General features: G+C 67.7%; 192 protein-coding genes and 3 pseudogenes (2 of these 195 cut by a window edge). 86 read left to right on the plus strand and 109 right to left on the minus strand.

Translation table 11 applies throughout. The annotated features are described in order from the left end of the window. Positions 1-727, plus strand: the 3' portion of a protein-coding gene (locus AC07VS_RS04555; protein ID WP_492349629.1) for an SDR family oxidoreductase. It extends 176 nt beyond the left edge of the window; the window shows 727 of its 903 coding nt (coding positions 177-903); its start codon lies off the left edge, out of view; it ends in the stop codon at positions 725-727. Positions 728-743: 16 nt separating this feature from the next. Here the strand turns inward: AC07VS_RS04555 and AC07VS_RS04560 are convergent, their stop codons facing one another. Then, the gene (locus AC07VS_RS04560) at positions 744-3,461 is read right to left on the minus strand and encodes a winged helix-turn-helix domain-containing protein (protein WP_492349630.1); all 2,718 of its coding nucleotides are present in this window, start codon (positions 3,459-3,461) and stop codon (positions 744-746) included. 185 nt (positions 3,462-3,646) lie between these two features. On the opposite strand from AC07VS_RS04560, the pseudogene AC07VS_RS04565 reads away from it, so the two are divergent. The 7 genes and pseudogenes from AC07VS_RS04565 (at position 3,647) to AC07VS_RS04595 (ending at position 10,012) form a co-directional block, all read left to right on the plus strand. Beyond that, positions 3,647-4,428 (plus strand): annotated as a pseudogene (locus AC07VS_RS04565) (SDR family NAD(P)-dependent oxidoreductase). Positions 4,429-4,530: 102 nt separating this feature from the next. Continuing rightward, a complete protein-coding gene (locus tag AC07VS_RS04570) occupies positions 4,531-5,721 on the plus strand; it encodes an acetyl-CoA C-acetyltransferase (RefSeq protein WP_494750296.1) in 1,191 nt (396 codons plus the stop codon). Positions 5,722-5,728: 7 nt separating this feature from the next. After that, positions 5,729-6,529 (plus strand): ABC transporter ATP-binding protein, encoded by an 801-nt coding sequence (locus tag AC07VS_RS04575; RefSeq protein WP_494658013.1) that lies wholly within the window; start codon positions 5,729-5,731, stop codon positions 6,527-6,529. Beyond that, positions 6,526-7,275, plus strand: a complete 750-nt coding sequence (locus AC07VS_RS04580) for an ABC transporter ATP-binding protein (protein WP_494750297.1) — start codon at positions 6,526-6,528, stop codon at positions 7,273-7,275. The genes AC07VS_RS04575 and AC07VS_RS04580 overlap by 4 nt, the downstream gene beginning before the upstream one ends. A 13-nt stretch (positions 7,276-7,288) precedes the next feature. Then, a complete protein-coding gene (locus AC07VS_RS04585) occupies positions 7,289-8,161 on the plus strand; it encodes a branched-chain amino acid ABC transporter permease (protein ID WP_494750298.1) in 873 nt (290 codons plus the stop codon). Positions 8,162-8,199: 38 nt separating this feature from the next. Continuing rightward, positions 8,200-9,174, plus strand: coding sequence for a branched-chain amino acid ABC transporter permease (locus AC07VS_RS04590; protein WP_492349636.1), 975 nt, complete (start codon positions 8,200-8,202; stop codon positions 9,172-9,174). A 28-nt stretch (positions 9,175-9,202) separates the two neighbouring features. Then, entirely contained in the window at positions 9,203-10,012 is an 810-nt protein-coding gene (locus tag AC07VS_RS04595; RefSeq protein WP_492349637.1) for an enoyl-CoA hydratase-related protein, read from the plus strand. 14 nt (positions 10,013-10,026) lie between these two features. Here the strand turns inward: AC07VS_RS04595 and kdpE are convergent, their stop codons facing one another. The 6 genes from kdpE to kdpF form a co-directional block, all read right to left on the minus strand. After that, positions 10,027-10,740 carry a two-component system response regulator KdpE gene (kdpE, locus tag AC07VS_RS04600; RefSeq protein ID WP_492349638.1) on the minus strand — a complete coding sequence of 238 codons (714 nt, stop codon included), beginning with the start codon at positions 10,738-10,740 and terminating at the stop codon, positions 10,027-10,029. 10 nt (positions 10,741-10,750) lie between these two features. Beyond that, positions 10,751-13,456 (minus strand): DUF4118 domain-containing protein, encoded by a 2,706-nt coding sequence (locus AC07VS_RS04605; protein ID WP_494750299.1) that lies wholly within the window; start codon positions 13,454-13,456, stop codon positions 10,751-10,753. Between the two features lie 119 nt (positions 13,457-13,575). Next, the gene (gene kdpC, locus AC07VS_RS04610; protein WP_494750435.1) at positions 13,576-14,148 is read right to left on the minus strand and encodes a potassium-transporting ATPase subunit KdpC; all 573 of its coding nucleotides are present in this window, start codon (positions 14,146-14,148) and stop codon (positions 13,576-13,578) included. 42 nt (positions 14,149-14,190) lie between these two features. After that, entirely contained in the window at positions 14,191-16,281 is a 2,091-nt protein-coding gene (kdpB, locus tag AC07VS_RS04615; protein WP_492349640.1) for a potassium-transporting ATPase subunit KdpB, read from the minus strand. A 25-nt stretch (positions 16,282-16,306) separates the two neighbouring features. Further along, entirely contained in the window at positions 16,307-18,106 is a 1,800-nt protein-coding gene (kdpA, locus tag AC07VS_RS04620; protein ID WP_494750300.1) for a potassium-transporting ATPase subunit KdpA, read from the minus strand. A gap of 6 nt (positions 18,107-18,112) precedes the next feature. Beyond that, positions 18,113-18,211: a K(+)-transporting ATPase subunit F gene (gene kdpF, locus AC07VS_RS04625; protein WP_492349642.1), complete on the minus strand. Its 99-nt coding sequence runs from the start codon at positions 18,209-18,211 to the stop codon at positions 18,113-18,115. 386 nt (positions 18,212-18,597) lie between these two features. On the opposite strand from kdpF, the gene AC07VS_RS04630 reads away from it, so the two are divergent. Next, positions 18,598-19,788 carry a GGDEF domain-containing protein gene (locus AC07VS_RS04630; protein WP_494658021.1) on the plus strand — a complete coding sequence of 397 codons (1,191 nt, stop codon included), beginning with the start codon at positions 18,598-18,600 and terminating at the stop codon, positions 19,786-19,788. A 99-nt stretch (positions 19,789-19,887) separates the two neighbouring features. Here AC07VS_RS04630 and AC07VS_RS04635 read toward each other — a convergent pair whose 3' ends face one another. Further along, positions 19,888-21,474, minus strand: a complete 1,587-nt coding sequence (locus AC07VS_RS04635) for an MFS transporter (RefSeq protein ID WP_494750301.1) — start codon at positions 21,472-21,474, stop codon at positions 19,888-19,890. A gap of 210 nt (positions 21,475-21,684) precedes the next feature. On the opposite strand from AC07VS_RS04635, the gene AC07VS_RS04640 reads away from it, so the two are divergent. Continuing rightward, positions 21,685-22,914 (plus strand): ABC transporter substrate-binding protein, encoded by a 1,230-nt coding sequence (locus tag AC07VS_RS04640; protein WP_494750302.1) that lies wholly within the window; start codon positions 21,685-21,687, stop codon positions 22,912-22,914. Positions 22,915-22,938: 24 nt separating this feature from the next. After that, positions 22,939-24,576 carry a 3-(methylthio)propionyl-CoA ligase gene (locus AC07VS_RS04645; RefSeq protein ID WP_494750303.1) on the plus strand — a complete coding sequence of 546 codons (1,638 nt, stop codon included), beginning with the start codon at positions 22,939-22,941 and terminating at the stop codon, positions 24,574-24,576. A gap of 28 nt (positions 24,577-24,604) precedes the next feature. Here the strand turns inward: AC07VS_RS04645 and AC07VS_RS04650 are convergent, their stop codons facing one another. Then, positions 24,605-25,288 (minus strand): nitroreductase, encoded by a 684-nt coding sequence (locus AC07VS_RS04650; RefSeq protein WP_494658025.1) that lies wholly within the window; start codon positions 25,286-25,288, stop codon positions 24,605-24,607. Positions 25,289-25,487: 199 nt separating this feature from the next. Between AC07VS_RS04650 and AC07VS_RS04655 the strand changes: the two genes are divergently transcribed. Beyond that, positions 25,488-25,946 (plus strand): CYTH domain-containing protein, encoded by a 459-nt coding sequence (locus AC07VS_RS04655; protein ID WP_019575718.1) that lies wholly within the window; start codon positions 25,488-25,490, stop codon positions 25,944-25,946. Between the two features lie 349 nt (positions 25,947-26,295). On the opposite strand, the gene AC07VS_RS04660 is transcribed toward AC07VS_RS04655, so the two are convergent. The 6 genes from AC07VS_RS04660 to AC07VS_RS04685 all read right to left on the minus strand — a co-directional run bounded on the left by AC07VS_RS04660 (position 26,296) and on the right by AC07VS_RS04685 (position 33,867). Beyond that, positions 26,296-26,697: a VOC family protein gene (locus tag AC07VS_RS04660; protein ID WP_492349648.1), complete on the minus strand. Its 402-nt coding sequence runs from the start codon at positions 26,695-26,697 to the stop codon at positions 26,296-26,298. A gap of 26 nt (positions 26,698-26,723) precedes the next feature. Beyond that, positions 26,724-29,789 carry an EAL domain-containing protein gene (locus AC07VS_RS04665; RefSeq protein ID WP_494750304.1) on the minus strand — a complete coding sequence of 1,022 codons (3,066 nt, stop codon included), beginning with the start codon at positions 29,787-29,789 and terminating at the stop codon, positions 26,724-26,726. A gap of 99 nt (positions 29,790-29,888) precedes the next feature. After that, positions 29,889-30,362, minus strand: coding sequence for a MarR family winged helix-turn-helix transcriptional regulator (locus AC07VS_RS04670; RefSeq protein WP_494750305.1), 474 nt, complete (start codon positions 30,360-30,362; stop codon positions 29,889-29,891). A 261-nt stretch (positions 30,363-30,623) separates the two neighbouring features. Further along, the gene (locus tag AC07VS_RS04675; RefSeq protein WP_494750306.1) at positions 30,624-31,652 is read right to left on the minus strand and encodes a porin; all 1,029 of its coding nucleotides are present in this window, start codon (positions 31,650-31,652) and stop codon (positions 30,624-30,626) included. 112 nt (positions 31,653-31,764) lie between these two features. Further along, entirely contained in the window at positions 31,765-32,790 is a 1,026-nt protein-coding gene (locus AC07VS_RS04680) for a Bug family tripartite tricarboxylate transporter substrate binding protein (RefSeq protein WP_494750307.1), read from the minus strand. 63 nt (positions 32,791-32,853) lie between these two features. Then, the gene (locus AC07VS_RS04685; protein ID WP_494750308.1) at positions 32,854-33,867 is read right to left on the minus strand and encodes a Bug family tripartite tricarboxylate transporter substrate binding protein; all 1,014 of its coding nucleotides are present in this window, start codon (positions 33,865-33,867) and stop codon (positions 32,854-32,856) included. Between the two features lie 424 nt (positions 33,868-34,291). On the opposite strand from AC07VS_RS04685, the gene AC07VS_RS04690 reads away from it, so the two are divergent. From AC07VS_RS04690 to AC07VS_RS04725, 8 genes are all read left to right on the plus strand, one after another. Continuing rightward, complete coding sequence (locus AC07VS_RS04690; RefSeq protein ID WP_494750309.1) at positions 34,292-35,065, plus strand: SDR family oxidoreductase; 774 nt, start codon at positions 34,292-34,294, stop codon at positions 35,063-35,065. Positions 35,066-35,206: 141 nt separating this feature from the next. Beyond that, positions 35,207-35,716 carry a cupin domain-containing protein gene (locus AC07VS_RS04695; protein ID WP_494658064.1) on the plus strand — a complete coding sequence of 170 codons (510 nt, stop codon included), beginning with the start codon at positions 35,207-35,209 and terminating at the stop codon, positions 35,714-35,716. A 16-nt stretch (positions 35,717-35,732) separates the two neighbouring features. Next, complete coding sequence (locus AC07VS_RS04700) at positions 35,733-36,551, plus strand: alpha/beta fold hydrolase (RefSeq protein WP_494750310.1); 819 nt, start codon at positions 35,733-35,735, stop codon at positions 36,549-36,551. Positions 36,552-36,582: 31 nt separating this feature from the next. Beyond that, a complete protein-coding gene (locus AC07VS_RS04705) occupies positions 36,583-37,371 on the plus strand; it encodes an IclR family transcriptional regulator (RefSeq protein ID WP_492349656.1) in 789 nt (262 codons plus the stop codon). Between the two features lie 28 nt (positions 37,372-37,399). After that, a complete protein-coding gene (locus tag AC07VS_RS04710) occupies positions 37,400-39,073 on the plus strand; it encodes a thiamine pyrophosphate-binding protein (RefSeq protein ID WP_494750311.1) in 1,674 nt (557 codons plus the stop codon). Continuing rightward, positions 39,070-39,909, plus strand: a complete 840-nt coding sequence (locus tag AC07VS_RS04715) for an aspartate dehydrogenase (RefSeq protein ID WP_494658035.1) — start codon at positions 39,070-39,072, stop codon at positions 39,907-39,909. The genes AC07VS_RS04710 and AC07VS_RS04715 overlap by 4 nt, the downstream gene beginning before the upstream one ends. 8 nt (positions 39,910-39,917) lie before the next feature. Beyond that, positions 39,918-41,390, plus strand: a complete 1,473-nt coding sequence (locus tag AC07VS_RS04720; protein ID WP_494750312.1) for an aldehyde dehydrogenase — start codon at positions 39,918-39,920, stop codon at positions 41,388-41,390. 34 nt (positions 41,391-41,424) lie between these two features. Further along, entirely contained in the window at positions 41,425-42,204 is a 780-nt protein-coding gene (locus AC07VS_RS04725; RefSeq protein WP_494750313.1) for an SDR family oxidoreductase, read from the plus strand. On the opposite strand, the gene AC07VS_RS04730 is transcribed toward AC07VS_RS04725, so the two are convergent. The 8 genes from AC07VS_RS04730 to AC07VS_RS04765 form a co-directional block, all read right to left on the minus strand. Beyond that, positions 42,186-42,962, minus strand: coding sequence for a hypothetical protein (locus AC07VS_RS04730; protein WP_494750314.1), 777 nt, complete (start codon positions 42,960-42,962; stop codon positions 42,186-42,188). The genes AC07VS_RS04725 and AC07VS_RS04730 overlap by 19 nt on opposite strands. 12 nt (positions 42,963-42,974) lie before the next feature. Next, positions 42,975-43,172 carry a hypothetical protein gene (locus AC07VS_RS04735; RefSeq protein ID WP_494750315.1) on the minus strand — a complete coding sequence of 66 codons (198 nt, stop codon included), beginning with the start codon at positions 43,170-43,172 and terminating at the stop codon, positions 42,975-42,977. 90 nt (positions 43,173-43,262) lie between these two features. Beyond that, entirely contained in the window at positions 43,263-44,222 is a 960-nt protein-coding gene (locus AC07VS_RS04740) for a PDR/VanB family oxidoreductase (RefSeq protein WP_494658038.1), read from the minus strand. A 175-nt stretch (positions 44,223-44,397) separates the two neighbouring features. Then, positions 44,398-45,435, minus strand: coding sequence for a Rieske 2Fe-2S domain-containing protein (locus AC07VS_RS04745; protein ID WP_494750316.1), 1,038 nt, complete (start codon positions 45,433-45,435; stop codon positions 44,398-44,400). A 27-nt stretch (positions 45,436-45,462) separates the two neighbouring features. Next, positions 45,463-45,690 (minus strand): recombinase-like helix-turn-helix domain-containing protein, encoded by a 228-nt coding sequence (locus tag AC07VS_RS04750; protein ID WP_492349664.1) that lies wholly within the window; start codon positions 45,688-45,690, stop codon positions 45,463-45,465. A 39-nt stretch (positions 45,691-45,729) separates the two neighbouring features. Continuing rightward, entirely contained in the window at positions 45,730-46,695 is a 966-nt protein-coding gene (locus tag AC07VS_RS04755; RefSeq protein WP_494658040.1) for a VOC family protein, read from the minus strand. A 31-nt stretch (positions 46,696-46,726) separates the two neighbouring features. Next, positions 46,727-47,206, minus strand: a complete 480-nt coding sequence (locus AC07VS_RS04760; RefSeq protein WP_492349712.1) for a cupin domain-containing protein — start codon at positions 47,204-47,206, stop codon at positions 46,727-46,729. Between the two features lie 263 nt (positions 47,207-47,469). Then, positions 47,470-48,480, minus strand: coding sequence for an LLM class flavin-dependent oxidoreductase (locus tag AC07VS_RS04765; protein ID WP_492349666.1), 1,011 nt, complete (start codon positions 48,478-48,480; stop codon positions 47,470-47,472). 138 nt (positions 48,481-48,618) lie between these two features. Here AC07VS_RS04765 and putA point away from each other — a divergent pair, with 138 nt between their 5' ends. From putA to AC07VS_RS04810, 9 genes are all read left to right on the plus strand, one after another. Further along, positions 48,619-52,404 carry a trifunctional transcriptional regulator/proline dehydrogenase/L-glutamate gamma-semialdehyde dehydrogenase gene (gene putA, locus AC07VS_RS04770; RefSeq protein WP_494750317.1) on the plus strand — a complete coding sequence of 1,262 codons (3,786 nt, stop codon included), beginning with the start codon at positions 48,619-48,621 and terminating at the stop codon, positions 52,402-52,404. A gap of 547 nt (positions 52,405-52,951) precedes the next feature. Then, the gene (locus AC07VS_RS04775; protein ID WP_492349668.1) at positions 52,952-53,908 is read left to right on the plus strand and encodes a MurR/RpiR family transcriptional regulator; all 957 of its coding nucleotides are present in this window, start codon (positions 52,952-52,954) and stop codon (positions 53,906-53,908) included. A gap of 34 nt (positions 53,909-53,942) precedes the next feature. After that, entirely contained in the window at positions 53,943-54,962 is a 1,020-nt protein-coding gene (locus AC07VS_RS04780; RefSeq protein WP_494750318.1) for an isoaspartyl peptidase/L-asparaginase family protein, read from the plus strand. After that, positions 54,959-56,830 carry a dipeptide ABC transporter ATP-binding protein gene (locus AC07VS_RS04785; protein ID WP_494750319.1) on the plus strand — a complete coding sequence of 624 codons (1,872 nt, stop codon included), beginning with the start codon at positions 54,959-54,961 and terminating at the stop codon, positions 56,828-56,830. Before AC07VS_RS04780 ends, AC07VS_RS04785 begins: the two co-directional genes overlap by 4 nt. A gap of 68 nt (positions 56,831-56,898) precedes the next feature. Beyond that, on the plus strand, positions 56,899-58,437 hold the full coding sequence (gene gsiB / locus AC07VS_RS04790) for a glutathione ABC transporter substrate-binding protein GsiB (RefSeq protein WP_494750320.1): 1,539 nt from the start codon (positions 56,899-56,901) through the stop codon (positions 58,435-58,437). Between the two features lie 239 nt (positions 58,438-58,676). Then, on the plus strand, positions 58,677-59,597 hold the full coding sequence (gene gsiC / locus AC07VS_RS04795; protein WP_019575745.1) for a glutathione ABC transporter permease GsiC: 921 nt from the start codon (positions 58,677-58,679) through the stop codon (positions 59,595-59,597). Beyond that, positions 59,598-60,491 (plus strand): glutathione ABC transporter permease GsiD, encoded by an 894-nt coding sequence (gene gsiD, locus AC07VS_RS04800; RefSeq protein ID WP_492349673.1) that lies wholly within the window; start codon positions 59,598-59,600, stop codon positions 60,489-60,491. Between the two features lie 3 nt (positions 60,492-60,494). Then, entirely contained in the window at positions 60,495-61,592 is a 1,098-nt protein-coding gene (locus tag AC07VS_RS04805; protein WP_494750321.1) for a DmpA family aminopeptidase, read from the plus strand. Positions 61,593-61,596: 4 nt separating this feature from the next. Next, positions 61,597-62,433, plus strand: a complete 837-nt coding sequence (locus tag AC07VS_RS04810; RefSeq protein ID WP_494750322.1) for a M55 family metallopeptidase — start codon at positions 61,597-61,599, stop codon at positions 62,431-62,433. An 8-nt stretch (positions 62,434-62,441) separates the two neighbouring features. Here AC07VS_RS04810 and AC07VS_RS04815 read toward each other — a convergent pair whose 3' ends face one another. Together AC07VS_RS04815 and AC07VS_RS04820 are read right to left on the minus strand one after the other, a co-directional pair. Beyond that, the gene (locus AC07VS_RS04815) at positions 62,442-62,765 is read right to left on the minus strand and encodes a type II toxin-antitoxin system RelE/ParE family toxin (RefSeq protein ID WP_494658046.1); all 324 of its coding nucleotides are present in this window, start codon (positions 62,763-62,765) and stop codon (positions 62,442-62,444) included. Beyond that, positions 62,762-63,034 (minus strand): hypothetical protein, encoded by a 273-nt coding sequence (locus AC07VS_RS04820; protein ID WP_492349677.1) that lies wholly within the window; start codon positions 63,032-63,034, stop codon positions 62,762-62,764. The genes AC07VS_RS04815 and AC07VS_RS04820 overlap by 4 nt, the downstream gene beginning before the upstream one ends. A gap of 131 nt (positions 63,035-63,165) precedes the next feature. On the opposite strand from AC07VS_RS04820, the gene AC07VS_RS04825 reads away from it, so the two are divergent. Continuing rightward, on the plus strand, positions 63,166-64,413 hold the full coding sequence (locus AC07VS_RS04825; RefSeq protein WP_494658047.1) for an HD domain-containing phosphohydrolase: 1,248 nt from the start codon (positions 63,166-63,168) through the stop codon (positions 64,411-64,413). Here AC07VS_RS04825 and AC07VS_RS04830 read toward each other — a convergent pair. Further along, positions 64,399-65,478 (minus strand): NUDIX domain-containing protein, encoded by a 1,080-nt coding sequence (locus AC07VS_RS04830; protein WP_494750323.1) that lies wholly within the window; start codon positions 65,476-65,478, stop codon positions 64,399-64,401. The two genes, AC07VS_RS04825 and AC07VS_RS04830, sit on opposite strands and share 15 nt — an antisense overlap. Positions 65,479-65,590: 112 nt before the next feature. Here AC07VS_RS04830 and AC07VS_RS04835 point away from each other — a divergent pair, with 112 nt between their 5' ends. The 3 genes from AC07VS_RS04835 to AC07VS_RS04845 all read left to right on the plus strand — a co-directional run bounded on the left by AC07VS_RS04835 (position 65,591) and on the right by AC07VS_RS04845 (position 67,634). After that, positions 65,591-66,850: an Hsp70 family protein gene (locus tag AC07VS_RS04835; protein WP_492349680.1), complete on the plus strand. Its 1,260-nt coding sequence runs from the start codon at positions 65,591-65,593 to the stop codon at positions 66,848-66,850. Between the two features lie 119 nt (positions 66,851-66,969). Next, a complete protein-coding gene (locus AC07VS_RS04840; RefSeq protein ID WP_492349681.1) occupies positions 66,970-67,260 on the plus strand; it encodes a nucleotidyltransferase family protein in 291 nt (96 codons plus the stop codon). Then, a complete protein-coding gene (locus AC07VS_RS04845) occupies positions 67,257-67,634 on the plus strand; it encodes a HepT-like ribonuclease domain-containing protein (protein ID WP_492349682.1) in 378 nt (125 codons plus the stop codon). The genes AC07VS_RS04840 and AC07VS_RS04845 overlap by 4 nt, the downstream gene beginning before the upstream one ends. Positions 67,635-67,683: 49 nt before the next feature. Here the strand turns inward: AC07VS_RS04845 and AC07VS_RS04850 are convergent, their stop codons facing one another. Together AC07VS_RS04850 and AC07VS_RS04855 are read right to left on the minus strand one after the other, a co-directional pair. Beyond that, positions 67,684-68,196 (minus strand): OmpA family protein, encoded by a 513-nt coding sequence (locus AC07VS_RS04850; RefSeq protein WP_494750324.1) that lies wholly within the window; start codon positions 68,194-68,196, stop codon positions 67,684-67,686. A gap of 132 nt (positions 68,197-68,328) precedes the next feature. Beyond that, complete coding sequence (locus tag AC07VS_RS04855; RefSeq protein ID WP_492349684.1) at positions 68,329-68,784, minus strand: Lrp/AsnC family transcriptional regulator; 456 nt, start codon at positions 68,782-68,784, stop codon at positions 68,329-68,331. Between the two features lie 295 nt (positions 68,785-69,079). Here AC07VS_RS04855 and AC07VS_RS04860 point away from each other — a divergent pair, with 295 nt between their 5' ends. Continuing rightward, positions 69,080-70,234 (plus strand): LysR family transcriptional regulator, encoded by a 1,155-nt coding sequence (locus AC07VS_RS04860; RefSeq protein WP_494750325.1) that lies wholly within the window; start codon positions 69,080-69,082, stop codon positions 70,232-70,234. A 3-nt stretch (positions 70,235-70,237) separates the two neighbouring features. On the opposite strand, the gene rsmI is transcribed toward AC07VS_RS04860, so the two are convergent. Further along, positions 70,238-71,167 (minus strand): 16S rRNA (cytidine(1402)-2'-O)-methyltransferase, encoded by a 930-nt coding sequence (gene rsmI / locus AC07VS_RS04865; RefSeq protein WP_494750326.1) that lies wholly within the window; start codon positions 71,165-71,167, stop codon positions 70,238-70,240. Here rsmI and AC07VS_RS04870 point away from each other — a divergent pair. The 3 genes from AC07VS_RS04870 to AC07VS_RS04880 all read left to right on the plus strand — a co-directional run bounded on the left by AC07VS_RS04870 (position 71,167) and on the right by AC07VS_RS04880 (position 72,909). Further along, entirely contained in the window at positions 71,167-71,571 is a 405-nt protein-coding gene (locus AC07VS_RS04870) for a YraN family protein (RefSeq protein WP_492349687.1), read from the plus strand. The genes rsmI and AC07VS_RS04870 overlap by 1 nt on opposite strands. Before the next feature lie 94 nt (positions 71,572-71,665). Continuing rightward, positions 71,666-72,262, plus strand: coding sequence for an SIS domain-containing protein (locus AC07VS_RS04875; protein WP_494750327.1), 597 nt, complete (start codon positions 71,666-71,668; stop codon positions 72,260-72,262). Next, positions 72,259-72,909 (plus strand): BON domain-containing protein, encoded by a 651-nt coding sequence (locus AC07VS_RS04880; RefSeq protein WP_494658052.1) that lies wholly within the window; start codon positions 72,259-72,261, stop codon positions 72,907-72,909. Before AC07VS_RS04875 ends, AC07VS_RS04880 begins: the two co-directional genes overlap by 4 nt. A 78-nt stretch (positions 72,910-72,987) precedes the next feature. Here the strand turns inward: AC07VS_RS04880 and AC07VS_RS04885 are convergent, their stop codons facing one another. The 4 genes from AC07VS_RS04885 to AC07VS_RS04900 form a co-directional block, all read right to left on the minus strand. Beyond that, a complete protein-coding gene (locus AC07VS_RS04885) occupies positions 72,988-73,902 on the minus strand; it encodes an NAD(P)-dependent oxidoreductase (RefSeq protein WP_494750328.1) in 915 nt (304 codons plus the stop codon). 77 nt (positions 73,903-73,979) lie between these two features. Beyond that, positions 73,980-75,116, minus strand: coding sequence for a PilT/PilU family type 4a pilus ATPase (locus AC07VS_RS04890; RefSeq protein ID WP_492349691.1), 1,137 nt, complete (start codon positions 75,114-75,116; stop codon positions 73,980-73,982). 29 nt (positions 75,117-75,145) lie between these two features. Beyond that, positions 75,146-75,775, minus strand: coding sequence for a cyclic nucleotide-binding domain-containing protein (locus tag AC07VS_RS04895; protein WP_494750329.1), 630 nt, complete (start codon positions 75,773-75,775; stop codon positions 75,146-75,148). 51 nt (positions 75,776-75,826) lie between these two features. Further along, positions 75,827-76,870: a type IV pilus twitching motility protein PilT gene (locus AC07VS_RS04900; RefSeq protein ID WP_494750330.1), complete on the minus strand. Its 1,044-nt coding sequence runs from the start codon at positions 76,868-76,870 to the stop codon at positions 75,827-75,829. A gap of 46 nt (positions 76,871-76,916) precedes the next feature. Between AC07VS_RS04900 and AC07VS_RS04905 the strand changes: the two genes are divergently transcribed. The 3 genes from AC07VS_RS04905 (at position 76,917) to AC07VS_RS04915 (ending at position 81,490) form a co-directional block, all read left to right on the plus strand. Further along, entirely contained in the window at positions 76,917-77,642 is a 726-nt protein-coding gene (locus tag AC07VS_RS04905) for a YggS family pyridoxal phosphate-dependent enzyme (protein ID WP_494750331.1), read from the plus strand. A gap of 298 nt (positions 77,643-77,940) precedes the next feature. Further along, on the plus strand, positions 77,941-80,037 hold the full coding sequence (locus tag AC07VS_RS04910; protein WP_494750332.1) for a PQQ-dependent dehydrogenase, methanol/ethanol family: 2,097 nt from the start codon (positions 77,941-77,943) through the stop codon (positions 80,035-80,037). A 22-nt stretch (positions 80,038-80,059) separates the two neighbouring features. Next, positions 80,060-81,490: an aldehyde dehydrogenase family protein gene (locus tag AC07VS_RS04915; protein WP_494750436.1), complete on the plus strand. Its 1,431-nt coding sequence runs from the start codon at positions 80,060-80,062 to the stop codon at positions 81,488-81,490. Between the two features lie 165 nt (positions 81,491-81,655). Here the strand turns inward: AC07VS_RS04915 and AC07VS_RS04920 are convergent, their stop codons facing one another. The 3 genes from AC07VS_RS04920 to AC07VS_RS04930 form a co-directional block, all read right to left on the minus strand. Continuing rightward, entirely contained in the window at positions 81,656-82,132 is a 477-nt protein-coding gene (locus tag AC07VS_RS04920) for an Lrp/AsnC ligand binding domain-containing protein (protein ID WP_492349696.1), read from the minus strand. A gap of 87 nt (positions 82,133-82,219) precedes the next feature. Next, positions 82,220-83,512 (minus strand): branched-chain amino acid ABC transporter substrate-binding protein, encoded by a 1,293-nt coding sequence (locus tag AC07VS_RS04925; protein WP_492349697.1) that lies wholly within the window; start codon positions 83,510-83,512, stop codon positions 82,220-82,222. 93 nt (positions 83,513-83,605) lie between these two features. Next, positions 83,606-84,259 (minus strand): TetR/AcrR family transcriptional regulator, encoded by a 654-nt coding sequence (locus AC07VS_RS04930; protein WP_492349698.1) that lies wholly within the window; start codon positions 84,257-84,259, stop codon positions 83,606-83,608. A gap of 175 nt (positions 84,260-84,434) precedes the next feature. Between AC07VS_RS04930 and AC07VS_RS04935 the strand changes: the two genes are divergently transcribed. From AC07VS_RS04935 to vapB, 3 genes are all read left to right on the plus strand, one after another. Continuing rightward, positions 84,435-86,057, plus strand: a complete 1,623-nt coding sequence (locus AC07VS_RS04935) for an AMP-binding protein (protein WP_494750333.1) — start codon at positions 84,435-84,437, stop codon at positions 86,055-86,057. Positions 86,058-86,119: 62 nt separating this feature from the next. Next, positions 86,120-89,383, plus strand: a complete 3,264-nt coding sequence (locus tag AC07VS_RS04940; protein ID WP_494750334.1) for an acetyl-CoA carboxylase family protein — start codon at positions 86,120-86,122, stop codon at positions 89,381-89,383. A gap of 70 nt (positions 89,384-89,453) precedes the next feature. Beyond that, positions 89,454-89,687, plus strand: coding sequence for a type II toxin-antitoxin system VapB family antitoxin (vapB, locus tag AC07VS_RS04945; protein WP_492349701.1), 234 nt, complete (start codon positions 89,454-89,456; stop codon positions 89,685-89,687). A gap of 7 nt (positions 89,688-89,694) precedes the next feature. Here the strand turns inward: vapB and AC07VS_RS04950 are convergent, their stop codons facing one another. The 4 genes from AC07VS_RS04950 to AC07VS_RS04965 all read right to left on the minus strand — a co-directional run bounded on the left by AC07VS_RS04950 (position 89,695) and on the right by AC07VS_RS04965 (position 93,096). Next, the gene (locus tag AC07VS_RS04950) at positions 89,695-90,465 is read right to left on the minus strand and encodes a crotonase/enoyl-CoA hydratase family protein (protein ID WP_494750335.1); all 771 of its coding nucleotides are present in this window, start codon (positions 90,463-90,465) and stop codon (positions 89,695-89,697) included. Positions 90,466-90,556: 91 nt separating this feature from the next. Then, complete coding sequence (locus tag AC07VS_RS04955; RefSeq protein ID WP_492349703.1) at positions 90,557-90,877, minus strand: high-potential iron-sulfur protein; 321 nt, start codon at positions 90,875-90,877, stop codon at positions 90,557-90,559. 222 nt (positions 90,878-91,099) lie between these two features. After that, the gene (locus AC07VS_RS04960; protein WP_494658066.1) at positions 91,100-91,729 is read right to left on the minus strand and encodes a response regulator; all 630 of its coding nucleotides are present in this window, start codon (positions 91,727-91,729) and stop codon (positions 91,100-91,102) included. Between the two features lie 5 nt (positions 91,730-91,734). Beyond that, positions 91,735-93,096 carry a HAMP domain-containing sensor histidine kinase gene (locus AC07VS_RS04965; RefSeq protein ID WP_494750336.1) on the minus strand — a complete coding sequence of 454 codons (1,362 nt, stop codon included), beginning with the start codon at positions 93,094-93,096 and terminating at the stop codon, positions 91,735-91,737. Between the two features lie 219 nt (positions 93,097-93,315). Here AC07VS_RS04965 and AC07VS_RS04970 point away from each other — a divergent pair, with 219 nt between their 5' ends. Then, positions 93,316-95,457, plus strand: coding sequence for a TonB-dependent receptor family protein (locus AC07VS_RS04970; RefSeq protein ID WP_494750337.1), 2,142 nt, complete (start codon positions 93,316-93,318; stop codon positions 95,455-95,457). A 105-nt stretch (positions 95,458-95,562) separates the two neighbouring features. On the opposite strand, the gene AC07VS_RS04975 is transcribed toward AC07VS_RS04970, so the two are convergent. Then, positions 95,563-97,314 carry a PQQ-dependent methanol/ethanol family dehydrogenase gene (locus tag AC07VS_RS04975; RefSeq protein WP_492350604.1) on the minus strand — a complete coding sequence of 584 codons (1,752 nt, stop codon included), beginning with the start codon at positions 97,312-97,314 and terminating at the stop codon, positions 95,563-95,565. 460 nt (positions 97,315-97,774) lie between these two features. On the opposite strand from AC07VS_RS04975, the gene AC07VS_RS04980 reads away from it, so the two are divergent. Continuing rightward, positions 97,775-99,874, plus strand: coding sequence for a 4Fe-4S binding protein (locus AC07VS_RS04980; protein ID WP_494750338.1), 2,100 nt, complete (start codon positions 97,775-97,777; stop codon positions 99,872-99,874). Further along, positions 99,871-100,893, plus strand: coding sequence for an FAD:protein FMN transferase (locus tag AC07VS_RS04985; RefSeq protein WP_492350602.1), 1,023 nt, complete (start codon positions 99,871-99,873; stop codon positions 100,891-100,893). Before AC07VS_RS04980 ends, AC07VS_RS04985 begins: the two co-directional genes overlap by 4 nt. A gap of 56 nt (positions 100,894-100,949) precedes the next feature. Here AC07VS_RS04985 and AC07VS_RS04990 read toward each other — a convergent pair whose 3' ends face one another. The 13 genes from AC07VS_RS04990 to AC07VS_RS05050 all read right to left on the minus strand — a co-directional run bounded on the left by AC07VS_RS04990 (position 100,950) and on the right by AC07VS_RS05050 (position 114,854). Then, positions 100,950-103,541: a TonB-dependent receptor gene (locus AC07VS_RS04990; RefSeq protein ID WP_494750339.1), complete on the minus strand. Its 2,592-nt coding sequence runs from the start codon at positions 103,539-103,541 to the stop codon at positions 100,950-100,952. 138 nt (positions 103,542-103,679) lie between these two features. Beyond that, entirely contained in the window at positions 103,680-104,330 is a 651-nt protein-coding gene (locus tag AC07VS_RS04995) for a response regulator (protein ID WP_494750340.1), read from the minus strand. Continuing rightward, entirely contained in the window at positions 104,327-105,289 is a 963-nt protein-coding gene (locus tag AC07VS_RS05000) for a histidine kinase (protein WP_492350599.1), read from the minus strand. The genes AC07VS_RS04995 and AC07VS_RS05000 overlap by 4 nt, the downstream gene beginning before the upstream one ends. Before the next feature lie 11 nt (positions 105,290-105,300). Beyond that, positions 105,301-106,290, minus strand: a complete 990-nt coding sequence (locus tag AC07VS_RS05005; RefSeq protein ID WP_494750341.1) for a tripartite tricarboxylate transporter substrate binding protein — start codon at positions 106,288-106,290, stop codon at positions 105,301-105,303. After that, positions 106,287-107,009, minus strand: coding sequence for a hypothetical protein (locus AC07VS_RS05010; protein ID WP_494658953.1), 723 nt, complete (start codon positions 107,007-107,009; stop codon positions 106,287-106,289). The genes AC07VS_RS05005 and AC07VS_RS05010 overlap by 4 nt, the downstream gene beginning before the upstream one ends. Positions 107,010-107,012: 3 nt before the next feature. Continuing rightward, entirely contained in the window at positions 107,013-107,507 is a 495-nt protein-coding gene (locus AC07VS_RS05015) for a hypothetical protein (RefSeq protein ID WP_492350596.1), read from the minus strand. Continuing rightward, on the minus strand, positions 107,504-108,115 hold the full coding sequence (locus AC07VS_RS05020) for a DUF2135 domain-containing protein (protein WP_492350595.1): 612 nt from the start codon (positions 108,113-108,115) through the stop codon (positions 107,504-107,506). Before AC07VS_RS05020 ends, AC07VS_RS05015 begins: the two co-directional genes overlap by 4 nt. Then, positions 108,112-108,783, minus strand: a complete 672-nt coding sequence (locus AC07VS_RS05025; protein ID WP_494750342.1) for a MotA/TolQ/ExbB proton channel family protein — start codon at positions 108,781-108,783, stop codon at positions 108,112-108,114. Before AC07VS_RS05025 ends, AC07VS_RS05020 begins: the two co-directional genes overlap by 4 nt. Further along, complete coding sequence (locus AC07VS_RS05030; protein WP_494750343.1) at positions 108,780-109,607, minus strand: ABC transporter permease; 828 nt, start codon at positions 109,605-109,607, stop codon at positions 108,780-108,782. The genes AC07VS_RS05025 and AC07VS_RS05030 overlap by 4 nt, the downstream gene beginning before the upstream one ends. Further along, the gene (locus AC07VS_RS05035; protein ID WP_494750344.1) at positions 109,604-110,776 is read right to left on the minus strand and encodes a type 1 periplasmic-binding domain-containing protein; all 1,173 of its coding nucleotides are present in this window, start codon (positions 110,774-110,776) and stop codon (positions 109,604-109,606) included. The genes AC07VS_RS05030 and AC07VS_RS05035 overlap by 4 nt, the downstream gene beginning before the upstream one ends. Next, entirely contained in the window at positions 110,776-111,759 is a 984-nt protein-coding gene (locus AC07VS_RS05040; RefSeq protein WP_494658949.1) for a PQQ-dependent catabolism-associated beta-propeller protein, read from the minus strand. The genes AC07VS_RS05035 and AC07VS_RS05040 overlap by 1 nt, the downstream gene beginning before the upstream one ends. A gap of 31 nt (positions 111,760-111,790) precedes the next feature. Further along, on the minus strand, positions 111,791-112,513 hold the full coding sequence (locus AC07VS_RS05045; protein ID WP_492350590.1) for an ABC transporter ATP-binding protein: 723 nt from the start codon (positions 112,511-112,513) through the stop codon (positions 111,791-111,793). 274 nt (positions 112,514-112,787) lie between these two features. Next, entirely contained in the window at positions 112,788-114,854 is a 2,067-nt protein-coding gene (locus AC07VS_RS05050; RefSeq protein WP_494750345.1) for a sigma-54-dependent Fis family transcriptional regulator, read from the minus strand. A 238-nt stretch (positions 114,855-115,092) separates the two neighbouring features. Here AC07VS_RS05050 and pedF point away from each other — a divergent pair, with 238 nt between their 5' ends. Together pedF and AC07VS_RS05060 are read left to right on the plus strand one after the other, a co-directional pair. Next, entirely contained in the window at positions 115,093-115,584 is a 492-nt protein-coding gene (pedF, locus tag AC07VS_RS05055; protein ID WP_494658946.1) for a cytochrome c-550 PedF, read from the plus strand. Then, the gene (locus tag AC07VS_RS05060; protein WP_494658945.1) at positions 115,581-116,420 is read left to right on the plus strand and encodes a substrate-binding periplasmic protein; all 840 of its coding nucleotides are present in this window, start codon (positions 115,581-115,583) and stop codon (positions 116,418-116,420) included. Before pedF ends, AC07VS_RS05060 begins: the two co-directional genes overlap by 4 nt. Positions 116,421-116,520: 100 nt before the next feature. Here the strand turns inward: AC07VS_RS05060 and AC07VS_RS05065 are convergent, their stop codons facing one another. Further along, a complete protein-coding gene (locus tag AC07VS_RS05065) occupies positions 116,521-116,898 on the minus strand; it encodes a c-type cytochrome (protein WP_492350586.1) in 378 nt (125 codons plus the stop codon). A 299-nt stretch (positions 116,899-117,197) separates the two neighbouring features. On the opposite strand from AC07VS_RS05065, the gene AC07VS_RS05070 reads away from it, so the two are divergent. Next, positions 117,198-118,352 (plus strand): pyridoxal-phosphate-dependent aminotransferase family protein, encoded by a 1,155-nt coding sequence (locus tag AC07VS_RS05070; protein WP_494750346.1) that lies wholly within the window; start codon positions 117,198-117,200, stop codon positions 118,350-118,352. 421 nt (positions 118,353-118,773) lie between these two features. Here AC07VS_RS05070 and AC07VS_RS05075 read toward each other — a convergent pair whose 3' ends face one another. The 6 genes from AC07VS_RS05075 to purU all read right to left on the minus strand — a co-directional run bounded on the left by AC07VS_RS05075 (position 118,774) and on the right by purU (position 127,553). Next, positions 118,774-120,276 (minus strand): FAD-linked oxidase C-terminal domain-containing protein, encoded by a 1,503-nt coding sequence (locus AC07VS_RS05075; RefSeq protein ID WP_494658943.1) that lies wholly within the window; start codon positions 120,274-120,276, stop codon positions 118,774-118,776. Between the two features lie 224 nt (positions 120,277-120,500). Beyond that, on the minus strand, positions 120,501-122,462 hold the full coding sequence (locus AC07VS_RS05080) for a wax ester/triacylglycerol synthase family O-acyltransferase (RefSeq protein ID WP_494750347.1): 1,962 nt from the start codon (positions 122,460-122,462) through the stop codon (positions 120,501-120,503). An 81-nt stretch (positions 122,463-122,543) separates the two neighbouring features. Beyond that, on the minus strand, positions 122,544-123,428 hold the full coding sequence (locus AC07VS_RS05085; RefSeq protein WP_492350582.1) for an esterase/lipase family protein: 885 nt from the start codon (positions 123,426-123,428) through the stop codon (positions 122,544-122,546). After that, positions 123,425-125,113 carry a long-chain-fatty-acid--CoA ligase gene (locus AC07VS_RS05090; RefSeq protein WP_492350581.1) on the minus strand — a complete coding sequence of 563 codons (1,689 nt, stop codon included), beginning with the start codon at positions 125,111-125,113 and terminating at the stop codon, positions 123,425-123,427. Before AC07VS_RS05090 ends, AC07VS_RS05085 begins: the two co-directional genes overlap by 4 nt. 650 nt (positions 125,114-125,763) lie before the next feature. Further along, positions 125,764-126,666: a LysR substrate-binding domain-containing protein gene (locus AC07VS_RS05095; RefSeq protein ID WP_492350580.1), complete on the minus strand. Its 903-nt coding sequence runs from the start codon at positions 126,664-126,666 to the stop codon at positions 125,764-125,766. 38 nt (positions 126,667-126,704) lie between these two features. Then, the gene (purU, locus tag AC07VS_RS05100) at positions 126,705-127,553 is read right to left on the minus strand and encodes a formyltetrahydrofolate deformylase (protein ID WP_494658940.1); all 849 of its coding nucleotides are present in this window, start codon (positions 127,551-127,553) and stop codon (positions 126,705-126,707) included. A gap of 239 nt (positions 127,554-127,792) precedes the next feature. On the opposite strand from purU, the gene AC07VS_RS05105 reads away from it, so the two are divergent. Then, positions 127,793-128,353 carry a redoxin family protein gene (locus AC07VS_RS05105; protein ID WP_494750348.1) on the plus strand — a complete coding sequence of 187 codons (561 nt, stop codon included), beginning with the start codon at positions 127,793-127,795 and terminating at the stop codon, positions 128,351-128,353. Between the two features lie 38 nt (positions 128,354-128,391). Here AC07VS_RS05105 and AC07VS_RS05110 read toward each other — a convergent pair whose 3' ends face one another. Continuing rightward, a complete protein-coding gene (locus AC07VS_RS05110; RefSeq protein WP_494658938.1) occupies positions 128,392-129,579 on the minus strand; it encodes an NAD(P)-binding domain-containing protein in 1,188 nt (395 codons plus the stop codon). Positions 129,580-129,715: 136 nt separating this feature from the next. Here AC07VS_RS05110 and AC07VS_RS05115 point away from each other — a divergent pair, with 136 nt between their 5' ends. Beyond that, the gene (locus tag AC07VS_RS05115) at positions 129,716-130,996 is read left to right on the plus strand and encodes an ATP-grasp domain-containing protein (protein WP_494750349.1); all 1,281 of its coding nucleotides are present in this window, start codon (positions 129,716-129,718) and stop codon (positions 130,994-130,996) included. 17 nt (positions 130,997-131,013) lie between these two features. On the opposite strand, the gene AC07VS_RS05120 is transcribed toward AC07VS_RS05115, so the two are convergent. Next, the gene (locus tag AC07VS_RS05120; protein ID WP_494750350.1) at positions 131,014-131,808 is read right to left on the minus strand and encodes a ChaN family lipoprotein; all 795 of its coding nucleotides are present in this window, start codon (positions 131,806-131,808) and stop codon (positions 131,014-131,016) included. 150 nt (positions 131,809-131,958) lie between these two features. Here AC07VS_RS05120 and AC07VS_RS05125 point away from each other — a divergent pair, with 150 nt between their 5' ends. After that, positions 131,959-133,041, plus strand: a complete 1,083-nt coding sequence (locus AC07VS_RS05125) for an AbrB family transcriptional regulator (RefSeq protein ID WP_492350574.1) — start codon at positions 131,959-131,961, stop codon at positions 133,039-133,041. Positions 133,042-133,060: 19 nt separating this feature from the next. On the opposite strand, the gene AC07VS_RS05130 is transcribed toward AC07VS_RS05125, so the two are convergent. Both AC07VS_RS05130 and AC07VS_RS05135 read right to left on the minus strand, forming a co-directional pair. Continuing rightward, entirely contained in the window at positions 133,061-133,345 is a 285-nt protein-coding gene (locus tag AC07VS_RS05130) for a BTH_I0359 family protein (RefSeq protein WP_492350573.1), read from the minus strand. Between the two features lie 108 nt (positions 133,346-133,453). Further along, complete coding sequence (locus tag AC07VS_RS05135) at positions 133,454-134,608, minus strand: DUF3108 domain-containing protein (protein WP_494658936.1); 1,155 nt, start codon at positions 134,606-134,608, stop codon at positions 133,454-133,456. A gap of 120 nt (positions 134,609-134,728) precedes the next feature. Between AC07VS_RS05135 and AC07VS_RS05140 the strand changes: the two genes are divergently transcribed. Both AC07VS_RS05140 and AC07VS_RS05145 read left to right on the plus strand, forming a co-directional pair. Further along, complete coding sequence (locus AC07VS_RS05140) at positions 134,729-135,742, plus strand: fumarylacetoacetate hydrolase family protein (RefSeq protein WP_494658935.1); 1,014 nt, start codon at positions 134,729-134,731, stop codon at positions 135,740-135,742. A 1,028-nt stretch (positions 135,743-136,770) separates the two neighbouring features. Continuing rightward, positions 136,771-137,838, plus strand: a complete 1,068-nt coding sequence (locus AC07VS_RS05145) for an alpha/beta hydrolase family protein (protein ID WP_494750351.1) — start codon at positions 136,771-136,773, stop codon at positions 137,836-137,838. A gap of 8 nt (positions 137,839-137,846) precedes the next feature. On the opposite strand, the gene AC07VS_RS05150 is transcribed toward AC07VS_RS05145, so the two are convergent. The 6 genes from AC07VS_RS05150 to AC07VS_RS05175 form a co-directional block, all read right to left on the minus strand. After that, a complete protein-coding gene (locus AC07VS_RS05150) occupies positions 137,847-138,455 on the minus strand; it encodes a MarC family protein (protein ID WP_492350486.1) in 609 nt (202 codons plus the stop codon). A gap of 16 nt (positions 138,456-138,471) precedes the next feature. Further along, complete coding sequence (locus AC07VS_RS05155; RefSeq protein WP_494657907.1) at positions 138,472-138,885, minus strand: VOC family protein; 414 nt, start codon at positions 138,883-138,885, stop codon at positions 138,472-138,474. 40 nt (positions 138,886-138,925) lie between these two features. Further along, positions 138,926-139,861 (minus strand): patatin-like phospholipase family protein, encoded by a 936-nt coding sequence (locus AC07VS_RS05160; RefSeq protein WP_494750352.1) that lies wholly within the window; start codon positions 139,859-139,861, stop codon positions 138,926-138,928. Continuing rightward, positions 139,858-140,478: an OmpA family protein gene (locus AC07VS_RS05165; RefSeq protein ID WP_494657905.1), complete on the minus strand. Its 621-nt coding sequence runs from the start codon at positions 140,476-140,478 to the stop codon at positions 139,858-139,860. Before AC07VS_RS05165 ends, AC07VS_RS05160 begins: the two co-directional genes overlap by 4 nt. A gap of 188 nt (positions 140,479-140,666) precedes the next feature. Continuing rightward, positions 140,667-141,041: a hypothetical protein gene (locus AC07VS_RS05170; protein WP_492350490.1), complete on the minus strand. Its 375-nt coding sequence runs from the start codon at positions 141,039-141,041 to the stop codon at positions 140,667-140,669. Positions 141,042-141,106: 65 nt separating this feature from the next. Continuing rightward, entirely contained in the window at positions 141,107-141,472 is a 366-nt protein-coding gene (locus AC07VS_RS05175) for a TraR/DksA family transcriptional regulator (RefSeq protein ID WP_492350491.1), read from the minus strand. Between the two features lie 212 nt (positions 141,473-141,684). Here AC07VS_RS05175 and AC07VS_RS05180 point away from each other — a divergent pair, with 212 nt between their 5' ends. Next, positions 141,685-142,503 (plus strand): enoyl-CoA hydratase/isomerase family protein, encoded by an 819-nt coding sequence (locus AC07VS_RS05180; protein ID WP_492350492.1) that lies wholly within the window; start codon positions 141,685-141,687, stop codon positions 142,501-142,503. 27 nt (positions 142,504-142,530) lie between these two features. On the opposite strand, the gene AC07VS_RS05185 is transcribed toward AC07VS_RS05180, so the two are convergent. After that, positions 142,531-143,175, minus strand: coding sequence for a glutathione S-transferase (locus tag AC07VS_RS05185; protein ID WP_494657903.1), 645 nt, complete (start codon positions 143,173-143,175; stop codon positions 142,531-142,533). Between the two features lie 128 nt (positions 143,176-143,303). Between AC07VS_RS05185 and AC07VS_RS05190 the strand changes: the two genes are divergently transcribed. The 8 genes from AC07VS_RS05190 to AC07VS_RS05225 all read left to right on the plus strand — a co-directional run bounded on the left by AC07VS_RS05190 (position 143,304) and on the right by AC07VS_RS05225 (position 150,699). Next, positions 143,304-143,678 (plus strand): hypothetical protein, encoded by a 375-nt coding sequence (locus AC07VS_RS05190; protein WP_494657902.1) that lies wholly within the window; start codon positions 143,304-143,306, stop codon positions 143,676-143,678. Positions 143,679-143,785: 107 nt separating this feature from the next. After that, entirely contained in the window at positions 143,786-144,355 is a 570-nt protein-coding gene (locus AC07VS_RS05195) for a Crp/Fnr family transcriptional regulator (protein WP_492350495.1), read from the plus strand. A 42-nt stretch (positions 144,356-144,397) separates the two neighbouring features. After that, positions 144,398-144,757 (plus strand): DUF2946 family protein, encoded by a 360-nt coding sequence (locus tag AC07VS_RS05200; RefSeq protein WP_492350496.1) that lies wholly within the window; start codon positions 144,398-144,400, stop codon positions 144,755-144,757. An 84-nt stretch (positions 144,758-144,841) separates the two neighbouring features. Beyond that, positions 144,842-147,232 carry a TonB-dependent receptor gene (locus AC07VS_RS05205; RefSeq protein WP_494750353.1) on the plus strand — a complete coding sequence of 797 codons (2,391 nt, stop codon included), beginning with the start codon at positions 144,842-144,844 and terminating at the stop codon, positions 147,230-147,232. Between the two features lie 11 nt (positions 147,233-147,243). Next, entirely contained in the window at positions 147,244-147,840 is a 597-nt protein-coding gene (locus AC07VS_RS05210; RefSeq protein WP_492350498.1) for a YcnI family copper-binding membrane protein, read from the plus strand. 22 nt (positions 147,841-147,862) lie between these two features. Continuing rightward, positions 147,863-148,342, plus strand: coding sequence for a copper chaperone PCu(A)C (locus AC07VS_RS05215; RefSeq protein WP_494657900.1), 480 nt, complete (start codon positions 147,863-147,865; stop codon positions 148,340-148,342). Positions 148,343-148,496: 154 nt separating this feature from the next. After that, positions 148,497-149,330, plus strand: a complete 834-nt coding sequence (locus AC07VS_RS05220; RefSeq protein WP_492350500.1) for a PhaM family polyhydroxyalkanoate granule multifunctional regulatory protein — start codon at positions 148,497-148,499, stop codon at positions 149,328-149,330. A gap of 88 nt (positions 149,331-149,418) precedes the next feature. Further along, entirely contained in the window at positions 149,419-150,699 is a 1,281-nt protein-coding gene (locus AC07VS_RS05225) for an FIST signal transduction protein (protein WP_492350501.1), read from the plus strand. On the opposite strand, the gene AC07VS_RS05230 is transcribed toward AC07VS_RS05225, so the two are convergent. Further along, positions 150,660-151,247 carry a MarR family winged helix-turn-helix transcriptional regulator gene (locus tag AC07VS_RS05230; RefSeq protein ID WP_494750354.1) on the minus strand — a complete coding sequence of 196 codons (588 nt, stop codon included), beginning with the start codon at positions 151,245-151,247 and terminating at the stop codon, positions 150,660-150,662. The genes AC07VS_RS05225 and AC07VS_RS05230 overlap by 40 nt on opposite strands. Before the next feature lie 184 nt (positions 151,248-151,431). Here AC07VS_RS05230 and AC07VS_RS05235 point away from each other — a divergent pair, with 184 nt between their 5' ends. Beyond that, positions 151,432-152,637 (plus strand): sulfite oxidase, encoded by a 1,206-nt coding sequence (locus AC07VS_RS05235; RefSeq protein WP_494750355.1) that lies wholly within the window; start codon positions 151,432-151,434, stop codon positions 152,635-152,637. On the opposite strand, the gene AC07VS_RS05240 is transcribed toward AC07VS_RS05235, so the two are convergent. Next, positions 152,618-153,376, minus strand: a complete 759-nt coding sequence (locus AC07VS_RS05240) for a helix-turn-helix domain-containing protein (protein ID WP_492350503.1) — start codon at positions 153,374-153,376, stop codon at positions 152,618-152,620. The two genes, AC07VS_RS05235 and AC07VS_RS05240, sit on opposite strands and share 20 nt — an antisense overlap. 166 nt (positions 153,377-153,542) lie before the next feature. On the opposite strand from AC07VS_RS05240, the gene AC07VS_RS05245 reads away from it, so the two are divergent. Continuing rightward, on the plus strand, positions 153,543-155,471 hold the full coding sequence (locus AC07VS_RS05245) for an MFS transporter (protein ID WP_494657896.1): 1,929 nt from the start codon (positions 153,543-153,545) through the stop codon (positions 155,469-155,471). Positions 155,472-155,474: 3 nt separating this feature from the next. On the opposite strand, the gene AC07VS_RS05250 is transcribed toward AC07VS_RS05245, so the two are convergent. Together AC07VS_RS05250 and pstS are read right to left on the minus strand one after the other, a co-directional pair. Then, a complete protein-coding gene (locus AC07VS_RS05250) occupies positions 155,475-156,647 on the minus strand; it encodes a saccharopine dehydrogenase family protein (protein ID WP_494657895.1) in 1,173 nt (390 codons plus the stop codon). Between the two features lie 91 nt (positions 156,648-156,738). Beyond that, positions 156,739-157,854 (minus strand): phosphate ABC transporter substrate-binding protein PstS, encoded by a 1,116-nt coding sequence (gene pstS, locus AC07VS_RS05255; RefSeq protein WP_494750356.1) that lies wholly within the window; start codon positions 157,852-157,854, stop codon positions 156,739-156,741. A 119-nt stretch (positions 157,855-157,973) separates the two neighbouring features. Between pstS and AC07VS_RS05260 the strand changes: the two genes are divergently transcribed. Together AC07VS_RS05260 and AC07VS_RS05265 are read left to right on the plus strand one after the other, a co-directional pair. Then, positions 157,974-158,117: a hypothetical protein gene (locus AC07VS_RS05260; protein WP_494750357.1), complete on the plus strand. Its 144-nt coding sequence runs from the start codon at positions 157,974-157,976 to the stop codon at positions 158,115-158,117. Positions 158,118-158,132: 15 nt separating this feature from the next. Further along, positions 158,133-158,228: a CopG family antitoxin gene (locus tag AC07VS_RS05265; protein ID WP_494750358.1), complete on the plus strand. Its 96-nt coding sequence runs from the start codon at positions 158,133-158,135 to the stop codon at positions 158,226-158,228. Positions 158,229-158,238: 10 nt separating this feature from the next. Here the strand turns inward: AC07VS_RS05265 and AC07VS_RS05270 are convergent, their stop codons facing one another. From AC07VS_RS05270 to AC07VS_RS05295, 6 genes are read right to left on the minus strand one after another with little or no spacing between them, the layout of a single operon-like run. Next, positions 158,239-159,423, minus strand: coding sequence for an amidase (locus AC07VS_RS05270; RefSeq protein ID WP_494750359.1), 1,185 nt, complete (start codon positions 159,421-159,423; stop codon positions 158,239-158,241). Continuing rightward, positions 159,410-160,453, minus strand: coding sequence for an ABC transporter ATP-binding protein (locus tag AC07VS_RS05275; RefSeq protein WP_494750360.1), 1,044 nt, complete (start codon positions 160,451-160,453; stop codon positions 159,410-159,412). The genes AC07VS_RS05270 and AC07VS_RS05275 overlap by 14 nt, the downstream gene beginning before the upstream one ends. Beyond that, positions 160,450-161,574, minus strand: coding sequence for an ABC transporter ATP-binding protein (locus AC07VS_RS05280; RefSeq protein ID WP_494750361.1), 1,125 nt, complete (start codon positions 161,572-161,574; stop codon positions 160,450-160,452). The genes AC07VS_RS05275 and AC07VS_RS05280 overlap by 4 nt, the downstream gene beginning before the upstream one ends. Then, positions 161,571-162,470: an ABC transporter permease gene (locus AC07VS_RS05285; protein ID WP_494750362.1), complete on the minus strand. Its 900-nt coding sequence runs from the start codon at positions 162,468-162,470 to the stop codon at positions 161,571-161,573. Before AC07VS_RS05285 ends, AC07VS_RS05280 begins: the two co-directional genes overlap by 4 nt. 30 nt (positions 162,471-162,500) lie before the next feature. Continuing rightward, positions 162,501-163,454, minus strand: a complete 954-nt coding sequence (locus AC07VS_RS05290) for an ABC transporter permease (protein WP_492350513.1) — start codon at positions 163,452-163,454, stop codon at positions 162,501-162,503. A gap of 19 nt (positions 163,455-163,473) precedes the next feature. Then, positions 163,474-165,147 carry an ABC transporter substrate-binding protein gene (locus tag AC07VS_RS05295; protein WP_494750363.1) on the minus strand — a complete coding sequence of 558 codons (1,674 nt, stop codon included), beginning with the start codon at positions 165,145-165,147 and terminating at the stop codon, positions 163,474-163,476. Positions 165,148-165,319: 172 nt separating this feature from the next. Between AC07VS_RS05295 and AC07VS_RS05300 the strand changes: the two genes are divergently transcribed. After that, positions 165,320-166,264 carry a LysR family transcriptional regulator gene (locus AC07VS_RS05300; protein ID WP_494657887.1) on the plus strand — a complete coding sequence of 315 codons (945 nt, stop codon included), beginning with the start codon at positions 165,320-165,322 and terminating at the stop codon, positions 166,262-166,264. A 92-nt stretch (positions 166,265-166,356) separates the two neighbouring features. Next, entirely contained in the window at positions 166,357-168,612 is a 2,256-nt protein-coding gene (locus AC07VS_RS05305; RefSeq protein ID WP_494750364.1) for a putative bifunctional diguanylate cyclase/phosphodiesterase, read from the plus strand. A 13-nt stretch (positions 168,613-168,625) separates the two neighbouring features. Here AC07VS_RS05305 and AC07VS_RS05310 read toward each other — a convergent pair whose 3' ends face one another. Then, positions 168,626-169,456: a creatininase family protein gene (locus AC07VS_RS05310; RefSeq protein WP_494750365.1), complete on the minus strand. Its 831-nt coding sequence runs from the start codon at positions 169,454-169,456 to the stop codon at positions 168,626-168,628. A gap of 142 nt (positions 169,457-169,598) precedes the next feature. On the opposite strand from AC07VS_RS05310, the gene AC07VS_RS05315 reads away from it, so the two are divergent. Further along, positions 169,599-172,514, plus strand: a complete 2,916-nt coding sequence (locus AC07VS_RS05315; protein WP_494750366.1) for a bifunctional diguanylate cyclase/phosphodiesterase — start codon at positions 169,599-169,601, stop codon at positions 172,512-172,514. Between the two features lie 42 nt (positions 172,515-172,556). Here the strand turns inward: AC07VS_RS05315 and AC07VS_RS05320 are convergent, their stop codons facing one another. From AC07VS_RS05320 to AC07VS_RS05355, 8 genes are all read right to left on the minus strand, one after another. Continuing rightward, complete coding sequence (locus AC07VS_RS05320; protein ID WP_494750367.1) at positions 172,557-173,081, minus strand: ureidoglycolate lyase; 525 nt, start codon at positions 173,079-173,081, stop codon at positions 172,557-172,559. Between the two features lie 58 nt (positions 173,082-173,139). Continuing rightward, the gene (locus AC07VS_RS05325; protein ID WP_494657878.1) at positions 173,140-173,442 is read right to left on the minus strand and encodes a polyhydroxyalkanoic acid system family protein; all 303 of its coding nucleotides are present in this window, start codon (positions 173,440-173,442) and stop codon (positions 173,140-173,142) included. Between the two features lie 2 nt (positions 173,443-173,444). Next, positions 173,445-174,614: an aminopeptidase gene (locus AC07VS_RS05330; RefSeq protein WP_494657876.1), complete on the minus strand. Its 1,170-nt coding sequence runs from the start codon at positions 174,612-174,614 to the stop codon at positions 173,445-173,447. 112 nt (positions 174,615-174,726) lie between these two features. Then, entirely contained in the window at positions 174,727-175,770 is a 1,044-nt protein-coding gene (locus tag AC07VS_RS05335; RefSeq protein ID WP_492350523.1) for a peptidoglycan-binding protein, read from the minus strand. A gap of 304 nt (positions 175,771-176,074) precedes the next feature. After that, positions 176,075-177,217: an ABC transporter permease gene (locus tag AC07VS_RS05340; RefSeq protein WP_494657874.1), complete on the minus strand. Its 1,143-nt coding sequence runs from the start codon at positions 177,215-177,217 to the stop codon at positions 176,075-176,077. Continuing rightward, positions 177,214-178,734: an efflux transporter outer membrane subunit gene (locus tag AC07VS_RS05345; RefSeq protein WP_494750368.1), complete on the minus strand. Its 1,521-nt coding sequence runs from the start codon at positions 178,732-178,734 to the stop codon at positions 177,214-177,216. The genes AC07VS_RS05340 and AC07VS_RS05345 overlap by 4 nt, the downstream gene beginning before the upstream one ends. Beyond that, on the minus strand, positions 178,731-179,825 hold the full coding sequence (locus AC07VS_RS05350; RefSeq protein WP_494750369.1) for an HlyD family secretion protein: 1,095 nt from the start codon (positions 179,823-179,825) through the stop codon (positions 178,731-178,733). Before AC07VS_RS05350 ends, AC07VS_RS05345 begins: the two co-directional genes overlap by 4 nt. A gap of 5 nt (positions 179,826-179,830) precedes the next feature. Next, positions 179,831-180,565 carry an ABC transporter ATP-binding protein gene (locus tag AC07VS_RS05355; RefSeq protein WP_494657868.1) on the minus strand — a complete coding sequence of 245 codons (735 nt, stop codon included), beginning with the start codon at positions 180,563-180,565 and terminating at the stop codon, positions 179,831-179,833. A 287-nt stretch (positions 180,566-180,852) separates the two neighbouring features. On the opposite strand from AC07VS_RS05355, the gene AC07VS_RS05360 reads away from it, so the two are divergent. Next, positions 180,853-181,176, plus strand: a complete 324-nt coding sequence (locus AC07VS_RS05360; RefSeq protein WP_494657866.1) for a DUF1840 domain-containing protein — start codon at positions 180,853-180,855, stop codon at positions 181,174-181,176. A gap of 233 nt (positions 181,177-181,409) precedes the next feature. Here the strand turns inward: AC07VS_RS05360 and AC07VS_RS05365 are convergent, their stop codons facing one another. The 11 genes from AC07VS_RS05365 to AC07VS_RS05415 form a co-directional block, all read right to left on the minus strand. Then, positions 181,410-182,375: a tripartite tricarboxylate transporter substrate binding protein gene (locus tag AC07VS_RS05365; RefSeq protein WP_494657911.1), complete on the minus strand. Its 966-nt coding sequence runs from the start codon at positions 182,373-182,375 to the stop codon at positions 181,410-181,412. Positions 182,376-182,547: 172 nt separating this feature from the next. Continuing rightward, entirely contained in the window at positions 182,548-183,003 is a 456-nt protein-coding gene (locus tag AC07VS_RS05370) for a MarR family winged helix-turn-helix transcriptional regulator (RefSeq protein WP_492350734.1), read from the minus strand. Between the two features lie 195 nt (positions 183,004-183,198). Next, complete coding sequence (locus AC07VS_RS05375; protein ID WP_494657864.1) at positions 183,199-184,176, minus strand: tripartite tricarboxylate transporter substrate-binding protein; 978 nt, start codon at positions 184,174-184,176, stop codon at positions 183,199-183,201. Positions 184,177-184,348: 172 nt separating this feature from the next. Then, positions 184,349-185,602 carry a phenylacetate--CoA ligase family protein gene (locus tag AC07VS_RS05380; RefSeq protein WP_492350732.1) on the minus strand — a complete coding sequence of 418 codons (1,254 nt, stop codon included), beginning with the start codon at positions 185,600-185,602 and terminating at the stop codon, positions 184,349-184,351. A gap of 400 nt (positions 185,603-186,002) precedes the next feature. Further along, positions 186,003-186,812 (minus strand): ABC transporter ATP-binding protein, encoded by an 810-nt coding sequence (locus AC07VS_RS05385; protein WP_027478903.1) that lies wholly within the window; start codon positions 186,810-186,812, stop codon positions 186,003-186,005. An 80-nt stretch (positions 186,813-186,892) separates the two neighbouring features. Continuing rightward, positions 186,893-188,227 carry an ABC transporter substrate-binding protein gene (locus tag AC07VS_RS05390; protein ID WP_492350731.1) on the minus strand — a complete coding sequence of 445 codons (1,335 nt, stop codon included), beginning with the start codon at positions 188,225-188,227 and terminating at the stop codon, positions 186,893-186,895. Between the two features lie 42 nt (positions 188,228-188,269). After that, positions 188,270-189,346, minus strand: coding sequence for a branched-chain amino acid ABC transporter permease (locus AC07VS_RS05395; protein WP_492350730.1), 1,077 nt, complete (start codon positions 189,344-189,346; stop codon positions 188,270-188,272). A gap of 29 nt (positions 189,347-189,375) precedes the next feature. After that, entirely contained in the window at positions 189,376-189,630 is a 255-nt protein-coding gene (locus AC07VS_RS05400; protein ID WP_494750370.1) for a hypothetical protein, read from the minus strand. After that, the gene (locus tag AC07VS_RS05405) at positions 189,627-190,556 is read right to left on the minus strand and encodes a branched-chain amino acid ABC transporter permease (RefSeq protein WP_492350728.1); all 930 of its coding nucleotides are present in this window, start codon (positions 190,554-190,556) and stop codon (positions 189,627-189,629) included. Before AC07VS_RS05405 ends, AC07VS_RS05400 begins: the two co-directional genes overlap by 4 nt. Positions 190,557-190,572: 16 nt before the next feature. Continuing rightward, on the minus strand, positions 190,573-191,358 hold the full coding sequence (locus AC07VS_RS05410) for an ABC transporter ATP-binding protein (RefSeq protein WP_019577245.1): 786 nt from the start codon (positions 191,356-191,358) through the stop codon (positions 190,573-190,575). 16 nt (positions 191,359-191,374) lie between these two features. Continuing rightward, positions 191,375-193,321 carry an AMP-dependent synthetase/ligase gene (locus tag AC07VS_RS05415; protein WP_492350727.1) on the minus strand — a complete coding sequence of 649 codons (1,947 nt, stop codon included), beginning with the start codon at positions 193,319-193,321 and terminating at the stop codon, positions 191,375-191,377. A gap of 159 nt (positions 193,322-193,480) precedes the next feature. Here AC07VS_RS05415 and AC07VS_RS05420 point away from each other — a divergent pair, with 159 nt between their 5' ends. The 8 genes and pseudogenes from AC07VS_RS05420 to htpG all read left to right on the plus strand — a co-directional run bounded on the left by AC07VS_RS05420 (position 193,481) and on the right by htpG (position 203,407). Then, positions 193,481-194,197, plus strand: a complete 717-nt coding sequence (locus AC07VS_RS05420; RefSeq protein WP_492350726.1) for a Crp/Fnr family transcriptional regulator — start codon at positions 193,481-193,483, stop codon at positions 194,195-194,197. 185 nt (positions 194,198-194,382) lie between these two features. Beyond that, positions 194,383-194,733, plus strand: a complete 351-nt coding sequence (locus AC07VS_RS05425; RefSeq protein WP_494750371.1) for a PilZ domain-containing protein — start codon at positions 194,383-194,385, stop codon at positions 194,731-194,733. A gap of 124 nt (positions 194,734-194,857) precedes the next feature. Beyond that, positions 194,858-195,457, plus strand: coding sequence for a methylamine utilization protein (locus tag AC07VS_RS05430; protein WP_492350724.1), 600 nt, complete (start codon positions 194,858-194,860; stop codon positions 195,455-195,457). Then, a complete protein-coding gene (locus tag AC07VS_RS05435) occupies positions 195,457-197,811 on the plus strand; it encodes a putative bifunctional diguanylate cyclase/phosphodiesterase (protein WP_492350736.1) in 2,355 nt (784 codons plus the stop codon). The genes AC07VS_RS05430 and AC07VS_RS05435 overlap by 1 nt, the downstream gene beginning before the upstream one ends. 466 nt (positions 197,812-198,277) lie before the next feature. Beyond that, positions 198,278-199,183: pseudogene (locus AC07VS_RS05440) on the plus strand (pseudouridine synthase); the annotation flags it as partial. Between the two features lie 130 nt (positions 199,184-199,313). After that, positions 199,314-200,246, plus strand: a complete 933-nt coding sequence (locus AC07VS_RS05445) for an exopolyphosphatase (protein ID WP_492350224.1) — start codon at positions 199,314-199,316, stop codon at positions 200,244-200,246. A gap of 69 nt (positions 200,247-200,315) precedes the next feature. Then, positions 200,316-201,290 carry a 1-phosphofructokinase family hexose kinase gene (locus tag AC07VS_RS05450; RefSeq protein WP_494750372.1) on the plus strand — a complete coding sequence of 325 codons (975 nt, stop codon included), beginning with the start codon at positions 200,316-200,318 and terminating at the stop codon, positions 201,288-201,290. 161 nt (positions 201,291-201,451) lie between these two features. Next, positions 201,452-203,407: a molecular chaperone HtpG gene (gene htpG, locus AC07VS_RS05455; protein ID WP_494750373.1), complete on the plus strand. Its 1,956-nt coding sequence runs from the start codon at positions 201,452-201,454 to the stop codon at positions 203,405-203,407. A 329-nt stretch (positions 203,408-203,736) separates the two neighbouring features. Here the strand turns inward: htpG and AC07VS_RS05460 are convergent, their stop codons facing one another. The 3 genes from AC07VS_RS05460 to AC07VS_RS05470 form a co-directional block, all read right to left on the minus strand. Beyond that, positions 203,737-204,186 (minus strand): STY0301 family protein, encoded by a 450-nt coding sequence (locus AC07VS_RS05460; RefSeq protein ID WP_494750374.1) that lies wholly within the window; start codon positions 204,184-204,186, stop codon positions 203,737-203,739. Continuing rightward, positions 204,183-204,563, minus strand: coding sequence for a BPSL0067 family protein (locus AC07VS_RS05465; protein WP_494750375.1), 381 nt, complete (start codon positions 204,561-204,563; stop codon positions 204,183-204,185). The genes AC07VS_RS05460 and AC07VS_RS05465 overlap by 4 nt, the downstream gene beginning before the upstream one ends. 530 nt (positions 204,564-205,093) lie before the next feature. Then, the gene (locus AC07VS_RS05470; RefSeq protein WP_494750376.1) at positions 205,094-211,708 is read right to left on the minus strand and encodes a type I polyketide synthase; all 6,615 of its coding nucleotides are present in this window, start codon (positions 211,706-211,708) and stop codon (positions 205,094-205,096) included. Positions 211,709-212,216: 508 nt separating this feature from the next. On the opposite strand from AC07VS_RS05470, the gene AC07VS_RS05475 reads away from it, so the two are divergent. Next, complete coding sequence (locus tag AC07VS_RS05475; RefSeq protein ID WP_492350218.1) at positions 212,217-212,759, plus strand: GNAT family N-acetyltransferase; 543 nt, start codon at positions 212,217-212,219, stop codon at positions 212,757-212,759. Positions 212,760-212,771: 12 nt separating this feature from the next. Here AC07VS_RS05475 and AC07VS_RS05480 read toward each other — a convergent pair whose 3' ends face one another. After that, positions 212,772-213,371, minus strand: coding sequence for a GNAT family N-acetyltransferase (locus tag AC07VS_RS05480; protein ID WP_494657852.1), 600 nt, complete (start codon positions 213,369-213,371; stop codon positions 212,772-212,774). Between the two features lie 233 nt (positions 213,372-213,604). Between AC07VS_RS05480 and AC07VS_RS05485 the strand changes: the two genes are divergently transcribed. From AC07VS_RS05485 to AC07VS_RS05505, 5 genes and pseudogenes are all read left to right on the plus strand, one after another. Beyond that, a complete protein-coding gene (locus AC07VS_RS05485; RefSeq protein ID WP_494657850.1) occupies positions 213,605-214,561 on the plus strand; it encodes a sterol desaturase family protein in 957 nt (318 codons plus the stop codon). Beyond that, a complete protein-coding gene (locus tag AC07VS_RS05490; RefSeq protein WP_494750377.1) occupies positions 214,558-215,091 on the plus strand; it encodes a phosphotransferase-like protein in 534 nt (177 codons plus the stop codon). The genes AC07VS_RS05485 and AC07VS_RS05490 overlap by 4 nt, the downstream gene beginning before the upstream one ends. Positions 215,092-215,412: 321 nt before the next feature. After that, positions 215,413-215,541, plus strand: a pseudogene (locus AC07VS_RS05495) (type I restriction-modification system subunit M N-terminal domain-containing protein); the annotation flags it as partial. A 93-nt stretch (positions 215,542-215,634) separates the two neighbouring features. Then, entirely contained in the window at positions 215,635-217,293 is a 1,659-nt protein-coding gene (locus AC07VS_RS05500) for an RNA/DNA-binding domain-containing protein (protein WP_494750378.1), read from the plus strand. 214 nt (positions 217,294-217,507) lie between these two features. After that, the gene (locus tag AC07VS_RS05505) at positions 217,508-217,759 is read left to right on the plus strand and encodes a phosphotransferase-like protein (RefSeq protein ID WP_494750379.1); all 252 of its coding nucleotides are present in this window, start codon (positions 217,508-217,510) and stop codon (positions 217,757-217,759) included. Between the two features lie 155 nt (positions 217,760-217,914). On the opposite strand, the gene AC07VS_RS05510 is transcribed toward AC07VS_RS05505, so the two are convergent. Beyond that, positions 217,915-218,379 carry a GNAT family N-acetyltransferase gene (locus AC07VS_RS05510; RefSeq protein WP_494750380.1) on the minus strand — a complete coding sequence of 155 codons (465 nt, stop codon included), beginning with the start codon at positions 218,377-218,379 and terminating at the stop codon, positions 217,915-217,917. Between the two features lie 147 nt (positions 218,380-218,526). Beyond that, positions 218,527-219,930, minus strand: a complete 1,404-nt coding sequence (locus tag AC07VS_RS05515; RefSeq protein ID WP_492350213.1) for a putative bifunctional diguanylate cyclase/phosphodiesterase — start codon at positions 219,928-219,930, stop codon at positions 218,527-218,529. A gap of 213 nt (positions 219,931-220,143) precedes the next feature. On the opposite strand from AC07VS_RS05515, the gene AC07VS_RS05520 reads away from it, so the two are divergent. Next, positions 220,144-221,850, plus strand: coding sequence for a Na+/H+ antiporter (locus AC07VS_RS05520; RefSeq protein WP_494657842.1), 1,707 nt, complete (start codon positions 220,144-220,146; stop codon positions 221,848-221,850). Here AC07VS_RS05520 and AC07VS_RS05525 read toward each other — a convergent pair. After that, positions 221,844-225,168, minus strand: partial view of a PAS domain S-box protein gene (locus AC07VS_RS05525; protein ID WP_494750381.1) — the 3' portion only. 701 nt of this gene lie beyond the right edge of the window; 3,325 of the gene's 4,026 nt are visible here — the last part of the coding sequence; its start codon lies off the right edge, out of view; the stop codon is at positions 221,844-221,846. The two genes, AC07VS_RS05520 and AC07VS_RS05525, sit on opposite strands and share 7 nt — an antisense overlap.

The raw sequence follows: 225,168 nt of genomic DNA on the forward strand, positions 1-225,168 counted from the left end.
GATGGCGGCCCACGGAGGCCGTGTCGTGCCCCTGGTGTGCGACATCCGTGACGAGGCGGCCATCGCGGCCATGGTGCAGCAGATCTGGGATGACGGCGGCGCGCTCACCGGGCTGCTCAACAACGCGGCAGGCAACTTCGTCAGCCGCACCGAAGACCTGTCCCCGCGCGCCTTCGATGCCATTGCCAGCATCGTGTTCCGCGGCAGCTTCGTGCTCACGCTGGAGTGCGGCAAACGCTGGCTGGCGGCAGGGCAGAAGGCTTCGGTGCTGTCCATCCTCACCACCTGGGTCTGGAACGGATCGCCCTACACCGTGCCCTCGGCCATGGCCAAGGCCGGGATACATGCCATGACCCAATCGCTGGCGGTGGAGTGGGGCGGGCGCGGCATCCGCTTCAACGCCATCGCGCCAGGCCTGTTCCCCACCGAAGGCATGAGCGCCAGGCTCAACCCCCAGGGCGGCGAGCACCAGGCGGTGGGCAATCCCATGGGCCGCACCGGCCGCATGCCCGAGCTGGCCAATCTGGCGGTCTTCTTGCTGGGCCCGGGGTCTGAGTACCTGACGGGGCAGACGATTGCCATCGACGGCGCCCAGTTCCAGGCCACCGGCGGCAACTTTGCCCGCATGGCCAGTTGGACTGACGATGACTGGGAGCAGGCGCGCCGCAACATCCAGCAGCGCAACGCCGAAGACCGACGCCAGCGCCAGCCTGAAGATTCGGCTTGAGTGCCGCCAAGGCCACTCAGGGTGGGATCAGCTTGAGGCGCCGCGCCAAGGCCACCGCCTGCGTGCGGCTGTGCGCCCCCAGCTTGGCATTGATGCTGCGCAGGTGGGTGCGCACCGTACTGTCGGACACGAACAGCTTCTCGGCCATGGCGCTGTTCGAGTAGCCCTCCACCAGCAGTTGCAGCACGTGCAGTTCCTTGCGGGTGAGCGGCTCCACCAGGTCGCGCGCAGGGGTGTCCGGGTGCTCTGGGGTGCTGTCGGTCTCGCTGGGCTGGGGGCCAAAGGCCTGCAGCAGGCGTTGCAGGTAGTCGCCCAGAATCGGATCGCGCACCGTGCCGCTGTCGTGCAGCGCCTGGTAGCGCTGAACCAGGGGGCCCACGGCGGGGCCCTCGTCCAGGATCAGGCGCATGAAGCCCTCGGCACTGGCTTGTTGCAGCACCTGGCCGATCTGGGCCACCGCGGCCGGGGCGTCGCCGCTGCGGGCCAGGGCCAGGCTGCGCAGCACGCGCAGGCTCAGCACCCGGCGGTTGCGGGCCACGGCCTGGGCCGCCGAGATCTCGCGCTCCAGGGTCGGCAATGCCTCACCGGCCTGGCCTGCCGCGATCTGCCAGCGCAGCCGCGCCAGGCCCAGGTACTCGATGTCGTGCGCCAGCAGGCGCAGCCGCTCTTCGCGGGCCCACACGGTGGGGTCTTCGGCCCGGTGCAACTCGTCACGTGCGGCCGCCGTGTTGCCTTGCCTCAGCAGCAGTCGGGCGCGCTCCAGCTTGGCGCCCACCACCACCCTGGGCAGTTTGCGTTGGTGGCCCAGGTACTCCAGCTCGGTCAGGGCCAGCGAGGCCGCGTCCACGTCGCCGCTCACGAAGGCGATGCGCGAGCGCATCGCATGGCTCAGGATCATGTGGTCGGGCAGGCCCACATCGCGTGCCAGTGGCAGGTACACATTGAGCAGGTGATCGGCCTGGTCCAACTGATTGGTCTCGTACACCGCGCAGGCGTAAAACACGCCGGCCCAGGCATTGCCGTGGGTGTGGTTGTAGTTCACGGCGTGGGTGGCATCCACGGCCAGTCGGAAACGCGCCGTGGCCTGGCGCAGCCGGCCCTGCTGCAGGTCCATGAGGCCTTCGGTTGACTCGGTGTACATGCGGTGGAAGGTGCTGGAGCTGCCCTGCTCGCGTCGCGCCGCATCCAGCAGTTGCTGGGCCTCGCCCGGGTCGCCCATCACCGACAGGATGTGGGCCATCGCATTGAGCAGGGTGCTGTCGGCAAAGGGCAGGCCGGTGGGCAGGCGCTTCAGGCTTTCACGGCCGATTTCCAGGGCCTGTTCACTCTGATCCTGCATGGCCAGCAGCATCGGTCGCATGCAGGCGGCCTGGGCCTGCACCAGGGGGTCGTCCGGGTGGCGCTGCAGGGCCTGTTCCAATTCTTCGCCCGCAGCCCAGGGCCCGCGGGTGAAGCAGGTGGCCCACAGGGCCACCATCTCCAACGCCGGGCGCTGGTGCAGCAGGGGCGCGGGCACGGCGGCAAACCAGCGTGCCAGCAAACGCATGCGCCCGGCCCGCAGAAACGACTCGGCGTGCAGGTCCAGCAGATTCAGCGCCAGCGGGTGGTCGCCACCCTCGATGGCGTGGTCAATGGCGGGCACGGGGCGGCCCTGGGCCTCGTACCAGCCCGCCGCCGCCAGGTGCAGCCGGGCCACCTCGTCGGGCCACTCACGCTGCAGCTCCTTGCGCAGGTAATCGGCAAACAGGCTGTGGTAACGCCAAGTGCGCTGCTCACTGGACACGGGGGTCAGAAACAGGTGGGCCTCATCCAGGCGGGTCAGCAGGCGTTGGCAGTCGGCGCGCGGCATCAGGGCGGCGCACACTTCGGCATCCAACTGGCGCAGGATGCTGCTGCGCAGCAGAAAGTTGCGCACATCGGGCGGCTGCTGCTGCAGCACGTCTTCGGCCAGGTAATCAGCCACGGCCCGGTCCGAGCCCGAAAAGCGGGCCACGAACTGCTCCACCGCCTGCGCATGCTGACCTTGTCGTTCCAGCGCCAGCGAGGCCAGCCAGAGGGCGGCAATCCAGCCCTCGGTCTTCTCGTGCAGCCGGTACAGCAGATCGGCCCCCAGGCCTTGCGGCAGGCTGCGCGCCAGAAAGGCGGCGGTGTCGTCCAGGCTGAAGCGCAGGCGCTCGGCATCCACCTCGATCAACTTGCCGCGCGCCCGCAGCCGCCCCAGCCCCAGGGCGGGCAGGCTGCGCGAGCCCAGCACCAAGTGACCGCGTCGCGGCAACTGCTCGATGATCTCGCGCACCAGGCCCAGCACGGCGGGTTCGTGTACCGCCTCGAAGTCGTCCAGAAACAGGGCAAAAGGCTCGTCAAACAAGGCCAGCGCACGCAGCGCATCGAGCCTCGAACCCGTGCCGACCGCTGCGGCCCCCAGGCGCTGGATCGCCTCGTCCAGCCCGCCCAGAAAACGCGACACATCGTTGTCCGATCGGTCCAGCGTGAGCCAGGCCGTGCTCACGCCCTGGGCTTCGAATCGGGCCTGGGCCTGCACCATGGCCGTGGTCTTGCCAAAGCCCGCCGGGGCACGCACCAGCACCAGTTGGCCGGCGCCTTCGGTGATCCGCTGACAAAGGCCCTCGCGTACCACTTGGGTGGCCGTGGGGGCGGGGGGGTTCAGCTTGGTCTCGAAAGTGCGCGCCGGCGGTGCGGGCTCGGGGTGCGGGGCGAGGGGAGCGGCATCCATGAGGGGGTTCGGGTGGGCTGGGGGCGTGGGGCATTCTGCGACACAAGTCCAGCGGCGGGAGTCACCTCGGTGCCGTCAGCCGCGACAGGGGCATTTCGTCGTTTCAGACGATGCATCAGCGCCCCCGGATTTCTAGACTTCTCTTCCATCAACCCCCTACGCCCTACTTGTCCCGGAGCCCCACCATGCAACTCGATTCCAGCATTGCCGCCGTCGTCACCGGAGGGGCCTCCGGTCTGGGCGCAGCCACCGCCCGGCGCCTGGCCAGCCATGGCGTGAAGGTCGCCCTGTTCGACCTCCATGCCGCCCAGGGCGAAGCGCTGGCCCGCGAGATCGGTGGGGTGTTCTGCCAGGTCGACGTGACCTCTGAAGAGCAGGTGATGCCGGCTTTGCCAAGGCCCGTGCTGCCCATGGCCAGGAGCGCGTGCTGGTCAACTGCGCCGGCACCGGCAATGCCGTCAAGACCGCCAGCCGCGACAAGGCCACGGGCGAGATCCGGCACTTTCCGCTGGCCAATTTCGACCGCATCATCCAGATCAACCTGGTGGGCACCTTCCGCTGCATTGCCAAGTCGGCCGCCGGCATGCTCAGCCTGGCGCCGCTGGCGGACGGTGACCGGGGTGCCATCGTCAACACCGCCTCGGTGGCCGCGCAGGACGGGCAGATGGGCCAGGCCGCCTACACCGCCTCCAAGGCGGGCATCGTGGGCATGACCTTGCCGATCGCGCGCGACCTCATGAACGAGGGCATCCGCGTCAACACCATCCTGCCCGGCATCTTCGACACTCCCTTGCTGCAAGGCGCGCCCGAGCACGTGAAGGCAGCCTTGGCCGCCTCGGTGCCCTTCCCCAAGCGCCTGGGCCAACCCGCCGAATACGCCCAACTGGCCGAAAGCCTGATCCTCAACGGCTACCTCAACGGCGAAAGCATCCGTCTCGACGGCGCGATCCGCATGGCGCCGCGCTGAGGCCTGCCCCCCCCTCAATATCGTCTGTTCCGACGACGCCCCGGCGTGTCGGGCGGGCGAACAATCCAGCCATCCCATCCCCTGTTTTTGAGGAAGCCCGCCATGTCCGAAGCCTATGTTGTTGCCGCTGTCCGCACTGCCGGGGGGCGCCGCGGTGGGCGTCTCGCCGGCTGGCACCCGGTGGAGCTGGCGGCCCAGGTGATCAATGCCGTGCTCGACCGCACCGGCATGGACCCGGCGCTGGTGGACGACGTGTTCATGGGCTGCGTCAGCCAGGTGGGTGAGCAGTCCACCAACGTGGCGCGCAATGCGGTGTTGGCCTCACGCCTGCCCGAGTCGGTGCCGGGCACCTCGATCGACCGGCAGTGCGGCTCGTCGCAGCAGGCGCTGCACTTTGCCGCTCAGGCCGTGATGTCGGGCGTGCAGGACATCGTGCTGGCCGGGGGCGTCGAGTCCATGACCCGGGTGCCCATGTTCAGCCCCTCGGCCCTGGCGCAGAAGGCGGGGCTGGGCTTCTACCAGAGCGAGAGCGTGAACCGCCGTTACCACGACGTGGCGTTCAGCCAGTTCACCGGCGCCGAGATGATGGCTCACAAGTACAACCTGCGCAAAGACGTGCTGGACCAGTTCGCTCTGCTGAGCCACCAGCGCGCCATCGCGGCCACCGAGGCCGGGGCCTTTGCCGACGAGATCGTGCCGGTGCCCGTGCGGCGGGCTGATGGCGACCAGGGTGGCGACCAGGACGGCAGCCTGCACAGCGTGGACGAAGGCATCCGCTTTGATGCCACGCTGGCCGGCATCCAGGGCGTCAAGCTGCTGCAGGAGGGCGGCGTGATCAGCGCCGCCAATGCCAGCCAGGTGTGCGACGGTGCCACCGCCGCACTGGTGGTCAACGAGCGGGGCCTCAAGACCCTGGGCCTGAAGCCCCTGGCCCGCGTGCACCACATGAGCGTGCTGGGGCACGACCCGGTGATCATGCTCGAAGCCCCGATCCCCGCCACCGAGCGGGCCCTGCGCAAGGCGGGCCTGAACATCGCCGACATCGATCTGTACGAGGTCAACGAGGCCTTTGCCTCGGTACCGCTGGCCTGGCTGAAGGCGCTGGGGGCCGACCCTGAACGCCTGAACGTGCACGGCGGGGCCATTGCCCTGGGCCACCCGCTGGGTGCCTCGGGCACCAAGCTCATGAGCACCCTGATCCATGCCCTCAAGCGGCGCGGTGGGCGCTACGGCCTGCAGACCATGTGCGAGGGCGGCGGCATGGCCAACGTCACCATCATCGAACGGCTCTGAGCCCGGCATGAGCACCGGCCAGCCCCTGCTGTCTGTCGAAGAGGTCACGGTGCGCTTCGGCGGCATCGTGGCCCTGGATGGCGTGTCCTTCGAGGTGCGGCGCGGCGAAATCTGCGCCCTGATCGGCCCCAACGGTGCCGGCAAGAGCACCTTGTTCAATTGCCTGTCGCGCCTGTATGAATGCAGCGCCGGGCGCATCTGCTTCGAGGGGCAGGACCTCAGCCGCTTGCCGCGGCACCGCATGGTGCGCCTGGGTATCGGGCGCACCTTTCAGAACCTGGCCCTGTTTCGCAGCATGACCGTGCGCGACAACGTGCTGCTGGGCTGTCACAGCCGACACCACGCGGGTCTGTGGCGCAACGCCCTGCGCTGGCCCGGGGTGGCGGCGCTGGAGTCGCGGGCGCATGAGCGGGCCCAGCAACTGATCGATTTCGTGCAACTGGGGGCCGACGCCGACCGCCCCGTGGCCGACCTGCCTTTTGGCACCCAAAAGCGCGTTGAGCTGGCGCGCGCCCTGGCGGCCGAGCCTCAATTGCTGCTGCTGGATGAGCCGGCCTGCGGCCTCAACCATGAAGAGCTGCAGGGCCTGGGCGACTTGATCCGCGACATCCGCGACCGCCTGGGCGTGACCGTGCTGCTGGTCGAGCACCACATGGGCCTGGTGATGGGTCTGTCCGACCGGGTGGTGGCGCTGAACTTCGGCCGCAAGATTGCCGAAGGCCGGCCGGCCGAAGTGCGTCAGCACCCCGAGGTGATCCGCGCCTACCTGGGCGACGAACTCGAAGACCCCCGGCAGGAGGCCGCATGACACCCCGAGCCCTCGCCCCCGCCGGCGCCGACACCCCTTTGTTGCAGGTGCGCGGCCTGCACGCCCGCTATGGCAACACCCCGGTGCTGCACGGCCTGGACCTGGACCTGCCACAGGGCCAGGTGACCGCGCTGCTGGGCGCCAACGGCGCAGGCAAGACCACCACCCTGCGGGCCTTGTGTCGCCTGTCGGTGCAGACCTCGGGGCGGGTGGCGCTGGGTGGCCAGGCCATCGAGGCCTGCAGCACCGAGCAGATCGCTCGCCTGGGCGTGGGCCATGTGCCCGACGGGCGAGGCACGTTCCTGGGCCTGAGCACCGAAGAGAACCTGCGCCTGGGCAGCCATGCCCGTGCCAGCCAGCAAGGCGCAGAGGCCGACATGGAACGCATCTATGCCTACTTTCCGCGCCTGCGTGAGCGGGCACGTCAACAGGCGGGCACCCTGTCGGGGGGCGAGCAGCAGATGCTGGCCATCGGCCGTGCGCTGATGGGCCGCCCGCGCCTGCTGTTGCTTGACGAGCCCTCGTTCGGCCTGGCGCCGCTGGTGGTGAAAGACATCTTTTCGATCATGCGGCGCATCAACCAGGAAGAGGGCGTGACCATCCTGCTGGTCGAGCAGAACGCACGCCTGGCCCTGGCCCTGGCGCACCAGGCCTACCTGCTGGAGACCGGCCGCGTGGTGCTGTCGGGCACGGCGGCCGAGCTGCGCAGCAACCCGGCCGTGCAGCGGGCCTACCTGGGCGAATGAAGCGAGGAAACCCATGAACGAGTTTCTGCACCAGATGCTGGCCGGCCTGGCCACCGGGGGCATCTACGCCAGCGTGGCACTGGCCCTGGTGATGATCTACCAGGCCACCCATCACATCAATTTCGCCCAGGGCGAAATGGCCATGTTCTCCACCTTCGTGGCCTGGGCGCTGATCGATGCGGGCCTGCCGTACTGGGGCGCCTTCGCCCTCACGGTGCTGCTGTCGTTTGTTGTGGCTGCGGCGGTCGAGTTCGTGGTCATCCGGCCCATGCACCGGGCGCCTGAGCTGTCGGTGGTAGTGGTCTTCATCGGCCTGCTGGTGATTTTCCACAGCCTGGCGGGCTGGTTGTTTGGCTACACCATCAAGCCTTTTCCGAGCCCGTTCCCGCGCGACGCCTGGTACGGCTCGACCCTGATGTCGGCGCACGAGGTGGGTGCCATCGTGGTGGCCCTGCTGATGGTGGCCTTGCTGTTCAGCCTGTTCCGCTTCACCCGTGTGGGGCTGGCGCTGCGCGCTGCGGCGCAGAACCCGGTGTCGTCGCGCCTGGTGGGCATCTCGGTGGGGCGCATGCTGATGCTGGGCTGGGGCCTGGCCGGCGCCATCGGTGCCGTCGCCGGCATGATGGTGGCGCCCGTGGTGTTCCTCGACCCGAACATGATGACCGGCGTGCTGCTGTATGCCTTCGCGGGCGCCCTGATCGGGGGCATCGACAACCCCGTGGGCGCCGTGCTGGGGGGCTTCATCGTTGGCGTGCTCGGGAACCTGATCGGCACCTACGTGGTGGGAACCGAACTCAAGCTATCAGTCGCCCTGGCCCTGATCATCGGCGTGCTCATCGTGCGCCCCCAGGGCTTGCTGGGGCGCCGTGTGGTCACCCGGGTCTGACCCCCCGCAGACTGAATCCCCGACCCTGAAAGACCCTCATGCTGAATGCGCCCAGCCCCTCCGGTTTTCTGCGCTCACGCGGGCTGTGGCTGGCCGCCTTGGCGCTGGCCCTGAGCCTGCTCTGGGTGCTCAAGGGCTACCAGTTGTTCCAGGCCACCCTGGTGCTGTCGTATGCCATGGCCTTGCTGGGCCTGAACATCCTCACCGGCTACAACGGCCAGATCTCGCTCGGCCATGGGGCCTTCTTTGCGCTCGGGGCCTATGCTGCCGGTGCGCTGATGGAGCACGCAGGCCTGCCGTACTGGGCCACCGTGCCGGCGGCCTTCTGTGTTTGCGGCGGGGCCGGCTACCTGTTCGGGCGCCCCGCGCTCAAGCTCGAAGGGTTGTACTTGGCCCTGGCCACATTTGCGCTGGGCCTGGCCATGCCCCAGTTGCTCAAGTACAAGCACCTCGAGGCCTGGACCGGCGGCGCCCAGGGCCTGGTGCTGATGAAGCCCGACGCCCCCTTCGGCCTGCCCCTGGACCCGGACCAGTGGCTGTACCTGTTTGCGCTCGCGGTGGCCCTGCTGCTGTTCTGGCTGGCCCACAACCTGCTGCGGGGCAGCTGGGGGCGCGCCTGGCGCGCCATCCGCGACCACGCCATGGCGGCCGAGGCCATGGGGGTGGACCGCAGCCATTGCAAGGCCACGGCCTTTGCGGTGTCGGCCGCCTACACCGGGGTGGGCGGGGCCCTGTCCGCGATTGCCGTGCAGTTTGTGTCGCCCGATTCGTTCTCGCTGTTCCTGTCGATCTCCCTGCTGGTGGGCATCGTGGTCGGCGGCGTGGGCACCCTCTGGGGGGCTTTGTACGGCGCGCTGTTCATCCTGTTTGTGCCCAACCTGGCCGAGAAGGTCTCCAAGGCCGCACCCTGGGCGGTGTACGGCGTGGTGCTGATCCTGCTGATGTTCGTGCTGCCAGGTGGCGTGGTCGGCGGTCTGCGCCGACTCCAGGCGCTGATGCAGCGCAAGCCTTGATGACGCCGAGCGATGCAAAGGAGACTCCATGAACACCGACCCTGATCCCGTGCTCGAAGAACGCCACGGCGCAGTGGCCCTGCTGCGGCTGAACTTGCCCCAGCGGCTGAACCCGCTGGCCTTGCCCCTGCAGTTGGCGCTGCGCGAGCACCTGGCCCGCCTGGCCGACGACCGCAGCGTGCGGGCCCTGGTGCTCACCGGGGCAGGCAAGGGCTTTTGTGTGGGCGCCGATCTGGGCAGTATGCAGGCGGCGCCTGCCGGCCAGAGCCTGGGCGAGCAGACCGCCGCCGCCATGGAGGCGCTGTCCAACCGACTGATCGAAGACCTGCGCAGCATGCCCTTCCCGGTGCTGAGCGCTGTCAACGGCCCCTGCGCGGGGGCCGGGGTGGGCCTGGCGCTGGCGGCCGATGTGGTGCTGGTGGCGCGTTCGGCCTATTTCTACCTGCCCTTCATGCCGCGGCTGGGCATCGTGCCCGATCTGGGCTGCACCTGGTTTCTGGAGCGCCTGCTGGGCCGCTCGCGGGCGGTGGCCCTGTCGCTGCTGGGCGAACGCCTGTCGGGCGAGCAGGCCGCTCAATGGGGCCTGGCCTGGGCCTGTGTGGACGATACCGACCTGGGCGAACAGGCGCTGGCCCTGGCGCAGCGCCTGGCCCGCCTGCCAGCCCATGCCGCACGCGAGATCCGCAGTGTGTACGAGCACGCCGCCAGCCACAGCCTGAACGAGCAGATGCGCCATGAGGCCGAGCGCCAGCGCGAGTTGATCGACCGGCCAGAATTCGCCGAGGGTGTTCAGGCCTTCCTGGCCAAGCGCGAGCCGGTGTTTGCCCCGCGCCGCTGAGGGCCCCGAGAGCCTCAGCCCTCGACCTGAAGCCGGTAGCCCACGGCGGTCTCGGTCAGCAGGTGGCGCGGCTGGGCCGGGTCTTGTTCGAGCTTTTGCCGCAGGTGACCCATGTAGATGCGCAGGTAGTGGCTTTGCTCGGTGTGCGAGGCCCCCCATACCTCGCGCAGCAGTTGCCGGTGGGTGAGCACGCGGCCCGCATGGGTGACCAGCACCGACAGCAGCCGGTACTCGATCGGGGTCAGGTGCACCAGCTGGCCATCGCGCCGCACCAGCCGGGCCACCCGGTCGATTTCCACGCCGCCGAAGCGGAACACCGGATCGCTGGCCTCGCCGGGCTGGCCGGCCTCGGGCGGCAGGCCGCGGGGGCGGCGCAGGTTGGCACGCACCCGGGCCATCAGCTCACCCACGCCGAAGGGCTTGGCCAGGTAGTCGTCGGCACCAGCATCCAGCGCCGCAATCTTGTCGGCCTCGTCGCTGCGCGCCGACAGCACCACGATGGGCACCTGGCTCCAGCCGCGCACATCGCGGATCAGCTCCAGCCCGTCGCCATCGGGCAGGCCCAGGTCCAGCACGATCAGATCGGGCTTGCGCGTGCCGGCCTCGATCAGGCCCCGGCGCAGGCCTTCGGCCTCGTGCACCAGCCAGCCCTCGGCCTCCAGCGCGGCGCGCACGAAGCGGCGGATCTGCGGCTCGTCCTCGATCAGGATGGCGGTGGGGCTGGGCATGGCAATCAGGTCATTGGGTGGGGTCGATGGCGGGCGGGGTGGCGCGCGGCAGGCGCAGGGTGAATTCTGCACCGCCGCCGCGCTGCGACAGATCGGTGGCGGTGATCTGGCCGTGGTGGGCCTCGACGATGGCGCGGGCAATCGCCAGGCCCAGGCCCATGCCCGGGGTGGCCGACTCGCGCTCGCCCCGGGTGAAGAGGTCGAACAGCGCGTGCTCGCGTCCGCGCATGGCCGCAGGCAGGCCGGGACCATGGTCACGCACCGTGACCCACAGCGCCTGGGGCTCGGTGCCGGCGTGGATCTCGATCGGTGGCTGGCCGTACTTGGCCGCGTTCTCCAGCAGGTTCACCAGCACCCGCTCGATCAGGGTGGCGTCAAACTCCACCAGCGGCAGTTCGGCCGGCAGCTGCACCTGCACGGGGCGGCCCGCCAGGGCCGGGCCGGCCTGGCGGATGGCCGCCCCCACCACTTCTTCGACCGATTGCCAGTCGCTGCGCAGCTTCACCGCTCCGCTTTGCAGCCGCGCCATGTCCAGCAGGTTGCTGACCAGGGTGTGCAGCTGGCGGGCTTCGTCGGTGATCGCCTGGGCCATGCGACTTTGCTCGGCATCCAGCGCGGGGCGCGAGGCCCGCAAGGATTCGGCCAGGCCGATCAGCGCGGTGAGCGGGGTGCGCACATCGTGTGAGATCGAGGCCAGCAAGGCGCTGCGCAGGCTCTCGGACTCCATCTGCACCAGGGCCTGTTGGGCCACTTCGACGTAGTGAACCCGCTCTTGCGCGATGGCGATCTGGCGCGCCAGGGTGTCGAGTTGCTGCAACTGCTCGGGGATCAGCAGCCAGCGGGCCTGTGCCGGCTGCAGGGCCAGCACGCCACGGATGCGCATCGGGGCTTTCAGCGGCAGGTAATGCCAGGCGCTGGCCGACAGCGTGCTGGTGGCCAGCCCGGCCGGCTGACCGTTGCGGAAGGCCCAGTCGGCCACGGCCAGGTCAAAGCCTGGTGGCAGCTCGGGCGGTGCCGGCAGGTGGTCGTCGGCATCGCTCAGCAGCACCCGCACCTGGCCGCCAAAACTGGCCCGCACCGCGGCCTCGCCGATGTCGGCCACCTGCTGGCTTTGCAGGGCCGACGACAGCTCGCGCGTCAGCTCGAACAGCGAGCGCGCCCGGCGTTCGCGCCCGGCCGTGATGCGCGCCTGAAAGCGCAGCCCGGCGGTCAACTGCCCGGTCAGCAGGCCCACGGCCAGCATCACGGCAAAGGTCAGCAGGTACTGCACGTCACTGACCGCAAACGAAAAGCGCGGCGGCACAAAGAAGTAGTCGAAGGCCGCCACATTGAGCACGGCCGACAGCGCTGCCGGCCCGCGCCCCAGCTTGACCGCCACCCCCACCACGCCCAGCAGGAACAGCATCACGATGTTGGCCAGGTCAAACCAGCCGATCAGGGGCGTGGCCAGCACCGCGGTGAGCACCGACACCGCCAGCGCCGTGGCGTAGCGCAGCCAGCGGCGCGGCAGCCCGGCCGGGGTCTCGTCCTCCAGTTCACGCGGCAGGGCGCTGGGCAGGCGGCGCGAGGCCGGGCTGCGGCCCACTTCCACCAGGTCCAGCTCGGGGGCGGCGTCGGCCACGCGGCGTGCCAGCGGGGCGCGCCAGCGCGGGCGGCGGCGCGGCCGGCCCAGCACCAGGGTGGCGCAGTTCTGCTGGCGCGCCAGCTTGAGCAGCTCGGCCGCGATGTCGTCGCCGGCCAGCACCGAGGTGATGGCCCCCATCTCTTCGGCCAGCTTGAGCACGGCCAGGATGCGGTCGCGCTCGGCCGAGGGCAGGCGCTGCAGGCGCGGCGTCTCGACATAGGTGGCCAGCCAGCGCGCGTTGAGCTGCCCGGCCAGCCGGGCCGCGGCGCGCACGGTCTGCTCGGCGCCCTCCAGCTCGTCCACGCCCACCAGCAGCGAACCCGAGGTGTTCCACACGGGCTGGGGCCCCTGCGACTGCTGCACCCGGTAGTGACGCACATCGTCTTCCACCCGCTCGGCCGTGCGGCGCAGGGCGATCTCGCGCAGCGCGATCAGGTTGCCTTTGCGAAAAAAGTTCTGTGCCGCCCGCTCGGCCTGTTGGGGCAGGTAGACCTTGCCGGCCTTCAGGCGCGTCAGCAGCTCGTCGGGCGTGACGTCGACCAGGATGATCTCGTCGGCCCGGTCCAGCACGGTGTCGGGCACGGTCTCGTGCACGCGCACGCCGGTGATGGCGCCCACCGTGCCATTGAGGCTTTCCAGGTGCTGCACATTGAGCGCGGTCCAGACCTCGATGCCGGCCTCCAGCAGCTCGTTCACGTCCTGCCAGCGTTTGGGGTGGCGGCTGCCTTCCACATTGGCGTGGGCCAGTTCATCCACCAGCAGGATCTGGGGCCGGCGGGCCAGCGCGGCGTCGAGGTCGAACTCGCCCAGCACGCGACCGCGGTAAGGCACTTCTTTCAGGGGCAGGCTGGGCAGGCCAGCCAGTTGGGCCGCGGTGTCGCCGCGGCCATGGGTCTCGATCACGCCCACCACGACATCGCGCCCGGCCGCCAGCTCGCGCTGGGCCGCGCTCAGCATGGCGTAGGTCTTGCCCACGCCGGCGCTGGCACCGAAATAGATGCGCAGCCGGCCTTGCGTGGCGCGCACCTCGGCACCGCGGATCTGGTCCAGCAATTGGTCGGGGTCGGGGCGACCGTCAGCGTCTAAGGCCAAGCAGAACTCCTTTGGGGGCTCATTTTGCCCGGCCGATCAGCCACCAGGCCAAGGCCATGGGCAAGGCCAGCACCGCCAGGGCCAGCAGGGCCATCGCAAGGTCTTCCAGCATGGTGCCCTCAGTGCAGCGCGTCCAGCGCCAGGTTCAGGGTCAGCACATTGACCCTGGCTTCGCCCAGGGCGCTCAGCAGGGGTTGCTCGGTGTGCTGTTCGATGAGGGCTTGCAATCGCGCCGGGTCCAGGCGGCGTGCCTTGGCCACGCGGGGCAACTGATAGGCCGCCGCCGCCGGGCTGATGTGGGGGTCCAGCCCGCTGGCCGAAGCCGTCACCAAGTCCACCGGAACCGGACTTTTCTGATCGGGGTCGGCCTCGCGCAGGGCGGCGATGCGGGCCTTCACCGCTTCCGTCAGGGCGGGGTTGAGCGGGCCCTGGTTGGCGCCGCTGGAGGCGCTGGCGTTGTAGGCCATGGGGCCGGTGGCCGAGGGGCGGCCCCAGAAGTGGGCCGGGTCGGAGAAGTTCTGCCCGATCAGGCGCGAGCCCACGGGGCGGCCCTCGCGCAGCAGCAGGCTGCCCTTGGCCTGGTCGGGGAACAGGGCCTGACCCAGGCCGGTGACGGCCAGGGGGTAGAGCACGCCGGTGAACACGCTCAGGGCGATGAAAAACACCAGGGCGGGTCGGACCAGGGGAGGCATGGAATGAGACATGGCGATTCTCGTGTCAGGGTTGGATGAGGTTCAGGCGAGGTGCAGCGCCACCAGGAGCAGGTCGATCAGCTTGATGCCGGCAAAAGGCACCACCAGACCGCCCAGGCCGTAGATCAGCAGGTTGCGGCGCAGCAGGGCGGCGGCGCCGATGGCGCGGTAGCGCACCCCTTTCAGGGCCAGTGGGATCAGGAACACGATCACCAGCGCGTTGAAGATCACCGCCGACAGAATGGCCGAGCTGGGGCTGGCCAGGGCCATGATGTTGAGTGCCCCCAGCTGCGGGTAGGTCACCACGAAGATGGCCGGGATGATGGCGAAGAACTTGGCCACATCGTTGGCAATCGAGAAGGTGGTCAGCGAGCCGCGCGTCATCAGCAGGGCCTTGCCGGTCTCCACCACCTCCAGCAACTTGGTGGGGTTGGAGTCCAGGTCGACCATGTTGGCGGCCTCTTTGGCGGCCTGGGTGCCCGAGTTCATGGCCACGGCCACATCGGCCTGGGCCAGGGCCGGCGCATCGTTGGTGCCGTCGCCGGTCATGGCCACCAGCCGGCCTTGTTGCTGGTATTGCCGGATCAGCGCCAGCTTGGCTTCAGGGGTGGCTTCGGCCAGGAAGTCGTCCACCCCGGCCTCGGCGGCGATGGCGGCCGCCGTGAGCGGGTTGTCGCCGGTGATCATCACGGTCTTGATGCCCATGCGGCGCAGGGCCTCGAAGCGTTCCTTGATGCCTGACTTGACGATGTCCTTGAGCTCGACCACGCCCACGGCCACCGCGCCGTCGGCCACCACCAGCGGCGTGCTGCCGCGGCGGGCCACTTCTTCGGCGGCGCGCACCAGCTCGGGTGGCATGCGCCCGCCCAGGGCTTCCACGTGGCGGCGCACGGCGTCCACCGCTCCCTTGCGCAGCACGCGGGTGTGGCTGCCCTCTGGCAGGTCCACGCCGCTCATGCGGGTCTGCGCGGTGAAGGGCACGGCCTCGGCCTGGCCCAGGCCGACCTGCAAGCGCTCCAGGGCCGGCGCACTCAACTTCTGCGCCGCCAGCGTCACGATGCTGCGGCCCTCGGGGGTCTCGTCAGCCTGCGAGGCCAGCCAGGCCACCTGGGCCAGGGCGGCCTCGGTGTGGCCGATGCCGGGCAGCAGGGTGGCGGCCTGCCGGTTGCCATGGGTGATGGTGCCGGTCTTGTCGAGCATCAGCACGTCCACGTCGCCCGCCGCTTCGACAGCACGGCCCGAGGTGGCGATCACGTTGGCCTGCATCATGCGGCTCATGCCGGCCACGCCAATGGCGCTCAGCAAGCCGCCGATGGTGGTCGGGATCAGGCACACCAGCAGTGCCACCAGGGCGGTCATGGTGACCGGAGCACCGCTTTGCGCCGCCTGCACGCTGAACACCGAGTACGGCAGCAGGGTCACGGTGACCACCAGGAACACGATGGTCAGCGCGGCCAGCAGGATGTTGAGCGCGATCTCGTTGGGGGTCTTCTGGCGCTTGGCGCCTTCCACCATGCTGATCATGCGGTCGATGAAGCTTTCGCCCGGGTTGACGCCGATGCGCACCACCAGCCAGTCGGAAAGCACCCGGGTGCCCCCTGTGACGGCCGAGAAGTCGCCGCCCGATTCGCGGATCACGGGGGCGGATTCGCCGGTGATGGCCGACTCGTCCACCGAGGCCACGCCTTCGATCACCTCACCGTCGAGCGGGATCACATCACCGGCTTCCACCAGCACCACGTCCCCCTTGCGCAGCAGCGGCGACTCCAGCGGCAGCCAGGGGCTGCCATGCCGCGGGTGCTGCAGCTTCTTGGCCCAGCCGGTCTGCTGGATATTGCGCAGCGAGGCGGCCTGCGCCTTGCTGCGCCCCTCGGCCAGGGCTTCGGCGAAATTGGCGAACAGCACGGTGAACCACAACCACACTGCCACGCTGAAGATGAACAGGGGCGAGGCCTCACCGTGACCGCCCAGGGCCTGCAGGCCCAGCACGGTGGTGAACAGGCTGCCCACGTAGACCACGAACATCACCGGGTTGCGCCATTGCACGCGCGGATTGAGTTTGGCAAAGGCCTGCCCGATGGCGGGCTTGACCAGCGCCGGGTCGAAGAGTGCGAAGCCGTTGGATTGACTCATGATTTTGGTTCCTTCTTGGGCGGATTCAATGGGTGGGCCAGAGCATGAAGTGCTCGACCACCGGGCCCAGTGCCAGTGCGGGCACATAGTTCAGCAAGCCCACCAGCAGCACCGTTCCGACCAGCAGGACGACGAACAAGGGCCCGTGGGTGGGCAAGGTACCGGCACTGGCCGGCAGGCGCTGCTTGCGGGCCAGCGCACCGGCCATGGCCAGCACCGGCACGATCACGCCAAAGCGCCCCAGCCACATCGCCAGGCCCAGCGTCAGGTTGTAGAACGGGGTGTTGGCCGACAGCCCGGCAAAGGCGCTGCCGTTGTTGTTGGCCGCCGAGGTGAAGGCGTACAGGATCTCGCTGAAGCCGTGGGCACCCGGGTTGGCCACGCCAGCCCGGCCAGCCTCGGCCAGCACGGCCACGGCGGTGCCCGCCAGCACCACGATGGGCGTGACCAGGATGGCGATCGAGGTCATCTTCATCTCGTAGGCCTCGATCTTCTTGCCCAGGTACTCGGGCGTGCGGCCGATCATCAGGCCGGCGATGAACACCGCCAGCACCGCGAACACCAGCATGCCGTAAAGGCCTGTGCCCACGCCGCCGAAGACCACCTCGCCGAGCTGCATCATCACCAGCGGCACCATGCCGCCCAGGGGGGTGAGCGAGTCATGCATGGTGTTCACCGCGCCGCAAGAGGCGGCGGTGGTGATGACCGCGAACAGCGCACTGGCGTTGACGCCGAAGCGCGTCTCCTTGCCTTCCATGTTGCCGCCAGCCTGTTGTGCGCTGGCCAATTGGTCGACCCCCAGGGCGCTCAACTGGGGGTTGCCGGCCTGCTCCGCGGGGGTGATCACCAGCACGGCGGCCACAAACATCAGCGTCATGGCGGCCAGCACGGCCAGACCCTGACGCCGGTCACCCACCTCGATGCCAAAGGCCAGGCACAGGGCCGCCGGGATCAGGAAGATGGCCAGCATCTGCAGCAGGTTGCTGAAGGCGCTCGGGTTTTCGTAGGGGTGGGCCGAGTTGGCGTTGAAGAAGCCGCCCCCATTGGTGCCCAGCATCTTGATGGCCTCTTGCGAGGCCACGGGGCCCATGGGCAGCAGTTGGGTGTCGGTGCTCTGGGCTTCTTGCACCGGCTGGCCCTGGGCGTCGAGCACGGGCTGGCCATCGGCCCCCAGCTTGGGCTGGGTGTAGGCCTGGGTTTCCAGGGTGTGCACTTCCTGGTAGGGGCTGAAGTTCTGGATCACGCCCTGGCCCACCATCACCAGCGCCAGCAGCAGTGACAGGGGCAGCAGCAGCCACACGGTGGCGCGCATCAGGTCGACCCAGAAGTTGCCGATGGCCTGGACCGAGCGTGCAGCAAAGCCCCTGATCAGTGCAAACACCACCGCGATGCCGGTGGCGGCCGAGACAAAGTTCTGCACCGTCAGCGCCAGCATCTGTGTCAGGTAACTCATGGTCGATTCACCCGAGTAACCCTGCCAGTTGGTGTTGGTGACGAAGGAAATGGCGGTGTTGAAGGCCGAGTCGGGCGACACGGCGGCAAAGCCCTGCGGGTTCAGCGGCATCCCGCCCTGCAGGCGCTGCAGGGCATACACCGCGAAAACGCCCAGCAGGTTGAAGGCCAGCAAGGCGTAGGCGTAGTGGGTCCAGCGCATCGGTGCGTCGCTGTCCCGGCCACCCAGTCGCAGCAGCGCGGCTTCGGTGCGCAGCATCCAGGCGGGCAGGCGCCCGGCACACAGGGCGGCGAGGTAGCGTCCCAGCGGCCAGGCCAAGGCCAGCAGCAGTACCAGGTACAGGGCCAGCAGGCCCCAGGCGGATGACGTCATGCCCATTCAGAACTCCTCGGCGCGGATCAGCGCCCAGATGAGGTAGGCCAGCAGGCCGACAGCGAGCACGGCGCCCAGGCCGTAAAGCCCTTCGGCGGCGCTCATGACGGTGCTCCCGTGCGGGGTTCGAGGGCTTGCAGGCCCCGGGTGAGGGCGGCCATCAGGCCTCCCAGCAAGGCTGCGCAGGCGAGCCAGGCGATGTCCATGTCGACGCTCCATCGAGGTGAATAACGATGGGCCAAGCGTAGGATTTCAGCCGTAAAAAGCGGGTTGAATTGCGTCTGGGGGCCGTATAAAAAGCGTAAAAATCCAGCCGTTGAGCGCCTGAACCTCGCACCGGTACAAGCCGCCGTGAGTCGAACGTGAGCAGGTCGCGGCCCTGAATGGGGGCCTGACAGACGACGGGCTCTGTACAAACAAGGCTGCTTCGCGCCATGATCATGGAGCCCCCCAGCCAGCCCCCCTTGCTGAGAGGGGCAGGGAGCCGTCACTTGTCCTACCTTTCCACCACATCCTGGCCCGCGGGTCAGGCGCAGTCGCCTCCTCGGGCCTCAGAGCCGGTCCCCGGACCGGCGCGGGACGCCCGTCGCATCCGGTACTGGCAATTGCAGGCCGTGGCCGCGCTGCTCTGCCAGATCGGCGGGATCCTGTTCATGGTCATTGCGGCCCGCCTGGGTCATGCCGCCTGGGCCTTTGTGCTGGTGTGGGCGCCGTTGTCGATGGCGCTCACCCTGTGGGTGCTGCTGGGCCTGTCGCTGGGGTTCGGACTGCGCTGGCGCGACCCCACCCTGACCGTGCCGCAGATCGCCTACTCGTCGGTATCGGCTGTGGCCTGCTATGCCGCCGTGGGTCCGATGCGAGGCCCCTCGCTGGCCATGGCCTGCCTGGCACTGGTGTTCAGCATCTTTGCCCTGTCGGCGCGCCAGGTGCGCTGGTTGACCGCCTTCGTGGTGTCGCTCTATGCCGTGGCCATGGCCCTTCTGCCTCACTGGCAGCCCAGTCGCTACCCGGCCGGCGAAGAGCTGGCCAACTTCATCATCGTGTTGACCGTGCTGCCTGCCTTTGCCTTGCTGGCGGGGCGCCAAAGCACCTTGCGTGCCCAGCTCAGCCAGCAGAAGTCCGAATTGCAGCGTGCCCTGGCGCGGCTGGACGAGCAGGCCGGCCAGGACGAACTGACCGGCCTGATGAACCGTCGCCGTGCCGCGGAAAAGCTGCAGGAGCGCTGCGCCCAGGCCCGTCGGGGGGGCGGCTTTTGCGTGGCGCTGGCCGATCTCGACCACTTCAAGGCGGTCAACGACCGGTGTGGCCATGCGGTCGGCGATCTGGTGCTGCGCCGTTTCGCCTCCGAGCTGGTGCCGTTGCTGCGCGAGGGCGATGTGCTGGCGCGCTGGGGAGGCGAGGAATTCCTGCTCTTGCTGGGCGTGTCCGATGCGGTGCAAGCCAGTCAGGCCCTGGAGCGCCTGCGCCAGCATGTCGAGTCTCTGACCGTGCCTTTGCCGGACGGCCAGACGCTGCGCTTCACGGTGTCTTTTGGCCTGACCGAATACCGCCCGCCCGAGGAAGGCAGTGAAGCCGTGGCGCGGGCCGACACCGCCCTGTACCAGGCCAAGGCCCAGGGGCGAAACCGGGTGGTGATGGCCGATCCGGGGGGGCCGGCCGCTGCGGCCATCCCGGAGGCTTGAGCATCCGGGGCCTGATGCCTTTGCGGTTGCTTGCGCCGAGGCGGCGGTCGCTCCGGGCCAGCGTTGGGCTGCGTGGTCCTGGATACCGACGCAGCGGTGTCAGCGCTCGGCGATGTAGTGCGACATGTGCACGCTTTCGCCCGGCGCCAGGTGCTGGCGCACCTCGGCCTCCAGGGCCTGGTCGGCCAGTGTGGAGCGGGCGCGTTGGTGCAGGTAGTCGGCCCAGGAGCTGACGATGAATCGCTCCACATAGCGCGAGGGTTCACCCAGGTCCTTGTAGACCCGCCAGAAGGTGGCGCCGTCGCGCTTGCGATGGGCCTTGAGTTGGGCCGCGGCGTCCAGAAAGGCCCGATCCTGGCCGGGCAGGATGCGATAGCCCAGCTCCACCGCCACCGGGCCGGCATTGGCCTCGGGTTCATGGGCCACGAACAAGTCTTCCCAGGGCGTGGCCTGGGTCACCTCATGCTGCTCTCCCATGCGCAGCGGCATCGGCCGTGCCAGCAGCACGCTGGCCGCCATGGCCACCGCCGCGGCCGTGAGCGCTGCATTGAGCCCGGCCATCTCTGCCGCGGCCCCCCAGAAAGCCGAACCGATGGCAAACGCCCCCAGTGAGGCCACGATGTGCAGGGCCACCGCCCGCGAACGGACCCAGGGCGGTGCGCTGGCCTGGGTGGCGCTGTTGAAGGTGGACAGGGCGGCCATCCAGGCGGCCCCGCCAAACGCCATGGCGATGTACACCACGGCCGACTGGCGCACCCAGGCCGCCAGCAGCATGGCCGCGGCGAACACCGCGCTGCTCAGCGCAATCAGGGGGTCCAGGCCGAAGCGGGCTCGCACCCGCCCGATCACCAGCCCGATCAGCACCGCCCCTGTGCCCATGCAGCCCATCAGCAGGCCAAACCCCTGAGCGCCGGTGCCCAGCTGGCGCTGGGCAATCACGGGCAGCAGTGCCCACAGGGCCGAGCCGGCCGCGCTGTAGGCCATCACCCGCACCAACTGGGCCAGCACCATGCGCGAATGCCAGGCAAAGCGCAGCCCGCTCAAGGTGCCGCCCCACAGCCGTTCGGGCGGCAGGCGGGAGGGGGGATGCTGGCGTGGCGGCCAACGCCGGATCGACTCCCACATCACCGCCGTGCAGGCGACCGTGAACACAAACACCCAGCCGGCACCCAGCTGCGTGAACACCAGGCCGGCCAACGTGGGCCCGATGGCGCGTGCCGCGTTGTAGGCGATGCTGATGGCGGTGATGGCCTGCGGCCACTCCTCGCGCGGGACCGGGTCGATCACCGAGGAGTTCCAGGCCGGCGTCAACACCGCCAGGCAGCAGCCACAGACCAGAATCAGCAGCAGCACCGAGTGGGGGCCACCCCAACCGCCCAGCACCAGCATCGCCAGCAGCGCCGAGGCGGCGGCCAGCGCGATCAGTGAACCCGAAATCAGGCGCTGGCGGTCGGTGGTGTCGGCCAGCACGCCGGCCGGCAAGGCCAGCAAAAACATGGGCAGGAACACGGCGGTCTGCACCAGCGCGGCCAGAAATGACGAGCCGGTCAGCTCGACCATCAACCAGGCCGCGGCCATGGACTGCATGCCGCTGCCAATGAAGAAGATGCCGCCACACAGGCACAGGCCTCTGAACGCGGGTTGGCGCAGAGGCGCCCAGATCGAAGTGGAGGCAGCAGCAGTCATCCGGGTCATTATTCCCCAGCATGGCGTTTTCTGTGCAGTGTGGGCCGCGCGTGTGAGCCCCTGTCTTGGGGCCGGCACCGCGGCCCGGGGGCCCTTGGCAATATCGTCAGTTCCGACGATGTGAGTGCTTGAGCCGGCTTCTACGATGCCCGCAGACTGTCCGCAGGGCGCCCTGGCCCCGGCCTGCCCACAACACCTCGGAGACACCTCATGCTCACTCGCTTCCAAGCCGGCCTGCGTCGGCATTTCAAGCTGGCCGCCGCAGGCGTGCTGCTGGCCTGTGCCTTGCCCCTGGTGGCGCAGGCGCAGAAGAAATACGACCCCGGCGCCAGCGACACTGAGATCAAGATCGGCAGTCTGTCGCCCTATTCGGGGCCGGCCTCGGCCTATGGCACCGCCGGCAAGGCCATGGCCGCCTATTTCGATCGGCTCAACGCGGCCGGCGGCATCAACGGACGCAAGATCAACTTTCTGGCCCAGGACGATGCCTACAACCCGGCCAAGTCGGTCGAGCAGACGCGCAAGCTGGTCGAGCAGGACGAGGTGCTGCTCATGTTCGCCTCGCTGGGCACGGCGCAGAACATGGCGGTGCAGCGCTACCTGACGGCCAAGAAGATCCCTCAGCTGTTTGTGAACACCGGCGCCACGCGCTTTGGCGATCCGAAGAACTTCCCCTGGACCATGGGCTGGCAGCCCACCTACCAGGCCGAGGCTCGCGCCTACGCGCAGCACATCCTGGCCACCAAGCCCAATGCCCGCATTGCCGTGCTGATGCAGAACGACGACTTCGGCAAGGACTTCATGAAGGGCTTCACCGAGGCCCTCGGCGACAAGGCCAAGACCTTGATCGTGCAACACCTGACTTACGAGGTGACCGATCCCACCATCGACAGCCAGATGGTCACCTTCAAGTCATCCGGGGCCGACGTGTTCTTCAACATCAGCACGCCCAAGTTCGCGGCCCAGGCCATCCGCAAGGCCGCCGAACTGGGCTGGAAGCCCACGCAGTACCTGGTCAGCGTGTCGCAGTCCCTGAGTTCGGTGCTCAAGCCGGCGGGCCTGGACAACGCCACCGGCGTGATTTCGTCTACCTATCTGCTGGCCCCCTCCGACCCGGCGGCCAAGGGCGTGAAGGAGGTGGCCGAGTACGTGGCGGTGATGAAGCAGTACTACCCGGCGGGCGACCCCGACGACACCCTCAATGTGCTGGGCTATTCGGTGGCCGCCACGATGGCCCAGGTGTTGCGCCAGGCCGGCGACAACCTGACGCGCGAAAACATCATGAAGCAGGCCGCCAGCCTCCGCTTCACCCCGCCGGGCCTGTATCCCGGCATCGAGGTCAAGACCGGCCCCGATGACTTCTACCCGATCGAGAAGAAGGTGTTGCAGCGTTTCAACGGCAAGGAATATGAAGCCTTTGGCGGCCTGTACGGCGGTTGAAGCAGCGAACCCGGAGGATCCCCCATGCAAGGACTGATGCAAGACCGCCCGTTGCTGATCTCGTCACTGATCGAGCACGCCGCCACCTTCCACCCCGACACCGAGATCGTCTCGCGCCTGCCCGAGGGGCCCACCCACCGCACCACCTGGCGTGGTCTGCGGGATCGCGCCCGCCAGGTGGCCCAGGCCATGGAGGCGCTGGACATCCGCCCGGGTGACCGGGTGGGCACGCTGGCCTGGAACTCGCACCGGCACCTGGCGCTGTATTACGGGGTGTCGGGCATGGGGGCGGTGTTGCACACCGTCAACCCACGCCTGTTCCCCGAGCAGATCGACTACATCATCAACCACGCCGAAGACCAGGTGCTGTTCTTCGACATCGGCTTTGCGCCCCTGGTGGCGCAACTGGCGCCCCGGCTCCCATCGGTTCGTGCCTTTGTCGCCATGACCGACCGGGCCCACATGCCCGCGATCGAGGTACCCCATCTGCTGTGCTTCGAAGACCTGCTCGATGCCCAGAGCGGCGACTACGTCTGGCCTGAGTTCGACGAGAAGTCGGCCTCCTCGCTGTGCTACACCTCGGGCACCACCGGCAACCCCAAGGGGGTGCTGTATTCGCACCGATCCACCGTGCTGCACACGCTGATGGAGCTGGCGCCCGACACCTTCGGCATCAGCTCGTCCGAAACGCTGCTGCTCATCGTGCCCATGTTCCATGCCAATGCCTGGGGCACGCCCTACGCCGCGGCCATGGTGGGTGCCAAGCTGGTGCTGCCCGGGCCGCACCTGGACGGGCAGAGCGTCTACACCCTGATGCGCGACGAGCGCTGTACCTTCTCGCAAGGCGTGCCCACGGTGTGGCTGATGCTGTTCCAGTACCTGGACGCCAACCCGCAGATCAAGCCACGCGAGCTGGGGGTCAAGCGCATCGGCATCGGCGGGGCGGCGGTGTCCCGTGCGGTGCTGGAGCGCTTCGAGAACGACTTTGGGGCCGAGGTGGTGCAGGGCTGGGGCATGACCGAGACCAGCCCCATCGGCGTGATCAGCAAGCTGCTGCCCAAGCATGCCGAGCTGGACCCCGATGCATTGCTCAAGGTCAAGCTCAAGCAGGGCCGGGGCGTCTGGGGGGTGGATCTGAAAATCGTCGACTCGGCCGGCCAGACCCTGCCCTGGGATGGCGTGGCCTACGGCCACCTGCATGTGCGCGGCCCCTGGATCTGCAGCGGCTACTTTCGTGGCGAGGGCGGCGAGGTGCTGGATGCCGAGGGTTACTTCCCGACCGGCGACGTCGCCACCATCGACCCCGATGGCTACCTGCAACTGGTGGACCGCGCCAAGGACGTGATCAAGTCGGGGGGCGAGTGGATCTCGTCCATCGATGTGGAAAACGCGGCCTGCTCGCACCCGGGCCTGCTGGAGGCCGCGGTGATCGGCCTGCCGCACCCCAAGTGGCAGGAGCGCCCTCTGCTGGTGGCCGTCAAACGCCCCGGCGCCGAGGTCGATGCCGCGTCGGTGCTGGCGCACCTGGGCGAGCGCATCGCCAAATGGTGGCTGCCCGACGACGTGGTGTTTGTCGACAGCCTGCCGCACACGGCCACCGGCAAGCTGCTGAAGACCCGATTGCGCGAGCAGTTCAAGGACCATCGCCTGCCCACGGCCTGAGCGGCCGGACCCGGTCAGCCGCCGCGGCTCAGAAGCCGATGAACTCGACCACCTCGGACAGAGGTGCGCGCGCGGTCTGCAGGCGGTTCACGGGGTGTTCCGGATTGGCGTAGCCGATGGCCATGCCGGCGAACAACAGGCGCTCGGGCGGCAGCTTCAGGGTCTGAGCCACGGTCTGGGGGTAGCGCGCCCAGCATTCCTGGGCACAGCTGTCCAGGCCTTCCGCGCGCAGCAGCAGCATCACGGTCTGCAGCAGCATGCCCAGATCGGACCACTGCGGCGGGCCCATGCGACGGTCCACGCTGCAGAACAAGGCCAGCGGGGCCCCGAAGAAGGCGTAGTTGCGGGCAAACCAGCGCAGCCGGCCGGCCTTGTCCTCACGCGGGATGCCCAGCTCGGCATACATGGCCTCGCCCACCTGGAAGCGGCGCTCGCGGTAGGGCGAGACGAGATCGGGCGGGTACACGGTGTACTCGCCAGGCTCGGGCGCAGCCGTGCCCGCGGCCTCGTCTTGCAGGCGCTGCTGCATCTTGGCCTTGAAGTTCGCGAGCGGCTCGCCTGTGAGCACATGCAGGTGCCAGGGTTGGAGGTTGCCGCCCGACGGGGCGCGCAAGGCGTGCTCCAGCACGCGGCGGATCAGCGCTTCGGGGACGGGGGTGTCCAGAAAATCGCGCACCGAACGGCGCGTGGCGATGGCGTCATGCAGGTTCATGGGATCTGTGGGGCAGGTTGGGGGTGGAGTGGGGTGGCATCCATCATCGAGGATCGGCCCCCAGCGTGCCTGTCCTGCGCACGACTTTCAATCGTCGGAAGTGACGATGTGGGCGCTTTGAGGGCGGCCACCCCGGTGCCGGTGCGACACAATCGGGCCTCATTCAAAAAGCAGCAGCAGCCTTCAGGAGGAAATCACCATGGCCTTGGAAATCGAGCGCAAATTCAAACTCAGGACCCCGGCGATCCTGGAGGGCCTCAGCGGCTCCCATTTTCTGCAGGCCTACCTGGCCAAGGGCGCGGTGCTGGTGCGGGTGCGGGTATCTCAGGACCGGGCCTGGCTCACACTCAAGAGTGCACCGCTGAGTGCCGCCACCCGGCACGAATGGGAGTATGAGATCCCGGTGGCCGATGCCCAGCAGATGGCGCGCCAACCCGGCGCCTATGCCCTGGAGAAGACGCGCTTCTTCATTGAGCACCAAGGCCACACTTTCGAGGTGGACCGCTACCACGGCGGTCTCGAGGGCCTGTACACGGTGGAGGTGGAGTTGCCCAGCGAACAGACGGCCGTCGACCTGCCCGACTGGGTGGGCGAAGAGCTGACGGGGCGCAAGGGTTGGGACAACGAGTCGTTGGCAAGGGTGGGGTGGCCTGAATAAATGGCCCCCACGGTCGTGCACTGCGTGTCACTCCCACGTGCGGCCGCGAGACGCGGACGCTCTTCGCCCTGTCCAGCCCTGCGCAGGCAGGCCTGGAGCCGCAGGACTCAGCCCCCCAGGGGGGCCGCAGCCCGCCTTCGGGCGGCCGGGCGGCGGGCTGACCTCTTCGTTTGAGGTCTGCTGGATGAAGAGAGGGGCCTTGAGGGCCCCCTTGTTCACTTTTTTCCTGTCATTGCCGCTGCCTCGGATGGCTTGGCACCGGCTTGATGGCGTCGTTGCAGGCCTGCTGATTGAAGAACGGGCCTTGTTGCCCCCTCGTTTTTGGTTCCTGGCCCTTTTTGAGGGGCGTTCATGGGGTGTCTTCGGGGGTATGGCAGGCGACGGCGAGTTTGTTGCCGTCGGGGTCTTTGAAGTAGGCGCCGTAGTAGTGGGCGTGGTAGTGCGGGCGGGGGCCGGGGGGGCCGTCGCAGGTGCCGCCGTGGGCCAGGGCGGCGGCGTGGGCGGCGTGGACTGCGGCGCGTGTGGGTGCCAGGAAGGCGGTCATCTGGCCGTTGCCGGGGGTGGGGGGCTGGCCGTCGTGGGGGCGGGCGATCACGAACAGGGGGCGTTGGCCGCCGGCGCTGTGCCAGCCGGCCCAGGGGCGCTCGGGTTCGCAGAAGCGTTCTTCGATGCCGAGGCTGGCCAGCACAGGGCGGTAAAAGCGCAGTGCGCGTTCGAAGTCGGTGATGCCGATGAAGATGTGGGACAGCATGCAGGTCTCCAGAGAGGCTCGGGGTGTCAAAGGTGTTGCCAGGCCTGGGCCTGCAGCCATCCGGCGCACCAGCCGGGCAGGTTCTGGGCGGGCATCGGGCGGGCGATGCCATAGCCTTGTACGCAGTGGCAGCCCAGCTGGCGCAGCCGGGCGCCATGCTCCAGGGTTTCCACGCCTTCGGCGATCACCTGTCGGTGAAACACCCCGGCCAGCTGGATGACGCTTTGCACGATGCGCAGGTCGTCGGGGTCGGTGAGCATGTCGCGTACAAAACTCTGGTCGATCTTCAGCGTGTCCACGGGCAACTGGCGCAGGTAGGTGAGCGAGGAGTAGCCGGTGCCGAAATCGTCGAGTGAAAAATGCACGCCCAGCGCGCGGCAGTTGCGCAGAATGTCGACAGCCTGGCCCATGTCGGCGATGGCGGCACTTTCCAGCACCTCCAGTTCCAGGTGGGCTGGGGGCACTTCGGGGTGGCGGGCCAGGGCCTCGCCCAAGCGGGCGCAGAACTCGGGCCTCAGCAGGTGGTTGGCGCTGATGTTGACGCTCACCTTCATGTTCAGCCCCTGGCTGTGCCAGCGGCTGAGTTGCGCCAGGGCGCTGGCGATGACCCATTCGCCCAGTGAGGGTTCCAGCGTGCTGCCATGGACCAGGGGCAGGAACTCGCCTGGGGGCAGCAGGCCGCGCTCGGGGTGCTGCCATCGGATCAGCGCTTCGGCGCCGATGACCTCGCCCCCGTCAAGGTCCACCTTGGGTTGGTAATGCAGCACGAACTCGCCCTGGGCCAGGGCCCGCTCCAGGGTCTCCAGGCTTTGCCGGTGGGCCTGGGCCAGGCGATCGCTTTCAGGGTCGAACAACTGATAGCGATTCTTGCCGGCCTGCTTGGCCAGGTACATGGCCTGGTCGGCATGGCGCAGCAGGGTGTCGGGGTCGGCGTTGTCCGCGGGGTACAGGCTCACGCCAATGCTGGCGCTCACGCTCAGAGACAGTTCGGGGGGCAGTACAAAGGGCTGGCGCACCGCCAGCAGCAGGCGGTCAAGGATCAGCGTGCACTCTTCGGTGGACCCGACCTCGGACAGCACCAGCACAAATTCGTCGCCCCCTGTGCGGGCCAGCGTGTCCTCGGCCCGCAGCACCTGTTGCAGGCGGGTGCTCAGCCCGATCAGCAATTGGTCACCCACCGTGTGACCATGCCGATCATTGATGTGTTTGAAGCCATCGAGGTCCAGCACACACACCGCGCTGGGATGCCCGCTGCGCTGCGAGCGCCGGATCGACTGGCTCATGCGGTCAGACAGCAGGTGCCGGTTGGGCAACCCGGTGAGCAGGTCGTAATGCGCCACCCGGTCCAGTTCGGCCTCGTGCGCCTTGAGCTGGCTGATGTCGGAAAACACGCCGATGTAGTGCAGCACCTTGCCTTGAGGGTCGCGCACCACCGAGATCGTCTCCTGGGCCACGTACAACTCACCGTTCTTGCGCCGGTTGCAGATCTCGCCGCGCCAGAAATCGTGTTGATGCAGCGAGCGCCAAAGCTCTTGGTAGAACGGCTCGCCATGCTGACCCGAGGCCAGCAAGCGGGGCGAGCGGCCGCTGACCTCGGCCTCTGAGAAGCCTGTGATGCGTGTGAAGGCCGGATTCACCTTGGTGATCAGCCCGTTCGGGTTGACCATCATGATGCCCTCGTGGCTGCTCTCGAACACCACGCTGGCCTCGCGCAGCGCCCGTTCGGATTGCTTGCGCTCGGTGATGTCGGTGTGAGTGCCCGCCATGATCAGGGGCTGCCCCGACTCGCTGCGTTGCACGATGCTGCCGCGCGACAGGATCCAGCGCCAGTCACCTTGCTTGGTGCGGCAGCGGATCTCCACCACATGGGCGTCGCTCTCGCCTTGCAGATGGCGTTCGATCGAGCTCATGGCGGTCGGCAGGTCTTCCGGGTGCACGATGTCGGGCCATCGGTGGGTGCTGACGTCCATCTCGCCCGGCTCGAAGCCCAACATGGTCTCCCAGCGCGCACTCACCACGAAGCTGTTGCTGGGCAGGTGCCAGTCCCAGTAACCCTGATCGGAGCCCTGCAGCACCCGGGCCAGTTGCTGTTCGCGCTCGCGCAGGGCGGCTTCGCTCGTCTGCAGGCGTTCCTGGTCGGCTTTCAGGTGGGTGATGTCGCGCGCAATGCCGAACAGCCCGCTGACCGAGCCAGCCTCGTCGACCACGGGGCCCTTGGTGACCATGAACACCCGCTGCTGGCCGTCCAGCGTGGTCAGGCCTTCCTCGTGTGTCTGCACCAGGGCGCTTTGCATCACCTGCTGGTCGAGTTCACGCAGGTGTTTGGTCGATGCCGTGTCGAAAAGCTGTGCATCGGTCACCCCCAACATGCTGGCCGGCGCCCGGTGGACAAAGGCCCCGGCGGCGGCATTGGCCAGCAGGTAGTGCCCCTGGCGATCTTTCACGAACACGGCATCCGACGTGCCGGTGACGACCGAGTTGAGCAGCTGGCTGCTGCGTTGCAAGCGCAGGTTGGCGCGCCGCAGGCGATCACTGAGCAGGCTCAGCACCAGGCCGTTGACCAGCAGCAGGCTCCAGCGAAACTGGTCCTGGGGCGAGGCGGCCAGGCTGTGCAGCGCGGGTTGTGACATCAGGTCAGTGCCGACCAGCGCCACCAGGGTGGCCATCAGCCCCGGACCGAGGCCGCCCACCAGCGCGCTCAGGGCGATGGGCAGCACGAACAGAATGAATTGGGGGTGACCCGGGTCCATGGGCTTCATGGCCTGGTGCACCAGCAGCATGCACCCGGTGATCAGCAAGGCAAACCCGTAGCTGGGCCAGCGCTGGCGCAGCCTGGCCTGGGTTGCGGGATCGGGCAGCCCGGCAGCGTTGACCGCTGCCTTGTCCCCCGGTACGGAGCGCAGCGCCATGAACAAGGCCGCCGCTGAGGCCAGTACGAAAAAGATGCCCTTGGCGGCCGAAAGTGCGGCCAGATCAAGCGGGTCGGTCAGCGCCAGCAACACCCGGTCCGACAGCACGATCCATCCCAGCCCGAAGAGCAGGTAAAACGCGGTTGCCCGCAGGATGTAGCCGCTGCGGCTGGGCTCACTCATTCGTCTCCTTCTGCGGGCCGAGAGGCCTGCCTGGACCAATTTGACCTGCGATGGCTTGCTCGGAAATGACGGGTTGGACGCCAGTCCATTGTCAGCACCTCAATCATCGGTGATCGTATGACCTTGATGCGGAGCGGGGCTTCGTTGCAGTGGTGGTGCTTCACTCAGCCGGTCCTGACGTGCGCATTCTGTCTGGAGCTTGTTCAGGGCCTCGTAAAGCCCTTGTCGTTCGCTCGGGCTGAGCACACGCAACATGGCGGCTTGGCGCTCGCGCGCGATGCGGATCATCTGATCGTGCAGGTCCAGGCCGGCGGGGCTGAGGCGGCACAACAGTTGGCGGGCCCGACCGCGGCCGCTGGCCTGCAGCAGTGCCAAGCCACGTTGTTCCAGCAGCTTGAGTGTGCGGCTCACCAGGGCTTTGTCGGTGCTGGAGCGCTGGGCCAGTTGAGACAGCGACAGCCGCCCTTCGTGGGCGATGAAGGCCATCATGCGCCATTCGGCCACGCTGACCCCAAAGGGCTCGGCATAGCTCAGCGTCAGGGTGCGGCGCAGCGCGTGGCTGATTTGGTTCATCCAGGAGGTGATGAAGTTGTCAACGGACAGCCCGCTGCCGTGCTCGTCCAGATCGACCCAGGGACTGGCGAGATCCGCGGTTTGAGGTTGTTTTGCAGAGGGCGTGAGGGGGCGATGACGGGGCACGTGGCTGGACACAGGCGGCGACAAAAGCCTGATTCTTTCACAGGCCAGGAATGCCTTGGGCGCAAAAAAGCCTGCCGGACCCGGGGGGAAACCCCGGGCCATGGCAGGCCAAGTCAACCTAGGAGAAACCTCGGATCAGAAGAAGTGGCGCATGCCCACTTCGTAGCCACTGGAGGTACCGCCCAGCGAGGTGCCGGCGGCGCCCAGGCCCTGGATGTTGATGGCGCGCTGGGCGCCGGCCTTGTTGCTGATGTGGCCGTAGCTGGTGTAAAGCTGGGTGCGCTTGGACAGGTTGTAGCCATAGCCCAGGGACAGCTTGGTCCAGTCGGCGTTGTTGCCCGACGTGTCGTAGCGGCCCACCGAGGCGCGCAGTTCGCTGGCGCCGATCGGGGCGCTGGCGCCGATCTGGAAGGCCGTGATCTTGGCGGCCGCGGTCTTTTCGCTGGCCCAGATGAACGAGGGCTTGACCACGCCGAAGTCATACCAGCCGGCGATGTTGTTGGCGGTCACGTCGGCGGCGGCGGTGGCGCCCTTGAGCTTGCCGGTGGCCAGTGCCACATGGATCGGGCCCTGGCGATAGCCCCCGCGCAGGCCGCGGTAGTCACCCAGGTTGGGGGTGCTCGAGTTGGAGGCCTGGCCGCCAAAAGCCACCTGGGCCTGGCCATAGAAGCCGCCCAGGTTGGCCGGCAGGAAGTAGCTGACCGCATTGCTGATCTGGATCGGGGCACCATTCATGACAAAGGTGCCGGTGCCGCCCACGCCGTTGGTCAGGAAGGGGTCGAAGATCAGGGTGTTCAGGAAGGTGGCCGAGTCGTCGCGACCGATGCGCACCTCGCCGAAGGCGCCCATCAGGCTGGCGGTGGCGCGGCGGTTGAAGCTGAAGGCGCCGCTGCTCTTGCCCGCGCCGGTGTTCACGTCCAGGCCGCCTTCGAGCCAGAAGCCGGCGGCCAGGCCGCCGCCCAGGTCTTCGGTGCCCCGAAAGCCGATGCGGCTGATGTTGGCGCCGCTGGTGGACAGGCCGGTGCGGGTCAGGGTGTCGCCCGAGACGCGGGCCAGGCCCACGTCAATGGTGCCGAACAGGGTGACCGACGAGCTGGGTGCCGTCTGGGCCGAAGCGCTGCCAGCGGCAGCCAGGGCCGCCAGAACGATGAGGGATTTTTTCATGGGCTTCTCCTCCAAGAGATGTGCCGATTGATGGAACGAAGCGCTGCTTCGTCGTGGGGAGGTCCGGCCAGGGCGGCCCTGGCCGGGCGGGGGAACCAGCGTGGGGCAGGGCTCAATCGGCCTGGATGCCGAAGTCCTTCACCACCTTGCCGAAACGGGCCAGGTCGGCTGCGTTGCTCTTTTCGAGGCGGGCCGGCTCGCCGCCCAGTGGCAGGCCGCCAAAGGTGCCGACTTTGCTGACCACATCGGGCATCTTCAGGATGTCGTTCATGTGGATGTTGAGCGTCTTCACGATGTCGGCGGGCAGGCCTTTGGGGCCGAACAGGCCTTGCCAGGCCGTGAGTTCGATGTCCTTGTAGCCCTGTTCGGCCAGGGTGGGCACGTCGGGGGCCAGGGTGGAGCGGTGGGTGTCGGCCACGCCCAGCAGCTTGACTTTGCCCGTGCTCAGGTGCGGCGCGACGGGGCCCAGGGTCATGAAGGTCAGGGGCACATGGCCACCCAGCACATCGTTCACGGCCGGGGCCACGCCGCGGTAGGGCACGTGGGCCAGGTCGGCGCCGCTGGCCTTGGTGAACATGGCGGCCAGGATGTGCATGGGCGAGCCGCTGCCCGGGGTGGCATAGGTCAGGGGCTTGGCCTTGGACTGGGCCACCAGTTCCTTGATGTCCTTGATGCCGCTGGCGCCCGAGGCGGCCACGAACATGGGCATGGTGACGGTCTGGATGATGGGCGTGAAGCCGTTGAGCACGTCATAGCCCGAGCCTGGGCCGGTCTTCATCACCAACTGCGCGATCGAGAAGGTGCTGGGCGCCAGCAGCAGGGTGTAGCCATCGGCCGGCGCCTTGGACACGAAGGCGCTGCCGATGATGCCGCTGGCGCCGGGGCGGTTGTCGACCACCACGGGCTGGCCCAGGCGGCCTTGGAGCTTCTCGGCGAACAGGCGCGCCATGGCATCGGTATCGCCACCGGCCGGGTAGGCCACCACCAGGGTGATGGGCTTGTTGGGGTAAGAGCCCTGGGCCAGGGCCGGCTGGGTGGCGGCGCACAGACCGAGCGCGGCGGCGGCCAGGGCCAGGGTGTGGCGGCGGGTGAGGGCGATGCGGGGGAGGGCAAAACGGGGGGACGTGGGCGCGGGCATGGGATGGGTCCTAGGGGATGTTGTGGGGGTGGGTCGGGGAGGGGGCTTGGTGAGGACGGCCTGTCACTGGGCTTCGATCTTTCGGCTCTTGATGACGGGCAACCAGGTGGCTGTCTCTTTTCGGATGACGTCGCCAAAGGCGGCGCCTGTGGTGATCCACACAAGCAGGCCCTGTTTTTCGAGCTGGGCTTTGTTGCTTGGGCTGTTCAGAATCTGGCTGATGTCGCTGGCCAGTTGGGTGCGAACGGCTTCGGGCGTGCCTTTGGGAGCCATCACGCCGTACCACGAGGTGACGGCCACGCCACTCACGCCGGCTTCGGCCAGGGTAGGCACGTCCGGCAGCAGCGGGGCACGCACCGGGTCGGTCACGGCCAGGGCGCGCAGCTTGCCTTGCTGGATGTGCGGCAGCAGCGTGGGCAGGTTGCCCACGATCACGGGCACGGTGCCGCCCAGCACATCGTTGAGCGCGGGGGGCGAGCCTTTGTAGGCCACATGCAGCAAATCGGCGCCGCTTTGCTGCTTGAACAGTTCGCCAGCCAGGTGCAGGCCCGAGCCCACCCCCGGGGTGGCGTAACTCAGGGTGCCCGGGTGGGCCTGGCTGAGCGTGATCAGTTCGCGGACGGTGCGCGCCGGCACCGCCGGGTTCACCGCCAGCACGTTGGGGGCCTTGGCCAGCGAGGCCACCGGGCTGAAGTCGGTCTCCACGTCATAGCCCAGGCGGGGCATCAGCGTGGGGTTGATGGTCAGGTTGCCGGCCGGCACCACCAGCAGGGTGTGGCCCGTGGGGGCGGCGCGCTTGACCGCTTCGATCCCGATGTTGCCGTTGGCGCCGGTGCGGTTGTCCACGATCGCGGGTTGTTTGTAGCGCTCGGACAAGCCGTTGGCCAGCATGCGGGCCAGTGTGTCCACCGGGCCCCCGGCCGGGAATGGCGCCACCAGCGTGAAGGGCGCTGTCGCCAGACTGCGCTGGGCCTCCAGCGACTCGCCCTGGGCCGCGTGGCACAGACTGGATGTGCCCAGCACGGTAAGGCATGCCCCTGTCCAACGACGGGCCAGCGCCAGGATGGGGTGCCTCATGCCAAACCCCTGCCGCAGCGGGAGCGCGGGCGAAAGAGAGCAACAGATCCGTGGGTGAACATGACTGCCTTTCGTTTTATATACGAAACAGTGATCAATAGATGAAACTATTTGAGTGAGAATACGGAGTACCCCCTGTTTTTCAAATAAGTAAAAATACGTATTCATGGGGTCGTCATGCCTGTGGTGTTGATCTGGCGCATGGACAAATGCCCCTGGCGGAAGGCAGCAAAGGCAGGTTTTGAAGTCCCGATGGGTGTTTCAAAAACCCTGTGAGATAGTCGGGATAAGGGCTGGATTGTGGGTTGGTGACACAATTACGATTCAAATACGAATCAACGTTTCATAAGTGAGACCAAAAAGAGCCGAGCAAAAGCCCGATCACCAGGATGGGGCGGTGCACGGCAGACACAGGAATCGAAGCATGAATCAGACCAGCGTTCCCACTCTCGAAGGCCGCCGCATCCTCATCACGGGCGGTGCCCGTGGCTTGGGCGAGGCCTTTGCCCGCGCCTGTGTGGCCGCCGGTGCCCGGGTCGCCCTGACCGATGTGCTGCATGAACGGGGCGAGGCCCTGGCGGCCGCGCTGAACCAGGGCCTGGCCCAGCCCGTGGCGCATTACCTGCCCATGGATGTGTCGGACCCGCAAGCCATCGAGCAGGCCACTGCCACGGCGGCTGAACGCCTGGGTGGCCTGGATGGCTTGGTGAACAACGCCGCCATCACCAATTCGGGCGGCAAGGACATGGGCGACATCACGGTGGACACCTGGGACCGGGTGATGGCCGTCAATGTGCGCGGCCCTTGGCTGGTGACGGTGGCGGCGCAGCGCTGGCTGCAGGCCTCGGGTCGGGGCCGGGTGGTGAACATCGCCTCCGACACCGCGCTGTGGGGCGCGCCCCGTCTGATGGCCTACGTGGCCAGCAAGGGCGCCGTGATGTCCATGACGCGCTCGATGGCCCGCGAACTTGGCGCCCACGGCGTGACCGTCAATGCAGTGGCGCCGGGGCTGACCCTGGTCGAGGCCACCGAGTACGTGCCCGAGGCGCGCCACCGCCTGTACAGCGAAGGCCGGGCCATCAGCCGGGCCCAGGTGCCTGACGACGTGGTCGCCACCGTGCTGTTCCTGCTCTCCGACGGCAGCGGCTATGTGACCGGCCAGGTGCTGCCGGTCAATGGCGGCTTCGTCATGAACTGACCCCCCCTCCCATCCCATCGCCCTGTTTTGCAAGGAGTCCCCATGAGCGCACCCCACACCCCTGCGGCCAATGAGCCGGTGTTCAACGAACGTGGCCTGCAGGATGCCCGCATCCCGCCCGAGGCTGAAATCCAGCAGGCCATGATGCAGGCCCCGGGCCAGAGCTTTGCCGAGTGGATGGAGTCGCGCGTGGCCCGCCGCTCCACCCGCCGCTACGACTGGGATGCCCTGAAGTTCCAGGCCGATTTCGACCCCAAGTACCGTCGCGCCCAGATGCGTTACGTGGGCACCGGTGGCACCGGCGTGTCCAGTGACAACAACACCGTGCCCTCGGCCCACTTCACGTTCTCGACCATGGTCATCCCGGCGGGCAACATCGGCCCCTCGCACATCCATTACGACGTGGAAGAAATCTTCTTTGTGATGCGTGGCGCCATGAAGGTGATCTGCGAAAAGGACGGCCAACGCTGGGAGACCGTGGTCGGTGAACGTGACCTGATCTCGGTGCCCCCGGGGGTGTACCGCGAGGAGCACAACATCGGCGACGAAGATGCCCTGATGTGCGTGATGCTGGGCTCGCCCAAGCCGATCACCCCGGTCTACCCGCCTGATTCGCCCCTGGCCAAGATCAAGCGCGATCTGGGTCGCTGAAGCAGGCGCCAAGAACATGACCTTGCAAGAAATGGCTCAGCAGTGGCCTGTCCAAGTCGTCTCGACCGCCGGGGGCGATATCGCCTACCGTCGGGCGGGCCAAGGCCCCTTGCTGGTGCTGTTGCACGGCATTGGGTCGGGCTCGGGCAGTTGGCTGCGCCAATTGCAAGGCCTGCAGCGTCGCTTCACCGTGCTGGCCTGGGACGCCCCAGGCTATGGCCAGAGCACCCCGATCGAGGCCGACTGGCCGACGGCCGCCGACTACGGCTCGCGGGTCTGGCAATGGCTTCAGGCCCTGGGCCTGGCGCAGCAGCCGATCCGTCTGGCCGGCCACTCCCTGGGCTGCCTGATGGCCGCTGCGGCAGTGGCACAAGGCCCGGATTCGGTCGAGCGCCTGACCCTGCTCTCACCAGCCCTGGGCTATGGCCTGGCCGATCCCGCCGTGCGCGACAGCAAGCTGCGCGATCGGCTGGCCAACCTGGCGCGCCTGGGCCCGGCCGGCATGGCCGAGCACCGGGGGGCCGCCATGCTGTCGGCCCAGGCCGATGCGTCGCTGGTGGCTTACGTGAAATCGATCATGGCGGCCATCAACCCCGCCGGCTACACCCAGGCCGCGCGACTGCTCGCCCAGGCCGACCTCGACACCCTGCTGGCTGCGGTAACCTGTCCGGTCACCGTGGCCAGTGGCAGCGCTGACACCATCACCCCGGCGGCCGCCTGCGAAGGCCTGGCCAATCGGGTCGGTGCTCCCTATCTCTCACTGGGCCCGGTGGGCCATGCCTGCGCGCTGGAGGCCGCCGATGCGGTCAATGCCTTGCTGCAGGCCACCCCCTGAACACAGATCGAGAGACCAGGAGAACCAACACATGAACAACGCAAGCGACCGCTACCTCGTCCCGGGCCTGGCCCGTGGCCTGCAATTGCTGGGCTGCTTCACCCGTCAGGAGCCGCAGCTCACCGGCGCCGAGCTGTCGCGCCGCCTGGACGTGCCGCGGGCCTCGGTGTTCCGCCTGCTGCAGACCCTGGAGCAGATGGGCTTTGTCGAACGTGTCAGTGACAGCCCCAACTACAAGCTGAGCATCGGGGTGCTGCGCCTGGGCTTTGAGTACCTGGCCTCGATGGAGCTGACCGAGCATGGCATTCCGATCATCGAGGGCCTGCGCGACCAGAGTGGCTATTCGGCCCACCTGGTGGTGCGCGACGGGCGCGAGGTGGTGTTCGTCGCCAAGGCCATGGGCCGCCAATCGGTGTTCCATTCGATCCAGGTCGGCGCGCGCTTGCCGGCCCACGCCACCGTGCTGGGTCGCCTGCTGCTGTCCAACCTCGACATGGCCGGCCTGTCCCAGCTCTACCCCGAGCCCGAACTGCACGCCTACACACCCAAGACGCCGACCACCCTGGTGCAGCTCAAGGCCCTGATCGACCAGGACATGGCCAACGGCTATGGCATCAGCCAGGGCGGCTTCGAAACCGGTATCTCCACCATTGCTGCCCCCGTTTTCAATGACCGCCACCAGGTGGTGGCCGCGGTCAGCATGACCGTGCCGGCGCAGCAGATCGAGGCCGATCAGGCGCGCACCCTGGTCCAACTGGTGCAGCAAGCCGCTGCCCAGGTCACCCAACGCATCAGCCATCTGCCCCAGCGCAGCGGTTGACCGTCAACCCCGTCCCACCCCCCACACCATGACCACAGCAGCCCCTCATCGCATCACCGTTGGCGAACTTGCCGCCCGATTCCTAGAGCAATGTGGTGTTCGCGCCGCCTTTGGCGTGATCTCGATCCACAACATGCCCATCCTCGACGCCTTCCACCGGCGTCAGAAGATCCGATTCGTGTCGGCACGGGGCGAGGCCGGCGCCTGCAACATGGCCGATGCCTACGCCCGGGTCAGCGGCGCCCTGGGGGTGTGCGTGACCAGCACCGGCACCGGCGCGGGCAATGCCGCCGGCGCCATGATCGAGGCCCTCACGGCCGGCACCCCGATGCTGCACCTGACCGGGCAGATCGAGTCGCCCTACCTGGACCGCGACCTCGGCTACATCCACGAAGCGCCGGCCCAACTGGCCATGCTGCAGTCGGTGGGCAAGGCGGCTTTCCGCATCCGCAACGCCGAAACTGCCCTGGCCACCCTGCGCGAGGCGGCCCGCCTGGCCTTCACCCCGCCCTGCGGGCCCGTGAGCATCGAAATCCCCATCGATGTGCAGGCCACCCTGCTCGACCTGCCGGCCGACCTGCGTCCGCTGCCGCTGCGCCCGGTGCTGCCCGAAGCCGAGAGCGTGCAGGCCCTGGCCGATGCCCTGGCTGGCGCCAAGCGCCCCCTGCTGTGGCTGGGCGGCGGCGCACGCGGCGCCAGTGCCGCCGTGGCCCGCCTGGTGAAGATGGGCTGGGGCGTGGTGACCTCCGTGCAGGGCCGCGGCATCCTGGCCGAGGACCACCCGGCCAGCCTGGGTTCCTACAACCTGCAAAAGGCCGCCGAAGACCTGTACCAGACCTGCGACGCCCTGCTGGTGGTGGGCTCACGCCTGCGCAGCAACGAAACCCTGCGCTACAAGCTCAAGCTGCCGGCATCGATCTACCGCATCGACGCCAATGCCCTGGCGCACAACCGCGGCTACAACAGCCAGTACTTTGTGCAGGGCGATGCCGAGCTCACGCTGAACGCACTGGCCGACCTGTTGGAAGGCCGCATGCAGGTCGACCCGCAGTTGGTGCCCGATGTGCAAAAGGCACGGGCCGCCGCCGCCGCCCATGTGGACGACACCCTGGGCGCCTATGTCGAACTCAAGAACCAGGTGGGCGCCGCGGTTGGCAAGCAGCTCTGGTGGGTGCGCGACATCACCTTGTCCAACAGCATGTGGGGCAACCGGGCTCCGGTGCTGGACCACCCCCGCGCCGGCGTGCACGCCCTGGGCGGGGGCATCGGCCAAGGCCTGGCCATGGCGATCGGTACCTCTGTTGCCAACACCGAGCACCAGTTGGGCCGCAAGACGGTGGCCCTGGTGGGCGACGGTGGCTTCATGCTCAATGTGGGCGAACTCGCCTGCGCCGTGCAGGAGAACGCCGACCTGGTGGTGCTGCTGATGAATGACAGCCGCTATGGCGTGATCAAGAACATCCAGGACGACATCTATGGCAGCCGCCATTGCTACGTCGAGCTGCACACCCCCGATTTTGCGAACTTCTGCGCCAGCCTCAAGGCCCGCCATTTCCTGCTCGACAGCCCGGCGCGCGCCGCCGAGGTGCTGGGCCAGGCACTGGCCGCCAAGGGCCCGGTGGTGGTCGAGGTCGACATGAAGGCCTGGGGCCCGTTCGCCGCCAAGTTCGCCGGCCCCATCCTCAAGAAGGAGGCTGCATGAGCCAAGCCACCACCCAAGCGATCACCCAGGCCCACCCCGGGCGGGAGACCCAGCCTGTCACCCTGATCGGCTTTGGCGCGATCGGACGATCCATCTTTCAGCGCCTGGCCGGCCACACCGGCGTGCGCATCACCCACATCGTGGTCCAGGCTGCCGGCCTGGATGAGGCGCGTGCCGTGGTGGGCGATGCCGCCACCGTGACCACCAGCGTGCCCGCCGAGGCCACGCTGGTGCTGGAATGCGCCGGACACGCGGCGCTCATCGAGCATGTGGTGCCTGCATTGCAGCGTGGCGTGGAATGCGCTGTGCTGTCGATTGGCGCCTTGTCGGGCCCGGGCATGGCCGAGCAACTGGCCGCGGCTGCCGAGCAGGGCGCCACCCAGCTGCACCTGCTGTCGGGTGCCATAGGCGGCGTGGACGCCATTGCCGCCGCGCGCCTGGCCGGCCTCAGCGAGGTGCGCTACACCGGGCGCAAACCGCCTTCAGGCTGGCGCGGCACCCCGGCCGAAGACGTTTGCGATCTGTCCGCCATCACCGAGCCCACCGTGATTCTGGAAGCCACGGCCCGTGAGGCCGCCCAGCTGTATCCCAAGAACGCCAATGTGGCCGCCACCCTCTCGCTGGCGGGCCTGGGCCTGGATGCCACCCGGGTGTGCCTGATCGCCGACCCCACCGTGAGCGAGAACATCCATCAGATCAGCGTGCGCGGCGAGTTCGGCGAGATGGAGCTGACCATGCGCGGCAAGCCTCTGGCCGACAACCCCAAGACCTCGGCACTGACCGTGCTGTCCGGGCTTCGTTTCCTGCACAACCGCGGCGCCGCCGTCACTGTCTGAGACCCTCCATGACCGAAAAACTGCAAACCCTGCTGGCCGGGCGTTGGCGCGATGCCTCCGGCCCCGAGTACGCCACCGAATACCCGCACGACGGCAGCACCGTCGCCACCCTGCATGCGGCCACCGCCGCCGATGTGGACGAGGCGGTCCAGTACGCCGAGCGTGCCCGTCAGCAACCCGCCTGGGCGGGGCTCAAGCGGCATGAACGGGCGGCCATCCTGCACCGCATCGCGGCCGGTATCCGTGAGCGCGGTGAAGAGCTGGCCCAACTGCAGCGCCTGGACAACGGCAAGCCGATCAAGGAAACCCGAGCCCTGGTGGCCAGCGCGGCAGGCACCTTCCAGTTCTTTGCGGCGGCTTGCGAAACCTGGGAGGACCAGCTCACCCCGGCGCGTGGCGACTACTTCACCCTGAGCGCGCACGAGCCTCTGGGCGTGGTCGGGGCCATCACCCCCTGGAACTCCCCCATCGCCAGCGAGGCCCAGAAGCTGGCCCCGGCGCTGGCAGCCGGTTGTGCCGTGGTGTTCAAGCCCGCCGAGATCACCCCGCGCATGGCCATCGAGCTGGCCCGCATCGCTGAGCAGGCCGGTGTGCCCGAGGGCATCATCAGCGTGCTGCCGGGCAAGGGCTCGATCGTGGGCGATGCCCTGGTCAAGCACCCGCTGATCAAGCGCATCGCCTTCACCGGCGGCACCACCGTCGGCCTGGGCATTGCCCGCCTGGCGGCTGAAAAGCTCATGCCCACCTCGCTGGAGCTGGGGGGCAAGTCGCCCACCATCGTGTGCGCCGACGCCGATCTGGACCACGCCGTGGCCGGGGTGCTGTATGGCATCTTCAGCTCTTCGGGCGAGTCCTGCATTGCCGGCTCACGCGCCTTTGTGCATGAAAGCGTCTACGCCGAGTTCAAGGCCCGCCTGCTGGCCGGCGTGAAGGCGCTGCGTGTGGGCGATCCCTCCAGCGAAAGCACCCAGATGGGTCCCCTGGTCAACCAGGGGCACCGTGCCTCGGTCGAATGCTACGTGCAACTGGGCCTGGACGAAGGCGGCCAGTTGCTGGCCGGCGGCGTGCGGCCCGAGGGCGCTTTGTTCGAGCGCGGCAGCTACTACACCCCCACCGTGATCGAAGGCCTGCCCAACAGCGCCCGCATGTGCCAGGAAGAAATCTTCGGCCCGGTGCTGGCCCTGCTGCCCTGGCGTGACGAGGCCGACCTGGTGGCCCAGTGCAATGACAACGTGTTCGGCCTGGCCTCAGGCATCTGGACGCGCGACTACAAGACCGCCTGGCGCCTGGGCCAGGCCCTGCAGACCGGTACCGTCTGGGTCAATACCTACAAGGTGTTCTCGGTCAGCACGCCCTTCGGTGGCGTCAAGATGAGCGGCACCGGGCGCGAAAAAGGCCGCCTCGGCATCCTGGAGTACACGACCCAGAAGAGCTGGTACTGGGGCCTGAACGAGTCGCCCATGCCCTGGGCCACGGCCTGAAGCAGCCACCACGCTAAGCAAGGAGTAGCGAGTCATGGATCTGGGAATTTCGGGCCGCAAGGCCCTGGTGTGCGGCGCCAGTTCAGGCCTGGGCCTGGCCTGTGCCGCCGCGCTGGTGCGCGAAGGTGTGCAGGTGGTCATCGTGGCCCGCACCGAAGGGCCCCTGCGCGAAGCGGCCGAGCGTCTGAACGCCCTCGGGCCCGGCCGGGCCGACTGGGTGGCGGCCGACGTGGCCAGCGCCGAAGGGCGCGCCCGCATCTTTGCAGCGCACCCCGACTTCGACATCGTGGTCACCAACGCAGGCGGCCCACCGCCAGGCGACTTCCGCCAGTGGCAGCGCGAGGACTGGATCAAGGCCCTGGACGCCAACATGCTGGCGCCCATCGAGCTGATCAAGGCCACGCTGGACGGCATGATGGCGCGCGGCTTTGGCCGCATCGTCAACATCACCTCCAGCGCCGTGAAAGCCCCGGTGGATGGGCTGGGCCTGTCCAATGGCGCCCGCAGCGGCCTGACCGGCTTTGTGGCCGGGCTGGCGCGCAGCACCGTGGCCCGCGGCGTCACCATCAACAACGTGCTGCCCGGCACCTTCGACACCGCCCGCCTGGCCGGCAACTTCGAAGCCCAGGCGCGGCGTGAAGGCAGCACCGCCGAGGCCGTGCGCGCCGCCCGCATCGCTCGCCACCCGGCGCGTCGGCTGGGTCAGCCCGACGAGCTTGGCAACACCTGCGCCTACCTGTGCAGCGTGCATGCGGGCTACATCAATGGGCAGAACGTGCTGTTGGATGGGGGGTCTTACCCGGGGACGTTCTGAGTTGCTTGCTGTGGCGCCAGCTTCAGGTATTCGATGCCCAGGGTCAGGATCTGGGTGTAGTGAAGGACAAACAGATCCCCCTCCTGAACTTCTGCTAGGCGTTCCTGTGAGGTGGGGTCAACGCTGGGCGAGTCTTTCGGCGTCTGGCTCAAAGGCCGACGCAAGGCTTGCTCCAGCATCAGCCGGTCCAGCGTGCCATCGGGCAGGCACTCGTAGCTGTCCAGAATGCCGGTGAACAAAAAGGTGTCGCTGCCCAGCGCCACCGTGGCGCTGATCGAGATGATGTCGGGCATGTCCGCGGCCTCGAAGTCGGCGCCGCTCAACAGGTAGTACCACGGGGCGTCCGAGAACCGGCACCAGGGGCTGATGAGGCCGCCTTCGCGGTCCAAGCGCCAGTGTGTGATGGCCCATCGCAAGAGCGAGGGCAGGACATAGGCCAGCAGCGTCAGCGAGCCCAGATAGGCTGTGACGTCTGGCGCCTGGTTGGCCAGCGTGTCCAGCGCCTGGGCCTGGCGTTTGGCATCGGATGAGAACAAGCCCACGGCCAAGGCCGGGTTGAACTGCAGGCCGGTGATGATTTTGCAGACCTGCAGCCAGGCCACGTGCAGCAGGCAGGCCCAGACCAGGGCTTCGGTGACGATCTGCCCGAACGGGGCGTAATCCAGTTGGCGCCGCTCGGTGCGCTTGAGGCGGGAGCGTGCCACAAAGCCGGGCAGCATCAGGATGAAGACGACCACCGCCGGCAGCGCAAAGTTCATGGCGGTGGCGCTTCAGCCCGCTTTCGGAACCCGGGTTACCTGATAGCGCACGGTGCGTGCGCCGTCTTGCCATTCAAGGGTGCTGATCTGGGGTGGGGGCTGATCCCCGCTTGCCTCGCTGCCGGTACGAGCAACATAGCGCCGCAGTTGGGCGCTGGCGGCACGGTTGGCCAGCAGTTGTTTGGCCAGGGGGCTTTTGAGGGCTTTCATGGGCGATAGCATGCCCGCCCGGCGCTGCGTTGAACAGCCGACAGCCGCAGTAACAGCTGCCGTCTGTCGGATCGACTCAGGCGTCGGCGCTCAAAGATCCAGCACCAGGCGCTCGCTCTTGCAGCCCGACACGCAGATCATCATCACCTTGTTGGCCGCGCGTTCCGCGGTGCTGAGCACCGAGTCGCGGTGGTCGGGCTGGCCCTCCAGCACGCGGGTTTCGCAGGCGCCGCAGATGCCTTCTTCGCAGCTGGTCACGCAATTGATCTTGGCGGCGTTCAGGGCCTGCAGCAGGCTTTGGCCGGCCTCGACGGTGATCGACTTGCCCGAGCGCTTGAGCTCGACCGTGAAGCTTTGGCGCGCATCGGAGGCGGCGGCCACCTCGACGGCAGTGAAGCGTTCGATGTGGGCGTTGGCGTAGCCCAGCTCGGCGCAGAACTTTTCAAAGGCGTCGAGCATCACGGCGGGGCCGCAGGCGTAATAGTGGGTGTCCGCCTGGGCGGGCCGGGCGGCCAGCAGGGCTTTCAGGTCAGGAGGGCCGCTCTGTTCGTCGTCGAAGTGCAGGTGCAGCGGTGCGCCCAGGGCCTGCAGCTCGGCGATGAAGGCCGCGCTCTTGCGCGAGCGGGCAAAGTACAGCACTTCGAATGAGCGACCCAACTGCTTCAGCCGGGTGGCCATGCACAGGATGGGCGTCACACCGATGCCGCCCGCCACCAGCACCGAGTGGCCTGCGTCTTCGTGCAGCGCGAAGTTGTTGCGCGGTTCGCTGATGGCGATGGTCTGGCCCACGCGCAGGGCTTCGTGCACACAGCGGGAGCCGCCGCGGCTGCGCCGGTCTTTCAGCACGCCCAGCACATAGCGGTGGCGCTCACCGGCGGCGTTGAGCAGCGAGTAGCTGCGCACCAGCCCGTTGGGCAGGTGCAGGTCGATGTGGGAGCCGGCGGCGAACTCGGGCAGTTCACCTCCGCCGGCGCGCCGCAGTTCGACGCTGTGGATGTCCTCGGCCTCGTAACGAAGCGCGTGGATGTAGGCATTGAGTAGATTCGACATGGCCGTGACGGGGGCTGTGGGTGGGGTCGGGAGGGCTTGAGTTTAATGTCGGTCACAGAGCGTTGCGCCCCCGAGGCAAGCTGGTAGCCAGGGCTTGCCAGGTGCGGTCGGGGGCGCTTGTCAGTCGCTTTGAGGCCGCTTTGAGAGCGTGCCGGGCGGTTCAGGCCGCTTGCGCTCAGGCCGGGGTGGCGGTGCGGTCGATCTGGGCCTGGGCCAGGCCCTTCAGGTGACGGCGCAGGCGCACGATGCCCATGTCGTGGGCGTACAGGAACTCGCGCTGGTTGGCATCGGGCTCCATGGTCTCGACGGCCACACGGTCTTGCTCCAGCACATTCCAGTGGCGTTGCTCCAGGCGGTTTTTGTACAGGAAGCGCCAGGTGTCGCGCTGCCAGCCGTCCACCTTGCGGCAGCGCCAGTGGAACACGCCCGAAGCCTGGCGGCTGATGGGGGTGTAGCTGCCGATGATGGCAAAGTTGCCGCCAGGGCCGCCGGTCTTCGGGTACGGGATCTCGAGGCGCATCAGGTGGATGCCGGTGTCGATCCACTCGGTCCAGTCGAAGTTGACGTTGCGCTGGCCCTTTTTCTCGAACACGAAGCCGGTGTCGGTGTCGCGGATGTGGAATTCGGCCGTCACATCGCCTTCGTACATGGTGTGCGACTGCTTGTGCAGGAAGGTGCCGTGCATGGGGTCGATCACGTTGTCGATCACGTAGCGGTAGTCGCAGCCCCACTCGGTGTAGCAGAGGAACGAGGACCACTCGGGCGAGGTCAGCTCTTCAGGCAGGCGCAGCGGCGGCGGGGTGTCGATTTGCGGCTCGGTCGAGTTGAACAGGAAGATCGCGCCATTGCTTTCGACCGCATGGAACATGCGGGTGGTGCGCGAGCCTTCCAGCTTGCAGCCGGGCATGGCGGGCACGCTGGTCACGGTGCCGTCATGGCTCACTTCCACGCCGTGGTAGGGGCAGGCGATGCGATCACCCAGGATCACGCCCAGCGACAGCGGGGCGCCGCGGTGCGGGCAGTGGTCTTCGAGCGCGTGGACCTTGCCTTCATGGTCGCGCCACAGCGCGATCTTGTAGCCCATGCGGCGCAGCGAGATCGGGTCGTTCTTGAGGAAGGACGAGGGGCAGATCGGGAACCACAGGTCTTTCAGGCCCACGGCCAGGGCGGCGTCGACCGGGTTTTGCTGGAAATAGACGTTGGACGTTTGCATCTTGAGGTGCTCCAGGGTGAGGGGGGGTCAGGCGCCGAGGCGGGCCATTTCGGCCTTGAAGGTCTCAACCGTCCAGGGCTGGCTGTTGGGGCCGGCGGGGCCGGCCTTGTTCAGGTAGTCGATCAGGGCTTCGATTTCGTGCAGGCCTTGCGCGAAAGCACGTTCGATCGAGTCGCCCAGCAGGGTCTCGTAGGCCGTGGGCGGCGCTTCGCGGTGCTGGTGGGTTTCGTTGTAGAGAGGGGGGGTGGCGCTCATCAATAACCTCCGGAGGGTTCGTGGGGTGATCTGAGGGAATCAGTCTTTGGGGCGATCGGTCATGAAGCGACCGCTCGGTGCATCGGCGTTGACCTGGCGTCGTGTCTGGCCGTCGATGCCCCCCTTGATGGCCCATTCCGCAAACACGGTGGGGCCGGGGGTGAAATCGCGGGCCTGCCAGTCGGCGGTCAGCTCGTCTTCGTCGGTGTAGTACTCAACCAGGGCACCGGCCGGGCTGATGAAGTACCAGAACAAGGCCGACGAAATCGGATGCCGGCCCGGGCCGAGCTCGGTGCTCCAGCCGCAGCGCGACATGTGCATGCCGCCGCCAATCACTTCGTGCAGGTCACGCACGGTGAAGGCCACGTGGTTCAGGCCGGCGCGGGGCTCGGGCAGTTGCAGCAGGAACAGGTCGTGGTGGCCGCCCTCGGGGGCGCAGCGCATGAAGTGGCCGCGACCGGGGTAGCGGTCGGACACCACGAAGCCCAGGTGTTGTTCATAGAAGGCGGTGGTGGCTGCGAGGTCTTTCACGAAGAACACCACGTGGCCCACTTCGACCGGCGTGGCGCGGTCGTAGGCCGGGCTGGGCTGGTTCACCCGGCCGCGTGTGGCCCAGGTGTTGGTCTGCGCGCAGGGCAGGTCCAGCACGCGCTTGCGCGTCACCTGCACCCGCACGGCCAGGCCGTTGGGGTCGGTGCAGCCGATGCGCTGGCCATCGTCGACGTAGCCGGGCTGGCCGGCCAGGCGCGAGCGCAGCACGTCCAGTTCGGCGTTCGAGCCCACGGCCCATACCACTTCACGCAGCGTGGGGTCGGCCTCGATGCCGGCGGGCAGGCCAGGCTTGTCGGAATGGGCCACCTTCACGCGGCAGCCGTTGAGCGACTCGAACACCAGCTCTTGCGGCTCCTCGGACACCAGGTGAAGGCCCCAGTCGCTGAAGAATTGGCGGCACTTGGCCAGGTCCGCCGCACCGAAGGTGATTTCGTCAATGCCCTGAACACTCATGTTGTTTCCTCGTGGGTGGCTGGCCAGGGGCTCAGCGCTTGACCTTGGCCAAGGGGTGGCTGGGCGGGTAGGTGGGGGTCACCGGCTTGGGGTTGCCGATCATCACGCACATCAGGGCTTCTTCGTCACCGATGTTGATCACGCCGCGGTACACGCCCACCGGCCAGGAGATCAGGTCGCGCTCGCCGGCTTCCATTTCCCAGGTTTCGCCGTTCAGTTCGGCAATCAGCTTCACGCGGCCGCGCATCACGAAGAACACTTCTTCGGCATCGGTGTGAATGTGCAGCGGGCCTTCGGCGCCGGCCGGCAGGATCATGGTGGAGAAGGTGAAGTGCTCGGCCACCACCGTGTTCTCGTCGCTGTCCACGCCGGTGGCACCGGTGCCGATGTAGCGCATCTGGGCACGGGCGTACTTGGGGTCGAAATCAGCCTGGAACTTCAGGGCCTCCCAGTCGTAGCGGCGGGTGGCGCGCGTGGCCACACGCGACTTCAGCCATTGCCCCAGATCCATGCCCTCAGGCGGTTGGTACGCGGTTTGCACGCCTTCGGCGGCCGCAGATGCACTCATGACGTTCTCCAATCCGGTTCGTTTCTTAGGTAAAACATAGTTTCGTGATTGAAACGAGCCAAGTCTATAGCAGAGTGGCCGAAATTCAAAGAATTTCAGATCAATGCTTGAGTGGAAAACTCGGGGCCTGGGCCGCGCAGCTGGCGGGCGGGCTCAGGCCTGTCGGGGGGAGCGACAGGAGGTGGGCGCGTGGCGCCCGGGGCGGCTCAGCCCTGTCGGGCCGCTGCGGCAATCTCCAGCGAGCGCAGGCGCAGGGTGGGATCGAACACGTCGCTGACGAGCATGAATTCGTCGGCCTGGGTCAGGTCGGCCAGCCGCGCCAGGCCCTCACGCACGGTGCCAGGTCCGCCCACCACGGCGGCGGCCAGAAAGTCGTCGACCGCGGCGCGTTCTTGGGGTGCCAGCTGGGCACGGAAATGCGGCAGCGGGGGCTGAAGGCGGCGCCGGTCACCGGTCAGGATGCCCAGCACCCTTTGGTAGGTGCTGCTGGCGAGGAATTCGGCCTCTTCATCGGTCGGGGCTGCAATCAGCGGCACGCCAATCACCACATACGGCTTTTCAAGCGTGGCCGAGGGCTTGAACAGGCGCCGGTACAGGTCCACCGCCTGCAGCAGCAGGCGCGGCGCAAAGTGCGAGGCAAAGGCATAGGGCAGACCGCGCTCGGCCGCCAGCTGGGCCGAAAACAGGCTGGAGCCCAGCAACCAGATCGGCACCTGGGTGCCGGCGCCCGGCATGGCGATCAGGCGCTGGCCGGGCTGCACCGGGCCCAGCAGGCGCTGCAGTTCGGCCACATCGCGTGGAAAGTCTTCTTCGGTCTCCACCCGGTCCCGGCGCAGCGCCCGCATGGTCAGCCCGTCGGTGCCCGGTGCGCGGCCCAGGCCCAGGTCGATCCGGCCCGGGTAAAGCTCGGCCAGGGTGCCGAAGGCCTCGGCCACCACCAGCGGTGCATGGTTGGGCAGCATCACGCCGCCCGAGCCCACGCGGATGCGCTCGGTACCGCCAGCGATGTGGCCCACCAGCACGGCGGTGGCCGAGCTGGCGATGCCACTCATGTTGTGGTGCTCGGCCAGCCAGTAACGCTTGAAGCCCAGCTTTTCGGCGTGCTGGGCGGTGCGCAGGGCGATGGACAGCGCGTCGGCCACGGTGCCGCCTTCGCGAACCGCCACCAGATCGAGCATGGACAGGGCAATGTCTTGCAGTGATTTCATGCCGTCCATTGTGCGACGCTCGCATGACCTGCGCACGGAAGGTGAATTGCCTGGTGATTTGTTCATTCAAATCGAATAAATATGGATAAACATTCGGCGTTAAGGCTTGGAAGATAGCGCAATTCACCGAATCCAAGGAGCCTCGCCATGTCAGTCCGTCCGCCCCTCAGTGCCGATGCCGACACCTGCATCCCATTCCAGCCGTTCACGCCAGGCCTGCTGTCAGCAGACCCGCTGCGGGCTGCCATCACCGCAGCCTGGCGCCGGCCCGAGACCGAGGTGGTGCCCGAGTTGCTCAAGCAAGCCCGCCTGCCCCAGCCCTTGGCCGACGCCACCCAGCTACTGGCTCAGCGTCTGGCCCGCCATCTGCGCGAGCGCAAGAGTGTCGGCGGCCGGGCCGGCCTGGTGCAGGGCCTGCTGCAGGAGTACGCGCTGTCGTCCCAGGAGGGGGTGGCCTTGATGTGCTTGGCCGAAGCCTTGCTGCGCATCCCCGATGCCGCCACCCGCGATGCCCTGATCCGGGACAAGATCGCCCATGGCGAATGGGCACGCCACCTGGGCAAGAGCCCTTCGTTGTTCGTCAACGCAGCCACCTGGGGCCTGCTGCTGACGGGCAAGCTGGTTTCCACCCACAGCGAAAGTGGCTTGGGGGCGGCGCTGGGGCGGCTGACCGCGCGCGGCGGCGAGCCCCTGATCCGCAAAGGGGTGGACATGGCCATGCGCATGATGGGCGAGCAGTTCGTGACGGGCGAAACCATCGCCCAGGCCCTGCGCCATGCCGCCACCCTGGAGCCCCAGGGCTTTCGCTACTCCTACGACATGCTGGGCGAGGCCGCACTCACCACCGCCGATGCCCAGCGCTACCTGCGTGACTACCAGCAGGCCATCGAAGCCATCGGCCGGGCCTCGGCCGGGCGCGGCGTGTATGAAGGCCCCGGCATCTCGATCAAGTTGTCGGCGCTGCACCCGCGCTACAGCCGGGCCCAGCACGACCGCGTCCATGCCGAGCTGTACCCCGTGCTGCGCCAGTTGGCGCTGCAGGCGCGTGGCCAGAACATCGGTCTGAACATCGACGCCGAAGAAGCCGACCGCCTGGAGCTGTCGCTGGAGTTGCTTGAGCGCCTTTGCTTCGAGCCTGCTCTGGCGGGCTGGAACGGCATCGGTTTCGTGATCCAGGCCTACCAGAAGCGCTGCCCGCAAGTGATCGACTGCGTGATCGACCTGGCCCGGCGCAGTGCTCACCGCCTGATGGTGCGCCTGGTCAAGGGCGCCTACTGGGACAGCGAAATCAAGCGTGCCCAGCTCGATGGCCTGAGCGACTACCCCGTGTACACCCGCAAGGCCTATACCGACGTGTCCTACCTGGCCTGCGCCCGCCGCCTGCTGGCTGCGCCCGAGGCCATCTACCCCCAGTTCGCCACCCACAACGCCCACACCCTGGCCGCCATCTACCAGTTGGCCGACCCGGCCCGCTACCAGCCCGGTCAGTACGAGTTCCAGTGTCTGCACGGCATGGGCGAACCCCTGTACGAGCAGGTGGTGGGCCCGGAAACGGCGGGCCGTCTGAACCGGCCCTGCCGCATTTATGCGCCCGTGGGCAACCACGAAACCCTGCTCGCCTACCTGGTGCGCCGCCTGTTGGAGAACGGTGCCAACACCTCGTTCGTGAACCGCATTGCCGACACCAGTCTGCCGCTGGACGAACTGGTCCAAGACCCGGTGCAGACCGTCGAGCAGATGGCGCTGCGCGAAGGCACGCTGGGGCTGTCCCACCCATCGATCGGTACACCGCCCGAGTTGTACGGCGCGGCCCGCCGCAACTCCAAGGGCGTGGACCTGGCGTGCGACACCGCGCTGCAGGCCCTGCAGGCCGACCTGTTGCGCAGCGCCCACGTCGAATGGCAGGCCCAGCCGCTGCTGGCCGGACCTGAGGCACAGGCCGAGTGGGCCGAACCGGCCCAGCCGGTGCTCAACCCGGCTGATCTGCGCGACCCCGTTGGCCGGGTGCAGGAAACCACCCTGGCCGGCGTCGAATGGGCGCTGCAGGCGGCCACCGAGGCCGCACCCGGCTGGGCCGCCACGGCCCCGGCTCGGCGGGCCCTGGCCCTGGAGCAGGCCGCTGACCTGATGGAGCAACAGCTGGGCGTGCTGATGGGCCTGCTGGTGCGCGAAGCGGGCAAGACCTGCGCCAATGCCGTGGCCGAGGTGCGCGAGGCGGTCGATTTCCTGCGCTATTACGCCGCCCAGGCGCGCCGCGATCTGGCCGATCTGCCGCACCGTCCGCTGGGCCCCGTGGTCTGCATCAGCCCCTGGAACTTTCCGCTGGCCATCTTCACCGGCCAGGTGGCCGCCGCCCTGGCCGCCGGCAACCCGGTGCTGGCCAAGCCGGCCGAGCAGACCCCTTTGCTGGCCGCGCAGGCCGTGCGCCTGCTGCGCCAGGCCGGCGTGCCCGACGCCGTGCTGCAACTGCTGCCCGGCCGCGGTGAAACCGTGGGGGCCACCCTGGTGGCCGACGAGCGGGTGCAAGGGGTGATGTTCACGGGCTCCACCGAGGTGGCGCGCCTGCTGCAACGTCAATTGGCCGGCCGCCTGAGCCCGAGCGGACGCACGATCCCGCTGATCGCAGAGACCGGCGGTCAGAACGCCATGATCGTGGACTCGTCCGCCCTGGTCGAGCAGGTGGTAGCCGATGTGCTGGCCTCGGCCTTCGACAGTGCGGGCCAGCGCTGCTCGGCCCTGCGCGTGTTGTGCGTGCAGGAAGAGGCCGCCGACCGCGTGTTGCAGATGCTGACCGGCGCCATGGCCGAGTTGCGCCTGGGCCGCCCCGATCAGCTGCACACCGATGTGGGCCCGGTGATCGATGCCGAAGCCCGGGCCGGCCTGCTGCGCCACATCGATGCCCTGCGTGCCCAGGGCCGCCGGGTGCAGCAGCCCCTGGGTCGGGGCGGGTTGGACGACACCCGGCACGGCCATTTCGTGCCGCCCACCGTGATCGAACTGAACAGCCTCAGCGAACTGCAGCGCGAGGTGTTCGGCCCCGTGCTGCACGTGCTGCGCTACCGCCGCGAAGCCCTGCCCGAGTTGCTCGACCAGATCAATGCCACCGGCTACGGGCTGACCCTGGGCCTGCACACCCGCATCGATGAAACCATCGAGCGCGTGGTCGCCGGGGCCCATGCCGGCAACGTGTATGTGAACCGCAACATGGTGGGCGCGGTGGTGGGCGTCCAGCCCTTCGGTGGCGAAGGCCTGTCGGGCACCGGGCCCAAGGCAGGCGGTCCGCTGTACCTGTACCGCCTGCTGGCCCAGCGCCCTGAGGCGGCTCTGGCGCGCAGCCTTGACGACGAGGGCGCCACGGTGTCGGCGGACCCCGCGTCGGCTGCACTGTTGGCGCCTCTGCAAGCCTTGGCCGAGTGGGCCGAACGCAACGCCCAGCCGGCCGTGGCGGCGGCCTGCGCGCAATGGGGGGCGCAGGGCCAGACCCGCCGTGCGCGTTGCCTGTGTGGCCCGACCGGCGAGCGCAATGTCTACAGCCTGTTGCCGCGTGAGTCCGTGCTGTGCCTGGCCGATCAGGACAGCGACCGCCTGTGTCAACTGGCTGCCGTGCTGGCCGTGGGCAGCCAGGCGGTCTGGCCTGACAGCGCTCAGGCTCTGTTGCAACGCCTGCCCGAAGAGGTGCAAGGCCGGATCGTGCTGTGCAGTGACTGGACCCGCCCGGAAACCCACTTTGATGCCGTGCTGCACCACGGTGAGCCCGCTGCCCTGCGCCAGGTGGGCTTGCGAGTGGCCCAGCGCCCGGGCCCTATCGTGGGCATCACCGGTCTGCTGCCGGGCGAGGCCGCGATCCCCCTGGAGCGGCTGTGGGTCGAGCGAGCCCTCAGCGTCAACACCGCGGCGGCCGGCGGTAACGCCAGTCTGATGACGCTGGCCTGAGCCCCCGGAGGGGAAGGCCCTCGGGCGCCTCCCCTTGACCCTTGGAGTCGCCGGGCGGGCTTGCGGATTTCGTATCGGATTGTTACATTCGAAGGGCTTTTCGGCTCATTTGTCGCCAAGCCGTCTCAGACGGTAGATCCGGCCGCTGAAGGGCTGACAAGCATGCAGGGAAGAATGTGGGCGCCGATGGGCCGCCCCGGGTCGTCGTCCGGAGTCGCGCCAGCGAATCTTCGCTGTCCGGAATGACCGATCCTGGGGTGACACCGGTCTGCTGCGGCAGGGCGGTCAAAGCCCCTCAGGCGTTGGATGCTGGTTGATTGTTACGCAATACCTTTTCAACTCCAGTTTGGAAAACCCGGCAGCCGCCGGGTTTTTTTTCGCCTGTGCACTGGGCTGCAGCCTTCTGGGGCCCCACGCCCCCGATCGGTGCATGGGACCTCGCCCCGCCCCATTGGCCCCCCGGGAAGAACCCCATGCGGCAGGCCTGTAAATTGCTTTACAGTATTTCGGTTCTCTGAAAACTTTTTTACAAACCTCGCCTTCCACCATGTCCCGTGACCTCGCCCATGCTGATTGGACTGGCCGTTTTGCCGGCCTGCCCGTGCTGCAGCATGTGGCCAGCCAGGCGCCGGCCCTGCCGGCGGCACTGCAACGCATGGCGCGGGCCGTGTTGGCGCACCCTTTCCGGGCCGCCACGCTGAGCATCGAGGAATTTGCGCGCGAGACCGAGGTCTCTGTAGCCAGCGCCAACCGGCTGGCCCGGGCACTGGGGTTTGCCGGCTACCCGCAATTCCGGGCCGAGCTGGCCCGCGGCTTCGAATCGGTGCTGGCACCCGTTGAGAGCTTGCGCAGCAACCTGCAGCAGCCTGCCGGCACGGTGCAGACCATGGCGGCCTCCTTGCAGGAAACGCGCGACAACCTGGACCGCACGCTGCAAGCCCTGCAGGACCAACCTTGTGAGCAGGCCGTCGAACTGCTGCTGCAAGCCGATCAGGTCATGACCCTGGGTTGGGGCAGCAGCGCCTTCCTGGCCGGCCTGCTGCAGCACGAACTCGAACCTTATTGCAGCGGCGTGAGCTGCCTGGCCCAGGCCGGCGGCCCTTCGCATGCCGCGCGCCAACTGTTCCGGCGCGGGCCACGCGACCTGCTGATCACGCTGGCCTTTCCGCGCTACGTCAGTGACACCGTTGAGCTGACCCGGCTCGCGCGTGAGCGCGGTGTGCGCATCCTGGCCCTGACCGACAAGCCCGCCTCGCCTCTGGTGGCGCTGGCCGACTGCACCTTGTACGCCCACATCCAGCGTCAGGTGGCCGCCACCTCGAACGCTACCGCGTTGGCGCTGATCGAGGCCCTGGTGGCGGCCGTGGCGCGGCGCAGCGATGCGGCGGTGCAGCGCCAGCATGAGCTGACCCAAAGCGTCATGCCCTGGCTGCACCTTGACGCTCTTGCCGAAGGGCGTGACCGGCCCCGCGGGCCCGCCCGCCCTGGCACGCCGAACGACTGACTTAACGACCGACCGACGGAGCAGACCCTCGCCCATGCTGTCCACAGCCCACCCCACTTCTTCCCGCCCGACCCCCGTGCTGGTGCTGCACGGCGGCGCGGGCACGCTGACCCGTGGCGCCATCACGCCCGAGCAGCAGACCCGCTACCGCAGCGCGCTGAACGACATTCTGTTGGCCGGCCAGGCCCTGCTGGCCCAGGGTGCCGACGCGCTCGATGTGGTGACCGAAACCGTGCGCCTGCTGGAGGAGTGCCCTTTGTTCAACGCCGGGCGCGGCGCGGTCTATACCGCCGATGCGCGCCATGAGCTGGACGCTTGCGTGATGCGTGGCAGCGATCTGGCCGCCGGTGCGGTGGCGGGTGTGCGCCGTCTGCGCAATCCGGTGCTGGCGGCGCGCGCCGTGCTGGCCTCGGCCAGCCCGGTCCTGCTGATCGGTGAGGGGGCCGAGCGCTTTGCCATCGAGCGGGGGTGTGAAACCGTGGCGCCCGACTGGTTCGACACGCCGGAGCGCCTGGCCCAGTTGCGCAGTGTGCAGGCGGCGCCTGGTGGAACAGCGGCACTCGACCACGATGCCCAGAACCTGCTGGCGGCCAAGGCGCCGTTGGACGAGCGCGCCAAGATGGGGACGGTGGGCGCGGTCGCCCTGGATGCGCAGGGCCACCTGGCCGCGGCCACGAGCACCGGCGGTGTCACCAACAAATTGCCTGGCCGGGTGGGCGATTCGCCCCTGGTGGGCGCAGGCAACTATGCCAACGACCGCACCGTGGCCGTGTCGTGCACCGGCATGGGCGAGGCCTTCATCCGGGGCATGGCCGCCTATGATGTGTCGGCCCTGATCGAGTACGCCGGCCTCGGCCTGGCCGAAGCCTGCCGTCGCGTGGTGCACGACAAGCTGCCGCCCATGGGCGGGCGCGGTGGTCTGATCGCGGTGGACGCGCAAGGGCAGGTGGCCTTGCCCTTCAACACCGAGGGGATGTACCGCGGCTGGGTCCGTCCGGGCCAGCCTCCGGTGGTGGCCATCTACGCTGACGAAGACGACCGGAGTCCTGCATGAGTGCAATGCCCATCCCCCCCGCCGAGAGCGCACGTCGCGTGCTGGAGGTGCAGGACCTGCGCGTCAGCTTCAGCACCGAGCAAGGCCGCCTGCAGGCCGTCAAGGGCCTGAACTTCCACGTCGATGCGGGTGAGACCCTGGCCATCGTGGGCGAGTCGGGCTCGGGCAAGTCGGTGTCTTCGCTGGCGCTGATGCGCCTGATCGAGCAGGGCGGTGGCGTCATCGACAGCGGTCGCATGTGGCTCACGCGCCGCAACGGCGAGCGCGTGGACCTGGCCCAGGCTGGCGCCCGCCAGATGCGCAGCCTGCGCGGCGCCGACCTGGCCATGGTGTTCCAGGAGCCCATGACCAGCCTGAATCCGGTGTTCACCGTGGGCGAGCAGATCGCCGAGTCGATCCGGCTGCACCAGGGGCTGGGGCGCAGCGCGGCGCTGGCCGAGGCCCTGCGCATGCTGGATCTGGTGCGCATTCCCGAGGCGCGCAATGTGCTCACGCGGCACCCGCACCAGCTTTCGGGCGGCATGCGTCAACGCGTGATGATCGCCATGGCCCTGGCCTGCAAGCCCGCCTTGCTGATTGCCGACGAGCCCACCACGGCGCTCGATGTGACCATCCAGGCCCAGATCCTCACGCTGATCCAGCAGCTGCAGCGCGACCTGGCCATGGGCGTGATCTTCATCACCCACGACATGGGCGTGGTGGCCGAGGTGGCCGACCGCGTGCTGGTGATGTTCCGAGGTGACAAGGTCGAGGAGGGCGCCTGCCAGCCGCTGTTCGCCCAGCCCCAGCAGCCCTACACCCGGGCCCTGATGGCGGCTGTGCCGCGCCTGGGCGCCATGCAGGGGCACGCCCTGCCGGCCCGCTTTGCCCTGCCGGGCCAGGAGGCCAGCGACAGCGTGGCCAGCCTGACGGCGGTCGACACGGTGCGCCGCGACCAGCCCCCGGTGCTGCAGGTCGAAGGCCTGGTCACGCACTTTCCCTTGCGCGGCGGCTGGCTGGGCCGGGTCACGCGCCGGGTCCATGCTGTGGAGCAACTGAGCTTCAGCCTGCAGCCGGGCGAGACCCTGTCGCTGGTGGGCGAGTCGGGCTGTGGCAAGTCGACCACGGGCCGCTCGCTGGCGCGCCTGCTTGAGTTCAGCGCCGGCCGTGTGCAGGTGGCCGGGCGCGACATCGCCGGCCTGCAGGGGGCCGATCTGCGCGCGCTGCGGCGCGACATCCAGTTCGTGTTCCAAGACCCCTTTGCCTCGCTGGACCCGCGCCTGACCGTGGGCTTCTCGGTCATGGAGCCCTTGCTGCTGCACGGCCTGGCCACCCGCGCCGAGGCCGAGCAGCGGGTTCAGTGGCTGCTGCAGAAAGTGGGCCTGCCGCCGGAGGCGGCGCACCGCTACCCGCACGAGTTCTCGGGCGGGCAGCGCCAGCGCATCGCGATTGCGCGCGCCCTGGCGCTCAACCCCAAGGTGGTGATCGCCGACGAGGCGGTGTCGGCGCTCGATGTGTCGATCCGCGCCCAGATCATCAACCTGATGCTCGACCTGCAGGCCGAGTTCGGCATTGCCTTCCTGTTCATCTCGCACGACATGGCGGTGGTCGAACGCATCAGCCACCGCGTGGCCGTGATGTACCTGGGCCAGATTGTCGAGATCGGGCCGCGCCGCGCCGTGTTCGAGAACCCGCAGCACGCCTACACGCGCCGCCTGATGAGCGCCGTGCCCATTGCCGACCCCAGCCGCCGCCCCGTGCGCGAATTGTTGTCGGACGACATTCCCAGCCCCATCCGGGCGCTGGACAATCCGCCCGAGGTGGCCCCGCTGCACGAGGTGGCGCCTGGCCACTTCGTGGCCCGCCACCGTGTCGGCGGCGCCTACTGAGGTGTTGCGTGTTCAGCGCCTTGCCACCCCTTTTTTGTTTTCTTCTTCAACCCCGGAGTGACTTCACCATGAAACTGAAACTGAATCACCTTGCCGCCGCCCTGGTGCTGGCCGGCCTGTCGGTCTCGTCGGCCCATGCCTCCAAAGACGTGGTGGTGGCGCTGTACTCGAGCTTCACCACCACCGACCCCTATGACGCCAACGACACCGTGTCGCAGGCGGTGGCCAAGTCCTTCTACCAAGGGCTGTACAGCTTCGACAAGGACATGAAGATGGTGCCAGTGCTGGCCGAGAGCAACACCGTCAGCAAGGACGGCCTGGTCTACACCGTCAAGCTCAAGAAGGGCATCAAGTTCCATGACGGCACCGACTTCAATGCCGAGGCCGTCAAGGTCACCTTCGACCGCGTGACCAACCCCGACAACAAGCTCAAGCGCTACAACCTGTACAAGAACATCGCCAAGACCGAGGTGGTGGACCCGTCCACGGTGCGCTTCACCCTCAAAGAGCCCTTCTCGCCCTTCATCAACACCCTGGCCCACCCCTCGGGCGTGATCATCTCGCCCGCGGCCCTGGCCAAGTACGGCAACAAGGGCATTGCGCAGAACCCGGTGGGCACCGGCCCCTTCAAGTTCGTCGAGTGGAAAGCCACCGACTACATGAAGGTCGCCAAGTTCGATGGCTACTGGAAGAAGGGCTACCCCAAGGTGGACACCATCACCTGGCGCCCGGTGGTGGACAACAACACCCGTGCCGCCATGATGCAGACCAATGAGGCGCACTTCGCCTTCACGCTGCCGCCTGAAGCGGTCGAGAACCTGAGCAAGAAGCCCAGCCTGGAAGTGACCCAGGGGCCCTCGATCGTGCAGCGCTACATCTCGTTCAACATGCAGCAAAAGCCCTTCGACAACCCGAAGGTGCGCCAGGCCATCAACTACGCCATCAACAAGGAAGCCCTGGCCAAGGTGGCCTTCTCGGGCTTTGCCGACCCGATGGACTCGGTGGCGCCCAAGGGCGTGGACTACTCGGTCAAGTTCGGCCCCTGGCCCTATGACCCCAAGAAGGCGCGTGAACTGCTGAAAGAGGCGGGCTACCCCAACGGCTTCGAAAGCACGCTGTGGAGCGCCTACAACCACACCACGGCGCAAAAGGTGATCCAGTTCGTGCAGCAGCAACTGGCCCAGGTGGGCATCAAGGTGCAGGTGCAGGCCCTGGAGGCCGGCCAGCGCGTCGAGCGCGTGGAAAGCGCACAAGACCCGGCCACCGCCCCGGTGCGCATGTACTACGTGGGCTGGTCGTCGTCGACCGGCGAAGCCGACTGGGCGCTGCGCCCGTTGCTGGCCTCTGAGTCCTTCCCGCCTCGCCTGTTCAACACTGCGTACTACAAGAACGACGTGGTGGACCACAACATCGCCAAGGCCCTGAACACCACGGACCGCGCCGAGAAGACCCGCCTCTACACCGAAGCCCAGCAGCAGATCTGGAAGGACGCGCCCTGGGCCTTCCTGGTGACCGAGCGCTCGCTGTCGGTGCGCGCACGCAACCTGGCCGGTTTCTATGTGATGCCGGACTGGAATTTCAACTTCGACGAAATTGAATTGAAATAACCCCCCCCTGAGTCGCCTTCGGCGCCATCCCCCCAGGGGGACGACACCCCTGGCCGGGCAAAGCCCGCTCCACGGTGTCTGCTGGCATGGCTTGCTCCGCAGCCTTCTGAACGGTGAGGGCGTTGGGACGCCTAGTGCTGTGCGCCGGGCGTACTCTGTGTGAGGTCCTGATGTCAGACCGATAGCCATCACGATGGGGCCTTGGTCGCCCAGGATTTTTTTGATTGAGCTTGAGATCCATGATCCATTACCTTTTCAGGCGCCTGCTGGGGCTGTTGCCGACGCTGCTGATCGTGGCGGTGCTGGTGTTTTCGTTTGTGCACCTGTTGCCGGGTGATCCGGCACGGCTGGCCGCGGGGCCGGAGGCGGGGCCTGAGACGGTGGAGCTGGTGCGGCAGGACCTGGGGCTGGATCTGCCGCTGCACCAGCAGTTTCTGCGCTTTTTCAGCCATGCCCTGCAAGGCGACTTCGGTACCTCGATCCGCAGCAAGCGGCCGGTGTCCACCGAGATCGCCGAGCGCTTTGCGCCCACACTGTGGCTCACGGTGGCGGCCATGGTGTGGTCGGTGCTGCTGGGTGGGGTGCTGGGCATGGTCTCGGCGGTGTGGCGCAACCGCTGGCCCGACCGCCTGGGCATGACGCTGGCGGTGTCGGGCATCTCGTTTCCGTCGTTTGCACTGGGCATGCTGCTGATGCAGCTGTTCTCGGTGCAACTGGGCTGGCTGCCCACCGTGGGGGCCGACAGCTGGCGCCACTACATCCTGCCTTCGCTCACCCTGGGCGCGGGCGTGGCGGCCGTGATGGCGCGCTTCACGCGCAGCTCCTTCATCGACATCCTCAAAGAGGACTACGTGCGCACGGCCCGCGCCAAGGGCCTGTCAGAGACCGTGGTGGTGGTCAAGCACGGGCTGCGCAATGCGCTGATCCCGGTGGTCACCATGATGGGCTTGCAGTTCGGCTTTTTGCTGGGCGGCTCCATCGTGGTCGAGGTGGTCTTCAACTGGCCCGGCATGGGCCGCCTGCTGGTCGATGCGGTGGACATGCGTGACTACCCCGTGATCCAGGCCCTGGTGTTGCTGTTTTCGCTCGAATTCATCCTGATCAACCTGGTGGTCGATCTGTTGTACGCCCTGATCAACCCGACCATCCGATTCAAGTAAATGACCGAACAAACCACCCCCGCCAGCCCCGTGGCTGCTCCGCAGGTCCGCACCCCGGCGGCTGAGTTCTGGCGCCAGTTCAAGCGCCAGCGTGTGGCCCTGTGGGCCGGCGGCTTTGTGCTGCTGCTGGTGGCCATCGCGGTGCTGGCGCCCTGGCTGGCGCCTTACGACGCCGAAAACTACTTCGATTACGACGCGCTCAACACGCCACCCAGCGCGGCGCACTGGTTTGGCGTGGATGCCCTGGGGCGCGACATCTTCAGCCGCATCCTGCTGGGCACGCGCATCTCGCTGGCCGCCGGCTTCATCTCGGTGGCGGTGGGCGCTGTGATCGGCACCGGCCTGGGCCTGCTGGCCGGGTACTACGAAGGCTGGTGGGACCGCATCGTGATGCGCATGTCCGACGTGCTGTTTGCCTTCCCCGGCATCCTGCTGGCCATCGGCATCGTGGCCATTCTGGGCAACGGCATGATCAATGTGATCGTGGCGGTGGCCGTGTTCAGCGTGCCGGCCTTTGCCCGCCTGGTGCGCGGCAATGTGCTGGCCCTCAAGCACCAGACCTACATCGAGGCAGTGCGCTCCATTGGCGCCACCGATGCCGTCATCATGCTGCGTCACCTGCTGCCGGGCACGGTGTCGTCGGTGGTGGTGTACCTCACCATGCGCATCGGCACCTCCATCATCACCGCGGCCAGCCTGTCCTTTCTGGGGTTGGGCGCGCAGCCGCCCACCCCCGAGTGGGGCGCCATGCTCAACGAGGCACGGGCCGACATGCTCAATGCCCCGCACATCGCGCTGTTCCCCAGCCTGGCGATCTTCGTCACTGTGCTGGCCTTCAACCTGCTGGGCGACGGCCTGCGCGACGCGCTCGACCCCAAGCTGGACCGGAACTGAACCATGCAACGCACCTTCCTGGGCGCACCCCAAGCCGGCACCCTGGGCAGCGGTCCGCTGGACGCCATCACCGACGTGGCCGGCGTTTCGCTGGGCCACGTCACCTTGTCCGAGGGCTCCGTGCAGACCGGCGCGACGGTGCTGCTGCCGGCCCCGGGTGACTTGTTTCTGCACAAGCTGCCGGCAGGCCTGGCCGTCATCAATGGCTTTGGCAAAAGCGCCGGCCTCATGCAGGTGCAGGAGCTGGGGCAGATCGAATCGCCCATCGCCCTGGTCAGCACCTTCGGCGTGGGCGCGGCCAGCAACGCGCTGATCCGCGATGCGATCGCCCACCAGCCCGAGCTGGCGCGCAGCCTGCCCACCCTGAACCCCCTGGTTTTCGAGTGCAACGACGGTTGGCTCAATGACGCCCAGGCCCTGGCGCTGCAGGAGTCGCATGTGCTGCAGGCGTTGCAGACCGCGCGCGAGGCGGGGGCCGGTGCCTGCTTCGCGCAGGGCGCGGTGGGCGCCGGGCGGGGCATGTCTTGCCACGGACTCAAGGGCGGCATCGGCACGGCCTCGCGCCAGCTCGACTGGCAGGGGCGCCGCTACACCCTGGGTGCCCTGGTGCTGGCCAACCAGGGGCGTCCCGAGGCCCTGACCCTGGCGGGCTGCTGCATCGGGCCCGTGTTGCAGCAGCGCATCGTCGGCGCCGAGGCGCCCGGGCCCGAGCGCGGCTCCATCATCATCGTGCTGGCCACCGATGCCCCGCTGGATGCCCGGCAGCTGCAGCGCGTGGCCCGGCGCTCGGCGGCCGGCCTGGCGCGCACCGGTTCTGACTATGGCCACGGCAGCGGCGATGTGGCCCTGGCCTTCACCACCGCCTACCGCCTGCCGCAGCGCGCCGACCAGGCCATGCCCAGCGTCACCCTGTTGCATGAAAGCGCACTGGACCTGTTCTTCCAGGCGGCTGCCGAGGCCACCGAACAGGCCATCGTGCACGCGCTGTGGGCCGCCGTGCCCCTGACCGGGCGCGACGGTCACCACCGCCCTGCGCTCACCGCCGTGGCGCCTGAATTGCTGACCCAAGCGCCCTGGGCGCTGCTCCACCCGAAAGACTGAGGCCATGCCTGCACCCAAGATCCTGATCTCCATGGACATCGAAGGCGTGGCCGGCGTCTGGCGTCCCGAGCAGACCCAGGCCGCCAACGGCGAGTACGAACGCGCCCGCCGCTGGATGACCGAAGAAGCCAATGCCGCCGTGCGCGGCGCCCTGGCGGGTGGTGCCGGCGAGGTGCTGGTGAACGACTCGCACGGCCACTTCGGCAACCTGCTGGCCGACCTGCTGGACCCGCGGGCCCAACTGATCCAGGGCAAGCCGCGCACCCTGGGCATGATGGCGGGGGTGGAACAGGACGTGGACGGCGTGCTCATGATCGGCTGGCACGCCCGGGCCAAGACCCGTGGCGTGCTGGCCCACACCACCAACAGCTTTGCCTTTGCCCGCGTCTGGCTGGGCGGGCGCGAGCTGGGCGAGGTGGGCCTGTACGCGGCGCTGGCCGGCGAGCTGGGCGTGCCGGTGCTGCTGGTCAGCGGCTGCGACGTGCTGGCCGACGAGGTGGCGGCCCTGCTGCCCCCGACCGACATGAGCGTGGTCAAGTGGTCGGATGGCGCGCGCAGCGGTCGCTCGCTGTCGCCCCAGGCTGCCTGCGCCCAGATCGAGCAGGCCAGCCATCAGGCCGTGCTGCGCCTGCAGGGCGAGGGCGCCCCGCCGGCCTGGACCCTGCCCACGCCGCTGACCTTGCGCGTGCAATGCCAGACCCCGGCCCTGGCCGATGTCTTCAGCCTCTGGCCCGCGGTGCAGCGCGAAGACGGCGACACCCTCAGCCTGCCCTGCGCCAGCGTGCAGGACGCGGTGCGCAGCCTGAATGCGCTGGCGGCGATGTCGAGTGTGCTGCGTTGAACTTCGTTTCAGGCTGACGGGTAATCGTCCTCTCTTTGGTGGCGGATGGCTGCCACGATCACGGTGGCCGGCTCTGTGATCTCGAACAAGGCCACGTAGCCTGTGGCGCCGTGAGAGATCACCAACTCGCGCAGAGCGGGATCGCCATCCGCCTTGCGGCAGGTGTGGGGAAAGCGTTCCAGGCGCTTCAGACCTGCAGCAATGGTTTCCAGCGCTTCTTCCGCAGCTTCCAGGCGCCCACTGGCGCGGCGCAACTCACGTTCAATAACAAAATCGAACAGGCGTTGGATATCCTGCCGCGCGGCCTCTGTCAGGAAGACGGAGAAATTCACCGCAAGGTCTGCTGGGCGCGTGCCAGGCGGTCACGCATCTCCTGGATCACCTGGTCTGCGGTGATCAAAGGCTCCCCCATTCGTGCTGCGGCCAGTGATGCCCGGCCTCGTGCAAGGAAGCCTGTCTGTGTGTCATCGGGGGTGTTCTGTTCAACCGGGGCCTTCTCGGTGCTTGCAGGCCTCATGCGTCCGTCCGGGTACAGCGATGGCGCCAGTTCCTCGCACAGAACGGCGGGGTGGGCGGTCGAGGAGCCGTCGGTGGTTTTCATGGCCCGAATGTAGCGCTTTCCAAGGGCGTGTGAATTGCTTTTGCTCGGCTAGCTGACCAACGTTTGCCCCAACGGCTTGACAGCACGGGGGCCCAAGCCGACGATGGGGCGTCAATTTTTGCCCATTTCACATGTCCACCTTCCAGGTCAATCTGCGCGACGTCATCTATTCGCTGTCGGATGCCCTTGACCTGGTGGGGGTGACCCACATCCACCACGGCAAGCGGGTGGCCTACATGGCGGTGGAGTGCGCCAAGGTGCTGGGCTGGGCACCCGAGCGCCTGGACCGTCTGTTCCAGGCCGGCATGCTGCATGACAGCGGGGTGTCGCGCACCTATATTCACCGCCGCCTGACCCAGTTCGAATGGGAGGGCGAGGCCGAGCACTGCCGCATCGGCGCCGAGCTGCTGCGCAGCTGCCCTTCATTGGCCCCGCTGGCCGACATCGTGCTGCACCACCACACCCACTGGAGCACCTTGCAGGGGCTTCCCCTCAGCGACGAGGTCAAGCTGGCGGCCAATTGCATCTACCTGGTGGACCGCACCGACATCCTGACCCTGGCCGCGCTCAAGGACCAGTCCAACATCCTGTACGGGCGCGAGGACACGCGCCAGGCCATCGCGGCCCGGCGGGGTGACTGGTTCTGCCCCGAGCTGGTGGATGCCTTTTTGCAGGCCTCGGCCAGTGAGGCCTTCTGGTTCAGCCTGGAGAGCGAGCAGGTGCGCGGCTACGCTCACGAATGGATCGCCCACGACCGGGTGCGCGACGTCCCCTTTGCCGAGCTGCGCAGCCTGGTGCGCATCTTCTCGGTCATCGTCGACGCCAAGAGCCCCTTCACGCGCGAGCACTCCGAGGGCGTGGCCCGGTTGTCGCGCGCCCTGGGTGAGCGCCTGGGCCTGTCGGAGCGTCGTTGCGAGATGCTGGAGCTGGCCGGTCTGCTGCACGACCTGGGCAAGCTGCGTGTGCCCGATGAACTGCTCGACAAGCCGGGCCGCCTCACCCCCGAGGAGTACGCGGTCATGAAGCGGCACAGCTTTGACACCTACAGCATCTTGCGCACCATCCATGGTCTGGAGGACGTTGCCCTGTGGGCGGCCCAACACCATGAGCGCGTCGACGGCTCGGGCTACCCCTACCACCTGGGCGGCGAGCTGTCGATCGAGGCCCGCATCGTGGCCGTGGCCGACGTGTTCCAGGCCCTGGTGCAGACCCGGCCCTACCGCGCGGGCCTGTCGCCTGACCAAGTGATGGAGATCGTGCACGAACATGCCGACCACGGCGCACTGGACGCCGCGGTGGTGGCCGTGCTCGATGCCCAACTGAGCGTGTTCTGGGCCCTGGCGACGCCGGCCGTCACCCGGGGTTCAAGCCTGAAGTAGCTTCAAGAAGTGATCGATCACCCCAAAGTGGTCGTCAAAGAACTGTTCTTCCAGGCCTGCCAGATCCTGCTGGGCCACCCACAAGGCTTCGCGGGCATCGTCGTCGCCGGTCACCGCGGGCAGAGGACGTTGGCCCAGGTCGAAAAAGTGCGCATGGGTGATGGTGCGCCCGCGCTGGCTGCGGCCCGGGGCATCGAACACGGCCACGCCCTGCAGGGCGGCGCGCCACTCGGCCGGCGGCAAGGCCAGCCGGGTTTCCTCCTGCACCTCGCGCAGGGCTGATTCGAGCAGGGTGTCCTGCTGCTCCAGAAAACCGCCGGGCAGGGCCAGCAGGCCCGCTCCCGGGTGGCGATCGCGCCGGATCAGCAACACATGGCCGGCGCAGCGCACCAGCGCATCCACCGTCACGAACACCGGTGGGTAGGGCGCCACGGCCCAGGCCTCGCGCTGCTGGCGCAGCGTGCGCCATTCGGCGCGCAAGGCCTCGTAGCGCGCGGTGTCGACCAGATCGCCCAGCGCCTTCAGGGTGTCGGGTGCCAGGTGCGGGCTCAGGCGGGCCAGCCCGCGCGAAGGGCTGTCGGCGTTGAACCACAGATCTCGCAGCGCGCCCTCATCGGGCCAGGGGCTGCCTTCGGGGGCACTGGCCTGCAGCACCGGGGCGCCTGCCATGGCCTGCCACCCACTGGCCTCGGGCTGCCCCGCGGGCAGCACGCGCAGCAGCGTGTCTGGCGCCTCGCCGCTGAGGCGGGCCACACCCTCGCGCAGCGCCTGGGCATTGCGCCCGGCCTCGCCCAGCTCGCGCAGTGGCAGAAAGCGCAGGCGCTCGGCATCGCGTGGTGGCAGCGAGGCGCGGATCAGGTCGGCCCGCTCGCCCCAGCTCAGGGGGTGGGCCGGGCTGCGCGCCAGCCAGGCCCCGGCCAGCACCACCACCACGCGCTGGGCATGGCGCAGTGCAGTCTGGATCAAGGCCAGGTCATGGCGGTGCAGCGGCTGGAAGTGGCCGGCACAGACAGCCCAGGCCTGGCGGGCAGGGGGCATCGCGGGGTAAGGGGCAGCGTTCGGCATGGTGCCCCGAGCGTAGCGTGCCCTGGCCCCGCCAGGGCTGTGACACAATCCCGGCCTTCGATTTTTTTGTTCTCGGCGGGCCTGTGGGGCGGCCGGGGCGTTCAGGCATTTCATGGCAAGCACACTTCCCGGCACGCTGGGCATCGACTTCGGAACCTCCAATTCGGCCGCTTCCTGGGCCCAGCCAGGGCAGGACGCCCGCCTCATGGTGCTGGAGGGGCAGGCCACCACCCTGCCCACCACCCTGTTCTTCAATGCCGAAGACAAGACCGTGCATTACGGGCGTGACGCCCTGGCCTGCTACCTGAGCGAGACCGAAGGCCGGCTGATGCGCTCGCTCAAAAGCCTGCTGGGCAGCCCGCTGCTGCTTGAGAAGACGGCGGTGAACGACCAGCAGATCAGCTTCCAGGAGATCATCTCGATGTTCCTCGGCGAGCTGGTGCGCCGCGCCGAAGCCCAGTTGGGCGGCCTGCCGCGCCACCTGGTGCTGGGCCGCCCGGTGCACTTCGTGGACGACGACGCCGAGCGCGACCAACTGGCGCAGGACATGCTGCTGCAGGCCGCTGCCGGCTGTGGCTTCAGCGAAGTGGGCTTCCAGCTCGAACCCATCGCTGCCGCGCTGGACTACGAGCGCCGCCTGAGCGCCGAGACCCTGGTGCTGGTGGTCGACATCGGGGGCGGTACCTCCGACTTCACCGTGGTGCGCCTGGGCCCGCAACGCATCGCCCAGGCCGACCGCAAGGCCGACATCCTGGCCACCTCGGGCGTGCACATCGGCGGCACCGACTACGACCAGCGCCTGAACCTGGAGCAGGTCATGCCCCTGCTGGGCTACCGCCACCTGGGCCCCAAGGGGCGCGAGGTGCCCAGCCGGGTGTTCTTCGACCTGGCCACCTGGCACCTGATCCATTGGCAGCAGACGCCCAAGGCGGTGCGTGAGGCGGCCGAACTCAAGATCGATTACAGCGACCTGCGCCTGCACGAGCGGCTGATGACCGTGCTGCGCGAGCGCCATGGCCACCGCCTGGCCAACAGCGTCGAGCAGGCCAAGATCGGCTGCTCCTCCGGCCAGGGGCCGCAGACCATCGACCTGTCACTGATCGAAGCCGGCCTGCAGGCCAGCCTGAGCCCCGAGGACCTGGCCCGCCATCTGGACCACCTGCTGCAGCAGGTGGTGGCCTGCGCACTGCAGTGCGTGAGCGCGGCCGGGCTGCAGCCGCAGCAGCTGGGTGCCGTGTACCTCACCGGCGGTTCCTCGGCCCTGCGCCCGTTCCAGCAGGCCCTGGCCCAGGCCTTCCCGGGCGTGCCCCTGGTCGAGGGGGATCTGTTCGGCGGCGTGGCTTCGGGGCTGGCTTACGGGCACATGGGCTGAGGGAGCCCACGGCGCGCTGTGTGGCCCCCTCAATGGGCACATTTGGCACAATGGGCCCGCTGAGCCAGTGGGAAATCCCGGGTTCTGGCGTCCAACCGAATTTCGTTGTGGGAGCGTGTATGAAGCCCTCCGTTGCTCTGGCCTTGAACCGTTCCGAAATCCGGCGCGTGGTGGCTTTGCATCGTGCCTGCAATGCGCGCGTGTTCGGTTCGGTGCTGCACGGGGTGGACACCGACGGCAGTGATCTGGACCTCCTGATTGACCCGACACCTGAGACGACCTTGATGGATGTGGCGGCGATCCAGGTCGAGTTGCAGCAATTGTTGGGTGTGTCGGTCGATGTGTTGACCCCGAAGGCGCTTCCTGAGAAATTCCGCGGTGCCGTGCTCGCCGAGGCCGTTCCGGTATGAACAAGGCCCTGCGTGTGCCTGACTATCTGGAGCACATGCTCCAGGCCCTCGAACGTATCGCGCGGTATACGGCAGGCATGGATGAGCAGGCGTTTATGAGCAGCGAACTCGTTCAGGACGCCGTGCTGCGCAACATCGAGATTCTTGGCGAGGCATCCAAACACATCCAGCGTGTGGCCCCCGGGTTTGCCGCTCGCCATGCCGATGTTCCCTGGCAGGTGATGTACACGATGCGCAACCGGGTGTCTCATGGCTATGACACGGTGGACCTGGAGATCGTCTGGAAGTCGATCCAGGGCGATCTACCTCTGTTGTTCAAGCAGGTGCAGGCTCTGGTGGCAGCTGACCCATCCCCTGGGCCTGCTCAGGCATGAAAAAGCCCGGTCAAGCCGGGCTGTTCGGGGCGTGAGGCCTGTGCGCTGATCAGTTGGCCGGCAGCAGGATCACTTCCACGCGGCGGGCTTCGGCCTCGCTGCCGGTGCCGGTGCTGACTTCGGGCTTGCGCAGCTCGATGGCTTCTTCGCTGGCGCCGAGGGCTTTCAGCACTTCGCGCACGGCGATGGCGCGTTGCTTGGCCAGTTCGGCGTTCTGCTCGACCGAGCCGGTGGCGTCATGGAAACCCGAGATGGCGGCCTTGCGGCCGGCAGCCAGGCCTTGGGCCACTTCGGCCAGGGCTTGCTGCGCACCTTCGGCCACGTCGGCGCTGTTGGTGGCAAAGAAGAACTTGACCACACCGTCCTCAACCTTGACCGAGGCCACTTCCACCACGGCGTCGACGGCGGCAGCAGGTGCTTCGGCGGCGGCGGGGGCCGGGTGGCGGACGCCGAACTTGCCGACCACGATGCCCACCACCGAGCCCACCACCAGCAGGATCAGGACGGCGAGAAAACCGAGGGCAAATCGTTGTTGGCTGTCGTTGTCTTGGCTGCTGGACATGGGGTCTCCTGGGTGGGGGATCCGGTTCGGATCCGGGTTGAATGGATGACAGGCTGAAATTCAGAGCCCTGGGCGGCCATGGCACGCCGGGCGCAACCCGCGATCATAAACAAGCCAGGCGGCGGTCGTGCGTCACAGGCCCAGCGGCAGATCGGCTTTCTTGAGCGTGCGCAACACAAAACGCGACTGACTGTGACGAATGCCCTTGATCTGGTACAGGCGCTCGCGCAGAAAGCGCTCGTAGTCGCGCGTGTCGCGCACTGCCACCTTGAGCAGGTAGTCGTACTCGCCCGACACCAGCAGGGCCTCCACCACCTCGGGGATGGCGGCCAGGGTTTCGCCGAACTTTTCCAGCGTGTTGTCCGAGTGGCTGTCCAGGGTGACCTGCACCAGCACGGTCTCGTTCAGGCCCAGGGCCTGGGGGTTCAGGCGCACGGTGTAGCCCTCGATCACGCCGGCCTCTTCGAGCTTGCGGATGCGTCCCCAGCAGGGTGAGGGGCTCAGGCCCACGGCCTGCCCGATGTCTTGCAGGCTGGTGCGGGCATCCGCCTGCAGCACCTGAAGGATTTTTCGGTCTATTCTGTCCATTCGGAAAATTCTAGGGTGATTCGTGAAATAACAGAAGATTTTTCTGTTTCAAGATCAATCTTTGCGAAAAACAGAATGTGAATCGGCTGCCCCGCAGGCAAACTTGTGGTCATGGCGAAGGGCTGACCGGCCCGGCTGCCTCAGGGGGAGCCCTGCCGGTGACCGCCGGCATGGGGACCTGCGCTGCAATTCACCGGCCAACCTGGGTTGAAGGCCTGTCATTTAACGGGCCCGAAGGGGGCGGTTTCAGAAATAATGAGCGTTTTGCTACGTCAACCATTTCTGGAGCCGCCCCATGGACCGCCTGCAGTCAATGAAGGTTTTTCAGGCCGTCGTGAACGAAGGCGGCTTTGCCGCCGCCGCCCGCCGCATGGACCTCTCACCCGCCGTGGTGACGCGCCTGGTGGACGATCTGGAGCAGCACCTGGGCACACGGCTGTTGCAACGCACCACCCGCAAGAATGCGCTCACCGAGGCCGGCCAGGCCTACCTGACCCGCTTGCGGCTGATCTTGAGCGACATCGAAGAGGCCGAGGCCTCGATGCGCGAGCACACCCAGGAGGTGGCGGGCCTGTTGCGCATCCAGGCCCAGCCTGTGATGGCGGTGCACATCCTGGCCCCCCAGGTGGCCGAGTTTCGCCGCCTGCATCCGCGGGTCTCGCTGGACATCCACACCGCCTCAGCCAGCGAGTTGGCCATCGAAGATTTCGACCTCACCCTGTTGGGCGCGGGCAGCGAGTACGACGCGAACGTGATTGCCCGGCCCATCGTGTCGAGCGTGGGCATTGTCTGCGCTTCGCCGCGCTACCTGCGCGCGGCGGGTACGCCGCGTCAGCCCGAAGACCTGCGCAACCACGCCTGTCTGCGCCTGCGTCTGCCCAGCATGCGCCCTGGCGTGTGGCGCCTGATGAATCCTGATGACGGCGATCGCGTGCTGGACGTGCAGGTCGACCCCGTGATGGTGGCCGATCACACCGACACCGTGCTGCAGGCGGCCCTCAATGGCGCGGGCGTGTGTGCCCTGCCCATGGACCTGGCTGCGCCTTACCTGCGAATCGGGCAGCTGCGCCGTGTGCTGGCACCGTGGATCACGGCCCGCTTCACGCTGTATGCCGCCATGCCCAGCCGCAAATTTGTGCCGGCGCGCACTCGGGCGTTCCTGGACTTTTTGATTGAACGCACCCGCTGGATGCTGGCCGAGGCTGAACGCACCTGGCCCACCAGTTCGCTGGTGCCGCAGATCGTGCCTGGGGCCTTGTCTCCCTGCCCGCCTGGCGCGCCGGGATCGGCCGAAGTCGATCCCCTGACTTGCGAGGAGCTGCAGCCCTTGCCGTGCGCGGAGGTGTCCGCCGAGGCCGGCGGTGGTGCTGACGCTGGAGTCGGCCCGGTGGCGCCAGAGGCCCCGCGCAAGCCCGGGCGCAAAAAATCCCTGCCCGGCATGCCGGGCTGAGCCTCAATCCTCGGAGGGCAGGCCTTTCTTGAGCTCCAGGGCCTCCTGGTAGAGCGCGTTTTTCGAGCCGCCGGTGATCTCGGCGCACAGCCGTGCGGCGGTCTTCAGGGGCAGCTCGGCCAGCAGCAGCTTGAGCACGCGCAGCTCGTCACCACGGTCCTGCACCACGGCTTCGGGGGGGTGGATCAGCACGGCAAACTCGCCTCGGGTGCGCTGCGGCTGGGCAGCCAGCCAGGCGCTCAGGCCTTCGGCGGGCAGGGTGGCCACCTCTTCGAACTGTTTGGTCAGCTCACGCCCCAGGGTGACGCGACGCGGCCCCAGCACGGCCAGGGCGCGTGCCAGGTCTTCGATGCGGTGCGGGGCCTCCAGCACCACCACGGCCCGCGCTTCAGCGGCCAGGGCCTGCACGGCGTGGTCGCGCTCACCGGACTTGGTGGGCAGAAAGCCGGCAAACACAAATCCGCTGGCCTGTTGCGCCTGGGCCGCCACACCGGCCACCGACAGCAGCGTGGTCACGCTGCTGGCCCCGGGCAGGGGCACGGTGCGCAGGCCGGCGGCCTGCACGGCCTGGACCAGGCGGGCGCCCGGGTCGCTGACGGCCGGGGTGCCGGCATCGCTGGCGTAGGCGATGCGCTCGCCACGCTGCAGGCGCTCGATCACCCCCTGGGCCGCCTCGGCCTCGTTGTGCTGGTGCACGGCCAGCAACTGGGCGCCAGGCCGGTCGATGCCATAGGCCCGCAGCAGGGCCTGGGTGTGGCGGGTGTCTTCGCAGGCCACGGCGTCGACCAACTGCAACACATGCAGTGCACGCAAGGTCATGTCGGCCAGATTGCCGATCGGCGTCGCCACCACGTAAAGGGTACCCTGGGGGTAATGCTGCGGGGCTGCCGCCTCGCGGGCGGCACTCAGGGCAGAAGCAAAAGATGCGCTCAATGGGATTCCTTGGAAAGAAGCCGGCTGCGCCGGCCCGCCCGACCACGCGGGCGCTGGGCGAACATGCCGAACAGCAGGCCTTGCAGCATCTGCAGGCGGCGGGCTTGCGCCTGCTGCAGCGCAATTATCGAACGCCCGGGCGCGGTGGCGGCGAGATCGACCTGATCATGCGCGCCCGCGATGGCACGGTGGTCTTCGTCGAGGTGCGGCACCGGCGGGCCAACACCCATGGCGGCGCGGCCGCCAGCGTGGGGGTGACCAAGCAGGCCCGCATCGTGCTGGCGGCGCGGCACTACCTGATGCGCCTGGCCACGCCGCCACCCTGTCGTTTCGACGTGGTCTCGGTCGAGGGCGATGCGCCGGGCACCGTGCATTGGCTGCAGGCGGCGTTCGATGCCTCGTGATCCCGCCGCCTTGGGGCGCCTTGCCACTTGACCCGCCCGACAACCCTGGTTTCAGCCCTCTGGCCGTCATGGTGCGGGGGTATCATCGGCGCCCATGCTCGAGCAACGCATCCAACAGCACTTCATCGACAGTGCCGACCTGAAATACCAGTCGGCGCAGATCCTCAGCAAGCCCATTGCCGACGCCGTGCAGGCGATCATGACCTGCGTCACCAGCGGCTGCAAGGTCCTGGTCTGCGGCAATGGCGCCTCCTCGGCGCTGGCCCAGCACGCGGCCGCCAGTTTTGTGGGCCAGTTCGAACGCGAACGCCCCGAGCTGGCTGCGCTGGCGCTGGGCACCGACGCGGCCGCCCTCAGCGCCCAGGCCGAGCAGGATTACCGCCAGGTATTTGCGCGCCAGGTGCGCGCCCTGGGCCTGGCCGGCGATGTGCTGCTGGCCCTGTCGGCCGACGGCCAGTCGCCCAGTGTGCAGGCCGCCGTCGAGGCCGCCCATGAACGCGACATGACCGTGGTCGCCCTGACGGGCCGCAGTGGCGGTGCGCTGGGTGCGGGTCTGCGTGAAACCGATGTCCATATCTGCGTCCCGCACGAGCGCGTGGCGCGCATCCAGGAGGTCCACCTGCTGGTGCTGCATTGCATCTGCGACGGGGTGGACGCCCAATTACTTGGTGAACAGGAGCTTCCAACATGAATCAACGTTTGACACGGGTGGCCTTGGCCGCCCTGGCCGGCGCCGCCCTGGTGAGTCAACTCACGGCCTGCTTCCCGCTGGTGGCCGGGGGGGCCGTCATGACCGGCATGGTCGCCACCGATCGTCGCACCTCCGGCGCGCAGGTGGAAGATGAAGGCATCGAGCTGCGCTCGGTCAACCGCCTGCATGAGGCGTTGGGCGACGGTCTGCATGTCAATGTCACCAGCTACAACCGCCAGGTGCTGCTGACCGGCGAGGCCACCACGGCCGAAGCCAAGCAGAAGGCCGAGCAGATCGTGCTGCGCGTCGAGAACGTGCGCGGCGTCTACAACGAACTGGTGGTCGGCATTGCGAGCCCCCTGAGCGATCGTTCGCGCGATGCCCTGATCTCGGGCAAGGTGAAGGCCAGCCTGGTCGATGCGCGCGACCTGATCTCGAATTCGTTCAAGGTGGTGACCGAACGCCAGGTGGTCTATCTGATGGGTCGCGTGACCCAGCGCGAAGCCAACCGGGCCACCGAGATCGCCCGCGGCGTCGACGGGGTGCAGAAGGTGGTGCGTCTGTTCGAGATCATCTCCGAGGAAGAGCTCAAGAACCAGATGCCCACCCCGCCCAAGAACGCCGAGCCGGCCAAGACGGGCGGCTGATCGGTACCGGGCAGCGCTGCTTTCAGGCCAGCCAGGCCGGCTGCCGGGCCCCAGGGGCCCGGGGCCGGCTTTTTTGCTTCAGCGCAGGCGCTTGATCAGGCTGGAGGTGTCCCAGCGCCGGCCCCCCATCTGCTGCACATCGGCGTAGAACTGATCCACCAGCGCCGTCACCGGCAGGCGGGCGCCGTTGCGCTTGGCCTCGTCCAACACCAGGCCCAGGTCCTTGCGCATCCAGTCGACGGCAAAGCCGAACTCGAACTGGTCGGCCACCATGGTCTTGCCGCGGTTGTCCAGCTGCCAGCTCTGGGCCGCGCCCTTGCCGATCACGTCCAGCACCTGGGGCATGTCCAGCCCGGCCTTCTGGCCGAAGGCGATGGCCTCGGACAGGCCTTGCACCAGCCCGGCGATGCAGATCTGGTTGACCATCTTGGCCAACTGGCCGGCGCCGCTTTCGCCCAGCAGCGTGAAAGCGCGAGAGAAGGCCATGCCCACCGGACGGGCTGCCTCGAAGGCGGCGGGTTCACCACCGCACATCACGGTCAGCAGCCCGTTCTGGGCACCGGCCTGGCCACCCGACACCGGGGCATCGACAAAACGCAGGCCGATCTGGCGGGCGGCTTGGGCCAGCTCGCGGGCCACTTCGGCCGAGGCCGTGGTGTGGTCGATGAACACGGCGCCCGGCTTCATGCCGGCGAAGGCGCCGTCGGCCCCCAGGGTGACCGAGCGCAGGTCGTCGTCGTTGCCCACGCAGCAGAACACCAGGTCGGCGTCCTGCGCGGCCAGGCGGGGGGTGGCTGCCGCACGGGGGGCGGCAGTGGCCGCAAACTCCTTCACCCAGGCCTCGGCCTTGGCGGGTGTGCGGTTGTACACCGTGACCTGGTGACCGGCCAGGGCCAGGTGGCCGGCCATGGGGTAGCCCATCACGCCCAGGCCGAGAAAGGCGACCTTGAGCGAGGGGGTGGCTTCGTAAGTGCGTGCGTTGGTGCTGGACATGTTGATCAGTGCGAGTGGATGGGGTTTGGCAAAAGAAAAGCCGCCGGCCCCCGGCATGGGGACCGGCGGCGCGGGGTTCAGACGATGGCGAAGTGCTCGGTGCCGGCGGACAGGTCCTGGTTGCGGGCGCGCTGGCTGTTGAGCTTGATCTGCAGGCGCAGGTCGTTCAGCGAGTCGGCGTTGCGCAATGCATCTTCGTAGGTGATGACGTTGCTCTCGTACAGGTCGAACAGCGACTGGTCGAAGGTTTGCATGCCCAGGTTGCGGCTCTTCTTCATGATCTCCTTGATCTCGGAGACCTCGCCCTTGAAGATCAGGTCGGAGATCAGCGGGGTGTTGAGCATCACCTCGACCGCGGCGGCCCGGCCCTTGCCGTCCTGTTTGGGGATCAGGCGCTGCGAGATCATGCCGCGCAGGTTCAGCGACAGGTCCATCAGCAACTGGTCGCGCCGCTCTTCGGGGAAGAAGTTCACGATGCGGTCGAGCGCCTGGTTGGCGCTGTTGGCGTGCAGGGTGGCCAGGCACAGGTGGCCGGTCTCGGCGAACACCACGGCGTGTTCCATGGTTTCGCGGTCGCGGATTTCACCCATCAGGATCACATCGGGCGCCTGGCGCAGGGTGTTCTTGAGTGCGGCCTCCCAACTGTCGGTGTCCAAGCCCACCTCTCGGTGGGTGACCACGCAGTTCTTGTGCGGGTGGACGAACTCGACCGGGTCTTCGACCGTGATGATGTGCCCGTAGGAGTTCTCGTTGCGCCAGTCCACCATCGAGGCCAGCGTGGTCGACTTGCCCGAGCCGGTGGCGCCCACCATGATGCACAGGCCGCGCTTGGTCATCGCCACTTCCTTGAGCACCTGGGGCAGGCCCAGGTCGTCGATGGTGGGCAAGGTCATCGGGATCACCCGCAACACCATGCCGACCTTGCCCTGTTGCAGGAAGGCATTGACGCGGAAGCGCCCGATGCCGGCCGGCGAGATCGCGAAGTTGCATTCCTTGGTTCGTTCGAACTCGGCCGACTGCTTGTCGTTCATGATCGAGCGGGCCAGCGCCACCGTGTGCACGGAGGTCAGCGGCTGAGGCGAGACCTTGGTGATGCGTCCGTCCACCTTGATGGCCGGTGGAAACTCGGCGGTGATGAACAGGTCGCTGCCGTTTCTGCTCACCATGAGCTTGAGCAGATCGTTGATGAATTTGCTCGCCTGATCGCGTTCCATGTGGAGATGTCCTGCTGTGGGGGCTGTGTCTATTTCTGGTGGTCGCTGAGCCGGGCGCTCACCACGCGCAGGCGCAGTGAGAGCTTGCGGGCCAGCAGGGCGACCAGGCTGGCGGCCAGTTGAGGGGCCTGGGTCATCATTTCGTCGAGGGTGTCGGCACTGAGCACCGCCACGTCGCAGGGCGTCAGGGTGGTGCAGGCCGAGAACCGGATGCCGCTGTCGAGCAGCGACATCTCGCCCAGGATGTCGCCGGGCCGGGTCTCGGCCAGGCGCAGGTGCTCGCCCCAGGGCTGCACCCGGTCCACCGCGATGGTGCCGTTGAGCAACACCACCATGAAGTTGCCGTACTCGTCCTGCAGGATCAGGTCGCGGTTGGCCGGCACGGTGGCAAAGTCGAAGAAACGCTCCATCCGCTCGATGCCGTCGGCCGGCAACTGCGCCATGTACTTGTCGCGCGCCCACAGGCCCTGCAGCATCTTGCTGCCCTGGGCGGCCGAGAGGCGCTTGGCGCCCACCTCGACCGCGCGGGCCTCCCAGGGCACCAGCATGGCCGAGTCGACGCCCTGGCCGGCAAAGGCGGTCGAGAACAGAACCGAGTCCTGCGGGTCATCCGGGCGGGGTGCGGTCTTCTGTCTGAGCAGTCCGAGGATGCCTTTCATGGGTGACTCCCTTGCTTTTGTTTTGTGGTGTTGTTCTGGGCGTGAAGAGCGTCAGCCCGGGAAGTTTTCCGGCGTCTTGGCCTTGCTGCGGGCTTCGGAGGCACTGATCACATTGCGCCGCACCAGATCGGTCAGGCACTGGTCCAGGGTCTGCATGCCCACGCTGTTGCCGGTCTGGATGGCCGAGTACATCTGCGCCACCTTGGCCTCGCGGATCAGGTTGCGGATGGCGCTGGTGCCGACCATGATCTCGTGCGCCGCCACGCGGCCCTGGCCGTCCTTGGTCTTGCACAGGGTCTGCGAGATCACCGCCTGCAGCGACTCGGACAACATGGCGCGCACCATTTCCTTCTCTTCGGCCGGAAACACGTCGATGATCCGGTCGATGGTCTTGGCCGCACTCGAGGTGTGCAGGGTGCCGAACACCAGGTGGCCGGTCTCGGCCGCCGTCATGGCCAGTCGGATGGTCTCCAGATCGCGCATTTCACCGACCAGGATGGCGTCCGGGTCTTCACGCAGGGCCGATTTCAGGGCCGCGTTGAAGCTCAGGGTGTGCGGGCCCACCTCGCGCTGGTTGACCAGGCATTTCTTGGATTCGTGCACGAACTCGATCGGGTCTTCCACCGTCAGGATGTGGCCGTATTCGCTCTCGTTGAGGAAGTTGACCATGGCCGCCAGCGTGGTCGACTTGCCCGAGCCGGTCGGTCCGGTCACCAGCACCAGCCCGCGCGGCTTGAGCGACAGGTCGGCAAAAATCTTGGGTGCGTTGAGTTGCTCCAGCGTCAGGATCTTGGACGGAATGGTCCGGAACACCGCGCCAGAGCCACGCTGGTGGTTGAAGGCATTGACCCGGAAGCGGGCCAGGCCTTCGATTTCGAACGAGAAGTCGACCTCCAGGAACTCTTCGTAAGCCTTGCGCTGCGAATCGTTCATGATGTCGTACACCATGGCGTGCACCGTCTTGTGGTCAAGTGCATCCACATTGATGCGGCGCACATCCCCGTGGACCCGGATCATCGGTGGCAGGCCGGCCGACAGGTGCAGGTCGGAGGCTTTGTTCTTGACGCTGAATGCCAGCAACTGGGTGATGTCCACGGAATCCCTCTTTCCACTTGATAGTTTGCTACGCTCGCAGGTAATTATGACGATGATTGGTAACAACCTCCAAGCTGTGCAGGAGCGCATCCGCCGTGCCTGCGAGACAGCCGGGCGCGCGCCGGGCAGCGTGCGCCTGCTGGCCGTGTCCAAGACCTTTGGCCCCGACGCGGTGCGCGAGGCCGCCGCCGCCGGCCAACACGCCTTTGGCGAGAACTACCTGCAAGAAGGCGTGGCCAAGATCGAGTCCCTGGACGCCCCGCCCGAGCCCCTGCGCCCTCGCCCCGAGTGGCATTGCATCGGGCCGGTGCAATCCAACAAGACCCGCCTGGTGGCGGCCCATTTCGACTGGCTGCACTCGGTGGACCGGCTGAAGATCGCCCAGCGCCTGAGTGAGCAGCGCGGGGCCGACCAGCCCCCGCTGCAGATCTGCCTGCAGGTCAACATCGACGGCGGGGCCAGCAAGTCGGGCGTGGCGCCCGATGAGGTGCTGGCCCTGGCCCGCGAGGTGGCGCTGCTGCCGCGCCTGTGCCTGCGCGGGCTGATGACCATTCCCGAGCCACAGGCCGATTTCGAGGCCCAAAAGCAGGTGCATCTGCGCGCCCGGGCCCTGTTCGATGCGGTGCGTGCGGCGGGTCTGCCCGGGGCGGCCCAATTCGACACCCTGTCCATGGGCATGACCGGTGACCTGGAGGCCGCCATCCACGCCGGCAGCACGATGGTGCGCGTGGGCACGGCCATCTTCGGCGGGCGCAGCTACCCCGTGGCCTGAGCCCCGGCCGGGCCACGGCCTGTGGACACCGCGCTTCGGCGCGCGCTCATTCTCATGGGCTGATCGGCGCATCCCTCTGCACAAAGTACCGGCGATGCGCCATGGCGGCGCGCTCGGCGGGTGTGGGCGCGCGCAGCCGGTCGAGTGCGCTGGGCAGAGACATGATCTTCGGCTGGCTCCATCGCGGAGCACCAATGCTCCAGAAAGCATGGCGGGCGCCCCCAGCGTGGCCGGTCATCCCCACTTCTGAGGCGCTGGTGCCGCGAGCGGACTTGCGACACACCACCCAGGAGACACCATGCTTGCCACCGCACTGCCCGCACTGTTCATCAGCTTGTGGGCGTTTTCTGCCCTGGCCCAGGAAGACGCCCGCCCGCACACGGAGGCCGTGAAGCGTGTCGACGAAGCCTTCATTCGCGCCAACCAACTCAAGACACCCGACTGGCCCTCCACCGGTGTCGACTACGCCGAGACCCGTTACAGCCGACTGGACCAGATCCATGCCGGCAACGCCCGGCAACTGGGTCTGGTCTGGTCGTACAACCTGCAGTCCACGCGCGGCGTGGAGGCCACACCGGTTGTCGTCGACGGCGTGATGTACCAGACCGCGTCGTGGAGCGTGGTGCACGCCATCGACGCGCGCACAGGGCGGAAAATCTGGAGCTACGACCCCAAGATCGATCCCGCTCGGGGCAAGAATGGGTGCTGTGACGTGGTCAACCGCGGTGTGGCGCTCTGGAAAGGCAAGGTCTACGTGGGCGCCTTTGACGGACGTTTGATCGCGCTCGACGCCACCACCGGTGCGGTGGTGTGGGAGAAAAACACCCTGGAGGGTCACCCCGGGCCCTACACGATCACGGGCGCACCGCGTGTGTTCAAGGGCAAGGTCATCATCGGTAACGGCGGCGCCGAATTCGGTGTGCGCGGCTTCATCACCGCCTATGACGCCGAGACGGGCGAGCAGCGCTGGCGCTGGTACAGCGTGCCGGGCGACCCGGCCCAGCCCTACGAGACGCCTGAGTTGAAGGCGGCCGCCAAAACCTGGGACCCGAGTGGCGAGTACTGGAAGGCGGGCGGCGGTGGCACCCTGTGGGACAGCATGGTCTTCGACCCCGAGTTGAACACGATGTACGTCGGTGTTGGCAATGGCTCGCCGTGGTCGGCCAAGGTGCGCAGCCCCAAAGGGGGCGACAACCTGTACCTGGGCTCCATCGTGGCGCTGGACCCGGACACCGGGAAGTACAAATGGCATTACCAGGAGACGCCTTCGGACAACTGGGACTACACCTCTACCCAGCCCATGATCCTGGCGGACATCCTGCTGGGCGGCAAACGGCGCAAGGTCATCCTGCACGCGCCCAAGAACGGCTTCTTCTTTGTGGTGGATCGCACCAATGGCCAGTTCATCTCCGCCAAGAACTTCGTGCCGGTGACCTGGGCCAAGGGCTACGACAAGAACGGCCGCCCCATTGGCATTGCGGCGGCGCGCGATGGACGCGACCCCGACGCCGTGCCGGGCCCCAACGGCGCACACAACTGGCACCCCATGTCTTACAACCCCCAAACCGGCTTGGTGTACCTGCCCGCGCAGCACATTCCTGCGGCGCTGGTGGATGATCCAGGCTGGAAGTTCAATCAACTGCGGCCCATGGCCCTGGGATCGGGCACGGGCTGGAACACCGCCAAGATCATTCCCGCCGAGCCGCCCAAGAGCCAACCCATGGGCCGTCTGCTCGCCTGGGACCCCGTGCGCCAGAAAGAAGTCTGGCGCGTGGAGCACATCTCACCCTGGAACGGTGGCACGTTGACCACGGCCGGCAATCTGGTGTTCCAGGGCACGGCCGATGGGCGCTTTGTGGCGTATGACGCCACCAGCGGAAAGACGCTCTGGGAGAGCCCGGTGGGTACCGGCGTCGTGGCCGCGCCCAGCACCTACCTGGTGGACGGCCAGCAATACGTGTCCATCGCCGTGGGGTGGGGGGGCGTTTACGGTTTGGCGGACCGCGCCTCAGACAAACAGATGCCCGGCACCGTCTATACCTTTGCGCTGGGGGGCGGCGCCAAGCTGCCTGACTTTGTGGCGTATCGCGCTGGCAAGTTGCTGCAAGGCGTGAAGTACGACCCCGCCAAGGTGCCTGAAGGCATGGGTCTGTACCTGGCCAATTGCTATGTCTGCCACGGCGTGCCTGGCGTCCAGAAAGGTGGCGCCTTGCCCAACCTGGCCTACCTCGACGCAGACTACATCGAGCACCTGCCCAGCTTCATCTTCAACGGGCCGGCCACCTCACGCGGCATGCCTGATTTCACCGGCAAGCTGACGGCGGATCAGGTGGAGGCGATCAAGGCCTTCATCCAGGGCACCGCCGACGCCATTCGCCCCCCCAGCGCTCAATAACCCCCAAGGAGACCCCATGACCGTGCAACACCCCCTCAAGTTCTACATCGACGGGCAGTGGGTCGATCCCGCCGCACCGGCGACCCACGACGTCGTCAACCCCTCCACCGAAGCGGTCTGTGCGCAGATCAGCATGGGGGGCGTCGCCGATGTCAACCGGGCCGTGGCCGCCGCGCGGCGCGCCTTGGTCACCTACTCGCAGACCACGCGCGAAGAGCGCCTGGCCCTGCTGGGCAGGGTGCTGGAGGTCTACCAGAAGCGCTACGGCGACATCGTGGCGGCCATCTCTCTGGAAATGGGCGCACCCCTGTGGTTGTCCAAGGCGGCGCAGGCGGCGATGGGTGTGGCGCATCTGGCCACCACCCTGGAGGTGCTGAAGAACTTTGCGTTCGAGCAGGTGCACGGCACCACGGCGATCGTGCACGAGCCTGTGGGCGTGGTGGGCATGATCACACCCTGGAACTGGCCCATCAACCAAATCATGTGCAAGGTCGCACCGGCCCTGGCCGCGGGGTGCACCATGGTCCTCAAGCCGTCTGAAATGGCGCCCCTCAACGCCTTGCTGGTGGCCGAGGTACTGCACGAGGCGGGGGTGCCCCCCGGCGTGTTCAACCTGGTCAACGGCGACGGCCTCACGGTGGGGCATGCGCTGTCGGTTCACCCCGACATCGACATGATGACCTTCACGGGCTCCACCCGCGCGGGCATTGCCGTGGCCAAGGCCGCGGCTGAGACGGTCAAGCGGGTGGCCCAGGAACTGGGGGGCAAATCGGCCAACATCGTGCTGGACGATGCCGACCTCGACAAGGCCGTCAAGCAGGGGGTGCAAGCCGTGCTGATGAATTCGGGCCAGAGTTGCAACGCGCCCACGCGCATGTTGGTGCCGCGTGCCAAGCAGGCACAGGCCATGGCCCTGGCCAAGGCCGTTGCAGAGGCCACTCCGGTGGCCGACGCGCTGGCCGAGGGCATGCACATGGGCCCGGTCGCCAGCCAGGCACAGTTCAGCAAGATCCAGGGCCTGATTCAGCAAGGCATCGCCGAAGGCGCCACCTTGGTCGTCGGCGGTATCGGCCGGCCGGAAGGCTTGACCCAGGGCTTTTTCGTCAAGCCCACCGTGTTCGCCGACGTGCGCAACGACATGACCATTGCGCGCGAAGAGATCTTTGGCCCGGTGCTGGTGATGATCCCGTACGACAGCGAAGAGGAGGCGATCCGCCTGGCCAACGACACCCCATTCGGCCTGTCGGGCTACGTTCAGTCGGGCAGCCTGGACCATGCACGCCGGGTGGCCCAGCAACTGCGCACAGGCATGGTTCACCTGAACGGCGCAGGCCCCGACTTCGCGGCGCCGTTTGGGGGTTACAAGCAATCGGGCAACGGGCGCGAGTGGGGCGAGCACGGCTTCCGTGATTTCCTGGAGGTCAAGGCCATCATGGGGGCCTTGGCCCGCTGAGCCATTGCCGAGACTGAGCCGTTGCCGATGGAGCCCATGCGGCCGGGCCATCAGGGCGGCGGCTTTGGTGGCCCTGTGGTTCAGGCGCATTGAACGCGTTGCTCAACCCAGGCCGCCGGCCCGTTCGCAAGCCCGGCGGGCCGATCCTGGCTTGCCCGGTGGGGCCTAAAGCAGCTTCAGTCGGGTGGTGTTCTTGACCTCTTCCATCACCGCATAGGTGCGTGTTTCACGCACCCCGGGCAGCTGCCACAGCACCGAGCCCGCAAACGACCGGTACGAGGCCATGTCGGCCATGCGGGTCTTGAGCAGGTAGTCGAAGCCGCCGGCCACCATGTGGCATTCCATGATCTCGGGGCGGATCTGCACGGCGGCCTGGAATTCTTCGAACACATGGGGCGTGGTGCGGTCCAGCAGCACCTCCACGAAGACCATCATGCCGGCACCCAGCTTGAGCGGGTTGAGCCGCGCCTCGTAGCCCAGGATGTAGCCCTCGCGGGTCAGGCGTTGCACCCGGGCCAGCACGGCCGTGGGTGACAAGGCCACGGACTCGGCCAGCTTGAGGTTGGAGATGCGTCCGTCTTCCTGCAGCACTTGCAGGATGCGCAGGTCGATGCGGTCGAGATCGGTGGGGGTATCGCTCATGGTCAGGGGCAGGCAGGGCAGCCCCCGATTGTGCGGTGTCTCAGGCGGTTTTGGCTGCCAGGGCAGGGGGCGTTGCGGTCACAGCGCTCACGGTTGCGGCCGCACCATCCGGCACTCGGTGCCCTGGGCCAGCTCGTTGCCGGTGTACATCGCATCGGTTCGGAAGCCGTAGTTCGTGCCCTCCCAGCCGACCTTGACGGTTTTGCCATCGACTGGCGCAATGGTGTTGACCACCTGGGGCAGCAGCGCCTGGTGGTCTTCACCCCGCATGCGCACCGGGCCCACCGGGGTGTCCAGGGTCAGGTCTTCGAGCGAACGGGCGATCTTGGCGGCATCCAGGGATTGCGCCTTCTGGATGGCGGCGGCCAGGAAGCGCGGTGTCATGTCGATGCGGGGGGCCAGAAAATCCTTGCCGGTGCGCGCCTTGTAGGCCTTGGCCAGGGCGTCGACCCGGGGCGTGTCGGCCTCGCCGGGGTGCCATTCGGCCACCCAGGTCAGCTGCCCCAGCTTGGCCTGCGACACGGCCAGCACGGTGCCCGGGATCGAGCCCGCGCTGTGGTTGAAGTAGCGCAGCCCATAGCCAGCATCGCCCGCCGCCTTGAGCAGCAGCGTCATGTCCTGGCCCCAGTTGCCTGTGATCACCGAATCGGCGCCCGCGGCCTTCATCTTGGCCACATAGGGTGAAAAGTCTTTCACCCGCCCGATCGGGTGCAGGGTCTCACCCACAAACTGGATGTCGGGCCGCGCCAGGCCCACCAGCTCTTGCCCGTAGTGCGCCCATTGCTTGCCGTGCGCATAGTCCTGGTTCAGCAGATAGACCTTCTTGACCTCAGGCATCTTCTTGATGGTGTTGGCAATCGCCTTCATCTTCATGGCCGTGTTGGCCTCGAACTGGAAATGCCAGAAGTTGCACGACTTGCCGGTCAGGTCGGGGTCGATCGAGGAGTGGTTCAGCACCAGCACCGCCCGATCAGGGTTGCGTTCATTGTGTTTGGCCACGGCCTGCACCAGGGCCGCCACCACCGAGGAGCCCGAGCCCCCGGTGACGATGGCCCGGGCGCCCTGGTCGATGGCCGCTTGCAAGGCGCTCAGGCTTTCCTGGGCCGACAGCTTGCTGTCGAACTGCAGCAGCTGCAGCTTCACGGGGCTGCGGCCGGCCACCGCGATGCCGCCCTTGGCGTTGATCTCTTCGATCGCGAACTGGGTGTGGGTGAGCATCAGCTCGCCCACATTGGCAAAGGGCCCGGACAGCGGATCGATGTACGCCAGTTTGAAAGGCGCGTCGGCCGGGGCGGCCCAGGCGTTGCCGGCGAGGCCTGTCAGCAGCAGGGCGGCGGCACTGAGTGCGTGGCGGCCAACTCGGCGCGGGGGATGGTTCATGAGGTGTCTCCGTTGGGGGGGTGAGAGGGCGACCCGATGGGGCGCCTGAAGGAATCCATCCGACCGGCCGATCTCATGCTGCATCCCGCCGGTTCAGGCGGCCGCTGCGCCGCGGCGGCGGCTGCGCCGCAGCCCCAGCACGCGCCAGGCCAGCGGGGCCAAGGTCTGCACCAGCTCTTCGGGGCTCATGCGGCCATCGGGGCGGTACCAGTTGTACAGAAAGCCGGGCAGGCTGCAGGCCGCCAGGGCGGTGATGCGGGTCTCGTCGAAATCGAACATGCCGTCTTCGCGGCCTTGCTCCAGCAGGGCGCACAGCCGGTCGTAGAAGTGGTTGGCCAGCTTCTTCTGGGCCACCAGGTACTCGGGGCGGTAGACCTGGGGCTCGCGGTAGGGGAAAAAGGCCGCAGGGTAGTGCGCCAGCGTGGCGCGGATCAAGCGTTCGATGCCTTCGGTCACCTTTTCATGGGCGGGGCGGGGGTCATCGTCGGCAAAGTCCAGGCTGGTGAAGCAGGCCACCGCAGGGCGCCAGGACAGCTGCTCGAAGATCTCGAGCTTGTTGTGAAAGTAGTAGTAGACGAAAGGCTTGGTCACCCCCAGGCGCTGGGCGATCTGGTCAATGGTGGTGTTGGCATAGCCTTGCTCGGCAAACAGGCCTTCGGCGGCGCGCAGGATGCTCTCGCGCTTCTCGTCGGTGCGGGCGGTATCGGCCTTCTGGCGGCCACGGGGAGGGGTTGATTTTTTGCTCATGGCCAGATTTTGCCTGTCGCGCGGGTTCTACCTTTGGGTAGCATTGTTCTACCTGCCGGTATATATTGGCAAGCCGCTTGCGAGGCATCATTCCTATCGCTAACCCTGATGCCCGCCCGCGCCGGCTTCTTCCCAGGAAAGCCCCGGCAAGCCCCATCACACCCAAGGAGACACCATGGCCCCGACCGCCCAGCCCGCCGCTGTTGCCGAAGTTCCGCTGCACGAACACCTGCGTTGCCACGCGCGCGAGCGGCCCGGGGCCGTGGCCTACCTCTGGTACGGGCGCGCCCTCAGTTGGGCCGAGATCGACCGCGCCAGTGACGCCTTTGCCGCGCGCCTGCAAGCACTGCAGGTCCAGCCGGGCGAGCCGGTGGCCCTGTTTCTGGGCAACTGCCCGCAGTACGTGGTGGCGCACTTCGGCATCCAGAAGATCGGCGCCATCGTCTGCCCCTGCGGCCCGCTCAACAAGGAGCACGAGCTCAGCTACCAGCTCAACGACCTGCGCGCCCGGGTCATCGTGGCGGCCGACAGCCTGCTGCCCGTGGTCGAGCGCGTGCGCGCCCAGACGGCGTTGCAGCAGGTCTTCATGGTGCGCCAGGCTGCCTGGCTGCCCGCCGACCCGGCCCTGGACGTGCCGCCGGAGCTGCTGGCCCTGCGCGACAACCCTTTGCCGCGGCCTGAGGGTTGCGAAGACTTCCAGACGGCCCTCGATGCGGGCGGCCAGCCCGCGCCGGTGACGATCCATCTCGATGACGTAGCCCTGATGACCTACACCTCGGGCACCACCGGCCTGCCCAAGGGGGCCATGCTGAGTTACGGCAATGCCCTGTTCAAGACCGCGGCGGCCGCCAACTGCAACGTCGTGACCCCGAATGACGTGCTGTTGGCGATTGCCCCGCTGTACCACATCGCCGGCATGGTGATGGGCATCAACGTGCCGGTCTACACCGGGGCCACCACGGTGCTGCTGCAGCGCTTCGACCCCGTGGCCACGGCCCAGGCGCTGGCCCGGCACCGCGTCAGCTGGTGGTACAGCATTGCCCCCATGAACGTGGCGGTGATGCAGGTGCCCGGTGTGCGCGAGCTCGATTTCTCGGCCTTGCGCATGAACCCCGTCACCAGCTTCGGCATCACCTTCACCGAGGCCCTGGCACGGCAATGGCAGGGCCTGGCCCCGAACTGCACCAGCTTCGAGGCCGCCTACGGCCTGAGCGAGACCCACACGGTCGACACCTACATGCCGCATGACGCCATCCGCTGGGGCGCGCACGGCAAAGCCGTGCCCGGCAACGAGATCCGCATCGTCGACCCCGAGACCGGCGCCACGCTGCCCCCCGGCGAAGTGGGCGAGATCACCCTGCGCAGCCCGGGCAACTTCAAGGGCTACTGGAACCAGCCCGAGGCCACCGCCAAGACCCTGCGCCAGGGCTGGGTCTGGACGGGTGACATGGGCCGGCTCGATGCCGAGGGCTACCTCACCTTCATCGGTCGCTTCAAGGAGATGATCAAGGTCTCGGGCTACAGCGTGTTTCCCGAAGAGGTGGAGACCATCCTGATCAAGCACCCCGCAGTGGCCCAGGCCGCCGTGCTGGGCGTGCCCGACCCCGACAAGGGCGAGGTGGTGCGGGCCTTCATCGTGCGCAAGCCCGGTCTCGCCCTGGAGGCGCCCGAGTTGCTGCAATGGGCGCGTGACAACATGGCCCCCTACAAGGCCCCACGCGAGGTCCGCTTCATCGACGCGCTGCCCGCCACCGGGGCCGGCAAGGTGCTGCGCCGCCTGCTGCGCGACGTGGCTTGATTGCCATTCGTGCCGTCCCGCATTTCTGTTTCAACCGGTCTGGAGCCCTTGTGACCCATCCTGTGTTTTCCAAAGTCCTGGTCGCCAACCGTGGTGAGGTGGCCCTGCGCATCGTGCGCGCCCTGCATGAGATGGGCATCGCCAGCGTGGCGGTGCATGCCCGCGACGATGCCGAGGCACCCCATGTGCGTGCGGCCGATCAGGCCGTGGCGCTGGCCGCCACCGGCCCGGCGGCCTACCTTGATGCCGCGGCCCTGATCGCCGTGGCGCGCGACACCGGCTGCCAGGCCGTGCACCCGGGCTACGGCTTTCTCAGTGAGCGCGCCGACTTTGCCGAGGCCTGCGCCCAGGCCGGCCTGCGCTTCATCGGGCCCAGCGTGGACACGCTGAACACCCTGGGTGACAAGGCCGCTGCGCGTGCCCTGGCTCAACGCGGCGGCGTGCCGCTGATGCCGGGCAGCACCGGGGCGGTCACGCTGGAAGCGGCCCAGGCCTTCATGGCCGCCCAGCACGGCGCCGGCGTGATGGTCAAGGCGGTGGGCGGTGGTGGCGGGCGCGGCATGCGGGCCGTGCAGCACCCCGACGAGCTGCCCGAAGCCTGGCTGCGTTGCCGCTCCGAGGCGCTGGCGGCCTTCGGCGTCGAGGGCGTGTACGTGGAGCGCCTCATGACCGGGGCCCGCCACATCGAGGTGCAGGTGCTGGGCGACGGCCACCAGGTGATGGCCCTGGGCGAGCGCGAATGCAGCGTGCAGCGGCGCTTCCAGAAACTGGTCGAGGTGGCGCCCAGTCCCTCGCTCACGCCGGCCCTGCGCGCCGCCCTCACCGAGTCGGCCCTGCGGCTGGCGCGCGAGCTGCGCTACCAAGGCCTGGGCACCTTTGAATTCCTGGTCGACCTGGCCTCGGCCGACTTGCCCTTTGTCTTCATCGAGGCCAATGCCCGGTTGCAGGTTGAGCACACCGTCACCGAAGAGGTGACTGGCCTGGATCTGGTGCAGATTCAGATCGCCCTGGCCGGCGGCCGCAGTCTGGCCCAGCTGGGGCTGGATTCGCTGCGCCCCCCCGAGCCACGCGGCTTTGCCGTGCAGTGGCGCATCAACGCCGAAACCCTCAGCGCCGACGGCCAGGCCATCCCCGGCCACGGCTGCCTGAGTCGCTTCGAGCTGCCCACCGGGCCCGGCATCCGCATCGACACCCACGGTGTGGCCGGCGCCAGCCCCTCGCCGCACTACGACACCCTGCTGGCCAAGCTCATCGTCAGCTCGCGCAGCCCGGCCTTTGCCGATGTGCTGCGGCGCTCGCAGCGTGCCCTGGCCGAGTGCCGCATCGAAGGCCTGGCCACCAACCTGGGCCTGTTGCGGGTGATCGCGGCCCGGCCCGAGATGGCCAGCCAGCAGATCCACACCCGCTGGCTGGAGCAGGTGCTGCCCGAGTTGCTGGCCGCCGTGCCGGTGGCGCCCACCCTCCCGCAGGTTGCGTCCACCGAGTCACGTGCCCCTGTGGCGGCTTTGCCCGAGGGCGCGGTGGCCGCCCCCATGCCGGCGCGTCTGGTGCAGTTCAATGTGGCGGTGGGCGATGTGCTGCCGGCGGGCGCCCCGCTCGCGGTGCTGGAGGCCATGAAGATGGAGCACGTGTTGCAGGCCCCCCAGGCCGGCCGCGTGCTGGCCCTGGCCGCCGAGCCGGGCGACTACCTGAGCGCCGGCCAGGCGGTGCTGGTGCTTGAGCCCGTGGTCGGCGCGCTGCAGGCCCAGGCCGTGCAGCAAGCGCTGGACCCGGACCACATTCGCCCCGACCTGCAGCGCGTGATCGACCGCCACGCCCACACCCTCGACCAGAACCGCGGGGCCGCCGTGGCCAAGCGCCATGCCCAGGGCGGGCGCACCGCGCGCGAGAACATCGCCGACCTGTGCGATGCCGACAGCTTCATCGAATACGGCGCGCTGGCCATTGCCGCCCAGACCCGGCGCCGCAGCCTCGAAGACCTGATCGCCAACACCCCGGCCGACGGCATGGTGACCGGCATCGGCAGCGTCAACGCGGCGCAGTTCGGCCCCGAGCGTTCGCGCGCCGTGGTCATGGCCTACGACTACACCGTGCTGGCCGGCACCCAGGGCATGCGCAACCACCACAAGACCGACCGCATGCTGGCGCTGGCGCACCAGCTGCGCCTGCCGGTGGTGCTGTTTGCCGAAGGCGGCGGCGGGCGGCCGGGCGACACCGACATGCCCATCGTGGCCGGCCTCAACAACCACACCTTCAGCCGCTTTGCAGCCCTGTCGGGCCAGGTGCCGGTGGTGGGCATCGTGCACGGGCGCTGCTTCGCCGGCAATGCCGCCTTGCTGGGCTGTGCCGACGTGATCATCGCCACCGAGGCCAGCAACATCGGCATGAGCGGGCCGGCCATGATCGAGGGCGGCGGCCTGGGCGTGTTCAAGCCCGAGCAGATCGGCCCCAGCGACGTGCAGTCGACCAATGGCGTGATCGATGTGCTGGTGCGCGACGAGGCCGAGGCCGTGGCCGTGGCGCGGCAATACCTGTCGTACTTCCAGGGGCCGCTGGCCGAGTGGCAGGCCCCCGACCCGCGTCGGCTGCGCCACGCCGTGCCCGAGAACCGCCTGCGCGTGTACGAGGTGCGCGAGGTGATGCGCGGCCTGGTCGACGAAGGCTCGCTGCTGGAGCTGCGCGCCGGCTTTGGCGCCGGCATGGTGACCGCGCTGGCGCGCATCGAAGGCCGGGCCGTGGGCCTGATCGCCAACAACCCGCGCCACCTGGGCGGCGCCATCGATGTCGAGGCGGCCGACAAGGCAGCCCGCTTCATGCAGCTGTGCAATGCGCACGGCCTGCCCATCGTCTCGCTCACCGACACCCCGGGCTTCATGGTCGGCCCCGACATCGAGGCCCAGGCCCAGGTGCGCCATGTGTGCCGCATGTTCGTGGTGGCCGCCCACCTCAGCGTGCCGTTTTTTGCCGTGGTGCTGCGCAAGGGCTATGGCCTGGGCGCCCAGGCCATGACAGCGGGCGGTTTTGATGCGCCGGTGTTCACGGTCGCCTGGCCCACGGGCGAATTCGGCGCCATGGGCTTGGAGGGCGCCGTGCGCCTGGGCTTTCGCAAAGAGCTGGAGGCCGCCCCCGCCGGCCCCGAGCGCGAGACCTTGTTCAAGCGCCTGGTCGAGCAGCAGTACGCCAACGGCGAGGCCATGAACATGGCCGCCACGCTCGAGATCGACGCCGTCATCGACCCGGCCGACACCCGCAGCTGGCTGCTGCGCGGCCTGGCCTCGGCCACCCAGCAGCCGCGCCAGCCGGGGCGGTTTGTGGACACCTGGTGAGGTCATCGCGACTTGGGGCGGGGGCATTTAAGGCTGTACAACAGCCATCTGCATTCTTGAGGAGGCAAGCATGACCATCGGCATTGTGATCAACAACAAGCGCACCCAGGTCGTGCGTCTGCCTCAGGACATGCGCCTGCCTGATGGTGTTCGCCAGGTTGCGATACGTGCCAACGGGCAGGAGCGAATCCTGGCGCCTGTGGGGCAATCCTGGGACAGCTTTTTTCTCGGCGGTCACCAGGTGAATGATGATTTTCTACCTGAGCGAGCCAGTCAGCGTCAGCCCGCGCGGGAAGACCTCTGATCAAGCTTTAAAAGCGCCCATGCCGCCCGGCCCCCTGCGCAAACCGGGCCGCACCCGCCTCGCCCTCGGCGGCCACCAGGGGCACGCCCAGGCGGCCTTCCTGGCGCAGCGCCTCGGCCAGCGGCAAATCCCACTGGGCGTAGGCCGAATACCGGTCGGCCAGCATGCATTGCTGCGGAAAGGCCGCGATCTCAAGTGCCAGGGCCTGCGCCACGGCCAGGGCCTGGCCGGGCGGTGTGACGCGGTTCACCAGCCCCATGGCCAAGGCTTCGGCTGCGCCCACGGGGCGCCCAGTCAGGATCAGGTCCAGCGCCCGGCCCATGCCCACCAGGCGGGGCAGGCGCACGGTGCCGCCGTCGATCAGGGGCACGCCCCAGCGCCGGCAGAACACGCCCAGCGTGGCCTCTTCATCGGCCACGCGCAGATCGGCCAGCAAGGCCAGCTCCAGGCCGCCGGCCACGGCATAGCCCTGGATCGCGGCAATCAGCGGCTTGCTCAGCGCCATGCGGGTGGGGCCCATGGGCCCGCTGCCCCCGCCCTCGGGATCGAGTTCGTTGCGCCGTGCCGGGTCGCCGACGGCACTCAGATCGGCCCCGGCGCAGAAATGCCCGCCGGCCCCGGTCAGCACCGCCACCCGCAGCGCGGGGTCGGCCTCAAAGCGTTCAAAGGCTTCGCGCAGTTCGCCGGCCACCACGCCATCGACGGCGTTGCGCTTGTCGGGGCGGTTCAGGGTAATGGTGCAGATCGGGTCGGCGGCTTCATAGCGGACGCAGGGCATGGCGGGTCTCCTCCGGTGTGAAGGCCATGGTAGGCCGCCTCGGGCCGCCCTGCCATGCGTCAAACCCCGAGGCAGGCGCCCGGCGGGCGCTTCAGCCCGGGGCCTTGTTCCAGGCCGAGCACCAGCCGTTGCCAGCCACGTGCTTGCGGCCGAACATGGCGCAGCCACCCCAGTCGTCGGTGGGCTTGCCCTGGTAGAACGAGCAGTTGTGGCAGCGCTGCTGCGGCGTGTGCTGGGCGTATTTCTTGGCATCGACGTGCTTGGTGTCGTGCTTGTAACCCAAGGCCATGGCCTGGTCGCTGGCTTCGTCCACATGGGCGCCGGCCTGGGCCTGGGCGGCTGTGGCGCCCAGGGCGCTGCTGGCGACGGCGAGGTGGCAGATGAACTGGCGGCGGGTGCTGGGTGCGGTCACGGAGGTCTCCTGGTCTGGGTATGGGAATGCCGGACTTTTTGCAACAGACGTGCCAGGCCCTGAAGACGGGGGATCCGGGCGCATCCGCGGCGCTTGGCATGCCCTCTGTGACAGATCTGCCGCCCGATGTGTGCCTTGGGCTTGCCCGAGCCTGTTCCCGGTGTGTCAGCCTGGAGCAGGCGGCCAGGGGCTTTCCCTGGGGCGTGTTGACGGCCTGTGAGGTCAACTGCCCACGTCGATCAGCCCGTGGCGCAAGGCCAGCAGCGTCATCTCGGCCTGGTTGCCCAGGCCCAGCTTCTGTTTCACGTTGTAGAGGTGGGTGCCCACGGTGGAGGCGCTGAGCTTCAGGGCCTCCGAGATCTGGGCCACCGACTGGCCGCGTGCGAGCTGCATGAAGACCTCGAACTCGCGCGCCGACAACTGACCCAGGGGCCCCTGGGGGCCCCCGTCCAGGTCTTGCATGGCCATGCGCTGGGCAATGGCGGCATCCAGGTAGCGTTGGCCGCGGGCGATGCTGCGCAGGGCGTCGATCAAGGCCTCGGGCGCGCTGCGCTTGGACAGGTAGCCCAGGGCCCCGGCCTGCAGGGCGCGGCGCGAGTGGCTGGTGTCCTCATGGGCCGACAGCGCCAGGATGCGCAGCTGCGGCAGGTGTGCCAGCAGCCGCTTGATGGCCTCCAGCCCGCCCATGCCGGCCATCGACAGGTCCATCACCACCACGTCGGGGGCGGCCGCGGCCACGCCCTGGCAGGCCGCCTCGCCGCTGTCGGCCTCGGCCACCACCTCGATGTCGGGTTCGGCCTGCAGCAGCAGCTTGAATCCCATGCGGACCACGGCGTGGTCATCCACCAGCATCACCCTCACGCGCCATCTCCCTTCAGGCCCGCGCGGGGCAGCCGGGCGCGCAGGGCCAGGCCGCCCGTGGGGCGTTGTTCATACACCAGCTCGCCGCCCAGGGCCTGGGCGCGTTCGCGCATGCCGGCCACGCCGTAGTGGCGCGGCGCGTGCAGGTCATCCAGTTGCCCCTGCCCGTCATCGGCGATCCACAGCAGCACGCTCTGTGCCTGCACGGTCACTGCCACCTCGATGTGCTGCGCCTGGGCGTGGCGCAGGGCGTTGGTCACGGCCTCCTGCACGATGCGGTAGGCGGCGCTGGCGGTGGCCTCGTCCAGGCTGTCCAGCGGGCCCTCCAGCCGCAGTGAGAACTGCAGGCCTGGGTGGCTCTGGCGCCAGTCGCCCAGCAGGTCTTGCAAGGCGTCGCCGAGGCCGAAGGGGTCGAGTGCCAGGGGGCGCAGGCGGGCCACCAGCCGATGCATGCCTTCGTAGATGTGGTCGGCACAGCTCAGCACCAGCTGGGCCGACTGGCTCAGGGCTGGATCGCCAGGCCCCAGGCGGCGCTGGATGGTCAGGCCCGCGCTCTTGATGGCAGTGATCTGCTGGCCCAGTTCGTCGTGCAACTCACGGGCGATCGCGCCGCGCTCTTCTTCGATGCGGGCGTGCACCAGTTGGGCCAGCTCGCGGCTCTCGGCCAGGGCCTGGCGCGCTTCCTGGGCGGCGCGTTGGGCCTCGGCCTTGTCCTGCACTGCCTGGGCCATGCGGTTGAAGGCCTGGGCCACCAGGCGCGGCTCGCGGCCCCCTTGCTCGGGCAGGCGGATCGCATAGTGGCCGCCCTCCATGGCGCGCAGGCCTTCGGCCACCTGCTGCAGCGGCTTCAGCGCGCGGCCCATCAAGGCCCACACCGCGGCATTGGCCAGTGCAAAGCCGGCCAGCACCCCGCCCAGCATGGGCAGCAGGTCGTCCCAGCCGTCCAGCACCGCCCGCGAGGGGTCGGCGTACAGCACGATGCGGCCGCTGGGCAAGGCAATTTCTCGGGGGGCCAGGGGGGGTGACACCAGCCGGGTGTACCAGCCCGGGGCCTCGCGTCCGGGCTTGTAGGGGGATGGGGGCGAGCGGTACAGCTGCTGGCCCAGCGCATCGAAGAGCTGGATGTCGTTGGCGCGCACCCGGCCCACGCCATTGAGGAACTCGCGCATGCCGTCCAGGCCGCCGTAGCCATACACCCAGTTCACCCGGCCCAGCAACTGGCTGGCCACCACGTTGGCACCGTCCACCTCGTCGCGCACGCTGCGCCGGGTGTTGTCGATCTGCAGGCCCACCAGCAGCGAGGCCATCAGCCCCAGCAGCACGGTGATGATCAGGTTCACTTGCAGGCGCAGGCTCATGGGGGGGCGCTCCGGGCGGGGCAGGGGGCGGGGTTCGGCATATCGCTGATGCTAGCGCCCATGGACACCCGGGTTTGCCCGTAGCGGTGGCCGTTTCATGAAAATCATGAGCCCCAAATGCAGATCTCACCGATGGCGTCGGGGGCGCCGATTGCGCACACTGGGTTCCGATGCAGCGGGCTGTCTCCGCTGCGTGGCCTTCACCGATTGCTGAACCCCATGTCCTCTCTTTGCCAGCCCCCTCATTTTCTTGTGCCCTCCCGATTCCGTTGCACGGCCACGGCCGGTGCCGCCCTGTGCTGTTGCCTGTTGGCGGGCGGCGCCGCCGCGCAAAGCCTGTCCGATGTGGTGGTCTCGGCCAGCCGCGCCGAGCAGAAGATCATGGACACCGCGGCCTCGGTCAACCTCGTGTCGCGTGATCAGATCCAGGAGGGCCAGGCCCAGGCCAACCTGTCGGAGTCGCTGGTGCGGGTGCCGGGCCTGTACGCGCTGAACCGCCAGAACTACGCGCAGGACCTGCAGATCTCCTCGCGCGGCTTTGGCGCCAACTCCACCTTCGGCGCGCGCGGCCTGCGCATCCTGGTGGACGGCATCCCTGGCACGGTGGCCGACGGCCAGGGCCAGATCTCGCACATCGACCTGGCCTCGGCCGACCACATCGAGGTCTTGCGCGGGCCGTTCTCGGTGCTGTATGGCAATGCCTCGGGCGGCGTGATCAGCGTCTTCACCGAAAAAGGCCAGCCCGGCCTGCAGCTCACGCCTTACTTCGAAACCGGCTCCTATGGCCTGCGCAAGTACGGCCTCAAGGCCACGGGCGAGCAGGACGGCATCAACTACGTGCTCAACACTGGCAAGCTCGAGAGCACCGGCTACCGCCAGCACAGCGCGGCCACGCGTGACAACACCAATGCCAAGCTGGGCTTCACGCTGGCCACCGGCACCCAGGTGCAGCTGGTGGCCAACCAGGTCGATCTGAGCGCGCAAGACCCGCTGGGCCTGACCGCGGCCCAGTTGCAGCAGAACCGCACCCAGCCCGGCAACTTCGCCCTGGCCTATGACACCCGCAAGACGATGCGCCAGACGCAGGGCGGCATGGTGCTCACCCACGCCTTCGATGCCAGCAACACCCTGGTGATCTCGCCCTACTACGGCGAGCGCAAGACCCAGCAGTTTCTCGCCGGCTCGGCGCTCACCGGCCTCACACCGGCCAACAACGGCGTGATCAACCTGGCCCGCACCTTCTATGGCCTGGACCTGCACTGGCAGCAGAAGACCGCACTGGCCGGCCTGCCCCTGCAATGGGTGGCCGGGCTGGACAGCAACCGCAACAACGACCGCCGCCTGACCGCCAACAACGTGGCTGGCCAGGCCCAGCCCAGCACGGCCACCAACCAGGACCTGAGCCAGTACGCCAGCAACCTCGACACCTACCTGCAGGCCGAGCTGCGCCTGGGCGAGCGCGACACCGTGAGCGCGGGCCTGCGCCACTCCAGCACCGAGCTGGGCTCGCAAAGCAACAACAAGCAGCCCGGCACCGGCCTGAGCCGCTTCCGCGCCACCACCGGCATGCTGTCGTGGCAGCACTACCTGCGCGACGACACCAATGTCTATGTCTCGTATGGCAGCGGCTTTGACACCCCCACGCTGAACCAGCTGGCCTACACCCCGGCCGCGCTGATCAACCCCAGCGTGGCCAACACCGGCAACTTCAGCCTGCAGGCGGCCAGCACGCATCAGATCGAACTGGGCCTGAAGACCGAGCTGGCCCAGGGCGTGCGCGGGCAGGCCGCGGTGTTCTCGTCCAAGACCCGCAACGACATCGTGATCGCCGCCAGCAACAGTGGCCGCACCGCCTTCATGAACGCGCCGCGCACCAGCCGCCAGGGCTTCGAACTCAGCCTGGCGGCCGAGCTGCCGTGGCAGCTGCGCTCCAACACCGCGCTGAGCTTTCTCAGCGCCACGGTCGACCAGGCCTACACCAGCTACGCCGCCGCCACCCCGGTGCTGATCGCCGCCGGCCGGCGTCTGCCGGGCGTGCCTGGGCGCAGCCTGTTCACCGAACTGGTCTGGCAAAAGCCCGACAAGGCCTGGGAGGCCGGTGTCGAGGCGCGCCTGGTGGGCAACATGGCCGCCTCCGATGCCAACACCGCGTTCGCGGGCGGCTACGGTGTGCTCAATGCCCGCGTGGTGGCCCGCCAGCAAGTGGGGGCCTGGCAGCTCACCGAGTTCCTGCGGGTCGACAACCTGGCCGACCGGGCCTATGTGGGCTCGCTCATCGTCAACCAGGCCAACAGCCAGTTCTACGAACCGGCGCCGGGGCGCAACTGGGTGATGGGCGTGAAGGCCGTGCTGAAGTTCTGAGGCGGATCGATGATGTCCCGCCTGTGTGCCCATGAAAAAAGCCGCGGCGGGCCCCGGAGATCGGGGCCCGCCGCGGCGCGCAGGCTAAAGCGGTGTCAGCGCTGCTTACTTGATGTCAGACAGCTTGAACACCCACACGCTGCCACCTTGCTCCAGGAAGTTCACGCGCTTGGCGACATCGCCACCCCACAGCGGCACGGCGCCGCCCCAGCCCGAGACCACGGCCACGTACTGCTGGCCATCCTTCTGCCAGGTGACCGGGGGGGCCACCACGCCCGAGCCGGTCTGGAACTGCCACACCACCTTGCCGGTCTTGGCATCGGCGGCCTTCAGGAAGCCTTCGGGGGTGCCCCAGAACACCAGGTTGCCGGCGGTGGTCATCACGCCACCCCACAGCGGGGCGTTGTTCTTGACTTCCCACACGATCTTGCCGCTCTTCGGGTCCACCGCGCGCAGGGCACCGATGTAGTCCTCGTTGAGTGGCTTGATGGTGAAGCCGGCACCCAGGTAGGCGGCGCCCTTCTTGTAGGCGATGGGCTCGTTCCAGATCTCCATGCCCCATTCGTTGGACGGCACGTAGAACATCTTGGTGTCCGGGCTGTAGGCCATGGGCATCTGGTTCTTGCCGCCCAGGAAGCCTGGGGCGGCGAACACGGCGCTGCCCTTCTTGCCGTCCGCCCCGGCGGTCGGATCGCCCGGGCGGTTTTCGGGCACGAAGTTCGGGCGGCCGGTCTTCAGGTCGATGCCGTTGGCCCAGGTGGTCTTGCGCACGAAGGGGAAGGCATTGATCAGTTTGCCGGTGGTGGCGTCGTTCACATAGAAGTAGCCGTTGCGGTCGGCCTTGCCACCCACGCGCTTGCCGTCCATGTCGAAGGTGATGAACTCGTTCACCCCGTCGAAGTCCCAGGAGTCATTCGGCGTGTTCTGGTAGTGCCACTTGATCTGGCCGGTCTTCACGTCGATGGCGACGGTGGAGCTGGAGAACAGGTTGTCGCCTTTGCGCAGGTGGCTGTTCCAGGGCGCGGGGTTGCCGGCGCCGAAGTAGGCCAGGCCCGTGCGCTTGTCGTAAGTGCCGCCCAGCCAGGTGGCCGCGCCGCCGGTTTTCCAGAGGTCGCCGGGCCAGCTTTTGTTGGTCTCGCCCGAGATGCCGTTTTCGATGGCCTTGCCGTCCTTGTCGTAGGTGTAGCCCATGTGGCCTTCCACGGTGGGGCGGGTCCAGACCAGGCGACCGGTCTTGGGGTCGCGCGCTTCGACGCGGCCCACCACACCGAACTCACCGCCCGACACGCCGGTCAGCAGCAGGCCGTTGGCCACGATGGGGGCGGCCGTGGCCGAGTAGCCGGCGTGGTAGTCGTCGATCTTTTCCTTCCAGACCACGTCGCCGCTGTCCTGGTTCAGGGCCACCAGTTGGGCGTCCAGCGTGGCAAAGATCACCAGGTTGTCAAACAGGGCGGCGCCGCGGTTGACCACGTCGCAGCAGGGCATGATGCCTTCGGGCAGGCGGTGCTCGTATTTCCAGAGCTTCTGGCCGGTGGCGGCGTCCAGCGCGTAGATGCGCGAGTACGACGCCGTGACGAACATCTTGCCGTTGTGGATCACCGGCTGTGATTCCTGGCCGCGCTGTTTTTCGCCCCCGAAGGAGAAGCTCCAGGCCGGCACCAGGCGCTTCACCGTGTCGGTGTTCACCTGCTTGAGCGGCGAGTAGCGCTGCCCTTCCGTGCCCAAGCCCCAGGTCAACACCTCTTTGGTGTCTGTGGCGGCGTTGTCCACCATCTCCTGCGTCACCACGGCATGCGCTGCCTGGTTGCCGACGCCCATGCCCACGGCCATCAAAGCGGCCAACAATTTCAGTTTCATCTTGATCTCCTCGTTGTACTCATCCTGGGTGAAACGACATGTACCCGGCGGCCTTCTCCGCAATATGCGTACCAGTCTTTTCAGGCCTGGCGGCCAGCCCCTCGGGCTCGGTGGAAACCCGGAGGGCGCAGGCCCGAAACCTGCAATGAAGAACCCCATTGCCGGTCGGGCCAAGACCCAGGAATGCGGGATTTTTTCCCTTGCGGTGCGGGGTTTTCGGGGGCTTTCACTCAGGGGTGAAGGCCTGGACCGGTGAGGGGCTGCAACGATGCCGGCAAGGTGCGGTGCAGCGTGAATCCGAGCCCCGCGAGGGCTCCGTGAATACCCGGAGAGCTGTACCAGAATGAATCGATGGCCTTGTCGCGACTGTTGCAGTCGTCCGCGTGTCACAAGCGCTGCTGTGGGCCCGTCCCGCTCCGTGAAAACCCGGGGTCGCGTGGCGTGCCTGGGCGGGTGGGCGATGCTGCTCGCCCTGTGCCTGTGGGCCCTGGCTGGCCTGGCCCAGGCCGGCGTGATGGACCGGGCCGCGATGGAGAAGGCCTTTCCTTCGCCGCTCATCGTCGGCGAGAAGGCCAGTGACCTGCCGGTCTGGCCCCTCCTCAAACAGGACGCCACCGCCACCCCCGTGGTGGCCTATGCCTTCGAGTCAATCGACCTGGCGCCCTTGCCCGGCTTCTCGGGCACCCCGTTCAACCTGCTGGTGCTGCTCGATGCCAAGGGCCGCTTCATGGATGTGCGCGTGTTGTCTCAACACGAGCCGGTGTTTCTGGACGGCCTGGGCGAGGCCCCCATGCATGCCTTTGTCGAGCAGTACAAAGGCCTGTCGCTGACGCAGAACATCCGCATCGGCGCGTCGCAGGGCCGGGGTGATCGGTTGGGCAGCAACGTCAGCATCGACGGGGTGGCCAAGGCCACGGCCTCGGTGCGCATCCTGAACCAGTCGCTGCTGTCGGCCTCACTGAAGGTGGCGCGCGCCCGCCTGGGCTTTGGCGAGGGGCGCGACCCCGATCTGATCGCCCACATCCGCCCCGGCGTGTTCCAGCCGCTTGATTGGGCTGGCCTGCAGAAGGCCGGTCTGGTGGCCAGCCGGCGCTTTCTCAACCGCGACATCGAGCAGGCCTTTGCCGGCACCGTGGGCGAGGGCCAGGACCCGCAGGCCCTGGCCAGCCCCGATGAGCGCTTTGTCGACCTGCACTTTGCCTGGCTCAGCGTACCGGCCGTGGGGCGCAACTTGTTGCCTCCCCTGGGCTGGGAGACCTTGAACCGGCTCCTGGAGCCGGGCGACCACGCGCTGCTGTTGCTGGCCGACGGGCGCTATTCGATGCTGGGCGAAGATTTTGTGCGGGGTGCCGTGCCCGATCGCCTGACCCTGCAACAGCAGAAGTTGCCGCTGGAGATGCGCGATCTGGATCTGGACCTGAAGCTTCGATTGCCGGCGTCTTTGCAGGGGGCCGAGTGGCGGGTGTTCCGCGTCATCGGTGCAGCCGGGCTGGACCCGGCCCAGCCGCTCGATTTCGGCCTGCAGGTCACGCGCAGCAAGGGCGCCATCTACCCCGAGAAGGTGCGGCGCAGCTTTGACTTCAGCGTGCGCCTGCCCGAGGCCTACGTGGAGGCCGGCGCCAGCGACAGCAAGACCTGGCACAGCATCTGGATCAGCGGCGCCTGGGAGCTGGCGGTGCTGGCCCTGGCGCTGGCCGTGCTGGCGGTGGTGCTGAGTCGGCCCGAGCGCCTGAGCCGCCACCCCCAGCGCCTGCGCTGGTTCCGCAATGGCTACCTGCTGTTCACCCTGGGCTTCATCGGCTGGTTTGCCCAGGGGCAGCTGTCCATCGTCAACCTGACGGCCTTGCTGCAGGCGCTGCTGGCGCGACGCAGCCTGGACTTCTTCCTCTACGACCCCATGACGGTGTCGCTGTGGGCCTTTGTGCTGGTGAGCCTGGTGCTGTGGGGGCGCGGCACCTTCTGCGGCTGGCTGTGCCCCTTTGGCGCCTTGCAAGACCTGAGCAGCCAGCTGGCGCGTCGGCTGGGCCTGCGCGCGCGCCGGGTGCCCGAGCGTTGGGACCGGCGCCTCAAGCGGGTCAAGCACGCGGTGCTGATCGTCATCCTGATCAGCGCCTGCCTGTCGGTCACCTGGACCGATCGCCTGGTGGAGGTTGAGCCTTTCAAGACCAGCATCACGCTGAACTTTGTGCGGGCCTGGCCCTATGTGCTGTGGGCACTGGCGCTGGTGGGCTTCGGTGCCTTCTTCTACAAGGGCTACTGCCGCTACCTGTGCCCGCTGGGGGCGGGCATGGTCTGGCTGGGGCGGCTGCGCCGCTTCGACTGGATCGCCCGGCGCAGCGAGTGTGGCCAGCCCTGCCAGCGCTGCCGCAGCGATTGCGCCTACCAGGCCATCGAGCGCCCGGGCCAGGTGGACTACGACGAGTGCTTTCAGTGCCTGGACTGTGTGGTGATCTACGAGAGCGACAGCCTGTGTGTGCCGCGCATCCAGCAACAACGCCAGGCGGGCAGCGCCCGAGTGATCCCGCTGCAACCGATCCCGATTCAGGAGGAGACAACATGAACAAGCGCGTTTTCTTGCAGACCAGCCTGGGGCTGGGGGCCACCGGCATGTTGGGCCGGGCCTTTGGCACCGAGCGGCGGGCGCCGCGCCGCTTTGCCAGCGACCTGGCCCTGGAGGGGCTGGTCTGGCGCGACCGCTCGATGGTGGCGCTGGGCACGGTGCTCTCGCTGCGGGTGGCACACCGCGAGGCCGTGATGGCCGAAGCCGCGCTGGACGCGGCGGTGGCCACGCTGCGCCACATCGAATCGCAGATGAGCCTGTTCCAGCCCGACAGCGCGCTGCGCCGCCTGAACCGCAGCGGGCGTTTGCGCCAGCCCGATCCCGACCTGCTGCAAGTGCTGCAGCTGGCCCAGCAGGTGTCGGCGCGCAGCCAGGGCAGTTTCGATGTGACGGTGCAGCCTCTGTGGGAGGCCTTCGAGGCGGCCGGCCGCGAGGGCCAGTTGCCCAGCACCCAGGCGGTGTCGGAGGCGCGTGCCAAGGTCGACTGGCGCCAGTTGCAGCTGGATCCGCGGCAGATCAGCCTGGGCGTGCCGGGCATGGCCGTCACACTCAACGGCATTGCCCAGGGCTACGCGGCCGACCGGGTGCGTGCCACCTTGCGCGAGCACGGCATCGAGCATGCGCTGATCAACACCGGCGAGTGGGCCGCGCTGGGCCGGCCCAATGCGCAGCGCAGCTGGGTGCTGGGCATCGCCAACCCGCGCGACGAAAGCGCCATGCTGACCCGGCTGGCCCTGGGGGGGCGTTGCATCGCTACCTCGGCCGACAACCAGACCACCTTCAGCGCCGACCGCCGGCACCACCACATCTTCGACCCCCACACCGGTTACTCGCCCACCGGGCTGGCCGCCGTCACCGTGGCGGCCTCGTCGTGTGCGCTGGCCGACGCCCTGACCAAGGTGATGTTCGTGGCCGGTTTCGAAGGCGCCCTGCAACTGGCTCCGCAGTGGGAGGTGGACGTGCTGGTGGTCGACAAGGCGGGTCGCTGGCAGGCCACGCCGGGATTGGTGCAGGTGTGATCCTGCGCTGGTGCCGTCGATGCCTGGTTGCGCTCACCGTGGCATCGCTCTGACCGTCACTTTTTGGCGCCGCCCCCAAAGGTATACGTCAAGCTCACCCACAGGGCGCGCGGTGCGGCCGGGGTGATGAACTGCTGGCTGGCCAGGGTGTAGACGCTGCGCAGGCCCGACATGCCGTAGGTGGCGTAGGGCTTGTTCAGGGCGTTGCTGAGCTGGGCGTTGAGTTGCAGCTCCGGGCTCAGGCGCCAGTGGGCGTCGAGGTTGAGCACGCCGTAGCCCGGCACCGTGCCGCCCGGGGTCTGGTTGCTTTCATTGCCGTGGGCGATCTGCGCGCCGGCCAGGATCAGCTGGCTGCCCAGCAGCAGGCTGGGGCTGGCCTGCCAGGCGGCGCGCAGCTTCAGGGTCTGGCGGGCGATGCCCGGGATCCGGTTGCCGCTGACCACGTTCTGGCCGCTGGCTGTGGTGAAGGCGGAGCGGTAGCTGGCGTCGACCCAGCCATAGTTGGCCGACAGGGACAGGTCTTTGAGGCGGGTCTGCGCGCCCAGGTCCAGCCCGCGGCGCTCGGTGTTGCCCACGTTGGCAAAGTACCCCAGCGAGGAGGAGGTGGCGATGAACTGGATGTCGTTGCTCAGCCGGGTGTCATAGACCGCCGCATTCCAGTGCCCCTGGGGGCCGAAACTGCCGCGTGCGCCCAGCTCCACCGTCTTGGCCACCACGGGCTGCAGGTCGGGATCGCCATTGAAACCGGTGGGCAGCGCGCAGGGGCTCTTGGGGTCGGCGCACGAGAGTTCGATCGAGGTCGGCGCCCGCATCGCTTCGCTGTACTGGCCGAACACCCCGGTGCTGCGGTCCAGCTGGTAGTTGAAGCCGAACGAGGGGTTGAAGCGCTGGTAGTGGTGCTTGCCATACAGGCTGTGCGATTCGGGGCCCGCCACGGCCCCGGCCGGGATGCCATTGGCCGAGCCCTTGACCCCGCTGGCCGTGCTGTTCGAGTATTGGTAGGCGCCGAGGTAGGCCGGGTTGTAGTAGCTGACCCCACTGACCGCATCGGTCCAGCTGTAGCCACCATCGTCGTTGAGGTACTGCTTGCTGGCGCCGCTCTGGTTGAGGACGGTGGCATTGAAGCTGCCGGCGGCCGTCAGGCTCAGGCGCTCATTGGCCTGCAAGGTGTTGCTCAGGTAGGTGCTGAACTGGTGGGTGGTGGAGACCAGGTTCACTGAACCCAGCAGGTTGGAACCACTGAAGCTCAAGGGGTTGCTGGCCGAGGGGGCCTTGCCATCGGCGGTGAAGCCGTAGGTCTGGTTGGGTGTTTCCACGGTCTGGTAGTCGACCAGGCGGGCCAGGGTGCGGGTCTGGTCGTAGGTGATGCGCGCGCTGTCCCAGCTGGCACCGATCTGCAGCGTGTTGTCGCGGCCCAGGCGTTGCTGGAAGTCGGACCACTGCACGCTGCTGCCCCAGCCCTGCTGCCGGGTCAGCGATTCGACCACACTGGTGTTGATGCTGCTGCTCCAGCGGGCAAAGCCCAACCCCTGGGCGGCGGCCGAGGTGACGGCATTGGTGGCCGTGCCGTTGGGGGCCTTGTTGCCGCATTTGGGGCTGCCCCCCGACAGGGCCAGGCTGCCATCGTCGTTGAGGCAGCCGTCGTCGAGCTCGGCATTGCTGTTCACGTTGCGGCTGCGCCCCTGGCGCAGGTAGAACTGAGCACTGAGCTGCTGCTCATCGCTGAGCCAGTGGCTGCCCTTGAGCTTGGCCATGAACAGCTGGTTGGCCGTGCTGTCGGGCCAGGTGTAGGCGGCGCCGGGGTTGGCCATCATGTCCATGGGCAGGGCCTGGGTGCCCTTGAGCACGGTGTCGGCCGCGGTCAGCGACAGCTCCAGGCGCGTCTTGCCGCCGTTGCCGCGCCAGCGGGTCTTGCCGAACAGCTGGCGCACCTCTGAGCTGGAGTGGCTGCGAAAGCCGGCCTGCTGGTCCCAGTTGCCGGCGATGAAGTGGTCGGTGCCCAAGGCCGCGTCGGCCCAGCCGGTCTCAAAACGCAGGGCCTTGCGCTGGAACGAGCCGGCCAGGGCCGTGAGGGAGGTGCCCGCGTTGTCCTGGCCGTTCTTGGTGTTCACCACCAGGGCCCCGCCCAGGGTATTGAGCCCGAACAGGGGGTTGGAGCCCGGCAGCACGTCCACGCCCGCGATGGCGTTCATGGGGATCAGGTCCCAGTTGACGATGGAGCCGAAGGGCTCGTTCATGCGCACGCCGTCAAAGTAGACCGACAGGCCCACCGGCGCCCCCAGCAGGGACGAGGCCTGGAAGCCGCGGTAGTTCACATCGTTCTGGTAGGGGCTGCCGCTGCCATTGCTCACGCTGACCGAGCCCAGGCTGTTGTTGAGCAGCTCGGCCAGGTTGCTTGCGTCCTGGGCTGCGGCCTCCTGGGCGGTGACCTTCTGGGCATTGGCTGGAAATTGGGCCAAGGGCACCCCGATGCCGTCGATGGGGGTGCTGCCCACCACCTCGACGGTGCTCAGCTGGGCCAGCTCCAAGGTGTCGGCGGCCCAGGCCAACGATTGAAAGCCGAGGGCGCACAGGGCCGAGGTCAGCACGCGCAGGCGCAGGGGGCGAGCGGCAGGAAGGGGGCGTTGGGGCAGGCACTGGGTGTTCACGGTGGATCTCTTGGTGGGGCCTTGGGGCGCTCGCCTCATGGAAAACGGCGGGCGCCAAGCGGGTTGTCTCCAGTGCTGAAAGTTAGCGCCGTGCACGCTGGCAGCCCAGGGAAAAATTCCCGCGCTGCACCCCGGGCCTCAGACGGCGCTGGCCGTCATGGCGCCAGGGATCAGGCCCTGCCGCAGCGCCAGGTGCACCAGCGCGGCCGAGGTGCTGACCTGCAGCTTTTCTTTCACCAGGGTCTGCACATTGGCCACGGTCTTGGGGCTGAGCTTGAGCAGCTCGGCGCATTCCGCAGCGCTGCGCCCTTCGGCCAGCAGGCGGAACACGCTGAACTCGCGCGAGCTCAGGCTGGCGAGCTGGTCATCGCAGGGCGCGGCCTCGCGCAGCAGGCTGGCCGGCAGGTCGGGGCTCAGGTAGCGCTGGCCCTGGCGCAGCGTGCGCACCGCCGCGATCAGGCTCTCGGGCTCGGCGTTCTTGCTGACAAAGCCGCGCGCCCCTTCCTGCAGGGCGCGTCGCACCACGTGGGGCGAGTCGTGCATGCTGAACACCAGCACGCAGGCGTCGGGCTGGCGGGCCCGCATGCGGCGCAGCGCATCCAGCCCGCTGGCGCCGGGCAGCGAGAGGTCGGTGATGCTGAGGTCGGGTTGCTCGCGCACAAAGGCGGCGTAGCCGCTGTCGGCGTCGGCGCATTCGGCGACCACCCGCAGATCGCTTTCCTGCTCCAGCAGGCGGCGGTAGCCGGCACGCACCACGGGGTGGTCGTCGATGAGCAGGATGCGGATCATGCGGCGTGCTCCGCGGGCAGGGTGACGTGGATGCGCAGTCCGCCCATGGCCGCGCTGTCGAACTGCAACTGGCCGTGCAGGGCGGCCACGCGTTCGCGCATGCCGGCCAGGCCGAAGCCCGTGCGGGGCGGGGCCGAGTCTTCATCGTTGGCCGCGCCGGGCAGGCCGCAGCCGTTGTCTTCGATCTGCAGCTGCAAGGGCTGGTCGGGCCACTGGGCGGCCTGCAGGTGCACGCAGGCTTCGTCGGCCCCGGCATGGCGGGCGATGTTGGTCAGGCCCTCCTGCACCAGGCGGAACAGGGTCACGGCCACGGCATCGTCCAGCGGCTGTTCGGGCAGTTGGGTCTGCAGCCGGCAGGCCAGGCCGGTCTGCGCCTCCCAGCCCTCGCACAGCTCGTGCAGGGCGGCCTCCAGGCCCAGGCTGTCCAGGCTGTGCGGGCGCAGGCGCACCAACAGCTCACGCACCAGGCCGTACAGGTGCTCGGCGCTGCGGGCGATGCGCTGCGCGCCCTGGCGCACGGCCTCCGGTGCTTCGGGGCGGTTGAGCAATCGGGCCTCGATGCGGATGGCCGTGCAGCCCTGGCCGAACTCGTCGTGCAGTTCGCGCGCGATGCTGCGCCGCTCGGCCTCCTGCACCCGGATCAACTGGCGTGCCAGGTGCTGGTTGTGGGTCAGCAACTCGGCAATGCGCTGCTCAGCCGCCTCACGCTCGGCCAGCATGGCCTGCAGTTCGCGCAGGCGCCGTGCGGCAAACCACACCAGGCCCAGCGACAGCAGCAGCAGGCCGAGCGGCCATTCGTCGAGCTGCCAGCGTTCGTGGCGTTCGGCAAAGCGCGAGAAATGCTCGAACCAGTTGCCTTGCACCGAGGCGACCCAGCCCAGCAGCACGCAGGCGCCCATGCCCAGCAGGTCACGCCGCCACGGTGGCCCACGGTGCACGGATGGTTTGTCGTTGGGCATCCCGGACCTCCTCAGGCGTTGGGGGCGATCAGGCCCTGGCGCTCGGCCTGGCGGCGCTCCAGGGCATAGGCCTGGGCCATGGCCCGGCCGTAGTCGGCCGGGCCCAGGTAGGCGGGCTCTTGGTCGTACTTGGCCAGCTCGGCCAGGTGGCGCGGGTGGAACAGCGCGGCCTTGAAGGCCGCGTGCAGGCGTTGCACCAGCTCGGGCGCCATGCCACGCGGCCCCACCAGGCCGTAGGGCGAGGTGGCCACGATGGGGTAGCCCAGCTCTTTGAGGGTGGGCACCTGGGGCCAGCGGTGGGTGCGGGTGTCGCCAAAGGTCACCAGCAGGCGCAGGCGCCCGCTGTCCACATAGGGCGCGAAGCCGTTCGAATTGACGCCCACCATCACCTGGCCGGCGGCCACGGCCAGCATCTGCTCGGCCGTGCCCTTGTAGGGCACGTGGATGTAGCGCAGGCCCTGTTCGGTCAGCAGCTCCTCCATCACGACATGGGGCGTGGTGCCGTTGCCATTGGTGGCCACCGAGAGTTCGCCCGGGTGGTTGCGCGCAAAGTCGAGCAGGTCGCCCAGGTGGCGCAGCGGGCTGTGGCTGGCCACCAGGATGCCGAAGGTGACCCCGCTGATCTGGATCAGGGGCGTGGTGTCGCGAATCGGGTCCCAGGCCACTTTCTGCAGAAAGGGGATGCGGAAGACCGGCTGCGGCATCTGGGCCAGCACGCTGCCGTCGGGGGCCGCCTGTTGCAGCAGGGGCATGGCCAGGCTGCCGCCCGCACCGGGCCGGTTCTCGATGATGATCTTCTGGCCCAGTTGCTGGCCCGCCAGCTCGGCCAGCATGCGCAGCGTGACATCGGTGGCGCCGCCGGCGGGCCAGGGCACATAGAGCGTGATCACGCCGGGGTTGCCGGGCTGGGCCTGAGCGGACTGGCTGGCCAGCAGGGGGCACAGCGCCGCCAGCAAGGCTTGGCGGCGAGAGAAGGCGCTGGGGACGGGGGCGGGGCTCATGGCCATGATTGCAGGTCCAGGGTCAGGGTGCCGCCGGTGACAAAGCTGGAGGCGGTGTGTTCGTCGCGGCTCAGGCGCACCAGGCCGACGCCGGGGCAGTACCACTCGCGGGTGATCAGGGGCAGGTCTTTCCAGCCCGAGGCGGCATCCACATACAGGTGCAGCGCGGCCACGCCCTGCACGCGCAGGCAGTGCTCGAATCGGCCGGCCGCCGTGTCCACGGCCTCGTCGGTGGCCTCGATGCGGTAGACCATGGGCACGGCCGGGTGCGTGTGGCGGATCTCGGGCGGAAACTGCTGGGCCCGCTCCAGCAGGTAGGGGGCGGTGTCGGCTTGCCAACTGGTGCCCACGCTCAGCGGCTGCTTGAGCACATAGCGCCGGCTGGCGTCGGGGGTGTAGAACTCATCGAGGTCGAAGCGGCTGGCCACCCGGTAGACGCCGCTGTCGTCACTGCGCAGCCAGTAGTGCATGCCGTCGTCGCTGTGGCGGTGCCAGGTGGGGGCGTCGTCCAGGGTTTCCTGCCCCAGGTTGTCCAGGCGCAGGCTGCGTTGCGTGCGCTGGCCGTTGTCGCGTTCGGTGGTTTCGGTGTAGGTCCAATGGCGGCCGCTGTCCAGGGGAAAGAAGTCCTGGCTGGCGGGCGTGCGGCTGCAGCCTGCCAGCAGCATGGGCAGGACCAGGGCGCAGCAGATCAGCCAGGCGGGAGCGCGGTGCAGCGACATGGCTCACTTCTCCGGCAACTGCGGCTTGGGCATGTCGCGCAGCTTCACCACCTGCTCGTCGCTGCCCGGGCGCAGCCACGACAGGCCGGGGCGGCCGCGTTGTGGCTCCAGCGTGCCGAGCTGGCTCACGCCTTCACGCACCTTTTTCAGCGAGTCGTTGAGCAGGGCGTGCAGGTCCTTGGTGTAGGGCAGGCGGTAGGCGCGGGGCTGGGGCAGGGGGTGGCCGTTTTCGACCGCGTTCACCCACAGGTAAAGGGCGCCGGGGTTGCGCTGGGTGGGCTCTTCGATCACCGCGGCCAGCAGCTGGAAGCGCTCGGGCAGCCGGTTGGGGCTGGGCCAGCCGGCGATGTTGTTCACCTCGTCGTGGGCGAAGAAGTAGAAGACGGTCACACCCAGCAGCAGCGCGGCCTTGAGCCAGGCCGGCCAGTGCGACCAAAGCAGGGCCAGGGCACACAACAGGGCCAGCACGGCGGCGCCGAGTTCGATGGCGAGGGTCATAGGCGTTCCACCAGGGTCTTGGGCAGGTTGTTGATGTGGGCCACGCTGCCGTCGGGCAGCAGCGTGAAGCGCACGGCGGTGACCTCGTCGCCGGGGCGCATGAGCTTCAGGGTGCCGTAGAACACCACCTCGGCGCGCGGGTTGACCTTGAGCACCGAGACGGTGGCATCCACCGGCTGGCCGTTGCGGGTCTCGTAGTACTGCAGGTTGACCGTGTACTCGCCCGGGGCGATGCCGCGCAGGGTGACCACCTCCTGGTTCAGGGGGTTGACCACCTGGCGGCCATTGACGGTGATGACGTCGTTGGACATGCCTCGGTCGTCGCGGTCCAGGTGCATCAGGCCGGCCTCCCGGTTGCGGAACCAGACCAGCTTGCCGCCCGGGTCCTGCACCCAGGTGTCGAGGTCGTTGGGGTTCAGGTCGGGCCAGGACACGGTGATCACGTACTCGGCCTTGGACGGGATGTCGCCGGCCTTCAAGGCCTTGGGGTTCATCACCAGCAGCGCGATCAGAAAGCAGAACACGAAGGCGATCAGCATGTTGAACAACATGTCGTAGAAGGGGTCGACCTCGTGTTCGCGCGCTTGGCGCCGGTGGCGCTGGCTCATGGGGCCGCCGCCTGGCCCAGGGTCAGCCCGTGTCGCTGGCAATCGGCCACCAGGCGATCGGCATAGCGGTCCAGCCGCGTCAGCTGCAGGCCCAGCACGATGTTGGCGACCAGGCCCACCATGGTGGTCAGCAGGGCCACGCCCAGGCCGGTGGTCAGGCTTTTCAGCAGCTCGCTGGACTGGCTGGCGTCCAGGCTCTGCAGCTGGCCGATGTTCAGGGCCAGGATGCAAAAGCCGATCACCTTGCCCAGCAAGCCCAGCTTGAGCTGGATGCCATTGACCCACCAGGCCGTGCCGTGCGGGCCGTGGCTGTGCTCCAGCAGCACTTCCAGCGCCGTGGCGGCATCGCCGCCGGGTTGACGGCTGGCCTGCCAGTACTCATGGGCCCAGCCCTGGCCGGTGCTGCCGGGGCGCAGGCTGGCCTCCAGGGCCTGGCGCTGGGCCTGCAAGGCCCTGGCGCGGCTGCCGCACCAGGCGGTGCTGCAGGCAAACACGGCCACGATGATCAGGGTCAGGCCGGTGGGGTCGGCATGCAGCAGCAGGGCCCACACACCGCGCACACCGAGCAGCCAGGTGCCGAACACCAGCAACCCGCCCAGGGCCAGCCACTCAAGCCACAGCGGCTCGACCACGGCCGGGCCGCGGCGCAGGGGGCGCCACGGGCTCATGCACCACCCCCGCGCTTGCTGAGCGCGCCGAAGCCGCGCTGCGGGTCGTAGCCCCAGCAGGCCAGCACAAAGCACAGCGCGCCCGTGCCCAGCACCACCCAGGGCGAGGCGCCCGCGGCCTGCCCGTAGAAGGCGAAGCGGATCCATTCCACCGCATGGGTGAAGGGGTTGAAGCGCGCCACCTGGTACACCCATTCGGCGCCTGACTCCTGCAGCTTCCACAGGGGGTACAGGGCGGTGGACATGAAGTACATCGGAAAGATGACGAAGTTCATGGTGCCGGCGAAGTTCTCCAGCTGCTTGATGTGCACGCTCAGCAGCAGGCCCAGCGCGCCCAGCATCAGGGCGGCGCTGGTGCTGGCCAGCAGCACGGCCGGCAGTTGCGGGCCCCACAGCGGCAGCGGGGTGCCCAGGGCCCAGGCGATCAGCACAAAGCACAGGGCCTGCAGCAGCGACAGCGCCGCGGTGGCGGCCAGCTTGCAGGCCAGCACCCACCAACGCGGCAGCGGGGCCACCAGCAGCAGGCGCATCAGGCCCATCTCGCGGTCATAGACCATGGCCAGCGAGGACTGCATGCCGTTGAACAGCATCACCATCCCGATCAGGCCCGGGGCGATGTAGACGTCGTAGGGGATGTAGGTGGAGTAGGGCTCGACGATGGAGACGCCGAACACATTGCGAAAGCCTGCGGCAAACACCGCCAGCCACAGCAGCGGTCGCACCAGGGCCGAGGCCAGGCGCCCGCGCTGGCGCGAGAACTTGAGCAGCTCGCGCCAGACGATGGCGCGCATGGCCTGCAGAAGGTGGCGCAGTGACAGGTTCATGGCTGCCCCTTGCAGCGTTTCTCGGGCTCGTCGGCGCCCAGGGTGTCCAGCACATTGCGCGGGTGCAGCACGCCTTCGGCCGGGGCCTGGGCCTGCACCCCCTGACCATCGCTGAGCAGCAGCGGTTGGCGCAGTTGCCGGTCCCAGGGGCGAAACTGCAGGGCCACGCCCTTGGCGCCGTCCACACTGACCGTGCCCAGGGCCTGGCGCAGGGCCTGGGGATCGGCCTGGCGCAAGGTGAGCGCCGCATTGGCCAGGGCGCGGCCCGCCACCCAGCCGGCCCAGTCGGTGGCTTGCATGGCCCGCCCGGTGGCTTTCTGAAAGCGGCGCGACAGTTGCGGCGCGCCATAGCGTTCGTATTGGGCCTGCCATTCCAGGGCCACCACGCCGCCGTCGCCGACCACCGGGCGCGGGCTGGCCGTGTTGAAGGGCAGGCTGCGGGCAAACTCGCCATCGCTGTCCACCACCCAGACCACGTCGTAGGCCAGGCCGCCGGTCAGCAGCAAGGGGTTGGCGAGCTGGCGCTCACGCGGATCGGTGGAGAGTTTGAAGGGGCGCTGCGCCACCAGCTTGAGGCCGTAGCGCTGGATCGCCTGCTGGGCGACCTCGCTGCGCACCGCGTCGTCGGGGGCGTTGCCGCTGAGCAGCAGCACCTGGCTCCATTTGCGGCTGGCCAGGGCCTGGGCCAGGGCGTCGGCACGCATGCGTTCGCTGGCAATCAGGTGGAACAGCTGGGGTTGGCAGTCGCGTTCGCGCAGGGCCTGGTCGCGCGCGCCGAGGTTGAGCACCGGCAGCTTGACCACCCCCGCCACGGCGCGCACCCAGTCGGCGGGCAGGTCCAGCAGCAGGGCCTGGGCGCCGGCCTTCTCGGCCTTGCGGGCGGCCTCGCGGGCGGCCTCCAGGCTGGGGCTGGCGTCGGTCTGCAGCTTGAGCGTGGTCTGGGCGGCCTGGGTTTCAAACTGGGCGTCTTCCAGGCCGAGGGCAATCGCGGCCTTGAGTGAGCCGCCGCTGTGGCCGGGGTAGGCACGTTCGAAGGGCTGGCGCTGCCAGGCAGGCGGGTCGGCCTGTTCTATCAGCATGAGGTTCCAGGCCGCGGCCTGGCTGGCCGTGGCGACCAGGCCCAGGGCGATCGCCAGCAGCGGGCGGTGCAAAGTGCGGGCGGTGCTCATCAGTACAGCACCACGGTGTGGGGCACGCGCCCAACGGGCACGCTTTTGAGGGCCCGGGCCGCCTTCACGTCGACCACGGTGAGGTCGTCCGACAGGCCGTTGACCACGTACAGGCGGGATTCGTCCTGGCTCAGGGCCAGGCCCCAGGCGCGCCGGCCCACCAGCACGCGCTCGGTGATCTGGCGGCTGGCCACATCGATGAAGGCCACATGGTTGGCCCGCCCCATGGCCACGAAGGCGCGTTGGCCGTCGTGGCTGATCAGCAGGCCCACCGGGGTGATGTCGCTGGCGCGGGCGCCTTTCAGGTCCAGCGTCAGGGTGTGGATGAGCTTTTGCTCGGTCGTCGAAATGATGCTGATGCTGGCGCCCAGCTCGTTGGTGACCCACAGCTCCTTGCCGTCCGGGGTCAAGGCCATGCGGCGTGGGCGTTGGCCCACGGCAAGGGTCTTGACGAGCTTTCGGCTGGCGGTGTCGATCACGTGCACGCTGTTGGCCACCTCGGAGGCCACGTACACGGTCTTGCCGTCGGCCGAGACCTTCACGCCCTCGGGTTCACGGCCCACCGGCACGCTGGCCACGAGCTTGCGGCTGGCCAGGTCGACGATGCTGAGGGCGGCATCGTCCTCGTTGGACACGTAGAAGGTGCGCCCGTCAGGCGAGAGGTCGAAGATCTCGGGGCTGTCGCTCAGGGGAACATGCTCCACCGACTTGAGGCTGCGCATGTCGATCACATCGGCCGCAGCACTGTCGCTGCAGGCCACCAGCAGTTGCTGCCGGTTGGCGCTGAGCTGCATGTGGCGCGGGCGCTTGCAGGTCGGGATGGGCGCTTGCAGCTGCAGGTCGGCCAGGCGGATCACCGTGATGGCGTTGTCCTTTTCGCTGGACACCAGGGCCAGGGTCTGGGCGAGGGCGGCGCCGTGCAGCAGGCCGGCCAGGGCCAGGGCCGCAAGCCAGCGGGTGGAGGAGTGCAGAGAGTGGGGCATGGCGGTTCAGTGGCAGAGGGCAGGGCGGCGTTCAGCCGCGGGCGGCGGTGCGCCGGATGAAGCCGGCCTCCAGGGTGTCGGCGCCCAGGGCCTGGGTGACTTCGGCCGGACTGCCGTCGGCCACCAGCCGGCCCTGGTGCAGCACCAGCACGCGGTCGGCCTGGGCGGCTTCCTCGACCCAGTGGGTGGCCCACAGCACGCAGGTGCCGCGTTGGGCCACGTCCTGGCGCACGGTGCGCAGCAGGTCGTGGCGTGAAGGGGGGTCCAGGCCCACGGTGGCCTCGTCCATCAGCAGCAGGCCGGGGCGGTGCAGCAGGGCGCGCACCAGTTCGACCTTGCGCCGGGTGCCGCCCGAGAGCTCGCGCACCGGGCGGTCCAGGTCTTTGTCCAGGCCCAGGCCGGCGGCATCGCTGGCGATGCGTTCGCGGCACAGGGCGCGTGGCAGGCCATGCAGGTCGCCATGGAACAGCAGGTTCTGGCGCACGCTCAGGTCCAGGTCGAGGGATTGCTGTTGAAACACCACGCCGATGCGCGCCAGCGCGCGGGTGGCGGCATGGCGCAGGTTCAGGCCATCGACTTCGATGTCGCCGCCGTCGGGCATGAACAGGCCGGTGAGCAACTGGAACAGGGTCGACTTGCCCGCGCCATTGGGCCCCAGCAGCACGCAGAACTGGCCGCGGGCCAGCGTCAGCCCGAGTTGGTCGAGGGCCTGGCGGGAGCCGTAGCTTTTGCTGAGGTGGCGCACGGAGAGCATGGCAGGGTGAGGGTCGGAACAGGCGGATCGCCGATGCCGTGGTTCTGCAAAGCCCGTGCCGAAATGGGTTGTCAGGTGCCTCGCTAGGGGTTTACAGGGGGGGCGGTGCCCTCAGGGGCACTGTGTCAGCCCAGAACAGGGGCGATTCGGGCGTGCCGGGGCGCGCGGTCCCTGTCGTGTGGTGTCCTGCAACGGTGTTGCAGATCCGAGGTGTGACACCGGTGCGCCATCGGTGTCACGGCCGGCCCTGGTTTTCCCGGGGGGCACTGGGGGCTCAGGCGGGGCGGTCGCCCACGGACTTGAGCTTGCGGTAGATGGTGTTGCGGCTGATGTTGAGCCGCTTGGCGGCTTCGGTGACATTGCCGTTGCAGGCGGCCAGGGTCTGGCGGATGGTGCTGAGCTTGAGCTCGTGCAACACATCGCCCAGCGAGGCCGTTTCGCTGCCGCCGGCGGCCTGGGTCGGCAGGCTTGGGGCGGCGGTGGCGGCCTGGGCGGGCTGGCGCTGGCTGCGGGCGCTGCTCAGGTCTTCCAGGAAGTCCATGGGCAGGTGCACCCGGGTGATCTCGCGGTCGGTGCCGGCCATCACGCAGGCGGTGCGCAGCACGTTGTGCAGCTGGCGCAGGTTGCCGGGCCAGGCATGGGCCTCGAACTCGGCCAGCAGTTCTTCGCTGATGCCCAGCGGGTGTTGGGGCGAGAGCTGGCTGATCAGCCGCCGGCACACCGCGCGCAGGTCGGTGCGCTCGCTCAGGCGGGGCAGGCGGACGGCCAGGCCGTTGATGCGGTAGTAAAGGTCTTCGCGAAACTCGCCGCGCTCGATCATTTCGCGCAGATTGCGGTGGGTGGCGCAGACCAGGTTGATGTCCACGTCATGGGCCTTCTGCCCGCCCAGCGGCACCACCTTGCGTTCTTGCAGCACGCGCAGCAGGCGGGCCTGCAGCGACAGCGGCATGTCGCCGATCTCGTCGAGGAACAGGGTACCGCCGTGGGCCTGCAGCAGCTTGCCCGCCGAGCCGCGTCGCTTGGCGCCGGTGAAGGCGCCTTCCTCGTAGCCGAACAGCTCGGACTCGATCAGGGTTTCGGGGATGGAGGCGCAGTTCACGGCCACAAAGGCCTGGTCCTTGCGCTGGCTGGCACCGTGCAGGGCCGAGGCCAGCACCTCTTTGCCGGTGCCGGTCTCGCCCAGGATCAGGATCGGGATGTCGCGGTCGAGCACGCGACGCACCTGATCGACCACCTGGGCCAGGCGGGCATCGCCGCGGGCCAGCTCGTTCAGGTCGGGGGCGTGGCGCGCGGCGGTGGCTGCGCGCGAGCTCGCGGGCGCGGGCACGGCCTCCGGGGCCGGGCTGGTCGGTGTGGCGTGGGCACGGGCCTCGTTGGCGCGAGGCTGGCCGAAGTGGAAGTGCTGCCCCAGCGAGGCATCGTTGCACTGGGCCCGGGCGTAGAGCATGCGGCCATCGGGCAGGCGCATCTGCAAGGGGGCCATGCTGTGGCTGCGCAAGCGGTCCATGAGGGCGCCGAAGTCCATGCCGAACACCACGCGCACGCCCTGGATGCGGGCCGCCGCGCTGCTGGTGCCCAGCAGTTGCAGGCCGGCGCGGTTGACGCCGAGGATCTTGCCGTCGGCCCCCAGCGCGATCACGCCCTCGACCATGGTGCCGATCAGTTCGGGCCGGAAATGGAAATGCAGGCGTAGGTTGCGGCTGAAGTTGTCGCAGAACCAGTAGTTCTCGATGGTGCGGGCCGCGACCCGCACCAGGGCCATGGTGTGGGGGTGGAAGCTGCCGTGCTCGCCGGTCACATCGAGCACGCCGATCACACCGCCGGAGTGGTCCATGATGGGCGAAGCCGAGCAGGTGAGCACGTGGTTGGACTGGATGTAGTGCTCGTTGGCATGGACGAAGATGTCTCGCTCGGTGACCAGGGCGGTGCCGACCGCATTGGTGCCCTTGGCCGCCTCGGACCAGCTGACCCCGGGGCGCAGCGCCACCCGTTCAGCGAAATCGACCGAGCCACTGTGGCCGGCCGACATCAGGATGGTGCCCTTGTCGTCGGCCAGGCACACGATGTTGCCGGTGCCGCTGACCTGCTCCAGCAGCATCTCCATCACCGGCAGGGCCTGGGCCTGCAGCCGGGCGCAGCGCTCCTGGGCCAGCTTGAAATCGGCCAGGGTTTCCATCGAGTAGTCGATGTGGTCTCGCGGGTTGAGGCCCAGCTCCAGGCAGCGATCGTGCGAATCGCGAATGACGCTTTCGTGGGGTTCGGCCAGGGTGACCAGGTCGCTGTTCATCGTGGCGCGCACAGGGGCAAAGCTGCGCAGCTCGTGAGGCACAAGGGGTTTCATCGCATTTGTCTCCTGCAGCCCTGGGGGGCTGTCATTTCTCGTATTTCGACTCGCTCAACAGGCTTGACTAGCAAATCCCGGTCCAGCGTCACAGATTGGAGCAGCGGCCTGCCACGCTATAGCGCAACGCGGCACATGTCATGCGGAGTTGCCCCAGGAGCACGCCCGAGGGTACGGGGCTTGGCATGCGCTTTGCTGACAAGTGCTCACTGCTTTTCAACAAAAACCCGGAGACACCATGAAACCGACTTCCTTTTTCTGCCGTCCTCTGCTGTGGGCCGGCGCCCTGTTGCTGGCCCTGAGCGGCGTGGCGCATGCGCACGGCGATGTCACGCCCCAGGCCGTGGACACCGGCAACCTGCCCAAGCTGGGCGAGGAATGGCGGGTGGACAACCCCTACAGCAAGAACCCGGAGGCGATCCGCATCGGCTCGTCGGGTTTCAACCAGAACTGCGCCCGCTGCCATGGCCTGGAAGCGATCTCGGGTGGCATCGCGCCCGACCTGCGTCACCTGGACGACGACTGTGCCTCCCTGCGCGACGCCAAGAAGCAACAGGCCTGCCTGCGCGACGTGAACGACTGGTTCGTCGGCCACTTCCGCCATGGCGTGACCCGCAACGGCGCGGTCTACATGCCCGGCTTTGAGGGCATCCTGTCGCAGGAAGCGGCCTGGGCCATCAAGACCTATCTGGAATCGCTGCGCGTCAAACCCCTGGCGGACGCCCAATGATTGCCCGCCGCAGCCTGCTGAAGGCATCTATGGCCCTGGCGGCCGCCCCGCTGGCCGGGCCGGCCCTGGCGCAGGAGGAATCCGCCTGGGCGCGCATCCAGGCGCGCGGGGTGCTGTCGGTGGCGATCTACAACGACAACCCGCCCTTCAACGTCAAAGGCAAGGGGATTGATGTGGAGCTGGCCCGCCTGCTGGCCGCCCAACTGGGACTCAAGCTGAACTTGCTGCCTTTCGACGCCGACGAGAAGATGGGCGACGACTTGCGCAACATGGTCTGGAAGGGGCATTACCTGGGCTATGGCCCGGCCGATGTGCTGCTGCATGTGCCGGTGGACAAGCCCTTGATGGACGCCGAGCGCCAGGTGCTGATCTTCGGGCCCTACTACCGCGAACGGGTGGTGATGGCGCGCCGGCTGGACCGGCTGCCCGACCTGGAAAGCCTGGCCGGCCTCAAGGGCCACAAGGTGGCCGTGGCCGGGCAATCGCTGGCCGGTTGGCTGCTGATCGGTGCCGATCAGGGGGCCTACCGCGACCTGCTGACCACCCATTTGCCGGACGGGGTGGCGGCCGCTCGCCAGCTGCTGGAGGGCGAAGTGGATGCGGCAGCCGGCCAGGCCTCTGAGCTGTATTCGGTGCTGGGGGATGACAAGCGTTTCTTCATTGAAGCGCTGCCGATGCCGCGGGCGCCCCGCGATGGCTGGGCGGTGGGCATGGCCGTCAAGAAGCAGTCGGTGGAGCTGGCCCAGGCCCTGCAGGCCGCGCTCAATGCGGTGGCTGCCGACGGGCGGCTGGCCAAGGCCTTTGCCGCGGCCCAGGTGCCCTGGCAGGCGCCCTGACGCCGGTTGTCACCCGCTTCGGTCTGGAGCGTTCCAAAAAGTGACAGTCCCGCGCCGCCCCGGGTTTGCCCTGGGGCGGCGTTGTGTTTTCGGCGCGCTCTCAGGGCAGGTTCAGGATCCAGCCCACCAGCTTGCTCGCATCGGCCTGGCTGATGGCCACGGCGTTGGGCGGCATGGCCAGGCCGCTGGCCTGACCCTTCCAGTGGCTGTTGTAGGGGTTGGAGCCCTGCATCACGGTTCGCACCAGGGCGTCCGCGGCGTTCGCCTGGCCCTTGTACTTGTGGGCCACATCCTGCCAGTTGGGGCCGATGGGCTTGCTGCCGTCCGCACTCTTGGCGCCAGACTCGATGTGGTGGCAGGTCATGCAGCCGCTGCCCAGGGCCAGGGCCTTCATCTGGGCGTCCAGGGGAGCGTCGGCCTGTGCGGCCTGGGCGCCCAGCAGCAGTGCGCTGAGCATCACGGTGGTTTTGAAAGACATGGTCCATCTCCTTGTCGTTGAACGGTACGGAACCCCCTGGTGGACAGCGGGCTGTGTCACACACCGTGTCACTTCGCCAGGGTTGAGCGCACTGGGCGCAAATTCCATGCCTTCAATGGGGTTTTCTGAGGGGCTTGCGCCGGTGTTTGCGCTGGGTCAAATGCGCGCCGGGTGCGGCCTGTGGCGCGGGCCCCGGACAGGGCAGCGGCCCTTCGGGGGCCGTGCTAAAGTGGGCCGGTTCCGGGGGCCACAGGCACGGATGGCGTGCCTCAACTCCCGGCGTCTGACGGAGACACAACATGCCCGGACTCTTGCCTCACGTGGACCCTGACGGTCTGCTCGAATTCTCGGTGGTCTACACCGATCGCGCGCTCAACCACATGTCGGCGCGTTTTCGCCGCGTCATGCTCGACATCGGCGACATGCTCAAGGAAGTCTATGGTGCCCACAGCGCCGTGCTGGTGCCCGGTAGCGGCACCTTCGGCATGGAGTCGGTGGCGCGCCAGTTTGCCGGTGGCAAAAAGGTGCTGATCCTGCGCAACGGCTGGTTCAGCTTTCGCTGGTCGCAGATCCTGGAGATGGGGGCGATCACGCCAGACGTCACCGTGCTCAAGGCGCGTCGCACAGGTGCCGGGGCGCAGGCCCCCTGGGCCCCCGCCCCCATCGACGAGGTGCTGGCCACGATCCGTGCCGAAAAGCCCGCCGTGGTGTTTGCCCCGCACGTTGAAACCGCCTCGGGCATGATCCTGCCCGACGACTACCTGCGCAGTGTGGCCGAGGCCGTGCACGAGGCAGGCGGCCTGTTCGTGCTCGACTGCATCGCCTCGGGGGCGGTGTGGGTCAATATGCGCGACACCGGCGTCGATGTGCTGATCTCGGCGCCGCAAAAGGGCTGGAGCAGCTCACCGGCCTGCGCCATGGTGATGATGTCCGAACGTGCGCGCCAGGCCATCGACGGCACCACCAGCAGCAGCTTTGCCTGCGATCTCAAGAAGTGGCTGCAGATCACCGAGAGCTATGAAAACGGTAGCCACGCCTACCACACCACCATGCCTACCGATGCCCTGGTGCGCCTGCGCGACACCATGAAGGAAACCCAGGCCCTGGGCTTTGCCCGCATGCGCGAAGCGCAATGGGCGCTGGGCCGGGCCGTGCGCACCCTGTTCGAGTCGCGTGGCATCCCGAGCGTGGCCGCGCCTGGCTTTCAGGCCCCCGGGGTGGTGGTGAGCTACACCGATGACGCCGACATCCAGTCGAGCAAGAAGTTCGCCGGCGTGGGCCTGCAGACCGCCGCCGGTGTGCCGCTGCAATGCGACGAAGGCACTGACTTCCGCACCTTCCGCATCGGCCTGTTCGGCCTGGAAAAATGGCAGAATGTGGATCGCACCGTCGGCCAACTGGCCGCCGCCCTCGACCAGGTGGGCTACCCCGCCCGCGAACCCGTCGCCGCCTGAACCTCGCCGCAGCTTTGCCGCTCATGACGACCGCGGAGCTGGCTTTGCCAGGCCGCTGGTGTCGTCTCCTGTGAACACATGGGCGTCGAATTTGGAGAGCAACCCAAAAGCAGGGCATCAAGCGCTGCGCCTGAACCAGAAGGGCTTTCCCGTTCAAAAGGCTGCGGAGCAAGCCCCGCCAGCAGACACCGCGGAGCTGGCTTTGCCAGGCCGCTGGTGTCGTCTCCTGTGAACACATGGGCGTCGAATTTGGAGAGCAACCCAGAAGCAGGGCATCAAGCGCTGCGCCTGAACCAGAAGGGCTTTCCCGTTCAAAAGGCTGCGGAGCAAGCCCCGCCAGCAGACACCGCGGAGCTGGCTTTGCCAGGCCGCTGGTGTCGTCCCCCTCGGGGGGATGGCGCCGAAGGCGACTCAGGGGGGGTCAAAATCTAGGCAGATCCGGGTGCTTGATCTTCCCGCCGCGCACCAGCTCCTTGCCGTATTCAGCGCAGCGGTGCTTGCTCGGGATCACCTTGCCCGGGTTGAGCAGGCCACGCGGATCGAAGGCGCGCTTCACACCCAGCATCTGCTCGCGTTCTTCGGCGCTGAACTGCACGCACATGCTGTTGAGCTTTTCCACACCCACGCCGTGCTCGCCCGTCACCGTGCCGCCCATGGCCACGCTGGTCTCCAGGATGTCGGCGCCAAACAGTTCGCAGCGGTGCAGCTGGTCGGGGTCGTTGGCATCGAACAGGATCAGCGGGTGCAGGTTGCCGTCACCCGCATGGAACACGTTGGCACAGCGCAGCTGGTATTTCTTCTCCATCTCGCTGATGGCCAGCAGGATGTCGGCCAGGCGCTTGCGCGGGATGGTCGAGTCCATGCACATGTAGTCGGGGCTGATGCGACCGCTGGCCGGGAAGGCGTTTTTGCGACCGCTCCAGAAGCGCAGGCGCTCGCCCTCGTCGCGGCTCACCGCAATCGCGGTGGCGCCGCAGCGGCGCAGCACCTCGCTCATGCGGCCGATTTCTTCTTCGACCTCTTCGGGTGTGCCATCGCTCTCGCACAGCAGAATGGCTTCGGCATTCAGGTCGTAGCCTGCGTGCACAAAATCTTCCACCGCGGCGGTCATGGGTTTGTCCATCATTTCCAGGCCTGCCGGAATGATGCCGGCGGCAATCACCTCGGCCACCGCATCGCCAGCTTTGCGCATGTCGTCAAAGCTGGCCATGATGCAGCGCGCCAGTTGGGGCTTGGGCACCAGTTTCACCGTGACCTCGGTGGTGACGGCCAACATGCCTTCGCTGCCGATCACGATGGACAGAAGGTCCAGGCCTGGGCAATCGAGCGCGTCACTGCCGAACTCGACCGCTTCGCCGGCCATGGTGTAGCCGCGCACCTTGAGCACGTTGTGAACGGTCAACCCGTACTTCAGGCAGTGCACACCGCCCGAGTTCTCGGCCACGTTGCCGCCGATGGTGCAGGCAATCTGGCTGCTGGGGTCGGGTGCGTAGTACAGGCCAAAGGGGGCCGCCGCTTCGCTGATGGCCAGGTTGCGCACCCCTCCCTGGACCACGGCCGTTCGGCTGGCCGGGTCGATGCGCACGATCTGGTTGAACTTGGCCAGCGACATCGTGACCCCCATCTTGTGCGGCATGGCGCCCCCCGACAGGCCGGTGCCGGCCCCACGGGCCACCACGGGTACTTGAAGCTCGTGGCAGGCTTGCAGCACGGCCTGCACTTCGTCCTCGGTCTCGGGCAGGGCCACCACCAGCGGGCGCTCGCGGTAGGCCGTCAGGCCGTCGCACTCATAGGGCACCGTGTCTTCGTTGTGCCACAGCAGGGCGTGGGCGGGCAGCACGGCCTGCAGGGCGGCCACCACCTGGGCCTGGCGCTCGGCGCGGTGGCGATGGTCGGTGGTCGGCGCGGACAAGGTGGCGTTCATGGCGTGAATCCGGACGGTTTCTGGTGAGCGTGCAGGCACACCAACGCACGCTGGCGGCCAGAGCCGGTAATTTAAGCCCAAACCGCCGCCGCCAACCATGAAGTTTCTTTCAGCGATGCGTGAAGAAAATGCCCCCGGCCAGCGGGCTGGCAGGGGGCCGGGTAGGGCACGGAGGGCGCGGCAGGGCGCCCGCAGGCTCAGTTCAGAGGGCGCCTCACGGTGCCTTACGCAGCGCTGGTCGCAGCGCTTGCCGTCACCGGGGCGGGTGAGGTGCTGCTGTTGTTGCTGCTGCTGTTGCCGTCCGCGCCGCCTGGGTTGACCCCGGTGTCTTTTGCGGTGCCCACCGTCGGTGCGGCTTTGGCCGTGGCCACGCGGCTGCGGGGGCTGGCCGGGCGTTTGACCGCGGCCGTGACGGGCGTCACCGCCGCGGCCGCGGCGCCTGGGCTGCGGCGCTTGGCCGCCGGGCTGGTCGTGGTTGCGGTCGCAGTCGCGGTTGCGGTTGTGCGCCGGCGTGTTGCCGTGGCGGCAGGGCCGGATTCAGCTGCCGGTTTGCTGGCGGTCGAGGCCCTGCTGCGCCGTGGGGCAGGCACAGGCGAGGCACTGGGTGCGGCCCCGTTTGCAGCCCCGTTTGCAAGCCCGTTTGCAGCACTCTGCAGCGTGTCGGCGGGCGCCGCCGTTGCGGTCTGGCGGCTTTCGGCCGCGTTGCCCGCGGGTTTGTCTGTGGTTTTGGCCGGCGCCGCTGTGACCGCGGGTTTGCCGCCGTTGGCTTCGGCCTGCTTGGCCAGCGCCAGCAACTGCTGGTGCTCTTCCAACACAAAGTCGGCCAGTTCGTGGATCTGGGGCACCGCCTGACGGCAGGCGATCAGGCCGTAGTCGACCCGACCGTTGTAGCTTTGCACGGTCACGTTCAGGGCCATGCCATGGGTGGGGATCGACAAGGGGTAGTAGCAGACCACGCGGGCACCCGCACAGTAGAGGCTGTCCTGGATACCGGCCACGTTGGAAATCAGCACATTGGCCAGAGGCGGCAACTGGTTGATGAGCTTGGAGCGCGCCAGCATGGTGTTGAGGCCCGAGATCAACCAGGGGGCGGCGAAGATCGGGTAGTCGGTGGGGATGGCCGCCTTGATCTGGCCCATCACCCCCTTGTTGGCCTGGGCCGCGTCGTGGATGGCGTGGAAGCGCTGGGCGCGGTCACCCTCCTGGGTGCACAAGGGCACCACCATCATGCTCACTTGGTTGTTGGATTTGCTGTCGCCCGGTGTGCGCAGGCTGACCGGAACGGCCGCGGTGAGGGACTTTTCGGGCAGGCAGCCCAGTTCGGTCAGGTAACGGCGCAGCGCGCCCGAGGTGGTGGCCATCACCACGTCGTTGACCGAGCCACCGAGGTGCTTGGCCACGTATTTCACTTCTGCCAGCGGCACGGTGCGCGCTGCAAAAGAACGTTGGTTGGTGATCGTGACGTTGAAAGGGGTACGGGGTGCCAGCAACTGCAGGTTTTTCGGCAGGCGCCAACTGCGCTTGCCGTCCTCGCCCGGGGCGGGTAGCAGCACGGTCTTGGCTGCACGGGCCATGGTGGGCGTCATGCGCAGCAGTTTCAGGTACTGGCGACCGGTGTTCTTGAGGGCGGCGGCGGCCAGTTCGGCCACGCCCAGGTCGCGCTGGCGTGCCGGCGGGCGTGGCAGCGGTGCAGGCACCACCCGGCCGTGCGCCACGCGGTCGAACAAGGCGTTGCCCAGGGCCACGCCTGATTGCCCGTCGATGCCGCAGTGATGCACCTTGAGGTACAGCGCCACCTGGCCACTCTTGAGTCCGGTGATCACGGCCACTTCCCACAGGGGGCGGCTGCGGTCCAGCAGCGAGGAGTGCAGACGGGCGACCAGGGCTTGCAACTGGGCGTTGCTGCCCGGAGAGGGCAGGGTGATGGGGCGCACGTGGTAGTCCCAGTCGATGTCGTCGTCGCGTACCCACACCGGGTCGGACAGGTCGAAGGGCATCAGGGCCAGCCGGCGTGTCAGCAGGTCGGCGAGGTGCTGACGCTCTTGCAGGTGATGGCGCACGTCTTCGCAGTAATCGCCCTGGTAGCCTTCGGGCAGGTCGAGCACATGCAGTGATGCGACATGCATCGGGGTTTCGGGACTTTCAACATGAAGAAAGGTGGCGTCTAGGCCGCTCAGATGGTCCATGGGGGTCTCCGGGATGATGGTTTGGATGGGGGGACGGGGGCTTGCTTCGTTCGGGGCGCCGGTGAACGGATCCGGTGGGTTTCAGCGCGCGGCCCGCTGGCGCGGAAACAGCCAGCTTTCGGGCGGGGGTGGGGTGAATTTCTGCCAGTTGTCTTCGGTCTGTGCCAGGCGGTCGCCCACCGCGTACCAGACCAGGGGGTGGAAGCCCAGGCCCAGGTGACTGGCGCTGTTGATTTCGATGTTGTCAGTCGTTTCGCTGTCGTGCTCGACCGAGGCGGCCCAGGCGACCACGCTGTCGCCGCGCGAGTAGATCGAGGTGGTGGGCACGGGGGGGGCGCAGTCACCCCGGAAGGCCTTGATGTGTTCCGGGCGGGTTTCGTTGAACTGCTTGTAGATCTGCCACACCAGGGGGTTTGAGTCGGCCCCCGGCGTGCCGTACAACGGGCTGCCCAGGCTCATCACCTGGCGCGTCATCTCTGGCTCTTGGCGGGCCAGCTCGCGGGCAAACAAGCCGCCCAGGCTCCAGCCGATCAGGCTGACCTTGCCCCCACTGTCGTCGCGCATCTGCTGCAGGCGCTCACGCAGGCCTTCTTGCACGCCGGGGCGCGGGCCCAGGTTGCGACCCTGGCCCCAGCCACGGGGTTGGTAGCCCAGGCGTTTCAGAAATTGCCGCAGGGGGCGGGTCGAGGTGTCGGAGGCCATCAGGCCCGGCATCACCAGCACGGCGTGGCCATCACCGCGCGGTACCCGTTGCAACAGCCAGGGCAGGGCCAGCGGGATGGTGCTGGCCTCGATGAAGGCACGCCCCTCGATCATGGCCAGCCAGGCTGGCGGTGGGCCATCAACGGGTTGGGGGGACCATGGCGACAGCAAGGCTTGCCAGGAAAAGATGTTCGGCAAAGGAAATCCTGAGAAGTGACGTGGAAAGTGGGTGGCTGGGCCGTGGCGCATGGCTTGGGGGCTCATGGGCGGCGTGCCAGTTCATCGCGCAGCATCTGCTTGGAGAGCTTGCCCACGGCAGTCTTGGGCAGCTCGGTGCGCAGCTCGAGGGCCTGCACCATCTCGTGCTTGCCCAGGTGGTCGCGCAGATGGGCCTGCAGTTCTTCGAGCGTCAACTGATCGCCGGCCTGGCGCAGGCTGACAAAGGCTTTGGGTGACTGGCCTCGGTAGGGATCGTCTTGCCCGATCACCATCACCTCACGCACCAGCGGGTGGGTGTAGATGGCTTCTTCGATCACTCGGGGGTAGACGTTGAAGCCGCTGCACAGAAGCATGTCCTTGCTGCGGTCGACCAGGGTCAGAAAGCCGTCAGCGTCCAGGTGGCCCACGTCGCCGGTGCGGAAGAAGCCATCCGCCGTGAAGCTGGCGCGGGTGGCTTCGGGGTTCTTCCAGTAACCCTGCATCACTTGAGGGCCGGCGATCACGATCTCGCCGATTTCGCCTGTGGGCACGGGCTCGTCGTGGCCCCCCAGCCGCAGGATCCGGATCTCGACTTGCGGTGCGGGAATGCCGCAGGCGCCGGGCTTGCGCAGCCCCGTGGTGGGCGTGAAGGTGCCGATCGAGCTGGTTTCGGTCATGCCCCAGCCCTCGGACAGCATGCAGTGGCTCAGGGCTTCGAACTGGTGCAGCAGCTCGACCGGCAAGGGGGCTCCGCCTGAGCCACAGGTCTTGAGTGAATGCAGGTCGTAGCGCGATGCGTCGGGGTGGTTGACCAGGGCTGTGAACATGGTGGGCACGCCCGGAAAGCAGCTGATGCGTTTGGTGGCGATGTCGTGCAGGATCTGGCCGGGGTCGAACTTCAGCACCAGCACCAGTTCGGCCGCCAGTTTCACGCCCACCAGCAGGTCGATCACCATGGAGTACACATGGAACAAGGGGAGGGCCACCAGAATCCGCTCCTGGCCCGGTTTGAGCTGGGCGCCGCCCAGCGAGGTGACCTCGGCGGCCTGATCGGTGGCCGCGCTCAGGTTGGCGTGGCTCAGCATGGCGCCCTTGGGGTGGCCTGTGGTGCCGCCGGTGTATTGCAGCACCGCGATCTCGTCGAGCCCACCAGCCCCTGCCGAGCGCACCGGCCGGGCGCCTTGGCGGAACAATGCCGCGTAGCGCAAAAACTGGGGCCCCTCGGTGGGGACAAAGGGGGCATCGTGTCGCAGGTGGGCATTGGCGGCCGCTTCGTCGGCGCCAAAGTCATCCAGCGAGCCCACGATCAGATGGCGCAGGCGAGTCTGGCCCGGCAGCTCGTGCACCTGCCCGTACAAGGCCGGCAGATCGAGCGTGAACAGCATGTCGGTTTCGCTGTCCTCGATCTTGTGGGCAATGGTGTTGCGCGCATCCAGCGGCGAGTAGTTGACCACCGTGCCGCCGGCGCGCAGTACGGCAAAGAAGCTCACCACATAGTGCGGTGTGTTGGGCAGGTACAGCCCCACATGCACGCCCGGGCCCACGCCCAGATACTGCAGACCGGCCGCCAGTTCATCGACCCGGCGATCCAGCTCCTGGTAGCTCATGCGCCGGCCCAGAAAGTCGACCGCGGTCTGGTCAGGCCAGCGACGGGTTGCGTCGCTCAGCAACTGGTCGATGCGCCGTGGCAACAAGGTCATGTCCCAGCGAGCCCCTTCGGGGTAGGACGCGATCCAGGGGAATGCTTTCATGGGGGTACCTCATGGAGAAAATCGATGAACGGCGTCGGCCCTGCAGAGCCCTGTTCAGGCCACGCCAGCCCCTCAATTTCCCCGAGCCCCCCGGCCCTTCGTGTCGCGTACAGAACTGTTGAAAGTAATAAAAAATCAGATATGAAATAAATGAGAAATAATTGTTCCGGTAGTGCTTGGAAACGTTTCAAAGAGTGTTTTTCTTGGGGTGACTTGCTTGTGGTCGTCAACGCAGACACCAACCGCCCCTCGGCAGGACCATGACCGCTGGTCAGGCGTGCCCACCCTGGCCGTGCCCGAGCCGGTCAGCCCCTGTGTCAGGGCCTGAACCCTCCGCCCCACGGCGCTTTTGCGACCGGTCATGCCTGGGGGCACCCAGGTCACAGCCTGCCTTCTGCGGAATCAGGTCGCTCAAGAAGTGAAGAGCTGGGCCCGCACCGGGTGGAACAGGCCGAAGAGCACCCGCGTCTCGCGGCCGCACGCGGGCGTGACATGAAGTGAGGGGCCGTCAGGCCCCCTCGGGGTCGCAAGCGACACAAGGTGTGCGACGGTGGACGGCGCAAACCTTCTTTTGGATACGGCAGGCTTCAAACGAAGAGGTCAGGCCGGCGCCGGGCCGCCCCAAGGCGGCCTGCGGCCCCCTTGGGGGCCTACAGGAGCGCCTTGCGCAACCACTCCGCGAAGGCCGCGCATTCCCAGCGGTCCATCGAGCCGGTGCGCCAGCACAGGTAGTGCGCGTGCGGGCTGGTCACATTGCGGTCGTACAGCCGCACCAGGGTGCCGGCCTCCAGCCAGGGGCGGCCCAGCTTGAGCCGCACCAGGGCCACGCCCATGCCGGCCGAGGCGGCGTCGCACATCAGGCCCACGTCGTTGAACTGAGAGCCTTCGGCCGGCTCGGGCCAATCCAGGTTGTGGGCCGCGAACCAGGTACGCCAGGGTTCCAGCGGGCTGCGCAACAGGGGCACGCCTTCCAGATCCTCAGGCCGGTCGAAGGGGCCATGTTCGCGCACAAAGGTCGGCGAAGCCAAGGGCGTCACGTCATCGCCCGCCAGCTTGACGTGCTCCAGATCGGCATAGCGCCCCGGGCCGAAGCGCACGATCAGGTCGGCGTCTTCCGCGATCACGTCCAGCAGAGGGATCGACACGTGCAGGGCCAGATCGATTTCGGGGTAGGCCTCGGTGAACTGCTTCAGGCGCGGGATCAGGATGGAGCGCGCAAACGTGGGCGTCACGGCCAGCTTGAGCTTGCGCTTGCCGCTCACCCCGGGGGCGCCCGGGAACTTCTGCAGCGCGTCCAGCCCTTCGCGCACATGGGCCAGGTACTCGCTGCCTTCGGTGGTCAGCGAGAAGTCGGCCCGACCGAACAACTTGGTGCCGATGATCTGTTCGAGTTGGCGTACCCGATGGCTCACCGCGCTCGGGGTCACGCACAGCTCTTCGGCGGCCTGGGTCACGCTGCGCAGGCGCGCCAGGGCCTCGAAGGTGAGCAGGCACTGGATGGGCGGAATCCGCTGGGCCTTGCCGTTGGCCGCACTCTGGCGTTCGTCTTCCATGCTGCTCCTTGAGCGGATGCCGTGGCTCGTGGGCGCGCTTACTTGAAGATCACGGTCTTGTGACCGTTCAGCAAGACGCGGTGTTCACTGTGCCATTTCACGGCGCGGGCCAGCACCTGGCTTTCGGTGTCGCGGCCCAGGGCGGTCAGGTCTTCCACGGTGCGGCTGTGGTCCACACGCGCCACGTCCTGCTCGATGATCGGGCCTTCGTCGAGGTCGGCCGTCACATAGTGGGCGGTGGCGCCGATCAGTTTCACGCCACGGTCATGGGCCTGGTAGTACGGCTTGGCACCCTTGAAGCTGGGCAGGAAGCTGTGGTGGATGTTGATCGCCCGGCCCGCCAGCTTGCGGCACAGGTCGTCGCTCAGGATCTGCATGTAGCGTGCCAGCACCACCAGCTCGGCGCCTTCGGCTTCGATGATCTCGAATTGGCGGGCTTCGGCCTGGGCCTTGGTGGCGGCGGTCACCGGGATGTGGTGGAAGGGCACGTTGTAGCTGGCCGCCAACTGGTAGAACTCACGGTGGTTGCTGATGATGGCGCGGATGTCCAGCGGCAGCAGGCCCGACTTCCAGCGGAACAGCAGGTCGTTCAGGCAATGGCCCTCCTTGCTCACCAGCAGCACGGTGCGCACCGGCTCGGAGGTGGCGTGCAGGCTCCATTTCATGGCAAACCCGTCGGCAAACGGGGTCAGTTGGCCCTTGAGCTCGTCGTAGCCCAGCTGTTCGCAGGCAAATTGAACGCGCATGAAGAACAGGCCGGTGGCCGGGTCGTTGTACTGCGCCGCTTCCTCGATGTTGCCACCCCGTTCGAGCAGGAAACCGGACACGGCGTGAACAATCCCCGTTCGGTCGGGGCAGGACAGGGTGAGAATGTAGGCTTTGGTCATAACCCCCGGATTGTCGCAGCACTCGACCGGGCGTGACGATGAGCGGGTATGTGTGGCTTTGGACGCCCACGTGACCGATCGGCCTGGGAGGGCTCATGGCGTCAGGGGATGACCACTGCTTTGATCTGATCCGAAAATACAAAATACCTGCCAGCGCGCTGCAGGCTCTGAAGCTGGCCGGCCCCGGGTGACCGGGCTGGGCCAGGCCGACGAGAGGGCGCCGCAAAGGAGAACATGTGATGAGCAACGACTCTGAAACTTCATCGACAGCGCATCGTGTGCGCTGGGGCATTGGGCTGCTGGTGCTGTTGCTTCTGGTGGCTGGCGGCTACCTGTTGCGCAAATCCTGGCAGGCCCAGGAGGCGTCCGCTCAGGCCCCGGCCTGGCCCGAACTGGCCTTGCCGCAACTGGCCGATGCGGCCCGCATGGGCCCGGCCCAGTGGCGTGGGCAGGCGCGCGTGGTGCACCTGTGGGCATCGTGGTGCCTGTCTTGCCGCGAAGAGGCGCCCAATATGCTGGCGCTGGCGGCCACCCTGAGGGCCGACGGCCGTGCTGAACAACTGATCGGCCTGAATGGCGGCGACAAGAGCCAGGACGCCGTCAACTACCTGGCTTACTTCGGCAATCCCTACTGGACCACCCTGGTGGACACCGATGGCGAGTTGCAGCGCCGCCTGGGCAGTGGCAAACCCCCGCAGACCTGGGTGCTGAACCCGCAGGGGCGCATCGTGTACCAGTTCTCGGGGCCCCTCCCCCTCGACGTGATCCGCCACGAGATCCTGCCCCGCCTCCAGGACTGAGGGGGGGCACCGAGGCAGGGCTCGGTCCCTGGCAGGGCTCAGGCCAGCGCCCGAGCCAGTCGGCGGGCAGCAAAGTCAGCGCCGTACGCAAACCGCAGCAAGGGGCCGAAGCTGTTGGCGGCGATTGCCCCGGCAAAGTACAGGCCGGGTACCGACGACTGGAAGTTGCGGTCCAGCACGGGTGTCCGGGCCACCGTGCGGATGCGCTCGCGCAGCGACGGGGCCAGAAAATCCAGCTGATCCAGGTCGCTGCGGTAGCCGGTGGCCGCGATCACATGATCCACCCGCAAGCGGGGCTGGCTGCCATCGCCAGCCAGAAACTCCAGCACCACCTGGCCTTGTTCCAGGGCGGCTGAGCGCAACTGCCAGCCCGCGTGCACCGGCAGCTTGCCCAGCACCTGGTCTCGCATGAACCAGCCCGGGGCCGGCCCCAGATGGCGCTCGACCGCGCGCAATCGAAGTGACTCCGGCAGGGCGTGAAACACCTGTGGGAATTGCGTGCACATGAACGATTTCCAACCGGGGCCCAGGCCGGAGTCTGGCTGGCGCAGGCGTTGCGCCAGCGAGCGCGGACCCGCCGGCGGGTTGTGAAAGCGAACCGGGTGGCGTGACACCAGTTCAGCCTGAGCCCCGTGGATCTGCAACAGCCCGGCCGTGTCACCCGCCGAGGCGCCGCCGCCCAGCACCGCCACATGGCGGCCCGCGAAAAGGCTCAAGTCGGTGTGGTTCGAACTGTGGCTCAGGTGGCTGGCCGGCAAGTTGCGCAGGGCCTCGGGGATGTAGGCAAAAGGTTTGATGCCGGTGGCCACCACCACGCGGCGGGCTTGCACGGTGCTTCCGTCGGGGAGCGTCAGCGAAAAATGGTCGCCATTCTTCGTGACCGACTGCACCAGGGTCGGGTCGACATCGGGCACCAGCTTGCGCTGGAACGCTTCGGCATAGTCGCAAAACGTCTCCAGCGTGACGGGAAGGCCCATGTCGGCATAGGGCACGCCCTGGGCTTGGCACCAAGCCTGCAGGGTGTAGCCCTGGCCCGGGGCCGACAGGCTGGAGGCAAAACCGTCCGACTTCAGGCACATGCCCTGGGGCATGTGATCCCGCCAGAACGACATGGTCCGACCGAAAACCTTCATTCGCCTTGAGGTAGGGCGCAGGTGGGCGGCCAGAGAAAGACCGTAGGGGCCGGCACCCAGTATGGCGATGTCGATATCGGTGGCTGAACTCAAGCGAACTCCCTCAGGCTGTTGGTGTCTCGGCCCAGTCAAGGCCGGTGGTCATCTTTATAATTTTATTAACACATTCTTACATCAACGCGCATGCATCGCCGGCTTCGGCGGTCTTCGCCCAGGGAGCCCCGTCACCTTGAAAAAACCTGCCCTCCTGCTGGTCACCGGCAAATGGTGGCCCGCAGCGGCCCGTCTGGCCCTGGCCCTGGTTCAACAGGGTTGCCGGGTTGACGTGCTTTGCCCAACCGGCCATCCCGTGCTGCAGGTGCCCGGCCTGGGGCGCTGCTGGCATTTTGCGATGCGAGACTCCCTGGGCAGCCTGCGCGCCGTGCTGGGGCCCGGGCACGGCTACCGGATGATCCTGCCCTGCGACGATGAGGTGGTGGCACAGTTGATCACCCTGCATGAGCAGGTGCCGGTCCTGCGTCACCTGATCGAGCAGTCCATCGGGCCGGCCCCTGCGCACGCCACGCTGCTGCAGCGGCATCAATTGCTGGTGACGGCCCAATCGCTGGGGTTGGATGTGCCGGAGCACCGCCACCTGGACTCCCCCCAGGACCTGCTGTTCTGGTTCCGCGAAGGCCATGGCCGCAGCGTGCTGAAGCGGGATCTGAGCTTTGGTGGCGCCGGCGTGCGGGTCGTGAATGACCTGGCCGAGGCAGAGGAGGCCTGCCGGGCATTCTCCCGCTCACTGCGCTGGCGCTCGCTGTGGCGCCGGATGCTGGTCGAGCGTGACCCCCTGGCCTGGTGGAGTCGGCGCCTGCCAGGGCGTGGCCAGGTGCTGGTGCAACGCTACATCGAGGGGCGGCCTGCCAACACCTTGATGCTGTGTGAGCAGGGGCGGGTGCTGGCCCTGGTGTCCCTGGCGGCGGTGGAGACCCACGGTGCCACGGGCCATGCCACGGTGGTGCGCCGCATCCGCCATCCGGGCATGGAGGCGGCCGCGCGGCGGCTGTGTGCCCACCTGCAACTGACGGGCCTGCATGGTCTGGATTTCATGCTTGAGAAGGACAGCGATCGCGCCTGGCTGATCGAGCTCAATCCGCGTTGCACCCAGTCGGCGCATCTGGCCTGGGAGGACCAACCCAGCCTGGCTGCGGCGCTGGCGGCTCGCCTGCGTGGTCACTCGCCCCTGGCCGTGCGGCAGGCGCTGACCAACGACCTGGTGTCCTTGTTCCCGCAGGTGCCCCTGGGTCAGGCGCTGGGCGAGCACGATGTGCCCAACGGCCAGCCTGCCCTGGTCCAGGCCCTGGCCGATCCGCCCTGGCCGCGGCGTTTGTGGACTTACCGGCTGCAGACCCGGCTGCGCCCGCCCAGAGCCGTGAGCCGCGTGCGTTATGAAGATCCACCTGGGCTCGGGCCGGTGCCGCCGGCCAACGGCGCATCGCCGAGCGATCAGTCGCCGCCCCCGGCCTGACGACCCCGGCCGGGGATTCAGTTCAGCTGCATGCGTCGGCGCAGCTCGCTGCAGTGATCGCGCTCGGGCTGGCGCGGGCTGACCCACAGCAGATCGGTTTCTGCCGCTCCGCTCGGGCTGCGCAAGGCATCAGCCACCGGGCTGCCCTCGACCGCCGCCACCAGCACGCGGGTGTTCAACTCGTCAGGCAGGTGCGCCGGAATGCCCACCGGGCGCAGCACATGGCCGGCGCCTGCCAGCAGCAGCACCGTGCGACCGGGCGGGCGTGGTGCCTTCAGCACGGCCTGGGCCATGGCCAGATCGCGCGCTATCTGGATGCGGGTCATGGGGGCCACCTGGGCTTCGTCCAGCAGGCCACAGTGGCTGTCCCGGATGGCGGCGCGCTGGCGCTCCAGCGCCGGCTGCAGCAGGCGCAGGTCCAGGCTCATGTCTTTCATCGCGGGTCGCTGTCGCTCCCGGGGCAGGTTGGCCCCCAGCACCGGCACCCCGGCTTCCACGGCGGCCATGATGGCCGGTGCATAGTCGGCCCAGGGCCAGCCGGCATCGTTCCATTGCAGCGCTTGCTTGACCTGGGCCTCCTTGGCTTGGCGGGGCAGGCCCCGGGTGTCGTGGCCCTGGTCAACCATCTCAAGCAGCAGGGCAGACAAGCGGTTTTGGACCGCGAGGATTTCCACCACCTGACGTTCCCATTGGTGGTGGGCGGCGGCATCGTGCTGCTCGCCCAGCAGCAGCACATCCGCGGGCAACAGGCTGGAGAGTTGGCGCGCGGGCAAGTCGGACGAGTGGCTGGCGCAGCCCAGCAAGGCGGCCATGGCAAAGCAGCAAGCCAGCCATGCCCGGATGCGAGGGCGTTCAAGACAAGGGAAAACACGCATGCGCGCATACTATCCCGACTCTGGCGAGGCACGGGCATGGCCTTGGGGCCTTGCCGGGTTTGGCCCCTGTTCTGCCTGTCTGCCTGAATGCCCACCCGCCTATCCGACGCGCTGCGCGCCGCGCTGACCCTGCTGCTGGCCTGGCTCATCGCCCAAGCCTTTGTGGCCGTGCACATCCCTCTGCCCTGGATGCTGGGGCCGCTCTTGTCGGTGGCTGCCGCCAGCATGGTGGGCCTGCCTGCGCTGAGCCTGGCCCCCTTGCGCAACCTCGGGCAGTGGACGATTGCCGCGGCGCTGGGCCTGTATTTCACGCCCGAGGTCACCTCGCTGGTGCTGGGGCTGTGGTGGGCCATTGCGCTCGGCATTGCCTGGGCCTTGTGCCTGGGCTGGGCCTTTGGGCAATGGCTTTGCCTGCGCAACCGGGCCTTGCTCAGCGGGCTGGACGAGCCCGCGTTGCGGGCCACCACCTTTTTTGCCGGCGCCATCGGTGGCGCCTCCGAGATGACCTTGCTCGCGGAGCGAGCCCAGGCCCGCACCGAACTGGTGGCGGCCAGCCACTCGCTGCGGCTGGTCATCGTCACGGTGTTGATCCCCTTTGCCTTCACCTTCAGTGGCCTGCATGGGCTGGATCAGGTGTCCAGCGCGGCGCGGGTGGTCAATCCGGCAGGGCTGGCCGGGCTGGCGGCGGCCACCGGGGTGGGCGCACTGATCATGCATCGGCTGGGGCGCGCCAATCCGTGGTTTCTGGGTTCGCTGGTGGTGTCTGCGGCCATCGCCATGTCAGGTCACACGCTGTCGGCGGTGCCGCAGTGGATGTCGAACGCGGCGCAGATGGTGATCGGGGTGAGCCTGGGAGTGCGTTTCACGCCGGGATTCATCCACACGGCACCGCGCTGGATGGCGTCGGTGGTGCTGGGCACCTTGGCCATGGTGTTCTTGTGTGCCGGCTTTGCCTGTGTGCTGGGCTGGGCCACCGGCCTGCACCCAGCCACCATGGTGCTGGGCACCTCACCCGGCGGCATTGCCGAGATGTCGATCACGGCCAAGGTGCTGCAACTGGGCGTGCCGGTGGTCACCGCCTTTCAGGTGTGCCGCCTGGTGGCCGTGTTGCTGCTGGTCGAGCCGCTATACCGGGCCCTGTGCCGGCGCTGGGTACCCGGCAGGGCATGAGCCGCCTCAGGCCAGGGCCTCAGTGCACCAGCACCGGGTTCTGGGCCAGGCCGGAGTAGCGTTCGAGCGTGTTTTCCACTTCTTCTTCGGTGGGGGCGTTGAGCTGCCAGCCCAGGATGATCTGCTGGAACATCTCGGCCCACGAGCCGTCGAGGTACACCTCTTTGCCCGAGCGTTTGTCCACGATCTCGAAGCCATGGCGGGCCAGTTGCGGCCCGGACGGCGGCTGGGTCGTGGGTGTCAGGTCCAAGTCGGGCACCAGGTGCACCACCACAAAGGAGTCGGAGTCATAGAGCATTTGCATGAGATGGATTCCTTCTGAGTCTCATGGTAGATGGCAATGACCGTGCCAGTTTCAAGATCTGCGTAAATCCGTGGGCGCTGCGGGTTTTCAGCAACACCCGGGCCGGCTTCAGGGCTTGAGCACACCGGTCAGCTGCTGATCCACGAAATCGCCCTGCGACTGCGTGATGCGGATGCGCGCCGGCAGGTAGTGGATGCCTGGGGCCAGCCACAGCTCGACGCGGGTGTCGAACTCGGTGCGGGGGGCGCGTGTGATCTTGAGGGTGGGCAGTGGGCCTTGGGCCAGGGCCAGCTCTTCGGGGCCGTCCACCACGAACACCCAGGTTTCGGCATCGCGTGGACCCACCGTGGGCACGGTGATGCGGGTACCAGGGCCGAACTGGGTGGGGTCGGCAGCCACCAGCGAGGCCAGCTGCATGAACACACTCAGGCGGTCCTGCATGCCGGGCAGCAACACCGCGTCGGGGGTGTTGGCGCTGAAGGTGACCTTGCCCTGTTCGGCATCAAAGTGCGCCGCCTGCTCGTTGCGTACCTTGTCGCCGAAACGGGTTGGCGCCAGACCGGCTGAGGTGATGCGGCCCCGACTGGTCTGGCTGCGCCCTCCGATCAGGAACATCTTGACCGAGGCCTGCGCCTCGTACTGGCTTCCGTCGTGGGTCCAGCTCATTTCACCGTTGGCCTGGTAGTTCAGGTGCTTGACCTCGGCCTTGACCGCATAGCTCAGGCGGATCGGTGGGGGCACCTTCACGCTCAGGGTGCGTTGCTCGGCGGTGGCCGGGCTGACCTCGGGGGCCTTGGCCACAGGGGGGGATTCCGGCCCGGTCACCAGCGGCGGCAGGGGGGGGGCCGCGGCGACGGGGCCGGGCTCCTGGGCCGGGGCCGGGACATCACTGAGGGATTCGGGCGAGGTGGCCGCCGGGTCTGGCCGGGTGTCGCTGGTCACGGGGCTGGTGGACTGGGGCGCGGGGATGCTGCGGGGCGGGTGCCGAACCACCCGGGGCGGGCGTGCCGTCGCGCCCGGGGGGGCCACCGGGGCCGACACCTCCACCCGCCGCGTGCTGAACACGGGCAAGGGCAGGGCGGCCACCCGGGTGCCTGGCCCGTCGCCCGCCGGCAGCAGGCTGCGACCCTGCCAAAGCAGCGCGGCGTGCAAGGCCAGCACCAGCACTGTGAGGCCGATCAGGGCCCGGCGTGAGGGGCCACTGCGTTCGGGCCGGTGCCGCGCAGGGGCTGGACTGCTGGCATGTTGCTGTTCCGTGCGCACTAGAATCCGCTGCTTTCCTTGGCTTGAACCGATTGAACCACGCGTCCTGGGCCGGCGCCGTGGGTGCTTGCAAAAGGCCCTCAGCCCCCTTCAACCCCCAACGCCGGAGCCCCACTCAACATGAAACTCGCCACCTACAAAGACGGATCGCGTGATGGCCAACTGGTCGTCGTGTCGCGAGATTTGGGCACCGCGCATTATGCGACCGGCATTGCCACGCGATTGCAGCAGGTGCTGGACGACTGGAACTTCCTGGCCCCGCAGTTGCAGGACCTTTACGAGCAGCTCAACCAGGGCAAGACCCGCCACGCCTTTCCCTTTGACCCGGCCCAGTGCATGGCCCCCCTGCCGCGGGCCTACCAGTGGGCTGATGGGTCGGCCTACCTCAACCATGTCGAGTTGGTGCGCAAGGCACGCAATGCCGAGGTGCCTGCCACCTTCTACACCGATCCGCTGATGTACCAGGGTGGTAGCGATGACTTCATCGGTCCCTGCGACGATGTGGTGGTGCCCAGCGAAGACTTCGGCATTGATTTTGAAGCCGAGATCGCTGTGGTGACCGGTGATGTGCCCATGGGCACGCCACCCGACCGAGCCCTGGATGGCATCCGCCTGGTGATGTTGGCCAACGACGTGTCGCTGCGCAACCTGATCCCGGCCGAACTGGCCAAGGGCTTCGGCTTCTTCCAGAGCAAGCCCGCCACCGCGTTCAGCCCGGTCGCGGTCACCCTCGACGAACTGGGTGACGCCTGGGAACAGGGCCGCGTCCACCTGACCCTGGAATCGACCTGGAACGGCCGCAAGGTGGGCCAGTGTGAGGCTGGCCCCGAGATGACCTTCCACTTCGGCCAGTTGATCGCCCACATCTGCAAGACCCGCAACGTGCGTGCGGGCACCATCGTGGGCAGCGGCACGGTGAGCAACCAGGGCGTGACCGACGCCAAGGGCCACACCGAGTGGCCCAAGGGCTACAGCTGCATTGCCGAGAAGCGCTGCATCGAGACGATCCAGAACGGGCAGCCCAGCACGGGGTTCATGAAGTATGGGGACTCCATTCGCATCGAGATGAAAGGGCGAAATGGGCAGAGCCTGTTTGGGGCGATTGATCAGAAGGTGGTGGAGGCGGAGGGCTGACCTGGCGGTCTGCTTGGATGGGCTGTTGTTGGAATAGGGGGGCTTGTGCGCTGCCCGTGCGTTGGGGGCTTTGTGTTGCCGCTGCGCTCTGGTGGTTCTGCTCTTTTGTTGAGGGCGGAGGCCGGGGATTCGTCCCGGCGGCCGAGGCACTTTTCTTTGTCTCGCCAAAGCAAAGTACCCCAAAGAAAGGCGACCCGAAGTCAGGGCCACTTCGTGGTTCCCTGCGCTGCTCGCGCCAGGGGGGTCCCCGCTAAACTCGCTGCGCTCAAACAGACGCGGGGCCTGATCCCCCTGTCGCTGCGCTGCTCGGCCCTGCCCCACGGGGCAAGCGGGATCGGGTGCGGGCGAGCTTGCAAACGTCACGCCGAATTCATTGGTTTCTGTGCATCCAGCGGCGCTGGTGAGTCGGTGTTGGTTGTGTCGGACAGAGCGTTTGTGCGTCCCCGCGCTGCGAAGCAGCCGCGCCCTCCGATTGAAGCAAACAGGCGCCGCTGCGCAGCAGCAGCCGTTGGTTCCCGCCCCCACTTCCCGTTGGGCACGGCGAGCAGCGCAGACTTGGGCGGAAAAAGGGCTCGCGTCTGTTTGAGCGCTAGCGAGTTTAGCGAGACCCCGCCCAAGTTGAGCAGCGCAGCGGACCCTGCGCAGCAGGGCGTGCACGTCGGGTCGCCTTTGGTATTCGCGTAACTTCGCTTCGCGAAGTGAGCGAATCCCCGCTTCGCGACCTTTGCTTACTTTCTTTGGCGAGACAAAGAAAGTGAGGCGCCCGCCGGGGCGCAATCCCGGCCTCCGACCGCAAACAAAGCAAGCGCCTACAGAGCGAAGCGACGCCCAAGATTCACATCTAACCAACGCCACGCCGCTGCGCAGCAGCAGCACATTGAAAGCGCACCTCACCCCCACCTCAAGACATTCCACGCCAACCTCATGCATCCCGTCGCAGCTTGCTGGCAGCAAAAGCCTCAGTACATGAAAGTCTGCTCCAAGGCGCTCGCACAAGGCAAGTGCCTCAACCACATCAGGAGGTCAAAATGACTTGTTTCGCCGCCAGCACCACCGTCAACAAACTGCACTCAGGTCAACGCGCCTCACAGGCTCGAGGGCTGTTGCGCCGCCTGCTCGGGGCCTCCGCATTGCTCGCGCTGAGCCTGTCGGCCCAGGCCTTCCAGGCGGGCCTGCGCCAGATCACCGTGCCCGGGGCAGAGCCGATCCCGGTCGCGCTGTTCTATCCGACACAGGCCGCGGCAAAGCCCATCCCCATGGGACTGTGGGCCCCTGAAGTGGCCCCAGGCGCGCCTGCCGAGGCCCGGTTCAAGGGCTTGATCCTGTTGTCGCATGGCACGGGTGGCAGCGAACTGGGGCACCACAACCTGGCCACCCGCCTGGCCGCGCAAGGCTATCTGGTAGCCGCGCCCCGCCACCCCCATGACGACTGGCAGGATCGGAGCCTGGTCAACTCAGGCCACTATTTCGGCGAACGTGCCCACCAGGCCAGCCGTGTGATCGACGCGGTGCTGGCCGATCCTCAATGGGGCCCCCGGGTACCGGAGGGACGCATCGGGGCGCTGGGACATTCAGCGGGCGGCTACACCGTCATGGCCTTGGCTGCCGACCAGGTCCAGCCTGCGCTGGCGGGACAGCATTGCCGCCAGGTCAGCGACGACCCCATGTTCTGCCACCTGGGCAAAGGGGCCCTGGCGACGGCCCCGGGTGCCACGCCTACCGCAGCAGTGCCGGAGCAGACCACGCGGGTCGGAGACCCGCGGGTCCGGGCCGTGCTGGCCATGGCGCCTGTCGGCGTGGTGTTTGACGCAGCGGCCCTGCAGCAGGTTCGGGTGCCGGTCCGGATCTACACCGCGCAGTTCGACCAGGTGCTCAACAGCCGTTACCACGGTGACTGGCTGGCCCGTCAGGTGCCGCGGGCCGAGGCCGTGTCGGTGCCTGGGGCGGGACACTTTGCCTTCATGGCCAAGCCATCGCGCTCCATCCCATCGGACGCGGGCGACCCGGCCTCCGACCCCACAGGCTTTGACCGTGAGGCCTTCCAGACGGGGCTGGCAGACGACGTGGTGGCCTTCTTCGACCGAAGCCTGGATTGACGCGGCGCTCACCCGCGCAGCAGCTGCGGCACCAACACCTTCAAGCCCCGCAGCAGCATCTCCACCGACACCGCCACCAGGATCAGCCCCATCAGGCGCTCAAAAGCCAGCACCACCCGCTCCCCCACCAGCCGCTGGATGCGGTCCGCCAGCACCAGCACCACGGCGCACACCGCCATGGTGACGCTCAGGGCTCCGACCCATTCCAGGCGCCGCTCGGGGGCCTGGGACACCAGCAACAGCACGGTGGCCAGGGCCGAGGGGCCGGCCAGGGCGGGGATGGCCAGGGGCACGATCAGGGGTTCGCCCTCGGGCAGCGGGCTGCCCGACTCGCGGGCACTGGGGAAGATCATGCGCAGTGCGATCAGGAACAGCACCACGGCCCCGGCCAATTGAAGGGCCAGGTCGCTCAGGTTCATCTGGCGCAGAAAGCCCTCGCCCATGAACATGAAGCTCAGCAACAGGCCAAAGGCAATCGCCACCTCCCGCACGATGACCCAGGGCCGACGCCCCGGCGGCACGTTGCGCAAGGCGCTGGCAAAGATCGGGATGTTGCCCAGCGGATCGGTGATGAGCAGCAGCAGGATGGTGGCTGAGGTGAAGGTGTAGCTGGTCACGGTGTCAGGTCTTGCGTCATGTTTCGTAGACGGTGCTCAGCGAGTCGAAACCCTTGACCTCGATCGGGTTGCCGAAGGGGTCGCAGAAGAACATCGTCCACTGCTGGCCAGGCTGACCGGCAAAGCGCAGCTGCGGCGGCAGCACGAACTCGGTGCCAGCGGCCTGCAAGCGCGCGGCCAGGGCCTGCCAGGCCGGGGTTTCCAGAATCACCCCCAGGTGGGGCATGGGCACCAGCTTGTCGCCCACGTGGCCGGTGGGGGCGGTGGCAAATGGGGTGCCCAGGTGCAGTGAGATCTGGTGGCCGAAGAAATCGAAATCCACCCAGGTGGCGGTGCTGCGCCCTTCGCGGCAGCCCAGCACATCGCCATAAAAGCGACGTGCCGTGTCCAGGTCGGTGACGTTGTAGGCGAGGTGGAACAGGCTTTTCATGGCGCCGGAGGATAGCAGTCCTGGCGCCGGGCTGCGCGGCTTACCCTGCGCGGGCTTTGCCGGGCAGGCGGCGGGCCAGTTCGGGCAGGGCACGTCGACCGGCCTCGTAGCCGGCCTGGATCATTTCGCGCCGCGCCTGGAAGTCGGTGCTGCTGAAGCGGCTGGTGTCGGGCCGGATCACCAGATCGGCCTGCTTCGCCTCCAGCTGGATCAGGGCCCGCCCCATGATCTCGAAGGACTGCAGAATCACTTCGTACAGACCGGCGCCGGTGTTGTTGCGTGGCGGTGTGCTCACGTCCACCGCGATCACGAAGTCGGCCCCCAACTGCCGTGCCTGTTGCACCGGCAAGGGGCTGACGAGCCCGCCATCGACCAGCTCCTGGCCGTTCACGAGGGCGGGCACGAACACGCCGGGGATGGCGAACGACGCCCGCACGGCCAGCCCGGCGTCGCCGCTTTTCAGGGCCAGCAGCTCACCGCTGACCAATTGGGTGGTCACGGCGCAGAAGGGCAGGCGAAAGCGTTCGATGGGCTGTTGGCGCAACTGCTCGTTGACCAGCTTTTGCAGGGCTTCGCCGGCAAACAGGCCGCGTTTGTTGGCGGCGCTGAGGTCGGCCACATCCAGATCACGCACCCTGAGCGCGATCTCTTCGATCTGCCACGGGCTCATGCCGGCGGCATAGCAGGCGCCGACCAGGGCCCCGGCGCTGGTGCCGGCCACTGCGTCGGCCCGGTAGCCGGCCTCGTCCAGGGCCTTCAGCACGCCGATGTGGGCAAAACCGCGCGCGGAGCCCCCACCGAGCGCCAGCGCCACCCGGGGCCCCAGTTGGCCAATGGGCTTGCTGGGCGGGCTGGCGGGTCCCGGTGTCACGGGCCTGAGCGTGGCTTGGGCACTGCGGGCCAGAAACGCCAGGCCCAGCAGGGCAGGCCCCAGGTGGCGCCGTGGCAGGCGATCGATCGAGGGCCGTGTCGTCATGACGCGGCGGCCGGACGAACCAGGCCCTGATCGATCAGGGACTTGAGTCGCTCCCAGGCGGATTCGAAGGCGTTGGGGGCTTCGCCGCGGGTCAGGGTGTCCAGTTGCTCGTCCAGCACCAGCACCTCGACGCGCCGGTTCAGGCGCCGCCCCTCCTCGGTGGCGTTCGAGGCCACCGGTCGTTTGTAGGAATAGGCTTCGGTCTTCAGCCTTGGCTCGGGCACGCCCAGGGTGATCAGTGCGCGCCGCACGGTCTGTGCGCGGGCTTCGGACAAAGCCTGATTGGTGGCGTCCGAGCCGGTGTTGTCGGTGTGGCCCTCCAGCACCACCGGGTGATCGGTCTTGTGCAGCAGCAGGTCGGCCACGCGGCTCAGGTAGGGGCCCGATTCGGCCGGGTTCAGGCTGGCCTGGCCGGTCTCGAAAAGTGCCGTGCCGGGCAGGAAGATCTGCACCCCCCGTGGCGATTGCGCCACGGCCAGCGTGGGGCCGCTGTAGACCATGGGGGCCGGCGGCGTTGGTGTCGGGGCCGGTGGCGGGCTCTGGCAAGCGCTCAGGGCCCATGCAGCGGCCAGCAGCACGGTGTGTCGGAGGGAGGTGGGGCGGGCGTTGAGGGGCATGTCGGCGATGACCGAAGTGAGCAGAGTGGATTATCGAAACACCCTCCGGCTCCCGTGCCGCGCCGCCTCGCAAGTTCCTGCGCTCAGTGTGACATTCCGCGCAGAAAGCCCAAATTGAAAGCAATTGTTTCAACGACACAGCCCCCGGGCCGGAGGGCGACGGGGGCTGTGTCGGGGCCGCGCGGGCTTCAGGCCACGGACGGGTCGGCGGCCAGGTTGTCGAACTTCTTGAAGTACTGGCGGGCCAGGGCCACCAGTTGGGCGTCGGTGGGATGGTCGGCGGCAATCGAGTCGACGATCACGCCAGCAATCGCCTTCTGGTGGCTGTTGCACCAGTCACGGAAGTTGTTGCGGGCCAGGCCGGGGCCGGTCAGCAGCACTTCGCGGGTGCCGGCCAGGGCTTCGGCGATGGTGGCGTAGAAGGCCACGTCATCGGCGGTCTTTCCCTGGTGCTTGTGGTGGCTGCGCGACTTGATGCGCTGGGCTTCCACGTGCTCGCGGTCAAACATCAGCACATGGGCTTCGGAGTGGTCCAGCCAGACGACGGCGTGAAAAGTAGTCATGAGGTCTCTCTTTCTGAGTTGGGTCATTGAATGAAGTGGGTCAGGCACAGGCTGCGCAGGCAGACTCAGTGCGCGTGGTGGTGTTCCAGGGTTTCCTGGCACTGGATGCAACGTTCGGCTTCCGGGGCGGCATGCAGACGCGCGGCCGGGATCTCGACGCCGCAGGCCAGGCATTCGCCGTAATGGCCATCGTCCATGCGCTTCAGGGCGGCATCGATGGCCGCCACTTCGGCGGTTTCGCGCTCGTCCAGTGCAAAAGCCAGTTCGCGCTCGGTGGCCGACTGGGCCCGCGAGTCCTCGGGTTGCGGGGCTCGGGCATCGGCCTGGGCGCGGTCAACCAGGCCGCCGCGTTGCAGGGCCAGTTGCTCGATCAGCGCGGCGCGCTGAGTCAGCAGTTGTTCGCGGAAGGGTTGGGTGAGGTGGGAGTGCATAGGGGCCTTTCTGATCTCTGGTTCGGCCCGGTCTCCTGGGCCATGGCTTCATGATCTGCCGGGTGTGCGGCGCCGTCTTTGATCATGGTCAAGAGCGCGGGTGGGCGCCAATGGGCGTTGTTGAGGTTTGAAGGGCCATGGAGGTGACAGCGAAATCCGCACCGAGGACCGCACAATCTTGGCGATTCCAACCCGCGATCCAGGAGACCAATATGACGAGCCACGCCACCCCGGCACCCGACTACACGCGCTACACCACCCTGTCCATCAGCCGCCGTGGCACCGAGGGGCAGGTGCTGGACATCCAGATGCGAGCCCTCAACGGCAAGCTGCCCACGGCCGGCCACGCAGGCCATCGCGAACTGGCCGAGATCTGGCGCGATGTGTCGGCCGACGAGAGCGTGCGGGTGGCGGTGCTGCGCGGCGAAGCCGGTGGCTTCTCGGGTGGCGGCGATCTGGCCATGGTGCAGGAGATGAGCGAGAACCACGAAACCCGGGTGCGGGTGTGGAAAGAGGCCAGAGACCTGGTTTACAACCTGATCAACTGCGACAAGCCCATCGTCAGTGCCATGCACGGGCCGGCGGTGGGGGCGGGCCTGGTGGCCGGGTTGCTGGCCGATGTGTCGATCGCCGCGCGCAACGCCCGCATTGTGGACGGCCACACCAAGTTGGGCGTGGCGGCAGGGGACCACGCCGCCATCGTCTGGCCCTTGCTGTGCGGCATGGCGCGGGCCAAGTACTACTTGCTGCTGTGCGAGCCCCTGTCGGGCGAAGAGGCTGAGCGCATCGGCCTGGTGTCGCTGGCGGTGGACGAGGCCGAACTGCTGCCCCGCGCCTACGAGGTGGCCGAGCGCCTGGCCGCGGGCAGCCAGAGCGCCATCCGCTGGACCAAGTACGCACTCAACAACTGGTTGCGTCAGGCCGGGCCGACCTTCGACAGCTCGCTGGCGCTTGAATTCCTGGGCTTTGCCGGCCCCGATGTGCGCGAAGGCATCAACGCCTTGCGCGAACGACGCCCGGCACGGTTTTGACGACCCGTCACACCGGGCCGTGGCGGCTTACTTGCGCCGGCTCATCATGAGTTCGGTGTTGGTCTTGCGGTCGGCGTTGATCTTCTGCACGTGGGGGCGCTCACCCATGCGCTTGAGGTAGTCGCGCACCGGCAGATCGGCCAGGTAGTCACGGCCATAGACGATCTTGGTGGCGCCGCTGATCAGCGGCAGGTGCACGATGGCGGTGCAATCGGCCAGGCTGAATTGGTCGCCGGCGATGAAGGGCTGGTCAAAGCGCGCGAGCTTGGCAAAAGCGGCGATGTTCTTCTCCAGCTGGGCGCTGATCTTTTCGCGGGTGCCTTCGCTCACCTGGCCACCAAAAAAGGCCTGCGGATACAGGTTGCGGGCCACCAGCTCCAGATGCAGCTCCAGGTAGGTGATCAGCTCGCGCACCTTGGCCGCGGCAAAGGGGTCGGCCGGCAGCAGGGGGTGGGCCGGGTGGGTCTGTTCGATGTATTCGCAGATCACGGCCGATTCGCTCAGGGCGCCGTGTTCGGTCTTCAGGTAGGGCACCTTGCCCAGCGGGCTGGCTTTCAGGTCCACCTCGCCCACCCAGGCGAGCTCCTCTTCAAAGGGGAGGCCCTTTTCCAGCAGGGCCAGTTTGACCTTGTTGTAATAGTTGCTTGCCGCAAATCCGCACAGTTTCAGCATCGGGGGTCTCCAGTTGATCATTCGTGATGCCGGCGGCGCGGGGCCGTCGGCGCTTGCCATCGTAAAGGCCTGCCAGGGCAGTCGGGCGTCCCGCGCTTGACTTGCTGCAGTGCGACATAATTCAAGCCATGCCGTTCATCCGCCCACGTCAGCTCTTCGCCCAGTCCATGCTGGCTTGGTTTGTGCTGTTCGTCGGCGCGTCGGTGGCGTCGCCGCTGATCCATCCGGTGGATTGGCAGGAGGTCTGCACGTCGAGCGGTGCACGCCGCCTCGTGGCCGGCACCAATCCGGCGGACGAGTCCGATGGCGTCTGGAGTGCCCTGGCCCATACGCTGGACTGCCCGGCCTGTCTGCCCGGCTTGGCCCCGGCGCCAGGGCGGCTCACCTGGGCCATGCCCAGCGGGCCGACAAGCGGCGCTTTGGCCGTGGGCGGGTGGGGCGGGCCTGTGACCCTGGCCGCCAGCGCCCCCCTGCCGGCACGCGGCCCACCCGGACGGAACTGATTCCGCTCCGGACCGGGCCGGCCCTTGGCGTCGGCTTCGGGCTCAGTCATGCATCCCGGGAACGCTTTTTGCCTGTCCCTGGTGTTCGTCTTATCAAGGGGGTCTTGATGACCTGTCAAGAAATTCAGCTGCCCGGCGAGGCCAAGTCCTTGCGCATGGGCGATTCATTGTTGGAAGCCGGGGCGATTGGCCCGGTGTGGCGCGTCACCCGTGGGGTGTTCCGCCTGGAGCGCGTCAGCGACGAGGGCGTGGCCTTTGTCCAGTTGGCCTTGCCGGGGGATCTGCTGGGGGTCGAGGCCTTGTGCAGCGAGCGGTATTCGTTTTCGGCCACCGCCGTGGTCGACAGCGAGGCCGTGCCGCTGGCCCTCGCGGATGACGCGGCCCGGCACCGCGTGCTGGCCGACGCCTTTTTGCAGCAACAGGCCCGCACCGCCGAGGCCGTGCGGCTGCGCAGCGGTACGGTGGCCAGCCGGGTGGACCATTTTCTGACCACGCTGGCGCACGCCACCGGGGTGATCACCCAGCGTGTGCGCGACTGTGATCTGCCCTACCTGCGCGACATTGCCCACATCGTGGATTCGGCGCCCGAGAGCGTGTGCCGGGCCATGGGCGGTCTGGTGGCGCCCCGCACCCGTGCCCGACCGGCGCGGCGCAAGCTGGACTCGGCACTGGCCTGAGTGCCTCAACACGGCCCGAGCTTTACCGCATAATCACCGGCCATGCACATGCTGCGACACGCCCGATACCTTGCCCGCCTGCTGGCGGCCTGGTTTGTGCTGTCGCTGGGCGTGGCCGTGGCGTCGCCCCTGGTGGCGCCGCTCGACATGGAGTTGGTGTGCTCCTCCACCGGCGCCATGAAGGTGCTGGTCAAGTCTGCCGACGGCGGCCAGGCCAGCCAGACCGGCCACACGCTCGACTGCCCGCTGTGCGCTGTGCTGGGGGCTCCGCCTCCGGTGCACACCCTGGTGCTGCCCCCGGTACTGCCGCTGGGCCATGTGCTGCAGAGCATTCCGGCCGCTCGCATCGCGGCCCTCACCGCGGCGCCCCTGCCGCCGCGCGGGCCGCCTGCCCACTCCTGAAATCAGTCCCTCTGCCCAGCCTTCGTCTGCGCTCACCTGGTGAGTGCGTCCGGCGGGTCTTGACCTGTTTTTTCTGGAGTGCCCATGCGCAAAAGCCGCATGGCGTCGGCCCTGGCCGTCGCCTTCCCCCGTGTTTCCTCTTCCGTTGCCGCCCCCGTTCTGACCAGCTTGATGGCCCTGTCCCTGGCGCCCCTGGCCCAGGCGGACGACAACAGCAACACCCCCAGCAAGTCGCTGGGGGTGGTCACCATCAGCAGTGGCCAGCCCAGCTCTCTGCCCACGCAGATCCCCACCACCCTGGAGGGGGCCACCCGTGAGCAGATCGAGACCACCATCAATGCCACCGACAGCGAAGACGCGCTCAAGTACTTCCCCAGCCTGCTGGTGCGCAAACGCTACATCGGCGACTACAACCACGCCATCCTGTCCACCCGGGCCTCGGGCACCGGCAACAGCGCACGCTCCATGGTGTATGCCGACGGCATCCTGCTGTCCAACCTGCTGGGCAATGGGGTCGGCGGCCTGAGCTTTCCGCCGCGCTGGGGCCTGGTGACCCCTGAAGAGATCGAGCGGGTGGACGTGATGTACGGGCCCTTCTCTGCGGCCTACGCGGGCAACTCGGCGGGGGCCGTGGTCGACTACGTGACCCGCATGCCCACGCGATTCGAGGCCCATGTCTCGGCGGGCTTCACCACCCAGCCCTTCGATCTGTACAACACCCAGGACACCTACAAGGCCTGGCAGACCAGCGCCTCCTTGGGCAACAAGAACGGTGACCTGTCGTGGTGGCTCAACTTCAACCACACCGACAGCGACGGCCAGCCCCTGACCTTTGCCACCCGCCTGCTCAGTGCCGGCAGCAGCACCGGCTCGGGCACCGCCGTGACCGGCGCCGTGGCCAACGCCAACAATGCGGGGCAGAAGTGGATCGTGCTGGGCACCGGCACGCAGTACCACACGGTGCAGGACCACGTGAAAGCCAAGCTCGCCTATGACTTCAGCCCCACCGTGCGCGCCAGCTACACCCTGGGTGTGTGGCAGAACAACTCGGTGGGCAGCCCCGTGTCCTACCTGCGCAACGCGGCCGGGCAGACGGTGTACAGCGGGGCCTTCAGCACCGGCGGGCTCAACTACACGGGGTCGCAGGCCCTCACGGGGGCTGACTTTGCGCTGACCCGCCAGACCAGCACGCATTTCATGCATGGCCTGTCCGTCAAGAGCCACACCCAAGGCGAGTGGGACTGGGAGGTGTCCGCCAGTCTGTACGACTACAGCCGCGATCAGTTGCGCCAGAACGCCGCCAGCAACCCGGCCCCGGCGGCCGCCAGCGGCGGCGCCGGCACCCTGGCCGACGGCGGCGGCACCGGCTGGAACACCCTGGCCGCGCGGGGCACCTGGCGCCCGACAGGCCTGCAGGGCGCCCACATCGTCGACTTTGGCGTGCAGCAAGACAGCTACAAGCTCAGCTATGTCACCAGCAGCCTCAGCAACAACTGGCTCAACGATGCCTCGGGCAGCCTGGCTTCGAGCGTGAAGGGCCGCACCCAGCTGCGCAGCCTGTGGGCCCAGGATGTGTGGGCCTTCGCCCCACGCTGGAAGGCCGTGCTCGGTTTGCGCCTGGAAGACTGGACGGCCACCCAGGGCCAGACCGCCTTCTCGGCCAGCAGTGCGCTGGCCTATGCCGAGCGCTCGGTGCAGGCCGCCTCGCCCAAGGCCGCGCTGTCGTGGCAGTGGCTGCCCGACACCGTGCTCAAAGCCTCATTGGGCCGTGCCGTGCGCTTTCCGACCGTGGCCGAGCTGTATGGCGCCACCTCGACCACCAACTCGCAGTACATCAACGATCCGAACCTGAAGCCCGAGCGCTCCTGGACCGCCGAGCTCAGTGCCGAAAAAGACCTGGGCAATGCCCTGGCGCGCCTGACCTGGTTTGCCGAGACCACCCGCGACGCGCTGTACTCGCAGACCGTCTACGACGCCACCGCGAACAAGAACATCAGCCGCGTGCAGAACGTGGGCCGCATCGACACCCAGGGCCTGGAGGCGGCCTTCAATGGCCAGGGTGTCGGTTGGCGCCAGCTGGACGTGCTGGGCAGCGTGACCTATGCGCACTCCATCATCAAAGAGAACGCCGGTTACGTCAGCACCCCGGGCGATACCCTGGGTCGCCAGCAGCCCAACATCCCGCGCTGGCGTGCCACGGCCCAGGCCACCTGGCATTTCAACCCGCAGTGGAGCGCCAGCCTGGGCGCCCGTTACAGCGGCACCCAGTACCGCACGCTCAACAACGCCGACACCAATGGCTTCACCTACATGGGCGTGAGCCGCTACTTCACCACCGACCTGCGGGTGCTGTGGCGCATCGACAAGACCCTGACGGCGTCGTTCGGCATCGACAACCTGAACAACTACCAGTACTGGAACTTCCACCCTTACCCGCAGCGCAGCTACCAGGCCAATCTGCGGGCTGATTTCTGAAAGCGCATCGCATGTTCAAAGCTACTTTCCTCCTGGCCGCGCTGGGCCTGACCGTCGGGCTGAGCGCTGGCGCGCAAGCCCATGTCACGCTGGAGCAGCCCCAGGCCGTCGCCGGCAGTGCCTACAAGGCCGTTTTCAAGGTGGGCCATGCCTGTGGTGAAGGGCAATCCACCACGGCCATCACCGTGCGCGTGCCCGAGGGCTTTCGCGGGGCCCAGCCGGTGCCCAAGGCCGGCTGGACCCTGCGCGTGCAGCGAGCGGCGCTGGCCCAGCCGTATGAAGCCCACGGCCGCGTGGTCAAGGACGACGTGGTCGAGGTGCGCTGGCAGGCTCAGGGGCCCGACAACGCCTTGCCCGGTGCCTACTATGATGAGTTTGTATTGCGTGGCACGCCGGCCGGCCCGGCCGGGCCGCTGTGGTTCAAGGTGCTGCAGGGATGCGACGGTGGCCAGGCCGATTGGGCCGAGGTGCCTGCGGCGGGCAGCGCCACACGGGGCCTGAAAGCCCCGGCGGCCCTGCTGGAGGTACTGCCGCCAGCCCCGGCCCTGACCTCGACAGCCCCAGTCGCTCCCGCAGCCCCGGTGGCCCCGGCCGCCCACGTTCATTGATTTCATCGCCAGAAAGAACCCCATGCAAAAAGCATTCATGACCTTGATCGCCGCCGCCAGCCTCGCGCTGACCACCTTGCCTGCCAGCGCCCAGGTGGTGCAGGTGCAGGGCGCCTGGGCCCGCGCCAGCGTGCCGGGCCAGAAGGCCACCGGTGCCTTCATGACCCTCACCGCCCCTGCCGGGGCCACCCTGGTGGGCGTCAGTTCGCCGGCGGCCGGTGTGGCAGAGGTGCACGAGATGAAGATGGAGGGCGACGTGATGAAGATGCGCGCCCTGCCGTCGCTGGCCTTGCCGGCAGGTCAGGCGGTCGAACTCAAGCCCGGCGGCTACCACGTCATGCTGCTGGACCTCAAGGCTCCGCTGGCCAAGGACAGCCAGGTGCCCCTGACCTTGAAGCTGCGCGACGCCAAGGGCGCCGAAAGCCAGCTCGACATCAGCGTGCCCGTGTCGGCGGTTCCACCCATGGGTGACATGAGCGGCCACCAGCACCACCAGCATTGAGGCGGTGGGCGCCGGCTGATACCCGGTGTCTTTGCTGCAACCAAAGGCAAGCCTTGTGTGCAGCGCACCGATCAAGTGCAAGTCCGCCTGTTCCAGCGGCGGGTCATCCGGTAAGCTGCGGCCATCGATCTCATTTTCAGAAGATGGAGCAGACATGACGGACACCACCCCCTTCGGCTTCGGCAAACTTGTGCCGGGTTTCGACTTCCTGCAGAACCTGGCCAGCTCGGCCGTCAAAGGGGCGCAGCAAGGCCTGCCCAACATGCCCAGTCTTTCGAGCTGGGTGGCCCCCACCCTGAGTGTCGAAGAGATCGAAAAGCGCATCGGCGAACTCAAGGCCGTTCAGTTCTGGCTGGATCAGAACGCCCGTGCCCTGGCCGCCACCATCCAGGCCCTGGAAGTCCAGAAAATGACCCTGGCCACCCTGAAGGGCATGAACTTCAGCATGGGCGATGTGGCCAAGGCCTTCCAGGTCAAGACGGCCGACATGGTGTCGGAGATGCAGAAGGCGTCGGCCAACCTCGCCGCTGCCGCGACCGCCGCCACCTCGGCCGCGGCCCCCGCACCGGCCCCGACGCCGGCACCGCCGCCTGCGCCTGAACCCGAGCCTGCTTCCGCGCCGGCTCAAGCCCAGGCAGATGGCAGCGCCGCCCCAGGCGTGGTCGACCCGCTGCAGTGGTGGGGTGCCCTCACCCAGCAGTTCCAGCAGATCGCCACCGATGCCATCAAGGACACGGCCGTGGCCCAGGCCCTGGACAGCACTCGGAACCTGGCCACCGGCCTGGCGCGTGAGGCCCTCAAGACCACGGCCGAAGCCGTGAGTGCCGGAGTCAAGGCCGCCAAGGCGGCCAAGGCCAGGGCCACCCCCGAAGCCAAGGCGCCCGCTTCGCCCAAGGCGGCGGCCAAAAAGGCACCGGCTGCCCGCAAAGCCCCTGCGGCCAAAAAAGCCCCTGCGGCCAAGAAGGCGGCGCCACGCCGCGCCGCCTGAGGCCGGGCTGGCCCGGTTCAACCGGGCCAGATTGCACTTGACGGGGTTTTGACGCGGCAGAATGGGGGCACGCAGAAGCGGAGTCCTCATGTCACTTTTTCCTCATGGCCACGCCACCCATCCCCAGTGGCGCATGGCAGCCGGCCTGGTACTGGCCCAGTTGCGGGCCCAGATGGCCTTGCCCGGTTATGCGCACAACCCCACGCTGGGCCTGCTCTACATCACCGACCATTACGCCGCCGAGGCCCAGGACCTGCTGGATTTCCTGTCGGCCGAGCTGCCTGAAATCAACGACTGGGCCGGCACCGTGGGCATCGGGGTGGCCGCCAACAACGCTGAATACTTTGACGAGCCCGCCCTGTCCCTGATGCTGTGCGACATCCCGGCTCACCAGTACCGGGTGTTTTCAGGGGTGGCCCCGCTGGGCCTGGGCTTTCAGGCGCATACCGCGCTGGTGCATGCCGACGCTGGCACGCCCGATGTGGCCGAGCTGATTGCCGAGATGGCCGGCCGCACCGACACTGGCTACCTGTTCGGCGGCCTGTCGGCCAGTCGCCACGGCAACGTGCAATTTGCCATCGGCGGTGACGGCAACATCCGTGGCCATGGCGCGGCACGGGGCGTGTTTCGCGGCGGGCTCAGCGGGGTGGCCTTCACTGAAGAGGTGTCGCTGATCTCGCGCGTGACCCAGGGCTGCCTGCCGGTGGCGCCGGTGCACGAGGTCACGGCCGCCGACGGCCATGTGGTGCTGGCCCTGGATGGCGAGCCGGCGCTGGCTGTGCTGCTGCGCGATCTGCGCGTCACGCTCGACCTGGATGGCCCGCAACGCAGCCCCGCCCTGCAGCAGGCCCTGGAGGTCTTGCGCTCCACTCTGGTGGGGCTGAGTGCGGCCGGCGACGACAGCCTGGACCGGCATGGCCGCTTCGGCACCGACGTGTTGGTGCGTCACATCATCGGGCTCGACCCGGCACGCCAGGGGGTGGCCGTGGCGCACCCGCTGCAGGTGGGCATGCGCCTGGCGTTCTGCCGCCGCGACGTGCAGGCGGCCCGTGCCGACCTGATGCGCATCTGCGCTGAGATCCGAGAAGAGCTGGAGCCCGAGATGCTCTCGGCCGACCAGGCCTCGGCCCTGTCGTCGGGCTTGCCCGAATCCGGGCCGGTGGCCGGGCGCCGCATGGCCGGAGCGGTGTATGTGAGTTGCTCGGGGCGGGGCGGCCCGCATTTCGGCGGCCCCAGTGCCGAGCTGCAGATCGTGCGCCATGCCTTGGGCGACGTGCCCCTGGTGGGGTTTTTTGCGGGCGGCGAGATCGCCCGCCACCACCTTTATGGTTACACCGGAGTGCTGACGGTGTTCACCACCGAGGATTGACCGGTCGCCGTCGGCACCCTCTCGTCCGGGGGACCGTCCGGGATGTCGTCCGGGGTCTCCGACAGGCTCTGGCTGCGTGCATGGGCAATCAGCAGGTCGAACAGTTCGCCCAGCCGGGCCTGGTCCGATTCGGACAGGGCGCCGAAGATGGCCTGGTTGCGCCGTTCGATCACTTCCATCGTGCGGCGCCATTGCAGACGGCCGGCCTCGGTCAGGCTCAGCACCACGCCCCGGCCGTCGGTGGGACTGGCCTGCTTGAGCACCAGCCCTTGATCAACCAGCGACTGCGCGGCCCGGCTGGCCTGACCCTTGTTCAGGTTGGCCCGGTGCGCCAGATCGTTCACCGACAGCGGCTCGAAGGCCCCGATCGAGGCCAGGCAGCGCCCGTCACTCAAGGGCAGGCCGGCCTCGGCCAGGTAGGCGCGCTGGCTCTCCAGGTCGGTCAGTTTGTGCAGCAGGTGCAGCCGGTAGGTCAGGGTGCGCTCCAGCGGCATGGCAGGCATGGCTTCGCGCTGCGCTGCGGTGGAGGATGAGGGGGTGTTCGCCATAGGGGTAAGTCTACCCACGGCCCAGCCCGGACAGGCCCTGGCTTTGGTCCACAATCGTGGCCAGACCTTTTGGGGTCTGGTGTGGGGGCCGCCTGCAGGCGGGGCCGTTTGCCCGCCCATTGACCAGCCCATTTGTCAGCCCATTTGTCAGCCTGTTCACCAGCCCGTTCCTTGTCGGTGTGCCATGTCCGAATCCCTCCAGACTGCCTTCCCTTCTTCATCATCACGCCGCCGCTGGCTGGGCGGTGCCGCGGGCCTTTGCTTGCTGGGAGGCTGGCAGTCTCCGGCCTGGGCCGAGCCTCGCGTGTTGCCCGGTTATGCGGCCTGGAAAGACGCCGCCGCGCTGGAGGAGCACAGCCACCTCGCGCTGGAAACCCGGCGCAGCGCCATGGGCAGCAGCGTCATCACGCCGGCCAGTCAGCTGTTTGTGCGCAGCCATCTGGCGCCCCCCGAATCACGCATCCTCAGTGATCGAGATGCCTGGGTGCTGCAGACCGCCGGCCTGAAGCACGCGCGCGACATCACCCTGGGCGAGCTGCGCGATCTGGGCCTGGAGACGGTCGCCACGGTGCTGCAATCGGCGGGCAATGGCCGGGCGTTTTTCCCGGGCAAGGTCAACGGCTTGCCCTGGGGCGTGGGCGCCGCGGGCTGCGTGGTCTGGAGCGGTGTGCCGCTGCGCCGGGTGGTCAGTGCCCTGGGCGGGCTGCTGCCCGAGGCCCGCTACATCACGGGCACCGGGGCCGAGGTGCTGCCCGAGGGCATTGACCCCTTGAACCTGGTGGCCGAGCGTTCGGTGCCCCTGCGCGCGCTCGACGAGGCCCTGTTGGCCTGGGAGATGAATGGCGAGCCGCTGCCCCTGGCCCACGGCGGCCCGCTGCGCCTCATCGTGCCCGGCTACTACGCCGAGAACCAGATCAAGTACATCCGCCGCCTGGCCTTCACCGAGCAGGAGAGCACGGCCCGCATGATGGCGCGCGATTACCGCCTTACCCCCGCCGGTGCCGAGCCTGGGCCGGGCGACGCGCCGCTGTGGGAGATGGACCTCAAGTCCTGGATCAACAGCCCCGCCCCGGGGGGGCGAGCCCTCAAGCCCGGGCTGGTGCGCGTGCTGGGCGTGGCCTTTGGGGGCACCCGAGCCGTGCGCCAGGTCGAGGTGTCGGTCGATGGCGGCCAGCGCTGGGGCGTGGCCCAGTTTTCCGGCCCCGACCTGGGCCGCTTTGCCTGGCGCCAGTTCGTCTTCGAGACCGAACTGCGCAGCGGCAGCCACGTGCTGGTCTGCCGCGTCACCGATGACGAGGGCCGCGAGCAGCCACGCCTGCGCATCGACAACGCGGGCGGCTTTGCCAACAACAGCTGGCTCGATCACGCCGTCAAGGTGCAGGTGGCTTGAGTGGCTGGAGGCGTCGCAGCGCGCTGAAGGCCTCGAACTCCCAGCTGCGCTGGGCCAGCAGCAAGGTGTAACCCTCGCGCTGGCTTTCAGGCAGCTTCTGGTCGGCCAGGTGCTGTTGGGCAAAATCCTGCGCCACGCGCTGCAGCCGTTCCATGAACATCGGGGCCAGGCTGCGACTGATGCTGCCGTGCACCAGCAGCAGCCCCTCGTCCGGCCCCGAGAATGCCCCCGAAAAATAGTCCAGCAGGGCATGCTCGCGGAAGTAATTCATCACCGGCCCGTGCGGGCGCCAGCGGAAGGTCTTGGCCAGCTTCAGGCGGTAACGGTTCAGCGGGCGCAGCTCGATGATGCCCACGCGGTCCAACTGCAGCAGGGCTTTCACCGCCTCGGCCTCGCTGAGTCGGTAGGTCTGGGTGATTTGTTCCAGCGTCCATTGGCTCAGCACGCAGATGGCGCACAGCAGCAGTTTTTTGTCGGCCACCACGGCTCGCTCCTGCGCTTCGGTCATCTGGGCCAGCAGGGGCTGGGCATCGGCCACCCGGCGCGCCAGTTCGGCAAAGTCGAGTCGCAGCGCGCGGCAGATGGCATCGATGCGCGACAAGGACAGGTCGCCCTTGGCCAGCATGCGCTTCACGCTCGATTCGGCCATGCCCAGGGCCCGGGCCAGGTCGGCATAGGTCATCTGCGCGGATTTGAGTTCCTGCTTCAGGATGCGGATCAGGTCGGCGGTGCTGCTCATGGAAGCCTGGAAGGTAATGGGTATTGAAAAATGGTACCAAAAGTGGATTTTTGGCATTCAAGTGCCAAAAACGGGTGATCGCACGCACCGTTTGCGGACACTCCGGTCTCAGGTCATCGGGCCTGCCTGCCTCTAAACTCGGCCCACCGTTGATTTCTGTCACACCATGAACACTTCCGTCCAGGACGCTCACTCTGAGCACCCCAATCAGTTTGCCCTGCTGCGCCAGCGTCGGTTCGCCCCCTTTTTCTGGACTCAGTTCTGTGGCGCTGCCAACGACAACCTGTTCAAGTTCGCTTTCACGGTGATGGTCACCTACCAGCTGCAGGTCAGCTGGTTGCCGGCCTCGCTGGCCGGGCTGGTGATCGGGGCCTTGTTCATCCTGCCGTATGTGCTGTTCTCGGCCACCTCGGGCCAGTTGGCCGACAAGTGGGACAAGACGCGGCTGATCCGCCTGGTCAAGTCGCTCGAGATCGCGATCATGCTGATCGCCGCCTGGGGCTTTGTCAGCGGCCTGGTGCCGGTGCTGCTGCTGTGCACCTTTCTGATGGGGCTGCACAGCACCTTGTTCGGCCCGGTCAAGTTCGCCTACATGCCCCAGGTGCTGAGTGAGCGCGAGCTCACCGGAGGCAACGGCATGGTCGAGATGGGCACTTTCGTGGCCATTCTGCTGGGCCAGGTGGCGGGCGGGCTGCTGGTGGCCGTGCCGGCCGTGGGGCATGCCGAGGTGGCCGTGGCCTGCGTGCTGCTGGCCCTGCTGGGGCGCGGCGTGGCGCAGGCGATCCCGGCCACACCGGCCACCGATCCGGGGCTGAAGATCAACTGGAACCCGGTCAGCGAGACCTGGCGCAATCTGCGCCTGGCGCGCGAGAACGTGGTGGTGTTCCGCTCGCTGCTGGGCATCAGCTGGATGTGGTTTTTCGGCGCCGTGTTCCTGAGCCAGTTCCCCAGCTTTGCCAAAGAAGTGCTGCACGGCGATGAAAAGGTGGCCTCGCTGCTGCTGGTGGTGTTCTCGGTGGGCATCGGCATCGGTTCGCTGCTGTGCGAGGTGCTGTCGCGGCGCCACGTCGAGATCGGCCTGGTGCCCTTGGGCGCCATCGGCATGAGCGTGTTCGCCATCGACCTGTACTTCGCCTCGCGCGGTCTGCCACCGGCCGAGCAGATGGGCCTGGCGGCCTTCGTGGCCCAGCCCGCGCACTGGCATGTGATGGCCGACCTGCTGCTGCTGAGCCTGTTTGCGGGCCTGTACAGCGTGCCCATGTACGCCCTGATCCAGATGCGCAGCCAGCCCACCCACCGGGCTCGCATCATTGCGGCCAACAACATCCTCAACGCCCTGTTCATGATCGGCAGCTCGGTGATCGCCGGCGCCTTGCTGGGGGCGGGCTTCAGCATCCCGCAGGTGTTTCTGTTCGTGGGCCTGGCCAATGCGGTGGTGGCCGGCTACATCTTTCTGCTGGTGCCCGAATACCTGCTGCGCTTCGTGGCCTGGGTCATGTCGCGCTTTGTGTACCGGTTCAAGGTGCGCGGCGATGAGCACCTGCCGGTGGCGGGGGCCGCGGTGCTGGCCTGCAACCACGTGAGCTTTGTTGATGCCGTGCTGCTGATGGCGGCCAGCCCGCGCCCGATCTACTTCCTGATGGACCACCGCATCTTCAGTGCGCCGCTGTTGGGCACGCTGTTCCGCCTGGCCAAAGCCATCCCGATCGCGCCGCAGAAGGAGGACCCCGCCGCCTACGAGGCCGCTTTCGATCGCGCCGCCCAGGTGCTGCGCGAGGGCGATCTGCTGGCCATCTTCCCCGAGGGCGGCATCACCCGCGACGGGCAGTTGCAGCCCTTCAAGGGCGGCATCGTGAAGATTCTGCAGCGCGCCCAGGCCGACGGCCTGAGCGTGCCGGTGTTGCCCATGGCCCTGACGAATCTGTGGGGCTCGTACTTCAGCCGCATCGAGCAGGGTGGCGCCATGGTGCGCCCCTTCCGGCGCGGCCTGTTCAACCGGGTCGGGCTGGAGGTGGGCGCGCCGGTGGCGGCGGCCGGCCTCAGCCCCGAGGGCCTGCGCGAGCAGGTGGCTGCCCTGCTCGCACGCGGGGACTGAGGCTCAGTCTTCTACCGAGAAGCTCAGGCCCGCATGGGCCTGCAAGCGCGCGATCAGCTTGTCGCCCATGGCCGAGGCCGGGGTCCAGATGCCGCCTGGGGTGGCGGCGCTGTCCAGCAGCAGGCAGGCGGCGGCCTCGCTGATCATCTTGGAGGTCGAGCCATAGCCCGGGTCGCGGTCGCCCTTCACGCCCACTTTCAAGCTGTGACCGGCGCTGTCCTGGCCCAGGAAAAGCACGTCGTAGTAGCCAGCCTCGCGCTCTTCGCGTGAAGGGCCTTCACCCGGCTTCGGGCCTTCGTCCGAGCCCATCGACTTGTCGCTGGCCACGGCCTGGGCGATGGCCTGGCCTTTTTCGCCAGCCCCGGTGACCAGCATCTCGTCGTAGACGAAGTCCTGGCCGTAGGCATGCTGCAGCAGGAAGTTGGAGCGGTGCACATTGCGGGTGTTGATGGCCGCCATCACAAAGGGGGCCACCCACAGGCCCAGGGCCTCGTCGAGCTCGGGCTTGTTGCCCGAGGGCTGGCGCGGGCCCTCAAAGCCCGGTGTCAGCGAGAAGGGGTTGCGCAACAGGGCCAACACGCCGGGGTCGCTGGCGGCGGCGGCCATGGTGGCTTTCAGGCTGGCGGCGGTGCCGCCCGAGAAGGTGCCTTTCATCTTGCGCACCCGGCCACGCACGCGCTGGGCGGCCTGGCCGAAGCGGGCCTTCATCTCGGTCTGCAGCAACAGCACGCCCAGGTCGAAGGGGATGGAGTCGAAGCCGCAGGAGAACACGATGCGGGCACCGCTGGCGCGGGCCTGGGCCTCGTGGGCGTCGATCATGTGGCGCATCCAGGCGGGCTCGCCACACAGGTCCACATAGTCCACCCCGGCCTGGGCGCAGGCGGCGACCAGCTCGTTGCCGTACAGCTGGTAAGGGCCGACCGTGGTCAGCACCAGGCGGGTCTGTGCCATCAGGGCCTGCAGGCTGGCGGGGTCGGCACTGTCGGTCACCACCAGCGGGGTGTCGGCGGGGGCGCCCAGCTCGTCGCGCACCGCGGCCAGCTTGGCGGCGCTGCGTCCGCCCATGGCCCAGCGCAGGCCGCTGCCGGCGGGGTATTGGCGCAACAGGTACTCGACCACCAGACGGCCGGTGAAACCCGTGGCGCCGTGCACCACGATGTCAAAGGGTTTGCTCATGAGGGCTCCTTGAAAAACCGTTGTTGCGCTGCGGCGCAGCACAAAGGCCGCGATTTTGGAGCCCGACGGCGCGGGGCGCTGTCGCCCAGGTTCAGCCGGCCTGGGCAATGGCCGAGAAGGCCTCCGCGCCCAGCTTGCGGCCCTGCTTGTCGACCACGCTGCTCAGGGCCTTGAAGGCGCTGGCCTGCAGGGCGTCTGGCAGGCGCACAAAGCTCAGGCCTTCGACCACCGAGTCGCCCTTGAGCAGGGCCCACATCAGAAAGCGCAGCGCCCGCGCGGTGTCGGCCGGCTGGCCGCTCACCCGTGGCAACAGCACGAAGGTGCCCATGGTGATCGGCCACACCCCAGGCCCCGGCAGGTTGGCCAGGCTGGCGTGGAAGTTGCCCTTGGCGGCCCAGTCGCTGGTGCGCAGGGCGGCCTTGAAACCGGCCACCCCGGCCGTCGCAAACTCACCGGCGGCATTGCGCAACAGCACCGGGCTCAGGCCATTGGCGCCCACGTAGTTGAAGTCGACATAGCCGAGGGCGCCAGCGGTGTCCTGCACCGCGCGCACCACGCCGTCGCTGCCTTTGGCACCCGTCACGTGCTCACCCCAGGGCAGGCTGGTCTTGACCCCCAGGCGTTCTTTCCAGGTCGGGCTCAGGCGGGCCAGGTAGTCGGCCACATACCAGGTGGTGCCCGAGCCGTCGCTGCGGCCCACTGGGCGAATCACCAGGTCGGGCAGGTTCAGGTCGGGGTTCAGGGCGGCAATCTCGGGCGCCGACCAGCGGGTGATGCTGCCCAGGTAGATCTGTGCCAGCACCTCGCCGGTCAGGCGCAGCCGGCCCCGGGGAACGCGAGGCAGGTTCACCACCGGCACCGCCCCGGTCACGAAGGAGGGCACCAGCACCAGTTGATCCCGGTTCAGTTCGGCTTCCGGTGGCGCCACATCCGAGGCGCCAAAGGCCACCTCCTGGGCGCGGATCTTCTTCAGCCCGGCCGACGAGCCACTGGCCTCGTACTGCAGCAGCACATCCTGCGTTTTGCCGTAAGCCGCCGCCCAGGCGCGGTACAGCGGGGCCGCGGCGGACGAGCCCGCCCCGGTCAGGGTCTCGGCGGCCCGGGCCGGGCCCCAGGCCGCGGCCAGCAGCAGCGACAGGGTGGCGCGGCGGCTCAGGGCGGGGGGCGGGGCGTTGTTCAGGAAGGGCTGGGCGGGGTGTCGGTTCATGGCGCAGTCGGGCAACAAGCGCGCGATGATACGGGCGATGTGTGACAAATTTCACAGAAAAAGCCGTCTGATCCGGGGCATTTCAGCAAGAGACATGCATCGAAAGGAGCGAGCCGTCTATGAGCAAGCGCCTTGAGGCCATTCCTCATTTCGAGACCGAGGTGCAGAAGCGCGAATACTGGGCGTCGCATGACTCCAGCCCGCACCGGGGTTGGTCACTGGCCAGCCGGGCCGTTCTGCCGAATCTGAAGCCCACGACTTAGGGCCTGCCCCCGCATTTGCTGGACTCGCTCAAGGTGGCGGCGAAGGCCCGGGATGTGCCCTATCAATCCCTGATCAAGGTCTGGCTGCAGGAAACGCTGCAGGAGCCGTGAGCCTCACGGCTCACCCCGCCAGCGCCACCCCCAGCCTGATCAGCGAGGCATCCGAGCCCACCGGCCCGATCAGCGACACGCCCAGCGGGGCGTCGGCCTGGGCCTGGCGGGCCAGCGGCAGCGAGACCTGGGGCAGGCCGCCCAGCCCGGCCACGCACAGCATGTGGATGGCGCGGTTGCGGTAGTCCTCCAGGGCCGACTCAGGCTCGCTGCGCAGGGGGGCCACATCGGGCATGGTGGGCAGCAGCAGCACGCCGTCGGGCCCCAGCAAAGCCCGCATGTGGGCCTGGAAACGGCGGCGAAAGGCTTCGGCCTCGGTCACCTGGGCATCCGTCACCTGGCGCGACCAGGCAAAGCGCTCGGCCACGCCCGGGCCCAGCGGCGGGGCGTAGCGTTCGATCAGCGGGCCATCGGTCATCCAGGCCTCGCGGCCCTGGAGGTAGCGGAAGTTCCAGTACATGGCGTCGAACGAGTCCAGCATCACCGGGCAGGCTGCGGCCGGCCCCCACAGGGCTTCGGCCCGGGCCAGCACTGGTTGCACGGCGGCCACGGCGGCCACCTGGGCAAAGGCCCACAGGTCCTCCGGTTTCAGCAGTCGGGGGCGGGCAGGCAGGGCCGTGCTGTCTTCGCCCAGCAGCACCTCGGCCACGCGCGAGAAGGTCAGCGGGTCGCGGGCAAAGAAGCCGCAGGTGTCGAAGCTGGGCGCCAGGTCCAGGGCGCCGGCCAGCGAGATGCGGCCGTGGCTGGGGCGCAGGCCGTACAGCCCGCAGTGGCTGGCCGGGGCGCGCACCGAGCCCCCGGTGTCCGTGCCCAGGGCAAAGTCGACCAGTCGGGACGACACGGCCGAGGCCGAGCCCGAGGACGAACCGCCCGTGATGCGCTCCGGCGCCGCCCCGTTGAGGGGGGCGCCGAAGTGCGCATTGTTGCCATTCATGGAGAAGGCCAGTTCGTCGGTGACGGTCTTGCCGGCAAAGGCCGCCCCGGCGTCCAGCAGGCGCTGCACCGTGGGGGCCGTGCGGGTCTTCAGCCCCGACAGGGCCAGCACGATCGGGTTGCCGCCGCCCGTGGAGTAGCCGGCCACGTCGAACAGGTCTTTCACTCCGAAGCGCAGGCCCGACAGGGGGCCGGTGCCCGCGTTCGGCACCGGGGCGTCGGGGTAGGGAACAAAAGCGTGCGCAGGGTCATGCAGAGGCATGGGTGTCTCCAACAGGGGGGGCGGGCTGGGGGGCAGCGGCCCGTTCAGGCAGCTGCCCATGGAAGCAGCGTACCGTGTGATCGGCATGGACGGACTCCACCGGGGGCTGGCTGCCGCGGCACAGCTCGCTGGCGCGCGGGCAACGCTCGGCAAACGAGCAGCCCGGGGGCAGCCGGGCCAGATCGGGGGGCGAGCCGCTGATGGTCTGCAGGCGCTGGCCGGGCACCATGGCGCCGTGCGAGCGGCTGCCCAGCAAGGCCTGGGTGTAGGGGTGGCGCGGGGCCCGGATCAGCTCGCGCACCGAACCCTCTTCGACAATGCGCCCGCCGTACATCACGGCCACGCGGTCGGCCACTTCGACGGCCGCCCCGATGTCGTGGGTGACAAAGATCACCGACAGGCCCAGCTCGCGCTGCAACTCGCGCAGCAGCAGCAGGATCTGGATCTGCACCGTGGCATCCAGCGCGGTGGTGGGCTCGTCGGCCAGCAGCACCTGGGGTTTGCAGGCCAGGGCCAGGGCGATCATGGCGCGCTGGCGCATGCCGCCCGACATCTCGTGCGGGTAGGCCTGCAGCCGGCGGGCCGGACTGGGGATGCGCACCTGCTCGAACAGGGCCAGGGCGCGCCGTTCGGCCTCGGCGCGGCTCACGGGTTCGTGGCGGCGGATGGCCTCGACGATCTGCCGGCCCAGGGGGTACACCGGGTCGAGTGCCAGCAGCGGCTCCTGGAAGATCATCGAGGTGGTCTTGCCGCGGTAGTCGTTGAGCTCGCGCGGGCTCAGCGCCAGCACATCGCGCCCGTCCACCAGCACCTTGCCGCGCATCTGGGTGCGGCGCTCGGGGTGCAGGCGCAGCAGGGTGCGCAGGGTCACGCTCTTGCCCGAGCCCGATTCGCCGATCAAGGCCATCACCTGGCCTCGGGCCACATTCAGCGTCACGCCGCTGACCGCCTGCACCGGCAGCTTGCCGCCGGTGAAGGTCACACACAGGTCCTCGATCTGCACCAGGGGGGTGGGGTGGAGGCTGTTCATGCCAGGGCCTCTTGAGCGCCTTGGGGGCGCAACAGATTGCTCGGGTCGTGCAGCGAACGGTTCAGGGCATCGGGGTGTTCGCTGCCACGCTCATGCACCAGGCAGCGCACCTGGTGCAGCGGGCTCACGCTGCTGGGGATGGGGGCCTGGCGGGCGCAGGCCGGTGCGGCCATCGGGCAGCGCGGGTGAAAGCGGCAGCCGCCCGGCGGGTCGATCGGGTTGGGTGGGTCGCCGCTGAGGGCCGGGGCCTCGGTGCGGTGGTCCGGGTCCATCGAGGGCACGGATGACAGCAGGGCGCGGGTGTAGGGGTGGGCCGGTTCGTCGAACAGGGCGCCTGCGGGGCCCACTTCCACCACCTCGCCCAGGTACATCACCAGCACCCGGTCGCTCATGTAGCGCACCACGTTCAGGTCGTGGCTGATGAAGACATAGGTCAGGCCGAACTCGGCCTTCAGGTCCAGCAGCAGGTTCAGCACCTGGCTTTCCACCGACTTGTCCAGGGCCGACACCGCCTCGTCCAGGATCAGCAGGCGTGGGCGCAGTGCCAGGGCCCGGGCAATGTTGACGCGTTGGCGCTGGCCGCCCGACAGCTCATGCGGGTAGCGCCCGGCAAAGCGGGCCGGCTCCAGGCCCACGCGGGCCAGCAGGTCGTGCGCCCGGCTCATGGCCTCGGCGGCCGGCACCCCGTGCACCCGGGGGCCGAAGGCGATCGAGTCCTCCAGGGTCAGGCGTGGGTTGAGCGAGGCATAACTGTCCTGGAACACCATCTGCACCTGGCGGCGGAACTCTTTGAGCGGCAGGTCACGGCTGCCCACGGTGCGCCCGTCGAACACGATCTGACCGGCGGTGGGTTCCAGCAACTGCATCAACAGCCGGGCGGTGGTCGACTTGCCGCAGCCCGATTCGCCCACCACGCCCAGGGTCTCGCCCTTGAGCACCTCGAAGTTCACGCCGTCGACGGCGCGCACCTCGCCACGGCGGCGGCCCAGCAGGCCGCCCTTGAGGGGAAAGTGCTTGACCAGGCCGCGGATGGTCAGCAACGGCTGGGCCGGGCCGCCCACGTCCACCACGCTCAGCGGCGCCTCTGGCCCGGTCTTGGGGAGTGGATGCCAGGTGCTCATGCGGTCCCCTTGTTGTCCATGGCCGAACGCAGGCCGTCCGACAGCAGGTTGAAGCTCACCGAGGTGATGAAGATCATCACCCCGGGCAGCGCCGCCACGGCGGGCTGGGAATAGATGGCCGTGCGCAGGGTGTTCAGCATCAGGCCCCACTCCGGCTCGGGCGGCTTCACGCCCAGGCCCAGAAAGCTCAGGCCGCTGGCCAGGATCATCGAGACCGAGATCAGGCTGGTCGAGTACACAAAGATCGGCCCCAGCACATTGCCCAGCACGTGCACCCGCACGATGGTGAAGGCGCTGGCCCCCGAGGCCCGGGCCGCATCCACGTAGTCGCGGTTGCGCACCTGGGTGGTCACGGCCTCGGCCACGCGGGCGATCTGCGGCACGAACACCACGGTCAGCGCCACGAGCGAGTTCAGGATGCCCGCCCCCAGGGCGCCGGACAGCGCGATTGCCAGCAGCACCGAAGGGAAGGCATAGAACACATCGATGGTGCGCATGATCACGGTGTTCACAGGCCCGCCGGCGTAGCCTGCCACCAGGCCGATCAGCGAGCCGAACACAAAGGCGCACAGCACCGGGGCCAGGCCCATGAACAGTGACAGGCGGGCACCGATGATCAGGCGCGACATCAGGTCGCGCCCCAGCTCATCGGTGCCCAGCAGAAAGCCCGGGGTGCCGATGGGCTTGAGCCGCTTGAGCATCGAGGCCGCGTAGGGGTCGGCCGGGGTGATCCAGGGGCCCAGGGCGGCCATCAGCAACAGCAGCAGCACCACTGCGCCGGCGGTCATGGCCACGCGGTCGCGCAGCAGCCTTTGCAACACCGATTGCCAGTAGCCCGGCGAGGTCTGCGCGGTCACGGGCAGGGTGCGCCGGCGGGGGGCCAGGGTTGAAGACATGGGGCGCTTTCTCCGAGTCAAGGGGGTCTGTCAGGCCCGTGCGATGCGCGGGTCGAGCAGGGTTTGCAACAGGTCCACGATCAGGTTCAGCAGCACGAAGAACAGGGCCAGCACCAGGATGGTTCCCTGCAGCAAGGGCAGGTCGCGCTGGAAGATGGCCGAATTCAGCAGAAAGCCGGTGCCGGGCCAGGAGAACACGGTCTCGATCAGGATCGAGCCGCCCAGCAGGTAGCCCAGCTGCAGGCCCATCACCGCCAGCGCGGTGGGGGCGGCGTTTTTCAGCAAGTGGCGGAACACCCCGAACTGGGTCAGGCCACGGGCACGCAGGCCGACGATGAACTCCTGCTCCAGGATCTCGGCCACCAGGGCACGCACAGTGCGCGAGATGATGCCCATCGGGATCACCGACATGGTCACGGCCGGCAGCACCAGGAACTGCAGGTGCTCCCAGTCCCAGGCCCAGCCCTCCGAGCCCGAGGGGCCGGCGCCGGTGGCGGGCAGCCACATCAGGCTCGACGAGAAGACGATGACCATCACCATGCCCAGCCAGTAGTGCGGCACGCTCACGCCCAGCACCGACAGCAGCGAGGCCAGCTTGTCGACCCAGGAGTTGCGGAAGAAGCCCGCCACAAAGCCGAACAGGCTGCCCAGGACGAAGCCGATGGCGGTGGCCACCACGGCCAGGCGCAGGGTGTTGCCCACCGCCTTCATCACCTCGGCAGCCACCGGCCGGCCGGTGGCAATCGAGGTGCCCAGGTCGCCCTGGGCGGCCCGCCACAGCCACAGCCCGAACTGCTCGGGGTAGCTGCGATCGAAGCCATACAGCTGGCGCATCTGGGCGGCCAGCTCGGCCGAGGCGTCGGGCGGCAGGATGGACACCAGCGGGTCACCCGGCGCCAGGTGCACCAGGGCGAAGCACACCAGGGACACGCCCAGCATGATGGGCAGGGCGTAGCTCAGGCGACGCAGCAGGTAGGTGAACATGGTGCGGTCCCGGTGGCGCTCAGTCCATCGTCATGGTGGCAATGTCGATGAACCAGCTGCGCGGCTGCACCACGTTCTTCACCTTGGCCGACAGGGCGCGCGGACCCACGTCGTGGGCGATCCACACAAACGGGGCTTCGTCGACGATGCGGGCATGCAGCTTGGCCAGGGCGGCGTCGCGTGCCTTGTCGTCAAAGCTGGTGCGGGCATCGGCCACCAGTTTGTCGATTTCGGCATTGCCGAAATAGCCCCAGTTGTTGGACACCGGCGGGAAGGTCTTGGTGCTGACGAAGCGCACCATGGCAAAGAAAGGGTCCATGGCGGCAAAGCTCACGTTGATGGCGTTGCTGCCGTTGGCCGAGGGGTCCTTGCTGCCTTTGCGCCAGTTGGTGAACAAGGTGTTCCACTCGATCACGTCGAACTGCACATCGAAGAAGCATTGCTTGAGCGACTGCTGCACGAACTCGTTCATGGGCAGGGGCTGCATCTGGCCCGAACCCGAGGCCGAGATCTGCACCTTCACCTTCACCGGCTTGGCGGCCGAGAAGCCGGCCTGGCCCATCAGGGCCTGGGCGGCCTTGACGTCGTACTTGATGTCAAACGCGGGGTTGCCCCACCAGGGGTGGCCCGGCGGCACGGTGCCCTTGGGGATGGCCATCATGCCGCCCAGCATCTGCTTGAGGCCCTCGCGGTCCACGCACAGGTTGGCGGCCTGGCGCACGCGCTTGTCCAGCCAGGGCGAGCCCTCGGCAAACGACAGCTGCCAGGGCCACACATGGGGCTGGGCGTTGCTGTAGAGCTTGAAGCCGCGCTGCTTGATCTGGTCCATGGCGTCGGGGGCCGGGGCCTCGATCCAGTCCACCTGGCCCGACAGCAGGGCGGCGGTGCGGGCATTGGCCTCGGGCATGGGCAGCATCACCACCTTGTCGATCTTGGGCGTGCGCTTGGGGTCCCAGTAGCCCTTGTTGGCGGCCAGCTCCAGGCGCTCGCGAGGCACAAAGCGGGTCATGTGGAAGGGGCCGGTGCCCGAGGCATCGGCGGCAAACGCGGCCCAGGCCTGCTTGCTGCGCTCCGCCAGCTCGCTCACGCTGGCGGGCACGGCCTTGAGCTTGGCCTCCCAGTGGCTGGGCGAGGCCATGAACAGGTTGCTCAGGTTGATCGGCAGAAAAGAGTCGGGCTCGCTGGTGATCAGCTCCACCGTGTGCTCGTCGATCTTGCGCGCCGATTTCAGCGTGGGCATGCGCGAGGCGGTCACGCCGACCTGGCTGGCGTCGAACTGCGGGGCCTCCTTGTCGAGCACTTTGCGCACGTTCCACACCACGGCGTCGGCATTGAAGGGGCTGCCGTCATGGAACTTCACGCCGCTGCGCAGCTTGAACACCCACTTGGTCTTGTCCTTGGCGTCCACCGCCCAGCTCAGCGCCAGCGCCGGGATCAGCACGCTGGGCGCATCGGCCTTGGACAGGTCCCACTGCGTCAGCGAGTCGTACATCGGGATGCCGGTGAATCGGTTGCCTTCAAAACCCTGGTCGGGCTGGCCCAGCGTGCGTGGGATGTCGCCGGCCGTCATGGCAATGCGCAACACCTTCTCTTGTGCCTGGCTGCCGGTGGCGGCCAGCGAAGCGGCCAACAGCGTCAACACGGCGGGTGCGCGCAGCCAGGACATGGGAAAACGGTCTACCAAGCGATTCATGGAGTGCTCCTGCTAACCAGTCAAGATTGAATGCAGCAAAGTGCAAGTAACATGCCAACGTTTTGATGCCATTCCGGCGCTCGCCTGGTCCGCAACAGTGCATGCAGCCCTGTCGTGGTGCCGGTCCTGCCAATCCGGTTTGGATGCACCCGCCGCTTGCCCGGAGCCCACCATGTCCCTGGCCTACAACCTCGCCCGCTTTGACCTGATCTCGATCCGCCTGGCCGTGGCCTGCGCACAAAGCGGCAGCCTGACCGCGGCGGCCCGTGAGGGCCACCTGGCGCTGGCGGCGGCCAGCCGGCGCCTGCGTGAACTGGAAGACGCCACCGGCGGTCCCCTGTTCGAGCGCCACGCCAAGGGCCTGACCCCCACCCCGGCCGGGCGCCTGTTCGTGAAACATGGCCTGAGCCTGCTGCAGACCCTGGATCAACTCACCCGCGAGCTGGGCGATCTGCGCCAGGGCATTGCGCGCCACATCCGCCTGTGCGCCAGCACCGCCGCGATCAACCAGTTCCTGCCCGTGTTGCTGGCGCGTTTTGGCGAGCTGCACCCCCAGGTGCGGGTGGATCTGGAGGAGCAGGTCTCCGACACCGTGGTCCGCACGCTGCGCGAGGGGCGGGCCGATCTGGCGGTGTTTGTGGAAGGGCCCGACACCAGCGGCCTGAGCACCCGGCACTTTCGCGACGATGAGCTGATCCTGGTGCTGCCGGCGCGCCACGCCGTGGCCACCAGCACCCCGGCGCGTCAGCCGGTGGCCTTTGCCAGCCTGCTCGACGAACAATGGATCAGCCTGGCCGCCGGGGCCGCCATGCTGCAACAGCAGCAGCAGGCGGCACGTGCCGTGAACAAGCCCCTGCGCCTGCGCATGCAGGTGCGCAGCTTCGACGCGGTGTGCCACATGGTGGCCTCGGGCCTGGGGCTGGCGGTGCTGCCCAAGGCGGCGTCGCTGCCCATCGCGCGGGCCATGAAGCTGGCCTGGCGCCCGCTGGCCGACCCCTGGGCACGGCGGCGCCTGCTGGTGGCCACCCCCGAAGGGGCGGTGGACGAGGGGGTGCAGCTGCTGGCGGACTTTCTGGTGGCAGCCCCGGGAAAATCCCGCGACAAAAAATCACCCTAGTTACTCTATAGTCACTGATACAAGGCGGTTGGTTGTTGAACTGAAAGGTTCAGGGACTGCTCGCGCGGCCTTGGCCCTTTCACAGGTAGCCCATGTCATCAGACGCACTGATTCCTTTCCTCCAGGAGCCCGACTCGCCCGAGGCCCCGCCGCCCCAGCCGGGTTCGCCCGCGCTGCCGCCTTGGCGGGTGCTGGTGGTGGACGATGACCGCGACGTGCACGACAGCACCGCTTATGCCTTGCGCGGCCTGGAGCTGGTGGGCCGGCCGGTGCAACTGCTGCATGCCTATTCCAGCGCCGAGGGCCTGATGCTGCTGCGCCACGAGCACGATGTGGCGGTGATCCTGCTCGACGTGGTGATGGAGACCGAGCACGCCGGCCTGGCCATGGTGGACAACATCCGCAACGGCCTGGGCCTGCACAACACCCGCATCATCCTGCGCACCGGGCAGCCCGGGCAGGCGCCCGAGATCGAGACCATCCGGCGCTACGACATCAACGACTACAAGACCAAGAGCGAGCTCACGCGGGCCAAGCTGTACGCCACCCTGACGGCCGCCGTGCGCTGCTATGACCAGCTGTGCCGCCTGGACGCCAGCCGCCGCGGGCTGGAGAAGATCGTCGCCGCCAGCAATCAGTTCATGGCCGAACAGGGCCTGCAGACCTTTGCGGAAGGCGTGATCACCCAGATCGCCAGCCTGATCGGCATTCGACCCGACGGCCTGGTGTGCGCCAGCACCGACCCTTCGCCCGGCGCGGGCCAGGCGTCGGATTTCGTGGTCATCGCGGCGGCTGGCCCGTACCGCCACCTGATCCAGAAGCGCTTGGACGAGATCACCGACCCCGAGATCGTTGAGCAGCTCAGCCGCTGCCTGGCCGAGCGCCGCAGCCAGGTGGCCCAGCGCAGCCTGACGCTGTTCTTCTCAGGCCGCGACGGTCAGGACTTTGCCGCCTTTGTGGCCGCGGGTGAGCCGCTGCGCGAGGTGGATGCCCATCTGCTGGAGGTGTTCTGCACCAACATCGCCCTGTGTGCGTCCAACGTGTCGCTGTTCATGCGCCTGCGCAGCGTGGCCTTTGTCGATCGCATGCTCGGCATCCCCAACCGCACGGCCCTGGTCCAGCACCTGGACGAGCAGGTGGCCGCGGGCGAGCTGCAGGATCTGGTGCTGGCCCTGATCGATGTGGACCAGTTCGCCGAGACCAATGACATGTTCGGGCACCGCTACGGCGACCTGCTGCTGGGCGCCATTGCCCAGCGCCTGTCACAGGCCCTGGTCAGCCGCTGCTACATCGCCCGGGTGGCGGGCAACACCTTTGCGGTGGTGGGCCATGAGGACGTGGTCAACCCGGAGGAGTTGCGCACCCTGTTCGAGCTGCCCTTCCAGGTCGAGGAGATCAACCGGCGGCTGTCGGTGTCGATGAGCCTGGTGCGCTGCGCCGAGGTGCCGGCCCTGAATGGCAGTGAACTGCTGAAGGATGCCTCGATCGCCATGAAGCGCGCCAAGGCCGCGGGCCAGGGGCGCATCGAGTACTACTCGGCTGCGCTGGGTGCCGACTCCAAGGAGCGCACCCGACTGCTGCACGGCCTGCACCGGGCCTTTGACCATGACCGGTTGTTCGTGGTCTACCAGCCCCAGGTCTCGCTGCTCACCGGGGCGGTGCTCGGGGTGGAGGCCCTGATGCGCTGGCGGGCCGAAGACGGCTCGCTGGTGCCGCCCGACCGCTTCATCCCGGTGGCCGAGCGCTCGGGCCTGATCGTGGGCCTGGGCACCTGGGTGCTGCGCACGGCCCTGAGCGACCTGGGTCGGCTGCACCAGCTGGGCTGGCGCCCGCTGCGCATGGCGGTCAACGTGTCGGCAGTGCAGTTTGGCCAGCCTGACTTTCTGCAGACCCTGGATGAAGCCTTGCACGACAAGCAGATCGCGCCGGATTGCCTGGAGCTGGAGATCACCGAGTCGGTGTCCATGGTCGGCATGGAGCGGGTGGCCGCCGTGATGCGCGAGATCCGCAGCCGGCAGGTGGCCGTGGCGATTGATGATTTCGGCACCGGGTTTTCGTCGCTGTCCTACCTTGATCAACTGCCGGCCGACCGCCTCAAGATCGATCGGGCCTTTGTGGAGCTGCTGGAGACCGAGCGCCCCGGCGCCCGCATCGCCCGCATGATCGTGCCCCTGGGCCATCAGCTGGGCATGAAGGTGCTGGCCGAAGGGGTCGAGACCGAACGGCAGGTGGCCATCCTGCGCGATCTGGGCTGCGACGAGGCCCAGGGTTATCTGTATGCCCGCCCCATGCCCTTTGACGTGCTGTGCGAGTGGCTGGCGCGGCATCCGGTGGGGATGGTGGCCTGAGCCCCTCGATCTTTCAGAACTGGGGTTTGTCCACCAAGGTGCTGAGCGGCAGGTCGGCGATCTCTTGCAGCAGCAGGGCCAGTTGGCGGGCGGCGGCGTCGATCAGGGCGTGGCCCTTGTCGACGGTGGCGGCGGCGGCATTGCCGGCGGCGCCGGCGGGGTTGTAGTCTTGCATCTGCCAGCCCAGCTTGGCGCTGCGTCCGTTGCCCAGCAGCGTGTAGCGCGCGGCCCGGTCCTGCGAGCTGCTGTGAAAGTGGCGGGCCTGGGCCATGTCCACCCGTTCGGGCTGGAGCGCCAGCATCATCGAGGTCTCGATGTCGCCGGCGTGGATGCCGAAGCGATGCTCTTCGGGCCCGAACTGGGCCTCCAGCTCGGGGGGCAGCGGCAGGTTGAACCAGCTGCTGCTGTAGACGATCAGGTCACAGCGGCTGCGCAGCTCGCGGGCCACGATGTCGAGCACGCTGACCTGCCCGCCATGGCTGTTGAACAACAACAGCTTGCGCACCCCGGCGCGGGCCACGCACTCGCCCAGCTCCACCCACAGCCGGATCAAGGTCTCGGGCGACAGCGTCAGCGTGCCCGCAAAGCGCTGGTGTTCAGGGCTCAGGCCCACCGCCTGGGTGGGCAGGAACAGCGTTGGCAGCGCGGCGGGCAGGTAGGCCTGGCTGGCCGCCACGATGCCCTCGACCAGGGCCGTGTCCACGTTCAACGGCAGGTGCGGGCCATGCTGCTCGATGGCCGCCACCGGCAACACGGCCACCACCTCGGCGGCCTCGCCACTGGCCTGCAGGTGGGCAAAATCACGGGCACTCAGCTCGGCCCAGAAGCGCGATGGAAGGATCATTCCAGCATCTTAGATGGGTGGCGGCGATCGCAACAAGCCGGAGCACGGATGAACCCGTCATCTCCAGAATTGACCAATATCACCAATTTGCGCGTCACAACCCGTTAGGATGCAGGCCCATACCCACCCAAGCCCATCCCAAGTGCCCGTTGATCTGAAATCCAAGCTGCAGTCGGCGCTGTGGACTGCCGTGATTTATGCCGCTACGGGCTGGCTTTCCTTGCAGATCTGCATCCCGCCGGACTATGTCTCGCTGATGTTCCTGCCGGCGGGCGTGGCCTTGGGCATGGCACTGACCCGGGGCCCCTGGGCCTTGCCCGGGGTGGCGCTGGGCTCGATGGTGGTGCAATGGCTGGCGGCTCAGCAGGCGGGCCTGGAGGGCGGTCTGTCCTGGACCCTGTTGGTGTCCCCTGTGGGTGCCGCGCTGCAGGCCTGGCTGGGAGCCTGGCTGGCGCGCCGCTGGGTGGGCTACCCGGATCCGGTCGAGACGCCGCAGCGCGTGATGCTGCTGTTGCTGGGCGTGGGGCCGTTGAGCACGCTGGTCAACGCCAGTCTGTCGGTGCCGGTGCTGGTGCTGTCGGGCCTCATTCCGATCAGCGAGGCCATCTTCAGCTGGTGGACCTGGTGGCTGGGTGATGCGGTGGGCGCCGTGCTGGGCTTGCCCCTGCTGCTGGTGTTCCTGGGGCAGCCTGCCGTGGCCTGGCGGGCGCGGCGGCTCAGCGTGGCCATTCCCCTGTTGCTGGCCATGCTGGTGGTGGGGACGGTGGTGTTCGAGACCAAGAACTGGGAAGACCAGCGCATTCGCAGCCAGCTGAACCAGTATGCGCATGAGTTGGGCGGGCTGCTGCAGCGCCGCCTGGACGCGCAGAACGACAGTGTGCAGGCCATTGCCCGGGTGATGCAGATCAGCCGCACTGCGCCCGAGCTGGCCCAACCCGAGGCCCAGACCGACTTCTCCATCACCGTGCGCCATTGGCTGGACCGCTATGGCGGCACGCAGAATTTCGGCTGGAGCCCGCTGGTCCTGCGGTCCGGCCGTGCCGCCTATGAAGCCGGCCGATGGCCCATCAAGGGCCGCTCAGCCACGGGCGAGACCTTTGCCGCAGCCCAGCGCGACAGCTACCTGCCCATCACACTGATCGAGCCCCTGTCGAGCAATGCCCAGGCCCTGGGCCTGGATGTGGCCGTGCTGCCGGCCACGGCCGATTCGGTGGCCGGCACCCGCACCACGGGCCAGCCCCGCGTGAGCGAGGGCATCCGCCTGGTGCAGGAGGTGGGCGAGCAACGCGGCGTGGTGATGTACCAGGCCGTGTTCCAGCCCCACAGCACCGTGCTCAAGGGGGTGGTGTCGGCGGTCTTTCGCATGGATGACGTGCTCCAGGCGCTGGGCACGGCGGCCGCTGGGGTGCCCCCCGAGAGTTGCCTGCTCGACCCGCAGGCCGCCGCAGGCAACCGCCGCCTGGCCGGCCCGAGCGGCTGTGATGCGCCAGACTGGGCCCACGTGCCCATGAGTGTTCAGTTGCCGGTGCAGTTCGGCGGGCGTGACTGGTTGCTGCTGGTGCGTGCCAATGCCGGTTTTCTGAACCAGGCGCGTGACCTCAGCGCCTGGGCCATGGTGGCCCTGAGTCTGCTGTGTGTGGGTTTGCTGGGGGCGTTTCTGCTGGTCATCACCGGCCAGACCCGGCGCACCCAGGCCCTGGTCGAGCAGCGCACGCTGGAGCTGGCCGCGCTGGCCCATTACGACAGCCTCACCGGCCTGCCCAACCGCAGCCAGTGGGTCTCGCGCGGCCAGGCCGAGCTGCAGCAGGCCCTGCAAGAACACCAGTCACTGGCCGTGCTGTTCCTGGACCTGGACCACTTCAAGCACATCAACGACACCCTGGGCCATGCGCTCGGTGACGAGCTGCTGCAGGCCGTGTCGCAGCGGCTCCAGCCCTGCCTGGAAAGCCACCACATGCTGGCGCGCATCGGGGGCGACGAGTTCGTGGCCCTGCTGCCCCAGCTGCAAGGCCCCGACGAGGCCGCCCAGGTGGCCGAGCGTCTGCGCCGGGCGCTGCAGGCCCCCTTGTACATCCAGGGCCATGAGATCAACCTGTCGGCCAGCATCGGCATCGCCTGCTACCCGCAGGACGGCGACAACCTGGACCACTTGCTCAAGCACGCCGACACCGCCATGTATGTGGCCAAGGATGCCGGGCGCAACGGCTACCAGTTCTTCATGAAGGAGATGAACGCGCGCGTGTCGCGGCGCATGTTCCTCGAAAACAACCTGCGCCGCGCGCTGGAGCGCGACGAGTTGTTCCTGGTCTACCAACCCCAGATCGATGCCGCCAGCGGGCAGGTGGCGGGGGTCGAGGCCCTGGTGCGCTGGCGCCACCCTGATGAAGGCTTGATCCCGCCTGACCGCTTCATTCCGGTGGCCGAGGATTGCGGCCTGATCGAGCCTCTGGGGGCCTGGGTGCTGCACCAGGCCTGCCGTCAGTTGCAGGACTGGACCCAGCTTGGCGAGATGGACCTCATGATGGCCATCAACATCTCGCCCATGCAGTTCCGCAAATCGGGCTTCATCGACACCGTGCGCCATGCGCTGAGTGCCAGTGGCGTGGACCCGGCACGCATCGAACTGGAGATCACCGAAACCCTGCTGATGCAACCGCTGAAGGACCTGGACAACCGCCTGCGCGAATTGGCCGACATGGGCCTGACCTTCGCGCTGGATGATTTTGGCACCGGCTACTCCAGCCTGGGCTACCTCAAGCGCCTGCCCATCTCGCGCATCAAGCTCGACAAATCCTTTGTGGCCGACCTGCCCGGCGACGTGGAGGACGAGGCCATCACCCGGGCCACGCTGTCCATGGCCAAGGACTTGGGTTTGCGCTGTGTGGCCGAGGGCGTGGAGACCGAGGCCCAGCAACGCTTCCTGACGGAGCGTGGCTGCGACACCTTGCAGGGCTACCTGTTTGCCCGGCCCATGCCGGCTGACGAATGCCGTGACTGGCTGCGCCGTTACCGGCGTGGCCAGCTGCGGGCGACCGTGGCCGAACCGCTGCGGGCCTGAGCTGACCGATGCCCCAGGCTCCGGCCGGGGCCGCGGCCCCAGTCAGCCCAGGCTCAGCTGCAAGGTCTCGGCCAGGGTGGCCAGTTCGCAATCGATGGCGGCACCCGCGGGCGGATGCCGTTCCAGCACCACGAAGCTGCCCGCGTCCACCGCCAACAGGGCGTGGTGCCAGGTGCCGGGGTGCAGCAGCACGCCCTGACGGCCATTGCTGATGAAGGCTTGTACATCGTCGGGCCCCGGCAGCGCATTGGGCCGGGCCACCACCACCACGAAGCGCGCCCCTTCCAGCGGGATGAAGGTCTGGCTGGCCAGGGTGTGGCGCTCCAGCACATCCACGGGCAGGGGAAAGCGCCGGGCCTCGGCGCTGTAGATGGCCAGGCCCGCCTGCCCGCCGGCCTGCTCGAAACGCAGGTCCAGCGGCAGATCGAGGCGCCAGCAGCTGTGGTCATTGATGGGGCGCGCCTGCGCCGGCGGCGTGCCAAAGCCCTCCAGCACGGCACCAAAAGGGGCAAACGCCGAGGCACTCAGCGGCTGGGGCCGCAGCAGGGTGGGGGTCAGACAACTCATGCCGCCCAGGCAAGCATGGGGCGTGCCTGCCCTCGTGCGGCCGGGGGCCATCCCGGGTTCAGGCCTGGCGCTGTCGCCCGATCAGCTCGTCGAGCTGGCGCGCGATTTCCTGTTCGATCTGGTCCTTGAACGAGCCCAGCAGAAAGCCCAGCGTGGCCTGCAGCTCGAAACGCTCGGCGTTCACCCGCAGCGTGCCCTGCGCACCGGCCCGGCTGAAATGCAGCACATCTTCGGCGTCGCCCTCTTCGTAGCGGCAGCTCATGTCCAGTTTGCGTTCGGCCTTTTCGGCCCAGCCTGTGGCCACCTCGCGGGCGCCGTTCAGGCCCAGCTCATGGTCGCGGTGGATGTGGATGTCGGGCAAGTTCAATCTCCGGCAGAAGGGGTGGCCGATGATACCGGTGCGGGTGCCTGCAGCCGGCGCAGGCGCTCGGCCTCAGGCTGACGAGCCAGTTGTCGCACGGCCTCGTAAAACAGCGGCCAGGCCTGCTCGGGCTGGCGCTCGTGCTGCTGCTCGAACAGGGCCTCGAAGCCCGGCACCAGCGCGTCGTAGGCGGCCAGTGCGCCAAAGGCCGCATTGTTGGCGTTCGCCACCCAGGCGTCGTAGGCGGCCTGCCGGGGTGGGTCGATCTGCCAATGGCGGCGCATTTCGGCGTACTGACGGCGGAAATCCGCCATGACCTCGGCTTTCTGCTGCGCCAGGTCGGCGGGCTTGCGGCCTGGCTGGCGAGCCCCGGCATACACCGCCTCCAGGCGGGCCCGCGTGGCCCGGGTCAGTTGGCGAAAGCCCAGGCGCTGGGCTTCGCTCTGGGCATAGGTTTCGCGCGCCGCCGGGCTGGCGGCCTGGGCCAGCCATTGGCGCACACCGATCAGCTCGACCGCAGTGGCAAAAGATTCGTTGAAGGGGGTGTCGCCGTTCAGGTAGACCACCTGATGCGCCAGCTCGTGGAAGATCAGCCGGGCCAGTTCACCTTCGGGGTACTGGATGAAGGTGTTGAGCAGCGGGTCGCCCCCGGCCCAGTTGAGCCAGCCCAGGGTCGAGTAGGCCGGCACGCCGTAGACATGGGTTTCCAGCCCCTGCTCACGCAACGTGGCCGCTTCGGTACGGGCCTCCTGCACATCGAAGTAACCTCGGTAGCCGATGCAGCCCGTGACCGGGAAGCACCAGGTGTGCAGCGTCAGGGCATCGGGCGGCGCCGCCGTCACATTCCAGATCACGGCGCTGCGGTGCAGGTCGGCGTAGCGGTGGTAGCTGGCGTTGTCGGGCAGGCCCAGCTGGCGCACCGCGTATTCGCGCAAGGCCTGTGCCGATTGCAGCCGGGTTTTGAGCAGGGCGGGCGTGGCCGGGTCGGCCAGCCAGTCGGGGATGGGCCGGGCGGCCTGCATCAGCTGCACATGGCCCCTCGCCGATTGCCAGTAATAACCCAGGGTGCTGCAGCCCGTCAGGCCCCACGCCAGCAGGCAGGCCAGCAGCGCTTGGCGCAGGATACGGCCAGGCAGGAAGACGGTTGATGTGGACAGATCAGGCGCACGCATGGTCGGATTACAGCATGCGTGAAACGCCTGCAGCCCCAGCAAAAAGGCGCCTGGCCCATTCCGAAATCAGAACAGGCCAGGCGCCTTCATGGCCGCCGTGAGCGGATCTCGCTTACTTGCTCAACTCGGCCTGGGTGGCGGTGTCGAGTTCGCCGGTGGTGGGCAGTTGGCGCGACTTCTGGAACTTGGCCAGTTCACGCTTGGTGCGCGGGCCCATCGAGCCATCGGGCTTGCCGACGCTGAAACCCAGGTCATTGAGCTTCTGCTGAGCTGCCAGCACGCTCATGCCGGCGCCAGCCGCCGGGGCTGCCTTGGCGGCCGGTGCGTTGGGGTTGACGCCGCCGTCCACGTTCAGGCGCCCACCGGTGCCCAGGCCGCCCTTGACGGTCTGGGCCTTGTAGTTCTGCACGGCCTTGACGATGTTGGCGTACGAGTCGAGGAAGGCGGCCACGATCACCTTGCCCTCGGCGGTGTTGGTGTAACCACCGCCCAGGCCGCCGAAGCCGGCACCCAGGATGCCGCCAAAGGCACCGAAGTCCCAGTTCTTGGCACTGCCTTCGGCTGCGGCGATCTGCACGCTGGAGCGGTTGTCGTCCAGGGTCAGCAGGGTGCTGGCTTCCTTGGCGCTCATGCTGCCGCCCACCAGGGCACCCACGGGGCCCAGCAGGCCACCGACTGCCGCACCGGCGCCACCGGCGTTGTTGTTCGAGAAGGTGATCGAGGGGGTCAGCGAGTAGTCGGCCGACACCATCTGGCCCTTGCCGAAGTTGGAGTTGTTGCGCAGTTCACCCGATTGGGCCAGGGCGCGTTCCTGCATCATGTTGTTCATGGCGCGACCCCGGTCCACCACCACGAAACAGTTCGACTGCTGGATCAGCAGCTTGAGCACCGGGGTGGTCGGGCCCAGGTGGCGTTGCTGCGTCAGCATCACGTACCAGGGGGCATTGGTGTCTTCGACGATGGCGATCGTGCCCAGCGTTTCTTCGCAGCGTGGCAGCTTGCTGTTGGCGCCCTGGCTGTTGGCACCACCGGCCGAGCCGGTGGCTTCGGTCTTGGCGGCGGCCGAGCCGGTTTCCATGGTGGCGCAGCCAGACAGGGCGGCCAATGAACCGGCCAGGGCCAGCAGCGTCAGTTGATGGGGGAATTTGAAGGCCATGAAATGAACTCTAGTGAATAGCGCATGTCGGGCATGCGGATGTTGGAATGGTTCGGGTGCTCCCAGGATTCCCTTCGCACGGCATTCCACGGGCCTGTGCTGCCCAGGTCAGTCGTGCGGCGGAAAACTCGAAGATGCTAACGTGCGCGTCAGTATGTTTACAAAAGTTTTTGCAACGCACATCCCCGGGAAACCCGCGTTGGGCCGGCGATTCAGAGGCCTTTGCGTTGCCGCAAGCCAGTCGGGCTGTTTCAGGTCCCCACTGTTGTCCTGATGCAACAGGCGAAGTCGAGGCGGGCACCGATCAGCCCCTGAAGATGTCGAAAGGCTCGATGCGCAGCACGCGCCGGATGCCGATGTAGCTCGAAATGCCCGCGATGATCAGCACCATCACAAAAGCCATGCCCAGGTTGCCGTAGGTGGTCATGGCGGCATAGCCGGGCAGTCGGGCGCGGGCGATCGAGATCATCAGGCTGACCAGGCCGACGCCCAGGCCATAGCCGGTGAGGGCGGTGAAGCCGGCCATGAACAGGATCATCAGCACCAGTTGACGGCTTTTGGCCCCGATGGCCTTGAGCGCGCCGAACTTCTCCAGGTTCTCCAGAATGAAGGTGTAGAAGGTCTGGCCCGAGATCGACAGGCCCACGATGAAGCTGATGATGGTCATCAGCAGCAGGTTGGTGCCGATGCCGGTCTGGAAGGTGTAGAAGTGGGCGATGGCGTCATTGAACTCGGTGCGCGTGCGAGCCACATAGCCGAGCCGGGCCACGGCCTGCTGGATGTGCGCCACATCGGCGGCTGTCTTGGGCTGCACCAGCACATACGAGATCGTGAAGCGGGTGGTGGGCAGGTACTCGGTGGCCCGGCTGTAGGTGGTGTAGAGCGTGGGCACACCGTTCAGGCCGTTGGCGGCCACCTTCGCAATGCCCACGATCACGCTGCGGTGGTCGTTGAGCTCGAACGAGCTGCCGATGACCGGGTTGCCGAGCTTGCCGTATTCCGAGTCATGCACCACCACAAAACCGCTCTCGGCAAACAGATCCTGGATCTGCCCCTGTTCGAGATCGGGCCGCCCGTAGAGCGTGGAATCATCCAGGCCGATCACGCTCACCCCCTGGTAGCTGCCATTGGCCAGGCGCACCTGGGCCCCGCCGATGAAGATCGGCACCGCATAGCGCACGCCGTCCAGGCTGCGCACGGCGTCCAGCAGGTAGTCAGGCATGGGGATGGGGCTGCTGGCGGTGTTGACCGCCGGGTCCATCACCCACATCTCTGCGCCCACGTTGGTCACGGTCGAATAGGCCCGGTTCAGGATGCCGGCAAACATGGCCGTCATCTGCACCATCAGAAACACCGAAAACGTGATGCCCATCACCAGGGCCGAGAACTTGCCCTTGTCGTTGACCAGCAGCTTGAAGCCGATGCGCAGGATGCCGCCATGTTTCATGGCGCCTCCTGCCGGGCCGGCCCTGCGGCCCCCATGCCCGGCCCAGGCTCCCAGCCGCCCCCCAGGGCGGCGAACAGGGCCACCGTGTCCTGCTGGCGTTGGGCCACCGCCTGCAGCCGAGCGATGCTGGCCTGCTGGAATTGCTGTTGGGCGGCCAGCACATCGAGGTGGCTGCCCAGCCCGGCCTGGGTGCTGGCCTGGGCCTGCTGCAGGTAGCCTGCTGCGGCCTGCCAGGCCCGCTCCTGGCTGTCCAGGGCCTGGGCATCTTGGCCCAGCGCGCTCAGGGTGTCAGCCACCTGGGCCAGGGCGCTCAGCACAGTCTGGCGGTAGCTGGCCAGGGCCTGGTCCAGGTTGGCACGGGCGGCCTCGCGGCCATGCCACTGGCTGCCGCCCTGGAACACCGGCAGGCTGACCGAGGGGCCGAAGCTCCAGTATGTTTCGCTGCCGCCCAGCAGTTGCCCGGGGCTGCGCGCGGCGTTGCCGGCGGTGGCGCCCAGGCTCACGTTCGGAAGCATGAGGGCCGTGGCCACGCCCACGGCGGCGCTGGCTTGATGGGCCACCGCCTCGGCGGCCAGGATGTCGGGCCGCTGGCGCACCAGCTTGGCCGGCAGGCGCAGGGGCAGGCGCTCGGGCAGGTGCAGGCTGGCCAGGCGCGGCGCGGGCAGCGCCGGTGCGGCGGGTTCGTCGCCGACCAAGGTGCTCAGCAGGTGCTGGCTTTGCGCCAGTTTCTGCTGCAGCGCGGCCAAGGCGGCCTGGTTGCTGGCCAGCGGCGCGGCCAGGGCCAGCAGGCTGGCCGGGGCGGCGGTGCCGGCACGCACCTGCACCTCGGTGAGCTGGATCTGGGTTTGCTGCAGGGCCACCAGGTCGCGCGTGGCCTCCCACTGGGCTTCGTAGGCGGCGCGGGCCATGGCGGTGTTCACCACATTGGCCGACAGGCTCAGGTAGGCGGCCCGGGTCAGCTGCTGCTGTTGCTCGGCCTGGGCCTGCAGGCCCTCGACGTTGCGCCGTTGCTGGCCGAACAGGTCCAGGGCATAGCCCACGCTCAGACCCAGTGTGGCCACATTGAACAGCGCGCCCGGCGTGAGCAGGCCTTGCTGGATCGGGGCGGTCTGTTGGCGCCGCGCGTCCAACCCCAGGTTGACCTGAGGAAAGAACACGCCGTAGCCGGCCTGCAGGCTCTCCTGGCTGCGCAGCAGGCTGGCCTGGGCGGCCCGCAGACCGGGGTTGTTCTGTAGCGCGCGCTGCATCAGCGCATCCAGCTCGGGGGACTGGAACTGCCGCCACCAGTCGCGGGGCAGGTCGGCGGTCTCATCAAAGCGCTGGCTCAGGCCTTGGGCGGTGGGGGTCGGGGTGAGCGCCTGTGGCAGGTACCGGGTCGTGGCGGGCGCGGCAGGGGCCTGGAAATCGGGCCCCACGGCGCAGCCGGACAGGCTCAAGGCCAGCCAGAGCGCCGCGACCATCGGCTTGCGGTCCAGGCGGGGGGGCCTGCGAAGGCGAAGGTGCGGACCGGGGCTCATGGCGCCTTGCTCCCGATGTAGACGTCCACCAGTTGGCCCGGGTACACCACCGGAGCGTCGGCATGCTTGAAGCGGAACAGCACCGGCAGCACCCGCAGGTCAACCTTCTCCTGGCGCTGGTTCGAGAGCTGGATCTTGGGCATCACCAGGGGCAGCACGCGGTCGAAGGTCAGGGCTACCTTCTGCTCGGTGCCGCGGATCGACATCTCGGCCCGGATCTGTTCGGGCTTGGGCAGGCGGCTCACCAGGATCTCGTCGACAAAGCAACGCACCGCCAACGTGTCCTGCGGGCCGCTCATCACCACCACCGGATCGTAGCCCTGGGTGTAGGGGTTGTAGGCCCCGTTGCTGCCCGCGGTGCCGCCACGCGCTGCATTCACGCCCAGCACCACACCGTCCACCGGTGCGCGCAGGGTGTACTTGGCCAGTTGAGCCCGCGCCGCCTGGTAGGCCTGGTTCAGGGCCTGCGCCTGCTTGTCCTGGCTGGCGATGTCGTACTGCCAGGCCCCGGCCTGGGTCTGGGCCAGTTGCCGGGCTGCGACCTCGCGGCCCGCTTCGGCCTGGGCCAGGGCGTGGCGTGCGCCGTCCAGCACGTCACGGCTGATGGCCCGGGGGTCGGCTTCGAAGGTGCGCTGGCGCTTGTCGAAACTGTCGCGGGCCGCCTGCACATTGGCTTCGGCCTGCGTGAGCTGGGCTTTGGCGATGGCCAGGGTTTCGGGCCGCGGCTGGGCGCGCAGTTGTTGCAACAGGCTCTGGGCGGCCTCGGCCTGCAGGCGCAGCTGTTCGGTGCTGGCCTTCTGCACCGTGTCGTCGAGTTGCAGCAGGGCGGTGCCGGCACTCACGCTCTGGCCGTCGCGCACCAGCACCTTCAGCACCGGAGCCGCCACCTCGGGGTAGAGGTTGATGTTGGCGCCGCTGTCCTGGCTGCTCTCGACGATGCCATTGGCAAAAATGGCACTCGCGTACGGGCTTTGCGCGGGCTTGAACACCGGCGGCTGCGGGTGCCGCTCGACCGCGAACAGGTAGGCCCCCAGAAAGCCTCCCAGCAGGCCCAGCACGGCCGCGATGAAGATCAGGTATTTTTTGAACATCAACATCATTCAGTTCCCTTGTCGAAGCCGGTGATGTGCCCGTTTTCCATGTGCACGATGCGGTCGGCGAATTCATTGATGCGGGCGTCGTGCGTCACGATCAGGATGCAGCGGTGCTGGTTCAGGATCTGCTGCTTGACGAAGGCGATGATCATCTTGCCGGTGTCACCATCGAGCGAGGCCGTGGGCTCGTCGAGCACCAGGATGTCGGGCTGACCCACGATCGCGCGGGCAATCGCCACCCGCTGCTGCTCGCCGCCCGACAGCTTGACGGGCAGCACGTCAGCGCGGCGCGCCAGATTGACCACGTCCAGGATGCGCCGCCCGGCGTCCTGGGCCGCGTCCCAGGGCTGGCCGCGCAGCACCAGGGGCACGGACACGTTCTCGGCGGTGGTCAGCCGCGGGAACAGGTGAAAGTCCTGGAACACAAAGCCGATGTTGTTGAGCCGGAACTCGGCCAATTCATCCTTGCCCAACTGCCAGATGTTGCGGCCCTTGACCAGCACCTCGCCCTCGTCGGGCCGCAAAATGCCCGAGATCATGCTCAGGAACGTGGTCTTGCCGCTGCCGGAGGGGCCGACGATGAACACCATCTCGCCGAAATGCGCCACAAAGTCGACCTGATCGACCGCCTTCATGCGCGTATCGCCCTCGCCAAACCATTTGCTCACGTCACGCGCGACGATGGCTTCGCCTGGGGTGGGGGCAGAATCCGTGCGGCTTGGCTGGCTGGCTGTCATGGGGCGCGTCGTGGGGCTCACGGGTTGGCAAGCCCTGAGGACTGCGTGTGAGGTGGGCGCCCGACCACCAGGCGCCCGAAGTGTTCACGATAGGCCGTCGCGGCGGCCTCGACTTGATGTTGATCAATCGGCCCTAGGGTTTGTACCTGCTTTGCAAACCGTTCACATCGTTGCGGCAAGGCCGGGCCTGATGGGGGCTTGCCCGCTGAGTTGGCCCTCGGGCAAGCCCCCATCAGGGGTGAGAATCACCCCATGGCGCCACTTGGCGACACTAGGAAAGAACCACCATGCTTTACAAGTTCAAGTCCAAATCCACGGCTGACCTGATCATGCTGGAGCCCAACGGGCGCCGGGTGCTGGAGATCATCGGCAAGACGCCAGGCCCGCAGGGCATCATCTTGTCGTCCCAGATCGCCGCCGCCGTGGGCGCCCTCGAATCCGCCGTGGCCGCCGAGGATGCCCTGGCCGCCCAGGCGCGGGCCGACAACCCCGAAGAGGACGAGGAAACCGCCCGCCCCCAGGGCGTGTCACTGCGCCAGCGGGTGGCGCCGCTGATTGACATGCTGCGGCGCAGTGAGCGGGAGGGGCATGATGTGACTTGGGGGGTGTGAGGGGGGCTGACTTGGCGGTCAGTGCGCTTGGGGCATTGCCGCTGATGAGGGGCGAGCCTTGCCCACTCATCGTGGATTCTGTCTTGCCGCTGCGCTCTGGTGGTTCTGCTCTTTGTTTCAGGGCGGAGGCCGGGGCGCAATCCCGGCCTCCGACCTGAAACAAATGACAGAAGGAACAGAGCGCAGCGGAGACGCCAATCCGCGTACCAAACGCCCGCAGCGGACGCCCGACCTCAATCCACTTTCGCCCCAGAAGCCTTCACCACCTGAGCCCACTTCCGATGCTCGCTGTCGATCAGCTTGGCAAACTCTGCAGGGGTGATACCACTCGGTATTGCCCCCTGCGCCTGCAGCTTTTCCTTGAAGGCCGGGGCCGCGAGCGACTTGGCCACCTCCTGCTGGATGCGGTTGACGATCTCGGGCGGCGTGCCGGCCGGGGCCAGCAGGCCGAACCAGGAGCTGGCCTCGAAGCCCTTCAGGCTGGGGCCGCCGGCCTGTTCCACGGTGGGCACGTCGGGCAGGGCCGGCGAGCGTTGTGCACTGGTCACGGCGAGGGCCTTGAGCTTGCCGGCCTTGATCTGCTGCAGTGCCGAGGGCAGGTTGTCGAACATCACGTCCATGTTGCCGCCCACCAGGTCCATCAGGGCGGGGCCCGAGCCGCGGTAGGGGAAGTGGATCATGTAGGTGCCCGTCATGCTCTTGAACAGCTCGCCCGCCAGGTGGATGGACGTGCCGTTGCCGCTGGACGCCATGTTCAGCTTGCCCGGGCTGGCCTTGGCCATGCGGATGAAATCCTGCACGCTGTTGATGTTCATCTCGCGTGCCTTTTCGGCGTTGACCACCATCACATTGGGCACCGCCGCCACCAGCGTGATGGGTGCGAAGTCCTTGATCGGGTCGTAGGGCATTTTCTCGTACAGGGCCCGGTTGATGCCGTGCGTGCCCACCGTGCCCATCAGAAGGGTGTAGCCGTCGGCCGGTGATTTGGCCACGATGTCGGCACCCACATTGCCGCCGGCGCCGGTTCGGTTGTCGATCACGAAGGCCTGGCCAAAGGCCTTCTGCAGCTCGGGTGCCATGGCGCGGGCCAGCAGGTCGGTGGTGCCGCCCGGGGCAAAGGGCACCACGATACGCACGGGTTTGCTGGGCCAGGCGCTCTGGGCCAGGGCCTGCTGGGCGGCCAGAGGCCCCAGCAGCATGGCCAGGCCGAGCAGGCTGCCAGGCAGGCGGCGCAGCCAGGTGCGGCGCTGGGGGGCGGCGGGCCGGTTGGGGTGACGGGGGTGGGGCATGTGGCGGGTCTCCGTGAGGTGGGCGGCGATACGGGCCGCCCGGTAGTTTCAGGGTCAGGTCAGCGGCGTACCGGGCGCGTGCTCAGTGGGGGCGCCCACGCAGGGCCTGCTCATGGGACAGCACTTCGATCAGGTCGTCCAGGCTTTTTTCGAGCCGCACCCGGCGTGCCGGGTTCAGGCCACGGAACAGCTCGGCCTCCCGCTCATTGGCCAGGGGCTGGATCTGCTGGTGCAGTGCCAGCCCTTGCGGGCTCAGCTGCAGGCACTGGCGGCGTTGATCGTGCGGGTCGGGGCTGCGCAGCAGCCGGTCCTGCGCCGTCAGGCCTGCGAGCGCGCGGCTGATCGACATCTTGTCCAGGCCGGTCAACTCGGACAGACGGGCCGCCGACAAACCGGGTTGCACCGCCAGCAAGGCCATCACCCGCCATTCATTGAGCGTCAGGTGGTACTGGCGTCCGACCTGGTCATGAAAGGGGCGCACCGTGAGGTTCATCAAGCGGACCAGCTTGGAAAACAGCGGGGCATCGGGCGAATTCATGGAGATCAGCGGTGTTGGTCGTGCGACCGGAGGGTGTTTTAAGCGATGGTAACGATCGTTACCAAGCCGAACACCCGGGCTTTCCCTGGCTTTCAAGCCTCAAAAAAAACCGCCTGGCTCGCGGACGAGGCAGACGGTCTGTTGGGCACGAAAACCGGGCGGGCTTTCAGTGCAGGGCGTGCCCCTCGGGGCGCATCAGTCGGCGTACACGCCCGCGGCCTTGATGATGGGCGTCCACTTGGCGATTTCAGCTTGCACAAACTTCTTGTGCTCGGCGGGCTCGATGCGCCGGTCGGTGGCCACCACGGCACCCAGGCCTTCCTGCTTCTTGATGAAGTCGGGGTCTTTCAGGGCGGCCTTCAGGGCCGTGTTGATCTTGACCTGGATGTCGGCCGGCGTGCCCTTGGGCGCGTACAGGCCGTGCCAGATGGTGATCTGGAAGTCCTTCACACCCGATTCGGCCAGGGTGGGCAGGTCTTTCAGCAAGGGGGTGTTCAGGCGTTTGGCCGTGGTCACCGCGTAGGCCTTGACTTTTTTGCCTTCGATCTGGCTGGTCGTGTTGGTGGTCTGGTCGCACAGCAGATCGATCTGGCCGCCGATCAGGTCGGTGATGGCGGGGGCGGTGCCCTTGTAGGGCACAGTGGTCATGTCCGTCTCGATGGCGTTCTGGTACAGCAGGCCGCACAGGTGCGAGGCCGAGCCGACGCCCGCATTGCCCAGGTTGATCTTGCCCTTGTTCTGGCCGATCCAGGTGGCCAGTTCCTTGTAGTTGCTGGCCGGCATGCTGGGCTTGGCGATCAGGGTCATGGGCACGTCGTTGATGATGCCCAGGTACTCGAAGTCGGACTCGACCTTGAATGGCAGGTTGCGCACCAGCGCCGGCATGGTGGCCATGGCGATGTGGTTGACCAGCAGGGTGTGGCCGTCGGGTGTGGCGCGGGCCACCTTGGCGGCACCGATGGAGCTGCCGGCGCCGGCTGCGTTCTCGATCACCACCGAGGTTCCCAGTTGCTTGCGCAGGGCTTCGGACAGGTCACGGGCCACGCGGTCGGTGGGGCCACCGGCCGAGAAGGGCACCACCAGGGTGATCGGCTTGTCCTTGAGGGGGAAGTCGGCGGCCAGGGCGCTGAACGATGCAGCGATCAGGGCCACCAGGGGCAGCAGCTTGGTCATGAGGGTCTCCTTCTTGATGGTGCGAAGGATGATAGCCACTGCACGCGGCGGTCGGCATCCCGGGAACTACGTACCCGATTCGCCAGAAAACCCTTTGTCATCAAAGGTTTAGGGCCGATGGGGTCGCCCGGTCGTCAGGTCTTTGACAGCCTGCCGCCGGGCGTGGCCTGACTCAGCGGTAGCTGCGCGCGTCCTCGATCACCTTGCCGTCGTTGGGCAGGCTGCCGGGGTTGACCAGCTCGACCTCGCCACGCAGCTTGGTCACCTCGCGGATGGCGTCGGCAATGGCGCCGGCCAGGCCTTCTGCCATCTCGGTGGTCTCTACCTGCAGCACCATCTGGTCGTTGGCCATCTCACCGCTGACCACCAGGCGGGCCTTGCGCACCTGCGGGAAACGACGAGCCACTTCGGCCACCTGGCCCGGATGCACAAACATGCCGCGCACCTTGGTGGTCTGGTCGGCCCGACCCATCCAGCCCTTGATGCGGGTGTTGGTGCGCCCCGTGGGGCAGGGGCCCGGCAGTACCGCCGACAGGTCGCCCGTGCCGAAGCGGATCAGCGGGTAGTCGGGGTTCAGCGTGGTCACCACCAGCTCGCCCACCTCGCCTTCGGGCACCGGGTCGCCGGTGCCGGGGCGCACGATCTCGACGATCACGCCCTCATCCAACACCAGGCCTTCGCGAGCGGTGGTTTCGTAGGCGATCAGGCCCAGGTCGGCCGTGGCATAGCACTGGTAGCCGTCCACGCCGCGGGCCTGCAGCCAGTCGCGCAAGGAGGGCGGGAAGGCCTCGCCGCTGACCAGGGCCTTGCGCAGGCTGGGCAGGGGCAGGCCCAGTTCGGCTGCTTTTTCGACCAGGATCTTCAGAAAGCTGGGGGTGCCGATGTAGCCCGCGGGCTGCAGCTCGGCCATGGCCTGCACCTGTTGTTCGGTCTGGCCGGTGCCACCTGGGAACACGGTGCAACCCAGGGCGTGGGCGCCGCTCTCCATCATCGAGCCTGCCGGCACGAAGTGGTAGCTGAAGCTGTTGTGGATCAACTCCCCGGGCCGGAAGCCCGCGGCGTGGATGGCGCGCGCCATGCGCCAGTAGTCGCGGCGTGTGCCCTCGGGTTCGTACAGCGTGCCGGGGCTGGCAAACACACGCGGCATGGCGGCGCCAAAGCCCAGTGCGCTGAAGCCGCCGAACACATTGCCTGCGGCGGCACGCGCGGCCTGCTGGCGCTCCAGCAGCTCGTGCTTGCGGGTCACCGGCAACTGGGCCAGGGCGGCCCGGCTGTCGATGCGCGCCGCGTCCACGCCGGCCAGCAAGGCGCCAAAGGCGGTGGTGCGGGTCTGTGCATGGGCCACTTGCGTGGGCAGGGCGGCCATCAGCGCAGCTTCGCGGTCGGCCGGCGTGCGCGTTTCCAGCGCGTCGTAGCTTGAGGTCATGGTGAATTCCTGTCAGGGGTGCACTCGGGCAGGGCTTGCGGAAACAGAGAAGGTGTGAGAACGGGCAAGATCCATCCAGGCATGCCGTGGGCCGCAGCAGCAGACCATGTGCAACGGGTTCTCATCGGGAGATTCAAACCTGGCCAAGGGCTATGCAGCCCATCCGGCTGAGCCCAGGCACAAGCAAACTGCCATGTCGTGCTCGGGTTCGGTATCGACGTATTCGGGGGCATGGACTCAAGACCTGGTCAGTTCAATACAGTGTGAAAAAGGGGCGCCTGCTCGCAAAAGCAGGGCGTGCGCGCTTGGGGAAATCCAACCGCAGCCGGGCTGCCCCAAGGCGGCTGGGGCCCCCTCGGGGGGCAGCGACCACACGCAGTGAGGGAGCGTGGGGGCCATTTCATGCCAGCCAGCGCTTGCGGCGCTTGTAGCTTTTCACGTCTTTGAAACTCTTGCGCTCGCCGCCGCCCACGCCGAGGTAGAACTCTTTCACGTCTTCATTGCTGGCCAGGTCGCTGGCGGCGCCGTCCATCACCACGCGGCCGCTTTCCATGATGTAGCCGTAGTCGGCGTACTTCAGGGCCATGTTGGTGTTCTGTTCGGCCAGCAGGAAAGTGACCTTCTCTTTGGCGTTGAGGTCTTTCACGATGTTGAACACCTCTTCGACGATCTGCGGCGCCAGGCCCATCGAGGGCTCGTCGAGCAGCACCATGCTGGGGTTGGCCATCAAGGCGCGGCCGATGGCGCACATCTGCTGCTCGCCGCCCGAGGTGTAGGCCGCCTGTGAGGTGCGGCGGGTCTTGAGGCGCGGAAAGTAGTTGTAGACCTTCTCAAGGTTGGCCGCCACCTCGCCCTTGTCGGCGCGGGTGTAAGAGCCGGTCATGAGGTTCTCTTCGATCGTGAGGTGGGCAAAGCAGTGCCGGCCCTCCATCACCTGCACCACACCGCGCTTGACCAGGTCGGCCGGCGACAGGTTCTCGATGCGCTCGCCGCGCAGCTCGATCGAGCCCTTGGTGACTTCGCCGCGTTCACCCTTGAGCAGGTTGGAGATGGCGCGCAGCGTGGTCGTCTTGCCGGCGCCATTGCCACCCAGGATGGCCACGATGCCGCCTTCGGGCACCTGCAGGGAGACGCCTTTGAGCACGAGGATCACGTGGTTGTAGATCACCTCGATGCCGTTGACGTTGAGAACGATGTTGGGTTTGTCCATGGCACTTCTTTGTGGAGAGGTCGGGGCGTGCCGGGCGCTTGCCCGGCACGGAACCATTGCGTCAAGCCATCACGACCGCATCACGACTGGCAGTCGGCCGGGGTGCGCGGGGTCAGCTTCTTTTCTGCGGCGTACTTGGCGGCAGCGGCCTTGACCATGGGCTTGATGATTTGCTCATCACCCTGCATCCAGTCGCTGGTGATCTTCCAGGCCTTGCCGTCCCAGCTGTGCATGCGGGCCCAGTAGGCGCCCATGTGGTCCTGGCACGAGGTGCTGATGGGGCGCAGCACGCCGCCAAAGCCCAGCGCATCGAGCTTGGCCTGGGTCAGGTTCAGGTTTTCCAGGCCCCAGCGCACCTGATCGCCGTTCATGACCTTGCCCTTGCCATAGCGCTCCTGGGCGGCCCGGATGCCTTCCACGGTCAGCATCGCGCTCATGGCGCCGCGCAGCCACAGCACCTGGCCAACCTCTTCCTTGGGGCCCGTGCCCTGGCCCTTGGCGTGCAGGGTGGCCAGGGCCTCCTTGACCAGCTTGGCATCGAAGTCGGAGCTGTTTTGCAGCGCCACGGCGTTGTAGCCCTTGGCGCCTTCGCCCACGTCACGCACATCGGGTTCGGCACCCGACCACCACACGCCGTACATCTTCTCGCGCGGGTAGCCGGTGGCCTGGGCTTCCTTCAGGGCGGTGGAGTTCATCACGCCAAAGCCCCACAGAATGGTGTAGTCGGGGCGCGACTGGCGGATCTGCAGCCAGGTGGCTTTTTGCTCCACGCCCGGGGCCGTCACCGGCAGCAGTTGCAGCTCGAAGCCATGGGCCTTGGCACGTTCCTGGATGATGGGCAGGGCTTCCTTGCCGAAGGGGCTGTCGTGGTAGACCAGGGCGATCTTCTTGCCCTTGAGCTTGTCCAGCCCGCCTTCCTTCTTGCCGATGGCCTGCACGATCACGTCGCCCGCCACCCAGTAGTTGCCGGCCAAGGGGAAGTTCCACTTGAACACCGTGCCGTCGGCGCTTTCGCTGCGGCCATAGCCCAGGGTCACCAGCGGGATCTTGTCGGTGGGCGCCTTCTCGGTGATGGCAAAGGTGGCGCCGGTGGACCAGGGCTGGATCACGGCGGCACCGCCATGGTTGCCCTTGAGGCGTTCATAGCACTCCACGCTGCGGGCGGTGTCGTAGCCGGTCTCGCATTCTTCGATCAGCAGCTTCACGCCATTGATGCCACCACGCGCGTTGACGAGCTTGTAGTAGTCGACGATGCCGTTGGCAATCGGCGTGCCGTTGGGCGCGTAGGGGCCCGTGCGGTACGACAGCACCGGCATGTACTGCTCCTTCGCCTGGGCGAAGGCCGACGTGCTGACGAGGGAGGAAACGCCTGCGGCAAGCAGGGTGGCGGCAAGGGCCAATTGGCGAATCTTCATGGTTGTCTCCGTTGTTGAATGGATGAAGGCACGGTCAGGAAATCAATGGGGGAAGGGCCAGAGTCTGAGCTTTTGCTTGGCGGTGGACCACAGCTTGGCCAGCCCATGCGGCTCGACGATCAAAAACCACACGATCAGGCCGCCAAAGATCATCAGCTCGGCGTGCGAGGCCGCGGTGGTGCTGATGTCTCGCCCGACCAGGCCGGCCAGGAAGGGCAGGAACTGGCTCAGCGCGATCGGCAGCACCACGATGAAGGCGGCGCCGAAGAAGCTGCCCATGATCGAACCCAGCCCGCCGATGATCACCATGAACAGCAGCTTGAACGACAGGTCGACCGAGAACGCGCCCGGCTCCCAGGCCCCCAGGTAGAAGAAGGCCCACAGCGCGCCGGCCACGCCGATGATGAACGAGCTGACCGCAAAGGCGCTGAGCTTGGCGTACATGGGGCGGATGCCGATCACCGAGGCGGCCACGTCCATGTCGCGGATGGCCATCCACTCGCGGCCGATGGCGCCGCGCACCAGGTTCTTGGCCCCCAGGGCGATCACGGCCAGGGCACACAGGCAGAACAGGTACTTGCTCACGTCGCTTTCGAGCGCAAAGCCGAACACCTGCAGGTTGGACACCGCCACCGAGCCCGAAGAGTTGTCCAGCGTGAACCACTTGATGCGCAGGAACATCCAGTCGGCAAAGAACTGCGCCGCCAGCGTGGCCACGGCCAGGTACAAGCCCTTCACGCGCAGGCTGGGCAGCCCGAACAGGATGCCGAAGGCCGTGGCACACAGGCCGCCGAGGATCAGCGTGGGGATCAGCGGCATGCCCGGGATGCGGGCAAAGAAGTTGTAGGCGCCATAGGCCCCCACCGCCATGAAGGCGCCCGAGCCCAGCGAGATCTGGCCGCAGTAGCCGACCAGGATGTTCACCCCCAGGGCTGCCAGCGACATGATCACAAACGGGATCAGGATGGCGCGGAACAGGTAGTCGCTGGCTGTCAGCGGTACCACCACGAAGGCCAGTGCCAGCAGGGCCAGCATGAAGAAGCGGTCCTGCGCGATCGGGAAGATCTGCTGGTCAGCGCGGTAGGTGGTCTTGAACTGGCCGTTCTCACGGTAGAGCATGGTGTGTCTCCTGGTGTTCTTGTTGTGGCTTAGACGTGGTGGATGATCTTTTGGCTATGGCCCGCTGCGCTTGACTTGCGATGCAAGTCAGCCTTCGCCGAAAGCTCATCGCTGGCCGTTGCCGGCCCGGAATCCTGCGGATTCATCGCGTATTTCATACGGATGTGAAAGGTCTTTTGGCTTCGGCCCGCTGCGCTTGACTTGCAGTGCAAGTCAGCCTGCGCCGAAAGCTCATCGCTGGCCGTTGCCGGCCCGGAATCCTGCAGATTCATCGCGTATTTCATACGCGATCGATGATCTTTTCCCCGAACAAACCTTGGGGTCTGAAGAGGAGGAACACGAGGGCCAGGACGTAGGCGAACCAGATCTCGATGCCGCCGCCCACGAAGGGGCCGAGGTAGACCTCGGAGAGCTTTTCGCCCACGCCGATGATCAGGCCGCCGATGATGGCGCCGGGCACCGAGGTCAGGCCGCCCAGGATCACCACGGGCAGGGCGCGCAGGGCCACGGTGGCGAGCGAGAACTGCACGCCCAGCTTGCTGCCCCAGATCATCCCGGCCACCAGGGCCACCACGCCGGCCACGCACCACACGATCACCCAGATGCGGTTGAGCGGGATGCCGATCGACTGGGCCGCCTGGTGGTCGTCGGCCACGGCGCGCAAGGCGCGGCCGGTGGCGGTCTTCTGAAAGAACACGCTCAGTGCGGCCACCAGGGCGGCGGCGATGGCGGCGGCGATCACGTCTTCCTTGTTGATCAGGATGCCGCCCTGGAAGATCGACTCGAGTGCGAACATCGGGTCTTTGGGCATGCCCACGTCGATCTTGTAGACGTCGCTGCCGAACAAGGCCTGGCCCAGGCCTTCCATGAAGTAGGTGATGCCCAGCGTGGCCATCAGCAGGGTGGCGCCCTCCTGGTTGACCAGGTGGCGCAGCACCAGAAACTCGATGGCCCAGGCCACCACGAACATCACCACGCCCGCCGCCACAAAGGCCAGCAGATTGGCCACGATGGCGTTGTCCAGGCCCGTCCAGGCCGGAATCCACTCGGCAAAGCGCGCCATGGCCAGGGCGGCGAACAGCACCATCGCGCCTTGCGCAAAGTTGAACACGCCCGAGGCCTTGTAGATCAGCACAAAGCCCAGTGCGACCAGCGAGTACAGCATGCCGGCCATGAGGCCGCCAATCAGGGTTTCTAGAAAAAATGCCATGTCCTGCCTCTCTTGATCAGTGGCCGGCGCCGAGGTAGGCGCGGATCACGTCTTCGTTGTTGCGAACTTCGTCGGGTGCGCCGTCGCCGATCTTCTTGCCGTAGTCCAGCACCACCACGCGGTCCGAGATGTCCATCACCACGCCCATGTCGTGCTCGATCAGCACGATGGTGGTGCCGAATTCGTCGTTCACATCGAGGATGAAGCGGCACATGTCCTGCTTCTCTTCCACGTTCATGCCGGCCATGGGCTCATCGAGCAGCAGCACCTGCGGCTCCATGGCCAGGGCGCGGCCCAGGTCGACCCGCTTTTGCAGGCCGTAGGGCAGCTGGCCCACCGGGGTCTTGCGAAAGGCCTGGATCTCCAGGAAGTCGATGATGCGTTCCACGAACTCGCGGTGCCGGATCTCCTCGCGCTCGGCCGGGCCGATGCGCAGGGCCTGCAGCAGCAGGTTGCTTTTGATCTTCAGGTTGCGCCCCGACATGATGTTGTCGAGCACGCTCATGCCCTTGAACAAGGCCAGATTCTGGAAGGTGCGGGCCACGCCCATTTCGGCCACCTGACGCGAGTTCATGTGGTCGAAGGTCTTGCCGCGGAAGGTGATCGATCCCTCCGACGGGGTGTACACCCCGTTGATGCAGTTGAGCATCGAGCTCTTGCCGGCGCCGTTGGGGCCGATGATGGAGCGGATCTCGTGCTCGCGCACATTGAACGAGATGTCGGTCAGGGCCTTCACGCCGCCAAACCGCAGGCTGATGTTCTTGACGTCGAGGATGACGTCGCCAATCTTTTTGGTGCTCATGTTGCTTCGCTGTGGGTCAGGCTGCGGTCTTCACCGGGGCAAAGGTCTTGGCGTCCGACAGCTTCAGCGTGGCGCTGACGCTGCCGGTGCGGCCATCCTCGAACTTGACCTGGGTCTCGATGTACTGCTCGGTGGCGCCGCCATACAGGGCGTCGACCAGCACCGCGTACTTCTCTCCGATGTAGCCACGGCGGACCTTGTTGGTGCGGGTCAGCTCGCCATCGTCGGCGTCCAGCTCTTTGTGCAGCACCAGGAAGCGGCTGATCTGCGAACCCGCCAGCAGCGCATCGGCGGCCAGGTCAGCATTGACCTTTTCCACGCACTCGAGCATCAGTTGGTACACCTGGGGCTTCTGCGCCAGATCGGTGTAGCCCGCGTAGGGCAGGTTGCGCCGTTCGGCCCAGTTGCCCACCGCATCGAAGTCGATGTTGAGCATCACGCACACCCGGTCTCGCCCGTCGCCCAGGGCCACGGCCTCCTTGATGTGCGGGAAAAACTTGAGCTTGTTCTCCACGTACTTGGGCGCAAACATGGCGCCGTCGTTGGCCCCGCCCTTGAGGCGGCCCACGTCTTTCACGCGGTCGATGATCTTCAGGTGACCGTGGGCGTCGATGAAGCCGGCGTCACTGGTGTGGTACCAGCCGTCGTCACTGAGCACCTCGGCCGTGGCCTTGGGGTTCTTGTAATACTCCTTCAGCAGGCCGGGTGACTTGACCAGGATCTCGCCGTTGTCGGCCACCTTGATCTCCACCCCCTGGCAGGGCACGCCCACGGTGTCGGCGCGTGCCTCGTGGTCGGGCTGCAGGCACACGAACACGGCGGTCTCGGTGGAGCCATACAGCTGCTTGAGGTTGATGCCGATCGAGCGGTAGAAGGTGAACAGGTCGGGCCCGATGGCCTCGCCCGCGGTGTAGGCCACCCGCACCCGCGACAGGCCCAGCGTGTTGCGCAGCGGCCCGTAGATCAGCAGATTGCCCAGGCCATACTGCAGCGCGCCCAGCAAGCCGATGGGCTTGCCGTCCATGCGGTCGGGGCCAAAGCGCTTGGCAATGGCCATGCACTTGTGGAACAGCGTGCGCTTGAGCCAGCCCGCGTCTTCCATGCGGATCATCACGCTGGTCAGCAGGCCTTCAAACACGCGCGGCGGCGCAAAGTAGTAAGTGGGGCCCACTTCGCGCAGGTCGATGGCCACGGTGGCGCTCGACTCGGGGCAGTTGACCACGTAGCCGCAGCTCAACCATTGCGAGTAGCTGAAGATGTTCTGCCCGATCCAGGCCGGTGGCAGGTAGGCCAGCACCTCTTCGGCCGAGCTCAGCTTGTCAAAGCTCGCCCCGGCCTGGGCGCGATCGACCAGCGCCCGGTGGGTGTGCACCACGCCCTTGGGGTTGCCCGTGGTGCCCGAGGTGAAGAACATGGCCGCCACGTCGTCGGGCTGGGCCTTCTCGACCTCTTCGCGCCAGAAGTCGGGGTGGTTCTGGGCAAACACCTGGCCGCTGGCCACGAGCTCGTCGAGCGCGCCCAGGCCCGGGTCGGTGTAGTTGCGCAGGCCGCGCGGGTCGTCGTAATAGATGTGGCTGAGGGCGGGGTACTGCTCACGCACCTCCAGCATCTTGTCGACCTGCTCCTGGTCTTCCACCAGGCAGTAGCGAACCTCGGCGTTGTTGAGCGGGAACACGCACTCGGCGGCGGCCGCGTCCTGGTACAGGGGGATCGGGATCGCGCCCAGCGACTGTGCTGCCAGCATGGTGGCGTACAGGCGCGGGCGGTTGGCCCCGATCACCACCATGTGCTCGCCCCTCACCAGACCGGCTTGGTGAAGGCCGCAGGCAATGTGTTCGACCAGGTGGGCCAGGTCAGACCAGCTGCGGGTCTGCCAGATGCCGTATTCCTTTTCTCGGATCGCTGGCGCCTGAGGGCGCTCGCTCGCGTGCTTTTGCAGCAAGCGGGGAAACGTGGTGTGCATGACGGTTCCTTGTCTCCAGTTGGATGGGGCGGACTCTGCGGTCGCCGCCGATATGCAATGAATCGTAAGCAGGGGTTTGACGCCATGTTGTCGTTGCAATGACAATTTGCGGGTTGTCCCTTGTTCGGACTTTCCCCAGTTCTGTCCCGGAGGTGTTGCATGGCCAGCGAGTCTGCGTTGTATCAGCGTCGTCGCCCCCCCACGGCCGAGGAAATGGCCGGCATCCCCTGGCTGCACCATCTGCAGCCCACCGAGCGCGACCGCATCTTGCCGATGCTGGTGGTGGGCGATGCCCTGCCGGGCGACTACATCTGCCGCATGGGCCGGCCCGTGAACTACTGGTTCGGTGTGGTTGAAGGTTTGCTCAAGATGAGCGCCGACAGTGCCCAGGGCCATCCCATCACCTTCACCGGGGTGCCCCCCGGGGGCTGGTTTGGCGAGGGCACGGCGATGAAGCGTGAGCCCTACCGCTACAACATCCAGGCGTTGCGCCGCAGTGTGGTGGCAGGCCTGCCGCTGGAGGGGTTCCACTGGCTGCTGGACCATTCGCTGGGCTTCAACCGCTTTGTCATGAACCAGCTCAATGAGCGCCTGGGGCAGTTCATTGCTGCGCGTGAGATCGACCGCATGAACAACCCCGACGTGCGCGTGGCGCGCAGCCTGGCCGCGCTGTTCAACCCCGTGCTCTACCCCGGTGTGGGTGAGGTGCTGCGCATCACCCAGCAAGAGCTGGCCTACCTGGTGGGGCTGTCACGCCAGCGCGTGAACGAGGCGCTGCGCAACCTGGAGCGCCAGCAGATCATCCGGGTGGAGTACGGCGGTCTGCGCGTGCTGTCGGCCGAGGGCCTGCGATCAACCCTGCAGGCTTCGGGTTGAGGCGGGAATCCCCTTCTTATTGCGCACAAAAGTGCGCAATCTGATGCAAAACCCTTTGATCAGCCGGACTCTGGGTTGGATCCGCCCGGGGGCAACGATAATACCGCCCCTCCGTGATGGGGCGCTGAACCGAACAACGCCCCGCAGAACCTGAGGCCCGCGAGACCCGCGGGCCTGCCCCCGATATGAACTCCCCCGTCCATTCCGCCCCGTCCGAGCGGCGCAGCGCTTTCCGAAAACTGGTCCGATTGACCGCCGTCCTGGAGGTGGATGGTGCCGCCCCCCTGGCCGTGCGCACCGTGGAGGTCTCGGCGGGCGGCGTGGCCTTGAGCAGCCCTTTGAACATCAGGCCCGGCGGCCGTTGCCTGGTTCGCATCGCCCTGCCGGCCCAACCGCCTCAGCCCATGCTCGCCGTGCAGGGCGTGGTCACATACAGCGTGCTGAGCCAGCGCGATGGCGGTTTTCGGGTCGGTGTGCAGTTTCAGGCCCTGCCTCGGGGCGCGCAGGAACGGCTGCAGGCCTTCATGGGTGATTGAGCCTCGGGGGCTTCGCCGATCCACCACCAGCGGGACGGCGCTTGCTTGTAGGATGGAGACCTGTAACAAAGCTGGTGCGCACGCAGGGGCTGCGCGGGGCATTTGGGCTTGGCTGGAGAAGGCAATGAAAAGCGTTTGGGTCGGGGTCGGGGCTTGCTTGGCTGCTGCGGCGTGCGCCGCCGCCAGTGTTCAGGTCGAGTTGCGCGACGAGGCCGGCAAACCCTTGTCCGACGCCGTGGTGTTTCTCGATTCGCCTGAGGCGGCGCGGGCCGTCAAGCCCCTGCAGGGCGCCGAGATGGCGCAGCAGGGCAAAGAGTTCGTGCCCCGGGTGCTGGTGGTGACCAAGGGCACCGAGCTGGCGTTTCCCAACCGTGACAAGGTGCGCCACCACGTCTATTCCTTTTCGCCCGCCAAGAAGTTCGAGCTCAAGCTGTATGCCGGCACCCCGGCCAACCCGGTGCTGTTCGATCAGCCGGGGGTGGTGCTGTTGGGCTGCAACATCCATGACTCGATGGTGGGCTGGGTGCTGGTGGTCAACACCCCGTACCACGGGCTGAGCCAGGCCGGTCGCCTGACGCTGGACAACGTGCCGGCGGGCAACTACCGCCTGCGCAGCTGGCACCCCGGCCTGCCGGTGGGGGCGGCCGCGCTGGACCAGGCCCTGGTGGTGCCGGCCAGCGGCAGCGTCACGGCCAGTGTGCGCATGACGGGGCTGACGCCGTGATTCCGCGTCTCCAGCGCGGTGCTGCCAGCCTGATCACCCGGCTGGTGGGCTTGTCCCTGTTGCTGCTGCTGGTGGTGCAGATCGCCGGCTTTGGCGTGGTGCGCCAGAGCATCGAGGCCAACGCGCGGCGCCAGGTGGCCCGCGAGCTCGACATTGCCGAGCACGTGTGGGAACGCATGCTGGCGCAAAAGGTGGAGCAGTTGCGCGACAGCGCCACCCTGCTGGCTGCCGACTACGGCTTTCGTTCGGCCATCAACTCGGGCGATGTGCAGACCGTGCAATCGGTGCTGGAGAACCATGGCAGCCGCATTGGCGCCACGGTCACGGCTTTCCTGGATCCACAGTTCAAGGTCACGGCCTCCAGCCTGGCCGACGAGCACATGGGCCTGGATCAGCAGCTCATCGCCGATCTGCCGGCCTACCTGAGCCGAAACCCCACCGGAGCCCCGCTGATCGTCATCAAAGGCGTGCCCCACCAGTTCGTCATGGTGCCCATGCGCGCCCCGCTCACCATCGGCTGGGTGCTGATGGGGTTTCCGGTGTCGCAGGACCTGGGCAAGGAAATGGGGCTGCTGCTGCAGGTCGAGGTGGTGCTGGTCACCCAATCCGAAGGCCGGCGCACGCTGGCCTTTTCCACCGCCGCCTCCGAGGTCACCGGGCGGGCCCTGGCCCAGGCGGGTGGGGCGGAACTCAGCGGCAGCGGCGAGCTGGTGCTGACCCGCCACGTGCCCATGAAAAGCCGCAACGGCGAGGTCGAGACGATTCTGCTGCGCTCGGCCGAAGAGGTGCTGGCCCCCTACCGGCGCCTGCAGTGGCTGCTGGCGCTGATCAGTGGCGGCGGCCTGTTGCTGGTGGCGCTGGGCAGCTCGCTGGTGGCGCGGCGCATCACCACCCCGCTGCGCGACCTGCTGCTGGCCACCCAGCGCCTGGCCGTGGGTGAGTACCAGACCCCCATCGCCCACCTGGAGCGGCGCGACGAGATCGGCAACCTGGCGCGCGCCTTCGACCACATGCGTGTCGACATCGATCACCAGCAACGCGAAATCCGCCACCTGGCCTACTGGGACCGACTGACCGGCCTGCCCAACCGCGAGCGCTTCCGCGAGGCGCTGGAGCAAGCCATCCGCGACAGCACCCCGCTGGCCCGTCCGTTGGCCGTGGTGTCGCTGGACCTGGACCGCTTCAAACACGTCAACGATGTGCTGGGCTACGCTTTTGGCGACCGCCTGCTGCAGGCCGTGGCCGGGCGGCTGCAGAACCTGGTCACCCAGCCCGGTGACCTGGTGGCCCGGCGCGGCGGCAACGAATTTGCCGTGCTGCTGCAGGGCAGCGACGCCAAGGCAGCCCTGGAGTTCACCCAGCGCATCGCAGGGGCTTTTGAAGTCCCCCTGGCGTTTGACGATCAGACCATCGACTTGAGCGCCGGCATGGGCGTGGCCTGCTGGCCCGCCGACGCCGACAACGCCGACCTGCTGCTGAGCCGCTCCGAAATCGCCATGTACACCGCCAAGCGCAAGCTCAGCGGGGCCTTGTTGTACGACCCCGCCTTCGATTCGGCCAGCGGCCAGATGCTGTCGCTGCTGACCGAGATGCGCCGCGCGGTAGAGCAAAACGAACTGCGCCTGTTCCTGCAACCCAAGGTCCGGCTGCCCGGTGGCGAGGTGCTGGCGGCCGAGGCCCTGGTACGCTGGCAGCACCCGCAGCGCGGCCTGGTGCCGCCCATGGACTTCATCCCCTTTGCAGAGCAGACCGGCTTTGTGCGCCAGCTCACGCTGTGGATGTTCGAGGCCGCCACCCGCCTGATCGCCGGTCTGCCCGAAGCCCTGTCGGGGCTGCGCGTCTCGATCAACCTGTCCACCCGTGACCTGCTCGACCCCGAACTCAGCACCCGGCTGGGGGCGCTGCTGCAACGCCACGAGGTGCAGCCCGCGCGCTTTTGCCTGGAGATCACCGAGAGCGCCATCATGGACGACCCGCAGCGGGCTGAAACCATGCTCAACCGCCTCTCCGAGCAGGGTTTCAAGCTGTCGATCGATGATTTCGGCACGGGTTATTCGTCGCTCGCCTACCTCAAGCGACTGCCGGTCGACGAGTTGAAGATCGACAAATCTTTCGTCATGGGCATGGAAAAAGACGAAGACGATGCCAAGATCGTGCGCTCGACCATCGACCTCGCGCACAATCTGGGCCTCAGCGTGGTGGCTGAAGGCGTCGAAAGCGCCGCCATCATGGAGCGGCTGGGCCAGCTCCAGTGCGATGAAGCCCAGGGCTATCACATCAGCCGGCCCCTGCCGGCCGAGGCGTTCCTGACCTGGTGCGCACAGCAGACGGCAATGGCAGCCACCGCCGCCTGAGTTTCCCGATTCCAACACGCAGCCATCTGGCCCGAGAGGCAGGTGCTGCGGCTTTCACCTCATCAGCATGTCCGATTCCAAACCCCGACTCACCCTGCGCGCACCGCGCCCCGAAGGCGACAAGGCCGCCAGCCCCCGCAGCGGCGGCGCAGCCCGCCCGCCCTCGGCCGGCCGCCGTGGCCCCGCCCCGGGCGGCAACCGCGACGCGGGCGACCGCCGCGGCCCAGGGGCCGGCCCCCGCAGCGGCCCGGGCGGACGCCCCGGCCCCGGCGGCCCGGGTGGCCCCTTCGGTTCGCGCGGCCCTGGTGGCCCGGGCGGCCCCCGCACCGGCGGCGCGCCCCGCGGCGGCCCGCGCGATGACCGTCGTGACGACCCCCGCGGTGGCCGCCGCGACGACCGCCAGGACAGCGCGGCGCAGGACGACCAACGCTTCAGCACCCGCACCGGCATCCGCACCTACAACGTGCCCGCCGAGCGCACCCCCATCCCGGTCAAGCGCCCGCTGCCGGCCCCCGGCGGCGAGCGCCGCCCCGACCGGGGTGAACGCCCTGACCGGGGTGAGCGCCCCGCCCGCACCGAAGGCGCCCCGCGCACCGAGGGTGGCATCGAAACCGTGCGCCTGAACAAGCGCATGGCCGAACTGCGCCTGTGCTCGCGCCGCGAGGCCGACGACTGGGTCGAAAAAGGCTGGGTGCGGGTGAACGGCGAAGTGGCCGAGATGGGCCAGCAGGTCAAGCACAGCGACCGCATCGAGATCGCCCCCGAGGCCCTGGGCCAGCAAGAGCAGCAGGTGACCATCCTGCTGCACAAGCCCATGGGCTACGTGAGCGGCCAGGCTGAAGACGGGCACGAGCCCGCCGTGGTGCTGGTGCAGGCGGCCAACCACTGGCATGGCGACACGGCCCGCACCCGCTTCAACCACTCGCAATTGCGCGGGCTGGCGCCGGCCGGGCGGCTCGACATCGACTCGGTCGGCCTGCTGGTGCTGACCCAGGACGGGCGTGTGGCCCGCCAACTGATCGGCGAAGACTCGGACACCGAGAAGGAATACCTGGTGCGCGTCACCTACGCCGCCGTCACCGGCGATGTGGCCCTCAATGTGCAGGCCGCCTTCCCGACCGAAAAGCTCGATCTGCTGCGCCACGGCCTGAGCCTGGACGGCGAGGCCCTGCGCCCGGCCCAGGTGGACTGGCAAAACCCCGAACAGCTGCGTTTTGTGCTGAAAGAAGGCAAAAAACGGCAGATCCGACGCATGTGCGAGCAGGTGGGCCTGAAGGTGGTGGGGCTGAAACGCATCCGCATCGGCCGCGTGGTGCTGGGCCAACTGCCGGTGGGGCAGTGGCGCTACCTGGCCCCCGGCGAGCAGTTCTGACGCCACAACCCCCGCCCGCCAGGCGGGCGGCGGGCGCATTTTTTGCGCCAGCGCACCGAATCGCTAAATACAGTCTGTAACATGTGGCCTTGACCCGAATCGGGTCCTGAACGATCTGCCGGAGATGCCGATGAGCTCGAACAAATACCGACTTGTGACCCGCAGCGACTTTGACGGCCTGGTGTGCGCCGTGCTGCTCAACGAACTGGATCTGATCGACGAGATCACCTTTGTCCACCCCAAGGACATGCAGGATGGCAAGGTGGCCATCAGCGCGCGCGACATCACCACCAACCTGCCTTATGTGCCCGGCGCCTACCTGGTGTTTGACCACCACGAGTCGGAAACCGTGCGCAACACCGGCGAGCGCGCCAACCACATCATCGAGGCCCATGCCCCTTCGGCGGCCCGTGTGGTCTACAACCACTACGGCGGCAAGGCGGCTTTCCCGCGCATCACCGACGAGATGATGGCCGCCGTCGACCAGGCCGACTCGGCCCAGTACTCGCGCGACGACATCCTCGACCCCCAGGGCTGGGTGCTGCTGAACTACCTGATGGACTCGCGCACCGGCCTGGGCCGCTTCCGCGAGTTCCGCATCAGCAACTACACGCTGATGATGGACCTGATCAAGTACTGCCGCGACCACACCATCGAGCAGATCCTGCAACTGCCCGACGTGCAGGAGCGCGTGACCCTGTACTTTGACCACGCCGCCCGCGCCAAGGAACAGATCCTGCGCTGCGCCACCCAGATCGACAACCTGGTGGTGCTGGACCTGCGCCAGGAGGAAACCATCTGGGCGGTGAACCGCTTCATGATCTACGCACTGTTCCCCACCGCCAACATCTCCATCCACGTGATGTGGGGCCTGCAGAAGCAGAACACCGTGCTGGCCACCGGCAAGTCCATCCTCGACCGCAGCAGCAAGACCCATGTGGGCAACCTGATGCTCGAGTACGGCGGCGGCGGCCACAATGCGGCCGGCACCTGCCAGATCGCCAACGACCGCGCCGACGAGGTGCTCAAGACCCTGGTGCAACGCATCAACGCCGACGGCTGATGCCTGCCTGACGCCAGCCGATCCTGGCCCTCTGGCCCCCTGGCGCTGTTTCGGGGGGGTGGTCGACGCATGCCTGACATCCTTACCCTCACCCTGAACCCCGCGCTCGATGTGCTCAGTGCCATCGACCGGGTCGAACCCACCCACAAGCTGCGCTGCAGCGAGGCCGTGATGCACCCCGGGGGCGGCGGCATCAACGTGGCTCGGGTGCTGCACCGCCTGGGCGCCGACGGCCTCGCCCTGTACACCCAGGGCGGCGTCACCGGCCACGAACTGGCCACCCTGCTGGCCCAGGAGGGCGTGCCCGCCTTTGGCCTGCCGATTGGCGCCGAAACCCGCGAAAGCTTCTCGGTGCACGAAAACAGCACCGGTCTGGACTACCGCTTTGTGCTGCCCGGCCCCCGCCTGCAGCCCACCGAGGTCGAGCAAGCCTTGCAAAGCGTGGCACGCCACGGTGCCGCGGCGCGCTACTGGGTACTGAGCGGCAGCCTGCCGCCCGGCGTGCCCGACGATCTGTACGCCCGCCTGGCGGCCCAGGCCCGTGCACTGGGGGCCCGGCTGGTGCTGGATTCGTCCGGCCCGGCTCTGCGCGCCGCGCTCAGCGCCGGGGTGTTTCTGTTCAAGCCCAGTCTGCGCGAGCTGGCTGAGCTGGTCGGGCAGGCCCTGCCCGGCGAGGCCGAGCAGTTGCACGCGGCCCGCCAGCTCATGGCCGCCGGTCAGGCCCAGGCCGTGGCCCTGACCCTGGGCGAGCAGGGCGCCCTGCTGATCACCCCTGAGCAAGCCTGGCGCGCCCCGCCGCTGACGGTGGCGGTGGCCAGCACCATCGGGGCCGGCGACAGCTTTGTAGGCGGCCTGGTGGCCTCGCTGGCCCGTCAGGCCCATCCGCCTCATCAGGCCCACCAGACCGATCTGGTTGACTGGCCCGCGGCCCTGGCCATGGCCATGGCCACCAGTGCCGCGGCCCTGCTGCACCCGGGCACCGCCCTGTGCCAGCCCGACGATGTGCGGCAACTGTTGCCCCAGGTGCAGCTGCAAGCCCTTTGATCGGCGCTTTTCTGCCCCCCGCCGTGCGATCTGGTCACCCCTTTGGGCCCAGGTTTGCCGCTGGCTCTTGAAAGCCGGCGCAACGCCCATAATTCACGCCTGCCGGGGTGGCCTGCCCACCCCCGAAGATCTTCACTGCAACAGTCCACCCTAGAAACACCATGAGCAAACAGACCCTGTCATTCCAGGCCGAAGTGGCCCAACTGCTGCACCTCGTCACGCACTCGCTGTACTCCAACCCCGAGATCTTTCTGCGTGAGCTGATCTCCAACGCCAGCGACGCCTGCGACAAGCTCCGCTTCGAGGCCCTGAACAACAGCGCCCTGTTCGAAGACGCGCCCAACCTCGAAGTGCGCGTGGCCTTCGACAAGAGCGCCCGCACCATCACCATCACCGACAACGGCATCGGCCTGTCGCAGCAAGAGGCCATCGACAACCTGGGCACCATCGCCAAGAGCGGCACCAAGGACTTCGTCAGCAAGCTCAGCGGCGACCAGAAGGCCGACGCCCAGCTCATCGGCCAGTTCGGCGTGGGCTTCTACTCGGGCTTCATCGTGGCCGACAAAATCACCGTCGAGTCGCGCCGTGCTGGCCTGCCGGCCGCAGACGGTGTGCGCTGGATCAGCGGCGGCACCGGTGACTTTGAGGTCGAAGCCATCAATCGCGCCCAGCGCGGCACCAGCATCACCCTGCACCTGCGCGAAGACGCCGAGGAATACCTCAACCTCTGGAAGCTCAAGTCGGTCATCAACAAGTACTCCGACCACATCAGCCTGCCCATCCTGATGGAAAAGGAAGAGTGGAAAGACGGCGAGAACGACCAGCCCGGCAGCATGGTGCCCACCGGCGAGTGGGAGGCCGTGAACAAGGCCAGCGCCCTGTGGACGCGCAACAAGAAAGACATCAGCACCGAGCAGTACAACGAGTTCTACAAGGCCATCAGCCACGACTTTGAAGACCCGCTGACCTGGTCGCACAACCGGGTGGAAGGCAACACCGAGTACACCCAGCTGCTGTACATCCCGGCCAAGGCCCCCATGGACCTGTGGAACCGCGACAAGAAGGCCGGCGTCAAGCTGTACGTGAAACGCGTCTTCATCATGGACGACGCCGAAGCCCTGATGCCCACCTACCTGCGCTTTGTGAAGGGCATCATCGACTCGGCCAACCTGCCGCTGAACGTGAGCCGCGAGCTGCTGCAGGAAAGCCGCGACGTGCGTGCCATCCGCGAAGGCTCGACCAAGCGCGTGCTGAGCATGCTCGAAGACCTGGCCAAGCACGACAAGCACGACAAGCACGACGCCACCCCCGGTGCCGACGGTGTGACTGACGTGGTCGATGCCGACGACCAGGCCAAAGAGGGCAAGTACAGCCGCTTCTACGCCGAGTTTGGCGCCGTGCTGAAAGAAGGCCTGGGCGAAGACTTCGGCAACACCCAGCGCCTGGCCAAGCTGCTGCGCTACGCCAGCACCCAGAGCGACACCGTCAGCGTGAGCCTGGCCGACTACAAGGCCCGCATGAAGGAAGGCCAAGAGGCCATCTACTACATCACCGCCGACAACCTGGCCGCCGCCAAGAGCAGCCCGCAGCTCGAAGTGTTCAAGAAAAAGGGCATCGAAGTGCTGCTGATGACCGACCGCGTGGACGAGTGGTCGCTCAACTACCTGCACGACTTTGACGGCACCCCGCTGCAAAGCGTGGCCAAGGGCGCGGTCGACCTGGGCACGCTGCAGGACGAAGCCGAAAAGAAGGCCGCCGAAGAGGCCGCCGAAGCCTTCAAGCCCCTGCTCGCCAAGCTCAAGGAAGCCCTGAAAGACAAGGCCGAAGACGTGCGCGTGACCACCCGCCTGGTCGATTCGCCCGCCTGCCTGGTGGTGCAAGACGGCGGCATGAGCACCCAGCTGGCCCGCATGCTCAAGCAAGCCGGCCAGAGCGCCCCCGAGGCCAAGCCCGTGCTCGAAGTCAACGCTGAGCACCCCCTGGTCAAGAAGCTCGACGGCAGCGTGCACTTCAACGACCTGGCCCACATCCTGTTCGACCAGGCCCTGCTGGCCGAAGGCGGCCTGCCGGACGACCCGGCGGCGTATGTGAAGCGGGTGAATGCGCTGCTGGCCTGATCGCCTGCCAACCGGCAGTTGAGGCGCTAGTGGCCATCAGTTAAGCGCCCAAGCCAAGGGGGCAGTGAAAAGGGAATGTGTTCCACACATTCCCTTTTTTTGTCCGGTGACCTTGCTTGAATCAATGCGGCATCGGCCTGAGCCGCTTGAGGTGCACCGCGCCCCCGAACTCGGTTCGTAAGAGGCATGGTTGGAGGTCGGGGTTCAACGCTTCGGTGCCATCAGGGCCTTGGCCGTTCATACCTGCCAAACCATCCCTACCCAACAGGGCCGCAAAGTCATTGGCATGCTCCGGGCGCTCCGCCGCTTCGCTTCAAGCGGCAGGTCCATCAACGGCCAGATCTTGGCAGGCAACGCCAAGTTTTGGCCACCGGCGCTGAAAACCGACCGTCGTATTCAACTTCGCATGACCCGATATGGGCTGGCAACTTCTTGGCCAAGGTGGCACTGGTTTCGGCATAAAGGCAGGACACCCAGTAAGCCTGCACAGTGCTGCCTGGAAAATGCCAGACGGCAATGCGACCGCTTTGGCTGATCCGTGCGCCATCAGGTGCCAGAATCGCTTGATCGGAGGGGGGGCCAAGGGAGAAGGAAACGCCAACGTAGGGATGACGGTCGTCAGTATTGATCACCTCCCAGCCGCTTGGTGAATCAGATACATTCGCCGCCACCTTTAATTCGGATGGGCAGGCATAAAAATCGGATGCGAGCGCCTTCTGCTCGAACAGGGATGCCAATATCAGTGCTGAGAGAGCAATTTTGAGCGAGATCATCTTCATTCGATCACAGAAAAAGCATCTCCATTGTTACTCGGATCTAAATGGCTGCCATCCTTTTTCTTTCCTTTGAAATTCAATCGACGCAGCCGAATCGTTTTGCTGCCTAGCCATTGATCCACAACCCAGATTCCCGATGAATCTTGTCTGACATAGAACGCGGCGTGATTTCTGGATAGGTTGTTTTGGTATTTTCCATCCACAAATGTGGCAATGGCCGTTCCTTTTTGAAGTAATGCATTGCCTTTCACCGCAGCTCCCTGCCGCCAGAGGGCCGCTGGAGGTGCTCCAGAATACTCTCTCACAAGAGCAACGCATTGCTTGGTGCCGACAGTTGGAAGTTTGGCCAGTTTCTCGGCCTCGGAATATATGTAAGACATAATTTCTGCAAGCTCGGATATGAAGTGGTGAAATTTATTTAAACGAGAGTAAAAATCAGGGTGGCCAATGAATGGATGGGAATGTAGATTTGAATCGCTCGCGCAATCAAGGCGACGCAATTGAAAATAAGATGAGTGGCCTCTCTTATCTGCTCAGTGCCGACATGGGTAGTCCGTCGTGAGCAACGCGCAAGTCCTTGATGCCTCTCACGATTCCTCGGCTTGTTGGGTGCAGGCTTTGCAAGCCAGGGTTTTGGCAGTGCCAGTCTTTTTGTAAATGACGCCGAGCAATCCCATGGGGCCCAAGCCTTCACAGCCACCCGTCTGGTGAGTTGTTTCGTCCACGGCTGGACAAGCCGATCCACATGCGGCACCCGCTGGTCAAGAAGCTCGACGGCAGCGTGCACTTTGGCCGAAGGCGGCCTGCCGTTCGATCGGGTGGCGTATGTGAAGCGCGTCAACGCGCCGCTCGCCCGATCGATCACGCCGCGGGCCGCTCAGGTTTTGTTTTCACCTTGCGGCCCGCCGCCTCAACCCGCCCGCGCCGCAGCCTCTTCCATGCGGCGCAGCAGGCGCGCCGCCAGGGCGTTCAGCCCGCCGCCGCGGGTGAACTCCAGTGCCGGCACCTCGACCCCCAGTGCGGTGGTCACGCGCAGGTTCAGCTCCACGGCCATCAGGGAATCCATGCCCAGTTCGGGCAGCGGCGTCTGCCGGTCCACCGACTCGGCCGGGATGCCCATCACCGAGGCGATGTGCCCGGCCAGCAGCTCGCTCAAGGCCTCCGCACGGGCTTCGGGCGGCAGGGCGGCCAACTGGGCCATGACCTCGTTGCCGGCCCGGCTGCCGGCCCGCGCCGTGCTGACCAGATCGGCAAAGCGCCGCACCGAGGCCGAGGCCGCATGGGCCCGGCCCCAGCTGTCCCAGTTGATCTCGCAGATCACGGCCTGGGTGGCCTGCAGCGCCAGGGCCGCGTCCAGGTAGTCGCAGGCCCGCGCCATCGGCGTGGTCTGGAAGCCCATCAGCGCCAGGTAGCGCGCCACCTCGTCCGAGGCCTCGGCCATGCCGCCGCCGCTCAAGGCGCCCCAGTTCACGGCCGTGGCGGCCAGGCCCAGCGAGTGGCGGTAGGCGGCCAGGGCGTCCAGCGCGGCATTGGCGGCGGCGTATGCCGTCTGGGGCACGGTGCCCGTGATGGCCGCCACCGACGAGAACAGCACGAAGTGGTCCACCGTGATGCCGGCCTGCAGCAGCCCCCGGTGCAGGTTGAAGGCGCCCTGGGCCTTGGGCGCCAGCACGGCCCGCAGCGCCTGTTCGCTCAAGGCGCTGAAAGGCCCATCCTGCACCACCCCGGCGGTGTGGAACACGCCCCGCAGCGGTGGCTGGCTGGCCTGCAGGGATTGCAGCAGCGCCAGCACCTCATCGGGGTGGGTGATGTCGAGCTGCCGGCTGATCACCTCCACCCCCTGGGCCTGCAAGGCCGCCACGGCCTGGGTTTGTGCGGGCAGCGTGGCACCGCTGCGCCCCACCAGCACCAGGTGGCGTGCCCCGCGGGCAGCCAGCCAGTGGGCGGTGGCCAGGCCAAAGGCGCCAAAGCCCCCGGTGATCAGGTAGCTGGCCTGGGCTTCGATGCGGGTGTGCGGCAGGGCGGGGCGCACCAGGGCGGTCGCGTCGTCAAAGCCCAGCAGCACCCGCCCCACATGCGCCGAGCGCTGCACCTTCTCAAAGGCTTCGGCCATGCGCGACACCGGGATCAGCTCGCCCGGCAGCGGGCGGTAGTGGCCTGCCGCCAGTTGCCCGAACACCTCGGCCTGCAACTGCTGCACCAGCGCCGGCCGGAAGGCCGACATGCGATCGATGTCGATGGCCTGAAAGCTCAGGTTTTTCTCGAACGCGGCCAGGGCCAGCGGCCGGTTGGTGAAGATGTCGAGCTTGCCCACCTCGACCACCCGGCCAAACTCCGCCGCCACCGCCAGGTTGGCACCCAGGATCTCGCCCGGGGCCGAGCTGATCACCACATCGGCGCCGCGTCCGGCGGTCAAGGCCCGCACCTGATCGACAAAGTTGAGTGAGCGTGAATCGAGGGTGTGCTCGGCGCCCATCTGCCTTGCCGCCGCCTGCCGCTCGGGCGTGCTGGCGGTGGCGATCACGGTGGCGCCTGCGGCCCGTGCTGCCTGGATGGCCGCCATGCCCACGCCACCGGCGCCCCCGTGCACCAGCACCACCTCGCCGGGCTGCACCCGCGCCGCGTGCACCACGCTGTAATGCGCCGTGAGAAAAGGCACCATGGCCCCCAGCTCAGCGTGGGGCGTGCTGGCCGGCACGGCGAGGAAAAAGCCATGGTCCAGGGCCGTGGTGACATAGCGCTGCGCCATGCCGCGGGTGCCGAACACCACCGTGTCGCCCACCTGCAGCCGCACTACTCCGTCGCTCACCCCATCCGCCACCCCAGCCCCCACCCGGGTCACCACGCCCACCCCGCTCATGCCGATGTTCATGCCGAAATACGTGCCGCCCAGCTCTTTCTCGCTCAGCAGGCCGATCACCTTCATGGCGTCTTTGTAGTTGAGCTCCAGGGCTTCCAGGCGCAGCTCCACCTCGCCCGCCTCGGGGGCGCGGCGGGGCGCTTCGCGCAGGGCCAGGTCGGCCAGCAGCCGCGTGCCAGGCAGCTCGATGGCAAAGTTGGTCTCGGGGTCCGGCAGCCGCCGGCCCTGCTCATAGCCGGCCCGTCGTTGGGCCAGGGTGCGCTGCAGCTGCGGGGCCAGGGCCCGGCCGCCGTGCAACTTCAGTTCGTCGATCTCGGTGCTGCCCTGGGTCATGGTGTGCCAGGCTGCCAGCACGTCGGCGGGGGTGGCTTGTCGGTCCACGTCCAGCCAGCGCCAGCGCAGGGCTGAGTTCTCGTTGCGCAGCGTGCGGCGCGCGCCGACCAGGGGCGCCAGGCTGAGCCCGGGCGGCGCGGCGTCGGGGACTGAGGGCGTCGCTGGGGCGTTGGCGCCCATGGCGGCCATGCCGGCGTTTTGTGTCAGCACCAGCCCTTGCACCAGCGGCAGGTGCACCAGGGTTTCTTCGAGTTCGGCCAGCACCTCTTGCACGGCGGTGGCCACCCCGGCCAGTGCGGCCGGGCCGGCCATGGCCTGGCTCAGGTCAAAGCCGTCGGTGGGGCCGCCCGCCGCGGGCGCGGCGCCGACGGCCGTGGTGGCGCAGATCACCACGGTCACCGCGCCTGAGGCTTCGGCCAGCATGCCGCGCAGCCGGGGCGCCACCGCCTCGGCAATGGCCCCGGGCTCGCAGCCCTGGGCCGTCACCGAGCGGTTGGCCGGGTGGGTGGCCTCCAGGGCGCGCACCCAGCTGCGGCTGTCTGGGCCCAGGCCGACGATGAACAGGGGCGGGGTTGTTGCTGTGACGGCCGTCGCTGTTGCGGCGTCGGCGCTGAGGTCCGCCGTGGGCGGCTGTGCCGGCGCTTCATCCGCTGGGACAGCAGGTGGCCCATCAAGCGGTGCATCAAGCGGGGTGTCCACCCATTCGTACCAGTGCGGCTGCAGCTCGTCGAGCAGGGGCTGGCGCGGCGTGATGGGGCGAAACTGCACGCGGGCCAGTTCCATCACGCAGCGGCCGTCGGGGGCTGACAGCGTGATGTGGGCCACCAGATCGGCCTCGTGCGCCTCGGGGGCCACCCGGGTCACGCTGACCCGCAACTGTTCGGGCAGCGGCCCGAACTGGCGCACCGCCTGCACGGCGGCGGGCACCAGAGGGCCGCTCGCGGCGGCGGCCCCGGCCTCGGCTGACGATGCCGCGGCGCTGGCCCAGGCGGCCATGCACTGCAGGGCGCAGTCGAGCACGGCCGGGTGGGCCTGGTGGCGCTGCTGGCTGAGGCGTCCGTCCACCCAGGCCTCCACCCGGTCGCCGCTCACCGTGGCCCGCTGGATGCGTTGAAACTGCGGGCCGTAGCTCAGCCCGGCCGCCTTGAGCTGTTCATACAGTCGGGGGCCATCGATGGGGTGGGTGTTGTCTTCGGCGTCGGGGGCCGGGTTGGGGGGCAGGTCTGGGGCCCTGGCCGGCGGCGGGTTGACCCGGGCGTCCACGATGCGGCCTCGGGCGTGCACCACCCAGTCGCTGTCGTCGTTCAGGCGGCTGCGCACCGTGAAGCGGCGGGTGTCCTCGTCGACCGACAGGCGCAGCACCGGCGCCTCGTGCTCGCCCACGATCAGGGGCGACACAAACACCACGTCTTGCAGCGCCGGGTGCTCGCGCCCCGTGATGGCCACCGCCGCGGCCAGAGCCGCGTCCAGGTAGGCGGCGCCGGGCAGCAGCACCATGCCGGCCACCACGTGCTCGTGCAGCCAGGGCAGGGCGCCCACGCTGATGTCGCACTCCCATTCGGGCTGGCTGGCCCGGGTGCGCAGGCCTGGCAGCACGGGGGCGCCTTCGTCGCCCAGGCGGTCGCGCCGCAGGTCAGGCACTTCGGCCCACAAGGGCACGCGCTGAAACCGATGCACCGGCAGATCGCGGTGCGGCACCGGGCCCAGCAGCCCGCCGGGTGGGGCGGCATCGCTGAGCAGGCCCAGCGCATACAGCTCGGCCAGGGTGGCGCGCAGGCTGGCGTCGTCAGGCTGCTGGCGCACCAGGGTGGGCACGCTGGCGCCGGGCTCGCCGCGCCGGCTCAGAATTTCGCGGATGTTGCCCGACAGCACCGCATGCGGCCCCAGCTCCAGAAAACCGCGGTAGCCGTCGTTGACCAGCGCGTCGAGAGCCGCGGCAAAGCGCACGGGTTGGCGCACGTTGGCGGCCCAGTAGTCGGCATCCCACAGCTCGGGGGCGGTCTCGGTGCTCACCCGTTGGCCGCTCACGGTGGAGTACAGCGGCCGCTGCGGGGCCTGTGGATTCAGCCGGGCCAGGGCATCGCGCAAGGCCGGCAATATCGGATCCATCAGGTGGCTGTGATAAGGCACCTCGACCTGCAGCAGGCGGTTGAACACACCCGCCTGCTCCCACTCGGCGGCCAGTTGCTGCAGGGGTTCGGTGGCGCCGGCCAGCGTCACGCCGGTGGGGCTGTTGACGGCGGCGATCTCCACCCCCTGCAGGTGGGTGATGCGGGCCTGCACGGCGGCCTCGGGCAAGCCCACGGCCAGCATGCTGCCCGTGCCTGCCTGCTGGGCCTGCAGGCGTGCCCGGTGGTACGACACGGTGACCGCCTCGCGCAGGCTGAGCATGCCCGACAGGTAGGCCGCGCTCACTTCACCCACACTGTGGCCCACCAGGGCCGCTGGGCGGATGCCCAGCGCGGCCAGTTCGGCCGCCAGGCCCACCTGCACCAGAAAATTGCCGGTCTGCGCCACCCGCGTGCTGCCCACCCTGGATTGCGCCTCGTCGCGCAGCAGCTCATCGATCAGCGACCAGCCCGCCAGCGGTCGAAAGATCGCATCGATCTCGCGGGCCACCTGGGCAAACGGCCCCTCAGAGGTCAGCAGCTGGCGCGCCATGCCCCACCACTGTGGGCCCATGCCGCTGAGCACAAACACCAGCTCGGGCTGCGCGCCCTGCTGCGGCAGCACCCGTTGCGGCGCCTTGCCGCGGCCCTGGCCCAGTTCGCGCAGGCGCTCCAGCAGCTCGTCGCGATCGGCGTAGGGCACGGCAAAGCGGCAGGGCTGGTGTTGCCGCCGTGTCCACAGCGCGTCCACCCAGGCATCCACCTCGTCGGTGCTGCTCAGGGCCGCCACCGATTCGGCCAGCGCCTGGGCATAGGCCCGGGCCCCGGCCTCGTTGCGGCCCGACACGGGGCAGAGGCGGGCCAGGGGGGATCGTGCCCGGCGTGGCGCTTGCGCCAACGCCGTGGGGGCGGTGGCGGCCGTGGTGACGGCGTCGGGCGCACCCACCAGCACCGCGTGGGCGTTGGTGCCGCCATAGCCAAAGCCGTTCACCGATGCCGCCGGCTGCGCGTAGCCGGCCGGAAACGGCTCGGCCTGGCGCGGCACCTGCAGGCGGTAGTCCTCAAAGGGGATGGCAGGGTTGAGTTCGTTCAGCCCGGCCTGGGGCGCCACCGTGCGGTGGTGCAGGGTGAGCGCCGCCTTGATCACGCTGGCCACGCCCGCGGCCGCCTCGGTGTGCCCGATGGACGACTTGATCGAGCCCACGCGCAGCGGCACCTGGCGCCCCGCCACCGCGCCCAGCATGCGGCCGATGGCCGCCATCTCGATCGGGTCGCCCACCGAGGTGCCGGTGCCATGCGCCTCGACATAGCCGATCTCGGCCGGTGTCAGGCCGGCCCGCGCGGTGACCTGGGCGATCAGTTCGGCCTGGGCCTGCTCGCTGGGCACCGTGATGCCGGGGGTGCGACCGTCCTGGTTGCAGCCCGTGGCCCGCACCACCGCGTAGATGCGGTCGCCATCGGCCAGGGCGGCTTGCAGCGGGCGCAGCACCACCATGGCCGCACCTTCGCCGCGGGCGTAGCCGTCGGCGGCCTTGTCAAAGGTCTTGCAGCGCCCGTCGGGGGCCAGAAAGTGGCCCTTGCACATCGAGATGAAGGTCTCGGGCCGCAGCATGGCATTGACGCCTCCCACCAGGGCCATCTCGATCTCGTCGCGCTGCAGCGCCGCCACGGCCTGGTGCAGGGCCACCAGCGACGACGAGCAGGCCGTGTCCAGCGTCATGCTGGGCCCGCGCAGGTCGAAGGCAAACGACAGACGGTTGGACAGCATGGTGTAGCTGCTGCTGGTCGGGGTGTGCATCGAGATGGCGCGGCGCGTGGCCTCGTTGTGTCGCGCCGCCATGTTGTCGGCCGTGAACCCGCCCACATACACCCCCACCGCCCGCCCGGCCACCCGGCTGGCGTGGCCCGCGTCGTCGAGCGCCTCTTGGGTCACCTCCAACAGCAGGCGTTGCTGCGGGTCCATGATGGCCGCCTCACGCGGCGAGATGCCAAAGAACTCGGGGTCGAACTCTTCGAGCGAGGCCTGCAGAAAGCCACCGCGCCGGGTGTACAGGCGCCCGGGCACCTCAGGGTCGGGGTCGTAGAAGCGCTCCTGGTTCCAGCGCTCGGGCGGGATGTCGACCATGCCGTCGCCCTGGCTGAGCAGCAGGTTCCACAAGTCTGCCGGGCTGCGCACGCCCCCGGGCAGGTGGCAACCGATTCCGACAATCGCGATCTCACGCATGAAGAACTCCCTTGGTGTGAAAACAAAGCAAAAGGCAAAAGAAACCCCGCCCCGCGGCGGGGGCCGCAGGGTGTACAGAAGAGGGGGGGGGAGGGAAGACGGGGCGGGGTCACCCGCCAGGCGTCAGCCCGGCGGCACCGCGCGCCGTGGCGCCACCGGTGGCCCGGAGGGTGCCCCTGGCTGCGGCATCGACAGGCTGCTGAAATTGACATGAGTCAACGATTTGCCTGCATTGGCGCGCATCAGGTGGTCAATGGATGTCATCGTTTCACTCTAATGGCCGGCCTGCCGAAACTCGGAGGCCTGGCCCGCCAGTCATCGACTGGGCCAGCCCGGCCAACCGATGGCTGGCTGGGCTCGCTCGCGACTGACCGCTGAGGGGGCTGCACCCAGCCGCTCATGCGCCCCCCCAACCCCGCCGGTGATCGACGCCCACGCCGCCCGGCCCGGTGTGCGCCAACGGCCGCTCGATACTGCCGCAGCATCCCCCTTAGCCCTGCCACTCACCATGCTCCCCACTCCCTCAGACCTGTGCATCTCCGAGCTCGACCTGAGCGCCCCCGAGCGCCTGGCCGTCTATGAAAAAGCCCTGTACCAGGCCTTTCGCAAGCACCCCCCGGGCACCTTCGACACCCTGTGGGCCTTCGATCCCGAACCGCAGCGCGCCCGCATCCTGGTGCCCTATGCCGGCCAGCGCATCGTGGTGGCCGAGGTGGCGGGCGAGCTGATCGGCGCCGTGGCCCTCAACTTCGACATGGGCGTGACCCTGCAGCTTGAGCGCTATGGTTTTTCGGTGCCCAAGGAGCAGGGCCAGACAGCCGAGGGCCTGGTGCTGTTTTCGTCACGCATCATGGTCGGCCGCCGCTTTGTGCTGCCCGCCCTCATCGAGGCGACAGAGCCCCTTTTGCGCGCCAGCGGCATCCGCCTGCTGTGGGCCAGCTGCGACAAAAAGCACCTGCTGGGCTACCTGCAACTGGGCTTTCGCAGCATCGACAAAGTGCAGTTCAACCAGCAGCCCGAGTTTTTGCTGCAGCGCTCCATCGTGGCTTGATGGGGGCATGGCCTACGGCAGGGGTCGGCGCCACATGGCCGTCACCACCGGGCAGCCCGGCACCGGCGCATAAGTTTCAAGGGCCTCAAAACCCAGGCGGCTGTACAGCCCCAGGTTGCGCGGGTGCGTGTTCTCCAGAAACACCGGCAGCCCCTGTGCATCGCACTGCTGCAGCGTGTGGCTGATCAGCTGGTGCCCCAGGCCCTGCCCCTGTTGCCCGGGCAACACCCCTACTGCGAACAGGTACAGGTGCGGCCGCGCCGGCCGCCGGGCCTGCAGCGCCTGGTCCAGCTGCCAGGCGCGCCAACTGTGGCGCGGGTGGGCCCGCCCCAGCAGCCTCAAGCCCAGGCCCAGCGTGGCCGCCAGCGGCAGCTGCTTGTGCCCTCCCGGCGGCAACCACAGCGCCGCGGCCTGCCCGTCCCCCAACAGCGTGCAATGCCCGCGCGGCAGGTACACCTGGGCGATCAGCGCCGCAAACGTGTCGACCACCAAGGCCGCCGAGCCCATGGCCCACAGCGACACGGGGTCGTCGGCGAAGGCGCTGCCGATGATGTGGGCCAGGGCGGGCCGGTCGTCGGGGGTGGCGGGGCGGATGGGGCAGGGGGGTGGCATGGCCTGTGGCATGGGGGCAGCCGGGCGCGAGGGGAGTGCATTGGGCCCCGGCCGGTGTTTCAGATTCTTGGGGGCCAGGCCGCGCTGGCGCGGGCCCTTGGGGGGTGGTGGCTGGCCGTTGGTCGGGCTGCTAGGCCATGCTGATGCCGTGAGAGCTTGCGTGACCCCGCAAGCCGTTTGGCGCCCTTGGTGCAAAATCCGCGCACATCCAATGCAACCCAGCAGGAGTGGCCATGACCGCGATGTTGATGGTTCTGAAATTTGCCGTGGTCACCGTGCTGGTGGCTTCGCTGCTTGAGGCCGTGGTCTTGTCGCTGTGGAAGGGACGGGGCCCCTACGACTGGAAGGCCGCCGGCATCTCGCTGATCGATTTTCTGGTGCGCGAGTACTTTTTGCGCTGGGCCTTGCCGCTCAGCTTCTGGTTTGGCGCCATGCAGTGGATCTGGGCGCACCGCCTCTTCACCCTGCCCATGGACCATTGGACCGGCTGGGCCACCTGCTTCATTGGCCAGGAGTTTTGCTACTACTGGTACCACCGCGCCGCCCACCGCATCCGCTGGTTCTGGTGCACCCACGCCATTCACCATTCTTCGAACCAGCTCAACCTGTCGGCGGCCTACCGTTTTGGCTGGACGGGCAAACTCACCGGCACCCTGCTGTTCTTCATGCTCGCCCCCTGGCTGGGCATGCCCCCCAGGGTGATCCTGGTGATGCTGTCCTTGAACCTGCTCTACCAGTTCTGGATACACGCCACCTGGATCCCGCGTCTGGGCCCGCTGGAATGGATTCTGAACACCCCCTCGGCCCACCGCGTGCACCACGCTTCCAACCTGATCTACCTTGATGGCAACTATGGTGGCGTTCTGATCGTGTTTGACCGCCTGTTTGGCACCTACATTCCCGAGCAGCAGGGCGTACCGATCCGCTACGGCCTGGTCAAACCCAGCACGGGCTACAACCTGTTCAAGATCGAGTTTGAGCATTGGCTGTCGCTGTGGCGCGATGTGAAAGCCGCCCCTTCGGCCCGTGCCCTGCTGGGCTACCTGCTGCGGCCCCCGGGCTGGAGGCCGGGCGGCGCTGGGGAGACCACGGAAGAGCTTCGCCAGGCAGCCCAGGCCCAAGGCTTTGCGGCCGAACCCGCTGTGCAGGCTGTGGCCTCGCAGACTGGCAAGCCGGCGGCAGCGGCGTGAGCCGAGGCCATGGCCGCCAACTAGCGCGGAAGCCCTTCGCCATCGTTCTGCACGGCCCCACCAGCGCGGGCAAATCGAGCATCGCTGCGGCCCTGCAAGACAGCGCCCTGGTCCCCTCGTTTCATGTGAGCCTGGACGCCTTTGTCACCATGTCAAGGCGCCGCGACATGCGCAGTGCCCAAGAGCAGGCGCTGGCCTACCGCATCCACTGCGAGAACCTGCGCGCCACGCTTCGCCGCCTGGTCGACTCCGAGTTTGAAATCATCCTGGACACCGTGCTGCGCGATGAGGCCGAGCTGCAGGCCTGCCTTGACGTTTTGTCAGCCCGCCCGCTGTGCCTGGTGGGGGTCCAAGCCCCTCTGGCCACGCTGGAGCAGCGCGAGCGACTTCGTGATGACCGCGCGACGGGCATGGCGCGGGAGCAATTCGGGCATCTGGCGTTTATTCGTGGCTACGATCTGGTGGTGGATACGTCGACGGGGTCGGCTGCGGAGCTTGCTGCTGAGATTCGGCGGCTTTTGGGTGGTTAGCTAACGTGCCCAGGCCTGATGACGAGATCTACCTTGTGCACTGGCTCCTCCGTGAAGGCTGCCGGGCTTCCCCCCCCCGCCGGTCCCGCTTGGCCGCTTCAACAAACCGGAAGCCCCGTCAGCTTCTAATTCTTCATGTGTTGCATGAATGTCGAGCAGAGGATCCGGGCCAATTTGGCGACAGGATCAGGCTTGATGATCTTGGGTCACATGCTTCACGATGGTCCTGTAAAGCTGTGTACCATCATCCCGCATCAACGAACAAAAAAACTGCAGGGAGTGTGCCGATCCAATGGATGAGGCGACCCTGGTGACGACCGCATGCTGGAAGACATCAAAAAGACCCTCTGGGCCACCGCCGACAAGCTTTGGGCCAACATGGACGCGGCCGAAAACAAGCACTGGGTGCTGGGCCTCATCGTCGTCAAATGTATCTCTGACAATGGTGCCCCCTGAGGCCGAGTCACAACTTGCCGCGGCCTTGTTATGAGCATTCCTAGCGCCTCCGAGATCGTTCAAATCGTGGATCAGTTGGATCACCACGTGGCCGATGACCTGGAAGGCCAATACCTGGATTTCAAACCTTCACTGGGGCCCAAAGAAGATCTCAGGGTGGCCTGCGAGTACGCCGTGTGCTTCTCCAATGCGGGTGGTGGCGCGGTGGTCTTTGGCGTTGCGGACAAGGTGAAAGGGCGAGCCCAGGCCATTCAGGGTTGTAAGGGGCACGATCTGGATGTTTTTCGACGGGGTATATACGACGGCACGATTCCAGGGATCGACGCCGAAGTGTTTGAGTTACTGGTGCCGGAAGGCACAGGCCGCTTGCTTGTGATGCGTGTGGCAGCGGGGCAAAACAAACCCTATGGTACGGCGGCTGGTCTGTTCAAGCAGCGGATCAGCAAAAACTGCATGCCTCTGGATCCCAGTGCGTTTCAGCACGCACAGGTGAGAACCGCCGCCTTGGATTGGAGTGGTGCGGTGGCACAGGGGTTGACGCTGCAGGACCTAGATCCGCTGCAAATCGAACGGGCGCGGCAGATTTTGCGAACCAAGGCGCCTTCGTCAGGTTTATTGGAGTTGTCTGAGTCCCGCTTTCTGCAGGGCTTGGAGGCCGTGCGGGATGGACGGGTGACACACGCCGGTATGTTGTTGTTTGCCAGGCGTGAAGTGCTGACTGCACATTGCCCCCAAGCCCAGTTTCATTACGTGCTGCACGACAGTGAGACCACTGTGGCACGCAATGACATCGACCGCTTGCCCCTGCTGGAGGCGGTGGAGCGCATGGAGCAGGTGTTTGTCGGGCCGCTGAACCCCGAGCGTGAGGTGGAGTTGGGCCTATTCAAGGTGCGCATTCCACAGTTTCCGGTGGAGGGGGTGCGTGAGGCCGTGTTGAATGCCCTGACGCACCGCGACTATCTGAACCCGGGGGAGATTCTCATTCGGCATTCCTCCAAAGAACTGGTTGTGACCAGCCCGGGTGGTTTTGTTGCGGGCATCACGCCTGAGAATATCCTGCGGCATGAGGCCGTGCCCCGGAATCGGACGCTGGCGAACGCCTTGGTGAAGCTGAGGTTGGTTGAGTCGTCTGGTGTGGGCCGGCGCCGCATCTTCAGATCTGCACTGATCTATGGCAAACGCCGCCCTGTCTATCAAACAGATGGTTTTTCGGTCACCTTGCGCATGTTCAACCGCGAGACCCATGAAGAGTTGGCTCAGTTGGTGGCGCGACTCGATGCGCAAGGGGCCGACGTGTCGCTGGACCACCTTCTGGTTTTGGACACATTGATGGGGCAGTCATTCATTGATGTAGCAGAGGTCGCCGAAGTCTTGCAATTGCAAAAAGACGAGGCCAAGCAGGTTTTGGAGGCCATGTGCCAGCCACCCCTCGACCTGATGGAGCGCAAAGGCCATACCTCTGCGGCCACCTACCACCTAGCCAAGGGGGTAGCCAAGGCATTGAAGGGCAAAGCGACTTACACCCGCACGCGTGGGCTGAACCCGGTCCGGTACGCCGAGATGGTGAAGGCCTATCTGGCGGATCACCAACGCATCGACAACGCGCAGTTGCGCGACCTCCTCGGGCTGGGTGAGTCGCCCTCTGCGTCGGTTGAGGCGTCTCGCTATCTAAAAAAATGGAGTGGTGGTGATGGCTTCCTGGTCAAGCAGGTGGCCCGAGGAAAGCCTTTCTACACTTTGAAATGAGCGTTTAGCAAACTTCTTTCTAACAATCTGGCTGAGAAAAAATCTATTTAAATCAATGGGTTATAGGGATTTTTGCTAAACGCTTTGCTAAACGGTCCGGCTGCTTCTCGGAAACTTCTCAAAAAAGCGCCGAATTGGGTGCGTGCCAACAGCCATCTGGATTACAAAGGCTGCTTTTCTACGCCTATCAGGGAGAGGCACGACGGAAGCCACCGTGCTGCGCGATGAGATCGAGCTGCAGGCCTGCCTTGACGTTCTGTCAGCCCGCCTGCTGTGCCTGGTGGGGGTCCAAGCCCCTCTGGCCACGCTGGAGCAGCGCGAACAATGTCGTGATGACCGCGCGACGGGCATGGCGCGGCAGCAATTCGGGCATCCGGCGTTTGTTCGTGGCTACGATCTGGTGGTGGATACGTCGACGGGGTCGGCTGCGGAGCTTGCTGCCGAGATTCGGCGGCTTTTGGGATGAACCGGGCCGCCCATACAGCGGTCTGTGCGACCCGCCTTTTTAGCGCTTCCAAGAGCGGCCCTCGCGGCTCAAAGTGACGCCTCTCCGCCGCACCGGGTGACGTTCGGCAAATGAGGGCACTGTCTTTTCGGGCCTTTCATCCTCATCCCGTTCTCTCACCCCTCGGCACCCATCGGGGCCGGTGGCTTGGCGATGAAGGCCTGCTTTTCATGGCGATCAAAGCCCGCTGACTCATAGAAGCGCAGCGTGGCGGGGTCTTTGCGGCCGGTCATCAGCATGACCTTGTAACAGCCCGCCGACCAGGCCTGTGCGAGCGCATGTTGGAGGATCGCCTGACCGTGACCTTGACCTCGATGTTCGGTATGGGTGACGACGTTCTCGATCACGCCATAGGGTCTGCAGCCCCGGGTGAGGTTGGGAATGAGGGTGAGGTTGCAACTCGCGATCAACTGCTCATTCAGGTAGCCGCCAAAGTACCGATACCGAGGGTGGCTCAGCAACTCGTGCCACACGCTTTGCACGATGTTGGTTTCAGGCAATGGGTCGTCTGTGGTGTGCAGGTGTTTGTACAGTGCCAGCAGGTCGTTCAATTCGCTGGCGTCAATCAGTCGGATCTTCATGTGTTGTGCTCCTGGTGTCTGAAGCCGCCCCGGTTCGGGCCCCTTGAGCCGATTTTGTGGGGTCCCCACCCTAGCGCAAGCCGGGCACAAGGGGCCCTTTCAACGGGGCCCAGGCCAGATGCCCCCATGTGCTCGCCCCCTGCAATTTCACTTGGCCAATACCCCGCCACCCACCGCCCCAGGCCACCCGGCGCGCGCTGATCCCTGCCAGGCCTCCAGCTCCCGCACCGGCACAGGCCGGCTGAACAGGTAGCCCTGAAATTGCTGGCAGCCGTTGTCCACCAGAAAGGCGTGTTGCTCTGGGGTTTCGACGCCTTCGGCGATGACCTGCAGGTTCATGGTGCTGCCCAGGGCCAGCACCATGCGCACGATGGCGGCGCTGTTGGCTTCGGTCAGCACGTCGGCCACAAAGGATTGGTCGATCTTGAGTTTGTTCAGCGGCAGGCGTTTGAGGTAGTTCAGGGACGAGTAGCCGGTGCCAAAGTCGTCCAGCGAAAACGTGACACCGTGGCTGGCCAGGGTGAGCATTTTGGTCTTGATGTCGTCGATGTCTTCGACCAGCATGGTTTCGGTCAGCTCCAGTTCCAGTCGGCTGGGGCTGAAGTGGTGGTGCTGCAGCAGTTCCAGCAGTTTGGGCACAAAGTCGGCCTGGCGAAACTGGCGCTGGCTGATGTTCACGGCCAGGCACCACGCGCTGCGCTCGGGGTGTTCCGACCAGGCCTGCAGTTGGGTGCAGGCGGTCTCCAGCACCCATTGGCCGATGGGCACGATCAGGCCGGTCTGTTCGGCCAGGTCGATGAACTGGCCGGGCATGACCAGGCCGCGCGTGGGGTGGCGCCAGCGCAGCAGGGCCTCGGCGCCCAGCACCCGGCCCGAGGTGTCCAGTTGGGGCTGATAGTGCAGCTCGAACTGGTGCTGCACCAGGGCCTGCACCAGGTCGGCCTCCAGCTCGGATCGCTCGGTGGCGTCGGTCAGCAGCACGTTGACCAGCAGGGTGAGCATGGTGGTGGCGGCCAGGGTCTGCAGCCAGGTGCCGGGCACGCGGATGTCGTCGGGCAGGGCGTAGCCAGGCACGAAGTTGGCGGTGGTGGCGGCCAGCACCACAAAGGTGCTGAGGCAGAGCAGGGCCACGCCATAGCGCAGGCGCGGGTCGTCGTCGCGAAAAGCCACCAGCGCGGCCACACCCAGGCCCAGCAGGTACAGGTGGGTGGATCGCGGGGCCAGGGCACTGGGTGGGTCCAGCAGCACGGCATTGCCGATGACGATGATCAGCAGGCTGCCAAAGATGACCAAGTTGGCGGCCTGGCGCCGGTTCAGGCAGGTCAGGGTCAGGCTGATCAGCCCGAAGAAGAAGAGCATGGCGTCCATGCCCACCACCAGCCACAGGTTCTTGGAGACGAAGAACGCGCCCCACACCAGGCCCATGGTCATCATCATGACGCTGGTCAGCAGGCGCACGCGCCGCTCTCGCCGGTGGTACAGCAGCCCCAGTTCGGGGGCCACCCACAGGTGACGCAGATTGCGCATGAGACGTGCGGCGGCGTTCGGCATCGTTTCCTTCAACCTCCCTTGTTTATTCTGGCAGCAACCGTGGGGCTTGTCTTGCTCTCAGGCAAGACTGGAATGCTGAGCGGGTCTTGGTCTGGGGCGGCCTGTTAATATTTTTGCCCCCGCTTTGCCTGGGCTTCACCCCAAGGGGGTGGGCTTGGCGTCTACAGTCGGGGCCTCCGGTCGCGGACCGGAGGCGGTTTGTCTGGGTTGTCGATGCAGAGTGTTCTTTCTCTTTTGGCCTTGTTGCTGTTGGTGGCCTGTTCGGGCGTGATGGCGCGCTTCTGGCCGCGGCTGCCGCAGCCCCTGCTGCAGCTGTTGATGGGGGCGATGGCGGCCTGGCCGGCCTCGGGCCTGCGGGTGGAGCTGGACCCCGCCACGTTCATGTTGCTGCTGGTGCCGCCGATGTTGTTTGCCGATGGTTGGCAGATGCCCAAGCGCGAGTTCGGCGCCAACATGTGGCCGATCCTGCTGCTGGCGGTGGGGCTGGTGCTGGTCACGGTGTTGGGGGTGGGGCATGTGATCCACTGGCTGCTGCCGGCCATGCCGCTGTCGGTGGCTTTTGTGCTGGCGGCGGTGTTGTCGCCCACTGATGCCTTGGCCGTGTCGGCGGTGGCGCATCGGCTGCCGATGCCGCCGCGGTTGCAGACCATTCTCGAGGGCGAGTCGCTGATGAACGACGCCTCGGCCCTGGTGGCGGTCAAGTTTGCGGTGGCAGCCACGCTCACCCAGCAGTTCTCGCTGGGGCGTGCCCTGCTCGACATGGTGTGGATGTCGGGCGGCGGGGTGCTGGTGGGGCTGGTGTTCGCGCGGGTGTTTGCCGCCTTGCACGACCGTTTTCTGTTCTGGCGCGAGGGGGCCGAGGCTGCCCCGCCCGTGCTGGTGATTCTGCTGATGCCCTTCGGCCCCTACCTGCTGGCCGAGCATTTCGGCCTGTCGGGGGTACTGGCCGCGGTGGCCGCCGGCATGGCGGCCAGCCAGTTCGATGTGCGCAGCACGCGCTTCAATGCCTTTCATGTGCAGGCCCAGGGCACCTGGGAGGTGATCCGCTTTGCCTTCACCGGCCTGGTGTTCGTGCTGCTGGGCCAGCAATTGCCCGAGCTGCTGCAAAACCTGCAAGAGCCGCTGCAAGACCTGAAAGAGGCCGGAGCCCCGGTGCACCACGGGCATGCGTTGGGGCCGTTGCTGGTGAGCACGGCCGGCATTGCCCTGGCCTTGCTGGCGGTGCGGTTTGTCAGCCTGGCCGTGGGCGCGGCCCTGCCGGCCTGGTTGCCCAGGCGCTGGCGCCGGGGCACGGTGCGGCCGGTGCCGCTGAGCTGGGTGGGGGTGGCTTCGCTGGGCGGCATCCGCGGCGGGATCACGCTGGCGGCGGTGCTGGGCTTGCCGGTCTTGCTCTCCGATGGCACGCCGTTTCCGGCGCGCGAGCTGCTGATTTTTCAGGCGACGATGATCATCGTGATCTCGCTGCTGGGGGGCAGCATCGGCTTGCCCTGGCTGTTGCGGCGCCTGGGCACGGCCAGCGGGCCGGGCAGCCTGCGGCGCAACCGCGAGCTGCGCTGGGCGCGCAAGCGTGCCTCGCGGGCCGCTTTGCTGGCCCTGCGCTCACCGGAGGTCGATGCGGAGGTCGACCGCGTGGCTGACGCGGCGCAAGGCCCTGCCCGCGAGGCCGCCGACGAGGTGCGCCAGCGCGTGCAGCACCTGTACCACCACCGCCTCAATGAAGCGGTGGGCGATGAAGAGTCACGCCTGGTGTCGCAAGGTGTGCTGGCCCTCGAAAAGCACCTGCGCCTGATGGCGCTGCAGGTCGAGCGCGAAGAGCTGGCCGGCCTGCGCGAGCGGCACCAGATCAACGACGAGACCTACCGCGTGCTGATGCGCGAGATCGACCTGGTCGAACTGGTGCTGCGCGGCGCCATTCACTGACGCAACGCGGGCTCGGCGGCCAGCAGGGTGTCGAGCGTGATCAGGGCCTGATCGAGGGCGTAGTCGCCCAGTTGCCGATCCATCTGCTCGGCCGCCTGGGGGTGCAGGGTGCGCAGCTCGTCCGCCAGCGCGGCGTAGGCCGTGGTGGCGCGCACGTCGTCGGTGCGCAGCAGTTCGCGCAGGGTCTGCAGGGGCGCAGCCAGGCTGGCCGGATCGATCGCCGGCCGGGGGGCTCCAGGTGTGGTGGCGGGGGCCGCCAGAGCCCGCAGCCAGGGGGCCAGGGTGTTGAGCTGGGTGGCCAGTTGATTGAGTTCTGCCGGCTCGGTGGGGCAGCCCGGCTGCTTGATCCGGTGCTCCAGGGCTTCAGCGGTGTGCTGCACCGCACTCAGGCCCAGGGTGCCGGCCAGGCCCTTGAGGGTGTGGGCCGTGCGCTGGGCGCCTTCTGTGTTGCCGGCCTGCAGCAAGGCCTGCACCGATTGGGCATCGGCACCGTGCTCCAGGCCAAAGCGGTGCAGCAATGCCATCAGCCGCTGCGGGCGGCCCAGCACGTTGCGCAGGGCCTGGCTCAGCGACAGGCCGGGCACGGCGAGCAGGGCAGGGGGCAGGTCGGGCGGCAGGGCATCGGCTGGGTGGGCTTCAGGCGTGGTGGCGGGTGCCGTGCCGACGGGCTCGGCGGTCGACGGCGCAGGGGTGTCCGCAAGCTTGGGGGGCAGCCATTGCAGCAGGGTGCGGTACAGGCCTTCGGGGTCGACCGGTTTGGCGATGTGGTCGTTCATGCCGGCGGCCTGGCAGGCCTGCCGGTCTTCCTCGAACGCGTTGGCGGTCATGGCCAGGATGGGCGTGAGGGCATGGCCGGGCAATTGCCGGATGGCACGGGTGGCCTGAAGGCCATCCAGGTGCGGCATCTGCAGGTCCATCAGGATCAGGTCGTAGGCGGTTTCGCGGGCGCGCTCCAGGGCTTCCTGGCCGTCCTGGGCCAAGTCCACCTGCAGGCCGGCATGGCTCAGCAGGTCCAGGGCCACCTCCTGGTTCAGGGCGTTGTCTTCGGCCAGCAGCAGGCGGGCCTGGCGGTACCGGGCCAGGGCCTGTTCCACGTCGCTGCGGCCCGCCGTCAGGGCGGGGGGGCGGGTGGGGGCGGGCGCGCTGGCCTGGGCTGCGGCGGTGCGCCCCGCGGCCTCGCGTGGGCTGGCGTGCTGGGCCTGGCCAAACGGCGCCTCGATCCAGAAGGTGCTGCCCTGGCCCAAAGTGCTGTCCACGCCCACGGTGCCGCCCATCATGTCGGCCAGGCGGCGCGAGATCACCAGGCCCAGGCCGGTGCCGCCAAAGCGACGTGTGGTGGACACGTCGGCCTGTGCAAACGGCTGGAACAGGCGCTGCTGCTGCTCGGGGCTGAGGCCGATGCCGGTGTCGCGCACTTCAAAGCGCACCCACAGGCGCGGGCCTTCCTCGCGCAGCACACGCCCGTGCAGCAGCACGCGGCCCTGCTGGGTGAACTTGATGGCGTTGCTGGTGAAGTTCAGCAGCACCTGGCCCAGTCGCAGGCCGTCGCCGTGCAACTGGGCGGGCAGGGTGGCCATGTCGGTCTGCAGGGCCAGACCTTTGTCGGCGGCGCTGTCGCCCAGCAGGTTGCACACGTTGCCGATCACATGGGCCACCTCGAAATCGGTCGGGTCCAGCGACATGCGGCCGGCCTCGATCTTCGAGAAGTCCAGGATGTCGTTGATGATGCCCAGCAGGTGGTGGGCGGCGTCGTTCACCTTGTCGAGCCGGCTGCGTTGTTGCGGGCTCACGTTGTCGCGCTGGATCAGGTGGGTGATGCCGATGATGGCGTTCATCGGCGTGCGGATCTCGTGGCTCATGTTGGCCAGGAAGGCGCTCTTGGTCCGGTTGGCGGCTTCGGCGGCCTCTTTGGCTGCGGCCAGTTCGGCGGTGCGCTCGGCCACCATGTCCTGCAACTGGTTCTGGAAGCGCAGCAGGGCGCGCTGGTCTTCCTTCTGGCGGGTGATGTCGGTCCAGATGGCCGAGATGTAGCGCCGGCCCTGGATCTCGATGATGCGCGAGCTGATGGCCAGGTCGAGCAGGCTGCCGTCCTTGCGGCTGCGCTGTACCTCGTCGTGTGCGGCGCCTGCCTCCTGCACGGCGCGCAGGCGCTCCTGCAACTGCCCGCGGCCCTGGGCGGGCGTCACGTCGTAGATCGTCAGGTGGCCGAACTCCTGGCGGGTGTAGCCCAGCAGGGTGCAGGCCGCTTCGTTGAACTCGACGAAGGCCAGGGTCTCCAGTTCGATCAGCACGATGCCGTTGTCCGACTGGCTCATCACGGCTGCGTACATCTGCTCGCGTTGGCGCAGGGCTTCGCCAGCCTGGCGCACCACCGTCATGTCCTGTGCCATGCCGTCGGCCCAGATCACCCGGCCTGAGTCATCCCGGTTCAACTCGGCGCGCTCGCGGATCCAGCGGGTGACGCCCTGCAGCACCACCCGGTGCTCGATGTCGTAACGCTTGCCCTTGAGGGCCGCGCGCCAGGCCTGGCGCACGGCGTCGCGGTCTTCCGGGTGCACCATCTCCATGAAGCTGGCGGCCGTGATGGGGGTGCCTTTGTCCACCCAGAACAGCTCGTAGGTTTCGTCAGACCAGCGGATGCTGCCATCGCGCATGTGCAACGTCCAGCTGCCGATGCGGGCCAACTGCTGGGTGCGGCGCAGCGTGGCCTCGCTGTCGCGCAGCGCGTGTTCGGCCGAGCGCGCGGCGGTGATGTCGCGCGCCACGCCCAGCACGCCCAACAGGGCACCGTCCTGGTCGTACAGTGGGGCCTTGACGGTCTGCACCAGCTCGCGGTGCTGGTCGCTGGCAAAGGTCAGCCATTCTTCGTTGCTCACGGGATGGCCCGCCAGCACGGCCTGCAGGTCGTTCTGGCGGAACAGGTCGGCCAGGTCGCGCGTCACAAAGTCGTAGTCGGTCTTGCCCAGCAGTTCAGCCTCGGGGTGGCCCATCAGGTCTTCGAAGCGCCGGTTGCATTGCAGAAACACGCCCTCGGCGTTCTTCAACCAGACCAGGTCGGGCATGCCGCGCACCAGGCTCTTGAGGCGGTGGCGTTCGGCGTCCAGGGCCAACTGGGTCTGTTGGCGCGCCTCCAGGGTGCGCACAAAGTTGACCACCGCCTGGGCCAGGTCGCGCACCATGCTGTTGCGCGTGCGGGTCAGGGCCTCGACATGCGACAGGGTGCCCAGGTCCAGGGGCATGGCCGCCTCACCCGCGGGCGATGGGGCGGATCGGGCCGCCTGGCTGAGCTGACCCAGTGCCCCGGCCAGCAGATCGAGC

The sequence above is a fragment of the Curvibacter sp. GW821-FHT01G03 genome, assembly GCF_059422285.1.

Excerpts from the sequence above, each read along its gene's own strand:
- AC07VS_RS04975 (WP_492350604.1), bottom strand. The coding sequence starts at position 97,314 with ATGAAACTGAAATTGTTGGCCGCTTTGATGGCCGTGGGCATGGGCGTC.
- AC07VS_RS04575 (WP_494658013.1), top strand. The coding sequence starts at position 5,729 with ATGAGCACCGGCCAGCCCCTGCTGTCTGTCGAAGAGGTCACGGTGCGC.
- AC07VS_RS05450 (WP_494750372.1), top strand. The coding sequence starts at position 200,316 with ATGCCTGACATCCTTACCCTCACCCTGAACCCCGCGCTCGATGTGCTC.
- AC07VS_RS04695 (WP_494658064.1), top strand. The coding sequence starts at position 35,207 with ATGATGCAGGCCCCGGGCCAGAGCTTTGCCGAGTGGATGGAGTCGCGC.
- AC07VS_RS04725 (WP_494750313.1), top strand. The coding sequence starts at position 41,425 with ATGGATCTGGGAATTTCGGGCCGCAAGGCCCTGGTGTGCGGCGCCAGT.
- AC07VS_RS05305 (WP_494750364.1), top strand. The coding sequence starts at position 166,357 with ATGTCATCAGACGCACTGATTCCTTTCCTCCAGGAGCCCGACTCGCCC.
- AC07VS_RS05360 (WP_494657866.1), top strand. The coding sequence starts at position 180,853 with ATGCTTTACAAGTTCAAGTCCAAATCCACGGCTGACCTGATCATGCTG.
- AC07VS_RS05000 (WP_492350599.1), bottom strand. The coding sequence starts at position 105,289 with ATGCCCAACGACAAACCATCCGTGCACCGTGGGCCACCGTGGCGGCGT.
- AC07VS_RS05215 (WP_494657900.1), top strand. The coding sequence starts at position 147,863 with ATGCAAAAAGCATTCATGACCTTGATCGCCGCCGCCAGCCTCGCGCTG.
- AC07VS_RS05205 (WP_494750353.1), top strand. The coding sequence starts at position 144,842 with ATGCGCAAAAGCCGCATGGCGTCGGCCCTGGCCGTCGCCTTCCCCCGT.
- AC07VS_RS05285 (WP_494750362.1), bottom strand. The coding sequence starts at position 162,470 with ATGTCTTCAACCCTGGCCCCCCGCCGGCGCACCCTGCCCGTGACCGCG.
- AC07VS_RS04840 (WP_492349681.1), top strand. The coding sequence starts at position 66,970 with ATGAAGCCCTCCGTTGCTCTGGCCTTGAACCGTTCCGAAATCCGGCGC.
- gsiD (WP_492349673.1), top strand. The coding sequence starts at position 59,598 with ATGACCGAACAAACCACCCCCGCCAGCCCCGTGGCTGCTCCGCAGGTC.
- AC07VS_RS05030 (WP_494750343.1), bottom strand. The coding sequence starts at position 109,607 with ATGAACCTGTCACTGCGCCACCTTCTGCAGGCCATGCGCGCCATCGTC.
- AC07VS_RS05015 (WP_492350596.1), bottom strand. The coding sequence starts at position 107,507 with ATGACCCTCGCCATCGAACTCGGCGCCGCCGTGCTGGCCCTGTTGTGT.
- AC07VS_RS04675 (WP_494750306.1), bottom strand. The coding sequence starts at position 31,652 with ATGAAAAAATCCCTCATCGTTCTGGCGGCCCTGGCTGCCGCTGGCAGC.
- AC07VS_RS05300 (WP_494657887.1), top strand. The coding sequence starts at position 165,320 with ATGTCCCTGGCCTACAACCTCGCCCGCTTTGACCTGATCTCGATCCGC.
- AC07VS_RS05210 (WP_492350498.1), top strand. The coding sequence starts at position 147,244 with ATGTTCAAAGCTACTTTCCTCCTGGCCGCGCTGGGCCTGACCGTCGGG.
- AC07VS_RS04950 (WP_494750335.1), bottom strand. The coding sequence starts at position 90,465 with ATGCCCTGCGTCCGCTATGAAGCCGCCGACCCGATCTGCACCATTACC.
- AC07VS_RS05430 (WP_492350724.1), top strand. The coding sequence starts at position 194,858 with ATGAAAAGCGTTTGGGTCGGGGTCGGGGCTTGCTTGGCTGCTGCGGCG.
- AC07VS_RS04985 (WP_492350602.1), top strand. The coding sequence starts at position 99,871 with ATGAACAAGCGCGTTTTCTTGCAGACCAGCCTGGGGCTGGGGGCCACC.
- AC07VS_RS04645 (WP_494750303.1), top strand. The coding sequence starts at position 22,939 with ATGCAAGGACTGATGCAAGACCGCCCGTTGCTGATCTCGTCACTGATC.
- AC07VS_RS04805 (WP_494750321.1), top strand. The coding sequence starts at position 60,495 with ATGCAACGCACCTTCCTGGGCGCACCCCAAGCCGGCACCCTGGGCAGC.
- AC07VS_RS05175 (WP_492350491.1), bottom strand. The coding sequence starts at position 141,472 with ATGCACTCCCACCTCACCCAACCCTTCCGCGAACAACTGCTGACTCAG.
- AC07VS_RS05460 (WP_494750374.1), bottom strand. The coding sequence starts at position 204,186 with ATGAAGATGATCTCGCTCAAAATTGCTCTCTCAGCACTGATATTGGCA.
- AC07VS_RS05130 (WP_492350573.1), bottom strand. The coding sequence starts at position 133,345 with ATGCAAATGCTCTATGACTCCGACTCCTTTGTGGTGGTGCACCTGGTG.
- AC07VS_RS05145 (WP_494750351.1), top strand. The coding sequence starts at position 136,771 with ATGACTTGTTTCGCCGCCAGCACCACCGTCAACAAACTGCACTCAGGT.
- AC07VS_RS04580 (WP_494750297.1), top strand. The coding sequence starts at position 6,526 with ATGACACCCCGAGCCCTCGCCCCCGCCGGCGCCGACACCCCTTTGTTG.
- AC07VS_RS04685 (WP_494750308.1), bottom strand. The coding sequence starts at position 33,867 with ATGAGGCACCCCATCCTGGCGCTGGCCCGTCGTTGGACAGGGGCATGC.
- AC07VS_RS05275 (WP_494750360.1), bottom strand. The coding sequence starts at position 160,453 with ATGAACAGCCTCCACCCCACCCCCCTGGTGCAGATCGAGGACCTGTGT.
- kdpF (WP_492349642.1), bottom strand. The coding sequence starts at position 18,211 with ATGAGCGCCGCCGAAGGGCTTTACGGCCTGGGCGCCGTGCTCGCTGTC.
- kdpE (WP_492349638.1), bottom strand. The coding sequence starts at position 10,740 with ATGCCCAGCCCCACCGCCATCCTGATCGAGGACGAGCCGCAGATCCGC.
- AC07VS_RS05235 (WP_494750355.1), top strand. The coding sequence starts at position 151,432 with ATGTCCGAATCCCTCCAGACTGCCTTCCCTTCTTCATCATCACGCCGC.
- AC07VS_RS04895 (WP_494750329.1), bottom strand. The coding sequence starts at position 75,775 with ATGAAAGGCATCCTCGGACTGCTCAGACAGAAGACCGCACCCCGCCCG.
- AC07VS_RS04660 (WP_492349648.1), bottom strand. The coding sequence starts at position 26,697 with ATGCTGTCCCACATCTTCATCGGCATCACCGACTTCGAACGCGCACTG.
- AC07VS_RS04750 (WP_492349664.1), bottom strand. The coding sequence starts at position 45,690 with ATGAGCGCCACCCCCCCTCTCTACAACGAAACCCACCAGCACCGCGAA.
- AC07VS_RS04780 (WP_494750318.1), top strand. The coding sequence starts at position 53,943 with ATGCTGTCCACAGCCCACCCCACTTCTTCCCGCCCGACCCCCGTGCTG.
- AC07VS_RS05060 (WP_494658945.1), top strand. The coding sequence starts at position 115,581 with ATGATTGCCCGCCGCAGCCTGCTGAAGGCATCTATGGCCCTGGCGGCC.
- AC07VS_RS04655 (WP_019575718.1), top strand. The coding sequence starts at position 25,488 with ATGGCCTTGGAAATCGAGCGCAAATTCAAACTCAGGACCCCGGCGATC.
- AC07VS_RS04825 (WP_494658047.1), top strand. The coding sequence starts at position 63,166 with ATGTCCACCTTCCAGGTCAATCTGCGCGACGTCATCTATTCGCTGTCG.
- AC07VS_RS05165 (WP_494657905.1), bottom strand. The coding sequence starts at position 140,478 with ATGCCCCTCAACGCCCGCCCCACCTCCCTCCGACACACCGTGCTGCTG.
- AC07VS_RS05160 (WP_494750352.1), bottom strand. The coding sequence starts at position 139,861 with ATGACGACACGGCCCTCGATCGATCGCCTGCCACGGCGCCACCTGGGG.
- AC07VS_RS04855 (WP_492349684.1), bottom strand. The coding sequence starts at position 68,784 with ATGGACAGAATAGACCGAAAAATCCTTCAGGTGCTGCAGGCGGATGCC.
- AC07VS_RS05335 (WP_492350523.1), bottom strand. The coding sequence starts at position 175,770 with ATGGCCTTCAAATTCCCCCATCAACTGACGCTGCTGGCCCTGGCCGGT.
- AC07VS_RS04670 (WP_494750305.1), bottom strand. The coding sequence starts at position 30,362 with ATGAACCAAATCAGCCACGCGCTGCGCCGCACCCTGACGCTGAGCTAT.
- AC07VS_RS04570 (WP_494750296.1), top strand. The coding sequence starts at position 4,531 with ATGTCCGAAGCCTATGTTGTTGCCGCTGTCCGCACTGCCGGGGGGCGC.
- AC07VS_RS05095 (WP_492350580.1), bottom strand. The coding sequence starts at position 126,666 with ATGGAAGACGAACGCCAGAGTGCGGCCAACGGCAAGGCCCAGCGGATT.
- AC07VS_RS05480 (WP_494657852.1), bottom strand. The coding sequence starts at position 213,371 with ATGCCACCCCCCTGCCCCATCCGCCCCGCCACCCCCGACGACCGGCCC.
- AC07VS_RS05065 (WP_492350586.1), bottom strand. The coding sequence starts at position 116,898 with ATGTCTTTCAAAACCACCGTGATGCTCAGCGCACTGCTGCTGGGCGCC.
- AC07VS_RS05420 (WP_492350726.1), top strand. The coding sequence starts at position 193,481 with ATGGCCAGCGAGTCTGCGTTGTATCAGCGTCGTCGCCCCCCCACGGCC.
- AC07VS_RS05375 (WP_494657864.1), bottom strand. The coding sequence starts at position 184,176 with ATGACCAAGCTGCTGCCCCTGGTGGCCCTGATCGCTGCATCGTTCAGC.
- AC07VS_RS05330 (WP_494657876.1), bottom strand. The coding sequence starts at position 174,614 with ATGCGTGCGCCTGATCTGTCCACATCAACCGTCTTCCTGCCTGGCCGT.
- AC07VS_RS04775 (WP_492349668.1), top strand. The coding sequence starts at position 52,952 with ATGTCCCGTGACCTCGCCCATGCTGATTGGACTGGCCGTTTTGCCGGC.
- AC07VS_RS04680 (WP_494750307.1), bottom strand. The coding sequence starts at position 32,790 with ATGCCCGCGCCCACGTCCCCCCGTTTTGCCCTCCCCCGCATCGCCCTC.
- AC07VS_RS05485 (WP_494657850.1), top strand. The coding sequence starts at position 213,605 with ATGACCGCGATGTTGATGGTTCTGAAATTTGCCGTGGTCACCGTGCTG.
- AC07VS_RS05405 (WP_492350728.1), bottom strand. The coding sequence starts at position 190,556 with ATGGCATTTTTTCTAGAAACCCTGATTGGCGGCCTCATGGCCGGCATG.
- AC07VS_RS05195 (WP_492350495.1), top strand. The coding sequence starts at position 143,786 with ATGACCTGTCAAGAAATTCAGCTGCCCGGCGAGGCCAAGTCCTTGCGC.
- AC07VS_RS05260 (WP_494750357.1), top strand. The coding sequence starts at position 157,974 with ATGAGCAAGCGCCTTGAGGCCATTCCTCATTTCGAGACCGAGGTGCAG.
- AC07VS_RS04745 (WP_494750316.1), bottom strand. The coding sequence starts at position 45,435 with ATGCAAACGTCCAACGTCTATTTCCAGCAAAACCCGGTCGACGCCGCC.
- AC07VS_RS05415 (WP_492350727.1), bottom strand. The coding sequence starts at position 193,321 with ATGCACACCACGTTTCCCCGCTTGCTGCAAAAGCACGCGAGCGAGCGC.
- AC07VS_RS04910 (WP_494750332.1), top strand. The coding sequence starts at position 77,941 with ATGCTTGCCACCGCACTGCCCGCACTGTTCATCAGCTTGTGGGCGTTT.
- AC07VS_RS05020 (WP_492350595.1), bottom strand. The coding sequence starts at position 108,115 with ATGAGCCAGCGCCACCGGCGCCAAGCGCGCGAACACGAGGTCGACCCC.
- AC07VS_RS05085 (WP_492350582.1), bottom strand. The coding sequence starts at position 123,428 with ATGAGCCCCCAAGCCATGCGCCACGGCCCAGCCACCCACTTTCCACGT.
- AC07VS_RS04665 (WP_494750304.1), bottom strand. The coding sequence starts at position 29,789 with ATGAGTGAGCCCAGCCGCAGCGGCTACATCCTGCGGGCAACCGCGTTT.
- pstS (WP_494750356.1), bottom strand. The coding sequence starts at position 157,854 with ATGAACCGACACCCCGCCCAGCCCTTCCTGAACAACGCCCCGCCCCCC.
- kdpB (WP_492349640.1), bottom strand. The coding sequence starts at position 16,281 with ATGAGTCAATCCAACGGCTTCGCACTCTTCGACCCGGCGCTGGTCAAG.
- AC07VS_RS04710 (WP_494750311.1), top strand. The coding sequence starts at position 37,400 with ATGACCACAGCAGCCCCTCATCGCATCACCGTTGGCGAACTTGCCGCC.
- AC07VS_RS04850 (WP_494750324.1), bottom strand. The coding sequence starts at position 68,196 with ATGTCCAGCAGCCAAGACAACGACAGCCAACAACGATTTGCCCTCGGT.
- AC07VS_RS04560 (WP_492349630.1), bottom strand. The coding sequence starts at position 3,461 with ATGGATGCCGCTCCCCTCGCCCCGCACCCCGAGCCCGCACCGCCGGCG.
- AC07VS_RS04715 (WP_494658035.1), top strand. The coding sequence starts at position 39,070 with ATGAGCCAAGCCACCACCCAAGCGATCACCCAGGCCCACCCCGGGCGG.
- AC07VS_RS04765 (WP_492349666.1), bottom strand. The coding sequence starts at position 48,480 with ATGGACGGCATGAAATCACTGCAAGACATTGCCCTGTCCATGCTCGAT.
- AC07VS_RS04640 (WP_494750302.1), top strand. The coding sequence starts at position 21,685 with ATGCTCACTCGCTTCCAAGCCGGCCTGCGTCGGCATTTCAAGCTGGCC.
- AC07VS_RS05230 (WP_494750354.1), bottom strand. The coding sequence starts at position 151,247 with ATGGCGAACACCCCCTCATCCTCCACCGCAGCGCAGCGCGAAGCCATG.
- AC07VS_RS05410 (WP_019577245.1), bottom strand. The coding sequence starts at position 191,358 with ATGAGCACCAAAAAGATTGGCGACGTCATCCTCGACGTCAAGAACATC.
- AC07VS_RS05070 (WP_494750346.1), top strand. The coding sequence starts at position 117,198 with ATGCCCGGACTCTTGCCTCACGTGGACCCTGACGGTCTGCTCGAATTC.
- AC07VS_RS05350 (WP_494750369.1), bottom strand. The coding sequence starts at position 179,825 with ATGTTCAAAAAATACCTGATCTTCATCGCGGCCGTGCTGGGCCTGCTG.
- AC07VS_RS04595 (WP_492349637.1), top strand. The coding sequence starts at position 9,203 with ATGAACACCGACCCTGATCCCGTGCTCGAAGAACGCCACGGCGCAGTG.
- AC07VS_RS05225 (WP_492350501.1), top strand. The coding sequence starts at position 149,419 with ATGTCACTTTTTCCTCATGGCCACGCCACCCATCCCCAGTGGCGCATG.
- AC07VS_RS05390 (WP_492350731.1), bottom strand. The coding sequence starts at position 188,227 with ATGAAGATTCGCCAATTGGCCCTTGCCGCCACCCTGCTTGCCGCAGGC.
- AC07VS_RS04980 (WP_494750338.1), top strand. The coding sequence starts at position 97,775 with ATGCTGCTCGCCCTGTGCCTGTGGGCCCTGGCTGGCCTGGCCCAGGCC.
- AC07VS_RS04960 (WP_494658066.1), bottom strand. The coding sequence starts at position 91,729 with ATGCTGGTGGATGACCACGCCGTGGTCCGCATGGGATTCAAGCTGCTG.
- AC07VS_RS05380 (WP_492350732.1), bottom strand. The coding sequence starts at position 185,602 with ATGACCTCAAGCTACGACGCGCTGGAAACGCGCACGCCGGCCGACCGC.
- AC07VS_RS04875 (WP_494750327.1), top strand. The coding sequence starts at position 71,666 with ATGCTCGAGCAACGCATCCAACAGCACTTCATCGACAGTGCCGACCTG.
- AC07VS_RS05250 (WP_494657895.1), bottom strand. The coding sequence starts at position 156,647 with ATGAGCAAACCCTTTGACATCGTGGTGCACGGCGCCACGGGTTTCACC.
- AC07VS_RS04690 (WP_494750309.1), top strand. The coding sequence starts at position 34,292 with ATGAATCAGACCAGCGTTCCCACTCTCGAAGGCCGCCGCATCCTCATC.
- AC07VS_RS05355 (WP_494657868.1), bottom strand. The coding sequence starts at position 180,565 with ATGACAGCCAGCCAGCCAAGCCGCACGGATTCTGCCCCCACCCCAGGC.
- AC07VS_RS04705 (WP_492349656.1), top strand. The coding sequence starts at position 36,583 with ATGAACAACGCAAGCGACCGCTACCTCGTCCCGGGCCTGGCCCGTGGC.
- AC07VS_RS05140 (WP_494658935.1), top strand. The coding sequence starts at position 134,729 with ATGAAACTCGCCACCTACAAAGACGGATCGCGTGATGGCCAACTGGTC.
- AC07VS_RS05295 (WP_494750363.1), bottom strand. The coding sequence starts at position 165,147 with ATGAATCGCTTGGTAGACCGTTTTCCCATGTCCTGGCTGCGCGCACCC.
- AC07VS_RS04860 (WP_494750325.1), top strand. The coding sequence starts at position 69,080 with ATGGACCGCCTGCAGTCAATGAAGGTTTTTCAGGCCGTCGTGAACGAA.
- kdpA (WP_494750300.1), bottom strand. The coding sequence starts at position 18,106 with ATGACGTCATCCGCCTGGGGCCTGCTGGCCCTGTACCTGGTACTGCTG.
- AC07VS_RS05090 (WP_492350581.1), bottom strand. The coding sequence starts at position 125,113 with ATGAAAGCATTCCCCTGGATCGCGTCCTACCCCGAAGGGGCTCGCTGG.
- AC07VS_RS04585 (WP_494750298.1), top strand. The coding sequence starts at position 7,289 with ATGAACGAGTTTCTGCACCAGATGCTGGCCGGCCTGGCCACCGGGGGC.
- AC07VS_RS05510 (WP_494750380.1), bottom strand. The coding sequence starts at position 218,379 with ATGAAGATCCGACTGATTGACGCCAGCGAATTGAACGACCTGCTGGCA.
- AC07VS_RS05520 (WP_494657842.1), top strand. The coding sequence starts at position 220,144 with ATGCAGAGTGTTCTTTCTCTTTTGGCCTTGTTGCTGTTGGTGGCCTGT.
- AC07VS_RS05270 (WP_494750359.1), bottom strand. The coding sequence starts at position 159,423 with ATGCCTCTGCATGACCCTGCGCACGCTTTTGTTCCCTACCCCGACGCC.
- AC07VS_RS05105 (WP_494750348.1), top strand. The coding sequence starts at position 127,793 with ATGAGCAACGACTCTGAAACTTCATCGACAGCGCATCGTGTGCGCTGG.
- AC07VS_RS05040 (WP_494658949.1), bottom strand. The coding sequence starts at position 111,759 with ATGCCCCACTCTCTGCACTCCTCCACCCGCTGGCTTGCGGCCCTGGCC.
- kdpC (WP_494750435.1), bottom strand. The coding sequence starts at position 14,148 with ATGCCTCCCCTGGTCCGACCCGCCCTGGTGTTTTTCATCGCCCTGAGC.
- AC07VS_RS05010 (WP_494658953.1), bottom strand. The coding sequence starts at position 107,009 with ATGTCGCTGCACCGCGCTCCCGCCTGGCTGATCTGCTGCGCCCTGGTC.
- AC07VS_RS05125 (WP_492350574.1), top strand. The coding sequence starts at position 131,959 with ATGCCCACCCGCCTATCCGACGCGCTGCGCGCCGCGCTGACCCTGCTG.
- AC07VS_RS05240 (WP_492350503.1), bottom strand. The coding sequence starts at position 153,376 with ATGAGCAGCACCGCCGACCTGATCCGCATCCTGAAGCAGGAACTCAAA.
- AC07VS_RS04650 (WP_494658025.1), bottom strand. The coding sequence starts at position 25,288 with ATGAACCTGCATGACGCCATCGCCACGCGCCGTTCGGTGCGCGATTTT.
- AC07VS_RS04635 (WP_494750301.1), bottom strand. The coding sequence starts at position 21,474 with ATGACTGCTGCTGCCTCCACTTCGATCTGGGCGCCTCTGCGCCAACCC.
- AC07VS_RS04830 (WP_494750323.1), bottom strand. The coding sequence starts at position 65,478 with ATGCCGAACGCTGCCCCTTACCCCGCGATGCCCCCTGCCCGCCAGGCC.
- AC07VS_RS05385 (WP_027478903.1), bottom strand. The coding sequence starts at position 186,812 with ATGGACAAACCCAACATCGTTCTCAACGTCAACGGCATCGAGGTGATC.
- AC07VS_RS04720 (WP_494750312.1), top strand. The coding sequence starts at position 39,918 with ATGACCGAAAAACTGCAAACCCTGCTGGCCGGGCGTTGGCGCGATGCC.
- AC07VS_RS05340 (WP_494657874.1), bottom strand. The coding sequence starts at position 177,217 with ATGAAACATGGCGGCATCCTGCGCATCGGCTTCAAGCTGCTGGTCAAC.
- gsiB (WP_494750320.1), top strand. The coding sequence starts at position 56,899 with ATGAAACTGAAACTGAATCACCTTGCCGCCGCCCTGGTGCTGGCCGGC.
- AC07VS_RS04590 (WP_492349636.1), top strand. The coding sequence starts at position 8,200 with ATGCTGAATGCGCCCAGCCCCTCCGGTTTTCTGCGCTCACGCGGGCTG.
- AC07VS_RS05045 (WP_492350590.1), bottom strand. The coding sequence starts at position 112,513 with ATGCTCTCCGTGCGCCACCTCAGCAAAAGCTACGGCTCCCGCCAGGCC.
- AC07VS_RS05190 (WP_494657902.1), top strand. The coding sequence starts at position 143,304 with ATGCCGTTCATCCGCCCACGTCAGCTCTTCGCCCAGTCCATGCTGGCT.
- AC07VS_RS04905 (WP_494750331.1), top strand. The coding sequence starts at position 76,917 with ATGACGATGATTGGTAACAACCTCCAAGCTGTGCAGGAGCGCATCCGC.
- AC07VS_RS05025 (WP_494750342.1), bottom strand. The coding sequence starts at position 108,783 with ATGAGCCCGTGGCGCCCCCTGCGCCGCGGCCCGGCCGTGGTCGAGCCG.
- AC07VS_RS04870 (WP_492349687.1), top strand. The coding sequence starts at position 71,167 with ATGGGATTCCTTGGAAAGAAGCCGGCTGCGCCGGCCCGCCCGACCACG.
- AC07VS_RS04925 (WP_492349697.1), bottom strand. The coding sequence starts at position 83,512 with ATGAACCATCCCCCGCGCCGAGTTGGCCGCCACGCACTCAGTGCCGCC.
- AC07VS_RS05395 (WP_492350730.1), bottom strand. The coding sequence starts at position 189,346 with ATGCTCTACCGTGAGAACGGCCAGTTCAAGACCACCTACCGCGCTGAC.
- AC07VS_RS05200 (WP_492350496.1), top strand. The coding sequence starts at position 144,398 with ATGCACATGCTGCGACACGCCCGATACCTTGCCCGCCTGCTGGCGGCC.
- AC07VS_RS05075 (WP_494658943.1), bottom strand. The coding sequence starts at position 120,276 with ATGAACGCCACCTTGTCCGCGCCGACCACCGACCATCGCCACCGCGCC.
- AC07VS_RS05465 (WP_494750375.1), bottom strand. The coding sequence starts at position 204,563 with ATGTCTTACATATATTCCGAGGCCGAGAAACTGGCCAAACTTCCAACT.
- AC07VS_RS04700 (WP_494750310.1), top strand. The coding sequence starts at position 35,733 with ATGACCTTGCAAGAAATGGCTCAGCAGTGGCCTGTCCAAGTCGTCTCG.
- AC07VS_RS04970 (WP_494750337.1), top strand. The coding sequence starts at position 93,316 with ATGTCCTCTCTTTGCCAGCCCCCTCATTTTCTTGTGCCCTCCCGATTC.
- AC07VS_RS04740 (WP_494658038.1), bottom strand. The coding sequence starts at position 44,222 with ATGTCGAATCTACTCAATGCCTACATCCACGCGCTTCGTTACGAGGCC.
- vapB (WP_492349701.1), top strand. The coding sequence starts at position 89,454 with ATGACCATCGGCATTGTGATCAACAACAAGCGCACCCAGGTCGTGCGT.
- htpG (WP_494750373.1), top strand. The coding sequence starts at position 201,452 with ATGAGCAAACAGACCCTGTCATTCCAGGCCGAAGTGGCCCAACTGCTG.
- AC07VS_RS04730 (WP_494750314.1), bottom strand. The coding sequence starts at position 42,962 with ATGAACTTTGCGCTGCCGGCGGTGGTCGTCTTCATCCTGATGCTGCCC.
- AC07VS_RS04845 (WP_492349682.1), top strand. The coding sequence starts at position 67,257 with ATGAACAAGGCCCTGCGTGTGCCTGACTATCTGGAGCACATGCTCCAG.
- AC07VS_RS05035 (WP_494750344.1), bottom strand. The coding sequence starts at position 110,776 with ATGAGCACCGCCCGCACTTTGCACCGCCCGCTGCTGGCGATCGCCCTG.
- AC07VS_RS04835 (WP_492349680.1), top strand. The coding sequence starts at position 65,591 with ATGGCAAGCACACTTCCCGGCACGCTGGGCATCGACTTCGGAACCTCC.
- AC07VS_RS04785 (WP_494750319.1), top strand. The coding sequence starts at position 54,959 with ATGAGTGCAATGCCCATCCCCCCCGCCGAGAGCGCACGTCGCGTGCTG.
- AC07VS_RS05400 (WP_494750370.1), bottom strand. The coding sequence starts at position 189,630 with ATGAAATACGCGATGAATCTGCAGGATTCCGGGCCGGCAACGGCCAGC.
- AC07VS_RS05475 (WP_492350218.1), top strand. The coding sequence starts at position 212,217 with ATGCTCCCCACTCCCTCAGACCTGTGCATCTCCGAGCTCGACCTGAGC.
- AC07VS_RS05290 (WP_492350513.1), bottom strand. The coding sequence starts at position 163,454 with ATGTTCACCTACCTGCTGCGTCGCCTGAGCTACGCCCTGCCCATCATG.
- AC07VS_RS05320 (WP_494750367.1), bottom strand. The coding sequence starts at position 173,081 with ATGAGTTGTCTGACCCCCACCCTGCTGCGGCCCCAGCCGCTGAGTGCC.
- AC07VS_RS05370 (WP_492350734.1), bottom strand. The coding sequence starts at position 183,003 with ATGAATTCGCCCGATGCCCCGCTGTTTTCCAAGCTGGTCCGCTTGATG.
- AC07VS_RS04810 (WP_494750322.1), top strand. The coding sequence starts at position 61,597 with ATGCCTGCACCCAAGATCCTGATCTCCATGGACATCGAAGGCGTGGCC.
- AC07VS_RS04755 (WP_494658040.1), bottom strand. The coding sequence starts at position 46,695 with ATGAGTGTTCAGGGCATTGACGAAATCACCTTCGGTGCGGCGGACCTG.
- AC07VS_RS05445 (WP_492350224.1), top strand. The coding sequence starts at position 199,314 with ATGAGCTCGAACAAATACCGACTTGTGACCCGCAGCGACTTTGACGGC.
- AC07VS_RS04760 (WP_492349712.1), bottom strand. The coding sequence starts at position 47,206 with ATGGATCTGGGGCAATGGCTGAAGTCGCGTGTGGCCACGCGCGCCACC.
- AC07VS_RS05180 (WP_492350492.1), top strand. The coding sequence starts at position 141,685 with ATGACGAGCCACGCCACCCCGGCACCCGACTACACGCGCTACACCACC.
- AC07VS_RS05470 (WP_494750376.1), bottom strand. The coding sequence starts at position 211,708 with ATGCGTGAGATCGCGATTGTCGGAATCGGTTGCCACCTGCCCGGGGGC.
- AC07VS_RS04890 (WP_492349691.1), bottom strand. The coding sequence starts at position 75,116 with ATGGAACGCGATCAGGCGAGCAAATTCATCAACGATCTGCTCAAGCTC.
- AC07VS_RS05365 (WP_494657911.1), bottom strand. The coding sequence starts at position 182,375 with ATGCTGCTGGGGCCTCTGGCCGCCCAGCAGGCCCTGGCCCAGAGCGCC.
- AC07VS_RS05310 (WP_494750365.1), bottom strand. The coding sequence starts at position 169,456 with ATGATCCTTCCATCGCGCTTCTGGGCCGAGCTGAGTGCCCGTGATTTT.
- AC07VS_RS04995 (WP_494750340.1), bottom strand. The coding sequence starts at position 104,330 with ATGATCCGCATCCTGCTCATCGACGACCACCCCGTGGTGCGTGCCGGC.
- AC07VS_RS04735 (WP_494750315.1), bottom strand. The coding sequence starts at position 43,172 with ATGAAAGCCCTCAAAAGCCCCCTGGCCAAACAACTGCTGGCCAACCGT.
- AC07VS_RS04885 (WP_494750328.1), bottom strand. The coding sequence starts at position 73,902 with ATGTCCAGCACCAACGCACGCACTTACGAAGCCACCCCCTCGCTCAAG.
- AC07VS_RS05515 (WP_492350213.1), bottom strand. The coding sequence starts at position 219,930 with ATGCCGAACGCCGCCGCACGTCTCATGCGCAATCTGCGTCACCTGTGG.
- AC07VS_RS05245 (WP_494657896.1), top strand. The coding sequence starts at position 153,543 with ATGAACACTTCCGTCCAGGACGCTCACTCTGAGCACCCCAATCAGTTT.
- putA (WP_494750317.1), top strand. The coding sequence starts at position 48,619 with ATGTCAGTCCGTCCGCCCCTCAGTGCCGATGCCGACACCTGCATCCCA.
- AC07VS_RS04965 (WP_494750336.1), bottom strand. The coding sequence starts at position 93,096 with ATGAGCCTGCGCCTGCAAGTGAACCTGATCATCACCGTGCTGCTGGGG.
- pedF (WP_494658946.1), top strand. The coding sequence starts at position 115,093 with ATGAAACCGACTTCCTTTTTCTGCCGTCCTCTGCTGTGGGCCGGCGCC.
- AC07VS_RS05345 (WP_494750368.1), bottom strand. The coding sequence starts at position 178,734 with ATGAGCCCCGGTCCGCACCTTCGCCTTCGCAGGCCCCCCCGCCTGGAC.
- gsiC (WP_019575745.1), top strand. The coding sequence starts at position 58,677 with ATGATCCATTACCTTTTCAGGCGCCTGCTGGGGCTGTTGCCGACGCTG.
- AC07VS_RS05220 (WP_492350500.1), top strand. The coding sequence starts at position 148,497 with ATGACGGACACCACCCCCTTCGGCTTCGGCAAACTTGTGCCGGGTTTC.
- AC07VS_RS05005 (WP_494750341.1), bottom strand. The coding sequence starts at position 106,290 with ATGAGCCCCGCCCCCGTCCCCAGCGCCTTCTCTCGCCGCCAAGCCTTG.
- AC07VS_RS05155 (WP_494657907.1), bottom strand. The coding sequence starts at position 138,885 with ATGAAAAGCCTGTTCCACCTCGCCTACAACGTCACCGACCTGGACACG.
- AC07VS_RS05050 (WP_494750345.1), bottom strand. The coding sequence starts at position 114,854 with ATGAAACCCCTTGTGCCTCACGAGCTGCGCAGCTTTGCCCCTGTGCGC.
- AC07VS_RS04930 (WP_492349698.1), bottom strand. The coding sequence starts at position 84,259 with ATGAGCAAAAAATCAACCCCTCCCCGTGGCCGCCAGAAGGCCGATACC.
- AC07VS_RS04820 (WP_492349677.1), bottom strand. The coding sequence starts at position 63,034 with ATGAAAACCACCGACGGCTCCTCGACCGCCCACCCCGCCGTTCTGTGC.
- AC07VS_RS05170 (WP_492350490.1), bottom strand. The coding sequence starts at position 141,041 with ATGACTACTTTTCACGCCGTCGTCTGGCTGGACCACTCCGAAGCCCAT.
- AC07VS_RS04880 (WP_494658052.1), top strand. The coding sequence starts at position 72,259 with ATGAATCAACGTTTGACACGGGTGGCCTTGGCCGCCCTGGCCGGCGCC.
- purU (WP_494658940.1), bottom strand. The coding sequence starts at position 127,553 with ATGACCAAAGCCTACATTCTCACCCTGTCCTGCCCCGACCGAACGGGG.
- AC07VS_RS05280 (WP_494750361.1), bottom strand. The coding sequence starts at position 161,574 with ATGAGCACCTGGCATCCACTCCCCAAGACCGGGCCAGAGGCGCCGCTG.
- AC07VS_RS05080 (WP_494750347.1), bottom strand. The coding sequence starts at position 122,462 with ATGGACCATCTGAGCGGCCTAGACGCCACCTTTCTTCATGTTGAAAGT.
- AC07VS_RS05185 (WP_494657903.1), bottom strand. The coding sequence starts at position 143,175 with ATGCTGAAACTGTGCGGATTTGCGGCAAGCAACTATTACAACAAGGTC.
- AC07VS_RS04920 (WP_492349696.1), bottom strand. The coding sequence starts at position 82,132 with ATGAGCGATACCCCCACCGATCTCGACCGCATCGACCTGCGCATCCTG.
- AC07VS_RS05425 (WP_494750371.1), top strand. The coding sequence starts at position 194,383 with ATGAACTCCCCCGTCCATTCCGCCCCGTCCGAGCGGCGCAGCGCTTTC.
- AC07VS_RS04935 (WP_494750333.1), top strand. The coding sequence starts at position 84,435 with ATGGCCCCGACCGCCCAGCCCGCCGCTGTTGCCGAAGTTCCGCTGCAC.
- AC07VS_RS05120 (WP_494750350.1), bottom strand. The coding sequence starts at position 131,808 with ATGGCCGCCTTGCTGGGCTGCGCCAGCCACTCGTCCGACTTGCCCGCG.